Genomic DNA, 185,429 nt, shown 5'->3' with positions numbered 1-185,429 from the left:
GTGCCCGAAACCTCCGCATGGGCCGAGGAAGGGCGTGGCGCCCCCGGGCCTACCAGCGCAGCGCGAACCCTTCGACCGACCGCGTCTGCGCCCCCGACTCCACGTCCACGAGCACCGTCGTCACCGACGTCGACCGGGCGTTGTAGTAGTACCCGTCGGAGACGCTGGCCGAGGCATCCGGAACCGTCTCAATTGCCACGTACTGCCCGTTGGGCGACACGGTGAAGTCGCTGATGCTACCGCCGTCGTCGGGCGTCTGGTACAGCACGCGGGAGGTGGCGCCGTCGTCGTAGACGAGGAGGCTGCTGAACCGCCGGCCGGTGGGGTCGGGCACGACGACCTTCTGGATGCGGCCGCCGTCGGGCAGCGTCGCGGTCGCGCCCTGGAAGGCCTTCTTGCCGTCGACGGGCGAGGGCTGGAGCCGAGTCACCTCCCCTGTCGCGAGCTCGAGGGACACCTCGCCGAACGAGTCGGTCATGGTGACGCTGCGCCCATCGACGGCGACCTTGTCGAAGCTCAGGAACTGCCCCAGCGGGGTGATGGCGCCCGTGGCGGGGTCGATCAGCAGGAGGCTGCGCTGGAAGGTGAGGGCGAGCAGAGTTCCGGTGCCGGGGAGGAACTGCCAGCCGAGCACGTCGATCGGCTTCCCGTCGAGTCCGAGGACCGGGTTGGCGGCGCGCCCCGCGGTGAGGTCGATCGTGTAGAGGGTCGAGTTGTTCTTCTGACCGAGGCCGGCCTGGGCGCTCGTGAGGGTGAAGCCGAGAGTGTTGCCCGCGGCCGAGGCATCCAGGGCGGAGATCGACCCGGTGTCGGGCAGCCGCACTTTCTCGACGACCGAGGTGTCGGTGTTGACGAACGTGAGCGAGCTGGTGCGGTCGTCCCCCAGGGTGACGACGGCGAGGAACTGGTCGAGCACCGCGAAGTCCTGGATGTGCGGCGTCGAGTAGATGATCTGGCGGTCTGAGCCGCGCAGGCCGGTGGTGACGATGTCGTCCGTGGTCTCGCCCCGGTCCAGGTAGTGGAGCTTGGGCGAGTCCGTCGTGAACTGGTAGCTGATCGTGGCGGGCTGTGCGAGGTACACGCTCGTGACCCCGTCGACGGTCACCCGGTAGTCGGTGGCGTACTTGAGTCGCGAGTCGAACTGCACGGCGATGATGTCGCCCTGGGTGGCGACGGTGAATCCGGTGGCCGGCTCCACCGATACCTGCGAGTGCTTCACCTGCGCGACCGCCTGGTTGGCGAACAGCCGTACCTGCTGCCCGCTCTGCTCCACGACGCCCTTGGTGTCGACCTGGGCGCTGGAGAGCTTCGGCCCCTGCAGGTAGCCGAGCACGAGGAACAGCCCGCAGAGCAGCACGAGGGCGCCGACCGTGAGCGCGAGGGCTCGGCGGAAGGCCGCGCCCTCAGTAGAGGTAGGGCTCACTCGGCTGGTCCACTTTCGTGACGGCGTCGGGGTGCAGCGCGATCGACTGCTTGCTCGACGTGCTGGGGTTGGTGCCGAACTGGCCGGTCGCCTCGATCCAGTCGTCGACGGCGTAGGTGTCCTGCCAGTTGGCGAGGAAGACCGGGATGCCCGTGGGCTGCGCATCGACGGCGCAGCAGGTGACCACGAACCGGGAGACGTAGAACATGTTGGCCGGGTCGTCCGGATCCGGCGTGATGAAGCCCACCACGTCGACCGGCTTGCCCTGGTAGAACGTCAGGTCGCTCGTCTGGCGCAGCAGGGACGCCCAGTCGACCACGGTGAAGGTCGTGAACGTAGAAGTGGATGCCGCGTCCGCAGCACTCAGCGACTGCGTCTCCGTGCCGAGCGTGGTGCTGTTGATGTCGCGCTGGCTCGCGGTCGCGCTCGTGAGGGTCGCCGGCGGGACGACCACCATGGCCACCGCGATCAGGGCCGCCACGCCCAGCCCGATGCTCGAGAGCGCCTTCCCTCGCCGGCCGGGCTCCTCCTCGTCCTCCGGGTGGGTGCGCACGACGAGGCTCGCGACCACCAGGCCGAGCGCGAGGACGCCCATGATCAGCGTGAACACGATGTAGCGGGGGTGGATGTAGAGCACGAGCTGGTTGTCGAAGGAGAGCCAGATCGTCGCCACCACGGCGATCGCGATGAGGACCACTCCGCGCCAGCGCTGAACCCTAGGCCACATAGTTCACCACCACCCCGACGAGCGCGCTCAGCAGCCCCACCACCACGGTCAGCTGCACGAGCACCCTCGTCGTGAACGTCGTGCGCAGGATCGCGAGCATCTTGATGTCGATGATCGGCCCGAACACGAGGAAGGTCGCGATCGACCCCGGCATGAAGGTGTTCGCGAACGGGAGGATGAAGAACGCGTCGACGTTGGAGCACACCGCGATCACGAACGCGAGCACCATCATCGCGAGGATCGACCACAGCGGGTTGCTGCCGAGCGCCACGAGCACGTCGCGCGGCACCGCCACTTGGATGGCACCCGCGACGAGGGCGCCGATGAAGAGCGCCGGCATGATGACGCTGGCCTCGCGGATGAAGATGTCCACGCTCTTGCTCGCCCGTGAGTGGCCGTGCTCGGCGGCGGGGCGCCGGCACTCGGCCGCGAAGCCGGACGTGAGCAGGTCATCCTGCCGCGGGTGGAGGCTGAACAGCCAGCCGATGATGTTCGCGACGGCGAGACCGCCGAGCAGGCGGGCCACGAGGATGCCGTCGTCGAAGCCGAAGGCCTGGTGGGTGGTGATGATCGTGATCGGGTTGACGATCGGGGCGGCGAGCAGGAAGGTCATCGACTCGGGCACCGTGAAGCCGCCGACGATCAGACCGCGGGCGAGTGGCACGTTGCCGCACTCGCACACCGGCAGGAAGATCCCGAACATCGAGATGCAGAGCCGCCGCAGCACCGGGTTGCGCGGCAGGTACTTCATCAGGATGCCGTCGGGCAGCCAGACCTGCACCACGATCGACAGGAGGATACCGAGGATGACGAACGGCAGCGACTCGATGACCACGCTGATGCTCAGGGTGAGCAGGTCCTGCGCCTCGTTCGGCAGCGAGAAACCGCTGCCTTCGAGGATCGCCCGGATGCCCAGGAGCCCCGCTATCCCGACGACGCCGATGCCCAGCCAGACGAACCGGCGGGGGCTGCGCGCGGGGGCGTGGACATGCTCGTGCTCGAGTACGCCGGATTCCACGGGGGAAGCCTAAACGGTGGAACTGGGTGAGGTGAGTAGGCCCGCCAGGGTCGTATCGAAACCGGGATTCAATACGGCCGCGGGCGGCCTACTCAACCTGCCCCTACTGGTTGTCCGTGGTGATGATCGGCGACGAGACCCGGCGCGACCCGCGCGAGCGGCCCTGGCCGGGCTGCTTCGGCTCGGGCAGCGCGTCGAGCACGGAGTCGAGGATCTGCTCGGCGTCGTGCGTCGAGATCTTCCGGGGCTGGCGCGGTGCCTTCGTCACGGGGATGTCGAGGATCGCGACAGCGGCCTCGGCGGCGGCGACAGTCGCCTCCTCCGCCTGGCTCGGCGCGGCCTCCTGGACCGGGATCTCGGTGGTGTGAACGGTGCTCGCGGCGACCCGGGCGAGTGCGTTGCGCACGTCCTCGGTGATCGCGTGCGTGCCCGTGGAACCGACGCCGTTCTTGACGTTGTTTGACGGGGCCTGCGCTCCCCCGCCGCCGTTGCCGCCGCGGTTGCGGCCACGACGGCCGCCGCCGCTCGTCTCGGGCTGCGCGGTCTGCTGCTGCTGGCGGTGCTTGGTCACGGGGTCGTGGTGCACGATGATGCCGCGGCCCGAGCACACCTCGCAGGGCTCGCTGAACGTCTCGAGCAGGCCGAGGCCGAGCTTCTTGCGCGTCATCTGCACGAGGCCGAGCGAGGTGACCTCAGCGACCTGGTGCTTCGTCCGGTCGCGGCTCAGGCACTCCACCAGGCGGCGGAGCACGAGGTCGCGGTTCGACTCGAGCACCATGTCGATGAAGTCGACGACGATGATGCCGCCGATGTCGCGCAGGCGCAGCTGGCGGACGATCTCCTCGGCGGCCTCGAGGTTGTTCTTGGTCACCGTCTCCTCGAGGTTGCCGCCCGAGCCGACGAACTTGCCGGTGTTGACGTCGACGACGGTCATGGCCTCGGTGCGGTCGATCACGAGGGAGCCGCCGGAGGGCAGCCACACCTTGCGGTCGAGGGCCTTCTCGATCTGCTCGCTGACGCGGAACTCGTCGAACGAGTCGTTGTTGCCCTCGTAGCTCGCGAGCCGGTCAAGCAGGTCGGGCGCGACACCGCGCAGGTAGCTCTCGATGGTCTGGCGCGCGTCGTCACCCTCGATGACGAGCTTCTGGAAGTCCTCGTTGAAGACGTCGCGCACGATCTTGATGAGCAGGTCCGGCTCCGAGTGCAGGAGCGCGGGCGCCTGCTGCGACTCGACCAGGCGGCTGATCTCGGCCCACTGGTTGGTGAGGCGCTGGACGTCGAGTGTCAGCTGCTCCTCGGTGGCACCCTCGGCGGCGGTGCGCACGATCACGCCCACGTTCTCGGGCAGCACCTCCTTGAGGATCTTCTTGAGGCGGGCGCGCTCGGTGTCCGGCAGCTTGCGGCTGATCCCGGACATGGAGCCGTTCGGCACGTACACGAGGTAGCGGCCGGGCAGGGAGACCTGCGAGGTGAGGCGGGCGCCCTTGTGGCCGACCGGGTCCTTGGTGACCTGGACGAGCACGCGGTCGCCGGGCTTGAGCGCGAGCTCGATGCGACGGGCCTGGTTCTTGCCGTCGCTGTCGAGCGCCGCGGCATCCCAGTCGACCTCGCCGGAGTACAGCACGGCGTTGCGGCCGCGGCCGATGTCGACGAAGGCCGCCTCCATGGAGGGCAGCACGTTCTGCACGCGACCGAGGTAGACGTTGCCGATGAGGCTCGCGTCCTGCGACTTGGCGACGTAGTGCTCGACGAGCACGCCGTCCTCGAGAACGGCGATCTGGATGCGGTCGAACTTCGAGCGCACGACCATGACGCGGTCGACGCTCTCGCGGCGGGCGAGGAACTCGCTCTCGGTCACGACCGGACGACGGCGACCGGCATCGCGGCCGTCACGGCGGCGCTGCTTCTTGGCCTCGAGGCGCGTGGAGCCCTTGACGCGAGTCGGCTCGTTGCTGAGCACAGGCTCGGGGCGCGGCTGGCGCACCCGCACGACGGTGTTGGGCGCCTCGTCGCCGGGGCGCGACTCCTCGCCGGGCCGGCGGCGCGAGCGGCGGCGCACGGTGCCGGCCTCGTCGGGCAGGTCGAGCGCGGGGCCGTTGCCGCCGCCGCGCGGTGCGCGGACGGGGGGCAGCGGGGGAAGGTCGGGAGCCTGGAACAGCAGAGAGGTGGTCGGGCGCACGGGCGCCTTCGTCTCCACGACGGGCAGCGAGGACTCGGTGGCGGATGCCTCGGCGGCGGGCTTCTTCGGAGCACTGCGCCGCTTCGGGGCCTGGGCGGCCTCCGGGGCAACAGCTGCCTCCGCGGACTCGGCGGCCTCGGGCAGCGCGGCTCCGCCGGCGTTCACGTGGTCGGCCGCGCTCTTCGCGGGAGCTGCGGCCTTCGGGGCCCGGGTGCGCGTGGCCTTCGGCGGCTCGACCACCTCGGCGGGGGCCTCTACCGGCTCCGCTACGGGTGCCGGGGCATCCGGGGCAGCTGCCTTGCGTCCGCCGAACAGACGGCTTCTCTTCTTCGGATTCTCGTCGTTATTCACCATTGCTGGTGTACTCCTAGCCCGGATGGGCAACCGCGCCACCCACCGGGTACTCTCTCGTGCGCTATCCCGCCTTGTCGGCGGCACCGCTACTAATCCTTCAGGTCTGCACACGGGCTCTGCGCCCCTCATGGGCGTTGGCTCACGCGTGCCTGCTCTGTCACAGCAATATTCCGGAACTGGCTATCCGGCTTCGGTCCGGTTCAGCCCTGCGTGTTCGTTGCAGGTCCAGCCCGGAAAGCACTGTTTGGTGTCGTGTCGAGCGCGGCTCGACTGACTGCTTGTCATTATCGCACGCATTCCCTGTGAGGCTCGTTTTCGGCGCGTGCAATAATCCGACCATGACTGACGCGGTCGCCTCGAAACGCCCTCTCTCCCTCGCCCTCGTACTCATCGTCACGGGGGTCATCGGCTGGTACGCGTCGTTCGCGCTCACCCTCGACAAGATCGCCGTGCTCGAGAACCCGCAGGCCGATCTCGACTGCAACTTCAGCGTGCTCGTGCAGTGCGGGGTCAACCTCGGCTCGTGGCAGGGCGCCGTTCTGGGGTTCCCCAACCCGCTCCTCGGCCTCGGCGGGTTCGTCGCCCCGATCGCCGTCGGCGTGGCACTGCTGGCCGGGGCATCCTTCGCCCGCTGGTTCTGGATAGCCTTCAACGCGGGCGTGCTCGGAGCGTTCGCGTTCTGCCTGTGGCTCGCCTACCAGAGCATCTTCAACCTCGGCACCCTGTGCCCCTGGTGCATGCTCGTCTGGTCCGTGACGATTCCGCTGTTCTGGACGCTCACGCTCGCCAACGCCCGCGCCGGCCGCCTCGGCCAGGGGCTGCAGCCGCTGGGCGCGCGCCTGTACTCGTGGGTGCCGGTCATCACGATCGTCGGGTACCTGATCATCGCGGTCGTCGCGCAGGTGCGCCTCGACGTGCTCGCGACGCTGGTCGTCTAGCGCTGGTTGAGTAGGCCGCCCGCGACCGTATCGAAACCTGACGTGAGGTTTCGATACAGGCGCCAGAGCGCCTTACTCAACCCGCGGCCGTATCGAAACCGGACGTGAGGTTTCGATACAGGCGCCAGAGCGCCTTACTCAACCCGCGACCGAATCGAAACCGGACCTGAGGTTTCGATACAGGCGCCAGAGCGCCTTACTCAACCCGCTGGTGCGCCCTAGAACCAGAGAGCGAGCTCACGGGCCGCTGACTCGGGCGAGTCGCTGCCGTGCACCAGGTTCTGCTGCACCTTGAGGCCCCAGTCGCGGCCGAGGTCGCCGCGGATCGTGCCGGGCGCCGCCGTCGTGGGGTCGGTCGTGCCGGCGAGCGCGCGGAAGCCCTCGATCACGCGGTTGCCCGCGATGCGCAGCGCGACAACCGGCCCCGACTGCATGAACTCGACGAGCGGCTCGTAGAACGGCTTGCCCTGGTGCTCCTCGTAGTGCGCGGCGAGCAGCTCGAGGTCGGCCTGCACGAGCTTCACGTCGACGAGCTGGTAGCCCTTGGCCTCGATGCGGCGCAGGATCTCGCCGGTCAGGTTGCGGGCGACACCGTCGGGCTTGACGAGGACGAGGGTTTCTTCGACGGACATGTCAGTTCTCCTGTAGTTGTGCGCGGGCACGGTCGATCTGCCGGCCCTTGATGAAGCAGTACACCCAGATCGCGGCGAAGCCCGCCCCGACCACGTACATGACCGGCAGCAGGATGCCCGTGGCAACCAGAACCGCCTGGAGCACCCAGCCCAGCCAGACGCCCCAGCGGAACCGCAGGAGACCGGCGACGACGACGAGCAGGACGATCAGCGCTCCCCCGCCGACGAACGCGGTCACGGGCGGCACGGCCTTGAGGCCGAACGCGGTGAGCGTCACGAAGAACATGAGGACCGCCTCGAGCCCGAGCACGATGCTCAGGAGCGACTCGGAGGTGCTGCGGACGCGGCGGCTCACGGCTTCCACTTCTCGCTGAGCGCGAGCTCGATCGCCTCACCCACGAGGGTGATAGAGCCGGTCACGACCACCGCGCGGCGGGGTGCCTGTGAGGCCCAGACCCGGGCATCCTGCACCGCGTGCTCGAAGCTCGCGAACTGGTAGGTCGCGTCCTCGTGGGCGACCTCGAGCACGAGCTCGGCGAGCTGCTCGTACGGCACGGCACGCTCGGACTGCGACTGCGTGACGTGGAAGCGCTCCGCCACGGGAGCGAGCGCCTCGACGATGCCGCGCGCGTCCTTGTCCTGCAGCACGCCCAGCACGATCGTGATCTCGTCGAAGGTGAAGTACTCCTTGAGGGCGGTCGCGAGGGCGGCGGCGCCGTGCGGGTTGTGCGCGGCATCCACGAGCACGGTCGGTTCGGTGCCGATGATCTGCAGGCGGCCCGGGGATGTCGCGGTCGCGAGCCCCTCGGCGAGCACGTCGCCCACGAGCGGCTGGGTGCCCCCGCCGAGGAACGACTCAACGGCCGCGATCGCGAGCGCGGCGTTGTGGCCCTGGTGGTCGCCGAACAGCGGCAGGAAGAGGTCGTTGTACGTGCCGGCGAGGCCGCGGACGGAGATGACCTGTCCGCCGACCGCGACGGTGGAGCTCTCCAGCGCGAACGCCGAGCCCTCCACCGCGAGGGTCGACTCCGTGAGCCCCGCGGCGCGCTCCAGCTCTGCCAGGGCATCCGGAGCCTGGGCTGCCGAGACGACCGAGGCGGAGGGCTTGATGATCCCGGCCTTGGTGCGGGCGATCTCGGCGACCGCGGAGCCGAGGCGCTGGGTGTGGTCGAGGGCGATGGGCGCGAAGACGGCGACCTGCCCGTCGCCGACGTTGGTGGAGTCCCACTCGCCGCCCATGCCGACCTCGATCACCGCGACATCGACGGGCGCGTCGGCGAAGCTCGCGTAGGCGAGCACCGTGAGCGCCTCGAAGAAGGTGAGCGGCTCCTCGCCCTCGGCCTCGAGCTGGGAGTCGACGAGCTCGATGAACGGGCGGACGTCGTCCCAGTTGGCGGCGAGCGCGCGGTTCGAGATGGGCTGGCCGTCCACGACGATGCGCTCGTTGACGCGCACGAGGTGCGGGCTGGTCATGAGGCCGGTGCGGAGGCCGTAGGCGCGCAGGATGCTCTCCGTCATGCGGCTCGTCGAGGTCTTGCCGTTCGTGCCGGTGACATGGACGATCGGGTACGACCGCTGCGGATCTCCGAGCAGCTCGAGCGCACGGCGGGTGGCGTCGAGGCGCGGCTGCGGCGCGGCTTCGCCGATGCGCGCGAGCAGCTCGGCGTAGACGCGGTCGGCGTCCTCCTGGTACTCGGCGTCCTCGAGCTCGAAGTCCGAGTCCTCGTCGAGGTTGGTGCCCTCGTTGCCGTCGGCGAACGGGCTCAGGTCGGCCAGCGGGTTCTCCGAGGGATCGCCCTCGCCAGATCCGTCAACGTCAGCCTCGTCGAACTCTTCGCGATCAGACATCTACTGCTCCCGCCTTCGTCACGTCGATGACAAGTACACCAGCATTCGAGTACTGCCCGACAGGCAGCACCGTGCGCTGCGTCCCTGTCGGCGCCGAAAGCGCGGCGACTTCGGGGTCCGCGGCCTCGGTGAACGTCGCCTCGACCGCGAGCGTCTCGGCCGCGATGGTCTCGACGAAGACGCCGAGCGCGCCGATGTCGGCCTTGTGGCCGCCCGTGATGGTGAGGACGATGCGGTCGCTCACCTCGAGGCCGGCGGCCTTGCGGGTGTCCTGGATGGAGCGGATGACATCGCGCGCGAAGCCCTCCGCGAGGAGCGCCGGCGTGAGCTCGGTGTCGAGGAGCACGAAGCCCCCGTCGCCGAGGAAGGCGATCGCGCTGGACGCGTCGGAGGCCTCAAGCTCGAGATCGTACTCGCCCTCGAACAGGTCGATGCCGTCGACGGCCACGGTGCTCGCGCCGGACTGCACCCAGTTGCCCGCCTTGGCCGCCTGGATCACCTGCTGAACCTGCTTGCCCAGGCGCGGTCCCAGAGCGCGCGCGTTCACCGTGAGCTTCTGAGTGATGCCGAAGTCGCCCGGGTCCGCCGCGCCGAGGAAGGTGACGCCCTTCACGTTGAGCTCGTCCCGCAGGATGCCCTCGACGCCGTCGAACCAGTCGGCGCGGGCGGTCACCACCGTGAGCTTCGCCAGCGGCAGCCGCACGCGCAGGTTGCGCGACTTGCGCAGGGCCAGGCCGGCGGACGCGATCTCGCGCACGTAGTCCATCTCGGCCACGAGCTCGGGGTCGTACGGGTACTGCTTCGCGTCCGGCCAGTCCTCGAGGTGCACGCTGCGGCCGCCCGTGAGGCCGCGCCACATCTCGTCGGCGACGAGCGGGATGAGCGGTGCGGCGACCCGCGTGACTGTCTCGAGCACGGTGAAGAGGGTGTCGAAGGCATCCTTGTCGCCCTGCCAGAAGCGGTCGCGGCTGCGGCGCACGTACCAGTTGGTCAGGACGTCGGCGAAGTCGCGGAGCTTGGTGGCGGCGACCGGGCTGTCGAGGTTCTCGAGGTCGATGGTGATCGCGTCGACGAGCTCGCCGGTCTTGGCGAGGATGTAGCGGTCGAGGACGTTGTCGGGCGTGCCCGTGACCCGTGCCGCCTCGTAGCCGTCGGCGTTCGCGTACAGGGTGAAGAAGTAGTACGTGCTCCACAGCGGGAGCAGCAGCTGCCGGACTCCCTCCCGGATGCCCTCCTCCGTCACGACGAGGTTGCCGCCGCGGATCACCGACGACGACATGAGGAACCAGCGCATCGCGTCCGCGCCGTCCCGGTCGAAGACCTCGTTGACATCCGGGTAGTTGCGCAGGCTCTTCGACATCTTCTGGCCGTCGGAGCCGAGAACGATGCCGTGGCTGATGACGTTCGTGAACGCCGGCCGGTCGAAGAGGGCGGTGGAGAGCACGTGCAGCAGGTAGAACCAGCCGCGGGTCTGGCCGATGTACTCGACGATGAAGTCCGCGGGGTTGTGCGCCTCGAAGAACTCCTGGTTCTCGAACGGGTAGTGCACCTGCGCGAACGGCATCGAGCCGGAGTCGAACCACACGTCGAGCACATCCTCGATGCGCCGCATCGTCGAGCGGCCGGTGGGGTCGTCGGGGTTCGGGCGCGTCAGGTCGTCGATGAAGGGGCGGTGCAGGTCGGGCTCCCCCTTCTCATTCAGCGGGAGAGTTCCGAAGTCGGCCTCGAGCTCCGCGAGCGAGCCGTACACGTCGACGCGGGGGTAGGCGGGGTCGTCGCTCTTCCACACCGGGATGGGGCTGCCCCAGTACCGGTTGCGGCTGATCGACCAGTCGCGGGCATTGCCGATCCACTTGCCGAACTGGCCGTCCTTGACGTTGTCCGGAACCCAGTTGATCTCCTGGTTGAGCTCGCCCATGCGGTCGCGGAACTCCGGGACCTTCACGAACCAGCTCGACACGGCCTTGTAGATGAGCGGGTTGCGGCAGCGCCAGCAGTGGGGGTAGCTGTGCTCGTAGCTCGCGACCCGGAAGAGGCGCCCGTCGGCGCGGAGCTTCTGGGTGAGCGGCTTGTTGGCGTCGAATACCTGCAGGCCCGCGACATCCTCGATATTCGGCAGGAACCTGCCGCCGTCGTCGACAGACAGGATGACCGGGATGCCCGCCGCAGCGCACACGAGCTGGTCGTCCTCGCCGTACGCGGGTGCCTGGTGCACGATCCCGGTTCCCTCGCCCGTGGCGACGTAGTCCGCGACGAGGATCTGCCACGCGTTCTGCGTGCCCCACTCCTCGGTGTCGGCGTAGTAGTCCCACAGCCGCGCATAGCGGACGCCCTCGAGCTGGGAACCGAGGACGGTGCGGCTCACGACGACCTCGGCGGCCGAGGCGTATCCGAGCTCCTTGGCGTACGCGCCGACCGTGTCGGCGGCGAGCAGGAACTCCGCCACGCCCGCGGCCGAGCCGTCGGCCGCGCCGAGCGGGCCGGACGGCACCACCGCGTACTCGATGCCGGGGCCGACGGCGAGCGCGAGGTTCGTCGGGAGGGTCCACGGGGTCGTCGTCCACGCGAGGGCCTTGACCGCGGTGAGGCCCAGGCTCTCCGCCTTGGCTCCGTCGAGCGGGAAGGTGACCGTGACCGACTGGTCCTGGCGCATCTTGTAGACGTCGTCGTCCATGCGCAGCTCGTGGTTGGAGAGCGGCGTCTCGTCGTGCCAGCAGTACGGCAGCACCCGGTAGCCCTCGTAGGCGAGGCCCTTCGTGTAGAGCTGCTTGAACGCCCAGATGACGGATTCCATGTAGCTCACGTCGAGCGTCTTGTAGTCGTTCTCGAAGTCGACCCAGCGGGCCTGGCGGGTGACGTAGTCCTCCCACTCCTTCGTGTACTCGAGCACGGACTCGCGGGCCTTCGCGTTGAAGGTCGCGATGCCCATCTCCTCGATCTGGCTCTTCTCGGTGATGCCGAGCTGGCGCATCGCCTCGAGCTCCGCGGGCAGTCCGTGGGTGTCCCAGCCGAATCGGCGGTGCACCTGCTTGCCGCGCATGGTCTGGAAGCGCGGGAAGAGGTCCTTCGCGTAGCCGGTCAGGAGGTGGCCGTAGTGCGGGAGGCCGTTGGCGAACGGCGGGCCGTCGTAGAACACCCACTCGGGCGCGCCCTCGCGCTGGTCGATGGAGGCCTGGAAGGTGCCGTCCTGCTTCCAGTAGTCGAGCACGCGCTTCTCGATCGCGGGAAAGCTCGGCGACGGCTGGACGGGCTCATCCGGTGTGTGCTGCGGGTACGGCATGTGGTCTCCTGATGCTGTTGCACGAGGACGACTTCCGCCGCGGTACCACCCCGCTTGCCCGGACCTCCGGACCACTCAACCTGCTGTTCCGGTTCTACCCCGCTGTCGCGGCTCTTCCGGAGGCTCCCCGTCGATAGCGGATCACTGCCTGTGAACCCATTCTATGCGCGACGGGCCAGGGAGTTCAGCAGCGCGGCGCCGGTTGCCGCCTGCGACACGGTGACCGTGACGGAGCTGCCGTTCGCGCGCGTCACCTCGAGGGCCTCGCCCGAGCGCGTGATGACGCCCCAGCGCCCCTTTCCCGCCCAGCGGACGCCGTACCCGCCGAACTCGCGGAGGGCGCTGGCGGAGACGCTGCGCGCCGAGCCGACCTCGGCGAGCGGCACGGTGAAGCGCGGGTAGCCGAGCACGGAGCGGGCCGCGAAGCCGCGCTCGTCGACGGTGACCCGCCAGGACAGCGTGCCGATGACGCCGAGGATGACCACGGCGTAGAGCACGACCCACAGCACGAACGCCCACAGGGGCGCCGCGAGCCACATGACGATCCCGCCGCCGACGAGGGCGATCACGAGCACGCCCACGAGGATCACGGAGACCACCCGCGAGACCTGCAGGTGGCGGGTCCAGACCGCGCGCTCGCCCGGGGCGAGCTCGAGCGCCTCCGGCGCGGTGGCGGTGGGCTCGGCCGGAGCCGCGTGCTTCGGCAGCGCGAACCACGCGGCAGCGCCGAGCACGAGGCCCGCCACGGCGGCGGTGATCAGGGTGGGCGTGAGGGACGGGCCGGTGCGGGCATCCGGAACACCGCGCTGGATGAGGAAGGAGCCCGCCATCAGCACGCCGATGAGGGTGATGAGGAAGGGGCCGATCGCCAGCACGAGGCGCTGGTTGAAGGTCGGATAGCCCTGCCCCGCGAGCGGGCGGGCGATCACAAAGGCGAAGGCGCTCCACGCGAGGGCGAAGACCGTGAGGATGACGAAGCCGCTGACCGGGCTGTCGAACCGGTCGGGCGCGCCGCTCGGGCCCCAGTGGACGGCCATGGGCACGGGGAGCTGGGGCAGCGACGCGACCATCGCGATCAGGGCGGCGAGCGCGATGAGCAGCGGGGTGATGACGCCGATGATGACGGATCGGGCGTGAGCGGTCATTCGAAGGCCTTCCTGATGAGAGCGGTGAGTGCGCTGGGGGTGAGGTCGAGCTTCTTGGCCTCGGCGACGACCCGCTCGATGTCGCGGCCGAGCTGGTCGTAGTCGCGGGCGCGGGATGCCACGACCGCTCCCCTGCCGCGACGCAGGTCGAGGAACCCCTCGTCCCGCAGCACCTGGTACGCCCGGAGCACGGTGTGGACGTTGACCTCGAGGGACTCCGCGAGCTCGCGCGCCGCCGGCAGCCGCTCGCCCTGGCTGAGCGAGCCGTCGATGACCTGCTCCCGGATGCCCGCCACGAGCTGCTCGAAGAGCGGGGTCGCGGAGCCGGTGTCAACGGAGAGGTACATGTAATTACTATAGCTGAACTAGAACAATGAGTGGGAATGGATCGTCGTTTCTGCTGATTGACTGTGAGCGTGACTATCACCAGTGGCAAAGCGCCAACCACTAAAGAAGCAGTACCCGCCCCGCAGTACGAGCCCGCCAAGGCCCGTAAGGCAGTCTGGGCCGCACTCGTCGGCTCCTCCCTCGAATCGTTCGACTTCTACGTCTTCGCCTACTTCAGCGCGATCTTCGCCCCGGCCCTGTTCTTCCCGGAGCTCGACCCGGCCGCGGGGCTGCTCGCGTCGTTCGCGTCCATCGCCGTCGCGTTCGTGGTCCGCCCGATCGGTGCCGCCCTCTTCGGCAACATCGGCGACCGGATTGGCCGCAAGCGCACCCTGATCATCACGATCACCGTGATGGGGCTCGCCACCGGCGCCATCGGCCTCCTGCCTGACTTCGCGACGATCGGCCTGGCGGCGCCCCTGCTGCTCCTGCTGCTGCGGGTGGTGCAGGGGCTCTCCCTCGGTGGCGAGTGGAGCGGCGGCATCCTGATCGCCGTCGAGCAGGTCGAGCCGAAGCGCCGCGGGTTCTACGCCGCGCTGCCGCAGCTGGGCTCCCCTGTCGGCACCACGATCACAGCGGCCCTGCTGATCATCCTTCCGCTCGTCATCTCCGGGCCGGACATGCTCGCGTGGGGCTGGCGGATCCCGTTCCTCGTGGCATTCCCGCTTCTGCTCGTCTCCCTCTGGCTGCGGATCTCGATCGATGAGACCCCGGTGTTCAAGACGATCCTCGCCGCGGACAAGCGCGAGCGCATCCCGGTGCTGGCGGCCTTCCGCAAGTACCCGGTCGCGATCGTGGTCGCCATCGGGGCGGCGCTACTCGGCATCGGCTCGTACGCGCTCATGAACACGTACACGATCGGCTACGGCATAAGCGTGCTCGGGTTCTCCTACCCGGATCTCGCGCTCGCCACCCTGATCGGCAGCCTCCTGCAGTTCGTGACCATCCCGCTCTTCGGGCTGCTCGCCAACCGCATCGGCCCGGCGCGCGTCGTCCTGATCGGCGCGATCGGCACGCTCGTCATCGCGTTCCCGATGTACTACCTGCTGCAGTTCGCGACCTTCGAGATCCTCGTCGGCACCATGATCATCGGCGGCATCCTCCCCACGCTCGCGTGGGCGGGGCTCGGCGGCCTCATGGCGAACATCTTCGGCGGCCCGGTGCGCTACAGCGCCATGGCCATCGCGTACGCCTTCGCGGCGACGATCTCCGGGTTCATCCCGCTCGTCACCCAGGGCCTGTCGAACGCGACGGATGCCGCGTGGTGGCACCCGGGCGTGGTGCTCGGGGCGATCTCGCTCATCACCCTGGTCTCCGCCCTCGTCGCCGCGCGCTGGAAGCGCCCCGTCGACGAGATCGCGGAGTAGCGACAACCGCTCACTACCCGTTGTCGCCGGGCGAGGGATGGTCATAGGCTGTCCCTCGCTCGGGGACTCCACCCCGATGGACGCAGCCTTCAGAGGGGCCTGAATGAGCGACGACACTCCCACCCAGCGTTTCGATGCCGCGGGCGATGCCCCGACTGAGAAGTTCGAGGCTCCGGCGGCCACGGTTCCGCTAGAGGTCGCCGAAGAGCGCAAGTCGCGCCGGCTGATCATCATCCTCGCCTCGATCGGCGGTGCGCTGCTGCTCGCGGTCCTCATCGTGCTGATCGTGCTCCTCACCAGGGGCAGCGGGACGCCCGGCGCCCTGCCGACGCCCACGCCGAGCGCGTCGGCATCCACCACCCCCACGCCGACGCCGACGCCGACGACCCCGACGCCCACACCGACTCCGACCCAGACGGAAGCGCCGCCGCCCCCGCCGCCCAGCGCCGAGGTCACTGTCGAGAGCTTCACGATCAACCCCACGTCCGCGGACTGCTCGGGCGGCGACCCGGTGATCACCATCCAGTGGTCGACATCGAATGCGAACTACGTCTACTTCGGCGTCGACACGGGCGGCAACGACGCCCAGCAGTCGCCGTTCTTCGGCGACTCACTGCCGGCGAGCGGCAACTCGACGAACGACTTCCCGGACGGCTACCGCCCCTTCACCTACACCTGCGGCAACGGCAGCCACACCTACGTGATCACGGCGGTCGGGTCGGACGGCAGCAAGCACAGCAAGATCATCAAGGTGACGGGCTGAGCCCCGGCGCACCGCGCCGGAGTGCAAAAAGTGCTCTAGATCAGAGGATCTGCAGCACTTTTTGACGACTCGGCGCGATCAACCCGCGCTGAACCTGCCGCGGAGGAAGGGCAGCCACGGTGCGCGGTAGCGCAGCGCCGGGGCATCCGTCGGTCTGAGTGTGACGGATGCGCGGCCCGAGGTGACTCCGAACCGGTAGAGGAACACCCGCACCTCGGTGTCGCGGTCGGCCGGCAGCTGCCAGGTGCCGACGCCCCACTGGGTCGGCTGGGCGCGGCCCTCGATGACGATCGTGGGGCGGATGCCGACGAGCCCCAGTGCACCGCCGCGGAGGTCGATCGCGACGCGGCGGGTGGGGGCTGGCACGGTACCATCGAACCACAACCCACACTCAGGCACCTCTATCTACTGACTCGGTGCCGCACATATCGAACCGGAGCACAACTGTGTCGACTCAGCCCGCCGCCATCCCCGACAAGCCCGCCCTCGAAGGCCTCGAAGGCAAGTGGTCGCCAGCGTGGGAGGCCAACGGCACCTACCGGTTCGATCGGGATTCGGCGACTCGCGGCAACGTCTTCTCCGTGGACACACCGCCGCCCACGGCCTCCGGCAGCCTGCACATCGGCCACGTGTTCAGCTACACCCACATGGACCTCGTCACGCGCTTCCAGCGGATGCGCGGCCGCGACATCTTCTACCCGATGGGCTGGGACGACAACGGCCTGCCCACCGAGCGCCGCGTGCAGAACTACTACGGCGTGCGCTGCGACCCGACGCTGCCCTACGACCCCTCCTTCACCCCTCCACTGGAGGGCGGCGACAATGCCTCCTCGAAGGCGGCCGACCAGGTGCCGATCTCGCGCCGCAACTTCATCGAGCTGTGCGAGACCCTCACCGCCGAGGACGAGAAGCAGTTCGAGGACCTCTGGCGCCAGCTCGGCCTGAGCGTCGACTGGAACCTCACCTACCGCACCATCGGCCGTGAGGCGCAGCTCGCCGCCCAGCGCGCCTTCGTGCGCAACCTCGCGCGCGGCGAGGCCTACCAGGCGGACGCGCCGACGCTGTGGGACATCACGTTCCGCACCGCGGTCGCCCAGGCCGAGCTGGAGGACAAGGAGCAGCCGGCGGCCTACCACCGCGTCTCGTTCCACAAGCCCGACGGGTCGACTGTGGAGATCGAGACCACCCGCCCCGAGCTGCTGCCCGCGTGCGTGGCCCTGGTCGCGCATCCCGACGACGAGCGCTACCAGCACCTGTTCGGCACCACCCTGACGACCCCGCTGTTCGGGGTCGAGGTGCCCGTGCTCGCGCACCACCTCGCCCAGAAGGACAAGGGCTCGGGCATCGCCATGATCTGCACCTTCGGCGACGTCACCGACGTGGTGTGGTGGCGCGAGCTCGACCTGCCGAACCGCACGATCATCGGCGCCGACGGGCGCATCGTGCCCGACGCGCCCGAGGCGCTCTCCCCCGCCGCCGTCGAGGTCTACCAGGAGCTCGTGGGCAAGACCGTGTTCAGCGCGAAGGCCCGCGTGGTCGAGCTGCTGAAGGAGTCCGGCGAGATGATCGGCGACCCCAAGCCGATCACGCACGCCGTGAAGTTCTTCGAGAAGGGCGACAAGCCGCTCGAGATCATCTCCACGCGCCAGTGGTACATCAAGAACGGCGCTCGGGATGCCGCGCTCCGCGACCGCCTTCTCGCGGCGGGCCAGCAGATCGGGTTCACCCCCGAGCACATGCGCATCCGCTACGAGAACTGGGTGGGGGGCCTCACGGGCGACTGGCTCATCTCGCGGCAGCGGTTCTTCGGCGTGCCGATCCCGGTCTGGTACGAGCTCGACGCGAACGGCGAGAAGGGTGCGCCGATCGTCCCGGCCGAGGACGCCCTTCCGGTGGACCCGTCGTCCGACGTTCCCCCCGGCTACACCGAGGCCGACCGCGGCACCACCTTCGTGGGCGAGCTCGACATCATGGACACGTGGGCGACCTCGTCGCTCACCCCGCAGATCGCGGGCGGCTGGGTGACCGACCCCGAGCTCTTCAGCCTGGTCTTCCCCTACTCCCTGCGCAGCCAGGGCCAGGACATCATCCGCACCTGGCTGTTCTCCACGGTGCTGCGCGCCGAGCTGGAGGAGGGCCAGATCCCGTGGAAGAACGCCGGGATCTCGGGCTTCATCGTCGACCCGGACCGCAAGAAGATGTCCAAGTCCAAGGGCAACGTGGTCACCCCGAAGGGCATGCTCGACGAGCACGGCTCCGACGCGGTGCGGTACTGGGCTGCCTCGTCGCGCCTGGGCACGGACGCGGCGTTCGACCCGCAGAACCCGAAGCAGATCAAGATCGGGCGCCGCCTGGCGATCAAGGTGCTGAACGCGGCGAAGTTCGTGTACTCGTTCCCGGAGGCGGCGGTGTCGACGGGCGCAACCAGCTCGGTCACCGAGCCGCTCGACATCGACATGCTCGCCGAGCTCGGCCGCGTCATCAGCATCGCGACGGCCGCCCTCGAGGAGTTCGACCACGCTAAGGCGCTCGAGACAGCTGAGCAGTTCTTCTGGACTTTCTGCGACGACTACCTGGAGCTCGTGAAGGAGCGCGCGTACGGAGCGGGCTCCGCCGAGGCGCAGGCGAGCGCGGCGACGGCACTGCGCACCGCGATCGACGTGCTGCTGCGCCTGTTCGCGCCGTACCTCCCGTTCGCGACCGAGGAGGTGTGGAGCTGGACCCACGAGGACAGCATCCACACCGCGAGCTGGCCGACTGTCGCCGACCTCGGAGTCGAGGCCGAGCCATCCGGCCTGCTGGGCGCGGTGAGCGAGGCCCTCATCTCGATACGTCGCGCCAAGACCGACGCGAAGGCGTCGCAGAAGACCGACGTCGTCTCCGCGGTTATCGCCGGCCCCGCGATCCTGGAGCTCGGCCTCGGCGACCTCCGGGCCGTCGGCCGCATCGCGAGCGTAGAGTTCGTGGTGTCAGAGTCGATCGAGGTGCGGGACATCGTGCTCGCGGAAACGGCGGAACAGTGACCGAAGTGCGTGACATCCACGAGGGCGATCGGGACGCGTGGCGCCGCCTCTTCCGGGAGTACGGCGTCTTCTACAAGACCGAGTTCAGCGACGCCGTCCTCGACGGCGTGTGGCACTGGCTCATGAACGCCGAGTCGCCCCTGGAGGCCGTGGTGGCCGTCGATGACGGCCGGGCGTACGGCTTCGCGCACTACCGCGCCCTGCCCGACACGTTCACCGCGGCCAACGAGTGGTACCTCGACGACCTCTACGTGGAGCCCGGGCACCGCGGCTCCGGTGCCGGATCGGCGCTGATCGACGCTGTGGCCGAGCGCGCGGCATCCGACGGCGGCGGCAAGCTCCGCTGGATCACGGCCGCGGACAACACGACCGCCCAGAGCGTCTACGACAAGCTCGCGACCCGCACCACCTGGGTCACCTACGAGAAGCAGACCTGATGCAGCTCGGCACGCGCTGGAACGTGGGCGACGAGCCCCCGTCGCGGCTGCCGGTCGAGGTCGTCGAGGCGATCGCGAGCGTCGAGGGCGAGCTCGCCGGGGTGTCGACCGACGGCTGGCGCTGGACGCTCACCTGGCTCGAGGGCCGGCCGGTGGTCGAGCTCGATGACGGCACCGTGATCCGGATCGACCACGAGGGCGCCGTCATCGTCGAGGACCCGGCCTAGTCGTTCGCCTTGCTGCAGGTCGGCTGGTCTGCGGTCTGGCCGTTGATGCTCGAGGGCAGGGCCACGGGGGCGGCCGCGGGCGCGGGGGTGGCGGCGGGTCCGTGACCCCGGACCTCACCGCCCGCCGACGGCGTTGACGACGGCTGCGGGGCTGGCGGCACAGCGGCTGTGCCGGCGGTGGCTCCCACGCCCAGGGTTCCGGTCAGTTGCAGCGGATCATCGCTCGCGAGGGCGGCGATGAGGGCGCTGGCCGCGTCGTCGTCGGGGACCACCCGGTTGACGTCATCGGGGTCGGTCACCGCCGGGTACTGCAGGAAGACGATGTTCGAGAGGCTCATATCCTTCAGCGCGAGGGCCATCGACACCATCGTCGCGGGGCTCGCCAGTGATGCCGAGGCCTGGATGCTCGTCGCCGCGGTGCTGGCAAGGCGGTACAGCAGGATCGGGTTCGTGAGCACGCCCTCACTCATCACCTTGCGCACGAGGGCGGAGAGGAAGACCTGCTGGTTGCTGATCCTGCCGAGGTCGCTGCCGTCGCCGATTCCGTAGCGAGTTCGAACGAAGCCGAGCGCGGTCGCCCCGCCCAGCGTCTGCTCCCCCGCGGGCAGGTCGAGCCCGGCGGAAGGATCGAGCACCGGCGCATCCAGGCACACCGTGACACCTCCCACGGCGTCCGCCATCGCGATGACGCCGTCGAAGTCGATGGTCGCCGCGTACTGGATGGTCAGCCCCGTCAACTGCTCGGCCGTGAGCACGACACAGGAGAGCCCGCCCTCGGCGAGCGTGGTGTTGAACATCGCGCGGTCCTGCGCGTCGATGGTTCCGCCGGAGCCGTCAGGGCACTCGGGGACCGGCACCTCGAGATCGCGGGGGATGCTGATGACGGCGGCGCTGCTGTGATCCGCGGAGATGTGCAGCACCATGGTCACGTCATTGCTGCCCGCACCGGAGCTGCCGTCGAGCTGGTCATCGGTGCTGAACTCTCCGCCCTGGCCGGTTCGGGTATCGGTGCCCGCCAGAAGGATGTTCGCGCCGCCGTCCAGGGGCCCCACCTGCGGCACGGGGGCGGCCTGGCCGTCGGCCTGCAGCAGCGTTACCCCGGGTCTGACGTTGCTAGCGGTAGCCCCGACAACCACCGCGGTGACGGTGAGGACGCTGGCCAGCACCACGGCCAGGGAGGCGAGCACGAAACGGATGATTCCGCCCCAGGGGCCTTGGCGCCTGCCGCGCTGGTGCGACACCGCCCGACCGTTGAGGCGCCGGCGGCTCAACCGGGCAGGTTCGAGGGCGGGAGACACCCCGAGAGGCTAGCCCCATCGCGCGGGCCTGAACTCGCCTGCCACGCTCTTGCCAGTGAGCACACAGGTCACCTACAGGCTGCGTGGACAAAACCAGCCCCGGCCTTCGCGAGAAACTTCTGCACAGGAGGAAAGCGCTAGGACGCCGGTGTGCTCAGTCTTGGGTCGCGGAGACCGGGGCTGGGGGTTTGTGGATTCAGTGCACGCTGTCAGTACACGCGCGCGATGAGCGTCGCAGCAGCGTGCTCGCGGCGCTGCGCGGCCACGCTCTCGTTGTGCAAGCGGGTGTGCTCCTCGTAGCCGATGACGGCCCGCTCGGCGTGCCTGCGCGCGGCGAGCAGTATCATCAGGCTCACCCGCATGACGGCCCGGTCAAGCCCGTGTGCGCGGACGCGGCGAGCGTTCACGTTGTACGTTGCAGTCATCGTTCTCACCTCTCTCGTAGGTTCAAAAGTACGGTCGACCACCGACATTTCCGGTGCCCTTTCGAGCAGTTCGATCATGGGTTCAGGCCTCCTTCTCGGGGCTGTGAGGAGTCACTTCGCCGTCGACGACGGGGAAGGCGTTGAAGTGGATCTGGACAGGCCGCGAGCCCGGCGGGTTCTTGCCGCGGTGCCGGAGGATGAACGGCTCGATGAACTCCGTCCAGCCCTCCGAGATCTCCCTGAGGTCGTCGAGCGTGAGCTTCAGATTCACCGTCGAGACATCGCTCGCGCGCAGCCACTCGGTGGGGAGGACGTCGAACCCGCGCTCCTGGAAGTCGTTGAGCAGGTCGTTGCGAGTGCGGGCCCACTGGCGCACGATGGTCTTCGACGCGGCGAGGCTCGCCGGCGTCTGGTCGAGCTGAGTGGCGTCGAGGTTGATCGCCCCGGGCGTCCGCTCCCACCAGCGCTCACGACCGGTGCCCTTGCCTGCGACCTCGCGCACGAAGCCGTGCTTCTCGAGCTGGCGCAGGTGGTAGCTCGTCGCTCCGCTCGACTCCCCCAGGCGCTCCGCGAGCCCGCTCGCGGTGAACTGCCCGTAGGTGCTGAGCGTGTCCAAGATCTGCACCCGCAGTGGATGCGCAAGGGCCTTGAGGCTCTCCATGTCCAACTGCCGATCGGGGATCGACCCCTCAGGACGCTCGTTCTCGCTCATAGTGCAAAGATAACATTGCAAAGGTTTCTTTGCAACAGCATCTTTGCAATGACATCTTTGCATGTGCCGGTTATGGTGGAGGAATGACGAACCCCTTCCTCGAACCGAGCACCCTCCCCTTCGGCATGCCGCCCTTCGTCGAGATCACGGACGAGCACTACAAGCCCGCCTTCGAGATCGGCATGGAGGAGCACCTGAGGGAGATCCGCTCGATCACGATGAAGCGCGACATGCCCACCTTCGAGAACACGATGATCCCGCTCGAGAAGGCCGGGCAGGTGCTCGAGCGCGTCGCCACCGTGTTCTTCAACAAGGTCTCCGCCGACGGCAATGACGCTACCGCGGAGCTCGAGGAGGAGATCGCTCCCCTGCTCGCGGCGCACTCCGACGCCATCCGCCTCGACTCGCAGCTGTACTGGCGCATCAAGACGCTGCACGACCAGCTCGACTCGCTGGAACTCGACGCCGAGAGCCGCTACCTGGTGGAGCGCTACTACATGGAGTTCACGATCGCGGGCGCGGGTCTCGACGATGCGGAGAAGGAGACTCTGCGCGACCTCAACCAGCAGCTCTCCACCCTCACCACCCGTTTTGAGAAGAACCTGCTCGCCGACACCAACGACCTCGCTGTCGTCATCGAGGATGCGGCCGAGCTCGCCGGCCTCGAACCGGGCGAGATCTCCGCCGCGGCCGAGGCGGCAAAGGAGCGCGGTCTCGACGGCAAGTACCTCGTGACGCTCGTCCTGCCCACCGGACACCCGTGGCTGTCCTCCCTCACGAACCGGAACGTGCGGGCCCGGATCATGGCGGCATCGCGGGCCCGCGGCATCCGGGGCAATGACTGGGACAACCAGCAGCTCGTGCTCGACATCGCCCGGGTGCGCGCCGAGCGGGCGAAGCTGCTGGGCTTCGCGAGCCACGCCGAGTGGGTCATCGCCGACGAGACCGCCAAGACCCCGGCGAACGTGGCCGCGATGCTCGACAAGCTCGCGGTGCCGGCGGCGCGCAACGCCAAGGAGGAGCAGGCCGACCTCGAGGCGCAGGCCGGGCACCCCGTGGAGGCGCACGACTGGGCGTTCTACAGCGAGAAGGTGCGCCAGGCCAAGTACGACGTGGACGAGGTCGCCATGCGGCCGTACTTCGAGTCGGAGCGCGTGCTCAAGGACGGCGTGTTCTTCGCCGCCACGAAGCTCTACGGCGTCACGTTCACGGAGCGCCACGACATCCCGGCCTACCACCCCGACGTGCGGGTGTTCGAGGTCTCCAACGAGGACGGCTCGCCCGTCGGGCTGTACACGCTCGACCTGTACACGCGCGACTCGAAGCGGGGCGGCGCGTGGATGAACTCGCTCATCTCGCAGTCGGAGCTGCTCGGGCATCCCGTCGTCGTCACCAACAACCTCAACGTGCCGAAGCCCGCCGCAGGCGAGCCGACGCTGCTCACCTACGACGAGGTGAACACGTTCTTCCACGAGTTCGGGCACGCGCTGCACGGGCTGTTCGCGCGCGTGAAGTACCCGAAGTTCGCGGGCACGAACACCTACCGCGACTTCGTGGAGTTCCCCAGCCAGGTCAACGAGATGTGGATGCTCTGGCCCGAGGTCCTCGCGAACTACGCGGTGCACCACATCACCGGCGAGCCGATGCCGCAGGAGTTCGTGGACAAGATCCAGGCGTCCTCGGCCTTCAACGAGGGCTTTGCCACGAGCGAGTACCTCGCGGCGGCGCTGCTCGACCAGGCGTGGCACACCATCGGGCCGGATGCCGCGATCGACGACGTCCCCGCCTTCGAGGCCGCCGCGCTGGCCAAGGTCGGGCTCGACAACCCCGCCGTGCCGACCCGCTACTCGAGCACGTACTTCCAGCACGTGTTCGCCAACTCGGCCTACGACGCGGGGTACTACTCGTACATCTGGAGCGAGGTGCTCGACGCCGACACTGTCGAGTGGTTCAAGTCGAACGGCGGGCTCACCCGCGAGAACGGCGACCTGTTCCGCTCACGGCTGCTGGGCGTGGGCGGCTCGAAGGACCCGCTCGAGGCGTTCCGCGACTTCCGCGGCCGTGACGCCGACATCCAGCCGCTGCTCGACCGGCGCGGCCTGAACTAGCCGGGTTGAGTAGGCCCCCCGCGGCCATATCGAAACCTCGCCCTCGATCAACGTCGGTGGGGTTTCGATACGGCGCGGGAGCGCCTACTCAGCCCACTCGGCTTCCGGACGTAGCATGGCGCATGGCCCCCAGCCGCGCTGAGCTCATTGCCCGCCTTCAGGCGGACGTCGCCGAGACGGTCTCCGACGGCGTCGCCCTGCAGGAGGCCCTGGCCGACCGCCTCGGCCTCACGATAAGCGACCTGCGCGCCATCACCCTGCTCATGCGCAAGGGCACGGTCTCAACGAGCGAGCTCGCCGACGCCGCCGGCCTCACGAGCGGCGCCGCAACGCGCATGGTCGACCGGCTGGAGAAGGCGAACTGGGTCGAGCGGTTCATGGATGCCCGTGACCGCAGGCGGGTCCTCGTCGTGATGAAGAAGACCCGCCGCGGCGAGATCGGCGAGCTGTACGCCGAGATGTCCCACTCCTGGATGAGCGCGCTCGCGGACAAGTCGGAGGCCGAGCTCGAGACCGTGCTCGAGATCTTCGACCGGATGCGCGGCGTCGCCCGCGAGCAGGCGCAGGCCCTCCGAGACGCTCCCTAAGGGATTAGGGCAGGATGTGCCCGGCCGTCGTGAACAGCCGGTACCACTCCTCGCGGCTGAGCGGCACGTCCGCCCCCGCGGCCGACTCGACCACGCGCTCGGGCTTCGTCGTACCGAGCACGACCTGCATGTTCGCCGGGTGCCGGGTGATCCACGCCACGGCGATCCCGGTGGGAGTCACGCCGTGCGCGGCCGCGATCTCGTCGAGCGCGTCGTTGAGGTCGGGGAAGTTCTCGCGGTCGCCGAGGAATACGCCGTCGAAGAACCCCTTCTGGAAGGGCGACCACGCCTGCAGGGTGATGTCGTTGAGCCGCGCGTAGTCGAGCATGCCGTTGTCCCGGTCGATGGACTGGTCGAGGCCCACCATGTTCGCCGCAACGCCGGAGGCGATGATCGGGGCGTGCGTGATGCTCAGCTGCACCTGGTTGAAGGCCAGCGGCTGCGTCACGTAGCGCTTGAGCAGCTCGACCTGGCCGGGCGTGTGGTTGGAGACGCCGAAGGTGCGCACCTTGCCGGAGGCCTGCAGCTCGTCGAACGCCGCTGCGACCTCCTCCGGCTCGACCAGCGTGTCCGGGCGGTGCAGCAGCAGCGTGTCCAGGTAGTCCGTGTTGAGCGCCTTCAGCGAGCCGTCGACCGTCTCGAGGATGTGCTCCTTGGAGAAGTCGAAGCGGCCGGGGCGGATGCCCACCTTGGACTGGATGATGACGGTCTCGCGATCGGCCGCCGAGAACGTCACGGCATCCCCGAACAGCTGCTCGCACACGTGCGGAGCGCCGCCGTAGATATCGGCGTGGTCGAAGACGTTGATGCCGGCGTCGCGGGCGGTGCCCACCAGGGTGCGGATCTGCTCGGCGTCGAGGTCGGTGATGCGCATGAGCCCGAGGATGACCTTGGAGGCCTCGAGCGTGGTGTGGGGCGGGGTGAAGGTGCTCATCCTCCGATCCTTGCACCTGCGAGCTCGCGCAGCGTCCGGAGCTTCGTCTCCAGGTCGGGCCCCTGGGGCACGACGATGACCTCGTCGGCACGCGTGACGGCCACGAGGTCGTCAAGCCGCTGCCTCACGTGGCCGAGATCGCCGATGGCCTGCTGGCTGTTGCGCTCGGCGGCCCACTCGAGCTCGGCGGCCGACCACTCGTGCGCCTCGGCCTCCGCGAGGGTCGGGATGCGCGACGGACGGGCGCCCTGGCGCATGCGCACGAAGCCGAGGTTGCCGGGCAGCATGAGGCGCTCGGCCTGGGCCGCGTCATCCGCGACCAAAGCCGCCACGGCGACCATCGAGTGCGGCTCGGTCAGGACGACAGAGGGCGTGAAGCTCGCGCGGTAGGTCTCGAACGCGACGCGCGTGTTCGGTCCGCCCGCGAAGTGGTGCGCGAAGGCGAACGGGAGCCCCATGAGCCCCGCGAGGCGCGCGCTGAAGTCGCTCGAGCCGAGCAGCCAGAGCTCCGGCGAGTCGCCGAGCCCGGGTACGGCGATCACGCGCGACCCGATCCCGTTCTCGAGGGGCGGGATCGTGCCGAACCACGCGAGCAGCTCGATCACCTGGTTCGGGAAGTCGTCGACGGTCTCGTTGACGGCACCGCGACGCAGCACCGAGGTCGTGAGCGGGTCGGTGCCCGGCGCGCGGCCGAGCCCCAGGTCGATGCGGTCGCCGTGGAGCGCCGCGAGCGTGCCGAACTGCTCGGCGACGACGAGCGACGAGTGGTTGGGCAGCATCACCCCGCCCGACCCGACGCGGATCGTGCTGGTCGCCGCCGCGATGGCCCCGATCAGCACCGGCGGAGAAGAGCTCGCGATGGCGGGCATCCCGTGGTGCTCGGCCACCCAGAACCGGTGGTAGCCGAGCTTCTCGGCCTCCTGCGCCGTGACGATGGTCTGGCGGAGGGCCTCGCCGTGGGTCATCCCCTCGTAGACAGAGGCAAGGTCGAGAACGGAGAGCTTCACCTAAGGGGCAACGCGGGCCTTCCGCCTGCCATTCCAGCTGAGCCACGCCATGACCGCGCCGCCGATGAGCAGCCCCCAGAACGCGGAGCCGATGTTGAGGATCACGATTCCCGAGGCCACCACGAGGAACGTCACGATGGCCGCGACCCGGTGACGGGCATCCTCGACCGCGTTGACGACGCTCGTGATCAGCGCGCCCAGCACGGCGAGGCCCGCGACGGCGGTGATCAGGATGCTCGGCGCAGCGCTCACGAGGGCGACGGCCACACCGGACGCGAGCCCGAGGGGCACGTACAGCAGCCCGTTGGTGAGGGTCGCGACCCACCGCTTCTTCGGGTCGGGATGCGACTCCTCCCCCGCCATGATCGCCGCCGTGATGGCACCGAGGTTGATGGAGTGCCCGCCGAAGAGCGCAGCGCCCGCGGAGCCCAGTCCCGTGCTGACGAGGGCGTACCGCGGGAGAGGCGGGTAGCCGTTCGTCGAGAGCACGGTGAAGCCGGGCACGTTCTGGCCCGCCATGGTCACGATGAAGAGCGGCAGGCCGAGGCTCAGGATCGTGAGGGGGTCGAACGTCGGCGCGACGAAGGCGAACTGGGGGGCGATGTCGGCGGCGGTGATCCAGCCCGTGCCGGCGTAGACGACGATCGCGACCACGGCGACCACCATCGCGGCGGGCACCGCCCAGCGCGGCGCGAGCCGGTAGAGCACGAGCCACACGATGAAGATGGGCAGCGCGTAGAACACGATCGCGGGGTCGGCGATGGCCTTGAACGGCGCGAGGCAGATCGGGAACAGCACCCCCGCGAGCATGGCGCTCGCCAGCGGCTTCGGGATGCTCGTGATGGCGCGCCCGAGCGCCGGCCACAGGCCGCACAGCACGATGAGCACGCCGCTCACGACGAACGCGCCCACCGCGTCGGAGAACCGGATGCCGTTGCCCGCCGCCGCGAGGAGCACCGCCGCTCCCGGGGTCGACCAGGCGATCGACAGCGGGATCCGCAGCCAGAGCGCGGAGACCGTGCTGACCACGGCGACCGCGAGGCAGAGCGCGAGGAGGCCGGACTCGGCCTGGGCGTCCGTGGCGCCGACAGCCACGAGTCCCGCGATCACGAGGGCGAACGACGACGCGAAACCGGAGATCGCCGCGACGAACCCGGCGAGGATGGGCTGGAGCATCACGCCAGCCTAGGGCGCGCGGCGGGTTGAGTAGGCCGCCCACGGCCGTATCGAAACCGGACAGATCCACAGACCGGTTTCGATACGGGCGCTAGAGCGCCCTACTCAACCCTCCGTCGGCTCGAACACCTCGCGCAGCCGCTCCCACGCCTCGGCGCGCACGTAGACCGGCAGCTCGTCGATCGGCGTCCGCCGCGACACCGGCCCGGCACCGTGGCGCGACCCCGTGAACGCGTCGACCCAGTCGCCCTCGGGCAGGTACACCTGCCACTCCGTGGCCCCCGCCGCGAGCACGGGCGCGACGAGGAGGTCGCGGCCGAGCATCCACTGCAGCGGGTGCTCCCACACGAGCGGGTCGCCGGGGTGGTCGAAGTACAGCGGGCGCATGAGGGGCGAGCTCGTGGCGATCGAGTCCCTGGCCGACGAGACGAGGTACGGCACGAGCCGCTCGCGCAGGTCCGTGAACTTCTTGAATACCGGGATGACCCGGTCGTCGCCGGTGCGCTCCGCGATGTTCCACGGGGTCCGGTCGCGAGAGGGGGTGCGGTGGTGGTTGAACTCCGAGTGGTACTGCATGATCGGCACGAAGGCGGCGGTCGCTGCCGAGCGCAGATACAGCTCCGCGCTGGGGATCTCGCCCGAGAAGCCCGCGAAGTCCCAGCCCCAGTAGAGGATGCCGGATGACGCGGCGGAGAGCCCCGCGAACATCGACCAGCGGAACGCCTCCCAGGTGGAGTTCTCGTCCCCCGCCCAGAACGCGCCGTGCGCCTGGCTGCCGGTGAACCCGGCGCGGCTGAAGGTCACAGGAGCCTTGCCCGCCGAGCGCAGCAGGTCGCCGTACGCCTTCGCGTACGACACCGGGAACGTGCTGTTCGCCTCGTCGCCGTGGCGGCCGTCGAGGTAGCGCAGGTCGCGGCCCCACGCGTGCTCGCCGCCGTCGGTCTTGAAGCCGTCGATGCCGAGCTCCTCGACGAGGTAGCGACGGCGCTCGGTCCACCAGGCCGCGGCGCGCGCATCCGTCAGATCGGGCATCAGGCCGAGCGGGAACCACCAGCCGCGGTTGCGGTAGGGCCGCAGGCGCCCGTCGGGCGCGACCTCCTTGATGAGGACGTCTTCGCGGACCGCCTCGGCGGCGTCGATCGCCACCTGGTCGCGCGGGTGCGGCCGCATCTTGATCAGCGGGATCTGCCACAGGTGCAGCCGGACGCCACGTCGGTGAAGCTCGTCGACCATGCCCTTCGGGTCGGGCCACGGTCCGTCGGACGGGAAGGTGAAGTCGGCGAGCCGGCGCGGCCCCTCGGCGGGAGTGAACTGCGCTCCGCGCCAGGCCGTGAACGTGCTCTCGTCGCTCCACGCCTCGATCACGACCGATCCCACCGGGATGTCGTGCTCGCGGTGCGCGTCGACCTGCCTCATGACCTCGGCCTGCGTGTTCCACTCGTTGCCGCTGGCCCACAGCCGGAACACCCAGTCGGGCAGCTCTTCGGGCCTGCCGACCTCGGCGAGGAACTGGTCGAGCACCTCCGTGGGCGTGCCGCGGTAGACGGCGACGTCGAGGGAGCCGTCCGGCCCGGTCTCCGCCTCGATCTCCAGCTGGTCGCGAAGATCGAACCACACGCGCCGCGACGTGCGGACGTGGAATCCCCACCCCTCCCCGCCCACGACGTGCGCGAACGGCATGGGCAGGTACGTCTTCCGCTCGGCGCCCTGGTTCTTGTACTGCTCGAAGACTATCGAGTCGAGGGATGCCCCGCGGTGGTCGAGCGCGTCGTACCGCTCGCCGAACCCCGTGACGTGCTCGCCGGGAGCGAGGGGCAGGGAGAGCCGCACGCGCGCGACAGTGGTGCCGTCCGTCAGCACCGAGCGGTCGCCGCGGGACTCCCACGCGAAGACGGTGAACTCGAACCACCGGGTCTTCTCGGTGCTGGCTCCAGAGGCGGTGCGGGCGACGAAGCGGTACCGGTACCGCTGCCCCTGCGCGAGCGAGTCGAGAGACACCGACCACCCGCTCGACGCCCGCGCGAGCCGCGCCTGCGCGGACGCGAGGTGACCGCCGTCGACAGTCTGCCCGCGCGACTTCCGCTGAGCCGGGGCGAGTGCCGCTGTGCGCACCTCGCCGCCGTCGACTGAGTACTCGAGCGTGACGCCGTCGAACTCACCCGACGTGCGCACCCCGAGCGTGACCGGCTCCCCCGCGACCGGGTCTACGGGATGCCGCTGCTCGGTGTCCACGGAGTAGGGGTGGCCCGATCCGAACGGGCGGTGGCGGATCACGCGCGCGCCTTGAGCTCGAGGTCCGCGGCCAGCCGCAGGAACATCCCGTGCGACCACAGCAGCGGCGTGGCGACGGTGCCCCAGCGGTCTATCCACTCCTGCTGCATGTGCGGGGCGAGGAGGTGGAGCTCGACCTGCTCGGGCAGGTGCTGGTCGACGGCCGTTGCCGCTGCCCACCGCAGCTGGTCGAGGGCGCGGTCGCGGTCGCCGGCGGCGAGGAGGCACAGGCCGAGGAAGCAGCTGAGGAGCGGCCACTGGCCTCCGCCGAAGAAGGTGTCGGCGGTGAAGCGGTGCACGCCCCCGTCGACGTTGAGCTGGTGGTCGACCGCGGCGATCGTCGCCGCGCCGATCGAGCTGTCGGCGGGGAACACGCCGAGCGGCTGGATGACGGCCAGCAGGCTCGCGTCGACGTCCGCCGACCCGATCCACTTGGTGAGGTGCCCGTCGGCAAGCCCCTCCTGGCGGATCAGCGCGCGGATCTCCGTCACCGCCGCCTTGGCCGCCAGGGCCCGGTCGCCCTGAAGCACGTCGCCCACGGCGGTGAGTCCCGCGGCGATGCAGCCCAGCGTGGAGCCGTGCACGTGCTCGGAGTGCTCCTCCCACCAGTCGAAGCAGGGGCGCCGCCAGGAGCTGACGAGGTAGTCCACGGCGAGTTCGATGGCGGGCACCCAGGTCGAGAGGCCGAGGGAGTGGCGGTTCGCGTGCTCGACCACGGCCCACAGCCAGGTGCCGTAGCCGTCGAGCTGGAAGTCCCACCACTCGTCGGCGCCCTCCTCGCCCGCGAAGGTGAAGCGGGTGGGGAGCATCTCCGCATCGGGGACGGGGCTGCCCGCAGCGGCGGCCGCGACGATCCCCTCGATCCGGCCCCGGCGCGAGACCAGGATGCGGGAGCACCAGTCGTGGAACCGGCTCGCGGACTCGACGCCGCCCCAGGCGGAGACGCCGTCGGCGATGAAGGCCCCGTCGCGGAACCACGAGTAGCCCTGGTACGCGGAGAAGGTCGGGCTCGCGGGGTAGGCGCCCGAGGGGTCCTGCAACGACACGATGGTGTCGAGGCTGCTGTCGGCCAGCGCGGCGAGTTCGGGCAGAGTCCAGCTTCTGCTCTCGACGGCGGTCATGTCTGTGGTGCTCCCTGAAGTCGTGGGCGGGTGGCCCCGGGGCTGTGCCCCGGGGCCACGTGGCGTGCTGGTGTCAGCCGCCGATTACTGCGTTGATGCGCTCTTCTGCCGAGTCGAGTGCCTGCTGGACGGTCTTGCGGCCGGCCTGGGCCTCCACGAGCTCCTCGCCCATGATGTCCTGCATCTCGGTCTGGCCCTCGGCCACGACGGGCGGCAGTGCGATGCCGTCCAGCGAGTCGAAGACGGCCTGGCGGTTGGCGGGCTTGCCCTTGTCCAGGTAGGTGGCGAGCTGCTTCTCGTCGGAGATGGGCGGGAGCTCCCATCCGGCGTCGAGGCGCGTCTGCACCATCGTGTCGGAGGAGGTCAGGTACTCGGCCCACTTCGTTGCCGCGGCGATGTGCTCGGACGTTGCCGAGACACCGACCGCGTTCGAGAACACGGCGCTCGCCTGCTCGGTGTTGCCCGGCTCGACCGCGATGTCCCAGTTGAAGGGGACGTCGGCGACGGCGCCGAACACCCAGATGCCCGTGTGGAGCATGCCGAGCTTGCCGTCCTTGAACAGGTTGGTGTCGAAGTCGGCGGTGCCCTGGCCCTGCTCGATCGTCGGCATGACCGTCCCGCTCTTGTTCACGAGCCACTCGGCGGCCTCGAGGCCCTCGGGGGTGTTGAACGCGACGGCGGTCTTGTCGTCGTTGAGGAACGTGCCGCCGTTCTGGGCGAGCACCTTGTAGTACTCGTAGAAGCTGATCGGCTGGTGGTCGCCCCACTGGCCGGCGGCCTGGTCGGTGAGCTTCTCGGCCGCGGCCTTCTCGTCAGCCCAGGTCCAGTCGTTGGTCGGGTAGTCGAGGCCCGCCGCGTCGAACAGGTCCTTGTTGTAGTACAGGACCACGTCCGAGAACGAGCTCGGCAGCGCGTAGGAGGTGCCGTCGGTCGAGTACGCCTCGAGCAGCGACTGGCGGTAGGCGTCGGGGTTCTCCACGGTCAGCGGAGCGAGGACGCCGTTGGCCTGGTAGGCCGCGTAGTTCGCGTACTCGATGTCGAACACGTCCGACTGCGTACCGGCCGCGAGGTCGGTCTGCAGCGCGGTGCCGTAGTCGCCGTACGGGAGGGTGGTGACGTCGACGGTGATGTCGGGGTTCTCCTTCTCGAAGGCGTCGACGATCTTCTGGAGGTTGTCCTCGTTGCCGTCGTTCGAGATGAAGTTCGTGTACGTGATGGTGACCGGGCCTTCCTCGGCCGCGGGGGTCGAGCATCCGGACAGTGCGAGGGCAGCAATGCCCAGCATGCCCGCTGCCGCGATGAGTGTGCGCTTCATGGTGCTGTTATCTCCTTTGATTCACTCGGGTGGTGCGCGAGGATCACTTGATCCCCGAGCTGGCGACGCCCTGGATGACGTACTTCTGGGCGAAGATGTAGAGCGCGAGCATCGGGAGGATGCTCACGACGGAGCCGGCCATGATGATGTCCCACTCCGTGGTGTACTGCCCCTGCAGGCCCGCGAGGGCGATGGGCAGCGTCTGCAGCTCCGGCTTGCGGAGCACGACGAGCGGCCACAGGAAGCTGTTCCAGCTGCCCATGAACGCGAAGATCGTGAGCGTGGCGAGCGCCGGCCGGATGTTCGGGATGATGATCGAGAAGAAGATCCGGAAGTGCCCGGCGCCGTCGAGCGTCGCCGCCTCGTCCAGCTCGCGCGGCACCTGGTTGACCGCCTGTCGGAGCAGGAAGATGCCGAACGCGCTCGCGAACGTCGGCAGCAGCGCGCCGATGTAGGTGTTGAGCAGGTTGAAGTTCTTGAGCTCGACGAACAGCGGCACGATGAGCACCTGCAGCGGGATCATCATCGTCGCGAGGTACACCGCGAACACGGCCCCCCGCCCCTTGAACGGCAGCCTGCTGAACGCGTAGGCGGCCGTCGAGCTCGTCACGAGCTGTGCCACGGTCGTGACCGCGGCAAGCCCGAAGCTGTTGAGGATGACGCGGCCGAACGGGCGCTCCGAGAAGAGCCGCGCGTACGCCTCGAGGCTCGGGTTCTCGGGGATGAGCCGGGGAACCACCGTGAGGCCGACACCCGGGCTGATCGACGTGATGATCGTCCAGAGGAAGGGGAAGAACATCACCATCGCACCCACGATGATCACCACGTGCAGGGCGATCCAGCCGGCTTTCGCGCGCGGGGGCATCCGGCGCTGCAGGACTGCCGCGTCAGCCATAGGTCACCCACCGGCGCTGGCCGCGGACCTGGATGAGGGTGATCGCGAGGATGACGATGAACAGGATCCACGAGAGGGCGGAGGCCTCGCCCGCGGCGCCGTAGCGGAAGGTCAGGTCGTAGATCTGCTGCACCACGACCTCGCTCGCGCCGTTCGGGCCGCCTCCCGTCATCGCGTACACCTGGTCGAAGACCTGGAACCCGTTGATCAGCGAGATCACGAGGACGAAGAAGGTGCTCGGCGACAGCATCGGGAGGACGACGCTGAACAGGCGCCGCCACCATCCGGCGCCGTCGATCTTCGCCGCCTCGATGAGGTCGGGGTTGATCGCCTGGAGCCCCGCGAGCAGGATGACCATGACGAACCCGAGGTCCTTCCACGCGGACGCGAGGATGATCGAGGGCATGGCCCAGACGGGGTCGGTCCACCACCCGGGGCCGGCGATGCCGAAGAAGCCGAGCACCGCGTTGACGATGCCGTTGCTCGGGTTGAGCAGCCAGCGCCAGACCAGCGCCACGACGATCCAGCTCGTCACGACCGGCAGGAAGTACACCCCGCGCAGGAACGAGCGGCCCTTGAGCGCCGTGTTGAGCGCGAGGGCGAGGGCGAGCCCCCCGATGTAGACGAGCGGGAGGTATCCCACGATGTAGTACACCGTGTGCAGGAACACTTCGCCGGTGTGCGGGTCGCTGAGCAGCTTCGTGTAGTTGTCGAGGCCGATGAACTTCATCGGGGCGAGGAGGTTCCACTTCTGCAGGCTGATCCACGCGGCGGCGACCATGGGACCGAGCACGAACAGCACGAGCGGGATGGCGCTGGGCAGCAGGAAGGCGAGGACGGTCAGGGCATAGCGGCCCTTGGCCTTGCGCACGGGCCGGGTCAGCTTCGGCGGGCCGGAGCGGTCGAGGATGCTCGTCTGAGCGGTCGAGACACTCATGCCGTCTCCTGCGGAGAGGACTGCTCGACGAGCCGCTCGCGCACGAGCCGGCCCTGGTCGCCGGCGAGCCCGTCGGAGTCGAACGGGGTCGCGAGCACGATCGCCGCGGCGCCCTGCGCCCAGCTCTCGTCCTGCCAGGTCTCGACCGCGACGCCGACACCGCGGCGGGACGGGATGAGCGCGCTGCGCAGAGCGGGCTCGAAGCCGTAGGACCAGTGGCGCCAGGCGGCCGTGCCCTCGCCGAGCACGATGACGATCTCGGGGTCGAGCGTGTGGATGATGCCGGCGAGCGCGCGGCCGAGCAGGTGCCCGGCCTCGCTGAACACCGCGGTCGCTGCGGGGTTGTCGGCGTCTGCCTCCGCGCGGAGGGCCGACATGCCGCTGCGCTCCCCGATGATGCCGCGCTCCTGGGCCAGCCGGATGAGCGCGGCCTCGCCGATGAACGACTCGAGGCACCCGTGGTTGCCGCACGAGCAGAGCGGGCCGTTCTCGTCGACGGGGATGTGGCCGATCTCGCCCGCTCCCCCGGCATTGCCGCGGAGGACGACGCCGTCCAGAACGATCCCTGCTCCGACACCGGTGCCGATGGTCACGACCAGGAAGTTCTCGTGCTGGCGGCCCACGCCGTACAGGCGCTCCGCAACGGCGAGCGCGTTGACGTTGTTCTCGACCAGTACCGGGAGGGAGAACTCGCGGCGCAGGGTCGAGCCGATCGGCACCTGCGACCAGCCCAGCTGGGAGGAGTCGACAAGGCCGTTGCCCTGTCGGTCGACGCTGCCGGGAACGCCCACGCCGATGCCGAGCAGAGGCTCGTGGGAGCCGCCCGCGATGAAGCGCCGCAGCAGCGCGGTGAGGTCGGCGAGGAAGGTGTTCGCGGAGGCGTCGAACGGCTCGCTGGCGGAGCGGCGGACTGCGCCGTCGATCCCCACCTCGACGAATGCGACGTGGTCGGCCACCACCTTGACGCCGATGGCACGGCCCGCGGAGGACACGAGCCCGAGCATCCGTGCCGGCCTGCCGCCCTGCGAGGGCGAGTGCTCGAGCTCGACGAGAAGGCCGTCGGCGATGAGGTCTTTGGTGAGGGCGGTCATGAGGGCCGGCGACACGTTGAGGGCACGGGCGAGGTCTGCGCGGGAGGCGGGGCCGTGCGCGCCGAGGTGCGCCAGGATCGCCGACCGGTTCACATCGGTGCGGGCCGCGGGACGAGACGCCATTGACTGTGCCTAACTGATCGGCTTTGTTCAGAACTAAATAAACCATAGAATGAAGTCGCCGATGACGTCAAGCCCGGGAGGAAAACCGTGGATCGCTTTACCGCCTATCTGCAGGAACTCGTCGAGAGCTGCACTCAGAGCCCCGTGATCACGGGCCTCGTGCTCATGGGGTCGACGGCCGACCGGTCGCGCGTCGACGAGTGGTCGGACCACGACTTCGCTGTCATCGCGCCACCCGAGCGGGTCGAGGCACTGCGAGGCGACCTCTCCTGGCTCCCGCGGCACGACCGGCTGGTCGCCTCGGTGCGCGAGCACCACGACGGCTTCAAGGCCGTCTACGACGACGGCTCCGTCATCGAGTTCGCGGTGACCGACCTCGCCGGCCTCGCCACGTTCTACGCGAACGACTGGGAGGTGGCCTACGGCGGCCCGACGGTTCTCGGCGTGATGGAGTCCGTCGCGGCCAAGCCCGTGCCCGACTCGGGATCCGCCGAGGTGTTCCTCACCGCCCTGCTCGTCGGGGTGGGTCGCGCCCGGCGCGGCGAGGTGCTCTCGGGCGGGGCATCCGTGCGGGGGCTCGCCCTCGAGCACCTGCTGGTCCTCCTGCGCTCGTCGGTGCCCGACAACCTCGACCCGCGCCGCCGCTTCGAGTTCGCGCATCCGAGGCTCGGCGCGGAGCTCATCGCGGCACAGGAGCTCCCGGTGGAGGCGTGCGCGCGGGCGATGCTCGAGATCGCCGAGCGGGAGCTCCCGCTGCCGGCAGCCGCGGTGGCCGCCCTGCGCTCCCGGCTGGAGTGGGCGGCCTGACCGGCGGCGCGACCGGATAGTCTCGAACGATCCGATCGCCGAGGAACCGGAGGGCGTGCGTGCTCCTGCTGAAGAGGATGCGCCAGCGCGCGGTCGTCTTCGCGGCGCTCCTCGTGGTGGTTGCGCTGGTGAGCGGCGCCTCGATCGGGATCCTCGGCTACCTGCGCGCAGCGGAGATCGACGGCGTGCGCTCCCAGCTCGCCCAGCGCTCCGGCGCCGATGTCGCGCTCGAGCTCTCCCTGACCACCGAGGACGATATCGCGGCGCAGGACTCCCGCGTCCGCGCCCTCCTCGGGCAGGTGCTCAGCAACGGCGACCGGATGATCCCGCTCGACGTCACGCGCAGCACCGTGTCCACGAATCCGGTGCAGCTCTCGACCGGGGTCAAGGCGTTCGCGGCCGCGATACCCGACCTCGAGGCGAACGCGGAGCTGGTCGCGGGCGCCTGGCCGCACTCCCCCGGTGAGGCGTCGGTACAGGCTGACGCCGCCGAGGCACTCGGCCTCGAGCCGGGCACGACCCTCCAGGTGGGCGACGCGACGGTTACAGTCACCGGCACCTGGCGCGTCTCCGACCCGCTGGACCCGCGCTGGGTCAGCGAGACACTCATGCTCAACGGCGTCAACGGCGTCATCTACGGCCCGATCACGCTGAGCGAGGACGAGCTGCCCACCGTGGGTGCCGAGACCCGGACGCGCTGGGCGATCGCCCCGGTGATCGCGGGCCTCGAGGCGGGCGACCTCGACATCGTCATCGCCCGCTGGCGGACCATCGTCGACTCGATGCGCGCCGACGGCGGTTTCGACGTGAACGGGGCCCAGCTCAACGGGCGCTTCGCCAGCTCGGCTACGACCACTCAGACCACCGTCGACGCGCTGAGCGCCGTGGCACCCGTGACCCTCCTGGTCATCGCCGCGATCGCCGCGCTCACCCTGGTCGAGCTCGGCCGCCTCCTCGCCGCCCTCCGCGCAAGCGAGACGCTGCTCCTGTGGTCCCGGGGCGATACGGTGCGCGCACTGACCGGCGCCGCGGCCGCCGAGTCGGCGGCGGTGGCAGTCGTGGGCGCGGCCGCCGGCACCGGCGTGGGGCTGGCAGTACTGGGCGAGGATCCGGCCCTCCTCGGCAGCGCGGTGTGGGCGGTTCCCGCCGCCGCAGCCGCTGCCGCCGTGATCGCCTTCGCCGCGACGACGCTCCTCGCGGCTCGCTCGGTGGCGCGGCGCGAGGTCTCGGAGGACGCCGGCCGGGCATCCCGGGTCACCGGCGCAGCCGCCCCCGTGCTCCTCACCCTCGCCGCCGCCGTCTCGACGTGGCAGCTCCTGCTCTACGGCTCGCCGCTCACCCCCACGCGCGAGGGCGGGACGCAGGTCGACCCGATAGCCGTGCTGGCCCCGGCGCTCTCTCTGCTCGCCCTCGTGACCCTCGCGCTCGCCGCGCTCCCTCTCGTGGCGCGCCCGCTCGACGCGAGGGCGCGCAGGTCCACCGGCCTCGGGCTGGTGCCCCGAGCTCTTGCCCGGCGCACGGCGCTCCTCGCGGCGCCGTTCGTGCTCTGCGCACTGGCCGTCGGGCAGCTCACGGTCGCCGCGGGCTACGCGCAGACCTGGGACTCGGCGTACACGACCACGAGCGCGCTGCGCGCCGGCTCGGAGGTCACCGCGACCGGCACCCGCACGCCGATCGACGAGCCCGTGGTGTCGGCGATCGCCGGGGCGGAGGCGGTCACCGAGGTGGCGCCCGTCTACTCGGAGCAGGTGACCGTCGGCGAGAGCCCCGCGAGCATGGTCGCGGCCACGACGGCCGCCCTCCTCGAGCTCGCCAGCTCCGCGGGCGGGGTGTTCGACGCGCCGACGGCGGCCGCGCTCGTCTCTACCCCGCTCTCACTTCCGGTGCTGCCTGCCGGGTCGCGCGAGGTGGAGGCGCAGCTCGAGGCGAACTCCGCAGCACCCGTCGACCTCACGATCGTGATCGCGGACGAGCTAGGGGTGCAGCACGAGCTCCCGCTGACGGACGGCTACCGCGCGGACCTGCCGGCCGGGCGCGGCGGGTGGAAGGTCCTCGCGTTCGTGGTCGGGCTCAGCGACGGCGGCGCCACCTCGGTGAGCGTGACCGGGCTGGCGGCGGACGGCGCCGACGTGCCGCTCGGCGACAGCTGGTCGGCCTCCGGCTTCTCGCCCCTGCCCACGCAGGTCGCCCCGGCCCCCACCGGGGCCGGCTTCCGGTCGGTCGACGGTCTCACGTCGGTGCGGCTCGGCCCGTCGCTCGAGGGCCTGCGCCCGCCGGTGGTCATCTCGAGCGCGCTCGCCGACCTCGCCCGCATCCGCGTGGGCGACGTCGTGCCGATCGCCCTGGACGCGCGGCTGCCGCCGTTCCCCTGCCTCGTGACCGGCATCATCCCCGCGGTTCCAGGAGCGCCGTCGGAGTCCGCCGTGCTCGTGGACGGCGCCGTCGTCGCCGCGGCGCGGGCCAGCCTGTACACCGTGACCCCGACCGCCCAGGCCGCGTGGATCGGGAGCAGCGACCCGGCGGCGAGCTTCGAGTCGGTCCGCGCGGCCGTCCCGGCGGGCGTGGTCGTCCGGTCGCTCGCGGCGGACGAGGACCGCGCGATCCTGGCCTCGGCGGCGAGCGCACTGTGGATCGGGGCCGGGGGCGCGGGCATCCTCGCCGTCGTCGCCCTGGTCGCCGTCGCCGGCGCCCAACTGCGGTCCCGCCGCTCGGAGACGGCGGTGCTGCGCGCCCTCGGGGTCGCCGATCGGACTGTCGCACGGGCCCGCCGTCTGGAGTTCGGGATCGTCCTCGCGCTCGGCGCCCTCGTGGGGCTGGTGTCCGGCGGCGTCGTGACGGCCCTGACGATCCCCGCCCTCGCCCGCGCCGCCGTTCCCGGGTCGTACACGTCCCTCGCCACGGCGGTCGGCCTCCAGCCGGCGGGACTGGTCATAGGGCTGGCCGCGCTGCTCGCCGCGTTCGCCGTGATCCTGGCCGTCTACGGGCGGAGGGCGGTCCGGTGAGCACCCCGTTCCTGCTCCTCCGGCACCTCCGCTCCCGCGCGTCGACGTCGGTCGCGCTCGCGGTGCTCGTGGGCGTCGCCGTCGCCGTGGCCGCACTGCTCCCCCGGGGCCTCGTCGTGCTGTCGGACGCCGAGCTGCAGCACGAGCTCGCCTCGCTCGCACCGGGCGTGACCGACCTGTACGGCACGGGCGAGTTCGGCGCACTCAACACGGCGGGCACGCCGACGTCGGCGGAGCAGGTGTTCGGCAGTACGGACAGCGTGCTCGCCGGGGTGCCGGGCAGCCTGCCGTCACCCCTGCGGGACTCCCTCGGCTCCGTCTCGTGGATGGCTCTCCTTCCACCCGACCAGGTCAACATCCCCCAGCCGCGCGTGCGGGTGCAGCCCGTGATCGGCCTCGCCGTCGATCTCCGCTGGCAGGACCGCGTCACCATCACCGCCGGCGCCGTGCCCGGCCCCTGGAACGGCGACCAGAGCCAGCCCCTCGAGATCGCCATCTCCCAGGACTACGCCGAGCAGGCCGGCTTCGAGATCGGCGATGTCCTGAACTACAGCGAGGCGCCGCTCATCGTGACCGGCATCTACACGGTGGACGACCCGGACGACCCGTACTGGGTGCACGCGCACGAACTGCTGAGCGCGACAGTCACGCGTGCGCCGAGTTCGCCGACGACGGTCCGCGCCGCAGCCTACGTCGACCCGCTCTCCACCGCCTTCCTGCCCACGCCCCTGCAGCGCTCGGAGCTGCGCGCGTGGTACCCGCTGATCGCCGACACCATGACCTACTCGGAGGTGCCCGAGCTCACCGACCAGCTCCGCCGCATGGGCACGCTCGGGCTGTACCTGCCGACCGGCGAGGCCCTGATCTTCGAGACGGGGCTGCCTGCCGCGCTCGACCGGGTCACCGCCACGGTCGCGACGGTCACGGCCGTCTCCGCCCTCGTGGGCTCTGCTCCACTCGGCGCCCTCATCGCCGTGTTGGCCCTCGGCACCCGCGCCGTCCTGGACCGGCGCCGCCCGACTCTGGTGCTCGCCGCATCGCGGGGCGCGAGTCCGGTGCAGCTGCGCATGACGATGCTCGTCGAGGGGGCCCTTGTGGGGCTCCCGGTGACCGCCATCGCCCTGGCGGCGGTTGCACTCGTCGTGCCCGTCCCGGTCGGCCCGGAGACCTGGGTCCTGCCGTTGCTGATCGGACTCTCCGTGCCCGTCCTCTTCGCGGCGAGCAGCCCGCGGGCGACCACGCGGCGCTCCGATCTCGGCGGGCGCGGAAGCCGCGCCCGCTGGCTCGTCGAGCTCGGGGCCACCGGCATCGCGGCCCTGGCGCTGTTCCTGCTGCTGCGCCGCGGCCTCGTCGTCACGGGCGGCGGAACTGTCGACCCGCTGCTCGCGGCGACGCCCCTGCTGCTCGCGGTCGTCGTGTGCATCGTCGTACTGCGCCTCTACCCGCTCCCCCTGCTGGCGCTCCAGCGCGGCGCTCGGTCCCGGCGGGGCGCGGTGGGCCTCGTCGGGGCGGCGGGCGCTGTCCGCGCGGGGAGCACTGCCTTCGGCTCCGTACTGGCCATGGTCGTGGGAGTCTTCGCCGCGGTGTTCTCCCTCGTGCTGGTGTCCTCCATCACCGCCGGGCTCGGGACTGCCGCGAGGAGCGAGACCGGTGCCGACATCAGAGTGGATGCGGCCTCGCTGAACGACCTCGACGACATCGCAGCGGTCGACGGAGTGCGCGCGGTGGCGGGCCTCGACACCGTCCCCGGCGTCGAGATCCTGTTCGGGCGCGACACACCCCACGTCACCGTGGTCTTCGCGGACCTCGAGGCGCTGCACGCCGTCCGCCCCGACATCCCCGTGGCGCCGGCGGGGAGCATCCTCGTCTCGGCGGACATCGCCGAGCGCACGCAGGACGAGACGGAGCTCAACGGGCATCCCGTCACAACGGCGGGAGTGCTGCCGGCGCTCGCACTGCCCCAGGTGTCGCGGGACTGGGTGCTCGTCGACATCGCCGACGAGGCGGCGATCCTCGGCGAGGAGCCGAGCTACGAGATCGCCCTGGTGTCGACGGCCCCGGGTGCGGACATCGCGGCCACCGCTTCCCGCCTGCGTGAGCTCGTGACCGAGGACCAGCGCCCGGCCGATCGCGACCGGGTGCGGGTGACCGATACGACGACACTGGTCGCGGATGCCGCGGCCCGCCCGAGCATCGCGGGCCTCACGGTCGCGCTGCTCGCCGCCGCCGTGCTCTCGCTGCTCCTCTGCGTGCTCGCGGTCGCGCTCGGAGCCCTGGGCGCCGCGACCGCTCGCGCCCGGGACCTCGGTGTGCTGCGCCTGCTCGGCATGGCGCCCTCGCAGCTGCGGGGCGTGCTCGCCTGGGAGCTCGCGCCCATGACGATCACGGCGATCGTGGCGGGGACCGGGCTCGGGATCGGGCTCGCCGCCGCAGTGGGCGCCCTCGTCGACCTGCGCGCCGTCGTCGGCGGCACCGCGGTCGTCGGGGCGAGCATCCCGTGGCTTGTTGTTCTGGCGGTTGTGGCGGGATTCGCCGCCGTCGTGACCGCGACGGGCGCCGTCACCTCGGCGGCGGCACGTCGACTGGACGCCTCGGCGGCCGTCAAGATGGGAGCGGAATGAACACGATCACGGATGCCCCGCACATCGAGTGCGTAGACCTCGTGCGCATCTTCTCAGCGGAGGGCGTGGAGGTGCAGGCATTGCAGGGCCTCACGCTGCGCGTCGAGCGCGGCGAGCTCACCGCCATCGTCGGCGCGTCCGGTTCGGGCAAGTCGACGCTCCTGTCGATCCTCTCGGGCCTCGACATCCCGACCGCGGGCAGGGCGCGCGTGGCCGGGCACGACCTGCTCACCATGCGGTCGGCGGAGCGCACGGCCTACCGCCGCCGGACGGTGGGCTTCGTGTGGCAGCAGACCTCCCGCAACCTCGTGCCCTACTTCACCGTCGCCGAGAACGTCTCGATGGCCCTGACCGTCGCGCGGTATCCGGCGAAGGAGAGGCGGGCGCGCGTCGAGGCGGTTCTCGAGCCACTCGGCATCGCGGAGCTCGCACACCGCCTGCCGGGCGAGCTCTCGGGCGGGCAGCAGCAGCGTGCCGCGATCGCCGTCGCCCTCGCCAACGAGCCCGAGGTGCTGTTCGCCGACGAGCCGACCGGCGAGCTCGACGCGCTCAACTCCGAGCTCGTGCTCGAGGCGATGCGCGACGTGAACGAGCGGCTGGGCGTGACGGTTCTCATCGTCACGCACGACGCCGGAGTCTCGTCGCACGTTCGGCGCACGGTGCAGATCCGAGACGGGCGCACCTCCACCGAGGTGCACCGCTCCACGCGCACGAACGAGTTCGGCCGCAGCATCCAGCACGCCGAGGAGTTCGCCGTGCTCGACCGGGTCGGCCGGCTGCAGCTCCCGCAGGAGTACCTCTCCGCGCTGGGGCTGAAAGACCGCGTGCGGCTCGACCTCGAATCCGACCGCGTCGAAGTTCGCCCGTCGCGCGCCGAGGGCGAGGAAGACCGGTGAGCGGCGCTGTTGTCACCGCCGAGGGGCTCGACCGCGTCTACGGCGCGGGCGACACGGCCACCCACGCCCTCCGCGGCGCGAGCCTCGAACTGCACCCCGGGGAGCTCGTCGTGCTGCGCGGCCCCTCCGGCTCGGGCAAGACGACGCTGCTCAACCTCCTCGGCGGACTCGACAGGCCCGACGGCGGCCGCCTGAGCATCGAGGGCACGGATGTCACGAACGCCAGCCCCGCGGACTGGGTGCAACTGCGCCGCTCCACGATCGGCTACGTGTTCCAGGCGTTCGCGCTCATCCCCCACCTCTCGGCGGCGGAGAACGTCGAGCTCCCGCTGCGCATTCTCGACACCCCGGTGAAGGAGCGGGATGCCCGCGTCGCCGAGCTGCTCGATCTGGTCGAGCTCGGCCCGCACGCGAACCAGCGGCCGTCAGAACTCTCGGGCGGCCAGCAGCAGCGCGTCGGCATCGCCCGGGCCCTCGCGAACAGCCCGCGACTGCTCATCGCCGACGAGCCGACCGGCCAGCTCGACAGCATCACGGCGGCGACCATGATGGGGCTGATCTCCGACCTCGTGCACCGCCAGGGCGTCGCCGCGATCGTCTCGACGCACGATCCGAAGATGGCGGCCGCCGCCGACCGCGTGATCGACATCCACGACGGCGTCATCGGCGAGCGCCCGCACGGGCGGCACTCGGCCTAGGAGGCTCGGGCTAGGCCGACTTCTCGTGGCGCACGGCCTTGCGCGGCACGATCGTGGGCGCGGCGTTCTCGAGCACGGCGGCCTTGGTGACGATGACCCGGCCGACCTCGCTGTCCGAGGGGACGTCGAACATGATCGGGCCGAGCACCTCCTCCATGATCGCGCGGAGGCCGCGGGCGCCGGTCTGTCGGAGGACCGCCAGGTCCGCGATCGCCTCGAGCGCGTCCGCGTCGAAGTCGAGCTCGACGCCGTCGATCTCGAACATGCGCTGGTACTGGCGCACGAGGGCGTTCTTCGGGCGGGTCAGGATGTCCATGAGGGCGACCTGGTCGAGCTGCGTGACCGTCGTAACGACGGGCAGGCGGCCGATGAACTCCGGGATGAGCCCGAACTTGTGGAGGTCTTCCGGCAGGACCTCGCCGAACAGGTTCACGTCGTCGCCCTTGCTGTGCAGGGGGGCGCCGAAGCCGATGCCCTTCTTGCCCGCGCGCTGGGAGATGATCTCCTCGAGCCCCGCGAACGCGCCGGCGACGATGAAGAGCACGTTGGTCGTGTCGACCTGGATGAACTCCTGGTGCGGGTGCTTGCGGCCGCCCTGCGGCGGGACGGAGGCGACGGTGCCCTCGAGGATCTTCAGCAGCGCCTGCTGCACGCCCTCGCCCGAGACGTCGCGCGTGATGGACGGGTTCTCCGCCTTGCGCGCGATCTTGTCGATCTCGTCGATGTAGATGATGCCGGTCTCGGCGCGCTTGACGTCGTAGTCCGCGGCCTGGATGAGCTTGAGGAGGATGTTCTCCACGTCCTCACCGACGTACCCGGCCTCGGTGAGGGCCGTGGCATCCGCGACCGCGAAGGGGACGTTGAGGCGCTTGGCGAGAGTTTGCGCGAGGTACGTCTTGCCGCAGCCCGTGGGGCCGATGAGCAGGATGTTCGACTTGGCGATCTCGACGTCATCGATGACGGCGTCTGCCGAGGTGATCGTGTTGCGGGCGCGGATGCGCTTGTAGTGGTTGTAGACGGCGACGGAGAGCGCGCGCTTGGCCGCCTCCTGGCCGATGACGTACTCCTCGAGGAAGGCGTAGATCTCTTTCGGCTTCGGCAGGTCGAACTCGCTCGAGGTCTCCTCGCCGGCCTCGGCCAGGCGCTCCTCGATGATCTCGTTGCACAGCTCGACGCACTCGTCGCAGATGTAGACGCCGGGGCCGGCGATGAGCTGCTGCACCTGCTTCTGGCTCTTGCCGCAGAACGAGCATTTGAGAAGGTCGGCGCTCTCCCCGATCCTGGCCATCTCGACGTTCCTCTCCCCAGCTGAAGCCCCGAAAAGACGGGCTTGGTCGAGCCTAACCCGATACGGGGACAGTCTTTGGCACCAAGTCACCCCATGTCGCGGCGTGCCGCACGACAGGTTCGCTGCCCGTAGAATTTCGACAAGCAGTAGAAAGGCAGCCATGGACTCGAGGTGGGTACGCGTCGCGCGCGGCGTCAGCGCTGCCGCCGTGGCCACCTTCGTCGCCGCCTTCTCCCACTGGCTCTCCGGCGGGGCGGCGCCGTCCTGGTTCGGAGTGGGCGCCTCGTTCGTCATCTCGGTGATGGTCTGCACAGTCCTCACCGGCCGCGCCCCCTCCGTGTGGCGCCTCGCAGTATCCATCGGGCTGAGCCAGTTCCTGTTCCACGCGCTCTTCTCCGGGCTCGGCGCGCCCGTCGCCGTCCAGCACGACATGGGCGCCATGGATGCCGCGCCCGTGCACCTCCACGCCGGCCCGACCATGTGGCTGGCCCACGCCGTCGCCGCCCTCGTCACCGTCATCGCCTTCCGCTTCGGCGAGCAGGCGTTCTGGGGCGTCGCCGGGACCGCGCGGCTCATCCTTGCCCGGCTCCTGCTCGTCGTCATCCCCGTCCTCGACGTCCCGCGGCCCGCGGTCGTCGTCGAGCGCCGCTACCTCCCGAGGGATCTCGCCCTCCTCCTGTCGTCGATGAGGCACCGTGGACCGCCCGTGGAGCTGTCGGCCTAGAGCCGCAGCACCCTCCACTCGCAGTACCACTCAACTCATCAACGAAGGACTTCTTTCATGAACCGTTTTGCCAAGACCGCCGTCGCGCTCGCCGCCGGCACCACACTCGCCCTCGCGGCACCGCTCGCCGCGAGCGCGCACGTCACCATCTCCTCGAACCAGGCCGCGGCCGGGTCGTACCCGCTGATCGACTTCAAGGTGCCCACTGAGTCGGCGACCGCGACCACCACCAAGATCGAGGTGACTCTGCCGGAGGACACCCCGTTCGGCTCGGTGAGCTACGTGCCGGTCTCCGGATGGACTACCGAGCTGATCACGTCGACGCTGTCGACCCCGATCACGACCGACGACGGCACTGTCACCGAGGCGGTGACCAAGGTGGTCTGGACGGCGCAGCCCGGGTCGGAGCTCACTTCGGCGCAGTTCGGTGTTTTCCCGCTCTCGGTCGGCCCCGTGCCCGACACCGGCAGCATCGTGCTGGCCGTCGACCAGACCTACTCCGACGGCAGCGTCGTGAGCTGGAGCGACACCGGTGAGGACGCGGAGCACCCCGCCCCCGTGCTGTACGTCAACGACGCTCCCCCGGCCGACCACCACGGCGGTGCCGCTGAGGACGACGACCACGCCAGTGCCGAGGTCGTCTCCGCCGCATCCGACGACGTGCTCGCCCGCGTGCTCGGCATCGGCGGGCTCGTCCTCGGTGTCATCGCCCTCGTGATCGTCATCGCGGGACGCCGCACGAAGGTGGGCGAGTAGCTCCCGTGCGACGATTCGCCGCACTAGTGGTCGGCGCGGCAGTGGTTGCTGTGCCTGTGCTGGGGTTCGCCGCCCCAGCGCAGGCGCACAACTACGTCGTCTCGTCCACGCCCGCCCAAGGCGAGACCCTCACCGAATTGCCCGCGCAGTTCGAGGTGACCACCAACAGCCCGCTCCTCACGCTCGGGGGCTCGGTGGCGGGCTTCGCCATGGAGGTCAAGGATGCGGCCGGGCTCTACTACGGCGACGGCTGCGTCGCCGTAGCGGGCGCGACTCTCTCCGAGACCGCGGCCCTCGGCGCGGCCGGGGACTACACCCTGCTCTGGCAGCTCGTCTCCGAGGACGGTCACACCGTCTCCGGTGAGATCGGCTTCACGTGGGCTCCGCCCGCGGACTTCGTGCCCTCGGAGGGCACGGCGACCGCGGCGACCTGTGGGAACGAGGCGGCAGCGCCCGTGGCATCCGCACCCCCGGAGAAGCGGGCCAACGCGGATCTGACCGACGTCCTGTGGATCGGCGGGGCCATCGGTGCCCTGCTCGTCGCGGGGCTCGTCACGTTCCTCGTGGTGACGCGCCGCAAGAGGGCATAAGAAAAGGCGGGTTGAGTAGCGCGCTCTGGCGCGCGTATCGAAACCTGGTTTCGATACGGCCGCGGACGGCCTGCTCAACCCGCCTTTCTCGTTGCTACTTCGCGGTCAGCGCCGGCAGGTTCTTGCGGCTGGTGAGCACCTGGTCGATGAGGCCGTACTCCACGGCCTCCTCCGCGCTCAGGATCTTGTCGCGGTCGATGTCCTTGTGCACCTCTTCCGCTGTGCGGTTGGAGTGCTCGGCCAGCGTCTGCTCGAGCCACTCGCGCATGCGGTTGATCTCGCGCGCCTGGATCTCGATGTCGGACGCCTGGCTCGACCCCTCGGAGCCGCCGGACGGCTGGTGGATGAGGATGCGCGCGTTCGGCAGCGCGAGGCGCTTGCCCTTCGTGCCGCCGGCGGTGATGACGGCGGCGGCCGAGGCGGCCTGGCCGAGCACGACCGTCTGGATGTGCGGGCGGATGTACTGCATCGTGTCGTAGATCGCCGTCATCGCGGTGAACGAGCCACCGGGCGAGTTGATGTACATGACAATGTCGCGATCCGGGTCCTGGCTCTCGAGAACGAGGAGCTGGGCCATCACGTCGTCCGCCGAGGCGTCGTCGATCTGCACGCCGAGGAAGATGATGCGGTCCTCGAAGAGCTTCGCGTACGGGTCCTGGCGCTTGTAGCCGTAGGCCGTGCGCTCCTCGAACGTCGGGAGGATGTAGCGGGCGTCAGCCGTCTTTGCGGTGCCGCCGAACTGGAAGTCGTTCATGGTCAGTCCTTCTTCCCGGTCGCGTCGGCGTTCGAGATCTCGTCGTTGGTGCCGCCGCCGCCGACCACGTCGGAGGCGAACTCGCGGAGGTGGTCCACGAACCCGTACTCGAGCGCCTGCTGTGCCGTGAACCAGTTGTCGCGGTCGTTGTCGATGAGGATCTGCTCGACCGACTTGCCGGTCTGCTCGGCCGTGAGCTCGGCCATGCGCTTCTTCATGTCGAGGATGACGCCGGCCTGGGTCTGGATGTCGGCCGAGGTCCCGCCGAAGCCGCCGGACGGCTGGTGGAGGAGCACGCGGGCGTTGGGCGTGATGTAGCGCTTGCCCTTGGTGCCCGAGGAGAGCAGGAACTGGCCCATGGATGCGGCGAGGCCGATGCCCACGGTCACGATGTCGTTCGGAACGAACTTCATGGTGTCGTAGATGGCCATGCCCGCGGTGATCGAGCCACCGGGAGAGTTGATGTAGAGGAAGATGTCGCGCTTCGGGTCCTCCGCTGCGAGCAGCAGGATCTTCGCGCAGATCTCGTTGGCGTTCTCGTCACGCACCTCTGACCCAAGCCAGATGATGCGGTCCTTGAGGAGTTGGTCGAAGATGCTCGAGACCAATGCCGGTTGGGCCATTGTTATGCGCTCCATGTCTGTTGATGCACTGCAGTTGTTACCTGCTGACGAATCTATCGGAGCGCACTGATCCGAACGGGCTTGTTCGCCGTGGGCAGAGTGGGCGCGTTGCGGGCCGTCTGCGGGAAAGGCTGGTGGACGGATCGAACATGAGGGTATCCTCTTGACCATACCTGTATGGTTCAGAAAGCAGCGAGGAGCATCCCATGAGAAAGCTACTAGGCGGAGTGGCGATAGTCGCGGCGATTCTGCTGTCGGCATCGATCGCGCCCGCGGCTTCAGCAGCCCCTGGGCCCCCCATCAAGCTGGGTGAGAACACGTTTGGGGAAGTCGAGTACGACGTGCAGTGTGTGGCCCGGGTCAAGGGTCAAGTTGACAAGATCTATTGTGCGTCCCAGTCGTTCTCAACATCCGTCGAACAAGTCGTGGCCCTCGGCGAGATCCCGGTGGAGGACCTCTCGCTTCGATCGCCGGAAGGCGTCTCGCTCGGGTCTGTCGTGGCGGCGGGAACGGTGACGCGTAAGCAATGGGAGCAGGGCAAACAGTCTGCGATTGGTGCTTGGCGAACCTCCCAAACCGGCACGACCTACTACAACGGCTCCTATGTCTGGACCAAAGGCACCTACGGCGGGCTTACCGGAACCCACGTGTGCAATGTCGGAGGCTGGGGCGTCGGCTACTCGATCACGACAACATCATGCACCGAAAGCAACACCTGGACCTCAAGTCCGATTACCCATCGCTACTACTTCCGAGTCTCGGCTGTCGTCAGCGGCTTCCCCGTGTACGTTGACGACTTCGTGATCAGGACAATCAGCAGAACGGGCGCTGAATCCTAACCATGCACCGCAGGATGTTTCAGATCGCTTGGTGGTTCGGGCTCGTTACAGCCAGCGTCCTGCTGCCATTCGTCGGAGGCCTGGCGGTCGTCGCGGTCACACGCTTGCGAGTCCTACGAGAAAACAGCCCTAGCACTCGCGCGATGCTGATCCTCTGGGCGGTGATCTCGGTCCTGCAAGTCGCCGCACTCTTCCTCACGCAAGGCCTGTCGCACTCGACTGACGTTGTAGTCGGGTAGCGTTGGCGCGTCTATCGTGGCTGGCATGACCGGTGATTGGTACGAGCGCGTGTCGGCGGTGTGGGCCTCGGCCGGCGAGATGGCCGAGAACGACGTGCTGGCGGCGATCGACGACCTGGTGGCCGAGCGCGATCCGGATGACCCGGCCGCCGTGTTCGAGGCCGCCTCCGCCCGCGACTACGCCGGCCTCGAGTCGGAGGCCGAGCCGCTCTACCGCCGCGCGATCGAGCTCGGCCTCGACGGCGCCGTGCTCCCTCGCGCCGTGATCCAGCTCGCGAGCACCCTGCGCAATCTGGGCCGGCCGAACGAATCGGTGCGGCTGCTCGAGGACCTGCTGCACGGGCATCCCGCCGACGAGTGGACGGGGCCCGCGGCCGCATTCCTGGCGCTCGCGCTGGCCAGCCGCGGGGACGAGCGGGATGCGGCATCCGTCGCCCTGGCGGCCCTGGCCGACTACCTGCCGGTGTACTCGGCCTCCGTGCGCGGCTACGCGATCGAGCTGGCCGCGCGCGACTAGGGCGGTCGCCGCGCGCCTGAGACGAGATGTCAGTGGCCGGGGTGACCATGGAGGCATGGCAGACATCGACATCCGCGAGCTCCGCGCGTACGAGCCCTACTGCGTCGAGTGCGGCGAGACCGGGCCCATCGAGACGAGCTCGTTCATGGCGTTCGCCTGGCAGCAGGCGCACGACTGCGCCACCGCCGCCCGCGACGCCGAGGTCGCTCGAGCAAGCTAGCGCGGGCCGGCTAGCGGACCACGAATCCGTGGTCCTCCGTCGCAGTAGACCCGGCTTGTGCCGACTCCGCCACCAACCGCAGTCATAGACTCGAATGGTGAACTTGTCCCGCTCTGCCCTGTTCGCGGCCCTGGGCGACAGCGACCTCGAGAAGCGGTACTCCACCGCCAGCCAGCTCCTCGATGCGGGAGCCGATGTGCAGGCGACCACGACCGAGGGCCAGAACGTATTCCACGTCCTGTTCTCCCAGACGAAGCACGACCTTCCGCAGCTTGTTGCACTCACCGGGCGTCTCATCGAACTGGGCGCTGACATCAACACGGCTGACGACCGCCGCATCACTCCCACGCACGAACTGGTGAACCTCAAGTTCACCGACGACGACCTCGCCGAGCTGTCCACCCTGTGGTTCTCGCAGCCGGGCCTCGATCTGTCTGTGCAGAACGTGGCGGGGCTCACTGCCCTCGAGCTCGCGCGCAAACTGCCGTACCGGGCCGACATGGTCAGAAGGATGGAACGCGGTCCCGACTGGCAGCTGCTAGGTCAGGGGTGACCAGGAACGAGTGAAGGGCTGCTCCCGAGGGAACAGCCCTTCACTAGTTGAGAGCTACTTGTGGTCGTGGCCGTAGTGCTCGTGGCCCGGCTTGCGGCCGTGGCCGTCCTTCGCGGCGCCGTGGTCGTGGCCGTCGTTGGTGCCCTGGATGCTGGCGGCGGTGATCTCCTCGGAGTCGTCGTTCTCGCCGCCGAGCGCCGTCGCGGTGAACGCCGACACGTCGACGTCCTTGCCCTTCGAGTCGACGACCTTCGCCTTGTCGAGCACGACAGCGAGCGCCTTGACGCGGGCGACCTCGGCGATCATCCCGGGGATCTGGCCGTTCTTGTCGAGCACCTGGATGAACTCGCCCGGCTCCATGCCGTACTGGGCAGCGCCCTGCACGAGGTAGGTGGTGAGCTCGTTCTGGGTGACCTTGACCTCTTCCTGCTCGACGATCGAGTCGAGGAGGATCTGGGTGCGGAACGTCTTCTCGCTCGACTCGGTGACCTCGGCGCGGTGCACGTCGTCCTCGAGGCGGTTCTCGTTCTCGAGGTGGCGGTGCACCTCGTCCTCCACCAGCTTCGGCGGGACGGGGATGTCGACGGACTTCAGCAGCTCGTCCACGATCTGGTCGCGGGCCTGAGCGCCCTGGCCGAAGGTCTTGGAGCGCTCCACCTGCTCCTTGATGTCGGCCTTGAGCTCCTTGATGGTGTCGAACTGGCTCGCGATCTGCGCGAAATCGTCGTCGGCCTCGGGCAGCTCGCGCTCCTTGACGGCCAGCAGGGTGACGCTGATGAGGGCGGTCTCACCCTCGTGGTCGCCACCGAGCAGCACGGACTCGAAGGTGGTGCTCTCGCCGGCGCTCAGGGAGTCGAGGGCCTCGTCGATGCCCTCGATGAGCTCGCCGGAGCCGACCTCGTAGGAGATGCTCGTGGCCGAGTCGACCTCGGTGTCACCGATCTTGGCGACGAGGTCGAGCTGGGCGAAGTCGCCCTTCTTGGCGGGGCGCTCGACGGTCACGAGGGTTCCGAAGCGGCTGCGCAGGGCATCCAGCTCGTCCTTCACGTCGTCGGCGGAGACCTCGACGGCGTCGACGGTCAGCTTGAGGCCGTCGAGCTTCGGGAGGGTGAACTCGGGGCGCACATCGACCTCGACGGTCAGTTCGAGGTCGCCGGAGAAGTCCTTGACCTCGGGCCAGGTCTTGATGTCGGCCTCGGGGCGGCCGAGAACGCGGATGCCCTCCTCGGTGACCGCCTGGCGGTAGAACTTGTCCAGGCCGTCGCTGACGGCGTGGTTGAGCACCTCTTCGCGGCCGACGCGCTGGTCGATGAGCTGCGGCGGAACCTTGCCCTTGCGGAAGCCCGGGATGTTCACCTGCGAGCCGATGTGCTCGTAGGCGTGGGTGATGCTCGGCTTGAGCTCCTCGGGGGTGACTGAGATGTTGAGCTTGACGCGCGTGGGGGTCAGCTTCTCAACGGTGGTCTTCACGTTGTGGTTCTCCTGTTGTCGGTGGTCTAAAAACTTCTGATCGTCGGGGCGACAGGATTCGAACCTGCGGCCTCTCGGTCCCAAACCGAGCGCTCTACCAAGCTGAGCTACGCCCCGCGCACGGATAGTACGGCCGAAAAAAGGCCTTGGTCAGTCTACCTACCCGTGGCGGGTGTTCTTATGACAGATAAATCAGCCCTCAGCGAGCACGATCACCTTGTCGCCTGTGGAGAAGGAGACCTTCTCGCCCTTCTGCGGGTTCACGTGCACGCCGTACGCCTTCGCGGAGTCGCGGGCATCCGCTGCGACGCGGTAGCCGATCGCGGTCTCGCCGCGGCGGCGGGCAGCCTCGAGCACGGTGTAGAAGTCGACGCTCGCGCCGTCGGCCACGTACAGGGCGGCGTCGTTCAGGTAGACCTCGGGGCCGTCGGCGGAGAAGAGGGTGTTGAAGACCTCGGTCAGCTTCTTGTTCTCCGAGACCTGCGAGAGCACGAGGCTGATCAGCTTGTCGCTGACGATGAAGTCGTCGGCGTTGGTGACCTCGGCCAGCTCGCGGTTCCTGTCGTCGAGCATCTCGCTGACGATGTTCAGGTCGACGCCCGCGCGGTCCTCGATGTCGCGGAGCTGGAGCAGCGTGATGAGCGTCTTGCTGTCCGCCCGCTGGGCGTCGAGCGTCTCGCGGTAGGCGAGCACGATGATGTGGTCGAAGGTCTCGACCTTGAGCCCGTCGAGGAGCGCACGGCTCGTGGCATCCCCCCGCTTGAATTCGATCTTCAGGTTCGCGAACGTCGGGAAGTCCGGCTTCTCGACATCGGCGAGCACCGTCACGCCCGACCCGGCGGGCACGTACTCATTGAGCTCGCGCAGCATGCCCTGCAGGCCGGCGTTGTAGCCCAGCACGAGGGTGCGCTCCGGCTTGGCCTTCGGGTCCTTCTTCGAGCTGACGGATGCCGCGTCCGGCGTGCCCGGAGTCGCAATCCTGATCGTGCTGTCGTCCTCGGCGATGACGATGAGCTGGTCGCCGGACTCGTAGACCGCGTCGTCGGAGCTGTTGAGCTGCACGACGCCGCCCTTGACCATTCCGATGACCGACGAGTCGGCGAAGGCGAGCTGCGCGTCGAAGTAGGTCTTGCCGTAGAGCGACGGCTGCTCGGTGAAGTAGATCTCGTCACCGTCGAAGTCGAGCAGCTCGGAGTACACGACGCTCAGGCCGCTCTGACGGCAGCTCTGCACGGTGATGCGCCCGATGAGGTCGGTGCCGAGCACCCAGTGCGCCTCGTCGCGGCCCACCAGGTTGGCGGCCTCGAGGTTGCCCTCGTGCTCGATCTCGCCGACGATGTGGTACGGCTCCGGGTTGCGCTTGGGGTTGTTGGTGAGCGCCAGCGCGGTCTTGATGATGTCGGAGTCCGGGTCCGGGCTTCCCTCGGGGGCGAGCAGGATGATGCTGCGCGCGCCGTACGGGTTCACCACGTCGAGGTCCGTGAGGTCCATGGGGTCGCCGGTGCGGCAGATGATTCGCGTCTTGCCGGTCTTGCCGACCTTCGCGAGGATCTCGTCCTCCATCTCGACCTTGTCCTTGTCGGCGAGGACGACGATGTACGACTTTCCGCGGGACTCGTTGGCGATCACGATCTCGCTGATGATCGGGAAGACCTTCGGGCTCCAGCCCAGGATGAGCGTGTGGTCGTTCTCGAGCACCTTCGAGCGGCCCTTGCGGAGGTCTTCGACCTTGCTGTCGAACGCTCCGGAGATGATGCCGATGAGGCTCGCCACGATGATGAGGCCGCCGATGGTGATGATCAGCATGAACAGGCGGAAGAGCCATCCCGTGTCACCGCCCATGGTTCCCGGGTCGAGCGTGCGCATGAGGTTGCCCCAGAGCGTGTCGAGCGGGTCGGTCTTGTCGTCATTGTTCGGGTAGAAGCCGAACAGCGTGAACAGCTGGACCAGCCCGAACACCACCAGGACGAGCACCACCGTGGCGATGCCGAGGAGGGAGATCAGGGCGATCGTGCCCTTCGCCATCCAGTTGTCGAACCAATAGCGGAAACGCTCGCCGGCGGAGGGCTTGTTCATGGGGTCCTTCAAGGGAAGAAGTGCAGGGATGCATAAGAGTGGCACAGCTTGACGGCTGCGCGCACCCATGGCGCGACGGCATCGTGCAAGGGAGTCGGGTAAGGTATTCCTCGGCAGTCGGGCGTGTGATCGCTCGTGCTCCGGGGATGTAGCTCAATGGTAGAGCTTCAGTCTTCCAAACTGACTACGCGGGTTCGATTCCCGTCATCCCCTCCACAAAAGTGCTCCGCGGTTTTCTGCCGGCTCAGTAGGGATCCCGTCATCCCCTCGTGGTGCAGCGCGGCATGCTTGGAAACGTTCACCGTTTGTAGGACGATCTCACAACGGTTGGTGGGGATGGACGCGAAGCTCGCGATCGACAAGACCCGGAGTCGCCGCCCCATCTAGGCTCGAATCATGCCCGCCGCCATCGCCGCCCTCCGCGCCGCCGTGATGCAGTGGGTCTACCTCAACGCCAGCAGCGTGCTCACGGCATCGATAGCCGTGGTCGGCGTCGAGGGCCTCGCGGTGATCTTCGAGTTCTCGATGCTCTCCCCCGCCGCACTGCCGTTCATCCTGGTGTCGCTCGCGGCGGTGCACTGGTACCGAAACCGCGAGCGCAGCGGACTCACCAGGATGCCGCGGCTCTAAACAGCGCCTATCGAGCCCCTTCACCACTAGGCTCACCCCAACGGAGCAGCTTCGTCCGCAAAGAGAGAGCCCTCGTGGCGTTCACCAAACTGCTCTGGATCATCGTCGGCTCCGTTGTCGTGGGCGTGGGCGCATCTGCCCTCACCGCATGGGGCGTGTCGAACTCGGTCCTCGCCGGGTACGACGGCGCTCAGGGCCAGTCCGGCGAGGCCGGCCAGGACGGCAGCGATGGAACCACCGGCGCCGTGGGGCCGACCGGCACGCCGGGGACCAAGGGCGCTGACGGTTCGACCGGTGCCCGTGGACCAGCGGGCGACGACACGGGCGTCCCGGGGCCCGCCGGACCTCGAGGGGCAACGGGCGCCACCGGTGCAGCCGGGACTAGCCTGCCCGCTGCGATCACCTACGGACCCGCGTCCGGGTCGGTCATCCTTCCGATCGACGGCACCAGGATGATGCTCGGCAGCATTCCCCTCAGCCCCGGCACCTACTCGTACTCTGCCTACGCGAGCCTGACGGTCACCAACCTCGGCCCGTTCGACGATGTGACCTGCGGCAACGACCTCGTCACCATCTACTTCGACCATGTCTCCACGGCCGTTCTGAAGAAGGGCGGCGTGACGGTCGAGCCGACCGCAGCTAGCTTCGCCATCTCGTGCGTTGCCGGCGACCGCAGCTTCTCCGGCGGGCCCACCTCGACGAACATCCAGGTCGACTGGACCAACCTCTCCCTGTACGCAGCCTCGCCGCGCTAGGGACGGTCCGGCGCCTCCGCCGGCTTCACCCGCTCGGCGGCCTCCTGCATCTCGACGAACGCGTCGTGGGCGGTGCCGTGCATCCCCTCGTCGTAGGCGGCCATCGCGCCCGCGATGGCCGAGCCGGCCGTTCCGCGACGGCGGGCGCGCCGCGCCAGGAGCGCGAGGCCGACCATGGCGGCGGCGAGCGCGAGGATCACGATGACGGCGGTCATGGCCTCACACTACGACCCACACGCAGACGAGCGCCTCAACCCGTCGCGCCACGAGCCACACCCGAGCCCGCCGAGCCCCGTTCCCCACGACCCGTCGCACTCTGCACACCGCTGTGGGCGACATCCGCGCGCGAGATGCCCCAAAGTGTCGTTCCCGGCCGCAACGAACGACCGTTTGCGGCACCTCACCGAGGCAGAGTTAGCGCGCGGATGACAACCCAAGGTTCCCCTGTCCCTCGCCCTAACATGTGATGTATGCTGTTTCCGCGCACAGCTGCGCTTCACACCATCAAGGACGATATGAAAATCACCGGCTACCGCTGCCTGCGCACCTTCCACGACTGGGGCCGGCCGGTTGGGGACGTCAACGGCTTCATCTCCACGGGGGTGACCGAGGTTCCCGTCGTCGTCATCGAGACCGACGAGGGCATCACCGGTGTGGGCACCGGTTCGACCCACGACATCGACCGCATCTTCCCCGCGCTCGAGGGCGAGGACCCGCGCGCGGTCACAGCCCTCTACGACCGGATGCTCGCGCAGGTGTTCAAGGCCGGCCACACCGGTGCGACCTTCGGCGGCATCGGCACCCTCGACATGGCCCTGTGGGACCTCAAGGCGAAGATCGCCGGCGAGCCCCTGTGGCGCCTGCTCGGCGCGCGCGACCGCTTCGTGAGCGGCTACGCCTCCGGCCTCGACATCGCCCTCGACGACGACGAGCTCGCCACGTGGTACTCCGCGATGGCCGACCGCGGCTTCACGAGCGGCAAGCTGAAGGGCGGCCGCGACCTCGAGGCCGACATCCGCCGCCTCGGCATCATGGGCGATGCCCTCGCCCGCAACGCCGAGCGCCCCGCCCTCATGCTCGACGCGAACGAGTCGTGGAACCTCAAGCAGGCAGTCCGCTACATCACCGCGATCGAGGAGAAGCTCGACCTCACCTGGATCGAAGAGCCGCTTCGCCGGTGGGATGCCGCGGGCCACGCCCGACTGAGCAACTCCATCAAGGCGGCCGTCGCCACGGGCGAGAACCTCACCGGCCTCGAGCAGTTCTCCCCCCTCTTCGACCACGGGGCGGTGGACGTGGTGCAGGCCGGAAGTGTCTGGGGCATCACCCACTTCCTCCGGGTGGCGTACGCCGCGCACTCGCGCGACCTGCCGGTCAGCCCGGTGGGGATGACGGCGAACCCCGCGGTCGCGCACGCCGCGGCATCCGTTCCCAACCACCTCTCGGCGGAGGTGCAGGATCTCGGTGCGCCGTTCGGCATCACCATCGACCAGGAGTTCGCCGACGGCGGCGTCGTGCTCGGCGACACGCCCGGCAACGGCCTCACCCTCGACGAGGCGGCGATCGAGGAGAACCAGCGCAGCGCGAGCTGGCTCTCGGCGGACGGCCCCCACGTGCGCTCGTCCCGAGCGGGGCTGCGACTGGTGAGCGACAACTGATGGAGCTCCGCCCCGGCCTGCACCGCATCGAGGCACCCCTCGGCGAGCGCTTCATCGCGATGTACCTGCTCGACGGGCCGGGGGGCGGACTGCTGTTCGACACCGGCATCGCCGAGAGCGTGACCGGCACGCTACTGCCCTACCTCGAGTCGATCGGCTACGACCTCGCGCGCCTGCGCTGGGCGATCAGCTCGCACTGCGACTTCGACCACACCGGCGGCAATGCAGCACTGCTCGCCGCCGCGCCGCACGTCGAGCTCATGGCGGGCAGGCTCGACGTCCCGCTCGCGGAGGACCTCGAGGTGCTGATCGCGGAGCGCTACGGCGAGTTCCGCGAGACGGACGGATTCGACGATCCGCCCGAGACGACGGCGTACATCCGGGAGGCGGCGGCCGTCGCCCCCGTGGCCCGGGCGCTCGACGGCGGGGAGGCGTTCGACCTCGGCGACCGCGTCATCCGGGTCCTGCACACCCCCGGCCACAGCGACGGGCACCTCGCCCTGTGGGACGAGGCGAACTCAGCCCTCGTGATCGCCGACGCCACGCTCGGCGACACCGTGCCGACCGCCACGGGCGAGCCGGCGTTCCCGCCGACCTACCGCGACACCGAACCGTACCTGGCGAGTATCGAGGCGTTCCGCGCGCTCGACGCCGACCTGCTGCTCACGGCGCACTACCCGGTCTACGAGGGGGACGGAGTCGAGGAGTTCCTCGCGCTCTCCGCCGACTACACCGGGCGGCTGGATGCCGCGATCGCCGGCACTCTCGGTCGCACCCCGCTGACCACGCTCGAGATCGTCCGGGCGATCGCGCCGCGCGTCGGCGAGTGGAACGAGCACGCCGCCGAGTACCTGATCTTCCCCGTCACGGGCAACCTCGAGCGCATGGTCGCGCGCGGCGCCGTCGTGGTCGGCGAGCGCGACGGCCTCCGCGCCTGGAGCGGCGCGTGAGCCGCGTGCGCGTCGGGGCCGTGGGTGCCGGATGGTGGGCGACGAGCAACCACTTCCCCCTTCTGGCCGACCGCGAGGACGTCGAGCTGGTGGGCGTGTGCGGCCTCGGGCCGGACCTCGGCGCCGTGCGCGACAAGTTCGGCTTCGGGATGGCGACCGAGAGCGTCGACGAGCTGCTCGACTCCGGCATCGACGCCGTGGTGGTGAGCACGCCGCACGACCTGCACTACGACATCGCCTCCGCGGCCCTCGACCGAGGCCTGCACGTGCTCTGCGAGAAGCCCATGACTCTCCGCGCCGACCAGGCCTGGAGCCTCGTCGAGAAGGTGGAGAAGGCCGGCACGCACTTCCTGGTCCCGTACGGCTGGAACTACAAGCCGTTCACGGTCGAGGCGAAGCGGCTCATCGCCGGTGTGGGCGACATCCAGTACGCGCTCGTGCACATGGCCTCCCCCACGCGCGGGCTGTTCGGCGGCGACCCCAAGCACATGCTCGAGCGCTGGGGCTCCGACACGAAGCCGGGCGAGAGCACCTGGTCTGATCCCCGCCACGGCGGTGGCTACGCCCACGGGCAGGTCACCCACTCCTCGGCCCTCTTCTTCTGGCTCACCGGCCTGCGCGCCGCCACCGTCGCGGGGCGCGTCGCGAACGCGGGATCGCCGGTCGACCTGTTCGACGCCGCGGTGGTGCGGTTCGACGGCGGCGCCCTGGGCAGCCTCTCGGGCGCGGCGACGCTCGCGGACGGCGACAAGTACCAGGTCGACCTCCGCGTCTTCGGGTCGGAGGGCGTGCTCATGCTCGACGTCGAGCGCGAGCGAGTCACGCTCAGCCGCTACGACGGAACCCGCGAGGACATCGCCATCGCGCCCGGGGAGGGCGAGTACGAGTGCCTCGTGCCGCCCGTGCGCTTCATCGAGCTCATCACGGGCGCCAGCACCGAGAACAACAGCACGGTGGAGGTGGCAGCGCGATCGGTCGAACTGATCGAGGCGCTGCTCAAGTCCTCCGCCGCCGAGGGGAAAGAGACCGCCGTCCATGCCTGACACCCCAGGAGTCCTCACGGGCTACCGCGTCGTCGACTGCTCGATCGCGATGGCGGGGCCGTTCGCGGCTCAGCGCCTCGGCGACCTCGGCGCCGACGTGATCAAGGTGGAGCCGACGGCCGGCGAGTGGCAGCGGTTCGCCGCGGCCGGCGGCGCGCTCGGGAACAAGATCAACGTCTCGTTCCTCTCGCTCAACCGCAACAAGCGCTCCCTCGCGGTCGACCTGAAGTCGGAGGGCGGTGCCGAGGTGATCCGCGAGCTCGTGGCATCCGCCGATGTATTCCTCCAGAACTACCGCCCCGGCGTCGCCGCGCGCCTCGGCCTCGACTACGCGACACTCAGCGCGATCAACCCGAAGCTCGTCTACGTCTCGATCTCGGGCTACGGCGAGACCGGCCCCTACAAGGACCGGCCGGGGCAGGACCTGCTGCTGCAGGCGATGTCGGGCGCGATGCTCTCCGCGGGCCGCCGGGGCGAGCCGCCGACGCCGGCGGGCCAGTACCTCGCGGATGCGGTGACCGCCTCGACCGCGTTCGAGGCAGTGCTCGCCGCCCTCCTGCACCGGGAGCGCACGGGCGAGGGCCAGCTCGTGACCGTCAACATGCTCGACGCCCTCACCACGCTCCAGATGCAGGAGCTCTCCGTCTTCACCATCGGCAAGGTGCCGCAGGAGCGGGGCACGGAGCCGAACGCGCACGTCTACATCCGCGCCCCCTACGGCGTGTTCGCGACGAGCGACGGATACCTCGCCCTCGGGTTCGCCGACCTCGAGACGCTCGGCCGCATCATCGACGAGCCGAGCTTCGCGGGCATGGTGCCCGAGGTCGAGGGCTGGACGCACCGCGACGAGCTCTACGCGAAGACCGCCGCGCGGCTCCTCACCCGCACGACGGCGGTGTGGCTCGAGGAGCTGCTCGCCGCCGGCATCTGGGCCGGGCCGGTGTACAGCTACCAGGATCTCGTGGACGACCCGCAGATCGCGCACAACGGCACCTTCGTCGAGTACGACCACCCCACCGAGGGCCACATCAAGACGCCCGGGTTCCCGTACGTCTTCTCCAAGACCCCCGCCCGCATCGACCGTGGCGCGCCGCTCACGGGCGAGCACAGCCGCGAGGTCCTGGCCGAGCTCGGCATCGACGGCGACCGCGCCGACGCCCTGTTCAGCTCGGGAGCCGTCGCCGGATCATGACGGACTTCGTCGGACTGACCTGGGACCACCCGCGCGGCCGCGACGCCCTCGAGGCCGCCGCGGGGCGCGTCACGGGCGGCGACAGCCTGCGGTGGGAGGTGCACTCCCTCGAGGGCTTCGAGTCCAGCCCGATCGAGGAGCTCGCCCGGCGCTACGACCTCATCGTGCTCGACCACCCGCACCTGGGCGACGCGCTCGCGAGCAGCAGCATCCGGCCGCTCGACGAGCTGTTCACCGCGCACGAGCTCGGCGCGTGGGCGTCGGAGGCCGTCGGCCCGAGCACCGCGTCGTACACGGTCGACGGCCGGCAGTGGGCGCTCCCCCTGGATGCCGCGACGCAGGTCTCCGCGCGCCGCGCCGACCTCGTGCCCGACGCGCCCGCCAGCTGGGATGCCGCGCTCGCGCTCGCGGAGTCCGGCCTCGTGGCGCCGAGCATCGCGGGCCCGCACGCCTTCCTCACCCTGTGCTCGATCGCGGTGTCGCTCGGCGAGGAGCCAGCCGGGCATCCCGAGAGCCTGCTCTCCCGGCCGGTCGCGCGCGACGCCCTCGACATCCTGCGCTCCCTCGCCGACTCCGCCCCCGCGGGCGTGCTGGGCCTCAACCCGATCGGGATGCTCGAGCACCTGGCCGCGCGCGACGACCTCGGGTACGTCCCGCTCGTGTACGGCTACGTGACCTACTCCCCCACGGTCACGTTCGCGGCGCCGCCGACCGCGGGCGGCCGCATCGGCTCCACCATCGGCGGCACGGGCATCGCGATCACGCGGCGCACCGAGCCCACCCCCGCGCTGCTCGACCACCTGCGCTGGCTGCTCTCCGCGGAGGCGCAGGAGGGGTTCATCCCCCAGCACGCCGGCCAGCCGAGCGCGCGCACGGCGTGGACCGGCCCGTTCTACGGGCCCACGCTCGAGACCGTCGAGCAGTCGTGGGTGCGCCCGCGGTTCCCCGGGTACGTCCCGTTCCAGTCGGAGGGGTCGGCCATCATCCGCGGCGGGCTCGAGTCCGACCCCGAGGGCGCGCTCGACGCGCTCGACGCCGCCTACCGAAAGGCACTCGCATGACCGCATTCGACCAGGGGCTCGACGACCTGCCCGAGGAGGTGCTGCTCGAGGTCGCCGACGGTGTCGCCCTCGTCACACTCAACCGGCCCGCCAAGCTCAACGCCGTGACGCCGGAGATGTCCGCCGCGCTCGAACGGCTCGCCGCGTGGGCCAATGGGGCCGACGGGGTGCGCGTCGTCGTGCTCACCGGGGCGGGCGAGCGCGCGTTCTGCGCCGGCTCCGACATCCGCACCCTCGACTCGTACGCCACCCCCTGGGACTTCCGCAACCGCCGCGACTACTGCGACGCCCTCCGTGAGCTGCGCAAGCCGGTGATCGCCGCCGTCAACGGGTACGCCTTCGGCGGCGGGCTGGAGACGGCGCTCACCTGCGACATCCGGATCGCGTCGACCACCGCGACCTTCGCGGCGCCGGAGATCAAGCTCGGCTGGATCGGCGGCGGCGGGATGTCCGCGCTCCTCGCCAACTCGGTCGGCGCCAGCAACGCGGCGCTCATGACCATGACCGGCGACGCGATCGACGCGCAGCGCGCCCTCGCGTGGGGCCTCGTGAGCGAGCTCCTCGAGCCGGCGGACCTGCTCCCCCGCGCGCGGGAGCTCGCCGCGACTATCGCGTCCCGTCCGCCGATCGCCGCCGAGACCGCGAAGGCGAACCTCACCGCCGCCGCCAACCTGCCCCTCGACCAGGCGATCGCCTACGAGCGCGAGTTGCAGGGCATCACCTTCGCGACGGAGGATGCCGCTGAGGGCCGCCGCGCCTTCGCCGAGAAGCGTCCCGGCATCTTCCACCGCCGTTGAACCCCGAGCTAGGAGCACCATGACCGACTGGACCGGCGGCACCGCCCTCCTCCTGCCCGACGACGCCGCGCGCGCGACCCTCGTGGGACGCGTGTGGGATCCGGCCGTCGGCGGCCCGAGCGTCGTCGCCGTGCGCGACGGGGCCGTCATCGACCTGAGCGCCCACGTCGCGACCATGAGCGAGCTGACCGAGTCCGGGCGGGACGTCTCGGCCCTGCACGGCCCCGAGCTCGGCCGGCTCGACGACGTGCTCGCCAACACGCCGGACGAGACGCGGGATGCCGCGAGGCCCTGGCTGCTCTCCCCGATCGACCTGCACGTGGTGAAGGCGGCGGGCGTCACGTTCCCCGTGTCGATGCTCGAGCGCATCATCGAGGAGAAGGCCCGCGGGGCGGTGGAGGCCGCCGAGTCGATCCGGGCGGGGATCCTCGCCTCGCTCGGCACCGACCTCGCCGACCTCGTGCCCGGGTCGCCCGAGGCGATGCGGCTCAAGGAGCACCTCGTGGCCGAGGGGCTGTGGAGCCAGTACCTCGAGGTGGGCATCGGGCCCGACGCCGAGGTGTTCACGAAGGCGCCGGTGCTCGCGACGGTCGGCACCGGGGTGGATGTCGGGATCCGCTCCGACTCGCACTGGAACAACCCCGAGCCCGAAGTGGTGCTCGTGATCGCGTCCGACGGGCGCATCGTCGGTGCCACGCTCGGCAACGACGTCAACCTCCGTGACATCGAGGGGCGGTCGGCCCTGCTGCTGGGGCAGGCGAAGGACAACAACGCCTCGGCCTCGGTCGGCCCGCTGATCCGGCTCTTCGACGCGCACTTCGACCTGGAGGCGCTGCGCCACGAGACGGTCACCCTGCACGTCGAGGGCGAGGACGGCTTCGTCATGGACGCGAGCTCGCACATGGAGCAGATCAGCCGCGACCCCGCCGACCTCGCCGGCCAGTCCCTCGGCGACAAGCACCAGTACCCGGACGGCCTCGTGCTGTACCTGGGCACGATGTTCGCCCCCACCGACGACCGCGGCGAGGCTGGCCACGGCTTCACGCACCACCGCGACGACGTCGTGCGCATCTCCTCCCCCGCGCTCGGCTCGCTCGTCAACCGCGTGCGCACCGCCGAGGAGGCGCCGCCGTGGACCTACGGGATCGGCGCGCTCATGTCCAACCTGGCCCAGCGCGGCCTGCTCACGAAGGCACAGTCATGACGACCATCACCACGACCGACCCGCGCTCAGCGGCCACCACCGACACGGGAATCCCGGCGACGGGCGACGCCGAGGTCGCCGCGATCGCGACGGCCGCGGCCGAGGCGTTCGCCGAGCTGCGGCGCCACCCCCGCGAGTGGCGGGCGGGCCTGCTGCGCGCCCTCGCTGACAGCCTGGAGGCCCGGCGCGCCGACTTGGTGGCGACCGCGCAGAGCGAGACCGGGCTGCCGGAGCCGCGGCTCGGCGGCGAGCTCACCCGCACCGTGTTCCAGCTGCGGCTGTTCGCCGAGGCGGTCGTCGAGGGCGGCTACCTCGAGGCGGTCATCGACCACGCGGGCAAGACCCCCATGGGCCCGGGGCCCGATGTGCGCCGGATGCTCGTCCCGATCGGCCCCGTCGCCGTGTTCGGCTCCAGCAACTTCCCGTTCGCGTTCTCCGTGCCCGGCGGCGACACCGCCTCCGCCCTCGCGGCGGGCAACCCCGTCGTCGTCAAGGCGCACGGCTCGCACCCCCTCACCTCGCGCCTCGCGTTCGACGCGATGAACGACGCCGCGCTGGCCTACGGCGCCCCCGCCGGCACCCTGGGCATCGTGTACGGGCAGGCGGGCGGGGCGACCCTCGTCGCCGACCCGCGGATCGCCGCCGTCGGCTTCACCGGCTCGCTCGCCACCGGCCGCATCCTGCTCGACATCATCGAGCGGCGCGAGCGGCCCGTGCCGTTCTACGGCGAGCTCAGCAGCCTCAATCCCCTCATCGTGACGGCCGGCGCCGTGGATGCCCGCGCCGCCGCCATCGCGGAGGGCCTGTTCACCTCCTTCACCGCGTCCGCCGGCCAGCTGTGCACGAAGCCCGGGATCGCGTTCCTCCCCTCCGGCGCCGACGCCCTCGTCGCCGACCTGGTCGAGCGCGCGACCGCCGCCGCGCCGCAGCCCCTGCTCAACGAGCGCATCCTCCGCGCGTTCGGGGAGATCCGCGGACGGCTGGTCGCCGAAGGGCGGGCGCGGGTGCTCGTGGAGCCGCACGCGGGTGCCGACGGGTTTACCCTGAGCCCGGGCATCCTCGAGGTCGACGCCGCCGACGTGACCGAGGCGGTCACGGAGGAGGCCTTCGGGCCGCTCATCGTGATCGCCCGCTACGGCAGCCTCGACGAGGTGCGCTCCGCCCTGCGCGCTGTGCCCGACTCCCTTACCGCCACCCTGCACTCGGAGGCCTCGGAGCAGGAGTCGATCGCTCCGCTCGTCGAGGAGCTGCAGGAGGCCTCGGGCCGCATAGTGTTCGACGGCTATCCCACCGGCGTCCGCGTCTCCTGGGGCCAGCACCACGGGGGCCCGTGGCCCGCGACCAACACCGCGCACACCTCGGTGGGCGTCACCGCGATCCGCCGCTTCCTGCGCCCCCTCGCCTGGCAGGACGCCCCGGAGGCCCTGCTGCCGGTCGAGCTGCGCGACACGTTCTCCGGCGTCCCGCGCCGCGTGGACGGGGTGCTCACGCTCGCTACACTGGCCCCATGAGCGAGGCGCGCACGGAACCGGCAACCGGACGGTCGTACCTCGGCGCGGCCGACGCCCGGATCCCTGCGGCCAGGCTCGGTGTCGCGGTCGTCCAGGACCTCGTGAGCGCGATCGTCACGGGCGAGGTCGCCCCCGGTGAGTCGCTGCCCCCGGAGGGGCCGCTCAGCCTGCACTTCGGAGTGAGCCGCACCGTGATCCGCGAATCGGTCAAGCGCATCGAGGAGAAGGGGCTCGTCACCGTGGTCCAGGGCCGCGGCACGCAGGTGCAGCCCTCGACCTCGTGGAACATCCTCGACCCGGTGGTGCTCTCCGCCCTCGTCGAGAACGACGACTCGGTGGGCGTGCTCGACGAGCTGGCCATCGTCCGCGGAGCACTCGAGGGCTCGATGAGCGCCCAGACCGCGGCATCCCGGAGCGAGTCCGACCTCGAGCAGCTGCGGCACGCGTTCGAGCACATGCGCGAGACGATCGCCGACGGCGACGAGTTCAGCCAGGCCGACGTCGACTTCCACTTCCTCGTGATGACGCTCTCGGGCAACCGCCTTGCGGAGAACATCACGAAGATCCTGTTCCAGCGCGCCCGCGAGAGCACCCGCTTCTCGGGCACGCCGACGGAGGAGGCCTTCCGCCTCACCCTCGACGAGCACGAGGCAGTCCTCAAGGCCATCGAGCGCGGCGACGCAGCGGGTGCCGAGGAGGCGATGCGCAAGCACATCACCGACGCGTGGCAGCGCCGGCGCCTCCCCACCCACAAGAAGGCCTGAGGACCGTCAACCCGCCTCAGTCGAGGTGCCAGGCCTCGTCGAGCATCTCCCAGTTCGGCGCGTCCGACCCCTCGGTGAACGGCAGCTGGCACGGACCGGTGCGCGACCACCACTCCTGTGTCACGGGGTCTGCCGCCATCTTCCGCTGGTCGGCCTCGTAGTCCTCGCCGACGTACTCGAAGTAGCCGAAGATCACGTCGCCCAGGACGTAGATCGTGAAGTTCCGGATGCCGCACTCGGTGATCGTCGCCTCGACGCCCGGCCACACCGCCCGGTGCAGGGCGAGGTACTCCTCGCGCTTCTCGGGGACGAGGCGCGCGGCCATCCCGAACCGGCGGGTCATTCCTTGGTACCGCCGGCGGTCATCCCCGTCACCAGGAAGCGCTGCGAGAACAGGAAGATGATCAGCACCGGCGCGACCGAGACGAGGGTCGCGAGCGCCAGCACCGGCAGGTCGATCGTGACCGAGCCCGCCGAGGTCGGGTTGAACAGGGGCACGTTCGACAGGAGCTCGGCGAGGCCGACCTGGACGGGAGACTTCCGGCCCGGGACCATCACGAAGGGCAGGAAGTAGTTGTTCCAGTTGCCCACCAGGTTGAAGAAGCCCACCAGCGCGATCACCGGCGTCGCCAGCGGCATCGCGATCTGCGCGAACACCCGCAGCTCCCCGGAGCCGTCGATGCGCGCGGCATTCAGCAGGTCGCGCGAAATGCTCGTCGAGAAGTAGATGTAGGTCAGGTACACGCCGAACGGGAAGAACGAGAACGGCAGGATGACCGCGAGCGGCGACCCGATGAGCCTCACGGCGCTCAGCTCGAGGAACATCGGCAGCACGAGCGCCGTGTTCGGGATGAGCATCACGATGAGCGTCGTGACGAGCAGGGTGCGGCGCAGCTTGAAGTCGGTGAGCGCGAGCGCATAGCCCGCCGGGATGGTCACGAGGAGCGTGATGACGAGCGCGACGCCCGAGTAGAGCACCGAGTTGCCGAGCCAGGTCCAGATGATGCCGCCCTGGAACTGGGTCAGCTGGACCCAGTTGTCGGCGAGCGTCTGGAAGGTGCCGACGGTGAAGGGGTTGTCGAGAAGCAGCTGCCGCGCCGTCTTGGTCGGCGCGAACAGCAGCCACACCATGGGGAGGGCGAAGAACACGACGAAGAACCCGGCGACGACGAAGGCCACCGCGCGGCCGAGCCAACGGCCCGGCGCGAAGCCCGTGCGGTCGGAGGCGATGCTATTCGCGGTCAAAGAGTCCCCCTCGGAAGACGAAGAACGCGGCGAGGCCTACGGCGACCACGAGCAGGATGAGCGAGATGGCAGCCGATCCGTTGAAGTCGTTCTGGCGGAACGCGAACAGGTAGGCGAGCTGGTTGAGCGAGTAGTCGGGCGGAACGACGCCCTTGCTCGCCTGCGAGAGCACGCGCGGCTCGACGAAGAGCTGGGTGCCGGCGGCGAGCGACATGACGCCCATGTACGAGATCCACTTGCGCAGCATCGGGATCTGGATGTGCCAGGCCGTCTTCACGGCGCCCGCGCCGTCGATGCGCGCGGCCTCCATCACGTCGGTGCTGATGTTGTTCAGCGCGCCGTACATGATCACGATCCAGCCACCCGCGCCAGTCCAGAACGCGATGACGGTGAAGATGACGGGCAGGTTGTCGATGGAGACGGTCTGCACGAAGCTCGTGAGGCCCATGGCCCGCAGCACCGCGGAGACGGGGCTCACCGACGGGTCGAGCACGAAGAGCCAGAGCATCACACTCGAGGCGCCGGCGAGGGCGCCGGGGATGTAGTACAGGAAGCGGACGCTCGTGGAGAGCCAGCGGGAGCGCACGGCGTGCACGATGAGGGCGAGCAGTACGACGAGCAGGATGAGGCTGACGAGCCACACCACGAGGTAGACCGCGACGTGCTGCACGGCCGGGAAGAAGCGGTAGTCGCCGAAGACCTTGGCGAAGTTGTCGAAGCCGACGAACGCGCCGTTCTTGGTGAAGGCCAGGAAGATCGCGTAGAGCGTGGGGAACACGCCGAAGGCGAGGAGGAGGATGCCGTAGCCGCTGGAGAACGCGTACCCCATGACCGCCTGGCTGCGGTCGGGGCGACGACGGGGGGCGGTGCCCCGCCGCCGGCTCTTCTCAGAGCCGGCGGCGGGGGCCGCGATGGTGCTGGTGGAAATGAGCTTCGTCCTTACTTGACGGTGTAGCCCTGGACCTGAGCCTCGTTCTTGATCTCAGTCTCCCAGTCGGGGACGAGGTCCGCGATGCTCTTGCCCGCCGCGAGGCCGGGCACGATCACGCTCGAGTAGGCGGTCTCCGGGCTGAAGCTGGGGAAGCCCCAGCCGCTCCACACGCTGTTGGCGGCGAGTGTCACGTTCTTCTCGAAGTCCCCGGCGAAGAACCCGCTGGAGGCCTGGTTGGCGAGCCACTTGTCGGAGGCCGCCGCGTAGGCGGGCAGGCCCGAGTTGAGCGAGACCGCGTCGTCGGAGCTGATCGCGTACTCCATGAACTTGGCGACCGCGTCGAGGTTCTTGGTGTGGCTCGACGCGTACCAGACGCCTCCACCGACGTTGCCGGTGACCTTGTCCTCGCCGTTCCAGTAGAGCGGCGCCGCAGCACCGATCTCGCCGGGTGCGGCGTTCAGGCTGTCGGGGTTCTGGAACAGGGCACCCGAGTACCAGGCCGGGCCGGGGATGCCGAGGATCTTGCCCGAGTACTTCGAGACGAAGTCCGCGCTGAAGACGCTGTCCTGCACGAGCGTGCCGTTCGCGATCATGTGATCGAGGACGTCGGTCATGCGGGTGGCGTGCTCGTCCGAGAAGTCAGAGGTGAACGTGTCGCCCTTGACCTGGAAGATCGGAGCCTGTGCGCCCCAGTAGTAGACGTACGGGCCGACGAACGAGTCGCCGATCGAGCCGAGGATGTATCCGGGGTGCTCGGCCGCGAGCTTGTCGCTCAGGTCCTGGTACTCCTCCCACGTGGTGGGGATGTCGTAGCCGAACTGGTCGAACAGGCCCTGGTCGTACCAGAACACCACGGGCGCGAGGTCGTTGCGCAGGCCGTAGACGGTGCCGTCGACGGTGACCGGGTCGAGTGCGCCGGTGGTGAAGCCGTCGAGGAAGTCCTTCGAGAGGAGGCCCTTGTTGAGCGGTGCGGCGTACGCCTGCACGCCGTTGGTCTCCTTGGCGGCCCACGCGGCATCGTTCTGCTGCGTCGAGAACACCACGTCGGGCCAGCCCTCACCGGACTGGTCGAAGAGCGCGACCTTGGTCTGGAAGGTGCCGCTGCCGCCGGCACCGCCGTCGTAGGTCTCGATGTTCACCGTGATGTCCGGGTTCGCGTCCTTGAAGGCGTTCGCGAGCGGCTCGCGCGAGGCGTCCACCCAGATCGTGATGGGGCTGTCCGCTACCTGCTCGGCAGTGGCGAATCCGTAATCGCTGTTCACGTCGCCGCCACCGGTGGCCGAGCAGCCCGCGAGCAGCGCGAAGGACGCGGCTGCGGCGGTGAGAGCAAGGGCACGAGAGGTGCGGGTGACGGAGAAGCGGCGATGCTGTGCTGACATATCGCGTCCTTTACTGGTCGACTTCGTTGACGACTGCACCGCCAATTCGGCGGCCGTGGCAATTAGATCATACATGTGACCTATTAGCAATTGAAGCCCTCACTGTAGAAAGCGGCGGCTGTCTCGCCGAGGATCGCACCCCGCTCGGCCTCGCTCAGCTCGCCGAGCAGGGTGGTGACCGCCTCCCAGGTGCGCTCGTATCCGCCGGCGAGCACCGAGATCGGCCAGTCGCCGCCGTACATGAGGCGCTCGGCACCGAAGAGCTCGAGCGCGTCGTGCACGAACGGCCGCACGGCGTCAACGGTCCAGGAGTCCAGCGCGCCCACGCTCGAGTACAGCCCGGAGAGCTTGGCGTGCGTGAGCGGGTTCGCCGCAGCATCCGCGAGCAGTGCGCGCCAGCGGGCTCGCTCGTCCGGGTCCCCTCCGATCGGCGGCTTGCCGAGGTGGTCGACGACGATCCTGAGATCGGGATGCCTCGAGCCGATGCCCGGCAGCTCGGCGAGCGCGGCGAACCCCGCGGTCGGGAAGTCGAGCGACAGGCCGGACTCGGCGAGCAGCCCCAGTCCCCGGTCGGCCGTGGGCGACTCGAGCCAGCGCGGTGCGCGCTCGTGGACGAGCACGCGCACCCCGGTCACCACCGGACGGGCGCGGAGCGAGTCGAGGCGCGGCGGGAGGGCATCCGGATCGTCCAGCGGCGCCCACGCGACCACCGCCCTCACCGTGGGCTCCCGCGACGCGACCTCGAGCATGAGGTCGGTGTCGGCGGCGTTGTCCGCCGACTGCACGAGGACGGTGCCGCCGATCCCGAGCCGATCGAGGGTGGGCGCGAGCTCCTCGAATCTGACGGTGCGGTGGATGCTCCCGAGGCCGGCGTCCATCCAGTCGTAGGCGGCGCGGTCGAGGTCCCAGACGTGCTGGTGCGCGTCGATGATCACGGCACGAGCCCCGTTTCCGAGAGCTCTGCCCAGAGCTCCTCGGGGATCTCGGCCCCGTACCGGTCGAGGCTGCTCTCGACCTGCTCCGCCGTGCGGGTGCCGACGACGACCGAGACGACGGCGGGGTGCCGCAGGGGGAACTGCACGGCCGCGTCGGGAAGGGTCACCCCGTGACGGGCGCACACGGCGGCAATGGCCCGGGCGCGGTCGATCACCGCCTGCGGAGCCTGGACGTAGTCGAAGTGCGCGTCGTCGGACACCACCGCGCGACTGAGGAGGCCCGAGTTGTAGACGGCCGCAGCCACGACGCCGACACCGCGCTCGAGGGCGATCGGCAGCAGGTCCTGCGCCGCGGACTGGTCGATGAGCGTGTAGCGGTTGGCGAGCATGACGACGTCCACGTCGCACTCGCGCACGAAGTCGGCGAGCATCGCCGACTGGTTCATCCCCGCGCCGATCGCACCGACGACACCCTGGTCGCGCAGCTCGACGAGCGCGGCGACGCCGGACGTCGAGGCCTCGGCCCAGTGCGAGTCGGGGTCGTGCAGGTAGGCGATGTCGAGGCGGTCGAGCCCGAGCCGCTCGAGGCTCTCCTCGACCGAGCGCAGGATGCCGGCGCGGCTGAAGTCCCACTCCCGCCGGTACACGGCGGGCGTCACGAACCCGTGGTCGTCCTGCTCCCCCGCCCGCTCGGGCGTCGGCACGAGAGCACGGCCCACCTTGGTGGAGATGACGTACTCGTCACGCGGGAACTCGCGCAGCGCGGCGCCGAGCCTGCGCTCCGAGAGGCCGATCCCGTAGTGCGGGGCGGTGTCGAAGTACCGGATGCCCCGCGCCCACGCCGCGCGGACGGCATCGGCCGACGCCTCGTCGGTAGTCTCGCGGTTCAGGTTGCCGAACTGGGCGGCCCCGAAGCCGACCTCGGTGAGCTGCTGCCCGCGCTGGAGCTGTCGAGTGCGAATGCTCTTCCTCCTCGTTGAGTGACCCTACGAATAGGTCTTACATCACACCTTAGAGGGCCCCGCGCTCCGCCGGTCAGCCCTCCGGCAGCCAGTCAGCGCACGGCCGCGACGATCACCGCTCGCGCCGCATCCCCCTCGGGCATCGGCAGGATCGGGTAGTTGTGGATCATCCCCTCCCCCTCGTGGAAGTCCACAGGGAGGCCCGCGTCGGCCGCGAGCGGCAGGAAGCGGTGGGCGTCGGCGTTGAGGATGTCGCGCGTGCCGCTGAACATCGTGATCGGGCCGAGCCCCTCGAGCGAGCCGTGGATCGGCGACACCCGCCAGTCGCCCTCTCCGAGCTCTGCACGGTACAGGGCGCCGGCAGCGTGGGTCCCCGGGACCGCGAGCCACGGGTCGCGCGGCGCGATCTCGGCGAGGCGCGGGTCGGTGCCGCTCACGTCCAGCCACGGCGAGATCAGGACAGTCGCGCGCAGTGGCGGCACCTCGAGGTCACGCAGGGCCATGGCGACGGCCAGTGCCATCCCGCCGCCCGAAGAATCGCCCACGATGCTCACGTTCGACGCGCCCGCCGTCGCGACGAGGGACGCGACGAGCGCGGCGACCCGCGCGACGACCACGCTCGCCGTGCCGGCCGGGGCCAGGGGCATGATCGGCACCGTGACGCGCACGCCGGCCTCGGCAGCGAGCTTGCCGATGAGGGTCCAGTGCACGGGGTCGATCTCGAACACGTAGCAGCCGCCGTGCAGGTACACGACGTGGCGCTCGCCGGAGCCGACCTCGTAGACGGGCCAGCCCTCGACGTCGCGACGGGACGCGGAGAGGGAGGCCGGCGGCTCGAAAGAGGCGGGCTTGCGCTGGAGGCGGGCCACCCGCTCGAGGGTCCGCGTGGCGGAGGAGAACATCCGCTTGGAGCCCCGGAGGGTGATGACGAGCGGCGCGAGCCGGCTCAGCAGGCTCGCCACGGCTCGCTATCCGTCGATGCGCTTGAGGATGTGGATCGGGATGAACAGCCCGAACGAGCTCACCAGGATGCCGCCGATGAAGACCGGGAACTCGGCTCCCTCGACGTAGAACGCGTTGCCCATGATGTAGAAACCGAGCACGAAGAGGACGAGCGAGACGACGAAGCCGATGATCTTCACGGGATCATCCTAGCGAAGCATCCCTGGCCCCCATCTTGGGGTAGCGAAACGGCGCGCCGAGTCCCCTACTATGGGGACACCGCACCCGAATCGGTTCCCCGCGGTGAACCATGCCGTCGCAACCCGAAATTGCCTGGCGACGAGGCATCACATAGGACACCCGAATGTCTGAGAACACTTCCGCTGCGCCCGAAATCGCCCCCTTCGGCTGGTACCCGGACCCCGCCGGCACCGCCATGCTCCGCTGGTGGGACGGCTCCGCCTGGACCGACCGCCTGGAGTACCGCCGTCCCGAGGTCCAGGCCGGCGTCGGCTACTTCTCACAGGCCGCCTCCTAACGACTTCTCCTCACATCTTCAGGCGCACCTCTCGTGCGCCGGAGTGCGATGCCGCTAGCCTGAGCGGCGATGGACACCTACCTGCCCTACGTGGGCTTCGTACAGTTCCCGCAGCGCCCCGCCGACCTCACGGCCGCGGTGTGCCCAGCCTGCTTCGAGCCGCGCGCGACGGGCAGGTGCCCGCGCTGCGGCCTAGACCTCGCGAACCCGGCGATCGCCGAGCTCGATGAGGCGACTCGGGATGCCACGGCAGCACTCGACCGCAGGCTCGAGCTGATCGGCCGCATCCGCTACGAGAGCACGGTCACCGCCGCAGCGGTCACCCCCGCCGCCGCCGCGGCGCCCACCACGGTCGCCGCTCCCCCTCCCGCTGCTCCAGCTGCAGCTGCGCCAGCACCCGCGCCAGCACCCGCACCCGCACCCGCCGAGCCCCGCCGCCACCTTGGCGTACAGGTGATCCTGCTCATCGTCGGCGTCTCCCTGCTCGCGGTCGGCGCGATCTTCTTCCTCGTCTACGCGTTCATCACGTTCGGTCTGGTCTGGCGCTCCGTCATCATCGCCGCCGTGACGGTCGCCTCCTTCGTTGCCGCCTCGCTGCTGCACCGGAGGCGGCTCCGCGCGACGGCCGAGGCGATCGCCGCCCTCGCCGTCGTCTTCGTCTACCTCGACGCCTTCGCGATCCGGGCGAACGACCTGTTCGACACCTCCCGGTCGGACGCGCTGATCTACTGGGGCGTCGCGCTGCTCGTGGCGGCTGTCGGCCTGGAGGTCTGGCACCGCCTGTCGGGGCTCCGGCTGCCGAGCGTGGTGGCCTTCCTCTCCTTCGCGCCGGCGCTCGCCCTCCTCGTGGGCGGCCTGACGAACGCACTCGACGACGACGTGCGCGTCTTCGCGGCGATGCTCGCCCTTGCCGCCGGCGCCCTTGCCCACCCGCTCGCGCGGGGCAAGGCCGTCGAGCGGACGATCTCCCTGATCCTCGGCGCGATCGGCCTCGTGGTGGCGGGTGTGCTCGCCGTCTTCCTCCAGGAGTCGTACGACTGGGCGCCCCTCGTCTGCCTCGCGCTCGTGGCCCTCGTCGCCGGCGCCCACGTGGCGCTGCTGCTCCGACTGGGCACCGGCCGCGCCTTCGCGATCGGGTTCGCCTCCCTCGGGGCTGTGGCGGCGGCGTCCGCCGTCGCCGCCGTCGCCGCCCGCGCGGGCGATCCCGCCTTCACCGTCAGCGCCCCGCTCGTCGCGGCGGCCGTCGTGGCGCTCGTCCTCGAGCTCGTGGCCCGCCGCACCTCCTCGCCCGTCGCGACTGCAGCGGCGTGGTCGGCGGCCGGCGTCGCCGGGATCGCCCTGCTCGCCGTCGCTGGCAGCCTCCTCGTGCGGGCGCTCGTCATCGCCGCCGCCGGAACGTCCCGGTGGTCGTCGCCCGGCGGCCTCCCTCTGGCCGTGCGGGCCGAGGACGCACCCGCCGTCGGCGCCCTCGCGGTCGTCACCGTGCTCGCAGCGGCGGCGTGGGCGATCGCGGGAGCGCTGCGCCCACGCCGCCCCGTCCTGGTCTCCGCCGCGCTGGCGATCGTCGTGCTCGCCGTGCCTCTGACCGGCCAGCTGTGGCTCGCCGTGCTGGGGTGGCTCGTGATGGCCGCCGCTGCCGTCGCGCTGCTCGTCGTCGCCCGCCGTCGCGAGTGGGGCACGGGCATCCGGGCCGCCCTCATCGCGACCGGCCTGGTCTCGCTCGCCCTGTCGTACTCGAGCTCGTGGGCCAGCATCGACACGTGGTGGTACGGATCGGTCGGCGCCGTCCTCCTGGTCGTCCTCGCCAGAGCCGCCACCGGCCTCGTGCCGGTGCGCGCGGCGCTGCTCGCCGTCGCCGGAGTGCTCGCCCTCGTCGCAATCGGCTCCGAGGCGTGGCACACCAACGAGCGCTTCCAGGGCGGCGACTTCGCCGGAGTGGACTCGCTGCACGCCGTGCTCTTCCTCGCGATCCTGCTTGTCGCGCTCGCCGCACTGCTCAGCGGCGTGCTGTCCTCCGCCGAGACCCGCGTTCTGGCCTGGCTCGGCCTCGTCACCTCCCTCGCGGGGGCCGCGCTCAGCTGGACCCTCGGAGAGCTCACCTTCACCGACCGCCTCGTGCTGCCCGAGTTCGCCACGAGCGTCGTGCTCGGGGCTCTCTTCGCGGGAGCACTGCTGCTCTGGGTGCTGCGCCGCGGACCGGTCTTCGTAGCCGAGAAGTTCGTCATGTCTCTCGCGCTCGCGCCCGTGGCGGCCTGGCTGCTCGACTCGGTAGCCCGCCTCGCCGTCGTGCCCCCGTTCGCCGCCTCCCTCGCGCCGATCGCTGCCGCGGTCGTGGTCGCCGGCATCTCTGTCGCCGCACCCGGACCCCGCTGGGCCCGGGACGGCGGAGCCGCCCTGGTGGCGGTCTCGGCCGTGATCGCCGCCGTGGCGAACCGCGCAGACTCCGCCTGGCTCATCCTGGTCGTCGCGGGCGCCGTCGCTCTGCTCCTCGCGGCCTCCCGCGACGGACTGTTCGCCTCCGCGTCGGCGCGCAAGCACCTCGGCTGGCTGGCGCTGGCCCTGGCCTTCGCGGGGCTGGCACGGTCGCTGGCCGACCACGAGGTCCGCGACCTCGAGCCGTACGTCCTGCCCCTCACGGGCGCGCTGCTGCTCGTCGCGCTCGGCGTCTGGCGCGCGCACCGCACGAGCCGGGCACCGGCGTTCATCGCGCTCGGCGCCCTGCTCGTCTCGATCGTGCCGCTCGGCGCGGTCTCGGGGACCGGCCCCCTCGAGCGGACGATCATCGTCGCGGCGGTGTCGGCCGTTCTCCTGCTCCTCGGCACCTACCTGCGCGGATCCGCCTACCTCGACGTCGCGGCGGCGGCCGGAGCCGTGGGCGTGGTCGTCGCGGGCTTCGCGCGGCCCGTCGCGCTCGCCGTCGGCGGAGCAGCGGATGACCCCGCGCTCGACAGCTGGCTCGCGGCATCCGTCGCCGTGCTCCTGATCGCCGCGGTGGGCCAGGCCCGGCTGGGCGGTGCCGTGCGGTCCGTTGTCGCACAGTGTGTCGTCGCGGCAGCACTCGCCCTCGCCGTGCTCATCGAGGTGCCGGTGCTCCGCGACAGCCCCCACGGCACGGCGCGGGCCCTCGTGATCGTGGCGGTGCTGGCGGCGGTGCACGTCGCGGGCATGCTGATCGAGCGCCCGCCCTTCACGCGGGTCGTGGCGTGGATCGCGCTCGGGCTCGCCGCGGTGACAGGCTTCGCGGGCTCGGTGGTGGGCGCCATCGATCCGTTCGAGTGGGCCACCGTGATCATCGCCCTCGCGCTACTGGTCGTCGGCGCCGTCATCCTCGACCGCTACCCGGATGCCGGGAGCTGGCCGTGGCTCGCGCCCGGGCTGCTCGTGCTCCTCGTGCCGTCGCTACTCGCTACCTTCGTCGACCAGCCGGTCTGGCGGCTCGTCGGCCTCGGCACTGCCTGCGTCGCGGCGATCCTGCTCGGCGCCCTGCGCAAGCTGCAGGCGCCCCTGCTCATCGGCTCGGTCATCGTGCTCGTGCACGCGATCCGCACGTTCTCGCCCCAGCTCGTGGCCGTCTACCAGCTCACCGAGTGGTGGGTGTGGGCGGTGGTCGGCGGCGCGCTGATCATCTTCGTCGCCGTCACGTTCGAGCGGCGTGTGCGCGACCTGAAGAGCGTCGGAGGAAGGATCGCCGCGCTGCGGTGAGCGGCACCGCAGCGACCCGAGCGCCGCCTAGCGCTGGAGCCAGGCCAGCACCGCGAGCACGCGGCGGTGGTCGCTGCCGGAGTCGTCCAGGCCGAGCTTCTGGAAGATCGACGTCACGTTCTTCTCCACGGCGCCTACGCCGATCACGAGGGCGGCGCCGATCGCGGCATTCGTGCGCCCCTCCGCCATGAGCGCCATCACCTCGTGCTCGCGCGGAGTGAGGGTCGCCAGCGGGTCGTGCCGCCGCCCGATCAGCTGCGCCACGACCTCCGGGTCGAGCACCGTTCCGCCGGTGGCGATGCGCTCCACGGCGTCCTGGAGCTGGGCGAGGGATGCGACGCGGTCCTTGAGCAGATAGCCGATGCCCCCGCTGCCCGACGAGAGCAGCTCCTGGGCGTAGGCGACCTCGACGTACTGCGAGAGGAGCAGGATCCCCACCCCGGGCAGCAGCTCGCGGGCCCGGATCGCGGCGCGCACACCCTCGTCGCGGAACGTGGGCGGCATCCGCACGTCCAGCACCACGAGCTGCGGCTGCTTCTCCACGAGCTCCGCGAGGAGGGCGTCCGCGTCGCCGTAGGACGCGAGCACCTCGACGCCGGCCTCCTCGAGAACACGGACGAGGCCCTCACGCAGGAGCACTGAGTCGTCGGCAACGACAACGCGGAGACCTGTCACGTGATCCAGACTAGGACCCCGCTGAGCTCGGGGCGGCCAGGGTCACCGGCAGGTGCGCGGACACGATAGTCGGGCCGCCCTCCGGGCTCTGCACCTCGAGGGTGCCGCCGAGGCCGCGCAGGCGCTCCTCGAGGCCCGCGATGCCGTGGCCGGCGACCACCGTCGCGCCGCCGTGCCCGTCGTCGGTGACGATGATGTCGAGCCAGGTCTCATCCGGCTCGGGCAGTCGGCGCAGGGCGACACGGATCTCCACGTCGCCCGCACCCGAGTGCTTCCCGGCGTTCACGAGCGCCTCCGAGGCGATGAAGTAGGCGTTGCGCTCGATCTCCTGCGGGAGGGCCGTGCCCGCCGGCAGGTCGTCGACGATGCGGGTGGGCACGGCGCTGCGCACCGCGGCCGACTCCAGCGCGGCGACCAGGCCGCGGTCGAGCAGGATCGGCGGTGCGAAGCCGCGCGAGAGCGCCCGCAGCTCCTCGAGCGCGTCGCGGGACTGCTGCATCGCCTCCGCGATGAGACCGCGGGCCTTCTCCGGGTCGCCGTCGAGCTGGCGCTCGGCTGCGGCGAGGTCCATCTGCAGCCGCACGAGCCGCTGCTGCGGGCCGTCGTGGATGTCTCGCTCCAGCCGACGGAGCGAGTGGCCCTCGGCGCTCTGGGCAGCTCCGCGTGACTCGTTGAGCGTCGTGACCTGGCGCTGAAGCGCGTCCGACTTCCACGCGCCGAGCACTCCCCGGGCAATGAACCAGTGGACGCTGACGAGGCCGCGGGTCACCAGCGGCAGAGTCGCCAGGAAGATCGCACCGAGCACGAAGTACGAGAGGTTCTCCGTCAGGACGGGGTCGAGGCCGTCCACCGGCAGTCCGATGCGGTCGAAGAGCCAGACGACCGGGTAGAAGCCGTGGTCGTCCGAGGGGACGAACATGTTCCAGAACCAGTACGAGACGCCGCCGAGCGCGATCGAGACCCAGACGACCGAGAGAGTCCACGTCACGAGCGTGACGATGAAGTCGATGACCATGACGTGCAGGAGGTAGAGCCAGTAGTGGCCGTTGCCCAGCACCGCGCGCACCCAGCCGAAGAAGCCGGTGCGGGCACGGGCATCCTGCCACTCGGGTCGTTCGATAGGGGGCCGGCCTGCCGCGTCGAGGAGGGCGAGCTCGACCGTGCCGAAGCCGCGGGCGATGTAGAGGCAGCCGATGATCAGGATCACGCCGATGAAGAAGGTCACGATCGTGCCGACACCGGCGGAGAACAGGCCGACCGTGAGTCCGAACCCGACGAGGGCGATCGGGAAGGCCAGGAAGAGGAAGAGCAACTCGCGGGGCAGCGAGCGCCAGAGGCCGCCGTATCCCCCGCGCTTCGTGAGGGTCGGTCGGTCAGCGGTCATAGTCAAATCTTGGGGCATAGCTACAGCCTCGCGATCGCCGACCCGCTGCCCCATCCGGCAGCCAACCGGAACGCTGAGGGGGCTAACCCCACCTCCGACACGGCCGGTTAGCGTTGCCTTCGCTTCCTTGCGGAATGCGGGGGCGTGGATAACGTTGACATCAGAACAGCGAAGGAGTCACATCATGACCGAAATCAAGGCAGTTCCCCAGACCTCAGCAGACCCCGACGTCACCTCCGGCGTCGCCCAGTTCCTCGGCCCGGTCGTCACCGACCTCACCGCCCTCTCGGTCGACGGCAAGCAGGCGCACTGGCACGTGCGCGGCGCCAACTTCCAGGCCGTGCACGAGCTCCTCGACGTGATCGTCGACCACGCCCGCGAGTACGCGGACACCGCCGCGGAGCGCGTCGTCGCCCTCGGCCTGCCGATCGACGCGCGCATCCAGACCGTGGGCTCCAAGGCCAGCACCCCGACCATGACCGCCGGCTTCCAGCAGTCCGACGCCGTCATCGCCGAGGTCATCGCGGCGATCGACGCGACCCTCGTGACCGTCCGCACCGCCGTGACCGAGCTCGCCGAGCTCGACCCGGTGAGCCAGGACGTCGCGATCGAGATCGCCCGCGCGCTCGAGAAGGACCGCTGGTTCCTCTTCGCGCACGTCGCGACGAAGTAGCGCTCTCACTCGAGTGCACCTGCGGCGCGCCCAGCACGAGTCGTCAGAAGTTGCTCGCGCACGCGCCGCCGGGAGCGTTTTGTGCAGACTCGCCGGCGCGCCGGTGCCTCCGCACACCTCGCCGCGCGGCCCTAGCGCGCGTCGTGGGTGAGGCGGCCCGCGAGCAGGGTCGCGGCCACGGGCATCGCCCGGAGGGTGTCGCCGTCAGCCGTCAGCGGGTCGTGGTCCGTGATCACCAGGTCTGCGGGCTGGCCCACCTCGACAGAGCTGCGGGATGACGCGGCCAGGGCCTCGGCGGCGGTGATGCGCTGCTCGGGGTGCCAGGCCGGCCGGCCGTCGCGCTCGCGGGTGACCGCCGCCGCGATCTGCACCCACGGGTCGAGTGGCGAGACCGGCGCGTCCGAGCCGAGCAGCAGGGTCGCCCCCGCGTCCAGCAGGCTGCGGAACGCATAGAGCCGCCCGGTGCGCTCCGGCCAGAGTCGGTCGGCGACATCGCGGTCGTCCATCGCGTGCTCCGGCTGAACGCTGGCCTCGACGCCCAGCGCGGCGAAGCGCGGGTAGTCGCTCTCCGCCAGCAGCTGGGCGTGCTCGATGCTGCCGCGGGCGCCGAGCGCTTCGAACGCATCGAGCGCCAGGGTGTTGGCGTGGTCGCCGATCGCGTGCACGGCCGGCACGATGCCCGCCTCGACCGCGCGGCGCAGCAGAGGGACCAGGGCCTCGGGCGGCACCGTGAGCTGGCCGTGCGTGCCGTCCTCGTACTCGCCCCAGGTGTACGCCGTGCGGGTGTTGAGCGAGCCGTCGGTCAGCACCTTGTACCGGCCCACCGTGAGCAGGTCGTCCACGCGCTGGCCGGTGTGCAGCCCCTCAGCGATCGCTCGCTCGAGGTCCTGCGTGTAGATGCCGAACTCCACCCGGAGGGCGTCGTGGCCGGCCGCCACGCGCCGCTGCCAGTGCTCGAGGTTCCACGCCATCTCGAAGTCGACGATGCCGACCACCCCGCGGGCCGCGGCTGCCGATGCCGCGGTGCGCGCCCAGCCGTCCACGATCTCGTCCGCGACGGTGTCGAGGCGCTGGTGCACCCCGAACGCGTCGTCCTCGGTGAGCAGGCCGGTGGGATGCCCCGCATGCCCGTAGAGCGCCAGGGCCGCCGTGTTCAGCCACACGGAGTGCAGGTCGGCGCTCACGAGCACCGCCGGAACGCCGCCCGTGGTGGCGTCCAGCGCGGCGAGGGATGGGGCATCCGGCCACAGGCTGTCCCGGAAATTGGCGCCGACCACCGGCCCGCCGTCGACGGCCGCGCCGATGATCGCGGCGGCCTCGAGGGCCGACCCGGCCGACGAGAGGTCGACGCGGCGGGAGGTGAGGGTCCACTGGGTGAAGTGCACGTGGTGGTCCCAGAGGCCGGGCGACACCCAGCGACCGGCGAAGTCGTCGCCGGTGCCCAGGGACGGGCCGATCTCCGCGATGAGGCCGTCCTCCACGCGGAGGTCGACCGGTCGGCCGCCCAGGCGGAGGTTACTGAGGATCATCGCCGTGCACCCGCCGCATCTCCCGCGCCAGCTCGGGGTTGGAGTAGAACTCGCCGGCCTGCAGCTCGTCGATGATGCGGCCCACCACCTCGGGCGGCTTGTTCTGGCTGAGCTTGGCGCGGGCGTCGAAGCGGGTGACGACGAGCCGAAGTCCCACGGTGCCGAGGGCGATGCGGCGGGCGGCCTGCTCGTCGATGTCGAGCGAGATCGGCTCGGGCATCCGGTTCTCGAAATGGTCCACCAGCGTGTCGAGCACCTCGAAGTTCTCTGCCTCAGACAGAAGCTGCGGTACGCCGTACAAGTGGGCGGTGACGTGGTTCCAGGTGGGCACGAACCCGGACTTCTCGTCGTGGTACCAGCCGGGCGAGATGTAGCCGTGCGGCCCCGCGATGATGACCATCACCTCGTGCTCCCCGAGCTCGTGGAGCTTCTCGTCGGGGCGGCCGACGTGGCTCACGATGCTGATGGTGTCGTCGGCGGTCTCTTCGAGGATGACCGGGTAGTGCGAGGCCACCAGGCCGGTCGAGGTGTTCGACACGATCGTCGCCCACGGGTTCTCGCGGATGAGCCGCTTGACCTCGGCCGGATCGGTCAACAGGAAGTGCGGGGTGCTCCTCATGCCTGGTCCACCGGGCACCAGTAGAGCTTGCGCCCGCCGATCTCCTCCATGACGATCGGGGTACCGCACACGCGGCACGGCTCACCGGTGCGGTGGTAGACCCAGTGACGGTCGGCGCGGCTCGCCATCGCGCCGTCGTACGCCTCCTTGCTGAGGCCGTCCATCGTCATCATCTGGCCGGTCTCGACACCGATCTTCAGGAGCTTCGCCCAGTCCTTCCAGAGCGCGCGCACGGTCGCCTCCGGCAGGTCGCGCCCGGGGATGTGCGGGTTCAGGCGAGCGCGGAACAGCAGCTCGGCGCGGTACACGTTGCCGATGCCGGCGACCACCGACTGGTCCATGAGCAGCAGGCAGATCGGCGTGGGCTTCTTCAGCACGGTGGCGGTGAAGCGGTCCTCCGCGGCCTTCCCGCTGTCGAGCAGCGGGTCGGGCCCGAGCTTGTCGATCGCGGCCTGCACCTCCTCGGGGAGGAGGACCTCGCACGCGGTAGGCCCGCGCAGGTCGGCGCACGTCGCATCCGTGAGCAGGCGGACCCGGACGGCGCCGACGGGCGGCGGCGGGAACGACTCGATCGTGCCCTCGACCTCCTGCTCGGCCATCCGGAGCCTCGTCCGCCGCGGCGCGCCGATCGAGCTCAGGGAGTCTTCGAAGGCCCCCACGACCGTGCCCTTCTGGCCGGTCTGGCCCATGCGGCCCGCCGAGGACGCCATCGTCGCGTCGGCGGTGACATCACCCGCGAAGTCCCAGGCGCCGTAGATGCCGAGGTGCACGCGCAGCCACAGGCCGTTGTCGAACTCGAGGAACATCTGCTTGCCGACGGCGATCGCCCGCGTCATGGTGCGGCCGTCGATGCGGGCGGCGCCGGCCGCGAACCGCCCCTGGGGCGAGGTTGCCGCGACCTCGCGCCCGACGAAGTGCAGCGCGAACTGGCGCGCGATGCGGTGGACGGAGTGGCCCTCAGGCATCGATCGTGTGCCCGGCGATGAGCCCGGTCGCCTCGTACTCGGCGAGCTGGGCGATGCGGCGGGCGTGCCGCTCCTCCCCCGAGAACGGCTCGTTGATGAAGGTGTCGATGAAGTGCTTGGCCTCCTCGACCGTGTGCTGGCGTGCCCCGATCGAGATGAGGTTCGCGTCGTTGTGCTGCCGCGCGAGGAGGGCAGTCGACTCGTTCCAGACGAGCGCCGCGCGAGCCCCGGCCACCTTGTTCGCCGCGATCTGCTCGCCGTTGCCGGAGCCGCCGAACACGATGCCCAGGCACTCGACGCCCGCGGCCTGGTCCTTCACGACGGCGAGCGCGGCGTTGATGCAGAAGCTCGGGTAGTCGTCCAGCGGGTCGTAGCTGGTGGGCCCGTGGTCGACGACCTCGTGGCCCGCGGCGCGCAGGTGCTGCTGGAGGTCTTCGCTGAACTCGAGGCCGGCGTGGTCAGTCGCGATGTGGATGCGCATGCAGCCCAGTTTAGGCAGTGCCCCCGACCTCTCCCCTCTGGCGCGGAGCCCGACCCAGGAGCACTATGGGAGCAGGAACTTCTCGCGAAGGAGGCACCATGAACAGCCGAACCGATCGCATGCCCGAGGGGATGCCCGTGCTCTCGCCCGGGCGGCACCGAAGCCCGAAGCAGGGGGCCTGCTTCATGGAGTTCGCGTCCTACCTCGCGGGCGAGAAGTGGAGCGACCACCCCGCGTGCACCCACCCCGTCGTCGCGGCACTCGCGCGCGATGTCAACGACCACACCAGCGATGCCGCGCGGGCCCGGCTCACCTCGCTGATCCACCGCGTGGTCGGCCTGACGAACGATGATCCGGGATTCGGCCTCGCCCTCGCCCTCCGCGCCGCGCAGGCCGCGCTTCCCATCGCCAGCATGGAGCGCCAGCGCGGGCTCGCCGTCGCGCTGCTCACGTTCGACCCGGCACAGTCGCCGGGCACGCGCGCCGCGTTCGCGCAGGCCCCCGACCTCGAGCCGTGGGCGCGCCACTATCTCGCGACGACGAGGCTCGCGCCCCGCGCCACCGCCTCCACCGCCCAGGCGATAGTCCACGCGGCGGTCGTCGGCATCGCACAGGCCTGCGTGCCCGATGCGGACGAGCGGCTCACCGCACTCCTCCGCGAGACCATCGAGGCGGCCGAGGCCGCTCGCGCGCCCGTGGCCGAGAGGCAGCTCGCCGCGGTCTAGCTCTAGGCTGGGTAGTCGGACACGATCCGACGAGCAAAGGAGCATGCGGTGCCAGGAGAGAACCTCACACGAGTAGAAGCGCAGGAGCGAAAGGCGCTCGTGGATGTCACGAGCTACGAGATCTCCCTCGACCTGACGACGGGCGCCGAGACGTTCGGCAGCACCACCCGCGTGCACTTCAGCGCCGAGCCCGGCTCCGCGACCTTCATCGACGCGATCACCAAGACCGTGCACTCGGTCACCCTCAACGGGCAGTCGCTCGACCCCGCTGCCGTGAGCGACGGGGTGCGCATCCAGCTCCCCGAGCTCGCCGCCGAGAACGTGCTCGAGGTCGTCTCCGACGCCCTCTACACGAACACCGGCGAGGGCCTGCACCGCTTCGTCGACCCGGTCGACCACGAGGTCTACCTGTACTCGCAGTTCGAGGTGCCCGACAGCCGCCGCGTGTTCGCGGTGTTCGAGCAGCCCGACCTCAAGGCCACCTTCCAGTTCACGGTGACAGCGCCGTCGAAGTGGGTGGTCGTGAGCAACTCCCCCACTCCGGAGCCGGTGGTCGAGGGGGATGCCGCGACGTTCGTGTTCGCGCCGACCCCGATCCTCTCCAGCTACGTGACCGCGATCGTCGCCGGGCCGTACGTGAGCGTCACCGATGAGCTCACGTCCAGCGACGGCCGCGTCATCCCGCTCGGCATCTTCGCCCGGAAGTCGCTGAGCCAGTACCTCGACTCCGACTACATCTTCGAGAAGACCAAGCAGGGCTTCGAGTTCTACGAGAAGCACTTCGACTACGCCTACCCGTTCGAGAAGTACGACCAGCTGTTCGTGCCGGAGTTCAACGCCGGCGCCATGGAGAACGCGGGCGCGATCACGTTCACCGAGAGCTACGTGTTCCGCTCGAAGGTCACGGACGCGATCAAGGAGCGCCGGGTCGTCACGATCCTGCACGAGCTCGCGCACATGTGGTTCGGCGACCTCGTCACCATGAAGTGGTGGAACGACCTGTGGCTCAACGAGAGCTTCGCGGAGTGGGCGTCGACGCTCGCCACCGCCGAGGCCACGGAGTGGAACGAGGCGTGGACCACGTTCCAGGCCATGGAGAAGAGCTGGGCGTACCGCCAGGACCAGCTGCCCTCCACGCACCCGGTCGTCGCCACGATCAACGACCTCGAGGACGTTCAGGTCAACTTCGACGGCATCACCTACGCCAAGGGCGGCTCGGTCATCAAGCAGCTCGTCGCGTGGGTCGGGCTCGAGGCGTTCATGAAGGGCGTCGCCGCGTACTTCAAGAAGCACGCGCACGGCAACACCGAGCTGCGCGACCTGCTCGAGGAGCTCGAGAAGACGAGCGGCCGCGAGCTCGGCACGTGGAGCAAGCTCTGGCTCGAGACGGCAGGCGTCAACACGCTGCGACCGCTGATCGAGACCGATGAGAGCGGCACCATCACCTCGTTCGTCGTGCAGCAGGAGGCCGCGGCCGACTACCCGACGATCCGCCCGCACCGCCTCGCGATCGGCTTCTACGGGCTTCACAACGGCAAGCTCGTGCGCGACCACCGCGTCGAGATCGACGTCGACGGCGTCTCCACCCCGGTGCCCGAGCTGGTCGGCCTTGCCAGGCCCGACCTCGTCCTGGTCAACGACGAGGACCTCGCGTACGCGAAGATCCGCCTCGATGAGAAGTCGCTCGGGGTCGCCATGGAGCACCTCGAGGACATCGACGACCCGCTGGCGCGCTCCATCGTGTGGGGTGCGGCGTGGGACGCGACGCGCGACGCCGAGGCATCCCCCTCCGACTACGTCCAGCTCGTGTTGAACAACATCGCCGCCGAGACCGAGTCGACGACGATCCGCACGACCCTCACCCAGCTCACGACGGTCGCCCGGGTGTACGTCACGCCGTCGCGCCGCGACGAGACGATCGAGGCTGTTGGCGACGGGCTCTGGATCCTCGCGAAGGAGGCCCGCGCCGGCTCCGACGCGCAGTTCCAGTTCGCGAAGTTCTTCGCCAACATCGCGTCCACGGCCGACCACGTGGCCACGCTGCGCGGCCTGCTCGACGGCTCCGTGGTGCTCGACGGGCTCGAGATCGACACCGACCTGCGCTGGGAGATCCTCGAGGGCCTCGTCCTCAACGGCGCCGCCGACGCCGCCGAGGTCGACAGGGAGCTCGCGGGCGACAACACGTCCAACGGCGCGCAGGCCGCGGCCCGTGCGCACGCAACGGTCGCCACCGCCGCGGGCAAGCGCGCGGCGTTCGACTCGCTCGTCGTGAGCGACACCCTGCCGAACGCGATCGTGCGCATGGTCACGATGGGCTACCAGCACGTCAACGACCCGTCGGTGCTCGAAGGCCTCGTCGAGCCCTACTTCGCGATGCTCAACGACATCTGGGCGAACCGCTCGTACAAGATCGCCGAGTACGTCGTGCTGGGCCTCTACCCCGCGCCGCTCGCCTCGCAGGGCCTCGTGGATGCGACGAACGCCTGGCTCGCGGCGAATCCCGACACCCCGGCCCTCCGCCGCCTCGTGATCGAGAACCTCGCCGGCGTCGAGCGCGCGCTCAGGGCGCAGGAGCGCGACAGCCAGTAAGTAGTACCGCAGTACCACGGGTCGGCCGGCAGGAGCATCCTGCCGGCCGATTCGGCGTCCCGGCGTGATTTCTAGGCTTGTCCTCATGATCCACGCACAGTCACTCACCAAGAAGTACGGCAGCAAGACCGCTGTCGACAGCATCGACTTCACGGTCCAGCCGGGCATGGTCACCGGATTCCTCGGACCCAACGGCGCCGGGAAGTCCACGACCATGCGCATGATCGTGGGGCTCGACCGCCCGACCGCCGGCAGCGTCACCGTCAACGGCGCCCCGTACTCCCAGCACCGCGCGCCGCTGCACGAGGTGGGCGCTCTGCTCGACGCCAAGGCCGTGCACACCGGCCGCAGCGCCTACAACCACCTCCTGGCGATGGCGGCGACCCACGGCATCGGCTCGCGCCGCGTGCACGAGGTCATCGCGATGACCGGCCTCGAGGCCGTCGCCGGCAAGCGCGTCGGCGGCTTCTCGCTCGGGATGGGGCAGCGGCTCGGCATCGCGGCAGCCCTGCTGGGCGACCCCGCGACGCTCATCCTCGACGAGCCCGTCAACGGACTCGACCCCGAGGGCGTGCTGTGGGTCCGCAACCTCGTGCGCCACCTCGCGGGCGAAGGCCGGACCGTGTTCCTCTCCTCCCACCTGATGAGCGAGATGGCCCTCACCGCCGACCACCTCATCGTGCTCGGCCGCGGCCGGATCATCGCCGACGCGCCGATCTCGGAGATCCTCTCGCAGGCGACCCGCCAGACCGTCCAGGTGCGCAGCCCGCGCGCGGACGAGCTGGCCCGCCTGCTCGCCGGCGCGGACGTGACGGTGCTGAACGAGGAGCGCGACCGCCTCACCGTCACCGGCCTCTCCGCAGCCCAGATCGGAGACGCCGCGGCGGGCGCCGGCCTCGCCCTGCACGAGCTCACCCCGCTGAGCGGCTCCCTCGAGGAGGCCTACATGGCCCTCACCCAGGACGAGGTCGAGTACGAGACAAGCGCGCTCGAGACGACCACCATCACCAAGGAGAACGCACGATGACCACCGCGACACTTCCCTCCGGCATCCGGCTCACCGGTGGCGGACTCCTGCGCTCGGAGTGGATCAAGCTCCGCAGCCTGCGCTCGACAGTCTGGTCGTACGCCCTGGTCGTGCTCGTCGCGGTCGGAATGGCGGCGCTCATGGCCGCCAACTTCCCCGTCGACGGCGCCCCGCCCGAGGCCCACGGTGCGATAGCCGTGCAGGTGGCGACCTTCGGGCTGTTCTTCGGCCAGCTCGTGGTCGCGGTGCTCGGCGTGCTCGTGATCAGCGGCGAGTACTCGACCGGCATGATCCGCTCCACGCTCACAGCAGACCCGCGCCGCCTCGGCGCGCTGTGGGCGAAGACGGCCGTGCTGTTCGCCACGACCTTCGTGGTCGGCGCTGTCGCCTCGATCGTGTCGTTCCTCGTGGCGGCCCCGATCCTGTCCGGGCGCGGCGTCAGCGCGAGCCTTCTCGAGCCCGCCGTGATCCTCCCGCTGCTCGGCGGCGGCCTGTACCTGGCGCTCGTCGCCGTGCTCGGGCTCGGCATCGGCACCATCCTGCGCAGCGGCGCCGGCGGCATCGCCGCGGCACTCGGCCTCGTGCTGCTGCTGCCGGTCGTGCTGCAGATGATCCCGGTCGAGTGGGCGCAGAACCTTGTTCCGTACACGTTCTCGCAGGCCGGGTCCGCCCTGTTCGCCGCTCCCCTGCCGGGCGACGACGCCGTCGAGCTCTGGCGGAACCTCGCCATCACGGTCGGCTGGGCCGTGGCGGGCATCGGCGGCGGCGCCGTCCTGCTGAAGCGACGGGACGCGTAGAGTCCTGAGGATGCACCACCCGACCGTCTCCCTCGGCGAGCGCGCCCCGCTCACCGAGGGAGACGTCCGTCTGCCGCGGCCGCCGGGAGTCGTGCGCAGGTTCTGGACCCGCCATCCCTGGTGGGTCGACGGACTCGTCGCCGGGGCCCACCTGCTCGTCGCGGCGGTGATCACCATCGCGTCAGCGACCGCCTACGCGGTTCCCGCCGCCGCGCTCGTACTGCAGTTCGCGGCGGTCGGCGTGAGCACGGCCGCGCTGGTGCTCCGCCGGCGCTACCCCGTGATCGTCCTGGCCGTCGTGTGGGTGGCGAGCTTCGCCCTGATCACACCGGACGGCGCGTTCAACTCGATCGCGGTGCCGCTGGCGCTGTACGCGCTGGCCGTGTACCGCTCGTCGCGCGCGGGGTGGATCGGATTCGCCGCGTCGTTGGTGGCGGGCAGTGCCGGCGCGCTCGCGGCGGCACTGCTGCATCCCGGCGCCGTGACGTCGATGGGCACCACGGTGCTCGGCGAGATCGTGCAGGTGGCCTTCGTGCTCCTCCTCGCGGTGCTGCTGGGCACGAACATCGGCAACCGACGGCGCTACGTGGCCGCGCTCGTCGACCTCGCGAACCAGCTCGCCCGCGAGCGCGACCAGCAGGCCCGCCTGGCCGCTGCCGCCGAGCGCTCCCGCATCGCGCGCGAGATGCACGACATCGTGTCGCACAGCCTCACCGTCATGGTCACCCTCGCGGACGGGTCGGCGGTGACCGCCGCGACCGCGCCGGGGCGCGCGTCCGAGGCCATGCAGCAGGTCGCCGAGACGGGACGCCACGCGCTCGCCGACATGCGCCGCATGCTCGGGGTGCTGAACGGCGATGACGAGGAGCGCACCCCTCAGACCCTCGAGCCGCAGCCCGGCGTCGCCGACCTGCCCGCTCTTCTGGAGACCTTCCGCGCCGCCTCCCTGCCCGTCACCTGCACCTCGAAGGGCGTGCCTCCCGAGGACGCCGCCGAGCAGCTCACGATCTACCGCATCGTGCAGGAGTCGCTGACCAACGCGCTGCGGCACGCCCGCGGCGCGACCACCGTGAACGTCGACGTGCGCCACACTCCCGCGGAGACCGTGGTCGTGGTCACCGACGACGGCGTCGGCGAGGCTGCCTCCGGCGCGGGCCACGGACTTGTCGGCATGCGGGAGCGGGTCGCGCTGTACGGCGGCACTCTCACGAGCGGTCCCGCTGCGCCCCGCGGCTGGTCGGTGCGGGCGACAGTTCCCCACGGAGACCCGCGATGACGGACATCCGGGTGCTCCTCGTCGACGACCAGCAGCTCGTGCGCATGGGCTTCCGCATGCTGCTCGATGCGGAGGACGGCATCGACGTCGTGGGCGAGGCCGGCGACGGCAACGAGGCGGTGCGGCTGGCGGGCGCCCTCCGCCCCGACGTGGTGCTCATGGACATCCGGATGCCCGGCCTCGACGGCATCGCCGCGACGAGGGCCATCCTCGCCGAGCATCCCGACTGCAGGGTCATCGTGCTGACGACCTTCGACCTCGACGAGTACGCCTTCGGGGGCCTGCGCGCCGGGGCCAGCGGGTTCCTGCTCAAGGACGCGCGCCCCGGCGAGCTCATCGCGGCGATCCGCTCGGTGGCCCAGGGCGACGCGGTGGTCTCCGCCCGGGTGACGCGCCGCATGCTGGAGCTGTTCGGCGGACAGCTGCCCGCCGAGACGGACGAGCTCGCCTCCCTCACCCCGCGCGAGCACGAGGTGCTGCTCGCGATCGCCGAGGGCCTGTCGAATACCGAGATCGCGCAGAACCTGTTCCTCAGCGAGTCCACCGTGAAGACCCACGTGGGCCGGGTGCTGATGAAGCTGGGCCTCCGGGACCGCATCCAGGCCGTGATCTTCGCCTACGAGCACGGGCTCGCGGGCGGGCACCCAGACACCCCTCGGTAGGCTTGGGGGATGGACTGGGACGCGATCTGGGCGCAGCTCACCGATCCCGAGAACGGCTGGCACAAGCTCGCCGTCTCGGTGGCGGTAGTCGTCGGCGCCCTCATCCTGCGCGGGATCCTGCTGTTCATCATCAGGCGGGTGGTGAGCCGGATCGTCAACGGCGCCAAGAAGAAGCAGAACTTCGAGGACACCCAGGCGCTGCTCATGTCGCCGCTCGCCGCGGTGCGGATCGTGCAGCGCACGAAGACGCTGGGCAGCGTGTTCAGCAACATCGTGACCGCCGTGATCGTCATCCTCGTGGTCCTGGTGCTGTTCAACACGCTCGTGCCGGGCGCGACCGGCGCGTTCGCCCTCATCACCGCGGCGCTCGGCGCGGGGCTCGGCTTCGGCGCCCAGAACATCGTGAAAGACGTGCTGAGCGGCCTGTTCATGGTCGCGGAGGACCAGCTCGGCGTCGGTGACGTCGTCGACCTCGGGCCCGCGACGGGCGTGGTCGAGGGCGTCGGCATCCGGATCACCCTCGTGCGCGACGTCAACGGAACGCTGTGGTTCGTCCGCAACGGCGAGATCCTCCGCGTCGGCAACATGTCCCAGGGCTGGGCGCGGGTGATCATCGACCTCGCGGTGCCGTACGACGTCGACCTCGACGCGGTGCAGGAGAAGGTGCTCGCGACCGCCCGCGACATGGCGGCCAACACGAAGTGGAAGTCCCGGATTCTCGAGAAGCCCGAGATCTGGGGCATCGAGTCGATCTCCGCCGAGGCGATCGTGCTCAGGCTCGTCGTCAAGACCGCGTCGGCCTCGAAGGACGACGTCGCGCGGGAGCTCCGTGCCCGGCTCAAGCGGGCGCTCGATGAGGCCGGTGTGAAACTGCCGGCGCTCAACTCGATCATCCTCACCGGCTCGGACGGCGCGGCGAGTGTGCGCGGTGCGCGCCCGCCCCGCACCAGGCCGATCGCCGTACAGGACCCGAAAGGCAAGGACACATGAGCGACGGGCACGAGCCCAATCCGGTGACGCTGCGCATGAGCGCGGGCGGCGAGGCGGTGCAGGGCAACTTCTGGGAGCAGGTCGGCGGGCGCCCCACATTCGAGAAGCTGGTGCGCGCCTTCTACGAGGGCGTCGCGACCGACGAGGTGCTGCTGCCGATGTATCCCGAGCAGCCCGACCTCGAGGGCGCGATCCAGCGGCTCACGGGTTTCCTCGAGCAGTACTGGGGTGGCCCGACCACGTACAGCGAGGAGCGCGGGCACCCGCGACTCCGGATGCGGCACCTGCCGTTCAAGGTGAACCCGGATGCCCGCGACCGCTGGTTGGCGCACATGCGCGCCGCCCTCGACACGCTCGAGCTGCCGCCGCTGCAGGACGCCACGCTGTGGGCGTACCTCGACCGCGCCGCGCAGGCGATGGTCAACACGTTCGAGGAGTAGCGCGGGTTGAGTAGGCCGCCCGCGGCCGTATCGAAACCCAGCTCAGCGGGTTGAGTAGGCCGCCCGCGGCCGTATCGAAACCCAGAGTGCCACCACCGGTTTCGATACGGGCGCTAGAGCGCCCTACTCAACCAGCTCAGCGGCAAGCCCCTCGCGCAGCGGGGTCGTCGGGCGGCCGATGAGGCGCGCCAGGTCACCCGGGGTGTGCCCGAGGAGGCCGTCGCGGATGTTCCCGTCGAGCGCGACGACGAACCCGGCGGTGCCCTCGTCGAGGCCCGCGCCGAGGAGAGCGGCGTGGTGCTCCTCGGGCGAGAGCGGTGCGTAGGCGACCGGGGTGCCGGAGACCTCGGTGATCGCGGCGGCGAGCTCCGCGAAGTCCCACGCGGTGTCGCCGGAGAGCTCGTAGGTCTGGCCCGCGTGCGAGTCGTCAACGAGGACGGCGGCCGCGGCATCCGCGTAGTCCTTGCGCGACGCGCTCGAGACCGTGCCCGCGCCGGTGCTGGAGGCAAGGGTGCCCGTGGCGATCGCCTGCTTCGCGCTGCCGGTGTAGTTCTCGGTGTACCAGCCGTTGCGCAGGATGGTGAAGGGGACGCCGGAGGCGACGAGGTACTCCTCGGTGGCCTTGTGCTCGGGAGCGAGGACCAGTGCGGACGTGGTCGCTGCGGGGGCGCTCGTGTAGACGATGCGGCTCACGCCGGCTGCCTTCGCGGCGTCGATCGCGGCCTTGTGCTGCGGGAAGCGCTGGCCCGGCTCGCTCGCGGAGACGAGCATGAGGGTGTCGGCGCCGGCGAAGGCGGCGGCGAGAGTCTCCGGCTCGGAGAAGTCGATGCGCGCGACGCGCACACCGAGGGCGGCGAGATCGTCGAGCTTGGCGGTATTGCGACCGGCGGCGACGATATCGGCGGCGGGGGTGCCGTCGCGGAGGAGGGCGTCAACGATGAGGTGGCCGAGGTGCCCAGTGGCACCGGTAACGATGATTGTCATGCTCCAAGGGTACTTCCTCGACGCGGGTACCCACCTTTTGGTAAGTTAGGAGCATGCAGGTAAGCAACTCCCACGGCTTCACGATGGGCATCCTCCCCGCCAACTGCCCGTCGCGCACGGTGCTCGACCATGTCACGAGCAAGTGGGGGGTCCTGGTCATCATCGCCCTCTCGGAGCGCGACCTGCGCTGGGGCGAGCTGCGCCGCGTGGTCGAGGGCGTGAGCGAGAAGATGCTCGCCCAGACCCTGCGCACCCTCGAGCTCGACGGCTTTGTGAACCGGGATGCCCAGCCGACGATCCCGCCGCGAGTCGACTACAGCCTCACCGAGCGCGGCCGCGAGCTCGCCGCCCGCCTGCTCCCCCTCATGGACTGGATCGCGGACAACGCGGAAGAGATCTTGACCCCGGCCTAAGGGACGCCGAACGGGGCTCAGACCGCCCGGGCCAGCACCCTCCGCGCGTGCACGAGCACGGGCTCGTCGACCATGCGGCCCCGGAACGTGAACACGCCGCGCTCGTGCTCGGCGGCGGCGAGCAGCTCGCGCGCGAAGGCGAGCTCCTCGGGGCTCGGTGCGTAGGCGGCGCGGATCGTCGCCACCTGGTCGGGGTGGATGCACGCGGTCGCCGTGAAGCCGACAGCCGCGGCATCCGCCGCCTCCGCGGCCAGGCCGTCCAGGTCCGGGATGTCCACGAACACTGAGTCGACCGCGGCCTTGCGGTGCGCCCCGGCCGCGAGCAGCACCGCCGAGCGGGCGTGCGCCGCGACATCCCGGTACCGCCCGTCCTCCCGCCGGCTGGAGGAGCCGCCGAGCGAGGCAACGAGGTCCTCAGCGCCCCACATGAGCCCCACGACGGCGTCGACCGCCGCGATCACGGCCGCGTTGACGATGCCCGCGGCGGTCTCGCAGAGCGCGATCACGTCGTAGTCGCCCAGTCGGTCGAGGTCGCGAACCCCGCTCGTCTTGGCGAGCATCACGTACCGGTAGTCGGTACTGTCGATCGCTTCGAGGTCGAGCTCGTGGTCGTCCGTCCCCGCAGGGTTCACGCGCACGACGGTGCGCGCCGGGTCGAGCGGATGCGCGGTGAGCGCCGCGCGGGCCGCAGCCTTGTCGCGCGGCGCCACGGCGTCCTCGAGGTCGAGGATCACGGCATCGGCACGGGCGGCGGCCTTCGCGTAGCGCTCGGGGCGGTCGGCCGGGCAGAACAGCAGGGCTGGGCCGAGATCGAACGTCACGGGGTGCACCACACCAGAACTGTACGCGTGGCGACGCCGACGACCACGCCGTCCTGGTTCGTGCCGGTGTGCTTGAGGGTCACGATCCCCTGCCCCGGGCGCGAGGCCGAGAGGCGCTTCTCCATCACCTCCGTCGACGTGTAGAGCGTGTCGCCGTGAAAGAGCGGGTGCGGGAACGCGACCTCCGTGAAGCCGAGGTTGCCGACGATCGTGCCCTGGGTGAGCTGCGCGACCGAGCTGCCGACCATCGTGGAGAGCGTGAACATCGAGTTGACGAGCCGCTGCCCGAACGGCTGAGTCTGCGCCCACGCGGCGTCGAGGTGCAGCGCCTGGGTGTTCATGGTGAGGGTGGTGAACAGCACGTTGTCGGCCTCGGTGACCGTTCGGCCCGGGCGGTGCAGGTAGCGCACGCCGGTCTCGAACTCCTCGAAGTACAGGCCGCGCTGCTCGACCTCGCGCATCAGAACCCGAGCTCCCTGGCGATGACCATGAGCTGCACCTCGGTGGTCCCCTCGCCGATCTCCAGGATCTTGGAGTCGCGGTAGTGCCGCGCGACCGGGTTCTCGTTGAGGAAGCCGTAACCGCCGAAGATCTGCGACGCGTCGCGGGCGTTGGCCATCGCGGCCTCGCTGCTCGTCAGTTTGGCGAGACTCGCCTCGAGCTTGAACGGCTGGCCGGCGACGAGCTTGTGGGCTGCGGCGTACGTCGCGAGCCGCGCCGAGTGCACGCGCGCCTGCATCCGGGCGATGGTGAACGCGATGTGCTGGTTCGAGCCGATCGAGCGGCCGAACACGTTGCGCGACTTCGCGTAGCGGATCGCCTCCTCGAGGCACCCCTGCGCGGCGCCGGTGCACAGCGCTGAGAAGGCGACCCGGCCCTCGTCGAGGCTCTCCAGGAAGTTCGCGAAGCCGCGCCCGCGCTCCCCCAGCAGATTCGCCTCGGGCACGTGGACATCCGTGAAGACGAGGGGGTGCGTGTCGGAGGTGTGCCAGCCGACCTTGTCGTAGGGCGGCAGCACCTCGAAGCCGGGCGTGCCGGACGGCACGATGATCGCGGTCAGCTCGGGGCTGCCGTTGGCACGGCGTCCCGTGACCGCGGTGACGGTCACCAGAGACGTGATCTCAGAGCCGGAGTTGGTGATGAACTGCTTCGAGCCGTTGATCACCCACTCCCCGTTCTCGAGCACGGCCGTGGTCTTCGTCCCCGCGGCGTCGGAGCCGGCATCCGCCTCGGTCAGCCCGAAGCCCGCCAGCGCCTTGCCCTGCGCGAGCGGCGGCACCCAGCGCTGCCGCTGCTCCTCGCTGCCGAAGCGGAAGATCGGCATCGCCCCGAGGCCCACCCCGGCCTCGAGGGTCACGCCGATCGACTGGTCGACCCTGCTGAGCTCCTCAATAGCTATGCAGAAGTCGACGTAGGTGCGGCCCTGGCCCCCGTACTCCGTGGGGAACGGCAGGCCGAACAGCCCCATGTCGCCCATCTGCGCGATGATGCCGTAGGGCAGCTCGCGCTTGGTGTCGTACTCGTACGCGGCGGGCGCGACGACGGTGTCGGCGAACTCCCGCACCTCTTGGCGCAGCGCCTCCTGCTGATCGGTCAGATCCAGGTCGAGTGTCATGGTCATGCGGCTTCTCCTTCGTGGGGATGAATGGTGGCGACGACCTGGTCCACCCGGACCTGGTCGCCCTCGGCGACCGTGACGGTCACCGTTCCGGCGACGGAGGCGAGCATGGTGTGCTCCATCTTCATCGCCTCGATCGCGAGGAGGGGCTGGCCCGCCTCGACGACATCTCCTGTTCGCGCGCTGACCGAGACGACCGTCCCCGGCATCGCGGAGCGCACCTCCGGGCTGGCGGCGCCGGCGACACGGCCGAGGGATGCCCGGTGCTCAGCCAGCCGCTGCTCCCTGCTGGGCGTGGCGAACTGGTGCACCACCCCGTCACGCGCGAGCCACACCGAGCCCCCGTCGCTCGCCCACCGGAACGTGGTCACCACCCCCGCCAGCTCGACGGTCACGGTGTCGGCGGTGCTGGTGGGCTGAGTAGGCCCCCCGGAGCCGTATCGGAGCCCGGTGCCGATACGCCACCCGTCGGCATCCCACGGTCCCTCTGTACTGCGGGCGATTCGCTGCAGGTGCTCGAGCGCGGCGTGCGCCGCGGCATCCGGAGCCTCGTCCTCGAACGGCAGCAGGCTCTCGATGAGCCCGGTGTGAAGTCGACCCGCGCGCACCTCGGGATCCGTGACGAGGGCGCGCAGGAAGCTGAGATTGGTCCGGATGCCCAGCACCGCCGTGTCGGCGAGCGCGCGGTCGAGGCGCGCGAGGGCCTCCGCGCGGGTGGGGGCCCACGCGATGATCTTCGCGAGCATCGGGTCGTAGCCGGTGCCGACCACGAGGCCAGGCGCCAGCGAGCTGTCGACGCGGACGCCCTCCGGCTCGTGCAGGGCGAGGACCGTGCCCGCGGAGGGGAGGAAGCCGGAGGCCGGGTCTTCCGCGTACAGCCGGGCCTCGACCGCGTGGCCGTTGAGCGACGGGGCCACGGTCAGCGGCTCCCCCGCCGCGATGCGCAGCTGCCACTCGACGAGGTCGAGCCCGGTGACGAGCTCGGTCACGGGGTGCTCGACCTGCAGGCGCGTGTTCATCTCCATGAAGAAGAACTCGCCCGGCGACTCGTCGGAGACGAGGAACTCGACGGTGCCCGCGCCCACGTAGTCGACGCTGCGCGCGACCTCGCACGCCGCCTCGCCGATCCGGGCACGGGTCTCCTCGTCGAGCAGGGCGGAGGGCGCCTCCTCGACGATCTTCTGGTGGCGGCGCTGGAGCGAGCACTCCCGCTCGCCGAGGTGGATGACGCGGCCGTGCTCGTCGGCGAGCACCTGCACCTCGATGTGGCGCGGGACCGTGACGAGCCGCTCGAGCAGCAGGGTGTCGTCGCCGAACGCCTTCGTCGCAATGCGGCGCGCGCTCGCCAGGGCCTCCGGCAGCTCTGCGGCGGCGGAGACCGCCACCATCCCCTTGCCCCCGCCGCCGGCACTCGGCTTGATCAGGAGCGGGAAGCCGACCGTCTCGGCCGCGGCGATGAGGCCGGCATCCGTCATTCCCGTCGTACCGGCGCCCGGGATGACCGGCACGCCGCGCGCGCGGACGTGCTCCTTCGCCCGGATCTTGTCGGCCATCGCCTCGATCGCGCCGACCGGCGGGCCGATGAACACCCGTCCGGCGGTCGCGCAGGCGCGCGCGAAGTCCACGTTCTCGGAGAGGAAGCCGTAGCCGGGGTGCACGGCGTCGGCCTCGATCGCGACGATGGCGGGGATGTCGAGGTAGCTCGGCACGAGGACGGCGGCGTCCGCGAGCCGCACGTGGCGGGCGCCGCGGTCCTCCTCGGTGAAGATCGCCACGGAACGGACCCCGAGCGAGTCGAGGGTGCGGATCACCCGGCACGCGATCTCACCGCGGTTGGCGACGAGCACTGTCTCAAACATCGGCCGTCACATCCGGAACAGCCCGAAGGCCGGGTCGGGAAGCGGCACCGCGGCGCACACGTCGAGGGCGAGGCCGAGCACCCGGCGGGTGTCCAGCGGGTCGATGATGCCGTCGTCCCACAGGCGGCCGGTCGAGTAGTAGGGGCTGCCCTGGGTCTCGTACTGGGCGCGGATCGCCTCGGGGTCGGCGTCCCCGACCGTGCTGAGCACCGAGGCCGCCTGCGCCCCGCCCATCACGGAGATGCGCGCGTTCGGCCACATCCACAGGAAGCGCGGCGAGTAGGCCCGCCCGCACATCGAGTAGTTGCCCGCCCCGAAGGATCCACCGATCACGACGGTGAGCTTCGGCACGCGGGTCGTCGCGACCGCGGTCACCATCTTGGCGCCGTTCTTCGCGATGCCGCCGGCCTCCGCGTCGCGGCCCACCATGAAGCCGGAGATGTTCTGCAGGAACACGAGGGGTATGCCCCGCTGGTCGCACAGCTCGATGAAGTGCGCGCCCTTGAGCGCCGACTCGCTGAACAGCACCCCGTTGTTGGCGACGATGCCGACGGGATGCCCGTGGACCCGCCCGAACCCGGTGACCAGCGTCGCGCCGTACTCCCGCTTGAACTCGTGGAACTCGCTGCCGTCGAGCACCCGCGCGATCACCTCGTGCACGTCGTACTGCTGCTGCACGTCCGTCGGCACCGCGCCGTAGAGCTGGGCCTCCTCGACCACCGGGTCACGGCTCTCGGCAACCTCCCACGCCGTTGCCGTGGGCCGCGGCAGCGTGGCGATGATGTCGCGCACGATGCCGAGCGCGTGCCGGTCGTCGTCCGCGAGGTGGTCGGTCACCCCGCTCACCCGGGAGTGCAGCTCGCCGCCGCCGAGCTCCTCCGCGGTCACCACCTCGCCGATGGCCGCCTTCACGAGTGGCGGGCCGCCGAGGAAGATCGTGCCCTGTCCGCGCACGATGACCGTCTCGTCGCTCATGGCCGGGACGTACGCCCCGCCGGCGGTGCACGACCCCATGACGGACGCCACCTGCGGGATGCCCGCGGCGGACATCCGGGCCTGGTTGAAGAAGATGCGGCCGAAGTGCTCTCGGTCGGGGAACACCTCGTCCTGCAGGGGCAGGTACGCGCCGCCCGAGTCGACGAGGTAGACGCACGGCAGCCGGTTCTCGAGCGCGACCTCCTGGGCGCGCAGGTGCTTCTTCACCGTCATCGGGAAGTAGGTGCCGCCCTTGACTGTCGCGTCGTTGCAGACCACGAGCACCTTCCGCCCGTGGACGAGCCCGATGCCCGCGATCACTCCGGCGCCGGGAGCCTCGTCGTCGTACAGCCCGGTCGCCGCCAGCGGGGCAAGCTCGAGGAAGGGGCTGCCCTCGTCGAGCAGCTCGTCCACGCGGTCGCGCGGCAGCAGCTTGCCGCGGGCGACGTGCCGCTCGCGGGACCGCTCGGGGCCGCCCAGAGCCGCAGTCGCGAGCCGCTCCCGCAGCTCCGCCACGAGAGCCCGGTGGGCGGCGTCGTTCGCGGCGAACCCGTCGCCAGACGGATCGACCGCGCTCGTGAGGGTCTCCATCGACAACCTTGCTGAGTTAGTGTTGATTAACTGGTATTAGGTTAGCGGTGATTAACTGGACTGTCTAGACTGGCGGCCATGACCGACACGACCCGCGCCCGCGCGAAGGCAGACCGCCGCGCCGCGATGCTGGCCGCCGCCGCGCACCTGTTCGCCGAGCGCGGCTTCGCCCGCGTCTCCCTCGAGGATCTCGGCGCCGCCGTCGGCGTGAGCGGCCCAGCGCTCTACCGGCACTTCGCGGGCAAGCAGGCCGTGCTCGGCGCGCTCCTCGTCGGCGTCAGCGAGGGCCTGGCGTCGGGCGGTCGCGCCGTGGTGGAGGAGGCTCGGGATGCCGCGGCCGCCCTCACCGCGCTCATCGAGTTCCACGTCGACTTCGCCCTGGCCAACGCCGACGTCATCCGGGTGCAGGATCGCGACCTCGACAGCCTCGCCGACCCGGACCGCCACGAGGTCCGCGCCCTGCAGCGCGCCTACGTCGAGCTCTGGGTCGACGTCCTCGGGCGGCTGCATCCCGACGCCGAGCGGAGCATCCTGCGCACGAAGGCGCACGCGACGTTCGGGCTCATCAACTCCACCCCGCACAGCGGCAGCGCCCGGGGCTCCGAGAAGGCGCAGACGCGCGCGGTGCTCGAGCGCATGGCTGCCGCGGCCCTCGGCGCCTAGCGGCTCCCCGGCCCCCGCCCGGCCTCGCCGCCCCCGGCACCCCCGGCACCCGCCACCCCCGGCACCCGCCCGGCCCCGCCACCCCGACCCCGGCACCCGCCCACGCGGAGGTTCCGGCACCATGCTGCCGCCGCGGCAGCCGCATCGTGTCAAAACCTCCGCATGGGGCATCCGGAGCCTCCCGCGCCGGACCCGCCCGCGCCTACCGCCGCACGCCCCTCCCGAGCACCGAGGTCGTGACGTGGGTCGCCGTGCGCCCCTCCGACGACAGCCGCTCGCGCACATCGTCGAGCACGTGCTCGCGCCGCTCCGCGGGCAGCGCCTCCACGAACGGGCCGAACGGGGTGCCGAACAGGCCCGCGACCTCGGAGTCCACGGTGGGCCAGCGCACGGCGAGCTCCTGGCGGGTGGCGCGCACGTCCGCGGCGCCGGCCGAGAGCAGGTCGTCGACGATGCCGTGCACGGTCGTCGCGACGGACGCGTTGCTGATGGTGCGCGCCGAGCCGGCGGCCGCGGCATCCCGCTGCAGGGCTTCGGCGAAGGCGTCGAACGGGTCGAGTCGCTCGTCGCTGGCCCACACCGACACCGCAACAGCGCCGCCCGGTCGGAGCACCCGCAGCGCCTCCCGGAGCGCGCCCACGGGGTCGGTCATGAACTGCAGCCCCTGCTGGCACAGCACCACGTCGACGGAGCCGTCGGGCAGGTCGAGCTCGGTCGCCGGGCAGACGAGGGTCCGGATGCCCGCCGGCACGTACTCGAGCATGCTCGCGCTCGAGTCCGTCGCGATGACATCGGCGCCCGCGCGGGCCGCGATGCGCGCGACCGCACCGGTGCCGGCCGCGAGGTCGAGCACCACGTCGCCCGCCTGCACCCCCGCGTAGGCGACGAGGCGGTGGGCCCACGGCACGAACAGCACGGGCTCGAGGTAGCGCTGGTAGTTCTCGGCGACCGTGGCGGCCTCGAACGCGAGGGTCGGCATCAGACGAGGGCGAGCACGGTCGCGGGGTCCGCGAGCACGCGCCCGATGTCGGTGAGGAAGCGGGCGCCCTGCTCGCCGTCCACGAGCCGGTGGTCGAACGAGAGGCTGAGCGTCATCACGTCGCGCAGCGCGACCTGCCCCTCGAACTCCCACGGCAGCCGCCGCACCGCGCCCATCGCGAGGATCGCCGCCTCCCCCGGGTTGAGGATCGGCGTGCCCGCGTCGATGCCGAACACCCCGACGTTCGTGATCGAGATGGTGCCGCCCGACAGGGCAGCCGGCGTGAGCTCGCCCGCCCGGGCCGTGGCCGCGAGGTCCGCGATCGCCTCCGTGAGCGCGCCGAGCGTGAGCGCCTGCGCGTCGCGGATGTTCGGCACCATCAGCCCGCGCGGCGTCGCCACCGCGATCCCGAGGTTCACGCCCGCGAACTCGACGATGTCGGGCTCGTCCCAGCGCGAGTTCAGCGAGGGGTTGCGCGTGACCGCCAGGCACAGCGCCTTCGCCACCACCGCGAGCATCGACGCCCGCTCCCCCGCGGCCTTGAGGCGCGCGACGAGCTCGCTCGACCGCGTGACATCCACGGTCAGGAACTCGGTGACGTGCGGCGCGGTGAACGCGCTCGCCACCATCGCCGCCGCGGTGGCCTTCCGCACCCCCTTGATCGGAGTCCGCCGGTCTCCCGCAGCCGGAACCGCATCAGGCGTCCGGGATGCCGCGGCCCGCACGTCCTCGCGGGTGACAGTTCCGCCCTCCCCCGTCCCCTGCACGCGCTCGAGGTCGACGCCGAGGTCGTGCGCGAGCTTGCGCACCGGCGGGGTGGAGAGTGCCGCACCCCGCGGCGCCACCACCACGGACTGCTCGAGCGACGGCACCGACCGCGCCTTGCGCTTCGGCCGGTCGCCGGTCTCGACCGCGGGCCCGTAGCCCACGAGCACCGCGTTCCGCTCGGCCGCGTCGATCTCGAACCCGACGATCGGCGCACCCACCCGCACTGTCGCTCCGGGCTCCGCGTAGAGCGCGCCGATGACGCCCTCGAACGGCGAGGGCAGCTGGACTATCGCCTTCGCGGTCTCGACGTCCGCGAGCGTCTGGTTGAGCGCGACCCGGTCGCCCACGGCGACGTGCCACTCGACGATCTCCGACTCGGTGAGCCCCTCGCCGAGGTCCGGCAGTGCGAAGTCCTTCATGCTGTCCACCCCGTCAGGCTGTTGGCGCGGCCGAGCACGCGGTCGACGGCATCGAGCATCCGGTCGAGATCGGGCAGGAAGTGGTCCTCGAGCCGCGAGGGCGGGTACGGGATGTCGAACCCGGTCACGCGCTGCGGGGCCGCTTCGAGGTGGAAGAAGCAGCGGTCTGTTATCCCCGCCGCGAGCTCCGCGCCGATGCCGCCGAACTCGGCGGCCTCGTGGGTGATGACCGCGCGGCCGGTCTTGCGCACGCTGGCCTCGATCGTGTCGTAGTCCAGCGGCGAGAGCGAGCGAAGGTCGACGACCTCGATCGAGATGCCCTCGTCGGAGGCCGCGGTTGCCGCGTCGAGCGCGGTCGGCACGAGCGGTCCGTAGGCGAGGAGCGTGACATCCGCGCCCTCTCGCACGACCCTCGCGCTCTCGAACGGGAAGTCGTGGCCCTCCTCGACCTCGCCCTTCATCCAGTACCGCCGCTTGGGCTCGAAGAACAGAACGGGGTCGTCGCACGCGATCGCCTGTCGGATCATGGTGTGGGCGTCCTGCGGGGTGGAGCAGCTCACGACGCGCAGTCCCGCCGTGTGGGCGAAGTACGCCTCGGGCGACTCGCTGTGGTGCTCGACGGCGCCGATACCCCCGCCGAACGGGACACGGATGGTCAGGGGCATCCGGACCGCGCCGTTCGTGCGCGCGTGCAGTTTCGCCACCTGCGCGACGATCTGGTCGAAGCCCGGGTAGATGAACCCGTCGAACTGGATCTCGACGACCGGCCGGAACCCGCGGAACGCGAGCCCCACCGCCATGCCGATGATGCCGGACTCGGCGAGCGGCATGTCCATCACGCGGTCGGCGCCGAACTCCGCCTGCAGCCCGTCGGTCACGCGGAACACCCCGCCGAGCTTGCCGATGTCCTCGCCGAGGAGCACCACACGGTCGTCGTCGGCGAGCGCGCGGCGCAGGCCGCTCCCGATCGCCTTGGAGAGGGTCAGCTCGCTCATGACTCGAACCCCTCGAGGTAGGCGGCGTAGCGACTCCGCTGCCGGGCGAGGCCGGAGTGCGGCGTCGCGTACACGTTGTCGAACATGCTCAGCGGCTCGGGATCCTCGATGCCCTTGCACGCCGCACGGAACTCGCGGGCAACCTCGTCCGCGTGCGCGGCGATGCGGGCGGCCGTCTCGTCGGGGAGGCGGAGGTAGGCCTCCAGGCGCGCGAGCGGGTCACGGCCGGCCCACTCCTCGCGCTGCAGGGGGTCCGCGTAGCGGCTCGGGTCGTCGGAGGTGGTGTGCGGGCCCATGCGGTAGGTCACGGCCTCGACGAAGGTCGGGCCGCCGCCGCTGCGCGCGCGCTCCAGGGCCTCGCGCGTCACCGCGGTCACCGCGAGCACGTCGTTGCCGTCGACGCGGACGCTCGGGATGCCGAACCCCGGCGCGCGGTCGGCGATGGGATGCACGGCCTGCAGCGAGACCGGCTCCGAGATCGCCCACTGGTTGTTCTGGCAGAAGAAGACCACCGGGGCGTGGAAGCTCGCGGCGAACACCATCGCCTCGTTCACGTCGCCCTGGCTGGTGGCCCCGTCGCCGAAGTACGCCACGGCGGCCGAGTCGACGCCGTCCCGCACGCACCCGACCGCGTAGCCGACGGCGTGCAGGGTCTGGGCCCCGATGATGACGGCGGGGGTCGCCATGTTCACGCTGAACGGATCCCAGCCGGATGCCCCGGTGCCCCGCCAGGTGCGGACCAGGTCGACCAGCTCGACGCCGCGGCAGTAGGCGACGCCGTTCTCGCGGTAGCTCGAGAACACGAAGTCGTCGTCCCGGAGCGCCCGGGCGGATCCGACCTGGGCGGCCTCCTGCCCGAGGAGCGGCGGCCAGAGGCCCAGCTCGCCCTGCCGCTGGAGGGCGACGGCCTCGGTGTCGATGCGCCGCACGATCACGAGGTCCTCGTAGAGGGCGGTGAGGCGGTCATCGGTGATGTCCGCGACGAGCGGGTCGTAGTGCTCGTCGTCCAGCCGGTTGCCGTGCGGGTCGATGAGCTGCACGGGGTCGAGCGCCGTGCGGGTCGTCAGGGTTGTGGACATGCATGCTCCGATCCGCTCCCCTGCGGCGGGTGTGCCCGGCGGAGCGATTCATCACCGGCTGAGTGGATTGCACTCGTGCCGGGACCGAGCGCCATTGCCCGGATGCTCTGACGCTAGCATCGGTCCCATGACCCCCACCACCCCCGCGCACGCCATCGTCGTCGGCGCCGGGCTCGCAGGCCTCGTCGCCGCGTCCGAGCTCGTCGCGGCCGGAAAGACCGTCACCATCCTCGAGCAGGAGCCCGAGGCGAGCTTCGGCGGGCAGGCCTGGTGGTCGTTCGGCGGGCTCTTCCTCATCGACTCGCCCGAGCAGCGGCGCATGGGCATCAAGGACTCCTTCGAGCTCGCCCGGCAGGACTGGTTCGGCAGCGCCGGCTTCGACCGCGACACCCCGGAGACCGGCAACCAGGACGAGTGGGGCCGGCAGTGGGCGGAGGCGTACCTCGAGTTCGCCGCCGGCGAGAAGCGGTCCTGGCTCCGGGAGAAGGGCGTCTCGTTCTTCCCGGTCGTGGGCTGGGCCGAGCGCGGCGGGTACACCGCCACCGGCCACGGCAACTCCGTGCCGCGCTTCCACATCACGTGGGGCACCGGGCCGGGCATCCTCGAGCCGTTCGTGCGAATCGTGCGCGAGGGCGTCGCGAGAGGCCTCGTGACCCTCAAGTTCCGGCACCGCGTCGACGAGCTGGTGGTCGTCGAGGGGGCCGTCGTCGGAGCCCGCGGCGCGGTCCTCGCGGACGACCCCGCCGAGCGCGGCGCCCCGAGCAACCGCGACGCGGTCGGCACGTTCGACGAGCGGGCCGCCGCCACGATCGTCACGAGCGGCGGCATCGGCGGCAACCACGACCTCGTGCGCCAGCAGTGGCCCGCGAGCATGGGCGCGGCGCCGAAGCACATGCTGAGCGGAGTTCCCGCGCACGTCGACGGGCGCATGCTGGGCATCGCGGAGAAGGCCGGCGCGCGGCTCGTCAACGGCGACCGGATGTGGCACTACGTCGAGGGCATCACCAACTACGCGCCAGTGTGGGAGCGGCACGGCATCCGGATCCTCCCCGGCCCGTCGAGCATCTGGCTGGATGCGACGGGCCGGCGCCTGCCGGTGCCGCTGTTCCCCGGCTTCGACACCCTCGGCACCCTGGAGCACATCGTCGCCACGGGGTACGAGTACTCCTGGTTCGTGCTCACCCAGGCGATCATCGAGAAGGAGTTCGCGCTCTCCGGCAGCGAGCAGAATCCCGACCTGACCGGCAAGAGCGTGCGCGAGCTGCTCCGCCAGCGGCTCGGCAAGGGCGCCACGGGGCCCGTCGAGGCGTTCAAGGAGAAGGGCGAGGACTTCATCGTCGCCGAGACCCTCGAGGAGCTCGTCTCGCAGATGCAGGAGAAGTCCCCGGATGTCGCGCTCGATGCCTCGCTCGTGCGGTACGAGATCGAGGCGCGCGACCGGGAGCTCGCCAACAGCTTCTCCAAGGACGCCCAGATCAACGCCATCCGCCAGGCCCGCCACTACCGCGGCGACAAGCTCATCCGCGTCGCCAAGCCGCACCGCATCCTCGACCCCGCGGCGGGCCCGCTCATCGCGGTGAAGCTGCACATCCTGACCCGCAAGAGCCTGGGCGGCATCCAGACCGACCTCAGCGGGCGCGCCCTCGGAGTGAACGGCGAGCCGGTGCCCGGCCTGTACGCGGCCGGCGAGGCCAGCGGGTTCGGCGGCGGCGGGGTGCACGGCTACCGGTCGCTGGAGGGCACGTTCCTCGGCGGCTGCCTGTTCACCGGCCGCACGGCCGGCCGGGCGGTAGCGTTGCAGGCATGAACTGGAACGACAGCATCATCGAGCAGTTCCGGGCCAACAACGGCCACGTCGACCGCTTCGGCCGGCGCCTGCTGCTGCTCCACACGATCGGGGCCAAGTCGGGCGAGCCCCGCATCGCGCCGATGATGTACTTCGACGAGCCCGAGGGCATCTTCGTGATCGCCTCGAAGGCCGGCGCCCCGGAGAACCCCGCGTGGTACCACAACCTGCTCGCGAACCCCGCGGTCACGGTCGAGCGCGCCACCGAGCACGGCGTCGAGGAGTTCGACGCGACCGCGGCCCCTGTCGCGAGTGATCTGCGCGACACCCTGTACGCCAGGTTCTCCGAGCGGAACCCCGGTTTCGCCGGCTACCAGGAGAACACCTACCGGACAATCCCCGTGGTGCAGCTGCACCCCGTCGAGAGGAACGCACGATGACGACCCCCGCAGGCTCCACCCCGGCAGGCTGGTACACCGATCCCGAGAACGCGCAGCGCAACCGCTGGTGGGACGGCACGAAGTGGACCGAGAACTTCAGCGACCCGTACGCTCCGGCCGCCGCGCTCAAGGCGCCCGAGGGCACGCGCGTCTACAACCTGTGGATCTGGCTCGTCGTCGTGGTGCCGTACCTGTCGCTCCCGTTCCTGTTCGCCCTCCTCCCCGGCATGTTCGCGGGGATGAACGTCAGCGACCCGGGCTCGGCAACGCGCGTCCAGCTGCAGCTGATGACCTCGCCCGCGTTCGTCCTCCTGAGCCTGAGCGGCTGGGTGCTCGGCGCCCTGGTCGTCCTGTTCTCGTGGCTCGACTGGCGCTGGCTCAAGGCCGCGGGCGTGCCGAAGCCGTTCCACTGGGCGTGGGGCTTCTTCGGCCTGGCGGGCTACCCCGTCTACGCGATCGGCCGCGCGGTGGTCACCAAGCGCCGCACCGGCAAGGGCCTCGCCGTGATGTGGGTGGTCATCGCGATCATCGTGCTGACGTTCATCGTCACCATCTCGTGGGTGGGCTTCCTCATCGCGGGGATGGTCGCGCAGATGCCGACCTACAACTAGCGGGCGAGCGCCCAGGCGCGGCGCTTGACGAGGACGTGGCCGCGCCGCGTCGTCAGGCGCGTCCACGGACCGGTCTCGAACACGGCGACCACGTCGTCATCCCCGAGGAAGCCGAGGCTCAGCGCGGCGAACGCGGCGCCTCCCGGGATGTGGTCGAAGCCGGTCAGGGGCCGGCCCCAGATCTCGCTGCGGACGCGGTGCACGATCTGCTCCCCCGTGCCCGTAGGGATCGCCGCGGCGACCTCGTCGATGCCGGCGCGTGCCACCTGGTCCAGCGCGGCGGACGCCACGGACTCGAGCGCCAGCCAGCCGCCGCGGGGCGGTGAGATCGCCGCCCACGACACCGAGTTGACCTCCAGCGGAAGGCTCACGGTCACGGGCTCGGCGACAGCCGCAGTGGCCGCCTCGAGCTTGCCCTCCACCCGCATCAGCAGGGAGCGGGTCGGCACGACCACGTCGAAGGCCGCGTCGCCCTCGTCGTCCGCGCCGCGCACGAGCGCGAAGGTGCGCAGCCCCAGCACGGTCGGGCTCTCATCGAGAAGGCCGGCGGGATGCAGCACCGAGACGTAGACCGCGAGCACGCCCGACCCCGCGATGAGGCGCACCGAGCCGTCCTCCACGCGCAGGGCGCGACCGAGGAACACGTGCAGGTCGCCGAGGGCGAGGGAATCCACGAGAGTGAATGAGCGGCTCATAGGTCTTCTAAACTACAGGGCATGAGCGACCCCCTGACCGGCCTCCTCGAGACGCTCGACCTCACCGACACGGGCGCCCGCACCAGCGAGGACATCTTCACCGGGCCGACCCAGTGGATGCCCCACGGCCGTGTCTTCGGCGGCCAGGTTCTCGCGCAGTCCCTCGTCGCCGCCCAGCGCACCATCGAGGAGGGACGGCACCCCCACTCGATGCACGGCTACTTCCTCCGGCCGGGCGACATCGGCCTCCCGATCACCTTCTCGGTCGACCGCATCCACGACGGGCGCTCGTTCTCCACCCGCCGCACGCAGGCCTACCAGGGCGGGCTGCCGATCCTGTCGATGATCGCCTCGTTCCAGGACGACGACAGCGGCCTCGACCACCAGATCGACATGCCCTCGGACCTCCCCGACCCCGACACGCTGCCCACCGCGGCCGACGTGCTCGCCGGCTTCGATCATCCCGTCGCCCGCGGCTGGTCGAGCGGCCGCGCGTTCGACCTGCGCTATGTCACGAGCCCGATCTACCTCGCCGTCGAGGGCGGGAGCGTTCCGCACCAGGCCGTGTGGCTGAAGACCATCGGCCCCATGCCCGACGACCCCGCCCTGCACCGTGCGGCCCTGGTCTACGCGAGCGACTACTCGATCCAGGAGTCGGTGCTGCGCGCGCACGGCCTGCCGTGGTCCACGCCGGGGCTCAAGGTTGCCAGCCTCGACCACGCGATGTGGCTGCACCGTTTCGGCCGGGTGGACGAGTGGATGCTCTACGTGCAGGAGTCGCCGACCGCCGTGGGCGGCCGCGGGCTCTCGCAGGGCCGCATCTACAGCCGGGACGGCGTGCTGCTGGCGAGCGTCGCGCAGGAGATCACCGTCCGGGTGCCGGGCGCCTGACTCAGGCTCCGATCAGCCCCGCTTCGTGAACTGCACGGGCGCCTCGACGTACGGCTCCCACACCTCGCGCAGGCTGTCGGAGATGCGCACGGGACGCCCGGTCTCCGCCGTCACCATGACGAGCGTCGTGGCGGCCTTCGTGAACAGCACCCGCGGGGTCACCCCCTCCGGAGAGAACATCTCGTAGCAGATCTCGATGCTCGCCCCACCGAGGCGCCCGATCCACATCTCGATGTCGATCGGCGAGCGCATGTACGGGATCGGGGCGAGGTACTCGACCTCCTGGCGCGCGATGAGGCCGATCGTCTCGGCCCCCGGCCGCGCGTCCAGGATGGCAGTGTCGAGCCCCACGCCCTCGTCGGGGCGCCAGAACGCCTGGATGCGCGCCTCCTCGAGGAGGCGCAGCATCTCGGCGTTGTTGACGTGCGCGTAGGCGTCGAAGTCAGACCACCGCAGCGGTATGGCAACGTGCAGCCGCGTCACGACTAGTCCCTGGTGAGCTTGCGGTAGGCCGACCGGTTGGGCTTGGCCGCGTCAGGGCCGAGGCGCTCGATCTTGTTCTCCTCGTAGGACTCGAAGTTGCCCTCGAACCAGTACCACTGGGCCGGGTTCTCCTCCGTACCCTCCCAGGCCAGGATGTGGGTAGCGATGCGGTCGAGGAACCACCGGTCGTGGGTGATGACCACCGCGCAGCCGGGGAACTCGAGCAGCGCGTTCTCGAGGCTGCCGAGCGTCTCGACGTCCAGGTCGTTCGTCGGCTCGTCGAGCAGCAGCAGGTTGCCGCCCTGCTTCAGCGTGAGCGCCAGGTTGAGGCGGTTGCGCTCTCCACCGGAGAGCACACCCGCCTTCTTCTGCTGGTCGGGGCCCTTGAACCCGAACTGGCTGACGTAGCCGCGGGACGGGATCTCCGTCTTGCCGACCTTGATGTAGTCCTGCCCCTCGGAGACGACCTCCCAGAGGGTCTTGTTGGGGTCGATGCCGCCGCGGTTCTGGTCGACGTAGGAGATGTCGACAGTCTCGCCGATCTTGAGGTCGCCCGAGTCGAGCGGCTCCAGACCCGTGATCGTCTTGAAGAGGGTCGTCTTGCCGACGCCGTTGGGGCCGATCACGCCGACGATGCCGTTGCGCGGCAGCGTGAAGCTGAGTCCGTCGATGAGGATGCGGCCGTCGAATCCCTTCTGCAGGTTCTTCGCATCGATGACCTGGGAGCCGAGGCGCGGGCCGACCGGGATGACCAGCTCCTCGAAATCGAGAACGCGGGTCTTCTCGGCCTCGTTCACCATCTCCTCGTAGCGTGCGAGGCGCGCCTTCGACTTGACCTGGCGGCCCTTCGCGTTGCTGCGCACCCACTCGAGCTCACTGGAGAGCCGCTTGGCGAGCTTCGCGTCCTTCTTGCCCTGGACCTTGAGGCGCTCGCCCTTCTTCTCGAGGTACGTCGAGTAGTTGCCCTCATACGGGTAGAGGTGGCCGCGGTCGACCTCGGCGATCCACTCGGCCACGTGGTCGAGGAAGTACCGGTCGTGCGTCACGGCGAGAACCGCACCGTGGTACTTGGCCAGGTGCTGCTCGAGCCAGAGCACACTCTCGGCGTCGAGGTGGTTCGTGGGCTCGTCGAGCAGCAGCAGGTCGGGCTTCTGCAGCAGCAGCTTGGTGAGCGCGACGCGGCGCTTCTCGCCACCGGAGAGGTTCGCGACCGACGCGTCGCCCGGGGGCGTGCGAAGGGCGTCCATCGCCTGCTCCAGCTGGGAGTCGAGGTCCCACGCGTCAGCGGCGTCGATCTCCTCCTGCAGGGTGCCCATCTCGGCGAGCAGGGCGTCGAAGTCGGCGTCGGGCTCGGCCATCTCGAGGCCGATCGCCGAGTGCCGGTCGACCTTGTCCTTGATCTCGCGGACGCCGTCCTGCACGTTCTCGAGCACTGTCTTGGTCTCGTCGAGCTCGGGCTCCTGCATGAGGATGCCCACGCTGTAGCCCGGGCTCAGCCGTGCCTCGCCGTTGCTGGGGGTGTCGAGCCCGGCCATGATCTTCAGGATCGTGGACTTGCCAGCACCGTTCGGGCCGACGACGCCGATCTTGGCGCCGGGGAAGAAGGACATGGTGACGTCGTCGAGGATCAGCTTGTCGCCGACCGCCTTGCGGGCGCGCACCATGGAGTAAATGAATTCGGCCATGGGTCGATTCTAGGAGAGCGCGGGAGTGCTACCAGTCGATGGTGACGGTCTTGCCGATGAGGCAGCCGCCCGTACCGAGGATGGGCGCGACCATGCTCTTGATCGTGGTGGCCGTGAAGTCCCCTATCAGGCACTCCCCCTTCAGCCGCACCGAGAAGATGATCGAGTCGGCCTTCAGATCGATGGAGGTCCGGTCGGCAGTGATCTCGATGTCCTGCTTGCGGAAGCCCGCGGCGACGAGGTTGTCGACAATTCCACGGCTCGTTCCCATGTCATTCGCGTTGAAGTACGAGAGGTTGACCCGGTCGAAGTAGGGCTGGTTGTCTTTGGCCGTGCCGCCCGGCACCAGCTCAGGCAGGGCGTTCGCCGAGGAGGTCGGCGTTGAAGACGGCAGGGCCGCCGTCTCCGCCGGGACGGGCGCGGGAGCCCCGGGCACGCAGCCGGCGAGAACGAGAACCCCGGCGATCGCCACGCCGGCGAGCGCGACCCCTGTGGCAGTGCTCCGAGCCATCGTGCCCCTCCGCGGATCCGGTCAGCGCCCAGGTGGTGCTGTCCTGAGCGATTCTAGAGCGACTCGGCCGGCCCGGCTTCAGAACGGCACATCCTCCCGGTTGGCGACTGCGACGACGGGCTCGAGCACCGGCTCCTGCCCCTCGACGGAGCGAGCCTCGTCCGCCGGCGCTTCCTCCCGCTCCTCCACCCCGCCCGACTCGGGCACAGCGGGCGCCGCGCTGGAGACGATGCTGCGCGAGAACGACGACGTGCCCCACGCCAGGTCGTGCCCGATCGACTCCGCCTCGACATCGACCGTCGTGCCGACCCGGTCTCCGTTGTCCCACTCCCGGATGCGCAGCCGCCCGGTCACGACCACTCGCTGGCCCTTCTCGATCGAGAGGGAGGCGTTGAGCGCGAGCTGCCGGAAGGACGTGATCGTGTACCAGTTCGTCTCGACGTCGACCCACCGCTCCTTGGAGCGGTCGAACCGCCGCTGGGCGGAGGCAAGGCGGAACGAGGTGATGGACAGCCCCTCGCTCGTGAGGATGTGGCGGGGGATCGTGGCGACGAGGCCGCTGATCGTGATGGTGTCTGTCATGTGCTGCTCCGTTCGTCGAGTAGTGGACAGACCCCGGGGTGCGGCACTCGTGCCGGGAAAGCCGCCCCCGGGATCCGTTGCAGCAAGTGTCGTCCGGCGCCGCGACGCGAAACGGCGACCGCTGCCCGCGAGGGGAGCGATCGCCGTCGAGCGAGTTGGGGAGGACGCGTCGGCCCTCCTTGCGTCAGTGCTCCTTGAACTCGGGCCACTCCGACCCGGGCAGCAAGCTCGAGTAGAGGGCGCCCTGCGCGGCCTCCAGAGTCGGGTAGACGGCTCGGAAGCCGTCGTCCGTGACCAGCTTGAAGGTGTAGCCGCTGTCGGTCCCGTGGACCGAGCCGAGGGCACCGGCCGGACCGAAGGCCACCCAGGTCTGGCCGGTCATTGTCATGTCGCTCATCATTGAGCCCCTTTCGTTGCCCTTCGACGTTACGCCGGCAGGACCGGATGCGCCACGCGCGCGGCCCTAGGCTTGGACCATGCCCTACGACGCAGACGCCGCCCGGTACGACAACCTCGAGTATGTGAGGACGGGCCGCAGCGGCCTCAAGCTACCCAAGATCTCACTGGGCATCTGGAACAACTTCGGGTACGACCGCCCCCTCGAGACCCAGCGGGCGATCATCCGGCGCGCCTTCGACCGCGGTGTGACCCACATCGACATCGCCAACAACTACGGGCCCCCTCCCGGCTCCGCCGAGAGCAACTTCGGCACGATCTTCGCGCAGGACCTGGCGCCGTACCGGGACGAGCTCGTCATCTCGTCGAAGGCGGGCTACTCGATGTGGACCGGTCCGTACCAGGACTTCGGCTCGCGCAAGTACGTGCTCTCCTCGCTCGACGCCTCGCTCAAGCGCACGGGGCTCGACTACTTCGACATCTTCTACTCGCACCGCCCCGACCCCGAGACCCCGATCGAGGAGACGATGGGCGCGCTGGCGAGCGCCGTGCACTCCGGCAAGGCGCTCTACGTCGGCATCTCGAACTACAGCGCCGAGCAGACCCGGGCCGCGCACGCCGCGCTGGCCGAGCACAAGGTGCCGCTGCTCATCCACCAGCCCCGCTACAACATGTTCGACCGCCACATCGAGGACGACGGCCTCTTCCCCGTGCTCGCGGAGCTCGGCGTCGGCGGCATCGTGTTCTCGCCGCTGGCCCAGGGCCTGCTGACCAACCGCTACCTGAACGGCATTCCGGATGACTCGCGCGCAGCCACCACGCAGTGGCTCAGCGACCGCAACATCACTCCGGAGTACCTCGAGCGCGTCCGCGGGCTGCAGGAGATCGCCGCCGGCCGCGGCCAGACCCTCGCCCAGCTCGCGCTCTCGTGGGTGCTCCGCGTGCCCGAGGTGACGTCCGCCCTGATCGGCGCGAGCAGCGTCGCCCAGCTCGACGACAACCTCGCGGCGCTCGACGCGGCGCCGCTCACGGCGGAGGAGATCGCGGCCATCGAGCCGTTCGCGGTGCACGGCACCGGCTCCCCCTCCTGAGGTGGGCTACCTCTTCGGGTTCCTCGCCGCGCTGCTCTTCGGCGCCAACGGGAGCATGACGAAGGTCATCCTCGATAACGGCCTCGACCCGCTGCAGGTGACGCAGTTCCGGACGCTCGGCACGTGCCTCATCGCGGGCGCGGTGATGCTCGTGGTCGACCGTCGCGGGTTCCGGCTGCCCCTGCGCCAGATCGCCGTGATGGCAGTGCTCGGCGTCGTCGGCATCGCGGCTCTTCAGGCGACCTACGCCTACGCCATCCAGCTGCTCCCGGTCGGCATCGCCCTGCTGTTCGAGTACCTCGCCGTGCTGATCGTCGCCGTCGTCGCGTTCTTCTTCCTCCAGGAGAAGGTCAAGGCGCGGCTGTGGGTCGCGATCGGGCTCGTGCTGGTCGGCCTCGCCGTGGTGGCGCAGGTGTGGTCGAGCTCCCTCGACGGCTTCGGCGTGGTCATGGCCCTGGCTGCTGCCGTCACCCTGGCGATCTACTTCCTCGTCGGCGAGAGGCAGGTGACCGCGACATCCCCTCTCGCCGTCGCGTTCTGGACCAGCGGTTTCGCAACGCTGTTCTGGGCCTTCTTCAGCGGGTGGTGGAACGTGGACCCCGCCATCGCCGCCACGGCGGTGTCGCTCGGGGGCAACCTCTCGGACGTGGTCGTGCCGCTCTGGGTGCCGATGGCCGTCCTCATCGTGCTCGGATCGTTCGCCCCCTTCTTCCTCTCCTTCGCCGCCATCGGGCGGCTCAAAGCCACTCCGGCCGGCATCGTGGCGTCGTCGGAGGTCATCTTCGCGTTCGTTGTCGCGTGGCTCTGGCTGGGTGAGCAGCTGGATGCCCTGCAGCTGGTGGGCGCCGGCGTGGTCCTCGTGGGGATCGTGCTCGCGCAGACCTCCCGGTCGCGCCGGGTCATCGACGCCGATCTGGCTCTGGAGCAGCCGCTGCCCTGATACGCGATGTGGTGATCCGCGATCATGCTCCCGCGATGTCGGTGGTCGAACATATCTTCGAACCATGACAACACTCACCTTCGCGCCTGCTGCCGAGATCCGGGGCGGGGTTGCGACAATCCAGTTGCACGACGACCTGTGGCGCGTCACCAGGCCCGACGGCGAGGTGCTCGGCTACGTCGAGCGCAGCACCACCCCCGCCGGTCCGAGGTTCCTGGCGAAGCGGATGCTCCAGCGCCAGCGCAGGTTCCTGCCGATCGGCGAGTTCTGGGATTTCGGTGCGGCAATGGAGTGCTTCCGCTTTTAGTGCCTGTCGCTCCCCTGACCCCGCGTACCCCGGGGTTACAGTGCCAGCATGTTAGAGGCCTGGTGGAGTGACATCGTCCGGTGGTTCAGCTCGTACGACGGGCGCGTGGTGATGGGCGCGGTTGTGCCCGTGCTCGCGATTCTCGTCGCGGGGGTGGTGGCCACCCTCATCGCGCGCGGCTCGATCAAGCGGCTCATCGCGCAGCAGGATCGTGAGCACAAGGCATCCGCGATCGCCGCCCTCATCGCCTCCGGCCGTCGCGCCGCGGGATGGAGCACACTCTCCGCCACCGAGAAGGACCACGTCGACCACCAGACCAGCGAGGCGGAGGTCCGCGTGCGGCTGCTCCCCGTTGCCGGTGCCGGGCTCGCCGCCGACTGGGCGGCCCACCAGCTCGCGACGATGAAGGCCAACTCGGCGAACTACAGCTTCCAGGCCGAGCAGGACCTCGCCGACTTCCAGGACGGGCTCATCGCCTGGCAGGCGAAACCCTCTCGCGCGCGCAAGCTGTTCGCCCAGGACCTCGCGGCGTGGAAGTACGAGACGGCCGCGGCCCCGGCGGACGACCTCGCCAGCAAGCAGCAGGCCTGGAACGCTGCACAGCGCAGCGACGACCAGGCCGCGACCACGACGGTGCTTCCGACCGCCTGACGACTCGTCTGACGCCTACGAGCCGGGGCCCTCGAGCTTGATCGGCACGGCCGACCACGGGCAGTAGGTGTCCGAGGTCAGGGTGCCGTCCTCGACGTACTCCGGAAGTCCGTCGCACACTTCGATTGCCTGATCGGCGAACTCGAGGGTCTTCGGGTCGATGTGCCACGACCAGGGCGCGTTCACGCCCGGGTCGTCGCGCACGATCGTGCCGAGCGGAATGCGACCCTCCTCGCTTCCGGCCATGAGGTCTTTGACGTGCTGGATCTGCTCGTCGGTGATGAGCTCGATCTTGTAGGTGCCCTGGCCCGCGACCTCGAAAGTGACCACGGTCGGGCCGGACTGCACGCAGCCGGTGAGGGCGAGCGCCGCGAGCGCCGCGACGGAGACGAGTCCCAGAGTGCGCTTCATGGGCGCCACTTTATCCCCAGGCGCCACCTGATGTCTTCGCGGAGTGCCCCCGGCAGGAATTGAACCTGCGACCAAGAGATTAGAAGGCTCCTGCTCTATCCGCTGAGCTACGGGGGCGGGTGTCCCACGATACCGCGTCCGCCCCTCAGACCGCCTTCGCGAGCGCCACGAGCACCTGGTTCAGGCTGGGCACGCCCTCGGCGCGGAACACCTCGGTGCCGTCATCCCGCAGCACCACCACGGTGGGCGTCACGCGGATGCCCGCGCGCTCGGCCTCGTCGGCGTCGCGCACGACGTCCAGCTCGGCGATGCGCGCGGCCGGCACGAGGGCCGACACCTCGCCCAGAACCGTGCGCGTGACCATGCACGGCTCGCAGAAGTTCGACGAGAAGAAGAGGAGGTTCACACGGGTGCCAACCCGCGAACGGGTGCGGGCTATTCCTCGCCGCGCTCCTCGAGGGCCTCGAGCGGGTCGCTGTCAGCCTGGTCCCAGGTGTACGTGACCTGCACCTGGTCGCCCACCTCGCGAGCCACGGGCGAGGCGTAGACGAGCTGCGTCTCCTTGCCGTCGACCGCGGCGATGACCGTGATCTCGGTCTCCCAGGTGCCGTCGGTGCTGATGCGCTTGTCGTTCTGGCCGTCGTAGGGGCCGCCGACGTAGAAGACGATGTACTCGTCGCCGCGGCTGACCTGGGGTGCTGAATCGCTCATGCTCAAGTCTTACCAGACGATCACTTATATAACTCGGTTATATACTTGGTGGATGAACACCACGCAGATCCTCGAGACGCTCCTGGTCTCGAGCCACCGGCTTACCCGAATTGCCGCGCAGACCACAGGATCGGCCGTCTCCTCCGCCACCTGGTCTGCCCTCTCCGTCCTCTCCACCGACGGCCCCCACCGCATCGGCGACCTCGCCAAGGCTGCCCGCATCAGCCAGCCCGGCATGACCAAGCTGCTTCAGGGCCTCGTCGAGGACGAGTGGGTGCACCGCATCGCCGACGTCGAGGACTCGCGCGCCTGGCTCATCGCGATCAGCGACAAGGGCCGCGCGGCCCTCGCCGGCTGGCGGGTCGAGCTCACCAGCGCGATGGCGCCGTTCTTCGACGACCTGGACGCGGAGGGCTGGCAGGCGATCGAGCGCACGGCGGCGATCCTCTCCGAGCGGGTGGGTGCCGTGGCGGTTGCCGCATGAGTGCCGGCGAGAGCGCGGGCAGCATCCTGAAGCAGCCCAAGCAGGTCTGGGCCGTCGCGTTCGCGTGCGTCATCGCGTTCATGGGGATCGGCCTCGTCGACCCGATCCTTCCCGTCATCGCGGCCGACCTCAGGGCGACCCCCACCGAGACCGAGCTGCTCTTCACCAGCTACCTGCTGATCACCGGCCTCGCCATGCTCGTCACGAGCTGGGTGTCGAGCCGCATCGGCCCGAAGCGCACGCTCATGATCGGTCTGGGCCTCATCGTCGTCTTCGCCCTCCTGGCCGCTCTGGGCGGCAGCGTGGAGGCCGTCATCGCGTTCCGCGCGGGCTGGGGCCTCGGCAACGCGCTCTTCATCTCGACGGCGCTGGCCACCATCGTCGGCGCGGCCAGCGGCGGCACGAGCGCGGCGATCATCCTGTACGAGGCGGCTCTCGGCCTCGGCATCGCGATCGGCCCCCTCCTCGGCGGCCTGCTCGGGTCGATCAGCTGGCGCGGCCCGTTCTTCGGCACCGCGACCCTGATGGCGATCGGCTTCATCGCGATCACCGTCCTGCTGCGCAAGGAGGACCGCTCGCAGCTGCAGCCGACCCGCCTCTCCGCTCCGCTGCGCGCACTGCGCCATCCCGCCCTGGCCCTGCTGGCGGGCGCGGCCCTGTTGTACAACATCGGCTTCTTCATCCTGCTCGCCTACACGCCGTTCCCGCTCGGCTTCGAGGCGATGGGCATCGGCCTGACCTTCTTCGGCTGGGGCGTCGCCCTCGCGGTGACCAGCGTGTGGCTTGCCCCGATACTGACGGCCCGGATGCCGCGCACCGCAGTCCTCTCGATAGTCCTCCCGCTGCTCGCGCTCGACCTGGTCGGCGCAGGCCTCGCCATCCACTCTCCGGCCGGCCTCGTCGCCAGCGTCATCGTCGGCGGACTGCTGCTCGGGGTCCTGAACACCGTGCTCACCGAGTCCGTCATGGAGGCGACCGACCTCCCCCGCTCGGTGGCGTCCTCGGCGTACTCCGCGGTGCGCTTCATCGGCGGCGCGGTCGCCCCGCCCCTGGCCACGACGCTCGCCGCAACGTTCACCTCGGCCACGCCGTACTTCGTCGGCGCGGTCTCGGTGGCGCTCTCGGCGGCGCTCATCATCGTGGGGCGCAGGGCGCTCGCGCGGGTCAACGGCGCGACGCCGGAGCCCGCGGCCACGGAGGCCGAGGCGATCACTATCGGTGACGCGGCCTAGACTTTCGCCATGGCTTCCACCTCTGACCTGCTCGTCTGGATCGACTGCGAGATGACCGGGCTCGACATCTCCATCGACGAGCTCGTCGAGGTCGCGGTCGTCATCACGGACTACGACCTCGTCCCCGTCGACCCCGGCTTCTCGATCGTGATCAAGCCCGACCAGTCGGCGTTCGACAACATGGGCGACTTCGTGCTCAACATGCACCGCGAGAGCGGCCTGCTCGAGGAGATCCCGAACGGCGTCGCCCTGGCCGACGCGGAGTACGCGGTCAACGAGTACATCCTGCGCTTCGTCCCGACGCCCCAGACCGCTCCGCTCGCGGGCAACACGATCGGCACCGACCGCACGTTCCTCGCCAAGTACATGCCGCGCGTCGACTCGCACCTGCACTACCGCAGCATCGACGTCTCCTCGATCAAGGAGCTGTCGCGGCGGTGGTTCCCCCGGGTGTACTTCAACGCCCCCGCGAAGGACGGCGGCCACCGCGCTCTCGCCGACATCCGCGAGTCCATCCGCGAGCTCGACTACTACCGCAAGGCCGTGTTCACCCCCGAGCCCGGGCTCACGACCGAGCAGGTGCAGGCCATTTCCGCCGAAGTTGTCGAAGGATTCGCCTCGCGGCTCTGATCCATTACACTTGTCAGGCTGCGGTATTGATTTAGGCACTGACAGCATCCATGGTGGTCGTAGCTCAGTTGGCAGAGCGCTGGCTTGTGGAGCCGGATGTCGCGGGTTCGAGCCCCGTCGATCACCCCAAGCAAAGACGGTCTGACTCAAAGGTCAGGCCGTCTTTCGCATAGCAGGAGGTTTCGGGATGTCGCAGACTCTCGAATCCCCCGTCGAAGAACTCGAGCGGCTCAACGACAAGCCCTGGGTCACCATCGTGTGGAACGACCCGGTGAACCTCATGACGTACGTCTCCTACGTGTTCCGCAGCTACTTCGGCCACTCCGCGGAGGAGGCCGAGCGGCTCATGCTGCTCGTGCACAACGAGGGGCGCGCGGTCGTGGCATCCGGGGGCCGCGAGGACATGGAGCGGCACGTGGAGGCCATGCACGACTTCGGACTCTGGGCCACCCTGGCGAAGGAGGGCTCGTGATCCCGTTCGCGCGCAACGGCGGCCTGGTGACCGCGCGCTTCACCCGAGGGGAGCGCGAACTGCTCGCCGGCCTCGCCGCCCAGCTTGTCTCGCTGTTCGAGGAGCGCGCGGCGGAGTCCCCGGCAGACGTGCTCTACGCGCAGCTCGGCATCGGCGGCGCGGCAGCTCCCCCGCTCGACCCCGCGCTCGCCAGGCTGCTCCCGGACGCCTACCGAGGCGACGACGAAGCCGCCTCCGAGCACCGGCGCCTGACCGAGCTGGGGCTGGTCGACAGGAAGGTCGCGAACGCGCGGGCGGTCATCCGGACCGTCGACGACAAGGTGACTGTGCTCGACCCGGCCGACGTGCAGGCGTGGCTGCGGCACCTCACCGACCTGCGGCTCGTGCTCGCGGCCAGGCTGCAGATCGAGCACGACGGCGACGAGGGCAACGGCGACGAGGGGATGCTCGACCTCTACGACTGGCTCGGCTACCTGCAGGGCACGCTCCTGGAGGCAGTCGAGTGAGCCCGGACGAGGTGGATGCCGAGGCCTTCGAGCGCCTCGTCGTGGACGAGCTGGACCTCCTGCCGGACGACATGGTCGACGGCCTCGACAACCTCGTCTTCGTGACGGAGGACCGGCCGGAGGACGGCTCGCTCGACCTCCTCGGCCTGTACGACGGCACGGCCCTGACGGAGCGGGGCAACTACGGCTTCGGAGAGCTGCCGGACCGCATCATCCTGTACCGCGAACCGCTGCTCGATGTGAGCGCGGACCTCGAGGAGCTGAAGGACCAGATCCACGTCACGCTGGTGCACGAGATCGCGCACTTCTACGGGATCGACGACGAGCAGCTGCACGAGCTCGGCTGGGGATAGCCGGGTCCGCGCCCCACCGGGAGCCCTCACGGTGCTCACGGGATCTCGAACTAAGATTCGCTAGGAGACCGTAACCGGGAGGCACTCTTGTCCACAGCACGACGCTCGTTGTCCGCACGCCATTCGACAGCTGGCGCTCTCGCGATCCTCGCGGCGGTCAGCCTCACCGGTTGCTCGCTCGTCGAGGTGGCTCCCCCGGCGCCCCTCACCGGCATCGCGAAGTGCGCCCTCGGCAGCACCTGGAACCTCGACACCGCCGCCCTCGCGGCCGCCGTCCAGGCCGAACTCGCGACTCGCAAGATCACCGCGGTCGCCGCCATCGACGGCACCCAGACGCTCGACTGGGGCCTCGACAGCAAGATCGTCCTCGACACGAACTACACGCTCACACTGACCTCGGGCGCCGAGGACAACCAGACCGTCGTCACCGACAAGCACGCCGGAAAGTCGACCGGTATCGCCTACATCAACGCCGAGGTCGCCATCCCGCGCGACTGGGACGCCTCCGGACTGAACGTCGACACGACGGCCACGGTCAAGGGCGTCGCGGCCGAGGCCCTTCCCTACACGCTCGTGCCGACGGACATCGACGACTCGGTGGGCGTCGAGCTGACCTGCGACGGCGGGACGATGACCACCCACCAGCGCGGCAGCGACATCACGCTGACCTGGGCTAAGAAGTAGGCTCCCCGACCTCCAGGGGCAGCGCCGGGTCGGCCGACCACTCCTCGAGCGATCCGTCGTAGATCCGCACCGCCGAGGTGCCGATCGCGGCGAGTGTGAGGGCGTTCGCTGCGGCTGAGATACCTCCGCCGCAGTAGAGCAGCACCTCCTCGTCGCTGCCCTCCGCGACATCGATGCCGGCGGCGTCGTACGCCAGGATCAGCTCGACGCGGGTCTTGACGTGCCCGTCCTTGGTGAACAGGTCGCGGCTCGAGACGTTGACGCTGCCGGGGATCCGGCCGCGCCGGGAGTACCTCGTGGGGTCGGCGCCGGTGAAGGAGCCGGCGGGGAGTCCGCAGACCAGCGGCCGCGGGTCATCCGGATCGCGCTCCAGGAGCTCGCTCTTGCTCACCCACGCCTTGCGCTCCGCAGATGCCTGCCAGCTCGGCACCGGCTCCGGCGCCGCGCTCTCCCCCGTCTCGACGCGCTCGCCCGCCGCCTCCCACGCGGCGAACCCGCCGTCGAGCACCCGCGCCGGCACGCCGATCCAGCGCAGCAGGTACCAGAGCCGGGCGGCGAACAGGTTTCCGGTCGAGTCGTAGACGACGACGGGGTGGTCTTCCGGGATGCCCAGGCGCGCGAGCTCGTCGGCGATCGCCTGCGGTTCCGGGTGCGTGTAGTGGAGTTTCGCGGTCGTGTCGCTGAACTGCGTCGCGACGTCGACGTGCTGCGACCCGGGGATGTGGCCGGCGACCCACTTCGGGCGCCCGGAGTCGGTGCGGTAGTCCCCGTCGGCCTGGGCGGGGTGCAGCACGAAGCTCGCGTCGAGCACGGCGGGCGGGGTGGGGCCGGAGAGGGCGTCGGCGAGTTCGCCGACCGAGATGAACGGGGAGGTCATGGTGTCCACTCTAAGGAGAACGCCTCGACCGCGCGGCCGTCGACCACCGCCTCGGCCAGCGCACGGGGGTCCTCCCGCGCGAGAAGCCGTTCCTCCTGAGCCGCCCACCCGTCCCAGTGCGGCGCGAAGTACTCGTCCCGGGCGAGGGCGCGCGACTCGCGCGTCTCGTCGTCGAGCTCGACCCACAGCGCGTGGTCGGCGAGCGGCCGCGAGGCGCGGCTGATCGCCCCGACCCCCTCCACGATGAGCGGGCGGGCGGGGTCGATCGTGTGCCACTCCGCCGGCCGCGAGGCCGCCCAGTCCCAGCGGCGCCAGCGGCCGGACGACAGGATGCCCGGCACGGCGGCGCTACCGGCATCCAGCCCGTCCCACCCGGGGTAGACGTCGTCGAGCCGCACGACCTGCCCCCCGAGTCTCGCCGCCAGGAGGGTGGCGAGCTCGGTCTTGCCCGAGCCCGAGCGGCCGTCGACGAGGATGATCATCGGCCCAGGAACCGCGCCACCTGGTCGGTCGCGGGGGCGTCGAGAACCTCGGCCACGGAGCCCTGCTGCACCAGGCGGGAGTCCATCATGATCGCGATGCGGTCGGCGACCAGAGCGGCCTCGCCCTGGTCGTGGGTGACGAAGAGCGCCGTGGTTCCCGTCTCCACGAGGATGCGCCGCAGGTCGCGGCCGAGGCGCTCCCGCAGCTCGCGGTCGAGCGAGCTGAGCGGCTCGTCGAGCAGCAGGAGCCGCGGCCGGGCGGCGAGCGCGCGGGCCAGCGCCACCCGCTGCTGCTCCCCGCCGGAGAGCTCGGTGACGCGCCGGTCGCCGAAGCCCTCGAGCCCTACCAGGGCGAGCAGCTCGGCAACCCGATCGCGCCGCTCGAGCACGGGCATCCGAGCGATCTGAAGGGCGTACGCCACGTTGGACGCCACGGATCGGTGCGCGAAGAGCTGGCCGTCCTGGAACATGAGGGCGAACCCGCGCTTGTGCACGGGGAGCGCGGTGATGTCCTCGCCCTTCCACAGCACCCGGCCGGCGTCGAGCACCTCGAGGCCGGCGATAGCGCGCAGCAGAGTGGACTTCCCGCTGCCCGACGGACCCAGCACCGCGAGCACCTGCCCGGTGTCGAGGCTCAGCGACACGTCGTCGAGGGCGAGCGCGCTCTGCCCCTTCTCCCGCAGGTAGGACACGCTGAGGTGCAGTGCTTCGAGGGCCGTCGTCATCAGAATGCTCCCACCGTGTCCACACGAAGTCGTTCGACCAGGGCGATCACCGCGACAGTCACGCCCGCGAGCACGACGGACGCCGCGATCGCCATTCCCAGGTTGTCGCCGCCGGGCAGCCCGATGAGCCGCACGATCACCACCGGCAGGGTCGGGCGGTCGGGCCGCGCGAGGAAGCTCGTCGCGCCGAACTCGCCGAGCGCGACAGCGAAGGCGAATCCGGATGCCGCGAGCACGGGCCGGGCGACGATGCTGAGGTCCACGTCCCGCAGCACGCGCCAGGGCGCGGCACCGAGCACGGACGCCGACTCCCGCAGCCGCGGGTCGATGGACCGCAGCACGGGCAGCACCGTCCGCACGACGAGGGGCAGCGCGACGAGCGCCTGCGCGATCGGCACCAGGATCGGCGACGACCTCAGGTCGAGCGGCGGCTGGTTGAGGGTGATGAGGAATCCGAATCCGACCGTGACGGCCGAGACGCCGAGCGGCAGCAGCAGTGCCCCGTCGAAGGCCGCGAGCCCGCGGCGCGCGAGGGCGCTGCGCGGCGTGCGGCTCAGGACGAGGCTCGCGGCCACTCCGATGACCACCGCGATCAGCGTCGCCTGCACGGCCGTGGTGAGCGAGTTGCCGAGCGCGACCCAGACCGGCACGACCAGCGCGTTGCGGGTGCCCGTGCCGGAGAGGAGGGCGTAGTTGGTGAATCCGTAGCCGGCTGACGTGCGCAGTGAGCGCTCGACGAGCGACAGCACCGGGATCGCGAGGGCCGCGGTCACGATCGCCGCGGCGACGATGGCGGGGGCATCCGACCGCCGGGGTTTTCGCGCCGTCCCCGCCCGGCGCTGGGTGCTGCCCCGCACCCGCCCGACCACGGCGAGGAGCGCGACCACGATCACGAGCTGCGTGACGCTGAGCACGCTCGCCGCCCGCAGGTCGAGGAACTGGGTGGTGAGCAGGTAGATCTCGGTCTCGATGGTGCCGAACTTGGTCCCGCCGAGCACGAGGACCACGCCGAAGGCGGTCGCGCAGAACAGGAAGACGATGGATGCCGCGGCCGCGATCGACGGACCCAGCCGCGGGAGCGTGATCGTGAAGAACACCCGGGTCGGGCTGGCCCCGAGCACGCGGGCGGCATCCTCCTGGCGCGGATCGAGCCCCTCCCACGCGCTGCCCACCGTGCGGACCACGACCGCCACGTTGAAGAACACCAGCGCCATCATGATCGCGGCGAACGTGCCGTCGAGCACGGTGTCCCGCAGCAGAGTGCGGAAGGCCACCCCGACCACGACCGTGGGCAGCACGAACGGCAGGATCACGAGCGCGCGCACGATCGCGCGGCCCCGGAACCGAAGCCGGTAGAGCACGTGCGCCACCGGCAGCCCGAGCAGCACGCAGATCACGGACGCGAGAGCTGCCTGCCCGAGGGTGAGCCCGATGAGCCGGATCGTCCGCGGACGGGAGAACACCTCCGCGAAGCCGCCGAGCCCGTCGGCGAACCCGCGGCCGATCATGGCGGCGACCGGCCACGCGAAGAACACCGCGAGGAACGCGAGCGGCACGCCGACGCCGAGCACCGTCGCGATGACGGTGCCCGGCGACGTGCGGATGCGGGTCACGAGCCTGCCACTAGCCCTGCGCGATCGCCGCCCACTGGCTGAGCCAGGTCTCGCGGTTCTTGTCGATGTCGGCGGGGCTCACCACGAACGGGTTCTCGGCGATCTTCGCGAGCTTCGTGAACGACTCGGGCAGGGTCGCCTTCGCGTTCACCGGGTAGACGTACATGGTCTCGGGGATGTCGTTCTGCACGACCGTCGAGAACAGGAAGTCGACGAGCTTCTGGGCGCCGGCCTCGTTCTTCGTCCCCGCGATCACCCCCGCGTACTCGGTCTGGCGGAAGCACGTGTCGAGCAGCGCGCCCGTCGGCGCCACTGTGGCGCCCTCGGGCACCTCGAAGGGCGGGGACGACGCGTACGAGACGACGATCGGCCGGTCCCCCTCGCTCGACGGGCCGGAGAAGTCCACGTAGTACGCGTCGCTCCAGCCGGCGTCCACCTTCGTGCCGTTGGCCATGAGCTTGGTCCAGTAGTCCTGCCAACCGTCCTCGCCGTACTTGGCGATCGTGGCGAGCAGGAAGGCGAGGCCGGGCGAGCTGGAGTTGGCGGCCTCGGTCACGAAGAGGTCCTTGTACTCGGGCTTGATCAGATCATCGAGGCTCGTCGGCTCCGCGATCCCCTTCTCGGCGAACCACTCGTGGTCGACGTTGACGCACACGTCGCCGTTGTCGATGGGGGTCAGCTGCTCGCGCCCCTGCCCCTCCGGGAGCAGGTACTGGTCCTCGGCGCTCGTGAGGTCCTTCGACGCGTAGTCCGCGAGCACGCCGTTCTCCACGGCCCGGCTCGCGAACGTGTTGTCGATGCCGAACACGACGTCGCCGAGCGGCGAGTCCTTGGTGAGCACCAGGGTGTTGACGAGCTGCCCCGCGTCCCCCGACGACTGCACCTGGACCTCGAGCCCGGTCTGCTCGGTGAACTGCTCGAGGATTCCCTCGCTCAGCGCGAACGAGTCGTGCGTGACGAGCACGAGGGGCTTGGTGTCGTCTGCTGCGGGCGTGCTGCACCCGGCGAGAGCGAGGACGAGTGCCCCCGCGATGATTGCGTACTTCATTGACGTGCCTTCCGTATGGCGGTGTTCAACCGCTGTATGGGGCACGGGTTTCGAGAATGCCTCCCTGCGCTGGCATGATCCAGATCAGGTTCGACGGTCGAAGCTTGGAGAAGCTTCCTCTCAGCCCGGCTCACCGGACTCCCGTGTTCGATACCGAGTCTAGGGCTCGTAGGGTCGAACCATGGACTTCCGCGTTTTCATCGAGCCCCAGAACGGCGCAACCTACGACGACCAGCTCGCCCTCGCCCGGGCCGCCGAGCAGCTCGGCTTCGACGGCTTCTTCCGCTCCGACCACTACCTCACGATGGACGACCGCAACGGCGGCCTGCCCGGCCCCACCGACTCGTGGACCACACTCGCCGGCCTCGCGCGCGAGACCTCGCGCATCCGCCTCGGCACGCTCGTCTCCTCGGCAACGCACCGGGTGCCGGCGGTCCTCGCCATCCAGGTCGCCCAGGTCGACCAGATGTCGGGCGGCCGCGTGGAGCTCGGCCTCGGCACGGGCTGGTTCGAACGGGAGCACGTCGCGTACGGCATCCCGTTCCCCGAGAAGCGGTTCGGGATGCTCGAGGAGCAGCTCGAGCTCATCACCGGCCTGTGGGCCACCCCGGTGGGCGAGGGCTACACCTTCGCGGGCCAGCACTACACGCTGGTCGACGCGCCCGGACTGCCCAAGCCGACCCAGGCGCACGTCCCGATCATCGTGGGCGGCAGCGGCCCGACCCGCACGCCGGCGATCGCCGCGCGCTTCGCCGACGAGTACAACGCGGGCTTCGCCACGCTCGATCCCCTCCCCGAGCGGGTCGCCCGGGTGCGCGCGGCGTGCGAGGCGATCGGCCGCGACCCGTCGTCGATCATCATGTCGATCGCGGGCGCGACCGCGACGGGCGCCACGGCCACAGACCAGACCAGGCGGGCGGATGCCGCGGGCAACTCCCTCGACGCGCTCCGCTCGGGCGGCTTCGCGGGCTCTGCGGCCGAGGTCGTGGACAAGGTCGGGACTCTGGGCGAGCTCGGCTTCGCGCGCGTGTACTTCCAGCTGCTCGACATCCGCGACCTCGACCAGCTCGAGTTCATCGCCCGAGAGGTGCTGCCGCAGCTGGCGCGATAACCTATCGACCGTGCATCCGGACAATCTGCCCCTTCGCCAGCGCCCCCTCGACATCGTCTTCGCGGTCTTCTTCACGCTGTTCATCGTGACGAGCTGCATCGCGGACATGCTGCCGACGGTCGGCATCGACTTCAGCCAGCCGACCGGGCAGTTCCTGGTCGACTCGAACTACTGGTACGCCCACGACGCCGACCCGCTCTTCATGAACCCGCCGGTGTGGATGCGCATCGTGACCGGCCTGAGCGCGTTCGTCTACATGATCTTCTACCTGGTGCTCGTGCCCGCGCTCCTGCGCGGCTGGAACTGGATCCAGCTGCCCGCGGTCATCTACGCGACCATGATCACCGGTGTGACCGGCATCATCGTGTTCGGCGTGGAGTTCTTCGGCGAGCCGGAGTTCCAGACCCAGAACCCGGCGAAGTTCCTGGCGTTCAACCTGCCGTACGTGATCGTGCCGCTGCTGCTGCTGATCCGCATGAGGAAGCCGCTGCCGTTCACGCGGAAGTTCTAGCGCGCCGCTAGGCACGGCGATCAGAGTGCAGATCAGAACGCAGATCAGAGAGCAGATCAGAACGGCGGCGGATCCGCAGTTCGCACGAAGCCGGTAGGGCTGGTCCACACCGAGAGTCGGCCCGGCGGCTTGTCTACCCGCCACCGGGTGCTGTGCTTCATCGTGTGGTGCTTGCGGCAGAGGTGCGCGAGGTTGTCCGCGGTGGTGCTGCCACCCGCCGCCCAGGCCGTCACGTGGTCGAGGTCGCAGGTGGCGGCCCGGCGGCCGCAGCCCGGGAACGTGCAGGTCACGTCCCGATGGGCGAGCCAGCGCTTGAGGGCGCGGCTGGGCCGGTACTGCTGAGGGTCCATCGCAACGACCGTGCCGCGGATGGGATCGGTGAGGATCCGGGTGAACGACGGCGCCGTGGCGCACAGCGCTCGTGCGGTCTCGACGTCGATCGGACCGACGCCCTCGAGAACTGCCGGGTCATCCGTGCCGCCCAGCAGCGTCATCACCGGCACCGTGAGAGCCACCGTGACGCGTGCCGCGCCGGTCTCGCGGCCGGTGAGCAGATCTGCGACAACATCGGCGCGGAGCTGCTGCATGGTGCGACTCTCGCCTTCTCCCTTCCGCAGCTCGAAGGCCAGCGCGTCGATGTGGGCTTCCGCAAGCGCGATCTGCTCGGACGACAGTCGCGCGCTCACCCACCCCATTCCGTCGCGGTCGTGCTCCGACCACACACCGCGCTCGAGCAGCCCACGCTCGTGGCGCTCGACGGCGGTCTCAACGAGGAGCTTGTCGCGCAGGGCGCGGGCCTTCGCGCGGAACCGCGGAGGAGTCAGCTGTCGCGCGGGGCCGGCGATCGCGAGATCGAATGCCTCCCAGTGCTCCTCGGGAAGGTCGGACGCGAGGCCCCCAGCCTCCCGCGCGTTCTGCGTGGACACCTCACCCTCGCCGAACGCCGCCCACAGGAGGGCAAGGCGCACGCGAAGGGTCGCGCCGAGATCCGCGTGGGACCGGACGGTGCCCTCCGCCATGTTCAGGCGCACCGCGAGGTCGGCCGCCGCCGCGCGCTGGGCGAACTCGAGTGCATCGCGGGGGCTCAGGCCCGCCGGCACGAACACCTCGGGATGACGGGCCGCCTCGCGCATGACTTTGTCGATCGCGCGGAACGTCGCGGCCGCCGCTCGCCACTGCGCGTGGAGTGCGACCTCTGCCTCGGCCATGCCGAACTCGACCCGCACGTCGGCGTCGGAGGGATCGAGGAGGTTCATACGTGTATTAGACCAGCGGCCACCGACATTCCCGCGATGGGGGCCGTCGCCCGAGGACAGGCAACGGAATCACAGAGCTGTGGAGGCACAGAGGCGCTGCGCCACATCAGCCCCACCCCGCTCTACAGCAGCGCCACCAGCTTCTTCACCGTCCGCAGGTTGCGGGCGGTGGTCTCGGGCGGGAACTGCTTCCAGAACGCGGGAGTGAGCTTGGTCTTCGAGACACCGTCGGGCAGCGACTGGTAGACCGCCTCGTCGCCGAGCGAGATCAGCTCGGGCGCGACATCCGGAAGCTCGACCGACGGCACCGACGGCATGAACGCGACCACCAGGCGCGACTCGTCGCCCGCGAAGGGGAAGGCCGAGGCGATCCGCCGCAGCTGCTCCCCCGGTACCACGAGCAGGTGCGTCTTCACCCCGGTCTCGGCGCGGATCCGTGTGAGGAGCGCAGCAGCATCCACCGAGCCCGAGAACACGACGTTGCCGCTGTTCAGCACCGTCACGACGTCCGTCGCGCCGGCCGACTCGAAGAGCGACCGCAGCAGGGCCATCGGCACCGTGGTCGTCGGCCCGACGTTGATGCCGCGCAAGAGCGCCACGGAGCGCGTCATTCGGCGGCCTTCGCCTCCTTGCGCAGCTCGTTGCGGCGCATTGCCTTGAGCGCGGGATACGCGGACAGCAGCACCGCCATGGGCGCCCGCAGCGCGACGCTGCGGATCTTGTGCTTCTTGTACGTGCGCTCGAACCGCATCACATAGCTGTAGTACTGGCGGGGGTTGTCGTCCAGCCTCCGTGCGGACATGCCCGTGACCATGTCCGACGAGTAGGCGACCTTCAGGCCCTTCTCGTGCAGATGGATGGAGAGGTCGATGTCCTCGTGCAGCTCGTCCTCCGGGTCCAGGCACGCGTCGTTGCGGATCGCCTGCCACGCCGTCGCGCGGAGGGCCATGTTGCTGCCGAACAGCAGGTGGTAGTCCTGCGTGATCACGATCATGGCGCGGCGGATCGCGTCGTCGGCGATGTGGCCGAACCGGCGCAGCGGCATGTCGTAGTACAGGACTGGCCCGGTGCAGGCCGCGACCTCCGGGTCGTCGAAGGCCCGGATGACCTCCGCCACCCAGGTGGGCTCGAGCACCGAGTCGGCGTCGATGCGGCCGATGATGTCGCCGCGGGCGTGGTCCAGTCCGAAGTTGCGAGTGGGGATGAGCCCCTGAACCTCGTTCTGCTGCAGGTAGACGATGGGGGCCTCGGGGTACGCGCTCTGCAGGGCGCGGACGACCGCGGCCGTGGCATCCGTCGACCTGTTGTCGACAACGATGATCTCGAACGGCGCGACCGTCTGATCGAGGGCCGCGAGCACGCAGGCCTTGATCGTGTCCTGCTCGTTGTAGGCGGGGATGACTATCGAAACCGTGGGCAACGGGAGCATGCCCCAACGGTAGCCGCTATGGCGCAGGAATGCGGACTGTCGACTCGAGCTCGTTCGGGATGATGATCCAGGCCACGAAGTAGAAGATCAGCTGCGGGCCGGGGAGCAGGAACGAGAGCACGAACAGCAGTCGGACGATGTTGGCGTTCCATCCGAACCGCTGGGCGAGCCCCGCGCACACTCCCGCGATGACGCGGCCGGTCGTGGGTCTGCGAAGAATTGCCATGGTTAAACCCTGCCACCGGGGGCAGAGGAGGAGTATCGGGGTAACCCCCGATTCTGGTCGTGCGGCCCAGGGCCGACCTTGTCAAGCTCTAGTCGAAAGTGTTTGTCGATGATGAACTAGTGCCACCCCGTTCGGGGGCCAATTCGGGAACTCGGTGAGGAGCTGCCCATGACGGACACACTTCAGACTGGCGAGCGCCGACGGCGACCGCAGCACCAGGACGCATCCACGGAGCCGCTGATCGCGATAGTCCGCGAAGACCTCTACGCGGTGCTCGCCGCGCGCGAGACCATGGGCTTCATTGAGCGCGTGGGCACCGTCTTCGTCGCGCTCCTCGGCCCGGACCTGGCGCGCGCCGTCGAGGTCGGCCAGTCGCTCTCGTGGGACCACTGCGTGAGCATGGTCCGCCACGAGTACCTGCGCCGCTAGCCTGCCTGGTTCTGCTTCTTCTCGGCCGCCAGCTTCTCTCGAGCGGCCCACGCGGCGGCCTTGCGCGCAGCAGCGGCACGGAGCTCGCGGCTCCACAGTCGCGTGATCTCCAGATCGGAGAACTGCTGGGCCGACTTGCGCGCGTTGCGGCGCAGGCGCGCCACCTTCCGCGGGCTCAGCGTGAGGAAGTCGTCGATGGCGCGCGCCACAGCGTCGATATCGCCGGCCGGCACGAGGTAGCCGTTCTTGCCCGGCTGGATCACGTCGGCGGGGCCGTAGGGAATGTCGTAGGCGATGGGGATGCACCCGACCGCCATCGACTCGACGAGCACCAGGGGCAGCCCCTCCGAGGTGCTGGTGAGCAGGAGGAAGGATGCCCCGCCCAGAAGCTCTCGCGCATCGGGAACGTGCCCGCGCAGCCGCACCGGGGCATCGAGCTCGGCCACGACCGCCGCCACGTGATCGCGATCGGGGCCGTCGCCGTAGACGTCGAGCGAGAGCTCCGGATGCCTCGCCGCCGCCGCCGCGATGGCTCGCACGGCGTGGTCGACGCGCTTGCGCGTCGTGAGGGAGGCGAGCATGATCCCGTCGCCGATCGCGCGGGGCTCCTCCTTCCCCGCAGGGGGGAGCTCCCGGCCGTTGCCGATCACCACGACGTTGTCGCGGACGCCCGCGAGGCGCTCGACGTCGGCCTTCTGACGCTGGGTGAGGAGAACGACGGCGTCGTAGCCCTCGAGATTCTCGAACACCGGCCGCCGGCTCGCCTTGAGGCGGGCGCTCTCGGTGTCCTCCTCGGCGAGGTGGGAGCTGTGCACCACGTGGACGACCACGGCGCGCTTGCGCTGGTAGGTCGCCATGAAGGCGGCGACGGGCTTGGAGTCGACGATCATGAACGAGGGCTCGCGCTGGCGGAGGGCGTCGAGCCAGTAGCGGTAGAACGCCCACACGCCGCTCCAGGAGCGGACCGGCTCGCCCTCGCGATCGCACAGCACCACCGAGCGCTTGCCCGCGGCACCCTCCTGGTCGATATCGCGGCGGTCGCTCGCCAGCAGCGAGCCGTCCTCCCGGAAGTAGTCGACCTGCAGGGTGGCGTCACCGTCCAGGCGCGCGCGGCTGAGCTCGTGCTCCCCCCGCCACGTCGAGACATAGGCGGGGTCGGCACCGAGCGGGGTGAAAGGGTGCTTGACGAGGTCGAGGGAGCCCGGGTCATCCGGCGCCGCGTCGTTGTCTCGGAACCAGTCCCAGAGGTTGATGAGCCTCACGCCGTCGATCAGCTCGCCGCGGTCGCGCAGGGCGGCGTCGACGGACGGGTAGTCGGGGCGGGCGTCGAACGTCAGCAGGTCGACCGGCCTGCCGGCGAGCCGCACGATGGCGCGCGAGCGGTGCAGGAGCGCGCTGGTCATGCCGCCGAAGTCATCCGGGATGCCCCAGGTGAGCGCGAACTGGCGACCGGCGGGGAAGGGGACCTGGGCATGCTGAGTCTCGTCCATCGCCTTAGAGGTTACGCGGTGCGGGCTGGGTTCGAACCGGGGTTGCGCTGGGAGAACGGTGTGCCTAGGCGGTGACGAAGTCGATCAGCTGCTCGACGCGGCCCAGCAGCGCGGGCTCGAGATCGGCGTAGCTCTCGACCTTCCCGAGGATGTGCTGCCATGCCCGCGCGATATCGGCCTGATCCTCGTGGGGCCAGCCGAGCGCCTCGCAGATACCGTGCTTCCACTCGGTGCCGCGCGGGATCACCGGCCACGCGGCCAGTCCGAGCCGCTGCGGCTTGACCGCCTGCCAGACATCGATGAAGGGATGCCCGACCACGAGCACGTGGTCGCGATACCGCCCGCGGCCCACCGCCTCCGCGATGCGGCTCTCCTTCGAGCCGGCCACGAGGTGGTCGACGAGCACACCCACCCGCTTCTCGGAGCTCGGGCCGAACTGGGCGAGGAGCGCCTCGAGGTCGTCCACGCCGCCGAGGTACTCCACGACCACGCCCTCAACCCGCAGGTCGTGGCCCCACACCTTCTCCACGAGCTCGGCGTCGTGGCGGCCCTCCACGAAGATCCGGCTGGGCAGCGCGACCCGGGCGGTGTGGTCGGTGACGGCGACCGAGCCGGAGGCACTGCGCAGGACCGGCGCCGCACCGGGGGTCGGCTTCACGAGCGTGACCGGCTTTCCGTCGACGAGGAACCCCGCGCCGAGGGAGAAGGTGCGCACGGCGCCCTTGCGGTCCTCGAGCTCGATGAGACCGTTCGCGTAGGAGATGATCGCCCCGACGAATCCGGTGCCCGTCTCCTCGAGCACGAGGCCCTTCTCCAACGCGAGCGCAGGAACGGGAGCCGGCCCCCGCTGCTGGCGGAACCCCGCGAGAACGTCGCTGCCATACCGGTCGTCAGTCACCGGTCGAGGGTAACCCGCGCCCGCGGGCGCGGCGGGCTCACTCGCCGCTAGAAGAAGTCGCCCCCGCCGAAGTCGCCGCCGCCGAAGTCGCCGCCGCCGAAGTCTCCCCCGCCGCCGAAGTCGCCGAAGCCCGAGTCAGCGGAGGAGTCCGCCGATGCGCCGGCGTCTGATGAGTCCGCCGAGGCACCGGCGTCCGTCGAGCTGTCGGCCGAGGCATCCGTGCCGCCCGGGTCTGTCGGGAGGAACGCCGAGACGATGGCCGAGCCGATCACATAGCCCGCGACCGTGCCGAGGAGCGAGCTGCCGAGCATCGAGCCGAAGCTGGGCCCTTGGAACGAGCGCTCGAGGGTGCCCGGCTGGCGCAGCTCTGAGCGCGTCGCAGCCTGCGCGAGCGATGCCGCGTCGGTGCCGCGGGGCTGCTCGCCGGACTGCGAGAGCTCCCGGTAGACGAGAGCGCGCTGCTCGTCGGTGAGCTTCGCGAACGCCTCGGCGTGCACCTGCTCGAGAGTCTCGGGCGGGGCGGTGCGGAGGAGGTAGCGGTAGCGCTCGACGGCGATCTCGTCAGTCGTGCGCGCCCGTGCGGGCGGGGCCGGTGCGTCCTGCTGGTCGGATCCGAAGAGGCGATCGAAGAGTCCCATGGCACGAGCCTAGGAAGCGAAGCTGGGAATCAGGCTCAGGTCGACTCACACATTCACGTGCGCGAGCAGCCACGGGTACGGGTCGACGAACGCGCCGTCGAGCAGGATGCCCAGGTGCAGGTGCGCACCGGTGGACTCCCCGGTGCTGCCGACGAGCCCGAGCACCTCCCCACGCTTGACCTGCTGGCCCGCGGTGACCGCGATCGAGCCGTCCAGCATGTGCGCGTAGAGGCTCTGCACGTTCTGCCCGTCGATGTTGTGCTGAACGACGACCATGTAGCCGTACCCCGTGGCGTCCCATCCGGCGGAGACGACGGTGCCGTCGGCGATGACCTGGATCGGGTAGCCGCTGCCGGGGTTGAAGTCGGTGCCCTTGTGGTCCGTTGCACAGCCGTCGCACTCGCGGATGCCGAAGCCGCTGCTGATCGGGGTGCCGAACGGCACCGGCCACTGCACCACCGAGTAGGTCGAGATGCTGAACCCGTCGCGCAGCACCGGCGCCTCGTAGCCGGCGGGCGCCGTGTACGACTGCAGCGCGACGGGGGCGGGCGGCGGGTTCAGCAGCGCCTCGGCCTGGGCGGGCAGCGACGGGATGCTCGTGAGCAGGCCGGTCGCGGCGATGGCGGTCAGCGCCAGCAGTCGGCGGTTGGCGTTGAGGAACCCGATGATGCGGGGCTCCGACAGCGGGCGGGCGGACGGGAACGACAAACGTGGAGAGGTGAGCAAAGCGACTGACTTTCGAACTGGGCGCCCCGCGCAAGAACATCGAGCACAGCGGGCACGTGCAACACGGCACATCGGGTTGGGTCTGGCACCGGGTGGTGCTGCACGGACTCACGAAGGAAGCGTCATCCCGGCGGATACTCACACCGGCGCTTGCTCAGTCCTGGGGTATTTCCCTGCGTCCAGCCTGCGCGACGATCCTGTGAGGTTCATGTGATCGCATCGAGCGCAGCCGCGGAGAGGTCAGGAGCGCGGCGACGACGATGCCCGCGACTGCGCCGGAGCTCGCCCAGGCGATGTCCGCGATCTCGGCGTAGCCGGCGGGCATCCAGACCGACTGCGCGGCCTCGATCCACGCGGAGCCGAGGACGGCGAAGCCCACTGCGGCCCACCAGCGACGGCGGCCGAGAAGCAGGAGCAGCAGGATGCCGACGGGCACGAAGGCCACGAACGGCCAGACCCAGAGGGCGCGGTTGGAGGCCGAGCCGGGCACGAAGGTGAGGCCGACGAGCGCCCCGAAGTAGATCGCCGCGATGCCGGTGAGGAGGTACCGTCGCGCGCGCATTCCGCCAGTATCTCTCCGTCTGCTCGACAGAAGGTGTGAGAAAGTTGGGCGCCGCCTGTGCGCGTTCAGTCCCGGACGCCGAAGAGGCCCTTGCCGTGCTTCACGAGCACCTCGTACGCCTCGCCGAACGTCTTCGGAACATCGCGCTTGGGGTCGTACTTCGCCAGCAGCAGGCCGAGCAGCCCCTCCGCCGGAGCGCTCAGCGGGCGCGCCTTGTGCTCCTCGTGCGGCGCCGGCACGGCCTCGGGGTTCGGGGGCGTGTACTGCGGGTGCGTCGACGGCCACTCGTAGGGCTGCCTCGGCGTGGTCAGGTTGATGGAGTTGAAGACGTTGTTGGCCGTGGCATCCCGACGGGTCAGCGGCTCGAGGCCGTGCAGGCGGTTGAGCGTCGAGATGATCGAGCCGTGGTGCATCTCGTCGTGGATGATGGTGCCGGCCGCGGTGTACGCGCTCACGACGATCGCGGGCACCCGGCAGCCGAGCCGGTCGAACTGGAAGCCCATCTCACCCTCGGGCGCTCCCGACTCGGGCGGCACCGCGCTGGGCGGCGGCACGTGGTCGTAGGTGCCGCCGTGCTCGTCGAAGGTCACCACGAATGCGGTGTTGAGCGCGTTGGAGCCGGTCTTCGACTTGGCACCGCGAAGGGACGTGTACACGGAGTGGAGCAGCGCCTCCCCCGCCCGCACGTCGGAGAGCGCCGAGTTGTACACCTTCTGCCCCTCGTACTCCCCCTCGCGGAGGGTGCCGAACGGCGGGTGCATGTCGTTGTGGTTGAACACCATGCGCGGCTCGATGAAGGCGTAGTCGGGCAGGGTGCCGTTCTTCACGTCCTCGTGGAACTGCTCCATGCTGCGGAAGTTGCTCTTCCAGAACGGCTCGAGCACGGCGGCATGGAGCATCCCGGTGAACGACACCATCTGCTGGGCGTCGTAGTAGACCCGCCAGGTGCGCCCGGCATCCTGGAGCCGGTTGAAGATCGTCGGAGCCGCGGGGGCGTCGATCCACTTGTCGTACCCGCCGCCGTCCTTGTTCGTCACGAAGCCGTGGCTGGTCGAGGCGTGGAAGAACGAGCGGTTGCAGAACGTCTGCGACGGCACACCCGCGTGCCACGCGTCGTAGACCGCGAACCCCTTGGCGATCGCGGAGAACACCGGCAGCATCTCCGTCGAGAAGCTGCCCATCACGACCCGGTAGTCGTCGTAGACGGGCTCGGCGCCCTTCTTGAGCTCGCGCCAGTTGACCACGTAGTCCTTGACGAACCCGGACATGTCGGGCTTCGAGTCCTTCACCGGCGCGTTGTAGGGCTCGCGAAGCTCGTTCGAGAACAGGTCGGCATTGGTGTCGGGGTCGATGATGCCGAAGACCTGGGTGTTGACGTGCGGGTAGTGCTCGCCGGGGTCGGGCGAGGGGTGCCGCATCACCGCGTCGGTGTCGCCGATATATACGTGCGCCGGAATGACCTCCCCCTTGGGCCCGACGTTGGAGTAGTCGCCCTGGTGGAGCCCGTCGAAGGTCTGGCCCTCGGCGAGCTCCGCGTCGGTGTACAGGTAGCCGAGGATGTTGTCGAACGACCGGTTCTCGAACATCATCACGACGACGTGGTCGAAGCCGGGCTCGGAGCGAGGGTCGAGCGGGTCGAACCCCGCGATCGGCTTCGCGCTGTTGACCGCGCCGTCGATGCCGGCGACCACGGCCGCTCCGGCGGCGAAACCCCCGAGCCCCGCTGCCGCCGTGGTCTGCAGGAAGTGCCGGCGAGAGGGCTTGGCCGGCTCGTCGTTCGATGGTTTCGCCACGAGCCAACTTTAACGTGGGAATCTGCCGCGACAGCGCCCTGTTGCTACCCTCGGATCAATCGTCTGGGAGGACATCGATGGAGTACGACTGGCTGTCACTGCAGAAGCGCGTCCAGCGCGAGTTCTCGCGGCGGATCGCCGCCGTCACCGACTGGGACGCCCCTACGCCCGACGACGAGTGGAGCGTGCGCGACCTGGTCTCGCACGTGATCGAGGAGCAGCAGTGGGTGCCGTACCTGCTGGCCGGCCAGAGCATCGCGAGCGCCAAGAAGGACATCCCGCCGCTGCGGGAGAACCTGCGCGAGGAGTGGGACCTGTACGCGTTCGCGGCGAACGCGGCCTGGATGGCGACGACCCCCGAGACGCGGGTGCAGCTCTCCTACGACACCGTGACCATGGCCGACTACCTGCGCGAGCAGGTCGCCGACGTGGCGATCCACACCTGGGACCTCGCGCGCGCCATCGGCGCCGACGAGGAGCTGGACCCGGAGATCGTCGAGGCCGTCTGGACGGTCTTCGAGCCGCAGAAGGACACCCTCGCCGCGAGCGGGCTCTACGCGCCGCCCGTGCCGCTGCCCGACGACGCTCCCCTGCAGCAGCGGCTCCTCGCCGTCACGGGCCGCGACCCGCGCTAGCCGAGCATCCCGACCAGGACGAGCTCTCGCACCTGCGGCAGCACCTCGGCGGTGAGCTCCGCCGCGTCGACCTCGAGCAGCTCGGCGACGGCATCGCAGATCGCACCGAGCGGGAGCGTGCCGTCGCACGCCCCGACCACCGCGGCGAGCGCCGTGCCCAGCGGCACGGTGCGGGCGAACCCCGATCCCTGGCGGAGGTCCATGACGGTGGGATGCTCGTCGCCGGGCCAGTAGTGCCGTTGCTCGGTCACGTCCGGCGCCACCGTGAGGGACTCGGCGAGCAGGTCGCGGTCGCGCAGCCAGTCGTGGGCGGCGAGGAGGGCCGAGGCATCCGGTGAGCCGGCGATCGGCCCGTCGAGCACCTCGAACCGCCGCAGAGTGGGACCGCCCGCCGCCGGCCGCCGCAGGGTGACGTACCCGAAGCCGACGTGAGTGACGCCGCGCTCGGCGAAGTCGTCGAGCCACGCGCCGTACAGCCTGTCGAACTCGGGGCCCGGGCGGGTGCCGCCGTCGCGGATCCACGTCTCGGCGTACTGCTCGACGTCCTGCCGCTCGCGCTCCACGACCCACGCGTCGAGGCCCGTGAAGCGCACCCACTGCTCGACGCGGGCCAGGCCGTCCTGCGCGCCGTACTCCCAGTTGCCGAGGAGCTGCGCGACACCGCCGCGCTCGAGGTGCGCCTCGACGTCCTTGATCACCGACGCCACGAGCGCGTCGCCCACCATGCCGCCGTCGCGGTACTCGTAGGCGGGCACGCCCTCGGCGCTGCGCGGGGTGATGACGAACGGCGGGTTGGAGACGACGTGGCCGAAGCGCTCGGGGACCGGATCGAACAGCGAGCCGAGCCGGAACTCGATGTTGGTCACGCCGTTGAGCTCCGCGTTGAACCGGGCGAGCTCGAGCGCGCGCTCGGAGATGTCGGTGGCGATGACCCGCTTCGCGTGGCGGGCGGCGTGCAGCGCCTGGATGCCGCACCCGGTGCCGAGGTCGAGGGCCAGGTCGACCGGGCGGGAGATCATGAGGCCGCTGAGGGTCGTGGAGGCCCCGCCGACGCCCAGGACGTGGTGCTCGGGAATCGCGTGGCCCAGTGCGAGCTCCCCGAGGTCGGAGGCGATCCACCAGGAGACGACGCCACTGCCGTCGACGAAGGAGTACGGGCGGAGGTCGAGCAGCGGGGCGCCGGCGTCGTCGACGAGCCCGAGGGCGACGGCACGGTCGACGCCCAGGGTCGGGAGCGCGGTGGCGAGCGCCGACGGGACGACGGGCAGTCCGAGCACGAACGCGCGGGCGAGGGTGGCCAGGGGCGAGACCGTGCCCTCCAGCGCGCGGAGGGCGGGGACCCGCTGCCCGCGGTGGAGGGCTGCCGCGGCATCCTCGCCCCACAACTCGCCCAGGGCGTCGACGGTGAAGCGGGCGGCAGCCAGGTCGGCGGCGAGGTCGGCGATGGCGGTCACGCCCGCCATTCAACCACTGGTACAGGAACCGTCCAGACGCGGCACCTACCGTGGAGTGAGTGACCAGCCCCACCCCCGCTCGCCTCACCGGCCTCGATGGGCTCCGCGGAGTCGCCGCCCTCGTCGTCGTGCTCTACCACGTGAGCCTCGTCGCGCGGCCGTTCCTGAGCCCCGCCGAGTGGTCGCTGCTCACGCAGACCCCGCTCAAGCTCTTCACCGCCGGCACCGAGTCGGTGCTCGTGTTCTTCGTGCTGAGCGGCCTCGTGGTCACCCTTCCGGCGCTGCGCGACGGCTTCGGCTGGCTCGGCTACTACGGCGGCCGGATGCTGCGGCTCTACCTCCCCGTCTGGGCTTCGCTGGCCCTGGCGGCCCTCGCCATCGCGCTCCTGCCCCGCGACCTGGCCTCGGTCACGCCGGACTCGTGGCTCGCGCGCGGGAACGCCCTCACACTCTCGTGGCCCCAGCTCTTGCAGGAGGGAAGCCTCTGGAAGGCGTCCTATGACGTGAACAACGTGCTGTGGTCACTGCGCTGGGAGCTCGTGTTCTCGCTCAGCCTGCCGCTGTTCGTGATCGCCGCGCGCGCCCTGCGCAACCACTGGGTGTTCGCCGCGGTGCTCGCCTCCGCAGTCACCGTGACGGGCCGGCTCGTGGACGTCGACGCCCTCGTGTACCTCCCCGTGTTCTTCCTCGGCGCGCTCATGGCGGTGCGGCTGCCGGAGCTGCGGAGCGCTGTGGGCGCGTGGCCGCGCATCGGGCGGGTCGCGCTGGGCGCGGCATCCGGAACCCTGCTCATCGCCAGCTGGCTGGGCCGGCCCATCGAGGGCAGCATCGGCGCTGACGTGCTGTGGGGCCTTGCCGGTGTCGGGGCCGCCGGACTCGTCGTGGTGGCCGTCGGGTCGCGCACCGCCGAGCGCGCGCTGTCGAGCGCGGTGCCGCGCTGGCTCGGGAAGATCTCGTTCAGCCTCTACCTCGTGCAGGCGCCGCTGATCGGCACGCTCGCGTTCGCGCTCGGGGACGCGCAGTGGAAGCTCATCGCCGCCATCGCCATCCCCGGGAGCCTGCTGCTCGGCTGGCTGTTCCACCTCGCGGTGGAGAAGCCGACCCACCGGCTCGCCAAGCTCGTCGGGCGGAAGCTCGGTCAGTCCTCCAGGACGGAGAGCACGTTGCCCGCCGGGTCGGTGAACCAGCAGATGACCGGGCCCCACTCGGGCTTCTCGGGGCGCGAGATGCCTCGCGAGTCGGTGAAGTCGCCCTCGTAGATCTTCGTCACCACGCCCTTGGCGTTGAGCTCGTCGACCGCCGCGTCGACGCTCGGCACCGGGAAGTTCAGGATCGTGTACGTCGCCGGCACGTGGTCGGGCTTGGGGTAGGCGAGGATCACCCCGCCCGTCGCGAGGTGGATGTTGAGGAACCCCATCGCGTTGTCCTCGACCCTGAGGCCGAGCGTATCGCGGTAGAACGTGCGGGCCGCGTCGATGTCGTCGACCGAGAACCCGCTGAATGCCTTGATGTCACCGAACACTGTCAGTTCTCCCTCGCGATCATGTTAACGCTGTAAACACTGTCATAGGATGACAGGGCGACCAAGACCCCGATGCTCGGAGAAGGGAGTCGCGTGACAACAGCCGGCGCACTGTCCCGCCCCAACTATCACCACGGCGACCTCCGACACGCCCTGCTCACCGCGGGCCTCGAGCTCGCGCGCGAGGGCGGGCCTGACGCCGTGGTGCTGCGCGAGGCGACCCGGCGCGTCGGAGTCTCCCCGAATGCGGCGTACCGGCACTTCGCCGACCGGGACGCGCTGCTCTCCGCCGTGAGCGACGAGGCTCTCGCGATGCTCGCCACCCGCATCGACGCGCTCTTCGACGGAATTCCGGTGGGCACGCCCGAGGCCGTCGCTCGCGCCCAGCTCCGCGCCGTCGGCACCGGCTACGTCGCGTTCGCCCTCGACGAGCCCGGGCTGTTCCGCGCGGCGTTCTTCGTTCCGACGAACCTGGAGACCTCGTCCGCGGCCAGCAAGTCGGGCCCCAGCGGCCGTTCGCCGCTCGAACTGCTGACGGTCGCGCTGGACGAGTTCGTGGCATCCGGGATCATGCCCGCCTCGCGCCGCCCCCAGGCGGAGTTCCTCGCGTGGTCGTCGGTGCACGGGTTCGCGCTGCTCTGCATCGAGGGGCCGTTGCGGGCGCTGCCGCGGGAGCAGGCGGACGCGGTCACCCAGCGCGTCATCGACATGGTGGAAGCCGGTTTCACGGCGTAGTCGTAGGGTGGTTGGGTGAAGCCGCTGACCCCTGACGACATCCGTGAGAGCTTCGTCAACGCCTCCAAGGGCGAGGCGAGCAGGGTGCCCATGCCCGGGCTCCACGACGTCCTGTGGGACGAGCGCGAGTACCTCGGCTGGCGCGACCAGCAGTCCCCGCAGCGCGGCTACCTCGTGCACTGGGTCGACGACCGGCCGCTCGGGCTGGTGCTGCGCGCCTCCGAGTTCTCCCTGCGCCCCGGCATCGCCGCGATGTGCGCGTGGTGCCGCATCACCCGCCGCTCCGACGAGATCTCGATGTTCTCGGCACCGCGCGCCGGGCAGTCCGGCCGCGACGGCAACACGATCGGCACGTACGTGTGCGACGACCTCGCCTGCTCCCACATGATCCGGATCCTCCCCCCGGCGCACGACCTCCTCGACCCCGAGCAGCTGCTCGCCTCGCGCATCGACGGGCTCGTCTCGCGCGTGCGGGCGTTCACCGCCGACGTGATGAAGACGGCGTAGCGAGCTCGCTGTCGGGCCCCGCCCGAGCGGTACCGCACCGTGGAGCTCCAGGGCTGCTCAGGGCTCTAGGGCTGCTCAGGGCTCCAGGGCTGCTCAGGCCTTGGCGCGCGCTGCCGCCTGTCGCGACACCTCGTCGGCGATGGGCGGCAGCACCCTGCGCATGTACGGTGCCCAGAGCAGCCTGACGATGAGGGTCACGATCCAGCCGCGGCCGGGCTTGCCGAAGAACGTGTAGGTCCACCGGATGCTCGTTCCCTCGGCCTCGCGCGCGAACCGCCACTCGGCGCGGGCGCCCTTCACGAGTGCGCCGAAGAGCTTCTGGAAGTCGCTCAGCTCGTACGCGAAGTAGGTGGGCGACTCGGTGTCGGTGATGGTCTCGATGACGTGGCCGCCGTCAGAGAGGCGCAGCATGCGGGTCTGGCCGACCGCGTCCCAGGGACCGGTCTGGTTGCGCACCTCCACCACCGCGGGGAGAGGGCCCGACTTCGGGTAGAACTTCGTGGGGTCGAGCGGGCCGGATATCTCGTACGCCTCTTTCGGCGTTGCCGCCGCCATCGCCACTGCTGTCGCGCTCGTGCCCGCCATCTGCCTGCCCTTCGGTCTACTGCTATTCGTAGCATCCGGGGATCGCGTTTGGCACTCGTGTGAATCGGGAGCTGCCCGCGTTGGGCCACCGCGCTGCAGTTTCCGTGTCGCGCGGCAGCAATTCCTGGAGCGCGGCGGAGAACCTGTAGCGCGGCGCGACAAGCGGGGCCACCGGGGCTACCAGCCCTTGGGGCCGCTCGAGCCTGCCGGGTAGGTGTCGAGCGGCACCCTGTCTGCCTTCCACGCCGCGAGCACCGGCTCGATGATGCGCCAGCACTCCTCGGCCACATCGCCCCGCACCGACAGCGTCGGGTCGCACTCCATGATGCCGGCGAGCACCTCGCCGTACGCGCTCAGCTCGCCGGCGCCGAGGTCGCTGTGCAGCACGTTGCGCTCGAGCACGAACGGGTCGCCCTGTCCGTTGATGATCAGGTCGAGCTCGAGGGTCGCGGGCTTGAGCGAGATGCGCAGGCACGTCGGGTCCTGCACGCCCGCGAGGCCGGTGGGCAGGTGGGGCACGGGCTTGAAGGTCACGAGGATGTCCTGCCGGGTATCCCCCAGGGCCTTGCCCGAGCGCAGGATGAACGGCACCCCCGCCCAGCGCCAGTTGTCGATCTCGAGCGTGAGCTCGGCGAGGGTCTCGGTGCCGCGGGCCGGCTCGACGCCCTCCTCCTTGACGTAGGCGGGAAGCGTGCGGCCGTCGATGGTCCCCGCGCCGTAGCGCGCCCGCCGGCTCGAGGTGCCCTTCCGGTCCTGCAGGTGCGTGGCGCGCAGCACCTGCGCCATGTTGCCGCGCAGGTCGTTCGCGTCGAGGCTCGCGGGCGGCTCCATCGAGGTGAGGGCGAGCACGAGCAGCAGGTGGCTCTGGATCATGTCGACCATCGCCCCCGCCTTGTCGTAGTACCCCGCCCGGTTCTCCAGGGCGAGGCTCTCGTCGAAGACGATCTCGACCTTCTCCACGTTGGGCGCTGAGAACAGCGGCTCGAAGATCCGGTTCGCGAACCGCAGCCCGAGCAGGTTGAGAACCGTGGACTTGCCGAGGAAGTGGTCCACGCGGAAGAGCTGCTCCTCGGGGAGGATCGTCTCGAGCAGGCGGTTGAGCTTCTTCGCGCTCGCGAGGTCGGTGCCGAACGGCTTCTCCAGGGCGAACATGATGCCCTTCGGGAGCGTCATGGTCGCGAGGGTCTGGCACGCGAGGATCGTCACCGCGGGAGGCAGCGCGAAGTACAGGGCCACCCTGCCGGTGGCCTCGGCGAGAACGCGCGCGAGGTCATCCGGATTCGTCACGTCCGCTTTGATGTAGCGGGATGCCGACGCCACCGAGGTCGCGAGCGCGGAGGGCTCCGCCTTGAAGGCGCCCTTCACCCGCGAGCGCCACTGCGCGTCCGTCAGGTCACCGCGGTCGACGCCGATCAGGTGGACGGGCTCCCCGCGCGAGGAGCTGAGGAGCGACGCGAGGCCCGGCAGCAGGAGCCGCGACGTGAGGTCGCCTCCCGCGCCGAGGATGACAAGGGTGCCGATATTCTGAGCCACCCGCTGACCCTACTCGCGCGCCATGACCTCGGCCAACCGGCGCTCCAGGAAGCGCGCCTCCGGCTCCGACGGCTCGAGCCCCAGCGCCAGCCCGTACTGCTCGGCGGCCTCCCGGCGGCGGCCGAGCCTGCGCAGGAAGTCGGCCCGCGCGGCGGGCAGCAGGTAGTACCCCTCCACCCGGTCGGCGACGAGGTCGAGCCGCTCGAGACCGGCGGCCGGCCCCTCGGCCATCCCCCACGCGATCGCGCGGTTGAGGGCGATCACCGGCGACGGGTCGAGCTGCGCCAGCTCGTCGTAGGCCCGCACGATGGCGCGGAAGTCGGTCTGCCCCCACGTGGGCGCCGAGGCGTGCTCGGCGGCGATGGCGGCCTGGAGCTGGTAGCTCCCCGCGCGGCGGCGGCGGAGCGCGCGGCGCAGGATCGCCCGGCCCTCGGCGATGGCGGCGTGATCCCAGGCGGCGCGATCCTGCTCCTCTATCGAGACCGGGTCGCCCGCGGCATCCGTGCGCCCCGCCCGTCTGGCGTGCTGCAGCACCATGAGCGCGAGCAGTCCGCCCACCTCGGGCTCGTCGGGCATGAGGAGGGCGAGCAGCCGACCGAGCCGGATCGCCTCCTCCGCGAGGGGCTCCCGCACCAGGCGATGCCCGGACGACGCGGAGTAGCCCTCGGTGAAGAGCACGTACAGCACGGCGAGCACGCCCGGCAGGCGCTCGCCGAGCAGGTGGCCGGGCGGAACGCGGTACGGGATGCCCGCATTGCGGATCTTCGCCTTCGCGCGCACGAGGCGCTGGGCCAGGGTCGCCTCCGGTACGAGGAACGCGCGGGCGATCTCGCCCGTCGTGAGCCCTGCGACCGTCCGGAGGGTGAGCGCCACCCGGGACTCGAGTGTGAGCGCCGGGTGGCAGCAGGTGAAGATGAGGCGGAGGCGGTCGTCGAGCTCCTCGTCGTCCGACTCCATCACCGTCGCCTCCTGCACCTTGGCGCGCTCGGTGGCGCTGCGGCGGATGCGGTCGATCGCCCTGTTCTTGGCGACCGTCGTGAGCCACGCGCCGGGGTTGGACGGCACGCCGTCGGTCCCCCAGCGCGCGAGCGCCTGCTCGAACGCGTCCTGCGCGCTGTCCTCAGCAAGGCTCCAATCGCCCGTCACGCGGATGAGAGTGGCGACGATGCGCCCCCACTCCTCGCGGTGCGCGCGGGCGACGGCAGCCTCGACTAGTCCTCCCACACCCAGAACGGGCGGATCTCGATGTTCCCGGCGGTGGCCATGGGGTGGAGGCGCGCGATCTCGATCGCCTCGTCCAGGTCCGCGCACTCGATGATGTCGATGCCGGCGATGTAGTCCTTGCCCTCGACGAAGGGCCCGTCGGTGACGAGGAGCTCGCCCTTGCGGACCCGCACCGTCGTGGCATCCGCCGCCGACTGCAGGCGGTCGCCGAACTTTCGCACGCCGCGGGCGTCCATCTGGTCGACCCAGTCCTCGATGCCCATCGGCTCCTTCTCGGCCGGAGCCGACGGGTCGATGTCCGGCGAGGTGTTGATGAAGAGCAGGTACTGCATGGTTTTTCCTCCTTGGTGTGACGTTACGCAAGAGCGACGAACGGGGCGAGGGGGAAATCGACATCCGTGGGAAACTTCCGACATGAGAATCTTCCGCCGCACCCTCGCCGTCATCGCCGTCGTCGTGGTGCTTGCGGTCGTCGCCTTCCTCTTCTACGCGAGCATGGTGATGCGCGGTGACCGTGCAGCAGCGCTCGAGGCGTGGAACGACCCCGCCGTCCGGATCACGTCGACCGACCACTCGATAGTCATCGCGCCCACCGGTGGCGCGACCGGCGCGGGCCTGGTCTTCATCCCGGGCGCGAAGGTCGACCCGTACGCCTACCTGTACAAGCTCTCCGGCATCGTCGCTCAGAGCGGGGCGACAGTCGTGATCACCAAGCCGACCCTCAACCTCGCGTTCTTCGATACCCGCCCCGTCTCCTACTTCGAGGCGGACGCACCGGATGTCACGCGCTGGTTCGTGGGCGGGCACTCCCTGGGCGGCGTCCGGGCCTGCCAGCTCGCCGCGTCGGGCGACGTGGTGGGACTGGTGCTCTTCGGCAGCTACTGCGCGAACGACCTGAGCGGAACGGGTCTCGAGGTGCTGAGCATCGGCGGCAGTGACGACGGCCTGAGCACGCCCGCGACGATCGAGGCCGCGCGCCACCTCCTGCCCTCCTCCGCGAATGTCGTCGAGATCGAGGGGCTCAACCACGCCGGGTTCGGCGACTACGGCGTGCAGCCCGGCGACGGCGTCGCGACCCTCACCGACGAGCAGGAGCGCGCGGCGATCACCGACCAGCTTCGCAGCCTGTTCGACAACCCGCGCTAGCCGCGCGCCCGCGGCTGCCGCCGCGGCGGCCCTTGCACCGAGAGTGCAGTTTGACGGGGTGCGCGCTCGGGCCCACCCCGTCAAAGTGCACTCTCGGCGTCGCGCGGCCGGTTCGGCACGACCGCGGGCGGCCTGGGCCTCAGTCGCGCTTGACGTCGATGGAGGGGTCGGCGGGCTTGGCGGCGACCGGTGCGGGCTCGGCGGTCTCGACCGCGGCGGGCCCGCGGTGCGCCCACGTCATCCAGAGCCAGACGAGGATGCCGACGACGACCGTGCCGAGAAGGGCGATGAGCGGGAACGGCAGCCCGTCGGTGGCGCGGGCGATCGCGAGGTAGGCGAGGATCAGCGGCAGGTCGATGATCGCGGCTATGAGGACGGCGGTCCACGTGGTTCCCCACGGCTTGCGCACCCTGCCGCGGCGCAGGATGAGCCCGCTCACCACGATCGACAGCACGATGAGCACCGCCGAGGCGATGGTGAAGCCGAGCACGATCCCGCCGAGCACGCCGCCCGCGCTCGCGAAGATCTCGGTGCCGTCGCCGATGCTCTGGAGGGTGCCGCCGAGGATCGCGGCGATCGTGCCGCCGAGAAGCGTGACGCCGAGAGTGATCCATCCTGCCGCGAACAGGAGGTGGCCGAAGATTCCGGCAACGACTGCGGCGCCGGTCTGGCCGCCCGTGAGTGTGGCTTTCGTCATGAGCTATTTCTAGCCGCGCGCGCACCCCGCCCGCTAGGGCTCGAACCGTCACACCGCCGTCACGGAGCGGGCCAGCGCGGTCGCCGTCCCCTAAGGTTTGAGGCATGACAACGGCCGACGCTCTCGGTGACGCGGCGCGCTCCGATCTCGACGGGCTGCTCGCCGCCGCTCTCCGCATCGCGCAGCAGCACCTCGCCGAGGCCGCGGAGTTCGAGCCGTTCGTCCTCGTGGTCGGAGCAGACGGCCGGATGCTCGCCGCCGAGATCGACCGCTCGCAGCTCGAGAAGCACCCCGAGTCGGAGGAGGTGGTCGAGGCGGCCACCGCCCAGCTCGTGGGGCTCGCAGCCTCGGTGCGGGCCACCGCGCTCACGCTCAACACGCGCCTCAGCAAGGAGCGATCCGACGCCGTCGAGGTGCGGCTCGAGCACCGCGACGGCGTGTCGCTACTGGTGCTGCTGCCGTACCGCCGGCCCAAGTTCGGCGGGCGCACCGAGTACGGCGAGGTTCGCACGTTCCGCGGCGCGCACGAGGTCTGGCCGCAGCGCCTCTCCTAGAGTGTTGGCATGAGCGACGCCGCCCGAACCCGAACCGTCGAGAACCGGTCGTCGTCGATCGACCTCTCCAAGCGGGATCTCACCCTCGATATCGCGCGGGTGTTCTGCGTGCTGCTGGTGGTGGCGATCCACCTCATGATGGTCGGGGTCGGGGTGGACGGCCAGGGCAACCTCGTCGCCCAGGCCCCGAACGACAGCCCCCTCGGCTCGCAGCCGTGGTTCGCGGGCGTCACCTGGGCCGGCCAGATCATGCCGCTGTTCTTCGTGGTGGGCGGCTTCGCGGCGATCACCGCCTGGCGCAGCACCGTGCGGCGGGGCGGCACCGCCGCGGACTACGTGCGCAACCGGGTGCTGCGGCTCGCCCAGCCCGCGCTGCCCCTCTACATCTTCTACGTCGTCGTGATCGGCGGCGCGCAGCTGGCCGGGGTGGACCCGGCGCTGCTCGACCTCGCGGTGCAGGGCGCGGCATCCCCGCTCTGGTTCCTCGCGGCCTACACGCTGTGCCAGGCGCTCGTCCCCTTCATGGTGGGATGGCACGCCCGGGCGCCGCGCGCCACACTGCTGGTGCTGCTCGCGGGCGCCGTCGTGGTCGACGTCGTGCGCTACAGCGCGGGCATCCCGGAGATCGGGCTCGCCAACCTGTTCTTCGTCTGGCTGCTCGTGCAGCAGATCGGGTTCTGGTACGCCGACGGCTGGTTCGCTGCCCGCACCTGGTGGCAGCTCGCGCTCATCGCCGTGATCGCGTGGGCGGCGCTCGTGCCCATGACGTTCCTCGGCCCGTACTCGTTCGACATGCTCACCAACCTGAACCCGCCGACGCTCCCGCTCGTCGCCCTCGCGATCGCGCAGGCCTGCGTGCTGCGCCTGCTGCGGCCCGCGCTCGCGAAGCTCATGAACACGCACGCCGCCCGGGCCGTCGTCTTCGTGGTCGGGTCGCGGCTGATGACGATCTACCTGTGGCACCTGCCGATCATCCTGATCATCACCGGGCTGTCGCTGCTGATCCCGGGCGCCGCGCCCGACCCCGGTTCGCCGGCGTGGTGGCTCTCCCGCCCCCTCCTCTACGTCGTCGTGCTCGCGGGCGTGTTCGGGCTCTCGTTCCTGGTCGGCAGGTGGGAGGCACCGCGGGAGGTCACGGCTACCCCGCCGACCGGCGTGGTGGCGGTGGCGGCGGTGCTGTCGTTCATCCCGTCGTTCCTCGTCATGGAGTTCTTCATGGACTTCACCCTCGCGGTCATCGGCAGCGTGCTGTTGGCCGTCGCGGTGCTGATGCTCGGGCGCTGGAGAACGCGGCAGATTCTGTAGCACGCGCGCAACCTGCCCGAAACCGTCCGTCCGTAGCGTTGAGGGCATGGCATTCCACGTCCCCGCAGTCGATATCTCCGCCTGGGTGCGCGACGGCTCCCCCGCCGAGCGCGCCGACGTCGTTGCGGCGGTGGATGCCGCGTGCCGGGAGGTGGGCTTCATCCAGGTCACCGGCCACGGCATCCCGACCTCCGTCACCGAGGGCCTCGCCGAGGCCATGGACAGCTTCTTCTCGCGCGGGCTCGAGGAGAAGAAGCTCACCGTGACGCCGAAGGGCATCAACCGCGGGTACAGCCCGCCCAAGGCGGAGTCCCTGTCGCTGTCGCTCGGGGTCGAGTCCGCGTCGCGGATGAACGACTTCTTCGAGGCGTTCAACGTCGGGGCCGCCGCATCCGACTTCCCCGGGCTCGGGCTGGAGGACCAGGCCGACTACGCGGAGAACGTCTGGCCGGAGGTCCCCCGGTTCCGCCTCAGGGTCGAGCGCTACTTCGCCGAGGCGCAGCGCGTGTCGCGCACCCTCACCGACATCTTCGCGGCCGCCCTCGGCCTCCCGGAGCGCTTCTTCGACACCTTCACCGATCACTCGATCGACGTGCTGCGCATGAACAACTACGCCCTGCCGCCCGGCACCGTCGACCTCGACGGCGACCTCATCGGCATGAGCGAGCACACCGACTTCGGGATTGTGACGGTTCTGTGGGCGGACCAGGTGCGCGGCCTCCAGGTGCTCGGCGCCGACGGGTCGTGGAACGACGTCTCACCGGATGACGACGCGCTCCTGATCAACCTCGGCGACCTCACTGCCCGCTGGACCAACGAGCGCTGGCAGTCGACCCTGCACCGCGTGAAGCCGCCCATCGTCAACGGAACGATCAACCGCCGCCGCTCCGCCGCCTACTTCCACGACGGCAACGCCGACGCCGTCATCGCGGCGCTCGAGACCTGCGTCGCGCCCGGCGAGAAGCCGCTCTACGAGCCCACCACCGTGTCGGCGCACATCGCCGCGAAGCTGGCCGGCTCGCGCGCCGGGCAGCTCAACACCTCCGCGACGCGGGAGGCCGCGCGGGTTCTGGGCGCCGCGGGCTGAGCAGCGCCCCCTAGGGGCGCGTATCGGCAGGGCTTCGACACGGCCGCGGGCGGCCCACTCAACCCACGGATCGACTTCTTGCTATTCAGTGTTGCTATCTACCGGTAGTCGGCGTTACTATCTACTGGTAGTCAGCAGTACTGAGTAGTAACGAAGGGAGGTCTCCATGGCCAAGCAGATGACCGAGATGCTCAAGGGCACGCTCGAGGGCATCGTCCTCGCGACGCTGGCCGGGCAGCCGGCATACGGCTATGAGATCACGGCGCGGCTGCGCGAGCAGGGGTTCTCCGACATCGTCGAGGGCACCGTCTACGCGCTCCTGGTCCGGATAGAGCAGCGCGGCTTCGTGGACGTCGAGAAGGTGCCGTCCGAGAAGGGGCCGCCGCGCAAGGTGTACTCGATCAACGCCGCCGGCGCCGAGTACCTCGAGGAGTTCTGGGGGGCCTGGAGCTTCCTCTCAGAGCGGATCGCCCAGCTCCACCACAACATCGAACACATCGCGAAGCCCCAGGGCGAAGGAGAGTAATCATGGCAGCAAAGTGGATCGAGGCCCTCACCGGGTCGCTCGAGCAGAAGAAGCAGTACAAGCAGGACAAGGCCCGCATCGACGGCCTTCCCGAGCCGTACGGAACAGCCGCCAAGGCGATGCACCGGTACTTCATGTACTACGGCGGCATCACCGACGGCGACACGCTCGTCACGATGTTCACCGACCTGGCAGACCTGTGGGAGCGCGCCTCCCTCGACGGCACCCCGGTGCGCGACATCGTCGGAGACGACCCTGTCGAGTTCGCCGAGACGTTCGCGCGCGCCTACAGCGGCCAGCAGTGGATCGACAAGGAGCGCGCCCGCCTCACCAAGGCGATCGACGATCTCGAGGACGGGGGCGGGAAGTGACCGCGGAGGCCGCCATCCGGGTGAAGGGCATCACCAAGTCGTTCAAGGAGGTGCACGTGCTGCAGGGCGTCGACTTCGACGTCGCCGCCGGCACCATCTTCGCCCTGCTGGGATCGAACGGCGCCGGCAAGACCACGCTCGTGCGCATCCTCTCGACGCTGTTGAAGGCCGACGGCGGCGCAGCCACCGTGCACGGCTTCGACGTCGCCCAGAAGCCCGGCGACGTGCGCGAGTCGATCAGCCTCACGGGCCAGTTCGCCGCGGTCGACGGGGTGCTGACGGGGCGCGAGAACCTGGTGCTGGTCGCCAGGCTCCGCCACCTGCAGAACCCGGGTGCGATCGCGGATGACCTGCTCGACCGCTTCGCCCTGACCGACGCAGGCAACCGCAAGGCGGCGACGTACTCCGGCGGCATGCGCCGCCGGCTGGACATCGCGATGAGCCTGATCGGCAACCCGCCGATCATCTTCCTCGACGAGCCGACGACCGGGCTCGACCCTCAGGCGCGCATCGAGGTGTGGAACACCGTCAAGCAGCTCGCGGGCCAGGGCACCACCGTGCTCCTCACCACGCAGTACCTCGATGAGGCCGAGCACCTTGCCGACCGCATCGCGATCCTGCACAAGGGCACGATCATCCAGAACGGCACGCTCGGCGAGCTCAAGCAGCTGCTGCCGCCCGCCAAGAAGGAGTACATCGAGAAGCAGCCCTCCCTCGAGGACGTGTTCCTCGCCCTCGTCGGGGAGACCGAAACGGAAAGGGAAGTCGCATGACCACGCACGTCATCGCGGACACCGGTGTCCTCACCGGCCGCTCGCTGCGCCACATCCTCCGCAGCCCGGACACGATCATCACGACCGCGGTCACGCCGATCGCGCTCATGCTGCTGTTCGTGTACGTGCTCGGCGGCGCGATCAAGACCGGCTCCGACGAGTCGTACATCAACTACATGCTGCCGGGCATCCTGCTGATCACGATCGCCTCGGGCATCGCCTATACGGCGTACCGGCTGTTCCTCGACATGCAGGGCGGGATCGTCGACCGCTTCCAGTCGATGCCGATCGCGCGCTCGAGCGTCCTCTGGGCGCATGTGCTGACCTCGCTGGTGGCCAACCTGGTCTCGGTCGCGATCGTGGTCGGCGTCGCGCTGATCATGGGGTTCCGCACGGGCGCCTCGGTCGGGGCGTGGCTGGCGGTGGCGGGCATCCTGATCCTGTTCACCCTCGCGCTGACCTGGCTCGCGGTGATCGCCGGCCTCTCGGCCAAGACCGTGGACGGAGCGAGCGCGTTCAGCTACCCGCTGATCTTCCTGCCGTTCATCAGCTCGGCCTTCGTCCCCACCGGGACGATGCCCGGCCCGGTCGCGTGGTTCGCGGAGAACCAGCCCGTGACGTCGGTCGTGAACACGATCCGCGCACTGTTCGCCCAGCAGCCGGTGGGCAACGACATCTGGATCGCGCTCGCCTGGCTCGTGGGCATCCTGATCGCGGCCTACGTCTTCGCGATCGTGCTCTACCGCCGCAAGGTCGGCTGACCCGTTCAGCGCCGACTCCCCCGCCATCCCGATCCGGGAGGCGGGCGGAGCCGTTTAAGCCCGCCCGCGTGCGAGTAACGTCGAGCGCATGGTCGAGTTCAGCGCGGGCATCCTGCTCTACCGCCGGTCGCCGGGCCTCGAGGTGTTCCTCGGCAAGATGGGCGGGCCCTTCTGGGCTCGCAAGGATGCCGCTGCCTGGAGCATCCCGAAAGGCCTGTACACCGACGAGGAGCCGCTGGCCGCAGCCCTGCGCGAGTTCGCCGAGGAGATCGGCGCGCCGGCGCCCGACGCCGAGTACGCGCTGCTCGGCGAGTTCCGGCAGCCGTCGGGCAAGCGGCTCACGGTGTTCGCCGCCGAGGCCGACGCCCGGTTCGTGGCGAGCAACACGTTCGAAGTCGAGTGGCCGCCGCGATCGGGGCGGATGCAGCAGTTCCCCGAGATCCAGACCGCGCAGTGGTTCGACCTCGACACGGCGCGCGAGAAGCTGGTGAAGGGCCAGCTGCCGATACTCGAGAGAATTCTGTCCGCCGTCTCTGGTTAAGTGGACACCGTGAACACAGCCGACTCCCACGACACCATCTCGATCCGCGGCGCGCGCGAGAACAACCTCAAGAACGTCGACGTCGACCTGCCCAAGCGGCGGCTCACCGTCTTCACCGGCGTCTCCGGCTCGGGAAAGTCCAGCCTCGTCTTCGGGACCATCGCCGCCGAGTCCCAGCGGCTCATCAACGAGACGTACAGCGCGTTCCTCCAGGGGCTCATGGCCGCGCCCGGGCGCCCCGACGTCGACGTGATGACCGGCCTCACGACGGCGATCATCGTCGACCAGGAGCGGATGGGCGCCAACTCGCGCTCGACCGTGGGCACCGCCACCGACGCGAACGCCATGCTGCGCATCCTGTTCAGCCGGCTCGGGGAGCCGCACGTCGGCTCGCCGCAGGCGTTCTCGTTCAACATCGCCTCGGCGACCGGCGCCGGGGCGATCTCGGTCGGCGACAAGAAGGCGGAGCGGCGCGAGTTCACCATCACCGGCGGCATGTGCCCGCGGTGCGAGGGCATGGGCAGTGTCACCGACATCGACCTCACGCAGCTGTACGACGACAGCAAGAGCATCGCGGACGGCGCGATCACGATCCCCGGCTACACCGCCGACGGGTGGATGGTGCGCATCTTCGCCGAATCGGGTTTCGTTCCCGGCGACAAGCCGATCCGCGACTTCACCGCGAGGGAGCTGGAGGACTTCCTCTACAAGGAGCCCACCAAGGTGAAGGTCACGAACATGAACCTCACCTACGAGGGCCTGGTTCCCAAGGTGCAGAAGTCGATGCTCTCGAAGGACGTCGAGGCGATGCAGCCGCACATCCGCGCCTTCGTCGAGCGCGCCGTGACGTTCACCGCGTGCCCGGACTGCGGCGGCACCAGGCTCAACGAGGGCGCCCGCTCGTCGAAGATCCGCGGCATCAACATCGCGGAGGCGTGCGCGATGCAGATCAGCGATCTCGCTGAGTGGGTGCGCGGCATCGACTCCCCCGGCATCGCGCCGCTGCTCGCGAACCTGCAGGGCGCCCTCGACTCCTTTGTCGAGATCGGCCTCGGCTACCTCACGCTCGACCGTCCCGCCGGCACGCTCTCGGGCGGGGAGGCGCAGCGCACCAAGATGATCCGGCACCTCGGCTCGAGCCTCACCGATGTCTCCTACATCTTCGATGAGCCCACGATCGGCCTGCACCCGCACGACATCCAGCGGATGAACACCCTGCTCCTGCAGTTGCGCGACAAGGGCAACACCGTGATCGTCGTCGAGCACAAGCCGGAGACCATCGCGATCGCCGACCACATCGTCGACCTCGGCCCGCGCGCGGGCGTCAACGGCGGCGAGATCCAGTTCACCGGCACGGTCGAGGAGCTGCGGACGAGCGGCACCCTCACCGGCAAGCACTTCGACGACCGCGCCGCGATCAAGTCGTCGGTGCGCACTCCGAGCGGGTCGCTTCAGATCCGCAACGCCACGCGCAACAACCTCAAGGATGTCTCGGTCGACGTGCCGCTCGGAGTCCTCACCGTCATCACCGGCGTCGCCGGGTCGGGCAAGAGCTCGCTCATCCACGGGTCGCTGCCGACGGACGCCGACGTCATCTCCGTCGACCAGACCCCGATCCGCGGGTCCCGCCGCAGCAACCCGGCGACCTATACGGGGCTGCTCGACCCGATCCGCGCTGCGTTCGCGAAGGCGAACGGCGTGAAGCCGGCCCTCTTCTCCGCGAACTCCGAAGGCGCGTGCCCCACCTGCAACGGCAACGGGGTCATCTACACCGACCTCGGCGCGATGGGCAGCATCGCGAACGTCTGCGAGGTGTGCGAGGGCAAGAGGTTCCAGGCGGAGGTGCTCGAGTACACGCTCGGCGGCAGGAACATCGCCGACGTGCTCGCGATGTCAGTGACCGAGGCGGAGGAGTACTTCGCCGAGAACGGTGTGAAGGCGGCGCACGCGATCCTCGCCCGCATGGTCGATGTGGGGCTGGGATACCTCAGCCTCGGCCAGCCCCTGACCACGCTGTCGGGCGGCGAGCGCCAGCGCCTCAAGCTCGCGATCAACATGGCCGAGAAGGGCGGCATCTACGTCCTGGACGAGCCGACCACGGGCCTGCACCTCGCCGACGTGGAGCAGCTCCTCGGGCTGCTCGACCGCCTCGTCGACTCCGGCAAGTCGGTGATCGTGATCGAGCACCATCAGGCCGTGATGGCGCACGCCGACTGGATCATCGACATCGGCCCGGGCGCCGGCCACGACGGCGGCAGCGTCGTCTTCGAGGGGACGCCCGCCGCGCTGGTCGCCGACGCGTCGACACTGACCGGAAAGCACCTGAAGGAGTACGTTTCCTAGCATGAACGCACCCTCGATCAACTACATCGCCGTAGTACTCGCCACGCTCTCGAGCATGGTCATCGGCTCCATCTGGTACACGCCGAAGGTGTTCGGCAACTACTGGATGAAGGCCGCGGGCATCACGCCGTCCGGCAACGCGAAGGACGCCGTCCGGCCCATCGTCATCACCGTCATCGTGAGCTTCATCACGGCCTGGGTGCTCGCGGGCGCCGTCTCCATCTCCTTCGAGTTCTACGGCGGCAGCTTCCTCGTGAACTCCCTGCTCACCGCGCTGATCCTGTGGGCCGGATTCACCGCGGCGAGGTTCATCACCCACGACGCGTTCGACGGCCGCCCGACCGGTCTCACCGTGCTCAACGTGGCGCACGAGCTCGTGACCATCATGGTCATGGCTCTCATCATCGGGGTGTGGCCGGCCTGAAGCTCACACTCGCGTCCCTAGCCGACCCGCTCTACGCCCTCGCGCCGGCGGAGTTCACCGCCGCTCGCAACGCCGCCGCGCGGGAGGTGAAGGACTCCGCCGACCTCGAGCTCGCGGCCCGCGTGCAGGAGCTCAAGAAGCCGTCGCCGGCGGCGTGGGCGGTGAACCTCCTCGCGCGCCAGCGGGCCGACGAGCTCGAGCAGCTGGCCGAGCTCGGGGAGACCATGCGCGAAGCACAGGAGGAGCTCGACCGCGCACAGCTCGGGGAGCTCACCCGGCAGCGGCGAGCGCTGGTCAACGCGCTCGCGAGGGAGGCATCCCGGCTCGCGTCGGAGGCGCGCCACAACCTCACCGCGACCGTCGTCGAGGAGGTCGCGAAGACCCTGCAGGCGGCGCTGAACGATCCCGCGGCCGCGGCGGCAGTGCGCAGCGGCCGCCTGGTTCGCGGCCTCGAGGCGACCGGTGTCGAGCCGGTCGACCTCACGGATGCGGTGGCGGCGCCGTCAGCCTCTATGGTGTCCGCTCCCCGCCCTGCAGCCGAGCGGAAGGCCGTGCGCGACCTGGCAGCCGTGCGGGCTGCGAAGGAGGCCGAGAAGAGGGCCGAGGAGGCCGAGCTCGAGGTGCGCGGCATCGAGCGCAGCATCTCGGACGTGGAGACCCGCCGGGCGCGGCTCGAGTCTCGCCTCGCCGACCTCGAGGAGCAGGTGAGCGCGCTCGAGGACGAGCTGCGCGAATCGGACCGCGACCTGCGCGCACTCGGCCGCGATCGCGACCGCGCGGCGCGGCGCTCGGCCGACCTCCGGGCCGAGGCCGCCCGGCTGGTTGAGTAGGGCGCTCTGGCGCACGTATCGAAACCCCCGCCCAGCTGGTTGAGTAGGGCGCTCTGGCGCACGTATCGAAACCCCCGCCCGGCTGGTTTCGATACGGCCGCGGGCGGCCTACTCAACCCGCCCAGCTGGTTTCGATACGGCCGCGGGCGGCCTACTCAACCCGCCCTAGGCCAGCCAGGCGTTCACGATCAGGTCGCCGCGGATCTCCCGCAGCCTGTCGAGCACGCGGTCCACGGTGCGGGCCGAGGTGCCGCCGTGCACGTCGTACGGGCCGATCGGCTTGAGCTTGCCGGTGCGCACCCGGACCACCTCCCAGTGCGCGGCGCGCAGCAGGCGGTCTTTCCGGAGGTCGACGAGCTCCCGCTTCCCGACGTGCTCGAGGCCGTCGCGCCCCGTCGTGTCGTACTCGATGGCCACCCGCAGGTCGGGCAGCACGATGTCGGGCCACACCTCGAGGTGCGTGAAGAAGGCGCGCGGAACCCGGACGGCGTTCGCCGTGCCCAACGGGAGCCGGGAGAGCAGCTTCTGGCGCAGCAGGTCTTCGGCGGCGGAGGCCGGGCGCGGGGCGCACTCGCTGTGGAAGGCCTCTCCCACGACGTACCGGTCGGCGACGGACGTGGCGCACAGCGTTGAGCGCGGCGTGGCGGGCCGGCCGGCGCCGGCGAGCGCCGTGCACTCCGGACACCACGTCGACCGGCGCCGCGACCGCCCGGGCCGCAGCCGCTGCTCGCTGGGTGTCGCCACGAACAGGTGCCCCATGTCGCACTGCCACAGCAGCCAGACATCGGCGGCCGGCGGCACCTGCGACAGCACGATGCCGCGGTTGAGGTCGGGGTGGAACTGGTTCACGAGCACCGGGTAGGTCTCCCAGAACTCGCGGTAGGAGCCGACCGGGTACGGCACGCGCGCGCCCTTCGAGCGCTGACGGCGCGCCCACCAGGTCTCGACATGCTCCGGCACAACGCCACGGTACGTCCGGCAGCCGACACAATGGATGCCATGCCGAACCCGGACGCCCCAGCCCCGCGCGCGGTGGTCGCCGCCGACGGCACGAAGATCGCCACCTACGAGTGGGGCGAGCCCGATGCGTCCACCGTCCTGCTCGTGCACGGCTTCGCGTCGAGCGCCCTCGGCAACTGGAACCTGACCGGGTGGGTGCGCGACCTGCTGCGTGCCGGGTTCCATGTGATCGCGATCGACCAGCGCGGTCACGGGGCCAGCGACAAGCCGCACCATCCGGAGCAGTACAGCATGGCCATCCTCGCGGACGATGTGCTCTCGGTGCTCGACACCTTCCTGCTCGACGAGGTGCAGTACGTGGGCTACTCGCTCGGCGCGAGGGTCGGCTGGAAGGCGGCGCGCGAGTTCCCGCACCGCATCACCCGGGCGGTTCTGGGGGGCATTCCGGACGGCGACCCGCTCACGCGGTTCCGCCTCGACGAGGCGCGGCGGTTCATCGCCGACGGCACCCCTCTGGAGGACGCGCTCACGGCGGCGTACGTGCAGATGGCCGCGGGCATCCCGGGCAACGACCTCACCGCGCTGATCGCACTCGTCGAGGGCATGCGCGACGGCGAGCAGCCGACCGTCGAGAACGCGCCCTCGCAGCCGCTGCTGTTCGCCACGGGCAGCGAGGACCGCATCCTCGAGAAGTCACGGGCGCTGTGCGCGGCGAGCCCGGATGGCACGTTCTTCGAGATCCCCGGTCGCAACCACTTCAACGCCCCGACCTCGCGGCAGTTCCGGGAGGCGGCGCTGGGTTTCCTGCGGGTTGAGTAGGCCGCCCGCGGCCGTATCGAAACCTCACAACCGGTTTCGATACGCGCGCTGGAGCGCGCTACTCAACCCACGGCGCTACCCCTTCGTGACCGAGGCGGTCACCGGAGTCGGGTTCGCGAACAGGTCGAGCACCGGGCAGTGCGCGTCCACGGCGGCGCGCAGCTCGTTGTAGCGCTCCTGGGTCTCGGGGCCCGTGATGGTGATAGCGAGGTCGATGGAGGTGAAGCCGGCGCGCGGGCCCCCGTCGATACCGAACAGGGTCCGTGCGTCGAGCTGCCCGGTCGCGTCGATGGCGATGTCGTCGACCACGATGCCGAGCGCCTGCGCGTAAAGGCGGTAGACGACGACCTGGCAGGAGATGAGCGCTCCGAGCGCGTACTCGACGGGGCTCGCCGCGACGTCGTCACCGGCGAGGGCGGCCGGCTCGTCGACGACGAACTCGTGCTTGCCCGCACTGATGGCGGTCGCGACCGCGCCCTTGCCGACGCCGCGCACGCGGTAGGCGAGCTGGGCCGCCGTGGCATCGGCGGTGATGCGCGAGCCCCAGGCCGCTCCGGCCTCGGTCAGGCGGGCGGCGCGCTCGTCGGGGGTGGTCGTCGGGACGGTGGTGTCGGAGAGGAGAGTCATGGGCACGACGTTAGAGGCGCGCCGCGGCATCCGGGCATCTATGACGCCAGATGAATCTGTGTGACGAAGTGTTAGCCCGTCACGCGGTCCAGGAACGCGACAGTCTTCTCCAGGGCGGCCTGGGCGTCCGCGAAGTCGAGGTGGAACTGGTACTCGTGCGGCAGCGACGGCTCGTGGTCCTCCGGGTAGAAGACGCTCGTGACGGGCACGCCGAGGTCGGTGAGCTTCGCCGCGAGCTTCTCCGACTGCGCGGGGGTGAGCGGGTCGCCGTTGCCGCCCGAGATCCAGGTCTCCGGGAAGTCGGCGGTCACGTAGTCGAGCGTCGACATCTGCTCGCCGCCGGGGGTGTTCGACCAGTCCTTCTCCCCCAGGTACGCCCAGAGGGCGACGCGGAATCCCCAGCCGCCGATGCCGGGCGCATTGGGGATGCCGCTCACGTCGTAGATGCCGCAGTTGAGGATGACCGCCCGCAGCTGCTCCTTGGTGAGGGCGGGTTCGATCCCCACGGTCGAGGCGTACTCCGGCGACGTGGTGAGAGTGGCGAGCTGGCTCGTGAGGTTCGCACCCGCGGAGTCGCCGGCGATCACGATCCGGCCGGGGTCGATGTTGTACTCGTCGGCGTGCTCGACCAGGAAGCCGAGCGCGTCGTTGAGCTGGGTGAGCGCCGTCGGGTACGTCGCCTCCGGCCCGACCGTGTAGTTGAGGCTCACTGTCGTGTAGCCGCGGCCGGCGAGGATCTGCACGTACGGCCGCACGTTCTCCTTGTCGCCGGAGATCCAGGCGCCGCCGTGGATCCACACGACAGTCGCCAGTGGGCCGGATGCCCCCGCCGGCGTGAACACGTCGAGCGAGGTGTCCGTTCCGGACGGACCGTACGAGACGTCGAGGTGCTCGTCGAGAGCCGTATCCGGGACGTACGGCAGCATCTCCTTCACGGTGTCCGCGGCGCCCTTCTCGAACATCGCGCGGATGAGCAGCGCCGCCGGCCAGGGGCTCAGCGTCCAGACGAGGGCGGCGATCACGCCGAGCGCGAGCGCGCCCGCCGGGATCACGCGGGAGGGGCGACGGAACCACGGTTTCTTAGCCACACCTTCACCCTATGGGGCGCCCTCGCCGCGCGAGACGTCAAGAAATGCCCCAAATCGGGGTTGGTGGGAGCATCTTCTGCGGGTTCGCGGGCGCCGCGGGGCGCTAGCTCCCGCGCTTGATCTTCCCGCCGATCTTCGCGAGGGCCTGCGCGTAGCTCTCCGTGAGCAGCGTGATCGCGTCCGGCGTGATCTCCGCTCCCCCGCCGAGCCGGTCGCCGAGCTCGTTCAGCGACGTGATGCCCGAGGCGAGCTTGGGCGACATCTTCTTCTTCTCGACGAGGCCCCGCACGACGGACGGGATCGACAGCGAGGCCGGCACGTCGTGATCCTGGGCGAGCTTGCGCACCTCCAGCTCGAGGGCGATGCGGCTCTGGAGCAGGCGGAGCCGGGCGTCCGCCACCCCCGCCTTCTCGAAGAGCGGGCGCGAGAGGTCGGGAGCCTCGGTCGCCGACACGATGTCCTGCTTCACGGCCTTGGCCTCGCCCTCGTCGATCGGGGTGCTGCGCACGCCCGCCGCCGCGACTCGGCGCAGCCAGTACTCGCCGAGCAGGATGCGCTGGGTCGCGAACGCGAGGAACAGCGACGCGAGGGTGATGAGCAGCAGCTGCACCACGATCACCGCGACCCTGCTGCCGAGGAACGGCTGGTCGACCGCGGCGCTGGCGGGCGAGGTCGTCACGAGGACGGAGCCCTGCTCGCCGCCCTCGGTGACCGTGGTCTCGGTGACGATGCGCGGCGCGAGCGTCGGCCGGCTCGGCGGGTTCGTCGTGGTGACCGTCTGGGTCGTGGCGGCTCCCGGTACGGGGCTGGACACCACAGTCGTGCTCATCGACGTGGGCGGTGCTGCCGGCGCTGGAGCCGTGGCCCCGATCGCCATGAGCGCGATCCCCGCGAGGAAGGCTGCGCCGCCCACCCCTGCGGCGATGCGATCGACCCTGTCTCGTGAACCATTCCCCAGCACTGGCACGGCGCTCCCCGATCCTCGCGCGGCTTTCGGATCCGCGCGACTTTCGTGCAATTGTCACCCGGCCGCGCGCAAATCGGGGTACGTGTCGCTCAGGCTTAGGTTGAGGGAGAGGGTTTCGATACGGCCCTGGCGGGCCTACTCAACCCGCCGGCGCCGGACTACCGTGGAGGCCATGTGCAGAAACATCCACGTCCTCCACAACTTCGAGCCCGCGGCCAACCACGACGAAGTGCACGCGGCCGCCCTCCAGTACGTGCGGAAGGTCAGCGGCTCGACGAAGCCCGCCAAGGCCAACCAAGAGGCCTTCGACCGGGCAGTGGCCGAGATCGCCCACATCACGCAGCACCTGCTCGAGGACCTCGTCGCGTTCGGACCGCCCAAGGACCGCGAGGTCGAGGCGGCGAAGGCGAAGGAGCGGTCGCTGAAGCGCTTCCCGGAGCGCGCGACCGCCTGACTCTCAGGCCGAGCGGCCCGCGATCGCGATGAGCACGCGGTCCGCGATGTGGGGAGCCTCGGCGGGGGCGGCGAGCGGAACGCTGAAGGCGGCGGTGCGCCCGGCGACGAGAGCCGTGACATCCATGGCGCCGTCGTCGATGCCGATGGCCGCCAGCTGGCCCAGGCGCAGCGTGAGCACGGGAGACTCGGCCCAGATGACGAGCCCGTCGCCGCTGACGGCGATCGAGAGGGCGGACTGGTCGCCGGTCATCGCCGTGTGGCCGAGCAGGGCGCGGATGCGGTCGAGCTCGCGCACGACCTCCGCCGTGCCGACGCCGCCGAACACGATCGCCTCCGGATAGAGCGCGCGCAGGCCGTCATGCAGCCGAACGACTTTCCCCACAGTGCCGCCTCCCCGGTAAGCACTTCAAGACTCACAGGATGCCCCGGCCAGCGCTGCCCCCAAAACGCGGCGCGGCGCGTGCCTAGGAGGCGGGCACCAGGCCGACTGCCGCGACGAACCGGCTGTCGGACTCGATGCGCATCGTGACCGCGCCGCCCGCCGAGAACGTCGGGCTCTGAGTCGTCGCCGTGACGATGCCGGTGGGCGGGGTCTCGCCGCAGTAGGCCTCGTACGCGACCGGGGCGCGGCCGTCCGCGAAGGTGAGGGTCACGTCGACACTGTCGCTCGCGTCGGTGGCGCAGGTGACGCGCAGCAGCCAGGTGCCCTCGGCCAGGTCGAACGAGACGTTCTCGCCCTCCCCGGCGATGTGCGCAGTGGAGAACCGGATGCTCGGCTCGCGGGTGTCGTCCGCGAAGTGGTCCAGCTGGTCCAGCAGGAAGTCGGTGCCGGGCAGCGGCAGCATCGCGGGCGGGGTCGTCGACGGGGTCGGAGTGGGGGCCACCGTCGGCACCGGCATCGGCTCGGCGCTCGAGCAGCCGGCGAGAGCGAGCGCGGCGAGGGCGGGTACGGCGAGTGCGGCGATGACCTGTCTCATCTGTTCCACGCTACGTCGTGCCGCTGGGAGGTTCCACTACCGGGGCGCCCCGGGTGCCAGACTTAGCCCATGGCCGAAGCAAACGAGACCCGCGTTGCCGTGTACATCGACTTCGACAACGTGGTGATCTCCCAGTACGACCACGAGCACGGGCGCGGCAGCTTCATCAAGGAGAAGGCGCGCACCGCAACCGGCGACACCGCGGGCAAGCTCGAGGAGGCGACAGTCGATATCGGCGCGATCCTGGACTACGCGTCATCCTTCGGAGCCCTCGCCATCACGCGCGCCTACGCCGACTGGGCCGCGCCCGCCAACACGCGCTATCAGAAGCAGCTGATCAACCGCGCTGTCGACCTGGTGCAGCTCTTCAACACGTCGGGCACGAAGAACGGCGCGGACATCCGCCTCGCGATCGACGTGGTCGAGGACCTCTTCCGCATCGAGGACATCTCCCACGTCGTGATCGTCGCCGGAGACTCCGACTACATCCCGCTCGCCCAGCGCGCCCGGCGGATGGGCCGCGTGGTCGTGGGCATCGGCGTCGAGGGCTCGACGAGCTCGGCGTTCAAGAACGCCTGCGACGAGTTCTCCTACTACGAGCAGGTCGCGCAGTTGAACGTGGTGGAGCCGCCGGCCGAGGTCACCCCGGAGGTCGCGCCGAAGAAGACCGCGCGCAGGGCCTCCGCCGAGGCCAGCGTCACCGCCGCCGATCCGCAGCGGGAGGCGAGCAAGGTGCTCCAGCGGGCGATGGAGGCGCGCAAGAACGACGACGTGGACGGGTGGGTCGTGGCATCCGCCCTCAAGCAGCAGATCAAGCGCCTCGACGCCGGCTTCGACGAGAAGAAGCTCGGCTTCAAGTCGTTCACCGACTTCATCAAGGCGAACGCGTCGCTCGTGGAGCTGCAGGAGGACGGGCAGAACCGGCGGGTGCGGCTGAAGTCGCGGTGATACTGAGGAGCCCGCGCTAGTCCGCCTTCACCAGCTCGATCAGCAGGCTCGCCACGGTGGTGGCACCGCCCACGCCCTGGCTGATCGTGATCGACGAGGAGTTGGTCCCCGAAGCACGAAGGGTCATCATCTCGCCCGCCGACACGTGGATGAGCGTGGTGAGCCCGATGAGGCTCGTGCCGGTGTCCCGGCCGGAGGTCGTGTAGGGCAGGAGAACGCCCTGCACCGACATGGCGAGCTGGCCGGGCTCGTTCACGGGAACCTGGTAGCTCACGCGGTAGGTGCCCGCGATGGTGAGCTGGAAGTCGTACGGCGTAACCCGGACGATGTGCGTGCTCGTCGAGGGTCCGTCGTGCGGGAAGGTGACCTCGGCCCCGGCCGCGATCGGCGCCAGGTTGTCTCCGGGCATCACCGCGTAGAACAGCGCGGACTCGCCCGACCCCGGTGCGCCAGCCACTCCGGGCGCGCCCACTGGTCCGACGGCCCCCGCGACGCCGGTCGCGCCGCGCGGGCCGGCAGCTCCTGCAGGTCCTTGCGCTCCGGATGCCCCGCGCTCACCGGTCGCGCCGTCAGCGCCCTTCGGCCCGGGCACGCCCTGCGGCCCCTGTGCCCCCGCGGCCCCGTCGGCCCCCTGCGCTCCCACCGGACCTGCAGGCCCGGCCGGACCGGTCACGCCCGTCGGCGCGCACGCCGCCAGGGGAATTACGAGAGCAAGCGCTGCGACGCCCAGGAACAGTTGTGATGCGCGCACGGTGGTGCCCTTCGTCGGTGCTACCTGTGCTCACTGTAGACGGCCCACCAGCCCACCGGCCTCCACCTGCGCCGTTTTCTGACTGAACGATCCGCCGTTGCGGAGGACGCCACGCCGCGCATACCGGGCCGGCGGGCGCGTCTGCGGCGCGTCGTCCTCCGCAACCGGCCTCCGCCCCTCGGGGCTGTGTCAGTCGAGCTCGACCCGAGTGCCGAGCCCGAACTCCCCGGCATCGGAGTCCGTGACCATGGCGAACGCGCCGGTCGGCACCCCGGGCATCCGGGCGATGCGGGCCGCCGCTGCGAGAAGCGACGCCTCCGAGGCGCCGTGGAGGAAGAAGACGTAGTTGTCGCCGAACTCCTCGCCGTCCTCGTACTGGGCGGCGCCGTCGGCGGCGGGGTCGTCCTCGAGGTCGGCCAGGAACTCGGAGACCTCGTCGATCCACGGGAAGGGCTCCTCGCCCTCCTCCAGCTCTTTCGGGAGCGAGAGGGGGATGTGCACCTCGACGACGAGCTCGGACACTACTGCTGCGCCCGCTCGAGCACGAGCTCGCGCACGCGGGCCGCGTCGGCGGTGCCCTTCATGGCCTTCATCACCGCGCCGATGACGGCGCCGGCGGCCTGCACCTTGCCCTCGCGGATCTTCTCGAGCACGTCCGGCTGGGCGGCCAGCGCCTCGTCGATCGCGGCGAGCAGAGCGGTGTCGTCCGAGACGACGGCCAGGCCGCGCGACTTCACGACCTCGCCGGGCGAGCCCTCCCCCGCGACGACGCCCTCGAGCACCTGGCGGGCGAGCCGGTCGGTGAGGTCGCCGTTCTCGATCATGGCCACGAGCTCGCTGACGTGCAGCGGGGAGACGAGCGAAGAGGCGTCGACGGATGCCGTGTTCGCGAGCCGCGCGATCTCACCCGTCCACCACTTGCGGGCCTGAGCAGGGGCTGCTCCCGCCGCGACCGTCTCCTCCACCTCGACGAGAAGGCCGGAGTTGAGCACATCCTGGAACTCGAGGTCGGTGAATCCCCAGGCCTCCTGCAGTCTCTTCTTACGAAGGGACGGCGCCTCGGGGAGGGCGGCGCGCAGCTCCTCGATCAGCTCGAGCGAAGGTTCAACGGGAAGGAGGTCGGGCTCTGGGAAGTAACGGTAGTCGTCGGCGTCGCTCTTGGGGCGGCCGGCCGAGGTCACCCCCGTGTCCTCGTGCCAGTGACGGGTCTCCTGGATGATCGTGCCGCCCTTTTCCAGGATCGCCGCCTGGCGCTGGATCTCGTAGCGGATCGCCCGCTCGACGGACCGGAGGGAGTTCACGTTCTTCGTCTCCGTGCGCGTGCCGAGCTTGCCGGAGCCGCGGGGGCTGAGCGAGATGTTGGCGTCGCAGCGGAGGTTTCCGCGCTCCATCTTCGCCTCGGAGATGCCGAGGGACACGACGATGTCGCGGATGGCGGAGACGTACGCCTTGGCGAGCTCAGGGGCATCCGCCTCGGCGCCGGTGATCATCTTCGTGACGATCTCGACGAGCGGGACGCCCGCGCGGTTGTAGTCGACGAGCGAGTACTCGGCACCCTGGATGCGGCCGGTCGCCCCGCCCACGTGGGTGAGCTTGCCGGCGTCCTCCTCCATGTGCGCGCGCTCGATCTCGACCGTGAAGGTCTTGCCGTTGGCGAGCTCCACCTCGACCTGGCCGTCGAACGCGATCGGCTCGTCGAACTGGCTGATCTGGTAGTTCTTCGCGAGGTCCGGGTAGAAGTAGTTCTTGCGGGCGAAACGGCTGGAGGGCGCGATCGAGCAGCCGAGCGCGAGGCCCAGGCTGATCGAGTACTTGATCGCCTGCTCGTTCACCACCGGCAGGGATCCCGGCAGCCCCAGGTCGACCGGGGTGATGGTCGTGTTCGGCTCGTGGGGCTCGTTGCCGGCCGCGGCGGGGTTCGGGGCATCCGAGAACATCTTCGTCTGCGTGTTGAGCTCGACGTGCACCTCGAAGCCGAGCACCGGCTCGTACAGTTCGAGGGCCTTGTCGTAGTCCATCAGTTCAGCTTTAGCCACCTGACGATTCTACGGGCGCGCCTGCGGTTCCAAATCCGGTAGGTGCTCGCCCACGGGCTCGACGGCTGCGGGCATCTCCAGCGGCTCGACGGGCACGGCCGCGCGGCGCTCGGAGTACACGAGCACGATGCCGGCGAGGATGAGCGCTCCCCCGAGGAACTGCGACAGGGTGAGCGTCTCGCCGAGCAGCAGCCACGCGAACACGGTGGCGAACACGACCTCGAGCAGCGCGATGAACGACATGAGGCGCGAGCCGAGCAGGCCGGTCGCGATGATGCTCGCGGCGTAGCCGATCGCGGTCGCGAAGATCACCACAATGCCGAGCGGCACCCACCACGGTGCCACTCCGCCAAGGAAGGGCACGTCCGTGAAGACCATCGTGAAAGGCACGGCGCGCAGCCCGCCCACCGCGAACAGCGTGAGGGAGCCCAGGAACAGGCCCGCCCAGGCGAGAGCGACACCCGGGAGGCCCTCGTTCGGCCTGGCGGCGATGAGGTAGTAGCCGGCCGCGCCGATCGCGGCGAGGAAGGCGAATAGGACGCCGAGCAAGTCGACCGACGCGAGCGCGCCCGGGCCGATCACCAGGACGAGCCCGGCGATCGCCACGGCGGAGCCGAGGAGCACGACCACGCGCGGCATCCTCCGGGTGCGCGCCCACGCGAACAGCACGAGCAGCACCGGGGCGGTGTACTCGACGAGAATGGCGGTGCCGACGGGAATCCGCTGCACGGCCATGAAGTAGAGCAGCTGGCAGCCGGCCACGCCGATGAGGGCCATCCCGAGCACGCGCCAGCGGCCGCGCCACAGCGCCGCCCACCGGCCGCGCAGGGCGACAACCGCGAAGGGCGTGAGCAGGATGCTGCCCGCCAACGCTCGCAGCGCGACCGCCGCCGCGGGGCTCCAGCCGGCCTCGAACAGCGGCTTCACGAACGCCCCGGACGTGCCGAACGCGAGCGACGCGAGGACGGCGATCACGATGCCCTGGGCGGTCTTTGTCTTCATGGTGAGCCTGACGGTACTCTGGTCGAGAATAAGGAGTCAAATTGCTTTTTGCCCCTGACACGATCGCCACGCTCGAGTTCACCGTGGCGCTCGCGAACACCCATCCCGCAGCCTCGAAGAGCGGGCTGGATGAGATCGCGACAGCCCCGGAGCTGACCGCACTGGTCGACGAGTACAACTACACCGGGCGGTTCGACCGGGACGAGGCCGAGCTCGCCGAGGTGCAGCAGACGCGGGAGCTCATCCGCGGCTTCTGGAGCCTCGACCGGGACGCGGCGGCGCTCGAGGTGAACCGCATGATGCGCGAGGCGAACGCGATGCCGTACCTGATCCGGCACGACGAGTACGACTGGCACCTGCACGCGACGGCCCCCGACGCGCCCCTCGCCGAGCGCATCCGTGTGGAGGTGGGTCTCGCGCTCATGGACGTGATCCGCTCCGACGAGACCCAGCGGATGCGCGTGTGCGACGCGCCCGACTGCGAGGGCGTGCTCGTCGACCTCTCCCGCAACGGGTCCAAGCGGTTCTGCAGCGTGCGGTGCGGCAATCGCGTGAACCAGGTCGCGTACCGGTCTCGGCTGGTTGAGTAGGGGCCTTGGGGCCGTATCGAAGCCACGCAGTCGAGTAGCCGGTTTCGATACAGGCGCCAGAGCGCCTTACTCAACCCACCGGGTTTCGATACAGGCGCCAGAGCGCCTTACTCAACCCACCGGGTTTCGATACAGGCACCAGAGCGCCTTACTCAACCCACCGGGTTTCGATACAGGCGCCAGAGCGCCTTACTCAACCCGCGCTAGAGCGCGGGCGCCTGGCTGATGAGGGTGCGGCCCCACTTCTCCTCGAGGAGGCGCTCGAGGGTGGCCCCGAGCGTGTAGAGCCGGGCATCCTCGCGGGCCGGCGCCATGATCTGGAAGCCGACGGGCAGGCCGTCCTCGGGGGCGAGCCCGATCGGCAGGCCCATGCCGGGCACGCCCGCGAGGTTCGCCGGGATCGTCGTCACGTCGTTGAGGTACATGGCCAGCGGGTCGTCGATCTTCTCGCCGAACGTGAAGGCCGTGGTCGGCGCGGACGGCGAGATGAGCACGTCGGCCTTCTCGAACGCCGAGGCGAAGTCGCGCTGGATGAGCGTGCGCACCTTCTGGGCGCTGCCGTAGTACGCGTCGTAGTAGCCGGCCGAGAGCGCGTAGGTGCCCAGGATGATGCGGCGCTTCACCTCAGGACCGAAGCCGGCCTCGCGGGTCGCGGCCATGACGTCCTCGACGGTGCCGCTCACCTTGGAGCGCATGCCGAAGCGCACGGAGTCGAACTTGGCGAGGTTGCTGGATGCCTCGGCGGGCAGGATCACGTAGTACGCGGCCACCGCGTACTCGAAGTGGGGAGCGGAGACCTCGACGATCTCGGCACCCGCCGCGGTGAGCAGCTCGATGGCCTCGTGGAAGCGCTGCGAGACGCCGGCCTGGAAGCCGGGGCTGTCGAGCTCCTTGACCACGCCGACGCGCAGTCCCTTGAGCGACTCCGCGCGGGCACCCGATCGGGCGGCCTCCGCGAACGACGGCCACTCGTCCTTGAGCGACGTGCTGTCGCGCGGGTCGTACTTGCCGATCACGTCGTGCAGGAGCGCAGCGTCGAGGACAGTGCGCGACACCGGGCCGACCTGGTCGAGCGAGGAGGCGAGGGCGATCGCGCCGTAGCGGGAGACTCCGCCGTAGGTGGGCTTCACGCCGACGGAGCCGGTGACCGCGGCCGGCTGGCGGATCGAGCCGCCCGTGTCGGAGCCGAGGGCGAGCGGCGCCTCGAAAGCCGCAACGGCCGCGGCAGAGCCGCCGCCCGAGCCGCCGGGGATGCGGTCGAAGTCCCACGGGTTCTTGGTGGGGCCGTACGCCGAGTGCTCGGTCGACGAGCCCATGGCGAACTCGTCCATGTTGGTCTTGCCGAGCGGGATGAGTCCGGCGGACCGGAGCAGCGCGACCGGGGTCGCGTCGTAGGGCGGGATCCAGCCCTCGAGGATCTTCGAGCCCGCGGTGGAGGGCATCCCGATGGTGCAGAGCACGTCCTTGATCGCGACGGGCACACCGGCCAGGGGGCCGAGCTTCTCACCGGCCGCGCGCTGGGCGTCGACGGCGGCCGCGGCATCCAGCGCCGAAGCGTTAACGTGCAGGAAGGCGTGGATGTCGCCGTCGACCGCAGCGATGCGGTCGAGGTGCGCCTGAGTGGCCTCGACGGACGAGACCTCGCGCGAGGCGAGCTTCTCCGCGAGCGCGGCGGCGGAGAGGTGGATCAGGTCGCTCACTGCTCCTCCCCCAGGATCGCGCTCACCTTGAAGCGGGAGCCGTCGTGCTCCGGGGCTCCGGCCAGCGCCTGCTCGGTGGTGAGGGTCTGGCCCGGGACGTCGGGCCGGAACACGTTGACCAGCCGGATCGGGTGGCTCGTCGCGGGAACGTCGGGCGTTGCCACCTCGCTCACCTTCGCGACGGACTCGACGATCACGCCGAGCTCGCCCGTGAGCTTCTCGATCTCCTCGGGGGTCAGCGCGATGCGAGCGAGATTCGCGAGGTGGGACACGACATCGGTCGTGATTTCAGACATGCGACTCCGGGGTGTGAGTGAACAGCGGCGTGCGGAAGGGGACCGCACAAGTCTACGGTCAGCCCGTCTGGGTCAGCGCAGCGGGGCTGGGCGGCACTCGCTCTCGCCCTGCAGAGTCATGGCGCGGTCGCTGAGCCGGAAGATGAGCAGCGCGGCGCCCTCGTTCGTTCCGATGAGCTGCGCGACGGGGCCGATCTGGGTGCTGTCGACCGTGTAGCCCTCCTCCTCCCAGGCCGCCGCGACGGCCGACGAGGGGTCGCCGACAGGCGGGGCGGTGCGCAGCGCGGAGAAGGTGCGGCCGGCGGCACTGCCGAGGATGCAGCCGCGGCTGTTCGGGTCGTCCAGGTTGCTCCAGCTGCCGCCGATCAGCTCCTGCGTCTCGTCGAGGGTGGAGTAGAGGTCGCTGCGAGCCTGGGCGAGAGTGGGGGCATCCGACGCCGAGTCTGCCTGGGCGCGGGTCATGCAGCTGCCCAGCAGGAGGACGGGAAGCACGAGGAAGCACGCGGCCCCCACGCCGCGTGCTATCCCCTGTGCAACACCTGACCGCATTGGACCCCCATCGCAATTGCGTCGGGTATCACGCTACGACTGGCGCGCGGCGGTGTCGCGTCCCACTACGGGGAGCACTCATTCGGGGTACGGGCTACTGGCCCGACGTGACGTACTGCCCCTGGCCGATGCTGATGAGGGCGAAGTTGCGCATCGACTCGGTGCCGGCGGAGAAGTACTCGTTGTGACCGGTGGATGCCCCGAGCGCGAGGTGCGTGAGAGGGTCAGTTCCCCCGCTCACGCCCATGGGCTTGGCGCCGTAGCTCTTGGCACCCGGGTCACTGCCGAAGTACGCGCTGTTGGGGATCGGATCCCACGCCGCCTCCCCCACGTAGACGTTGCCGTTGCGCACGTGCAGCTCCTCCACCGACTTCGCGGGACTGCCGGGCGAGCCGACCATGGCGAGCGCGTCGATGTCGAAGTCGTACTCGGTCAGCGCCATGAGGGCGGCGGTCGAGCCGTAGGAGTGCGCGATCACCGAGACGTAGGGCTCGTTGCCCGCGCGGACCGACTGGAGCCCCTCGATGGCGCTGGCCAGGGCATCCCGGCCCTCGTACGCGTTCTGGATGCCGCCCACGTTCGTGAGGTTGGGGGTGTGGTAGCCGATCCAGGCGACGGTCGCGACTGTCGGGTCGGCCGTGGTCGTGGTGCCCGCGCCCGGGCCGAGGAGCGCGAGCCAGCTGAGCTCCTCGTCGTGGAGGCGGGACGCGGCATCCACCCAGTCCCCCATCTGGTTCTCGATGGTGAAGAACATGCCGGGCACGAGGTAGCTCACGTAGTCCGCGGTGCGGAGGTCGCCGAGGACGATGGCCGCGCGGCCCTGGCCGGTGACATCGAGGGTCATCAGGGTGCGGTTCGACGACCGGCTGTCGCCGAGCGCGTCGGAGATGGATTGCAGCATGTGCAGCTGCTGCTTCGCGTTCTCCACCACCGTGCGGCCGGACTCGGTCGCGATCGTCTCGTTGAGGCTGCGCATGGTCGACGTGAGCACGGCGCGGTTCGCGACGTCGCGGATGGAGTACGGGATGCCGTCGAGGTTGCCCACGAGCTGCGGGGTGGCATTGCGCAGGGCGAGCCGGGCATCCATGTCGAGGCCCTGCCACCACAGCGTGACGTCGTGCGCCGGGGGCGGGCTGGCGAGGAGGCCGGCGATGGCCTCCGGGTTGGCGGCGGCCCAGGTGGTGATGCCGCGGGACGGCAGCAGCGAAAGCTGGTCGAGCAGACGGGTGCCCTGCACCTGGCCGCTGACGCCCTCGGCAGGCTCGGGGCCGATGAAGGGGGCCGGCGGGGCGTCCGGCAGGGCATCGGGCTGCGCGACCGGCAGCGTGCTGTGCACGGAGTACGTGGAGATTTCGTGAACGCCAAAGGCCTCGGCGACCGGTCCCAGTGTCACCGAGGTCAAGATTGCTGCGACGTCAAACAGCACTTCGGGTGTCCCTCGTTTGCACGATCGAACGCCGTGGGTCGGCGTGCGTTCGCGCACCCCCCCATGGTAGGGGATAGAACGCCCCGTTTGGGGGGTCACCAATGTTTCCACTGTGAAAATTGTTAATTGGAATTCCGCCGGGTTACAGGGAACTCCAACGAGCGCGGAAGGCGTACGGAATCGGGGGTCGACAACCCTGAATTCGGGGTACATTTCAGCCCGGCGATATACCGGTTTAGTCGCCGATCAGGCTCCCGGTGTCGCACATCCCTGAGTCTCGGCTGCCGAGAGTGCAGAAAACGCTCTCTAGGTCGGATTTGGGAGCGTTTTCTGCACACTCGTGGGTGTGCGGTCGTGGGTCTGGGGTCGTGGGTGTGGGGTCGTGCGTCTGGGGCTCAGTCGAGCGCCGAGGGGCCGCCGGCCAGCAGTTTCGCGAACTGCTCGGCGTCGATGATGCGCACCCCGAGCTCCTCCGCCTTGCCGAGCTTCGACCCGGCGCCCGGGCCCGCGGCGACGAAATCCGTCTTCTTCGAGACGCTCGACGCCGCCTTGCCGCCCGCCGCGATGATCGCCTCGAGCGCGCCCTCCCGCGTGAACCCCTCCAGCGAGCCGGTAGCGACCACGGTCAGTCCGGCGAGCGGGCCGTCGTTGGCCGCAGCGGCACCGGGACCGGGATGCCCGGGGGTGGAGAACTGCACGCCGGCCGCCGCCCACTGCTCGATGATCTCCTGGTGCCAGTCGACCGCGAACCACTCGATGAGCGCGTCCGCGATGATCCCGCCGACGCCGTCGACGGCCGCGAGCTCCTCCCTCGTGGCGGCGCGGATCGCGTCGAGCGAGCCGAAGTAGTTCGCGAGCGCCCGCGCGGCGACCGGCCCGACGTGCCGGATGCTGAGCGACACCAGGATGCGCCAGAGGTCTTTGGTCTTCGCCTTCTCGATCTCCTCGAGCAGCTTCGTCGCGGCGCTGGACGGCACGAACTCGGAGTCGCCCTCGCCGTCCTTCTTGGCGCGCTTGCGCTGGTACGGCGTCTCGGTGCGCCCCGTCGGCAGCCCGGTCTCGCGATCGCGGACCTCGACACGGATGTCGACGAGGTCGTCGAGGGTGAGCGCGAACAGCCCCGCCTCGGTGACGAGCGGCGGGACCTCGGGCACGAGCGGCTGCGTGAGCGCCGCGGCGCCGACCTCGCCGAGCCCCTCGATGTCGAGCGAGTTGCGCGAGCCGACGTGCTCGACCCGCCCCCGCACCTGGGCGGGGCAGCTGCGCGCGTTCGGGCAGCGCAGGTCGATGTCGCCCTCCTTCGCCGGGGCGAGCAGCGTGCCGCACTCCGGGCAGTGGGTGGGCATGACGAACTCGCGCTCGGTGCCGTCCCGCAGCTCGACGACCGGCCCGAGCACCTCCGGGATCACCTCGCCCGCCTTGCGCAGCACGACGGTGTCGCCGATGAGCACGCCCTTGGCCTTCACGACGTCCTGGTTGTGGAGGGTGGCCTGGCGCACCACCGAGCCCGCGACGCGCGCCGGCTCCATGACGGCGAAGGGGGTAACCCGGCCGGTGCGGCCGACCGAGACGACGATGTCGAGCAGCTTGGTGTTCACCTGCTCGGGCGGGTACTTGTAGGCGATGGCCCAGCGGGGCGCCCGGCTGGTCGCCCCCAGCTCCTCGTGCAGGTACAGCTCGTCGACCTTCACGACGATGCCGTCGATCTCGTGCTCAACCGAGTCTCGGTGGTCGCCGTAGTACTCGATGAACTCGGCGGCCCCGGCGGCGTCGGGCAGCACCCGGTAGTGGGTGCTGGTGGGCAGGCCCCAGCCCTTGAGCAGCTCGTACGTCTCACTCTGCGACGCCACGGGAGGGTTGCCCCAGGCGCCGATGCCGTGCACGAGCATCCGGAGCCGCGACAGCCTGCGGTGCATGAGGTCGAGCCCCGCCGCGTTCTTGCCCTCGGACTTCTGGCGGAGCGACCCGGATGCCGCGTTCCGTGGGTTCGCGAACACCCTCTCCCCCGCGGCAGCCTGCTCGGCGTTCAGCTCGCGGAACGACTCCACCGGGAAGAAGATCTCGCCGCGGACCTCGACGAGCGGCGGATGCCCCTCGCCGGTCAGTCGCGCCGGGATTCCGTTGATGAACCGCACGTTCTCGGTGACGTCCTCCCCGACCACCCCGTCGCCGCGCGTGGCGGCACTGACGAGGCGGCCGTTCTCGTAGCGAAGGTTGATGGCGAGGCCGTCGATCTTCAGCTCGCACAGGAAGTCGACGCGGCGGCCGGAGTCGCGCTCGACCTTCGTGGCCCAGGCGGTGAACTCGTCGAGGGAAAACACGTTGTCGAGCGAGAGCATGCGCTCGGCGTGCGTGACGGGGTCGAAGAGGGTCGCGGCGCGGCCGCCGACGGTCTGGGTGGGGCTGTCCTGCCCCTGGAGCTCGGGGAACATCCGCTCGAGCTCGTCGAGGCGCCGCATCATGCGGTCGTACTCCTCGTCGCTGACGAGCTCCTCGTCCCGCTCGTAGTACGCGTCGCGCAGTTCGAGGATGCGCGTGGTCAGCGCGTCGACCTCGGCCTTCGCCGCCGTCAGTTCCGCATCCGCGTGTTGATGTACTTCGCTCTCTGCCACCCCGCCAGTTTACGGACGGCCGCCGACGTTGCTCAGGCGCGAATGGGCACGGCGGAGACGGTGCGCGCGACCGTGCACTGGCCGAGAACGCGGGTGCCGACGTACAGCACGGCGGTCTGCCCCGGCGCGAGGCCCGTGATGGGCTCTACCGGCGTGACCACGAGCTCGCGGTCGCGCACGACAGCCGTCGCGGGCACCGGGTCGGCGTGGGCGCGCACCTGCACCTCGCAGTCGAACGGCGTGGCCGGATCGCGGGGCGGAAGCCCCGCCCACGAGTACTTCGTGCCCGCCAGCTCCCCGATCTCGAGCGCCTCGCGCGGCCCGACCACGACCTCGTTCGTCTTGGGTCGGATCTCGAGGACGAAGCGCGGCTTGCCGTCGTCCGTCGGGTAGCCGACGTTGAGGCCCTTGCGCTGGCCGATCGTGAAGGCGAGCGCACCCTCGTGCTGGCCGATCACCGTGCCGTCGCGATCGAGGATGGCGCCCTGCTCGGCGCCCACCCTGTCGGCGAGCCAGCCGCGGGTGTCGCCGTCGGGAATGAAGCAGATGTCGTGAGAGTCGGGCTTGTTCGCGACGCTGAAGCCGCGGGCGGCGGCCTCGGCGCGGACCTCCGCCTTGGAGGGGGTGGCGCCCAGCGGGAACATCGCGTGCGCCAGCTGCTCCGCGGTGAGCACGCCGAGGACGTAGCTCTGGTCCTTCGCCCACGCGGAAGCGCGGTGCAGCTCGCGGTTGCCGTCGGCGTCGGTGACGATCGAGGCGTAGTGGCCGGTCACGACGGCGTCGAAGCCGAGCGCGAGCGCCTTCTCGAGGAGCGCCGCGAACTTGATGCGCTCGTTGCACCTCATGCACGGGTTGGGGGTGCGGCCGGCGGCGTACTCGGCGATGAAGTCGTCAACGACGTCGAGGCGGAACCGCTCGGAGAAGTCCCACACGTAGTACGGGATGCCGATGATGTTGGTCGCGCGCTGGGCATCCATCGAGTCCTCGATGGTGCAGCACCCGCGGGCACCGGTGCGCAGCGTGCCGGGAGTGCGGCTGAGCGCGAGGTGCACCCCGACGACCTCGTGGCCGGCGTCGACGGCGCGCGCGGCAGCGACGGCGGAGTCCACTCCCCCACTCATCGCCGCGAGAACCTTCACCCGACGAGTGTACGTACTACTCCTGAGCTACTGGATGTCGGTGAGGGTCTTCTCGACGACGCCCAAACGGGTCTCGATGCTCTCGAGCTTGGCAAGCACCGCCTTGTTGGTCGCGATGTTCTCCTGCATCACGTCGCCCGCCTTGGCGTTGCCCTCCTTCGAGCGCCCGTAGCCGCGGGCGCCGATGATGACCATGGCTGCCCAGCCGATGACGCCGATGATGGCGATGTAGCCGTACCAGGGGATGTCCATTGTCGTGCTCGCTCTCGTTAGGGGATCTCGGTGAGGGTCTTCTCGATCGAGCCGAGGCGCTGTTCGACGGCGCCCAGTCTCGCGAGGAGCTCGGTGTTTGTCGCCGCGGCATCGTCGGCGAGCTTCTTGTAGTCGCCGCCGTTCGCGGCGTCGGCAACGTAGCGCTTCGTCTCGTTGCCCTTGTTCACGGCGTTCGTGATCACTCCCGCGACGATCGCGATGATCGCGACGAGGGCGAGCCAGAACCAGAGGCTGTAGAACCAGTACTCCATTAGTCGTTGCCTTCCTTCGGGGGTTCCTGCGGAGTTTGTTGGGGGGATGCCGCGACCGCCGCCACGAGAGCGGCAAGGTCGAGGGTCTTGGTGAAGGGCGCTGCGGTGAAGAGCTTCAGCGCCTTGCCGTCCTCGGTGAGCTCGTGGTGGCCGGTCACGAACCCGGCCTCCTCGAGCTTGGCGAGGTGCATGTAGAGCAGTGCGCGAGACATCCCCATCCGGCGCGCGATCTCACTCACGTGCAGGGGTGCCTCGGCGATCGTGGCGAGGATGCGCATGCGCTGCGGACTCGAGATCGCGGTCAGCCACGTGCTCAGCTGCTCCGCATTCACGCTTCCTCCTTTCACCTGTCAGAAGTTTATTACAGGTGCAAAGGCGGGCGCAAGTGCACGGTCGGTCGCGCTGCCCGAGCCATGCGGTGGTTGCGACCTCGCGCGGAGGGAACGGCGGGCGCGCCGTGTCGAAAGGTCCGCACGGGTGCGGAGGCGGCCACCCCGCGCGGCGGGTGGCGCAGTCGCGAGCTGCTCAGCCCGCCGCCATGCCCGCCGACCTCGCGCGCTCGACCGCCGCGGGGAGCGCGGCGAGGAACGCGTCGACCTCGGCCTCCGTGGTCTCGTGGCCGACGGTGATGCGGAGGGCTCCGCGGGCGTCGGGCTCGATGAGTCCCATCGCGAGGAGCACGTGGGAGGCCTCGGGCACCCCGGCCTGGCAGGCGGAGCCGGTCGAGACGCTGAAGCCCGCGGCATCCAGCAGGAAGAGAAGGGAGTCGCCCTCGCAGCCGGGGAACGTGAAGTGCGCGTTGTTCGGCAGACGGTGGAGGGGGTCGCCGCGCAGGATCGCCGTCGGCACGGCGCGCTGCACCCCCGCGATCAGCCGGTCGCGCAGGGCGGTGCTGTCGAAGAGGGGCAGGGATGCCGCGACGCCGAAGGCCACGGCGCCCGCCGAGTCCTGCGTGCCCGACCGGGCGCGCTGCTGGTTGCCGCCGTGCAGGAGCGGGGTGACGGTCGTCGCGCGGGAGATGAGGAGCGCGCCGACGCCCACCGGCCCGCCGATCTTGTGGGCGGAGACGCTGAGCGCGGCGAGCCCGGACGCGTGGAAGTCGATCGGCACGTGCCCGTAGGCCGAGACGGCGTCGCAGTGGACCGGCACCCCGTGCACCGCCGCGAGGGCGACGAGCGCCTCGACCGGCTGGACAGTACCGACCTCGTTGTTCGCCCACAGGGCGGTGACGAGGGCTACGTCGTCGGCGAGCGCAGACTCCACGTAGGCGAGGTCGATACGGCCGGCCGAGTCGACGGGGATCCAGTCGATGACCGCGCCCTCGTGCTGCTCGAGCCACTCGACCGCGTCGATGGTGGCGTGGTGCTCGGCGCGGGAGACGAGGATGCGGCGCTTCGCCGGATCCAGGGCGCGCTGCGACCAGAACAGCCCCTTGATCGCGAGGTTGATCGCCTCGGTCCCGCCCGACGTGAACGTCACCTCGACGGCGTCGGCGCCCAGGGAGGAGGCCACCGCCTCGCGCGCCTCTTCGAGCATCCGCTTCGCCTGCTGGCCCCGTGAGTGGATCGACGACGGGTTGCCCACGACGCCGAGCGCCTCGACGTAGGCGGTGAGCACGGACGGCCGCAGCGGCGTCGTGGCCGCGTGGTCGAGGTAGATGCCCGTGCGCTGTGCTTCCGTGCGCTGTGCCTCCATGTGCTGTGCCTCCTTCGTAACAAGCATGACTCACGCGTTGGCTACCCTTGTCCCCATGCCTGACCACCCGACTGACCATCTGGCCGACCTCGGAGTGACCCTCGGCGACAGGGGCGGCGAGCTGCGGGTGTGGTCCGCCTCGGCGACCAGCATGGAGCTCTGCCTGTTCGACGAGAAGGACCCGTCGTGGGTCGCCAAGACGATCCCGATGGCCAAGGGCGAGGGCGACGTCTGGGCTGCCGAGTCGAAGCAGCTCGTGCCCGGCGTGCGGTACTCGATCCGCGCCAACGGCCCGACGACCCCCGGCCACGCGTTCGACCCCGCGCTGCACCTCATCGACCCGTACGCCCGCGGCCTGGCCCGCACGTCGAGCGGCGACTGGCGCGGCTATGTGCAGGAGCCCGACACCTTCGACTGGGGCCACTCGAGAAAGCCCCGCATCGGCATGGACCACACCGTACTGTACGAGGCCCACGCGAAGGGCATCTCGAAGCTCAACCCGGAGGTGCCGGAGGAGCTCCGCGGCACGTACGCGGGGCTCGCCCACGAGTCCACCATCGCCTACCTGAAGGACCTCGGCGTCACCACGGTCGAGCTCCTCCCGGTGCACCAGTTCGTGAGCGAGCAGCGGCTCATCAAGCAGGGCCTCATCAACTACTGGGGCTACAACACACTCAACTTCTTCACCCCGCACGCCGCGTACGCCAGCCGCGAGGCGCAGTTCGGCGGCACCGGCGCGGTGCTGCGCGAGTTCAAGGGCATGGTCAAGCTCCTGCACGAGGCGGGGCTCGAGGTCGTGCTCGACGTTGTCTACAACCACACCGCCGAAGAGGGCCTGGGCGGGCCCACCACGAGCCTGCGCGGCCTCGACAACAAGAACTACTACCGCCAGACACCGGACGGCGAGTACGTGGATGTCACGGGCTGCGGCAACTCGGTGAACACCGCGACGGTGGCCGCCCAGCGGCTCATCCTCGACTCGCTGCGGTACTGGGCGAACGACGTGCAGGTAGACGGATTCCGCTTCGACCTCGCGGCGACCCTGGGGCGGGATGCGGCGAACGAGTTCCAGCCCGAGCATCCCCTGCTGCTCGCCATTCGCGACGACCCGCAGCTGCAGGGCGTGAAGATCATCGCCGAGCCGTGGGACGTGGGCATGGGCGGCTGGCAGGTCGGCAAGTTCCCCGACGGCTGGTCGGAGTGGAACGACGGCTACCGCGACCGGATGCGCGACTTCTGGCTCACGGACATCGGGGCCGCCCGGGCGAACGGCGCTGCGCCGAACGGCATCGGCTCCCTCGCGCGGCGGCTCGCGGGCTCGGCGCACGTGTTCTCGCAGGAGCGCGGGCCCATGGCCTCGGTGAACTTCATCACCGCCCACGACGGCTTCACCATGGCCGACCTCACCGCGTACAACGAGAAGCACAACCTCGGCAACGGCGAGAAGAACCGCGACGGCACCGACAGCAACCACTCGTTCAACTACGGCGCCGAGGGCCACACCGACGACGAGACCATCAGGGAGGCCCGCTGCAAGGCGATGCGCAACCTGCTCGGCACGCTGCTGCTGAGCGCGGGCATCCCGATGCTGACCGCCGGCGACGAGTTCGGGCGCACCCAGCGGGGCAACAACAACGCGTACAACCAGGACGGCGAGCTCACCTGGCTGCCGTGGGAGCACGAGGACTGGCAGGACGACCTGCTGCAGGTCACCCGCCAGCTGATCGAGCTGCGGCGCGAGAACCCCGCCCTGCGGCCGGTGCGGTACGGGAAGTGGGGCGAGACCGTGCCGAGCGCCACGCAGATGGACTGGTACAACAAGCAGGGGCTCGCCATGAGCGAGAAGGACTGGGACTCCCCCGAGGAGCGCACGCTGCAGTACCTCGCCGCGTCGACCCCCGAGTTCGAGGAGTTCAACCGCATCCTGCTCATCGTGCACGGCCTCGAGGACGACGTGACCGTGACCCTGCCCGAGCACGAGGGCGTCACGTCGTACACGCTGCTGTGGGATTCCGCGGTCGAGGACGCGACCGAGTCGATGGACGAGCACGGCCCGGGCAGCGAGCTCGTCGTGGCGGGGGCGTCGATGCAGCTGTTCAGGGCGCACTGAGCGCATGAGCGGCACCCCTGCGACGGTCGCGCTCGGGGCGGCGGGCATCCCGTTCACCGCCCATGAGTACGCGCACGACCCCGGCACCACGAACTTCGGCCTCGAAGCCGCGGACGCGCTCGGCCTCGACCCCGGCCAGGTCTTCAAGACCCTGATGGCGGATGTCGACGGCCAGCTCGTCGTGGGCATCGTGCCGGTCTCGGGCAAGCTCGACCTCAAGGCCCTCGCCGCGGCGGCGGGCGGCAAGAAGGCGGAGATGGCGGACCCGAAGCTCGCCGAGCGGCGGACCGGCTACGTCGTCGGCGGCATCTCCCCCATCGGGCAGAAGCTGCGGCACGTGACCGTGCTCGACGAGACCGCCGAGCTGTACGACACGGTGTTCGTGTCGGGCGGCCGCCGCGGGTTCGACATCGAGCTCGCGCCCGCCGACCTGGTGAGCGCCACGGGGGCGATCATCGCGGCGATCGCTCGCTAAAGCGGTTTCGCAGCTAGGATCGACGAAGGAACCTCAGGGAGCGAACGTGGCGACGAAGTCTGTACGACTCATCGATCTCGCGCGCGCCGCGGACGTGTCGATAGCGACGGCGTCCCAGGTGATGAACGGCTCGGGCCGCGTGGCGGAGCAGACCCGGGAGCGCGTGCTGGAGACGGCCCGGCGCCTCGACTACCGGCCCAACGCGCTCGCGCGGTCCGTGGCATCCGGGCGCAGCAACACCATCGGCATCCTCGCCGAGAATGCGTCGGGCGCGTTCTGCATGCCCGTGCTGGTCGGGGTCAACCGCGCGCTCTCCGACGTCGACCTCGCGAGCACGCTGTACGACGCACAGCACGACGGCAAGCAGCGGCGCGAGCACGTGCGCCGCCTGCAGTCGCGCCACGTCGACGGCGTCGTCGTGATCGGCGAGGGCACCGACTTCCTCAGCGCATCCGTGTCGCACGACTTCACCGGGCCCGTGGTCTACGCCTTCTCGCGCTCCGACGACCCCGACGACCTCTGCACGCTGCCGGATGACGCGTTCGCGGGCGGTCTCGCCGCTGAGCACTTCGCCGGCATCGGTCGCACCCGCGTGGTCCATGTGACCGCCGAGGCGCGCCTCAACTCGGTGCGGGACCGCGCGCGCGGCCTGCGCGAGGGGCTCGAGTCGCGCGGACTCTCCCTCGTCGAGCCCGTGCGCCACGGCGACTTCACGCGGGAGTGGGGCTTCGCCGCCGCGAACGCCATCCTCGCCGACGGCGTGGAGTGCGACGCCATCTTCGCGGGCAACGACGAGATCGCCATCGGCCTGCACGCGCAGCTGCTCGCCGCGGGCATCCGGGTTCCGGAGGACATCGCCATCATCGGCGTCGACAACAAGGCCGGCCAGGCGGGGGTCACGGAGACGCTGCTCACCACCATCGACCTCCGGTTCGACGCGGTCGGCTCTGCCGCGGTCGAACTCGTCGCCGCGAAGCTCTCGGGCGAGGAGGCCACGACGGCCCTGGTGCCCGGAGTCCTCGTTCCCGGCCGCTCGACCCTCGGCGGCCCGGAGACCCCGCGGTCGCTCGTCGTGGAGTCGTTGCTCGGCTGACGCTGCCGCCTGCTCCGGGCGTCCCCCGGCCCCGGGCACCCCGGCTCCGGGGCGTCCCTCGGCCCCGGGCATCCCCCGGCTGTATCAAATGCAGGAGTGCCGCTCGCCCAATCCGCGTACTTCTGCCGGAGCACTCTGCGTGAGAGCGCTCACCTCCTGCATTTGGTACCGGGGCGGGCGGGGCGGCTGGCAGGGAAGGCGGGCGGCGGGCGGGGGGCGGGCAGGGCGGGGCGCCCGCGGGAGCAGCTAGCGGCGGCGGGCGCGGGCTCCCCAGCGGCCGTCGCGGAAGTCGACGTCGATCGGGTGCTCGAAGGCCGCGGTGACGTTCGCCGTGGTCACGACGTCGTGCACCGCGCCCACCGCCGTGAGCCTGCCGTGCGACACGAGCATGGCGTGGGTGGTCGTGCTCGGCAGCTCCTCGAGGTGGTGGGTCACGAGGATCGATGCGACCTCGGGATGCGACTGCTCGAGCGTGTCGATCGTCTCGAGCAGCTGCTCCCGGGCCGCGACGTCGAGGCCGGTCGACGGCTCGTCGAGCAGGAGGAGCCGAGGCTCGGAGATGAGTGCACGGGCGATGAGGGTGCGGCCGCGCTCGCCCTGCGAGAGGTTCGGCCAGAGCGAATCGGTGATCCCGGCCAGGCCGAGCGCGCCGATCAGCCCGTGCGCGCGATCGAGCTCGCCGGCAGTGGGCTCCCACCGCATGGCGCTCTCGATCGTTCCCGTGATGCCGGTGAGCACCACCTCGAGCACGGTGAGCGGCGACCGGACCGGGTGCCGCGGATTGACGTGCCCGATCGACCGCCGCAGCGCCTGCAGCTCTGTGCGCCCCAGCTGGCCGTCGAGCACGTGCACGGTGCCGGTGGTCGGGTGCGTGAGAGCGCCGCAGAAGCCGAGGATCGTGCTCTTGCCCGCGCCGTTGGGGCCGAGGAGGGCCCAGTGCTCCCCCGCCTCGACGACGAAGGACACGTCGTCGAGGATGCGCCTGCCCTCCCTGACGAACGAGACGCTGCGGAGCTCTACGACCGGTGGCACGAAGACGAGCCTACGGTCAGTCCTTGAGCCCCGAGGTCGCCCCCACTCCGGAGAGGATCTGCTTCTGGAAGACCGCGAACAGCAGCACCGGGATGATCGTCGCGAGCAGCAGCGCAGCCATGAACACCGAGAGGTCGGTGATCTTGCCCACCAGCGGCAGGGCCACCGAGATGGGCTGCACCGCCGAGTCGGCGAGCACCAGCGAGGGCCAGAGGTAGTCCTTCCACGCCGCGATGATCGCGAGCAGGGCGACGACGCCCAGGATGGGGCGCGACAGCGGGAGCACGATGTACCAGAGCATCCGGAGGTTGCCGACCCCGTCGATCCGGGCCGCCTCGATCAGCTCGCGCGGCATGGCGCGGAAGAACCCGACCATGATCAGGATGCTGAACGCGTTCGCCGCCGCGGGCAGCCAGACGGCCCAGTACGTGTTCTGCAGGTTGATGCCGAACGGCGGCACGTCGAGGATCGTGAGGTACAGCGGCACCAGCGAGACGACGCCCGGCAGGAACAGCGTCGCCAGGATCGCCCCGCTCAGGATTCCCGCCCAGCGCGGTTTGAGGATCGCGATGACGTACGCCGCCGAGATCGCCACCGCGAGGTTGGCGAGGCACGCGCCGCCCGCGACGATGATCGTGTTCAGCAGGTACTTCCCGACGTCGACAACTCCGAACGCCGCCGCGTAGTTGCCCCACTCGTCGGCGTGCAGGAAGACGCCGAACGGATCGCGCAGTACCTCCTGCGTCGTGTTGAGCGACGCGAACGCGAGCCACGCGATCGGGCCGAGCCCGGCGATGACGACCCCCGCGAGCACGATGGCGTGCACGAGCCGCACCGCCACTCGGGTGCCGGGACGGACGAGGTCGTGGCGGGAGACCAGGGTGCGCGCGTCGTCGCTCATGCGTCGCTCCACTTTCTCGTGACCAGCAGGTAGACGGCCGAGAGGGCCGCGAGGAACACCGCGAGCAGCACGCCCAGGGCGGTCGCCGCCCCGTAGTCCCCCGCCGTGAAGGCGTACCGGTAGAGCAGCACGAGCACGGTGACCGTCGCGTTCTGCGGCCCGCCCCCGGTGAACAGGAACGGCTCGGCGAACACCTGCGTCGCCCCGATCAGCTGCAGCAGCAGCATGATCACGATGACCGTGCGCAGCCCGGGAAGGGTCACGTGCCAGATACGGTGCCGGATGCCCGCGCCGTCGAGCTCTGCGGCCTCATACAGCTCGGGCCGCACGCTCGTGATGGCGGCGAGGTAGATGAGCGTGGCCGTGCCCGCGCCCGCCCACGTCGCCTCGAGGACGATCGAGGGCATGGCGGATGCCGCGGAGTTCAGCCACGGCTGCGGGCCGATGCCCACGATCGCGAGCAGGCTGTTGAAGAGCCCGTGCGGGCTCGAGTCGTAGAACACCTTCCACAGCAGGATCGCGACCACGGGCGGCACGATCACGGGAAGGTAGGCCAGGAAGGACGCGAGGCGCCGAGCGGGGCCGCGCAGGGTGGAGACCGCGACGGCGAGGGCGATCGGCAGCGGGAATCCGAACAGGATCGCGAGCACCGTGAACCACAGGGTGTTGAGCACCGCGGTGCCGAGCAGAGGGTCGGCGAGCACGTACTCGAAGTTGGAGAGGCCGACCCAGGTGGGGTCGGCGACGAAGTTCCACTTCTGGAAGCTCATGGTGATGCCCTGGAGGAGGGGCTTCCAGGAGAAGTAGCCGAAGATCAGCAGGGTGGGCACAGCGAGCGCGAGTGTGCTGAGCCCTCCCCGGCGGCGCCAGCGCGTGAAGCGCGAGGCGGGTGGTGCTGCTGTCATGGTTCTCCGGGAGATCGGCGGGGGGACGTGCTGCGGGGGCCGGGGTCGCCGGCCCCCGCAGGTCTTACTATCGGCCCAGCTTCGCCTGAACTGCCTTGGCGGCCTCGGCGACGAGCGAGTCGATGTCGGCGTTCTTGTCGGTCAGTACAGCCTGCACGACCGGGTCGAGCGCCGCGTAGAGCTCCTGCGAGTTGCTGGCGGGCTCGGCGAGCACGGTCTGCTTGGGCGCGCGGTCGAGGTACGGCTGGAAGTTCGACGTGGGCACGTTGTTGACGTCCTTGATCCAGCCCAGGTAGGTCTCGAACTGCTTGTCGCTCACGGGCGAGAGGCCGGGGATCGCCACCGCCGTGTTCTGCGAGACCTTGAGGTTGGCGTCCTCGAGCGCCGCGTCCTCAGAGCGGTACTTCTCGAGCTTGTAGTAGTCGATCCACTCGACGGCCGCGACCTTCTCGGCCTCCGTCGCCTTGGCGTTGACGATCTCGACGTTGCCGCCCGAGAGCGTCACCGAGTCGCCGCCGTCCACGGTCGGCAGGGTCGTGAAGCCGAAGTCGGCGGAGGGCATCCCGAACACCTCGACAATCGGCTGGTAGGCGAGGGACTGGATCACGAACATGCCCACCTCGCCCGCGGCGAACTGCTGGGCGAGGTCCGCGGCTCCGAGCAGGAAGTTCGAGCCCATGGAGTCGTCCTCCCAGCGCAGGTCGTGCAGGTACTGCAGCGAGTCCTTGGTGGCATCGGAGTCGAACGTGACCTTGGTGCCGTCCTCGTTCTCCATGGTGCCGCCGCGGCTGTACGACTGCGCCGCGATGATCCAGCCGCCCTGGTTGTCCTTGGTGAGCTGCGAGAAGCCGGTCTTGCCGGTTTTGTCGGCGATGGTCTTGGCAGCGGCGCGCACCTCGTCCCAGGTCGTGGGCGGGTTGTCGGCGTCGAGGCCGGCCTGCTCGAAGAGCGCGCGGTTGTAGGCGAGCCCGAGCGAGTAGGCGTCGGTCGGGATGCCGTAGACCTGGCCCTTGGCGTCCTGGGCGATGGCGAGCGTCGAGGCGTTGAGCTCCGACGAGAGGGAGGTCGTGGCGAGGGCGTCCGTGATGTCGGCGACCTGGCCGCGCTGGATGAGGCCGCTCATCTCGGTGAAGGGAACACCGAAGACGGTCGGGAGGTTGCCGCCGGCGAGCTGGGCGGCGAAGGTCTCCGGATCCCAGGTCGCCTCCGACGTCTTGATCGTCCACTTCGGGTGGGCGCTCTTGAACGCGTCGAGCTTCTCGTTGAAGTACGCGAGCTCGGCCTCCTGCGAGGCGGGCGGCTGGTTGCCGATCGTGATGGTGACCTTCTGCTGGTCGATGTCCTCGGCGGTCGGGGCGCTTGGCGCGCACGCCGCGAGGGAGAGGAGGCCGACCGCGGTGACCGCGGCCAGTGCCTTGCTTGCGAGTTTCATCGTCGAAACCTTTCTCGGCCGAGCCTGCGCTCGAGCGTCGTTGCTGTGGTGCGTGAGGGGGTGCTACCGTGTGAGCCGCGCTGCCAAAGCGCTTTATCACTTGGCTGGAATGAGCATCGCCGCTGAACCCCGACAAGTCAAGCCAATCATGCAAAATGCCGAATCTCCGGCATCGAAAGGACTTCTGCGAAATGTTGCGAACCGTTTTGACCGACGGCTGGACGGGCGCGCTCGCGTCAGAGACGCCCGGCGATTTCGCGCAGTTCCCGGCAACGGTGCCGGGCAACGTGTTCACCGACTTGCTCGCCGCGGGACTCATCCCCGACCCGTTCGACGGCGACAACGAGAAGAAGCTGCACTGGGTAGGCGACAGCGACTGGAGCTACTCGACGGCGTTCGACGCCCCCGCCGGTGCGTTCGACCGCACTGACCTGGTCTTCCACGGCCTGGACACGATCGCGCGCATCGTCGTGAACGGCCAGCAGGTCGCCTCGACCGCGAACATGCACAGGACGTACCGGATTCCCCTTGAAGGGCTCCGCCCCGCGGGCAACACCCTCGAGGTGCACTTCAGCGCCCCGCGCCGCGTCGGTGCCGAGCTGCGGGACCGGTACGGCGTGCGGCCCGTGGCGTTCAACGACGTGAGCCCGTTCCTGCGGAAGATGCAGTGCGACTTCGGGTGGGACTGGGGCCCCGACCTCGCGCCGAGCGGCATCTGGCGCGACGTCGAGCTCGAGGCGTGGAGCACGGCACGGATAGCGAGTGTGCGCCCGATCGTGAGCGT

General features: G+C 70.1%; 194 protein-coding genes, 4 tRNA genes, 1 pseudogene and 1 riboswitch (1 of these 200 cut by a window edge). Of the genes and pseudogenes, 89 read left to right on the top strand and 110 right to left on the bottom strand.

The features are described from left to right. Positions 1–49: 49 nt before the first annotated feature. The 4 genes from AC1RTC_RS01840 to AC1RTC_RS01825 form a co-directional block, all read right to left on the bottom strand. Entirely contained in the window at positions 50–1,423 is a 1,374-nt protein-coding gene (locus tag AC1RTC_RS01840; protein ID WP_493153750.1) for an Ig-like domain-containing protein, read from the bottom strand. Beyond that, a complete protein-coding gene (locus AC1RTC_RS01835; RefSeq protein ID WP_493153749.1) occupies positions 1,404–2,150 on the bottom strand; it encodes a TIGR03943 family putative permease subunit in 747 nt (248 codons plus the stop codon). The genes AC1RTC_RS01840 and AC1RTC_RS01835 overlap by 20 nt, the downstream gene beginning before the upstream one ends. Continuing rightward, positions 2,140–3,168 carry a permease gene (locus AC1RTC_RS01830; RefSeq protein WP_493153748.1) on the bottom strand — a complete coding sequence of 343 codons (1,029 nt, stop codon included), beginning with the start codon at positions 3,166–3,168 and terminating at the stop codon, positions 2,140–2,142. Before AC1RTC_RS01830 ends, AC1RTC_RS01835 begins: the two co-directional genes overlap by 11 nt. 103 nt (positions 3,169–3,271) lie before the next feature. Then, a complete protein-coding gene (locus tag AC1RTC_RS01825) occupies positions 3,272–5,701 on the bottom strand; it encodes an Rne/Rng family ribonuclease (protein ID WP_493153747.1) in 2,430 nt (809 codons plus the stop codon). Positions 5,702–6,039: 338 nt separating this feature from the next. On the opposite strand from AC1RTC_RS01825, the gene AC1RTC_RS01820 reads away from it, so the two are divergent. Further along, positions 6,040–6,639, top strand: a complete 600-nt coding sequence (locus tag AC1RTC_RS01820) for a vitamin K epoxide reductase family protein (RefSeq protein WP_493153746.1) — start codon at positions 6,040–6,042, stop codon at positions 6,637–6,639. Between the two features lie 218 nt (positions 6,640–6,857). On the opposite strand, the gene ndk is transcribed toward AC1RTC_RS01820, so the two are convergent. The 6 genes from ndk to AC1RTC_RS01790 all read right to left on the bottom strand — a co-directional run bounded on the left by ndk (position 6,858) and on the right by AC1RTC_RS01790 (position 13,891). Further along, the gene (gene ndk, locus AC1RTC_RS01815) at positions 6,858–7,271 is read right to left on the bottom strand and encodes a nucleoside-diphosphate kinase (protein ID WP_493153745.1); all 414 of its coding nucleotides are present in this window, start codon (positions 7,269–7,271) and stop codon (positions 6,858–6,860) included. Position 7,272: 1 nt separating this feature from the next. Beyond that, a complete protein-coding gene (locus AC1RTC_RS01810; protein ID WP_493153744.1) occupies positions 7,273–7,626 on the bottom strand; it encodes a DUF4233 domain-containing protein in 354 nt (117 codons plus the stop codon). Continuing rightward, positions 7,623–9,119 carry a bifunctional folylpolyglutamate synthase/dihydrofolate synthase gene (locus tag AC1RTC_RS01805; protein ID WP_493153743.1) on the bottom strand — a complete coding sequence of 499 codons (1,497 nt, stop codon included), beginning with the start codon at positions 9,117–9,119 and terminating at the stop codon, positions 7,623–7,625. The genes AC1RTC_RS01810 and AC1RTC_RS01805 overlap by 4 nt, the downstream gene beginning before the upstream one ends. Beyond that, positions 9,112–12,399, bottom strand: a complete 3,288-nt coding sequence (gene ileS / locus AC1RTC_RS01800) for an isoleucine--tRNA ligase (RefSeq protein WP_493153742.1) — start codon at positions 12,397–12,399, stop codon at positions 9,112–9,114. The genes AC1RTC_RS01805 and ileS overlap by 8 nt, the downstream gene beginning before the upstream one ends. Before the next feature lie 161 nt (positions 12,400–12,560). Beyond that, positions 12,561–13,544 (bottom strand): DUF1648 domain-containing protein, encoded by a 984-nt coding sequence (locus AC1RTC_RS01795; protein WP_493153741.1) that lies wholly within the window; start codon positions 13,542–13,544, stop codon positions 12,561–12,563. Beyond that, complete coding sequence (locus tag AC1RTC_RS01790; protein WP_493153740.1) at positions 13,541–13,891, bottom strand: GntR family transcriptional regulator; 351 nt, start codon at positions 13,889–13,891, stop codon at positions 13,541–13,543. Before AC1RTC_RS01790 ends, AC1RTC_RS01795 begins: the two co-directional genes overlap by 4 nt. Positions 13,892–13,960: 69 nt before the next feature. Between AC1RTC_RS01790 and AC1RTC_RS01785 the strand changes: the two genes are divergently transcribed. Then, positions 13,961–15,298, top strand: coding sequence for an MFS transporter (locus tag AC1RTC_RS01785; protein WP_493153739.1), 1,338 nt, complete (start codon positions 13,961–13,963; stop codon positions 15,296–15,298). 103 nt (positions 15,299–15,401) lie between these two features. Continuing rightward, positions 15,402–16,061 carry a hypothetical protein gene (locus tag AC1RTC_RS01780; protein ID WP_493153738.1) on the top strand — a complete coding sequence of 220 codons (660 nt, stop codon included), beginning with the start codon at positions 15,402–15,404 and terminating at the stop codon, positions 16,059–16,061. A 78-nt stretch (positions 16,062–16,139) separates the two neighbouring features. On the opposite strand, the gene AC1RTC_RS01775 is transcribed toward AC1RTC_RS01780, so the two are convergent. Beyond that, complete coding sequence (locus AC1RTC_RS01775) at positions 16,140–16,427, bottom strand: hypothetical protein (RefSeq protein ID WP_493153737.1); 288 nt, start codon at positions 16,425–16,427, stop codon at positions 16,140–16,142. An 80-nt stretch (positions 16,428–16,507) separates the two neighbouring features. Here AC1RTC_RS01775 and valS point away from each other — a divergent pair, with 80 nt between their 5' ends. Genes valS through AC1RTC_RS01760 form a run of 3 tightly spaced genes read left to right on the top strand, consistent with a single transcriptional unit; the run spans position 16,508 to position 19,748 of the window. Continuing rightward, positions 16,508–19,084, top strand: coding sequence for a valine--tRNA ligase (gene valS, locus AC1RTC_RS01770; protein WP_493153736.1), 2,577 nt, complete (start codon positions 16,508–16,510; stop codon positions 19,082–19,084). Beyond that, a complete protein-coding gene (locus tag AC1RTC_RS01765) occupies positions 19,081–19,521 on the top strand; it encodes a GNAT family N-acetyltransferase (RefSeq protein WP_493153735.1) in 441 nt (146 codons plus the stop codon). Before valS ends, AC1RTC_RS01765 begins: the two co-directional genes overlap by 4 nt. After that, positions 19,521–19,748 carry a hypothetical protein gene (locus AC1RTC_RS01760; protein WP_493153734.1) on the top strand — a complete coding sequence of 76 codons (228 nt, stop codon included), beginning with the start codon at positions 19,521–19,523 and terminating at the stop codon, positions 19,746–19,748. The genes AC1RTC_RS01765 and AC1RTC_RS01760 overlap by 1 nt, the downstream gene beginning before the upstream one ends. On the opposite strand, the gene AC1RTC_RS01755 is transcribed toward AC1RTC_RS01760, so the two are convergent. The 3 genes from AC1RTC_RS01755 to AC1RTC_RS01745 form a co-directional block, all read right to left on the bottom strand. Continuing rightward, positions 19,745–20,989 (bottom strand): LCP family protein, encoded by a 1,245-nt coding sequence (locus tag AC1RTC_RS01755; protein WP_493153733.1) that lies wholly within the window; start codon positions 20,987–20,989, stop codon positions 19,745–19,747. The genes AC1RTC_RS01760 and AC1RTC_RS01755 overlap by 4 nt on opposite strands. A gap of 266 nt (positions 20,990–21,255) precedes the next feature. Continuing rightward, complete coding sequence (locus AC1RTC_RS01750; RefSeq protein WP_493153732.1) at positions 21,256–21,549, bottom strand: hypothetical protein; 294 nt, start codon at positions 21,547–21,549, stop codon at positions 21,256–21,258. A 4-nt stretch (positions 21,550–21,553) separates the two neighbouring features. Further along, positions 21,554–22,183: an ArsR/SmtB family transcription factor gene (locus tag AC1RTC_RS01745; RefSeq protein WP_493153731.1), complete on the bottom strand. Its 630-nt coding sequence runs from the start codon at positions 22,181–22,183 to the stop codon at positions 21,554–21,556. 83 nt (positions 22,184–22,266) lie between these two features. Between AC1RTC_RS01745 and AC1RTC_RS01740 the strand changes: the two genes are divergently transcribed. Together AC1RTC_RS01740 and AC1RTC_RS01735 are read left to right on the top strand one after the other, a co-directional pair. Then, positions 22,267–24,291, top strand: a complete 2,025-nt coding sequence (locus tag AC1RTC_RS01740) for a M3 family metallopeptidase (protein ID WP_493153730.1) — start codon at positions 22,267–22,269, stop codon at positions 24,289–24,291. Positions 24,292–24,413: 122 nt separating this feature from the next. Beyond that, positions 24,414–24,878, top strand: coding sequence for a MarR family transcriptional regulator (locus AC1RTC_RS01735; RefSeq protein WP_493153729.1), 465 nt, complete (start codon positions 24,414–24,416; stop codon positions 24,876–24,878). A 4-nt stretch (positions 24,879–24,882) separates the two neighbouring features. On the opposite strand, the gene AC1RTC_RS01730 is transcribed toward AC1RTC_RS01735, so the two are convergent. The 9 genes from AC1RTC_RS01730 to AC1RTC_RS01690 all read right to left on the bottom strand — a co-directional run bounded on the left by AC1RTC_RS01730 (position 24,883) and on the right by AC1RTC_RS01690 (position 35,748). Next, positions 24,883–25,812: an aldo/keto reductase gene (locus tag AC1RTC_RS01730; protein WP_493153728.1), complete on the bottom strand. Its 930-nt coding sequence runs from the start codon at positions 25,810–25,812 to the stop codon at positions 24,883–24,885. Beyond that, positions 25,809–26,819, bottom strand: coding sequence for an LLM class flavin-dependent oxidoreductase (locus AC1RTC_RS01725; protein ID WP_493153727.1), 1,011 nt, complete (start codon positions 26,817–26,819; stop codon positions 25,809–25,811). Before AC1RTC_RS01725 ends, AC1RTC_RS01730 begins: the two co-directional genes overlap by 4 nt. Further along, positions 26,820–27,995 carry a benzoate/H(+) symporter BenE family transporter gene (locus AC1RTC_RS01720; protein ID WP_493153726.1) on the bottom strand — a complete coding sequence of 392 codons (1,176 nt, stop codon included), beginning with the start codon at positions 27,993–27,995 and terminating at the stop codon, positions 26,820–26,822. It lies immediately after the preceding gene. Between the two features lie 105 nt (positions 27,996–28,100). Further along, positions 28,101–30,269, bottom strand: a complete 2,169-nt coding sequence (locus tag AC1RTC_RS01715; RefSeq protein ID WP_493153725.1) for a glycoside hydrolase family 31 protein — start codon at positions 30,267–30,269, stop codon at positions 28,101–28,103. Further along, a complete protein-coding gene (locus AC1RTC_RS01710) occupies positions 30,266–31,387 on the bottom strand; it encodes a glycoside hydrolase family 15 protein (protein WP_493153724.1) in 1,122 nt (373 codons plus the stop codon). The genes AC1RTC_RS01715 and AC1RTC_RS01710 overlap by 4 nt, the downstream gene beginning before the upstream one ends. Before the next feature lie 73 nt (positions 31,388–31,460). Then, positions 31,461–32,702, bottom strand: coding sequence for an ABC transporter substrate-binding protein (locus tag AC1RTC_RS01705; protein WP_493153723.1), 1,242 nt, complete (start codon positions 32,700–32,702; stop codon positions 31,461–31,463). Between the two features lie 43 nt (positions 32,703–32,745). Beyond that, on the bottom strand, positions 32,746–33,597 hold the full coding sequence (locus AC1RTC_RS01700) for a carbohydrate ABC transporter permease (RefSeq protein ID WP_493153722.1): 852 nt from the start codon (positions 33,595–33,597) through the stop codon (positions 32,746–32,748). Further along, on the bottom strand, positions 33,590–34,534 hold the full coding sequence (locus AC1RTC_RS01695; RefSeq protein ID WP_493153721.1) for a carbohydrate ABC transporter permease: 945 nt from the start codon (positions 34,532–34,534) through the stop codon (positions 33,590–33,592). The genes AC1RTC_RS01700 and AC1RTC_RS01695 overlap by 8 nt, the downstream gene beginning before the upstream one ends. After that, complete coding sequence (locus tag AC1RTC_RS01690) at positions 34,531–35,748, bottom strand: ROK family protein (protein ID WP_493153720.1); 1,218 nt, start codon at positions 35,746–35,748, stop codon at positions 34,531–34,533. The genes AC1RTC_RS01695 and AC1RTC_RS01690 overlap by 4 nt, the downstream gene beginning before the upstream one ends. Before the next feature lie 87 nt (positions 35,749–35,835). Here AC1RTC_RS01690 and AC1RTC_RS01685 point away from each other — a divergent pair, with 87 nt between their 5' ends. Genes AC1RTC_RS01685 through AC1RTC_RS01665 form a run of 5 tightly spaced genes read left to right on the top strand, consistent with a single transcriptional unit; the run spans position 35,836 to position 43,772 of the window. Further along, a complete protein-coding gene (locus AC1RTC_RS01685; protein WP_493153719.1) occupies positions 35,836–36,555 on the top strand; it encodes a hypothetical protein in 720 nt (239 codons plus the stop codon). Positions 36,556–36,614: 59 nt separating this feature from the next. Continuing rightward, positions 36,615–39,557, top strand: a complete 2,943-nt coding sequence (locus tag AC1RTC_RS01680; protein WP_493153718.1) for an FtsX-like permease family protein — start codon at positions 36,615–36,617, stop codon at positions 39,555–39,557. Then, positions 39,554–42,178, top strand: coding sequence for an FtsX-like permease family protein (locus AC1RTC_RS01675; protein ID WP_493153717.1), 2,625 nt, complete (start codon positions 39,554–39,556; stop codon positions 42,176–42,178). The genes AC1RTC_RS01680 and AC1RTC_RS01675 overlap by 4 nt, the downstream gene beginning before the upstream one ends. After that, entirely contained in the window at positions 42,175–43,074 is a 900-nt protein-coding gene (locus AC1RTC_RS01670) for an ABC transporter ATP-binding protein (protein WP_493153716.1), read from the top strand. The genes AC1RTC_RS01675 and AC1RTC_RS01670 overlap by 4 nt, the downstream gene beginning before the upstream one ends. Further along, positions 43,071–43,772 carry an ABC transporter ATP-binding protein gene (locus AC1RTC_RS01665; RefSeq protein WP_493153715.1) on the top strand — a complete coding sequence of 234 codons (702 nt, stop codon included), beginning with the start codon at positions 43,071–43,073 and terminating at the stop codon, positions 43,770–43,772. The genes AC1RTC_RS01670 and AC1RTC_RS01665 overlap by 4 nt, the downstream gene beginning before the upstream one ends. Positions 43,773–43,782: 10 nt before the next feature. Here the strand turns inward: AC1RTC_RS01665 and clpX are convergent, their stop codons facing one another. Further along, entirely contained in the window at positions 43,783–45,060 is a 1,278-nt protein-coding gene (gene clpX / locus AC1RTC_RS01660) for an ATP-dependent Clp protease ATP-binding subunit ClpX (protein ID WP_493153714.1), read from the bottom strand. 160 nt (positions 45,061–45,220) lie between these two features. On the opposite strand from clpX, the gene AC1RTC_RS01655 reads away from it, so the two are divergent. Genes AC1RTC_RS01655 through AC1RTC_RS01645 form a run of 3 tightly spaced genes read left to right on the top strand, consistent with a single transcriptional unit; the run spans position 45,221 to position 47,130 of the window. Then, complete coding sequence (locus AC1RTC_RS01655; protein ID WP_493153713.1) at positions 45,221–45,784, top strand: hypothetical protein; 564 nt, start codon at positions 45,221–45,223, stop codon at positions 45,782–45,784. A 57-nt stretch (positions 45,785–45,841) separates the two neighbouring features. After that, positions 45,842–46,540 (top strand): YcnI family copper-binding membrane protein, encoded by a 699-nt coding sequence (locus AC1RTC_RS01650; RefSeq protein WP_493153712.1) that lies wholly within the window; start codon positions 45,842–45,844, stop codon positions 46,538–46,540. Positions 46,541–46,545: 5 nt separating this feature from the next. Next, positions 46,546–47,130 (top strand): copper resistance CopC family protein, encoded by a 585-nt coding sequence (locus AC1RTC_RS01645; protein ID WP_493153711.1) that lies wholly within the window; start codon positions 46,546–46,548, stop codon positions 47,128–47,130. A gap of 94 nt (positions 47,131–47,224) precedes the next feature. On the opposite strand, the gene AC1RTC_RS01640 is transcribed toward AC1RTC_RS01645, so the two are convergent. Beyond that, on the bottom strand, positions 47,225–47,884 hold the full coding sequence (locus AC1RTC_RS01640; protein WP_493153710.1) for an ATP-dependent Clp protease proteolytic subunit: 660 nt from the start codon (positions 47,882–47,884) through the stop codon (positions 47,225–47,227). A 2-nt stretch (positions 47,885–47,886) separates the two neighbouring features. Continuing rightward, positions 47,887–48,507, bottom strand: a complete 621-nt coding sequence (locus tag AC1RTC_RS01635; RefSeq protein WP_493153709.1) for an ATP-dependent Clp protease proteolytic subunit — start codon at positions 48,505–48,507, stop codon at positions 47,887–47,889. On the opposite strand from AC1RTC_RS01635, the gene AC1RTC_RS01630 reads away from it, so the two are divergent. From AC1RTC_RS01630 to AC1RTC_RS01610, 5 genes are all read left to right on the top strand, one after another. Beyond that, positions 48,449–48,577, top strand: a complete 129-nt coding sequence (locus AC1RTC_RS01630; RefSeq protein ID WP_493153708.1) for an ALQxL family class IV lanthipeptide — start codon at positions 48,449–48,451, stop codon at positions 48,575–48,577. The genes AC1RTC_RS01635 and AC1RTC_RS01630 overlap by 59 nt on opposite strands. A gap of 136 nt (positions 48,578–48,713) precedes the next feature. Then, positions 48,714–49,346 (top strand): hypothetical protein, encoded by a 633-nt coding sequence (locus AC1RTC_RS01625; protein ID WP_493153707.1) that lies wholly within the window; start codon positions 48,714–48,716, stop codon positions 49,344–49,346. Between the two features lie 264 nt (positions 49,347–49,610). Continuing rightward, a complete protein-coding gene (locus AC1RTC_RS01620; RefSeq protein WP_493153706.1) occupies positions 49,611–50,102 on the top strand; it encodes a tetratricopeptide repeat protein in 492 nt (163 codons plus the stop codon). Positions 50,103–50,157: 55 nt separating this feature from the next. Further along, on the top strand, positions 50,158–50,322 hold the full coding sequence (locus tag AC1RTC_RS01615; protein ID WP_493153705.1) for a hypothetical protein: 165 nt from the start codon (positions 50,158–50,160) through the stop codon (positions 50,320–50,322). A gap of 97 nt (positions 50,323–50,419) precedes the next feature. After that, positions 50,420–50,875 carry an ankyrin repeat domain-containing protein gene (locus tag AC1RTC_RS01610; protein WP_493153704.1) on the top strand — a complete coding sequence of 152 codons (456 nt, stop codon included), beginning with the start codon at positions 50,420–50,422 and terminating at the stop codon, positions 50,873–50,875. 54 nt (positions 50,876–50,929) lie between these two features. Here the strand turns inward: AC1RTC_RS01610 and tig are convergent, their stop codons facing one another. The 3 genes from tig to AC1RTC_RS01595 form a co-directional block, all read right to left on the bottom strand. Then, complete coding sequence (tig, locus tag AC1RTC_RS01605; protein ID WP_493153703.1) at positions 50,930–52,345, bottom strand: trigger factor; 1,416 nt, start codon at positions 52,343–52,345, stop codon at positions 50,930–50,932. Between the two features lie 43 nt (positions 52,346–52,388). Beyond that, positions 52,389–52,462 (bottom strand) — tRNA-Pro (locus tag AC1RTC_RS01600). Positions 52,463–52,537: 75 nt separating this feature from the next. Beyond that, positions 52,538–54,421 carry a CASTOR/POLLUX-related putative ion channel gene (locus tag AC1RTC_RS01595; protein WP_493153702.1) on the bottom strand — a complete coding sequence of 628 codons (1,884 nt, stop codon included), beginning with the start codon at positions 54,419–54,421 and terminating at the stop codon, positions 52,538–52,540. A gap of 142 nt (positions 54,422–54,563) precedes the next feature. Between AC1RTC_RS01595 and AC1RTC_RS01590 the strand changes: the two genes are divergently transcribed. From AC1RTC_RS01590 to AC1RTC_RS01580, 3 genes are all read left to right on the top strand, one after another. Further along, positions 54,564–54,637, top strand: a tRNA-Gly gene (locus AC1RTC_RS01590). 180 nt (positions 54,638–54,817) lie between these two features. Then, positions 54,818–55,051, top strand: coding sequence for a hypothetical protein (locus AC1RTC_RS01585; protein WP_493153701.1), 234 nt, complete (start codon positions 54,818–54,820; stop codon positions 55,049–55,051). Positions 55,052–55,125: 74 nt separating this feature from the next. After that, entirely contained in the window at positions 55,126–55,806 is a 681-nt protein-coding gene (locus AC1RTC_RS01580; RefSeq protein ID WP_493153700.1) for a hypothetical protein, read from the top strand. Here the strand turns inward: AC1RTC_RS01580 and AC1RTC_RS01575 are convergent. Then, entirely contained in the window at positions 55,803–56,021 is a 219-nt protein-coding gene (locus AC1RTC_RS01575; protein ID WP_493153699.1) for a hypothetical protein, read from the bottom strand. The two genes, AC1RTC_RS01580 and AC1RTC_RS01575, sit on opposite strands and share 4 nt — an antisense overlap. 300 nt (positions 56,022–56,321) lie before the next feature. Between AC1RTC_RS01575 and AC1RTC_RS01570 the strand changes: the two genes are divergently transcribed. From AC1RTC_RS01570 to AC1RTC_RS01530, 9 genes are read left to right on the top strand one after another with little or no spacing between them, the layout of a single operon-like run. Beyond that, entirely contained in the window at positions 56,322–57,464 is a 1,143-nt protein-coding gene (locus tag AC1RTC_RS01570) for a mandelate racemase/muconate lactonizing enzyme family protein (protein WP_493153698.1), read from the top strand. After that, the gene (locus AC1RTC_RS01565) at positions 57,464–58,414 is read left to right on the top strand and encodes an MBL fold metallo-hydrolase (RefSeq protein WP_493153697.1); all 951 of its coding nucleotides are present in this window, start codon (positions 57,464–57,466) and stop codon (positions 58,412–58,414) included. Before AC1RTC_RS01570 ends, AC1RTC_RS01565 begins: the two co-directional genes overlap by 1 nt. Then, a complete protein-coding gene (locus tag AC1RTC_RS01560; RefSeq protein WP_493153696.1) occupies positions 58,411–59,457 on the top strand; it encodes a Gfo/Idh/MocA family protein in 1,047 nt (348 codons plus the stop codon). The genes AC1RTC_RS01565 and AC1RTC_RS01560 overlap by 4 nt, the downstream gene beginning before the upstream one ends. Next, positions 59,450–60,649 (top strand): CaiB/BaiF CoA transferase family protein, encoded by a 1,200-nt coding sequence (locus tag AC1RTC_RS01555; protein ID WP_493153695.1) that lies wholly within the window; start codon positions 59,450–59,452, stop codon positions 60,647–60,649. The genes AC1RTC_RS01560 and AC1RTC_RS01555 overlap by 8 nt, the downstream gene beginning before the upstream one ends. After that, positions 60,646–61,710, top strand: coding sequence for a hypothetical protein (locus AC1RTC_RS01550; RefSeq protein WP_493153694.1), 1,065 nt, complete (start codon positions 60,646–60,648; stop codon positions 61,708–61,710). Before AC1RTC_RS01555 ends, AC1RTC_RS01550 begins: the two co-directional genes overlap by 4 nt. Then, positions 61,707–62,507, top strand: coding sequence for an enoyl-CoA hydratase/isomerase family protein (locus tag AC1RTC_RS01545; RefSeq protein WP_493153693.1), 801 nt, complete (start codon positions 61,707–61,709; stop codon positions 62,505–62,507). The genes AC1RTC_RS01550 and AC1RTC_RS01545 overlap by 4 nt, the downstream gene beginning before the upstream one ends. 19 nt (positions 62,508–62,526) lie before the next feature. Next, entirely contained in the window at positions 62,527–63,711 is a 1,185-nt protein-coding gene (locus AC1RTC_RS01540; protein ID WP_493153692.1) for a fumarylacetoacetate hydrolase family protein, read from the top strand. Beyond that, positions 63,708–65,222 carry an aldehyde dehydrogenase family protein gene (locus AC1RTC_RS01535; protein WP_493153691.1) on the top strand — a complete coding sequence of 505 codons (1,515 nt, stop codon included), beginning with the start codon at positions 63,708–63,710 and terminating at the stop codon, positions 65,220–65,222. Before AC1RTC_RS01540 ends, AC1RTC_RS01535 begins: the two co-directional genes overlap by 4 nt. Next, positions 65,219–65,986, top strand: a complete 768-nt coding sequence (locus tag AC1RTC_RS01530; protein ID WP_493153690.1) for a FadR/GntR family transcriptional regulator — start codon at positions 65,219–65,221, stop codon at positions 65,984–65,986. The genes AC1RTC_RS01535 and AC1RTC_RS01530 overlap by 4 nt, the downstream gene beginning before the upstream one ends. A 16-nt stretch (positions 65,987–66,002) precedes the next feature. Here the strand turns inward: AC1RTC_RS01530 and AC1RTC_RS01525 are convergent, their stop codons facing one another. The 8 genes from AC1RTC_RS01525 to AC1RTC_RS01490 all read right to left on the bottom strand — a co-directional run bounded on the left by AC1RTC_RS01525 (position 66,003) and on the right by AC1RTC_RS01490 (position 72,580). Next, a complete protein-coding gene (locus tag AC1RTC_RS01525) occupies positions 66,003–66,329 on the bottom strand; it encodes an L-rhamnose mutarotase (RefSeq protein ID WP_493153689.1) in 327 nt (108 codons plus the stop codon). Next, positions 66,326–67,231, bottom strand: coding sequence for a carbohydrate ABC transporter permease (locus AC1RTC_RS01520; RefSeq protein WP_493153688.1), 906 nt, complete (start codon positions 67,229–67,231; stop codon positions 66,326–66,328). The genes AC1RTC_RS01525 and AC1RTC_RS01520 overlap by 4 nt, the downstream gene beginning before the upstream one ends. Next, positions 67,218–68,060 carry a carbohydrate ABC transporter permease gene (locus AC1RTC_RS01515; RefSeq protein WP_493153687.1) on the bottom strand — a complete coding sequence of 281 codons (843 nt, stop codon included), beginning with the start codon at positions 68,058–68,060 and terminating at the stop codon, positions 67,218–67,220. Before AC1RTC_RS01515 ends, AC1RTC_RS01520 begins: the two co-directional genes overlap by 14 nt. A 110-nt stretch (positions 68,061–68,170) precedes the next feature. Then, the gene (locus tag AC1RTC_RS01510; RefSeq protein WP_493153686.1) at positions 68,171–69,541 is read right to left on the bottom strand and encodes an ABC transporter substrate-binding protein; all 1,371 of its coding nucleotides are present in this window, start codon (positions 69,539–69,541) and stop codon (positions 68,171–68,173) included. Between the two features lie 83 nt (positions 69,542–69,624). Further along, positions 69,625–70,476 (bottom strand): amidohydrolase family protein, encoded by an 852-nt coding sequence (locus AC1RTC_RS01505; RefSeq protein ID WP_493153685.1) that lies wholly within the window; start codon positions 70,474–70,476, stop codon positions 69,625–69,627. Next, on the bottom strand, positions 70,473–71,438 hold the full coding sequence (locus AC1RTC_RS01500; protein WP_493154268.1) for an aldo/keto reductase: 966 nt from the start codon (positions 71,436–71,438) through the stop codon (positions 70,473–70,475). The genes AC1RTC_RS01505 and AC1RTC_RS01500 overlap by 4 nt, the downstream gene beginning before the upstream one ends. Positions 71,439–71,530: 92 nt before the next feature. Next, complete coding sequence (locus tag AC1RTC_RS01495) at positions 71,531–72,400, bottom strand: alpha/beta hydrolase fold domain-containing protein (RefSeq protein ID WP_493153684.1); 870 nt, start codon at positions 72,398–72,400, stop codon at positions 71,531–71,533. A gap of 6 nt (positions 72,401–72,406) precedes the next feature. Beyond that, positions 72,407–72,580: a hypothetical protein gene (locus AC1RTC_RS01490; protein ID WP_493153683.1), complete on the bottom strand. Its 174-nt coding sequence runs from the start codon at positions 72,578–72,580 to the stop codon at positions 72,407–72,409. A gap of 164 nt (positions 72,581–72,744) precedes the next feature. Here AC1RTC_RS01490 and AC1RTC_RS01485 point away from each other — a divergent pair, with 164 nt between their 5' ends. Then, entirely contained in the window at positions 72,745–72,918 is a 174-nt protein-coding gene (locus AC1RTC_RS01485) for a DUF2510 domain-containing protein (protein WP_493153682.1), read from the top strand. 69 nt (positions 72,919–72,987) lie between these two features. Beyond that, the gene (locus tag AC1RTC_RS01480; RefSeq protein ID WP_493153681.1) at positions 72,988–76,620 is read left to right on the top strand and encodes an SCO7613 C-terminal domain-containing membrane protein; all 3,633 of its coding nucleotides are present in this window, start codon (positions 72,988–72,990) and stop codon (positions 76,618–76,620) included. A 27-nt stretch (positions 76,621–76,647) separates the two neighbouring features. Here AC1RTC_RS01480 and AC1RTC_RS01475 read toward each other — a convergent pair whose 3' ends face one another. Continuing rightward, the gene (locus AC1RTC_RS01475) at positions 76,648–77,295 is read right to left on the bottom strand and encodes a response regulator transcription factor (protein ID WP_493153680.1); all 648 of its coding nucleotides are present in this window, start codon (positions 77,293–77,295) and stop codon (positions 76,648–76,650) included. 10 nt (positions 77,296–77,305) lie between these two features. Beyond that, complete coding sequence (locus tag AC1RTC_RS01470) at positions 77,306–78,679, bottom strand: sensor histidine kinase (RefSeq protein ID WP_493153679.1); 1,374 nt, start codon at positions 78,677–78,679, stop codon at positions 77,306–77,308. A gap of 184 nt (positions 78,680–78,863) precedes the next feature. Between AC1RTC_RS01470 and AC1RTC_RS01465 the strand changes: the two genes are divergently transcribed. Then, the gene (locus AC1RTC_RS01465) at positions 78,864–79,352 is read left to right on the top strand and encodes a Dps family protein (RefSeq protein ID WP_493153678.1); all 489 of its coding nucleotides are present in this window, start codon (positions 78,864–78,866) and stop codon (positions 79,350–79,352) included. 131 nt (positions 79,353–79,483) lie between these two features. Here the strand turns inward: AC1RTC_RS01465 and AC1RTC_RS01460 are convergent, their stop codons facing one another. From AC1RTC_RS01460 to AC1RTC_RS01445, 4 genes are read right to left on the bottom strand one after another with little or no spacing between them, the layout of a single operon-like run. After that, on the bottom strand, positions 79,484–80,881 hold the full coding sequence (locus tag AC1RTC_RS01460) for an amidohydrolase (RefSeq protein ID WP_493153677.1): 1,398 nt from the start codon (positions 80,879–80,881) through the stop codon (positions 79,484–79,486). After that, entirely contained in the window at positions 80,868–81,500 is a 633-nt protein-coding gene (locus AC1RTC_RS01455; protein WP_493153676.1) for an FMN-binding negative transcriptional regulator, read from the bottom strand. The genes AC1RTC_RS01460 and AC1RTC_RS01455 overlap by 14 nt, the downstream gene beginning before the upstream one ends. Next, positions 81,497–82,465 (bottom strand): Fpg/Nei family DNA glycosylase, encoded by a 969-nt coding sequence (locus AC1RTC_RS01450; RefSeq protein WP_493153675.1) that lies wholly within the window; start codon positions 82,463–82,465, stop codon positions 81,497–81,499. Before AC1RTC_RS01450 ends, AC1RTC_RS01455 begins: the two co-directional genes overlap by 4 nt. After that, positions 82,458–82,946 carry a ribose-5-phosphate isomerase gene (locus AC1RTC_RS01445; protein ID WP_493153674.1) on the bottom strand — a complete coding sequence of 163 codons (489 nt, stop codon included), beginning with the start codon at positions 82,944–82,946 and terminating at the stop codon, positions 82,458–82,460. Before AC1RTC_RS01445 ends, AC1RTC_RS01450 begins: the two co-directional genes overlap by 8 nt. A 98-nt stretch (positions 82,947–83,044) precedes the next feature. On the opposite strand from AC1RTC_RS01445, the gene AC1RTC_RS01440 reads away from it, so the two are divergent. The 8 genes from AC1RTC_RS01440 (at position 83,045) to AC1RTC_RS01405 (ending at position 91,452) form a co-directional block, all read left to right on the top strand. Further along, positions 83,045–83,671 (top strand): hypothetical protein, encoded by a 627-nt coding sequence (locus AC1RTC_RS01440; protein ID WP_493153673.1) that lies wholly within the window; start codon positions 83,045–83,047, stop codon positions 83,669–83,671. 48 nt (positions 83,672–83,719) lie between these two features. After that, positions 83,720–86,260 (top strand): aminopeptidase N, encoded by a 2,541-nt coding sequence (pepN, locus tag AC1RTC_RS01435; protein ID WP_493153672.1) that lies wholly within the window; start codon positions 83,720–83,722, stop codon positions 86,258–86,260. 85 nt (positions 86,261–86,345) lie between these two features. Continuing rightward, positions 86,346–87,287 carry an ABC transporter ATP-binding protein gene (locus tag AC1RTC_RS01430; protein ID WP_493153671.1) on the top strand — a complete coding sequence of 314 codons (942 nt, stop codon included), beginning with the start codon at positions 86,346–86,348 and terminating at the stop codon, positions 87,285–87,287. Beyond that, on the top strand, positions 87,284–88,084 hold the full coding sequence (locus tag AC1RTC_RS01425) for an ABC transporter permease (protein ID WP_493153670.1): 801 nt from the start codon (positions 87,284–87,286) through the stop codon (positions 88,082–88,084). Before AC1RTC_RS01430 ends, AC1RTC_RS01425 begins: the two co-directional genes overlap by 4 nt. 10 nt (positions 88,085–88,094) lie before the next feature. Next, positions 88,095–89,360, top strand: coding sequence for a sensor histidine kinase (locus AC1RTC_RS01420; RefSeq protein WP_493153669.1), 1,266 nt, complete (start codon positions 88,095–88,097; stop codon positions 89,358–89,360). Further along, on the top strand, positions 89,357–90,022 hold the full coding sequence (locus AC1RTC_RS01415; RefSeq protein WP_493153668.1) for a response regulator: 666 nt from the start codon (positions 89,357–89,359) through the stop codon (positions 90,020–90,022). The genes AC1RTC_RS01420 and AC1RTC_RS01415 overlap by 4 nt, the downstream gene beginning before the upstream one ends. A 9-nt stretch (positions 90,023–90,031) precedes the next feature. Beyond that, complete coding sequence (locus tag AC1RTC_RS01410; RefSeq protein ID WP_493153667.1) at positions 90,032–91,012, top strand: mechanosensitive ion channel family protein; 981 nt, start codon at positions 90,032–90,034, stop codon at positions 91,010–91,012. A 35-nt stretch (positions 91,013–91,047) separates the two neighbouring features. Continuing rightward, positions 91,048–91,452: a globin gene (locus AC1RTC_RS01405; RefSeq protein WP_493154267.1), complete on the top strand. Its 405-nt coding sequence runs from the start codon at positions 91,048–91,050 to the stop codon at positions 91,450–91,452. Positions 91,453–91,575: 123 nt separating this feature from the next. On the opposite strand, the gene AC1RTC_RS01400 is transcribed toward AC1RTC_RS01405, so the two are convergent. Then, positions 91,576–92,436 (bottom strand): SDR family oxidoreductase, encoded by an 861-nt coding sequence (locus AC1RTC_RS01400; protein ID WP_493153666.1) that lies wholly within the window; start codon positions 92,434–92,436, stop codon positions 91,576–91,578. 53 nt (positions 92,437–92,489) lie between these two features. On the opposite strand from AC1RTC_RS01400, the gene AC1RTC_RS01395 reads away from it, so the two are divergent. After that, the gene (locus tag AC1RTC_RS01395; protein ID WP_493153665.1) at positions 92,490–92,849 is read left to right on the top strand and encodes a winged helix-turn-helix transcriptional regulator; all 360 of its coding nucleotides are present in this window, start codon (positions 92,490–92,492) and stop codon (positions 92,847–92,849) included. Positions 92,850–92,866: 17 nt separating this feature from the next. On the opposite strand, the gene AC1RTC_RS01390 is transcribed toward AC1RTC_RS01395, so the two are convergent. From AC1RTC_RS01390 to AC1RTC_RS01370, 5 genes are read right to left on the bottom strand one after another with little or no spacing between them, the layout of a single operon-like run. Next, positions 92,867–93,670 carry an HpcH/HpaI aldolase/citrate lyase family protein gene (locus AC1RTC_RS01390; RefSeq protein WP_493154266.1) on the bottom strand — a complete coding sequence of 268 codons (804 nt, stop codon included), beginning with the start codon at positions 93,668–93,670 and terminating at the stop codon, positions 92,867–92,869. Next, complete coding sequence (locus AC1RTC_RS01385; protein ID WP_493153664.1) at positions 93,667–94,131, bottom strand: MaoC family dehydratase; 465 nt, start codon at positions 94,129–94,131, stop codon at positions 93,667–93,669. The genes AC1RTC_RS01390 and AC1RTC_RS01385 overlap by 4 nt, the downstream gene beginning before the upstream one ends. After that, on the bottom strand, positions 94,131–95,291 hold the full coding sequence (locus AC1RTC_RS01380) for an acyl-CoA dehydrogenase family protein (protein WP_493153663.1): 1,161 nt from the start codon (positions 95,289–95,291) through the stop codon (positions 94,131–94,133). Before AC1RTC_RS01380 ends, AC1RTC_RS01385 begins: the two co-directional genes overlap by 1 nt. Next, positions 95,288–97,147 carry an acetyl/propionyl/methylcrotonyl-CoA carboxylase subunit alpha gene (locus tag AC1RTC_RS01375; RefSeq protein ID WP_493153662.1) on the bottom strand — a complete coding sequence of 620 codons (1,860 nt, stop codon included), beginning with the start codon at positions 97,145–97,147 and terminating at the stop codon, positions 95,288–95,290. The genes AC1RTC_RS01380 and AC1RTC_RS01375 overlap by 4 nt, the downstream gene beginning before the upstream one ends. Before the next feature lie 6 nt (positions 97,148–97,153). Continuing rightward, complete coding sequence (locus tag AC1RTC_RS01370; protein ID WP_493153661.1) at positions 97,154–98,713, bottom strand: carboxyl transferase domain-containing protein; 1,560 nt, start codon at positions 98,711–98,713, stop codon at positions 97,154–97,156. 78 nt (positions 98,714–98,791) lie between these two features. Here AC1RTC_RS01370 and AC1RTC_RS01365 point away from each other — a divergent pair, with 78 nt between their 5' ends. Further along, a complete protein-coding gene (locus tag AC1RTC_RS01365; protein ID WP_493153660.1) occupies positions 98,792–99,376 on the top strand; it encodes an SACE_7040 family transcriptional regulator in 585 nt (194 codons plus the stop codon). A gap of 202 nt (positions 99,377–99,578) precedes the next feature. Here AC1RTC_RS01365 and AC1RTC_RS01360 read toward each other — a convergent pair whose 3' ends face one another. The 4 genes from AC1RTC_RS01360 to pdhA are packed head-to-tail and all read right to left on the bottom strand — an operon-like array spanning position 99,579 to position 103,616. Next, positions 99,579–100,355 (bottom strand): class I SAM-dependent methyltransferase, encoded by a 777-nt coding sequence (locus AC1RTC_RS01360; RefSeq protein WP_493153659.1) that lies wholly within the window; start codon positions 100,353–100,355, stop codon positions 99,579–99,581. Further along, on the bottom strand, positions 100,355–101,542 hold the full coding sequence (locus AC1RTC_RS01355; RefSeq protein ID WP_493153658.1) for a dihydrolipoamide acetyltransferase family protein: 1,188 nt from the start codon (positions 101,540–101,542) through the stop codon (positions 100,355–100,357). The genes AC1RTC_RS01360 and AC1RTC_RS01355 overlap by 1 nt, the downstream gene beginning before the upstream one ends. After that, a complete protein-coding gene (locus AC1RTC_RS01350) occupies positions 101,539–102,537 on the bottom strand; it encodes an alpha-ketoacid dehydrogenase subunit beta (RefSeq protein ID WP_493153657.1) in 999 nt (332 codons plus the stop codon). Before AC1RTC_RS01350 ends, AC1RTC_RS01355 begins: the two co-directional genes overlap by 4 nt. Continuing rightward, positions 102,534–103,616, bottom strand: a complete 1,083-nt coding sequence (pdhA, locus tag AC1RTC_RS01345) for a pyruvate dehydrogenase (acetyl-transferring) E1 component subunit alpha (RefSeq protein ID WP_493153656.1) — start codon at positions 103,614–103,616, stop codon at positions 102,534–102,536. Before pdhA ends, AC1RTC_RS01350 begins: the two co-directional genes overlap by 4 nt. A 127-nt stretch (positions 103,617–103,743) precedes the next feature. Between pdhA and AC1RTC_RS01340 the strand changes: the two genes are divergently transcribed. From AC1RTC_RS01340 to AC1RTC_RS01330, 3 genes are read left to right on the top strand one after another with little or no spacing between them, the layout of a single operon-like run. Then, entirely contained in the window at positions 103,744–105,423 is a 1,680-nt protein-coding gene (locus AC1RTC_RS01340; protein ID WP_493153655.1) for an FAD-binding dehydrogenase, read from the top strand. Further along, positions 105,420–105,842: a nitroreductase family deazaflavin-dependent oxidoreductase gene (locus AC1RTC_RS01335; RefSeq protein WP_493153654.1), complete on the top strand. Its 423-nt coding sequence runs from the start codon at positions 105,420–105,422 to the stop codon at positions 105,840–105,842. Before AC1RTC_RS01340 ends, AC1RTC_RS01335 begins: the two co-directional genes overlap by 4 nt. Beyond that, positions 105,839–106,453 carry a DUF2510 domain-containing protein gene (locus tag AC1RTC_RS01330; protein ID WP_493153653.1) on the top strand — a complete coding sequence of 205 codons (615 nt, stop codon included), beginning with the start codon at positions 105,839–105,841 and terminating at the stop codon, positions 106,451–106,453. The genes AC1RTC_RS01335 and AC1RTC_RS01330 overlap by 4 nt, the downstream gene beginning before the upstream one ends. Here AC1RTC_RS01330 and AC1RTC_RS01325 read toward each other — a convergent pair. Beyond that, positions 106,450–107,148, bottom strand: coding sequence for a DUF8185 domain-containing protein (locus tag AC1RTC_RS01325; RefSeq protein WP_493153652.1), 699 nt, complete (start codon positions 107,146–107,148; stop codon positions 106,450–106,452). The genes AC1RTC_RS01330 and AC1RTC_RS01325 overlap by 4 nt on opposite strands. 21 nt (positions 107,149–107,169) lie before the next feature. Between AC1RTC_RS01325 and AC1RTC_RS01320 the strand changes: the two genes are divergently transcribed. Beyond that, positions 107,170–108,039, top strand: a complete 870-nt coding sequence (locus AC1RTC_RS01320) for an acyl-CoA thioesterase (RefSeq protein ID WP_493153651.1) — start codon at positions 107,170–107,172, stop codon at positions 108,037–108,039. Positions 108,040–108,051: 12 nt separating this feature from the next. Here AC1RTC_RS01320 and AC1RTC_RS01315 read toward each other — a convergent pair whose 3' ends face one another. The 5 genes from AC1RTC_RS01315 to AC1RTC_RS01295 form a co-directional block, all read right to left on the bottom strand. Next, positions 108,052–108,522, bottom strand: a complete 471-nt coding sequence (locus tag AC1RTC_RS01315; protein WP_493153650.1) for an acyl-CoA thioesterase — start codon at positions 108,520–108,522, stop codon at positions 108,052–108,054. Positions 108,523–108,524: 2 nt separating this feature from the next. Then, positions 108,525–110,207 carry an energy-dependent translational throttle protein EttA gene (gene ettA / locus AC1RTC_RS01310; RefSeq protein ID WP_493153649.1) on the bottom strand — a complete coding sequence of 561 codons (1,683 nt, stop codon included), beginning with the start codon at positions 110,205–110,207 and terminating at the stop codon, positions 108,525–108,527. 28 nt (positions 110,208–110,235) lie between these two features. Further along, positions 110,236–110,718: a DUF6993 domain-containing protein gene (locus tag AC1RTC_RS01305; RefSeq protein WP_493153648.1), complete on the bottom strand. Its 483-nt coding sequence runs from the start codon at positions 110,716–110,718 to the stop codon at positions 110,236–110,238. Positions 110,719–110,796: 78 nt separating this feature from the next. Beyond that, on the bottom strand, positions 110,797–111,300 hold the full coding sequence (locus tag AC1RTC_RS01300) for a single-stranded DNA-binding protein (protein WP_493153647.1): 504 nt from the start codon (positions 111,298–111,300) through the stop codon (positions 110,797–110,799). A gap of 184 nt (positions 111,301–111,484) precedes the next feature. Beyond that, on the bottom strand, positions 111,485–111,697 hold the full coding sequence (locus AC1RTC_RS01295; RefSeq protein WP_493153646.1) for a methyltransferase: 213 nt from the start codon (positions 111,695–111,697) through the stop codon (positions 111,485–111,487). 79 nt (positions 111,698–111,776) lie between these two features. On the opposite strand from AC1RTC_RS01295, the gene AC1RTC_RS01290 reads away from it, so the two are divergent. The 4 genes from AC1RTC_RS01290 to AC1RTC_RS01275 all read left to right on the top strand — a co-directional run bounded on the left by AC1RTC_RS01290 (position 111,777) and on the right by AC1RTC_RS01275 (position 114,685). Continuing rightward, positions 111,777–112,787 carry an aldo/keto reductase gene (locus AC1RTC_RS01290; protein WP_493153645.1) on the top strand — a complete coding sequence of 337 codons (1,011 nt, stop codon included), beginning with the start codon at positions 111,777–111,779 and terminating at the stop codon, positions 112,785–112,787. Between the two features lies 1 nt (position 112,788). Continuing rightward, on the top strand, positions 112,789–113,727 hold the full coding sequence (locus AC1RTC_RS01285; RefSeq protein WP_493153644.1) for a DMT family transporter: 939 nt from the start codon (positions 112,789–112,791) through the stop codon (positions 113,725–113,727). A 64-nt stretch (positions 113,728–113,791) separates the two neighbouring features. After that, positions 113,792–114,034: a hypothetical protein gene (locus AC1RTC_RS01280; RefSeq protein WP_493153643.1), complete on the top strand. Its 243-nt coding sequence runs from the start codon at positions 113,792–113,794 to the stop codon at positions 114,032–114,034. Between the two features lie 48 nt (positions 114,035–114,082). Continuing rightward, entirely contained in the window at positions 114,083–114,685 is a 603-nt protein-coding gene (locus AC1RTC_RS01275; protein WP_493153642.1) for a hypothetical protein, read from the top strand. A gap of 15 nt (positions 114,686–114,700) precedes the next feature. On the opposite strand, the gene AC1RTC_RS01270 is transcribed toward AC1RTC_RS01275, so the two are convergent. From AC1RTC_RS01270 to AC1RTC_RS01255, 4 genes are all read right to left on the bottom strand, one after another. Then, complete coding sequence (locus AC1RTC_RS01270) at positions 114,701–115,096, bottom strand: BP74-related protein (protein ID WP_493153641.1); 396 nt, start codon at positions 115,094–115,096, stop codon at positions 114,701–114,703. Positions 115,097–115,140: 44 nt separating this feature from the next. After that, positions 115,141–115,213, bottom strand: a tRNA-Arg gene (locus AC1RTC_RS01265). Positions 115,214–115,241: 28 nt separating this feature from the next. Next, positions 115,242–115,502, bottom strand: coding sequence for a thioredoxin family protein (locus AC1RTC_RS01260; RefSeq protein WP_493153640.1), 261 nt, complete (start codon positions 115,500–115,502; stop codon positions 115,242–115,244). 29 nt (positions 115,503–115,531) lie between these two features. After that, positions 115,532–115,807 (bottom strand): oligoribonuclease, encoded by a 276-nt coding sequence (locus AC1RTC_RS01255; RefSeq protein ID WP_493153639.1) that lies wholly within the window; start codon positions 115,805–115,807, stop codon positions 115,532–115,534. A 52-nt stretch (positions 115,808–115,859) separates the two neighbouring features. Here AC1RTC_RS01255 and AC1RTC_RS01250 point away from each other — a divergent pair, with 52 nt between their 5' ends. The 8 genes from AC1RTC_RS01250 to AC1RTC_RS01215 all read left to right on the top strand — a co-directional run bounded on the left by AC1RTC_RS01250 (position 115,860) and on the right by AC1RTC_RS01215 (position 120,168). Beyond that, positions 115,860–116,291 carry a MarR family winged helix-turn-helix transcriptional regulator gene (locus AC1RTC_RS01250; protein ID WP_493153638.1) on the top strand — a complete coding sequence of 144 codons (432 nt, stop codon included), beginning with the start codon at positions 115,860–115,862 and terminating at the stop codon, positions 116,289–116,291. Further along, complete coding sequence (locus AC1RTC_RS01245; RefSeq protein WP_493153637.1) at positions 116,288–117,523, top strand: MFS transporter; 1,236 nt, start codon at positions 116,288–116,290, stop codon at positions 117,521–117,523. The genes AC1RTC_RS01250 and AC1RTC_RS01245 overlap by 4 nt, the downstream gene beginning before the upstream one ends. A gap of 9 nt (positions 117,524–117,532) precedes the next feature. Then, positions 117,533–118,153, top strand: coding sequence for an oligoribonuclease (gene orn, locus AC1RTC_RS01240; RefSeq protein ID WP_493153636.1), 621 nt, complete (start codon positions 117,533–117,535; stop codon positions 118,151–118,153). 53 nt (positions 118,154–118,206) lie between these two features. Next, a tRNA-His gene (locus tag AC1RTC_RS01235) sits at positions 118,207–118,282 on the top strand. A gap of 58 nt (positions 118,283–118,340) precedes the next feature. Further along, positions 118,341–118,625, top strand: a complete 285-nt coding sequence (clpS, locus tag AC1RTC_RS01230) for an ATP-dependent Clp protease adapter ClpS (RefSeq protein ID WP_493153635.1) — start codon at positions 118,341–118,343, stop codon at positions 118,623–118,625. Then, positions 118,622–119,131: a DUF2017 domain-containing protein gene (locus tag AC1RTC_RS01225; RefSeq protein WP_493153634.1), complete on the top strand. Its 510-nt coding sequence runs from the start codon at positions 118,622–118,624 to the stop codon at positions 119,129–119,131. The genes clpS and AC1RTC_RS01225 overlap by 4 nt, the downstream gene beginning before the upstream one ends. A gap of 71 nt (positions 119,132–119,202) precedes the next feature. Next, positions 119,203–119,484 (top strand): metallopeptidase family protein, encoded by a 282-nt coding sequence (locus tag AC1RTC_RS01220; RefSeq protein WP_493154265.1) that lies wholly within the window; start codon positions 119,203–119,205, stop codon positions 119,482–119,484. 108 nt (positions 119,485–119,592) lie between these two features. After that, positions 119,593–120,168 carry a hypothetical protein gene (locus tag AC1RTC_RS01215; protein WP_493153633.1) on the top strand — a complete coding sequence of 192 codons (576 nt, stop codon included), beginning with the start codon at positions 119,593–119,595 and terminating at the stop codon, positions 120,166–120,168. Here AC1RTC_RS01215 and AC1RTC_RS01210 read toward each other — a convergent pair. The 5 genes from AC1RTC_RS01210 to AC1RTC_RS01190 are packed head-to-tail and all read right to left on the bottom strand — an operon-like array spanning position 120,158 to position 124,913. Further along, entirely contained in the window at positions 120,158–121,045 is an 888-nt protein-coding gene (locus AC1RTC_RS01210) for a sulfurtransferase (RefSeq protein ID WP_493153632.1), read from the bottom strand. The two genes, AC1RTC_RS01215 and AC1RTC_RS01210, sit on opposite strands and share 11 nt — an antisense overlap. Next, positions 121,042–121,527 carry a nucleoside/nucleotide kinase family protein gene (locus AC1RTC_RS01205; RefSeq protein ID WP_493153631.1) on the bottom strand — a complete coding sequence of 162 codons (486 nt, stop codon included), beginning with the start codon at positions 121,525–121,527 and terminating at the stop codon, positions 121,042–121,044. Before AC1RTC_RS01205 ends, AC1RTC_RS01210 begins: the two co-directional genes overlap by 4 nt. Next, on the bottom strand, positions 121,524–122,252 hold the full coding sequence (locus AC1RTC_RS01200) for an ABC transporter ATP-binding protein (protein ID WP_493153630.1): 729 nt from the start codon (positions 122,250–122,252) through the stop codon (positions 121,524–121,526). The genes AC1RTC_RS01205 and AC1RTC_RS01200 overlap by 4 nt, the downstream gene beginning before the upstream one ends. After that, the gene (locus tag AC1RTC_RS01195) at positions 122,252–123,865 is read right to left on the bottom strand and encodes an ABC transporter permease (RefSeq protein WP_493153629.1); all 1,614 of its coding nucleotides are present in this window, start codon (positions 123,863–123,865) and stop codon (positions 122,252–122,254) included. The genes AC1RTC_RS01200 and AC1RTC_RS01195 overlap by 1 nt, the downstream gene beginning before the upstream one ends. 10 nt (positions 123,866–123,875) lie before the next feature. After that, the gene (locus AC1RTC_RS01190) at positions 123,876–124,913 is read right to left on the bottom strand and encodes a thiamine ABC transporter substrate-binding protein (protein WP_493153628.1); all 1,038 of its coding nucleotides are present in this window, start codon (positions 124,911–124,913) and stop codon (positions 123,876–123,878) included. 44 nt (positions 124,914–124,957) lie between these two features. After that, a riboswitch (TPP riboswitch) is annotated at positions 124,958–125,059 on the bottom strand. A 35-nt stretch (positions 125,060–125,094) separates the two neighbouring features. Between AC1RTC_RS01190 and AC1RTC_RS01185 the strand changes: the two genes are divergently transcribed. Next, complete coding sequence (locus AC1RTC_RS01185) at positions 125,095–126,024, top strand: LLM class F420-dependent oxidoreductase (RefSeq protein ID WP_493153627.1); 930 nt, start codon at positions 125,095–125,097, stop codon at positions 126,022–126,024. Positions 126,025–126,034: 10 nt separating this feature from the next. Then, positions 126,035–126,535, top strand: a complete 501-nt coding sequence (locus AC1RTC_RS01180) for an EXPERA domain-containing protein (protein WP_493153626.1) — start codon at positions 126,035–126,037, stop codon at positions 126,533–126,535. Between the two features lie 56 nt (positions 126,536–126,591). Here the strand turns inward: AC1RTC_RS01180 and AC1RTC_RS01175 are convergent, their stop codons facing one another. From AC1RTC_RS01175 to AC1RTC_RS01160, 4 genes are all read right to left on the bottom strand, one after another. Next, a complete protein-coding gene (locus AC1RTC_RS01175; RefSeq protein ID WP_493153625.1) occupies positions 126,592–127,791 on the bottom strand; it encodes an HNH endonuclease signature motif containing protein in 1,200 nt (399 codons plus the stop codon). 122 nt (positions 127,792–127,913) lie between these two features. After that, a complete protein-coding gene (locus AC1RTC_RS01170; RefSeq protein WP_493153624.1) occupies positions 127,914–128,402 on the bottom strand; it encodes a DUF1697 domain-containing protein in 489 nt (162 codons plus the stop codon). Beyond that, complete coding sequence (locus AC1RTC_RS01165; protein WP_493153623.1) at positions 128,399–129,220, bottom strand: glycosyltransferase family 2 protein; 822 nt, start codon at positions 129,218–129,220, stop codon at positions 128,399–128,401. Before AC1RTC_RS01165 ends, AC1RTC_RS01170 begins: the two co-directional genes overlap by 4 nt. A gap of 16 nt (positions 129,221–129,236) precedes the next feature. Then, on the bottom strand, positions 129,237–129,446 hold the full coding sequence (locus AC1RTC_RS01160; protein ID WP_493153622.1) for a PspC domain-containing protein: 210 nt from the start codon (positions 129,444–129,446) through the stop codon (positions 129,237–129,239). A gap of 168 nt (positions 129,447–129,614) precedes the next feature. Between AC1RTC_RS01160 and AC1RTC_RS01155 the strand changes: the two genes are divergently transcribed. Then, on the top strand, positions 129,615–129,875 hold the full coding sequence (locus tag AC1RTC_RS01155) for a hypothetical protein (protein WP_493153621.1): 261 nt from the start codon (positions 129,615–129,617) through the stop codon (positions 129,873–129,875). On the opposite strand, the gene AC1RTC_RS01150 is transcribed toward AC1RTC_RS01155, so the two are convergent. The 6 genes from AC1RTC_RS01150 to AC1RTC_RS01125 form a co-directional block, all read right to left on the bottom strand. Beyond that, positions 129,872–131,365: a glycosyltransferase gene (locus tag AC1RTC_RS01150; protein WP_493153620.1), complete on the bottom strand. Its 1,494-nt coding sequence runs from the start codon at positions 131,363–131,365 to the stop codon at positions 129,872–129,874. The genes AC1RTC_RS01155 and AC1RTC_RS01150 overlap by 4 nt on opposite strands. A 64-nt stretch (positions 131,366–131,429) precedes the next feature. Then, positions 131,430–132,263, bottom strand: a complete 834-nt coding sequence (locus AC1RTC_RS01145; protein ID WP_493153619.1) for a DUF3097 domain-containing protein — start codon at positions 132,261–132,263, stop codon at positions 131,430–131,432. 47 nt (positions 132,264–132,310) lie between these two features. Then, on the bottom strand, positions 132,311–132,901 hold the full coding sequence (locus AC1RTC_RS01140) for a hypothetical protein (protein ID WP_493153618.1): 591 nt from the start codon (positions 132,899–132,901) through the stop codon (positions 132,311–132,313). A gap of 45 nt (positions 132,902–132,946) precedes the next feature. Next, positions 132,947–133,627, bottom strand: coding sequence for a M23 family metallopeptidase (locus AC1RTC_RS01135; RefSeq protein WP_493153617.1), 681 nt, complete (start codon positions 133,625–133,627; stop codon positions 132,947–132,949). 154 nt (positions 133,628–133,781) lie between these two features. Further along, a complete protein-coding gene (locus tag AC1RTC_RS01130; protein ID WP_493153616.1) occupies positions 133,782–134,189 on the bottom strand; it encodes a VanZ family protein in 408 nt (135 codons plus the stop codon). Positions 134,190–134,254: 65 nt separating this feature from the next. Further along, on the bottom strand, positions 134,255–135,982 hold the full coding sequence (locus tag AC1RTC_RS01125) for an alkaline phosphatase family protein (RefSeq protein WP_493153615.1): 1,728 nt from the start codon (positions 135,980–135,982) through the stop codon (positions 134,255–134,257). Positions 135,983–136,059: 77 nt separating this feature from the next. Between AC1RTC_RS01125 and AC1RTC_RS01120 the strand changes: the two genes are divergently transcribed. Then, a complete protein-coding gene (locus AC1RTC_RS01120; RefSeq protein WP_493153614.1) occupies positions 136,060–136,617 on the top strand; it encodes a TIGR03086 family metal-binding protein in 558 nt (185 codons plus the stop codon). On the opposite strand, the gene AC1RTC_RS01115 is transcribed toward AC1RTC_RS01120, so the two are convergent. Then, positions 136,614–138,071 (bottom strand): DUF7059 domain-containing protein, encoded by a 1,458-nt coding sequence (locus AC1RTC_RS01115; RefSeq protein WP_493153613.1) that lies wholly within the window; start codon positions 138,069–138,071, stop codon positions 136,614–136,616. The two genes, AC1RTC_RS01120 and AC1RTC_RS01115, sit on opposite strands and share 4 nt — an antisense overlap. Positions 138,072–138,130: 59 nt before the next feature. Here AC1RTC_RS01115 and AC1RTC_RS01110 point away from each other — a divergent pair. Next, positions 138,131–139,141, top strand: a pseudogene (locus AC1RTC_RS01110) (acyltransferase family protein); the annotation flags it as partial. Positions 139,142–139,209: 68 nt separating this feature from the next. Here the strand turns inward: AC1RTC_RS01110 and AC1RTC_RS01105 are convergent. After that, the gene (locus AC1RTC_RS01105; protein WP_493153612.1) at positions 139,210–139,593 is read right to left on the bottom strand and encodes a VOC family protein; all 384 of its coding nucleotides are present in this window, start codon (positions 139,591–139,593) and stop codon (positions 139,210–139,212) included. Between the two features lie 93 nt (positions 139,594–139,686). Here AC1RTC_RS01105 and AC1RTC_RS01100 point away from each other — a divergent pair, with 93 nt between their 5' ends. Together AC1RTC_RS01100 and AC1RTC_RS01095 are read left to right on the top strand one after the other, a co-directional pair. Then, positions 139,687–140,328 carry a TetR/AcrR family transcriptional regulator gene (locus tag AC1RTC_RS01100; protein WP_493153611.1) on the top strand — a complete coding sequence of 214 codons (642 nt, stop codon included), beginning with the start codon at positions 139,687–139,689 and terminating at the stop codon, positions 140,326–140,328. 15 nt (positions 140,329–140,343) lie between these two features. Beyond that, a complete protein-coding gene (locus tag AC1RTC_RS01095; protein ID WP_493153610.1) occupies positions 140,344–140,835 on the top strand; it encodes an FBP domain-containing protein in 492 nt (163 codons plus the stop codon). A 93-nt stretch (positions 140,836–140,928) separates the two neighbouring features. Here the strand turns inward: AC1RTC_RS01095 and AC1RTC_RS01090 are convergent, their stop codons facing one another. From AC1RTC_RS01090 to AC1RTC_RS01075, 4 genes are all read right to left on the bottom strand, one after another. Continuing rightward, positions 140,929–141,420 (bottom strand): SRPBCC family protein, encoded by a 492-nt coding sequence (locus tag AC1RTC_RS01090; protein WP_493153609.1) that lies wholly within the window; start codon positions 141,418–141,420, stop codon positions 140,929–140,931. 177 nt (positions 141,421–141,597) lie between these two features. Continuing rightward, a complete protein-coding gene (locus tag AC1RTC_RS01085) occupies positions 141,598–142,953 on the bottom strand; it encodes a glucose-6-phosphate dehydrogenase (RefSeq protein WP_493153608.1) in 1,356 nt (451 codons plus the stop codon). A gap of 9 nt (positions 142,954–142,962) precedes the next feature. Next, entirely contained in the window at positions 142,963–144,177 is a 1,215-nt protein-coding gene (locus AC1RTC_RS01080; RefSeq protein WP_493153607.1) for an RNA polymerase sigma factor, read from the bottom strand. Next, on the bottom strand, positions 144,165–144,509 hold the full coding sequence (locus AC1RTC_RS01075; RefSeq protein WP_493153606.1) for a YciI family protein: 345 nt from the start codon (positions 144,507–144,509) through the stop codon (positions 144,165–144,167). Before AC1RTC_RS01075 ends, AC1RTC_RS01080 begins: the two co-directional genes overlap by 13 nt. A gap of 82 nt (positions 144,510–144,591) precedes the next feature. Between AC1RTC_RS01075 and AC1RTC_RS01070 the strand changes: the two genes are divergently transcribed. Then, positions 144,592–145,323, top strand: coding sequence for an alpha/beta hydrolase (locus AC1RTC_RS01070; RefSeq protein ID WP_493153605.1), 732 nt, complete (start codon positions 144,592–144,594; stop codon positions 145,321–145,323). A 139-nt stretch (positions 145,324–145,462) separates the two neighbouring features. Here AC1RTC_RS01070 and AC1RTC_RS01065 read toward each other — a convergent pair whose 3' ends face one another. Then, positions 145,463–146,020 carry a hypothetical protein gene (locus tag AC1RTC_RS01065; protein WP_493153604.1) on the bottom strand — a complete coding sequence of 186 codons (558 nt, stop codon included), beginning with the start codon at positions 146,018–146,020 and terminating at the stop codon, positions 145,463–145,465. A gap of 104 nt (positions 146,021–146,124) precedes the next feature. On the opposite strand from AC1RTC_RS01065, the gene AC1RTC_RS01060 reads away from it, so the two are divergent. The 11 genes from AC1RTC_RS01060 to AC1RTC_RS01010 all read left to right on the top strand — a co-directional run bounded on the left by AC1RTC_RS01060 (position 146,125) and on the right by AC1RTC_RS01010 (position 155,535). After that, entirely contained in the window at positions 146,125–146,574 is a 450-nt protein-coding gene (locus AC1RTC_RS01060; protein WP_493153603.1) for a hypothetical protein, read from the top strand. A gap of 9 nt (positions 146,575–146,583) precedes the next feature. Then, positions 146,584–147,879: an acyltransferase family protein gene (locus tag AC1RTC_RS01055; protein WP_493153602.1), complete on the top strand. Its 1,296-nt coding sequence runs from the start codon at positions 146,584–146,586 to the stop codon at positions 147,877–147,879. Positions 147,880–147,925: 46 nt separating this feature from the next. Continuing rightward, positions 147,926–148,966, top strand: coding sequence for an isopenicillin N synthase family dioxygenase (locus AC1RTC_RS01050; protein WP_493153601.1), 1,041 nt, complete (start codon positions 147,926–147,928; stop codon positions 148,964–148,966). 166 nt (positions 148,967–149,132) lie between these two features. Beyond that, the gene (locus tag AC1RTC_RS01045) at positions 149,133–149,492 is read left to right on the top strand and encodes a PadR family transcriptional regulator (RefSeq protein ID WP_493153600.1); all 360 of its coding nucleotides are present in this window, start codon (positions 149,133–149,135) and stop codon (positions 149,490–149,492) included. 2 nt (positions 149,493–149,494) lie between these two features. Then, positions 149,495–149,863 (top strand): DUF1048 domain-containing protein, encoded by a 369-nt coding sequence (locus AC1RTC_RS01040; protein ID WP_493153599.1) that lies wholly within the window; start codon positions 149,495–149,497, stop codon positions 149,861–149,863. Beyond that, complete coding sequence (locus AC1RTC_RS01035) at positions 149,860–150,636, top strand: ABC transporter ATP-binding protein (RefSeq protein ID WP_493153598.1); 777 nt, start codon at positions 149,860–149,862, stop codon at positions 150,634–150,636. The genes AC1RTC_RS01040 and AC1RTC_RS01035 overlap by 4 nt, the downstream gene beginning before the upstream one ends. Further along, entirely contained in the window at positions 150,633–151,397 is a 765-nt protein-coding gene (locus tag AC1RTC_RS01030) for an ABC transporter permease (protein ID WP_493153597.1), read from the top strand. The genes AC1RTC_RS01035 and AC1RTC_RS01030 overlap by 4 nt, the downstream gene beginning before the upstream one ends. A gap of 88 nt (positions 151,398–151,485) precedes the next feature. Beyond that, on the top strand, positions 151,486–151,938 hold the full coding sequence (locus tag AC1RTC_RS01025) for an NUDIX hydrolase (protein WP_493153596.1): 453 nt from the start codon (positions 151,486–151,488) through the stop codon (positions 151,936–151,938). 9 nt (positions 151,939–151,947) lie between these two features. After that, complete coding sequence (locus AC1RTC_RS01020; RefSeq protein WP_493153595.1) at positions 151,948–154,281, top strand: ATP-binding cassette domain-containing protein; 2,334 nt, start codon at positions 151,948–151,950, stop codon at positions 154,279–154,281. 1 nt (position 154,282) lies between these two features. Next, a complete protein-coding gene (locus AC1RTC_RS01015; protein ID WP_493153594.1) occupies positions 154,283–154,705 on the top strand; it encodes a DUF1761 domain-containing protein in 423 nt (140 codons plus the stop codon). Next, on the top strand, positions 154,693–155,535 hold the full coding sequence (locus AC1RTC_RS01010) for a transposase (RefSeq protein ID WP_493153593.1): 843 nt from the start codon (positions 154,693–154,695) through the stop codon (positions 155,533–155,535). Before AC1RTC_RS01015 ends, AC1RTC_RS01010 begins: the two co-directional genes overlap by 13 nt. Positions 155,536–155,700: 165 nt before the next feature. Here AC1RTC_RS01010 and AC1RTC_RS01005 read toward each other — a convergent pair whose 3' ends face one another. Beyond that, positions 155,701–156,495: a hypothetical protein gene (locus AC1RTC_RS01005; protein ID WP_493153592.1), complete on the bottom strand. Its 795-nt coding sequence runs from the start codon at positions 156,493–156,495 to the stop codon at positions 155,701–155,703. Between the two features lie 30 nt (positions 156,496–156,525). Here AC1RTC_RS01005 and AC1RTC_RS01000 point away from each other — a divergent pair, with 30 nt between their 5' ends. Further along, a complete protein-coding gene (locus AC1RTC_RS01000) occupies positions 156,526–157,314 on the top strand; it encodes an alpha/beta fold hydrolase (protein WP_493153591.1) in 789 nt (262 codons plus the stop codon). Positions 157,315–157,389: 75 nt separating this feature from the next. Here AC1RTC_RS01000 and AC1RTC_RS00995 read toward each other — a convergent pair whose 3' ends face one another. From AC1RTC_RS00995 to AC1RTC_RS00985, 3 genes are all read right to left on the bottom strand, one after another. After that, entirely contained in the window at positions 157,390–157,941 is a 552-nt protein-coding gene (locus AC1RTC_RS00995; protein WP_493153590.1) for an OsmC family protein, read from the bottom strand. 71 nt (positions 157,942–158,012) lie between these two features. Beyond that, a complete protein-coding gene (locus AC1RTC_RS00990; protein ID WP_493153589.1) occupies positions 158,013–159,029 on the bottom strand; it encodes an alpha/beta hydrolase in 1,017 nt (338 codons plus the stop codon). 103 nt (positions 159,030–159,132) lie between these two features. Then, positions 159,133–159,942: a hypothetical protein gene (locus AC1RTC_RS00985; RefSeq protein ID WP_493153588.1), complete on the bottom strand. Its 810-nt coding sequence runs from the start codon at positions 159,940–159,942 to the stop codon at positions 159,133–159,135. Between the two features lie 226 nt (positions 159,943–160,168). On the opposite strand from AC1RTC_RS00985, the gene AC1RTC_RS00980 reads away from it, so the two are divergent. Then, positions 160,169–160,450 (top strand): DUF2277 domain-containing protein, encoded by a 282-nt coding sequence (locus tag AC1RTC_RS00980; RefSeq protein ID WP_493153587.1) that lies wholly within the window; start codon positions 160,169–160,171, stop codon positions 160,448–160,450. 3 nt (positions 160,451–160,453) lie between these two features. Here AC1RTC_RS00980 and AC1RTC_RS00975 read toward each other — a convergent pair whose 3' ends face one another. Together AC1RTC_RS00975 and AC1RTC_RS00970 are read right to left on the bottom strand one after the other, a co-directional pair. Then, on the bottom strand, positions 160,454–160,834 hold the full coding sequence (locus tag AC1RTC_RS00975) for a hypothetical protein (protein WP_493153586.1): 381 nt from the start codon (positions 160,832–160,834) through the stop codon (positions 160,454–160,456). A gap of 82 nt (positions 160,835–160,916) precedes the next feature. Further along, entirely contained in the window at positions 160,917–161,429 is a 513-nt protein-coding gene (locus AC1RTC_RS00970) for a hypothetical protein (RefSeq protein WP_493153585.1), read from the bottom strand. A 69-nt stretch (positions 161,430–161,498) separates the two neighbouring features. Here AC1RTC_RS00970 and AC1RTC_RS00965 point away from each other — a divergent pair, with 69 nt between their 5' ends. Beyond that, positions 161,499–162,377, top strand: coding sequence for an NYN domain-containing protein (locus AC1RTC_RS00965; protein WP_493153584.1), 879 nt, complete (start codon positions 161,499–161,501; stop codon positions 162,375–162,377). 16 nt (positions 162,378–162,393) lie between these two features. Here AC1RTC_RS00965 and AC1RTC_RS00960 read toward each other — a convergent pair whose 3' ends face one another. The 4 genes from AC1RTC_RS00960 to AC1RTC_RS00945 form a co-directional block, all read right to left on the bottom strand. Continuing rightward, positions 162,394–163,128 carry a hypothetical protein gene (locus tag AC1RTC_RS00960; RefSeq protein ID WP_493153583.1) on the bottom strand — a complete coding sequence of 245 codons (735 nt, stop codon included), beginning with the start codon at positions 163,126–163,128 and terminating at the stop codon, positions 162,394–162,396. A gap of 189 nt (positions 163,129–163,317) precedes the next feature. After that, the gene (locus AC1RTC_RS00955; protein ID WP_493153582.1) at positions 163,318–163,650 is read right to left on the bottom strand and encodes a glutamyl-tRNA amidotransferase; all 333 of its coding nucleotides are present in this window, start codon (positions 163,648–163,650) and stop codon (positions 163,318–163,320) included. Further along, positions 163,650–165,164: an Asp-tRNA(Asn)/Glu-tRNA(Gln) amidotransferase subunit GatB gene (gatB, locus tag AC1RTC_RS00950; RefSeq protein ID WP_493153581.1), complete on the bottom strand. Its 1,515-nt coding sequence runs from the start codon at positions 165,162–165,164 to the stop codon at positions 163,650–163,652. Before gatB ends, AC1RTC_RS00955 begins: the two co-directional genes overlap by 1 nt. A gap of 9 nt (positions 165,165–165,173) precedes the next feature. Then, positions 165,174–166,166, bottom strand: coding sequence for an EamA family transporter (locus tag AC1RTC_RS00945; protein ID WP_493153580.1), 993 nt, complete (start codon positions 166,164–166,166; stop codon positions 165,174–165,176). A gap of 41 nt (positions 166,167–166,207) precedes the next feature. Between AC1RTC_RS00945 and AC1RTC_RS00940 the strand changes: the two genes are divergently transcribed. Beyond that, on the top strand, positions 166,208–166,756 hold the full coding sequence (locus tag AC1RTC_RS00940) for a CGNR zinc finger domain-containing protein (RefSeq protein ID WP_493153579.1): 549 nt from the start codon (positions 166,208–166,210) through the stop codon (positions 166,754–166,756). A 203-nt stretch (positions 166,757–166,959) separates the two neighbouring features. On the opposite strand, the gene gatA is transcribed toward AC1RTC_RS00940, so the two are convergent. The 10 genes from gatA to AC1RTC_RS00890 form a co-directional block, all read right to left on the bottom strand. Next, positions 166,960–168,456, bottom strand: a complete 1,497-nt coding sequence (gene gatA, locus AC1RTC_RS00935) for an Asp-tRNA(Asn)/Glu-tRNA(Gln) amidotransferase subunit GatA (protein WP_493153578.1) — start codon at positions 168,454–168,456, stop codon at positions 166,960–166,962. Then, positions 168,453–168,752, bottom strand: a complete 300-nt coding sequence (gene gatC, locus AC1RTC_RS00930; RefSeq protein ID WP_493153577.1) for an Asp-tRNA(Asn)/Glu-tRNA(Gln) amidotransferase subunit GatC — start codon at positions 168,750–168,752, stop codon at positions 168,453–168,455. Before gatC ends, gatA begins: the two co-directional genes overlap by 4 nt. A 72-nt stretch (positions 168,753–168,824) precedes the next feature. Beyond that, complete coding sequence (locus tag AC1RTC_RS00925; RefSeq protein ID WP_493153576.1) at positions 168,825–169,214, bottom strand: hypothetical protein; 390 nt, start codon at positions 169,212–169,214, stop codon at positions 168,825–168,827. A gap of 181 nt (positions 169,215–169,395) precedes the next feature. Then, the gene (locus AC1RTC_RS00920) at positions 169,396–170,694 is read right to left on the bottom strand and encodes an alpha/beta hydrolase (protein WP_493153575.1); all 1,299 of its coding nucleotides are present in this window, start codon (positions 170,692–170,694) and stop codon (positions 169,396–169,398) included. A 428-nt stretch (positions 170,695–171,122) separates the two neighbouring features. Next, a complete protein-coding gene (gene ligA, locus AC1RTC_RS00915; RefSeq protein WP_493153574.1) occupies positions 171,123–173,339 on the bottom strand; it encodes an NAD-dependent DNA ligase LigA in 2,217 nt (738 codons plus the stop codon). A 32-nt stretch (positions 173,340–173,371) separates the two neighbouring features. Then, positions 173,372–174,478, bottom strand: coding sequence for a tRNA 2-thiouridine(34) synthase MnmA (mnmA, locus tag AC1RTC_RS00910; protein ID WP_493153573.1), 1,107 nt, complete (start codon positions 174,476–174,478; stop codon positions 173,372–173,374). A 27-nt stretch (positions 174,479–174,505) separates the two neighbouring features. Further along, positions 174,506–174,730: a hypothetical protein gene (locus AC1RTC_RS00905; protein WP_493153572.1), complete on the bottom strand. Its 225-nt coding sequence runs from the start codon at positions 174,728–174,730 to the stop codon at positions 174,506–174,508. Between the two features lie 17 nt (positions 174,731–174,747). Beyond that, entirely contained in the window at positions 174,748–175,002 is a 255-nt protein-coding gene (locus tag AC1RTC_RS00900) for a hypothetical protein (protein ID WP_493153571.1), read from the bottom strand. After that, on the bottom strand, positions 175,002–175,334 hold the full coding sequence (locus AC1RTC_RS00895) for an ArsR/SmtB family transcription factor (protein WP_493153570.1): 333 nt from the start codon (positions 175,332–175,334) through the stop codon (positions 175,002–175,004). Before AC1RTC_RS00895 ends, AC1RTC_RS00900 begins: the two co-directional genes overlap by 1 nt. A 193-nt stretch (positions 175,335–175,527) precedes the next feature. Next, entirely contained in the window at positions 175,528–176,697 is a 1,170-nt protein-coding gene (locus AC1RTC_RS00890; RefSeq protein WP_493153569.1) for a cysteine desulfurase family protein, read from the bottom strand. A gap of 55 nt (positions 176,698–176,752) precedes the next feature. Here AC1RTC_RS00890 and glgX point away from each other — a divergent pair, with 55 nt between their 5' ends. From glgX to AC1RTC_RS00875, 3 genes are read left to right on the top strand one after another with little or no spacing between them, the layout of a single operon-like run. Beyond that, positions 176,753–178,807 carry a glycogen debranching protein GlgX gene (gene glgX / locus AC1RTC_RS00885; RefSeq protein ID WP_493153568.1) on the top strand — a complete coding sequence of 685 codons (2,055 nt, stop codon included), beginning with the start codon at positions 176,753–176,755 and terminating at the stop codon, positions 178,805–178,807. A gap of 4 nt (positions 178,808–178,811) precedes the next feature. Further along, on the top strand, positions 178,812–179,282 hold the full coding sequence (gene ybaK, locus AC1RTC_RS00880; RefSeq protein WP_493153567.1) for a Cys-tRNA(Pro) deacylase: 471 nt from the start codon (positions 178,812–178,814) through the stop codon (positions 179,280–179,282). Positions 179,283–179,328: 46 nt separating this feature from the next. Beyond that, positions 179,329–180,375 carry a LacI family DNA-binding transcriptional regulator gene (locus AC1RTC_RS00875; RefSeq protein ID WP_493153566.1) on the top strand — a complete coding sequence of 349 codons (1,047 nt, stop codon included), beginning with the start codon at positions 179,329–179,331 and terminating at the stop codon, positions 180,373–180,375. 246 nt (positions 180,376–180,621) lie between these two features. On the opposite strand, the gene AC1RTC_RS00870 is transcribed toward AC1RTC_RS00875, so the two are convergent. The 4 genes from AC1RTC_RS00870 to AC1RTC_RS00855 all read right to left on the bottom strand — a co-directional run bounded on the left by AC1RTC_RS00870 (position 180,622) and on the right by AC1RTC_RS00855 (position 184,645). Next, a complete protein-coding gene (locus AC1RTC_RS00870; RefSeq protein ID WP_493153565.1) occupies positions 180,622–181,407 on the bottom strand; it encodes an ABC transporter ATP-binding protein in 786 nt (261 codons plus the stop codon). Between the two features lie 16 nt (positions 181,408–181,423). Further along, complete coding sequence (locus AC1RTC_RS00865; protein WP_493153564.1) at positions 181,424–182,308, bottom strand: carbohydrate ABC transporter permease; 885 nt, start codon at positions 182,306–182,308, stop codon at positions 181,424–181,426. After that, positions 182,305–183,213 carry a carbohydrate ABC transporter permease gene (locus AC1RTC_RS00860; RefSeq protein WP_493153563.1) on the bottom strand — a complete coding sequence of 303 codons (909 nt, stop codon included), beginning with the start codon at positions 183,211–183,213 and terminating at the stop codon, positions 182,305–182,307. The genes AC1RTC_RS00865 and AC1RTC_RS00860 overlap by 4 nt, the downstream gene beginning before the upstream one ends. 67 nt (positions 183,214–183,280) lie before the next feature. Next, positions 183,281–184,645 carry an extracellular solute-binding protein gene (locus AC1RTC_RS00855; protein WP_493153562.1) on the bottom strand — a complete coding sequence of 455 codons (1,365 nt, stop codon included), beginning with the start codon at positions 184,643–184,645 and terminating at the stop codon, positions 183,281–183,283. Positions 184,646–184,836: 191 nt separating this feature from the next. On the opposite strand from AC1RTC_RS00855, the gene AC1RTC_RS00850 reads away from it, so the two are divergent. Further along, positions 184,837–185,429 carry the beginning of a glycoside hydrolase family 2 protein gene (locus tag AC1RTC_RS00850; protein ID WP_493153561.1) on the top strand. It continues 1,807 nt past the right edge of the window, so 593 of the gene's 2,400 nt are visible here — the first part of the coding sequence; it begins with the start codon at positions 184,837–184,839; its stop codon lies beyond the right edge, outside the window.

The organism is Rhodoglobus sp. GW821-FHT12B09 (genome assembly GCF_058809925.1).
This window is presented reverse-complemented; position numbering and strand designations above follow the sequence as displayed.

Excerpts from the sequence above, each read along its gene's own strand:
- AC1RTC_RS01835 (WP_493153749.1), bottom strand. The coding sequence starts at position 2,150 with ATGTGGCCTAGGGTTCAGCGCTGGCGCGGAGTGGTCCTCATCGCGATC.
- AC1RTC_RS01825 (WP_493153747.1), bottom strand. The coding sequence starts at position 5,701 with ATGGTGAATAACGACGAGAATCCGAAGAAGAGAAGCCGTCTGTTCGGC.
- AC1RTC_RS01820 (WP_493153746.1), top strand. The coding sequence starts at position 6,040 with ATGACTGACGCGGTCGCCTCGAAACGCCCTCTCTCCCTCGCCCTCGTA.
- ndk (WP_493153745.1), bottom strand. The coding sequence starts at position 7,271 with ATGTCCGTCGAAGAAACCCTCGTCCTCGTCAAGCCCGACGGTGTCGCC.
- AC1RTC_RS01805 (WP_493153743.1), bottom strand. The coding sequence starts at position 9,119 with ATGTCTGATCGCGAAGAGTTCGACGAGGCTGACGTTGACGGATCTGGC.
- ileS (WP_493153742.1), bottom strand. The coding sequence starts at position 12,399 with ATGCCGTACCCGCAGCACACACCGGATGAGCCCGTCCAGCCGTCGCCG.
- AC1RTC_RS01795 (WP_493153741.1), bottom strand. The coding sequence starts at position 13,544 with ATGACCGCTCACGCCCGATCCGTCATCATCGGCGTCATCACCCCGCTG.
- AC1RTC_RS01790 (WP_493153740.1), bottom strand. The coding sequence starts at position 13,891 with ATGTACCTCTCCGTTGACACCGGCTCCGCGACCCCGCTCTTCGAGCAG.
- AC1RTC_RS01780 (WP_493153738.1), top strand. The coding sequence starts at position 15,402 with ATGAGCGACGACACTCCCACCCAGCGTTTCGATGCCGCGGGCGATGCC.
- AC1RTC_RS01760 (WP_493153734.1), top strand. The coding sequence starts at position 19,521 with ATGCAGCTCGGCACGCGCTGGAACGTGGGCGACGAGCCCCCGTCGCGG.
- AC1RTC_RS01750 (WP_493153732.1), bottom strand. The coding sequence starts at position 21,549 with ATGATCGAACTGCTCGAAAGGGCACCGGAAATGTCGGTGGTCGACCGT.
- AC1RTC_RS01745 (WP_493153731.1), bottom strand. The coding sequence starts at position 22,183 with ATGAGCGAGAACGAGCGTCCTGAGGGGTCGATCCCCGATCGGCAGTTG.
- AC1RTC_RS01740 (WP_493153730.1), top strand. The coding sequence starts at position 22,267 with ATGACGAACCCCTTCCTCGAACCGAGCACCCTCCCCTTCGGCATGCCG.
- AC1RTC_RS01735 (WP_493153729.1), top strand. The coding sequence starts at position 24,414 with ATGGCCCCCAGCCGCGCTGAGCTCATTGCCCGCCTTCAGGCGGACGTC.
- AC1RTC_RS01730 (WP_493153728.1), bottom strand. The coding sequence starts at position 25,812 with ATGAGCACCTTCACCCCGCCCCACACCACGCTCGAGGCCTCCAAGGTC.
- AC1RTC_RS01720 (WP_493153726.1), bottom strand. The coding sequence starts at position 27,995 with ATGCTCCAGCCCATCCTCGCCGGGTTCGTCGCGGCGATCTCCGGTTTC.
- AC1RTC_RS01710 (WP_493153724.1), bottom strand. The coding sequence starts at position 31,387 with ATGACCGCCGTCGAGAGCAGAAGCTGGACTCTGCCCGAACTCGCCGCG.
- AC1RTC_RS01705 (WP_493153723.1), bottom strand. The coding sequence starts at position 32,702 with ATGAAGCGCACACTCATCGCGGCAGCGGGCATGCTGGGCATTGCTGCC.
- AC1RTC_RS01700 (WP_493153722.1), bottom strand. The coding sequence starts at position 33,597 with ATGGCTGACGCGGCAGTCCTGCAGCGCCGGATGCCCCCGCGCGCGAAA.
- AC1RTC_RS01695 (WP_493153721.1), bottom strand. The coding sequence starts at position 34,534 with ATGAGTGTCTCGACCGCTCAGACGAGCATCCTCGACCGCTCCGGCCCG.
- AC1RTC_RS01690 (WP_493153720.1), bottom strand. The coding sequence starts at position 35,748 with ATGGCGTCTCGTCCCGCGGCCCGCACCGATGTGAACCGGTCGGCGATC.
- AC1RTC_RS01670 (WP_493153716.1), top strand. The coding sequence starts at position 42,175 with ATGAACACGATCACGGATGCCCCGCACATCGAGTGCGTAGACCTCGTG.
- clpX (WP_493153714.1), bottom strand. The coding sequence starts at position 45,060 with ATGGCCAGGATCGGGGAGAGCGCCGACCTTCTCAAATGCTCGTTCTGC.
- AC1RTC_RS01655 (WP_493153713.1), top strand. The coding sequence starts at position 45,221 with ATGGACTCGAGGTGGGTACGCGTCGCGCGCGGCGTCAGCGCTGCCGCC.
- AC1RTC_RS01650 (WP_493153712.1), top strand. The coding sequence starts at position 45,842 with ATGAACCGTTTTGCCAAGACCGCCGTCGCGCTCGCCGCCGGCACCACA.
- AC1RTC_RS01640 (WP_493153710.1), bottom strand. The coding sequence starts at position 47,884 with ATGAACGACTTCCAGTTCGGCGGCACCGCAAAGACGGCTGACGCCCGC.
- AC1RTC_RS01630 (WP_493153708.1), top strand. The coding sequence starts at position 48,449 with ATGATGCGGTCCTTGAGGAGTTGGTCGAAGATGCTCGAGACCAATGCC.
- AC1RTC_RS01635 (WP_493153709.1), bottom strand. The coding sequence starts at position 48,507 with ATGGCCCAACCGGCATTGGTCTCGAGCATCTTCGACCAACTCCTCAAG.
- AC1RTC_RS01625 (WP_493153707.1), top strand. The coding sequence starts at position 48,714 with ATGAGAAAGCTACTAGGCGGAGTGGCGATAGTCGCGGCGATTCTGCTG.
- AC1RTC_RS01620 (WP_493153706.1), top strand. The coding sequence starts at position 49,611 with ATGACCGGTGATTGGTACGAGCGCGTGTCGGCGGTGTGGGCCTCGGCC.
- AC1RTC_RS01615 (WP_493153705.1), top strand. The coding sequence starts at position 50,158 with ATGGCAGACATCGACATCCGCGAGCTCCGCGCGTACGAGCCCTACTGC.
- AC1RTC_RS01595 (WP_493153702.1), bottom strand. The coding sequence starts at position 54,421 with ATGAACAAGCCCTCCGCCGGCGAGCGTTTCCGCTATTGGTTCGACAAC.
- AC1RTC_RS01585 (WP_493153701.1), top strand. The coding sequence starts at position 54,818 with ATGCCCGCCGCCATCGCCGCCCTCCGCGCCGCCGTGATGCAGTGGGTC.
- AC1RTC_RS01575 (WP_493153699.1), bottom strand. The coding sequence starts at position 56,021 with ATGACCGCCGTCATCGTGATCCTCGCGCTCGCCGCCGCCATGGTCGGC.
- AC1RTC_RS01570 (WP_493153698.1), top strand. The coding sequence starts at position 56,322 with ATGAAAATCACCGGCTACCGCTGCCTGCGCACCTTCCACGACTGGGGC.
- AC1RTC_RS01565 (WP_493153697.1), top strand. The coding sequence starts at position 57,464 with ATGGAGCTCCGCCCCGGCCTGCACCGCATCGAGGCACCCCTCGGCGAG.
- AC1RTC_RS01555 (WP_493153695.1), top strand. The coding sequence starts at position 59,450 with ATGCCTGACACCCCAGGAGTCCTCACGGGCTACCGCGTCGTCGACTGC.
- AC1RTC_RS01550 (WP_493153694.1), top strand. The coding sequence starts at position 60,646 with ATGACGGACTTCGTCGGACTGACCTGGGACCACCCGCGCGGCCGCGAC.
- AC1RTC_RS01545 (WP_493153693.1), top strand. The coding sequence starts at position 61,707 with ATGACCGCATTCGACCAGGGGCTCGACGACCTGCCCGAGGAGGTGCTG.
- AC1RTC_RS01540 (WP_493153692.1), top strand. The coding sequence starts at position 62,527 with ATGACCGACTGGACCGGCGGCACCGCCCTCCTCCTGCCCGACGACGCC.
- AC1RTC_RS01535 (WP_493153691.1), top strand. The coding sequence starts at position 63,708 with ATGACGACCATCACCACGACCGACCCGCGCTCAGCGGCCACCACCGAC.
- AC1RTC_RS01530 (WP_493153690.1), top strand. The coding sequence starts at position 65,219 with ATGAGCGAGGCGCGCACGGAACCGGCAACCGGACGGTCGTACCTCGGC.
- AC1RTC_RS01525 (WP_493153689.1), bottom strand. The coding sequence starts at position 66,329 with ATGACCCGCCGGTTCGGGATGGCCGCGCGCCTCGTCCCCGAGAAGCGC.
- AC1RTC_RS01515 (WP_493153687.1), bottom strand. The coding sequence starts at position 68,060 with ATGGGGTACGCGTTCTCCAGCGGCTACGGCATCCTCCTCCTCGCCTTC.
- AC1RTC_RS01510 (WP_493153686.1), bottom strand. The coding sequence starts at position 69,541 with ATGTCAGCACAGCATCGCCGCTTCTCCGTCACCCGCACCTCTCGTGCC.
- AC1RTC_RS01485 (WP_493153682.1), top strand. The coding sequence starts at position 72,745 with ATGTCTGAGAACACTTCCGCTGCGCCCGAAATCGCCCCCTTCGGCTGG.
- AC1RTC_RS01480 (WP_493153681.1), top strand. The coding sequence starts at position 72,988 with ATGGACACCTACCTGCCCTACGTGGGCTTCGTACAGTTCCCGCAGCGC.
- AC1RTC_RS01470 (WP_493153679.1), bottom strand. The coding sequence starts at position 78,679 with ATGACCGCTGACCGACCGACCCTCACGAAGCGCGGGGGATACGGCGGC.
- AC1RTC_RS01465 (WP_493153678.1), top strand. The coding sequence starts at position 78,864 with ATGACCGAAATCAAGGCAGTTCCCCAGACCTCAGCAGACCCCGACGTC.
- AC1RTC_RS01460 (WP_493153677.1), bottom strand. The coding sequence starts at position 80,881 with ATGATCCTCAGTAACCTCCGCCTGGGCGGCCGACCGGTCGACCTCCGC.
- AC1RTC_RS01455 (WP_493153676.1), bottom strand. The coding sequence starts at position 81,500 with ATGAGGAGCACCCCGCACTTCCTGTTGACCGATCCGGCCGAGGTCAAG.
- AC1RTC_RS01450 (WP_493153675.1), bottom strand. The coding sequence starts at position 82,465 with ATGCCTGAGGGCCACTCCGTCCACCGCATCGCGCGCCAGTTCGCGCTG.
- AC1RTC_RS01445 (WP_493153674.1), bottom strand. The coding sequence starts at position 82,946 with ATGCGCATCCACATCGCGACTGACCACGCCGGCCTCGAGTTCAGCGAA.
- AC1RTC_RS01440 (WP_493153673.1), top strand. The coding sequence starts at position 83,045 with ATGAACAGCCGAACCGATCGCATGCCCGAGGGGATGCCCGTGCTCTCG.
- AC1RTC_RS01430 (WP_493153671.1), top strand. The coding sequence starts at position 86,346 with ATGATCCACGCACAGTCACTCACCAAGAAGTACGGCAGCAAGACCGCT.
- AC1RTC_RS01425 (WP_493153670.1), top strand. The coding sequence starts at position 87,284 with ATGACCACCGCGACACTTCCCTCCGGCATCCGGCTCACCGGTGGCGGA.
- AC1RTC_RS01420 (WP_493153669.1), top strand. The coding sequence starts at position 88,095 with ATGCACCACCCGACCGTCTCCCTCGGCGAGCGCGCCCCGCTCACCGAG.
- AC1RTC_RS01415 (WP_493153668.1), top strand. The coding sequence starts at position 89,357 with ATGACGGACATCCGGGTGCTCCTCGTCGACGACCAGCAGCTCGTGCGC.
- AC1RTC_RS01410 (WP_493153667.1), top strand. The coding sequence starts at position 90,032 with ATGGACTGGGACGCGATCTGGGCGCAGCTCACCGATCCCGAGAACGGC.
- AC1RTC_RS01405 (WP_493154267.1), top strand. The coding sequence starts at position 91,048 with ATGAGCGCGGGCGGCGAGGCGGTGCAGGGCAACTTCTGGGAGCAGGTC.
- AC1RTC_RS01400 (WP_493153666.1), bottom strand. The coding sequence starts at position 92,436 with ATGACAATCATCGTTACCGGTGCCACTGGGCACCTCGGCCACCTCATC.
- AC1RTC_RS01395 (WP_493153665.1), top strand. The coding sequence starts at position 92,490 with ATGCAGGTAAGCAACTCCCACGGCTTCACGATGGGCATCCTCCCCGCC.
- AC1RTC_RS01385 (WP_493153664.1), bottom strand. The coding sequence starts at position 94,131 with ATGCGCGAGGTCGAGCAGCGCGGCCTGTACTTCGAGGAGTTCGAGACC.
- AC1RTC_RS01380 (WP_493153663.1), bottom strand. The coding sequence starts at position 95,291 with ATGACCATGACACTCGACCTGGATCTGACCGATCAGCAGGAGGCGCTG.
- AC1RTC_RS01375 (WP_493153662.1), bottom strand. The coding sequence starts at position 97,147 with ATGTTTGAGACAGTGCTCGTCGCCAACCGCGGTGAGATCGCGTGCCGG.
- AC1RTC_RS01370 (WP_493153661.1), bottom strand. The coding sequence starts at position 98,713 with ATGGAGACCCTCACGAGCGCGGTCGATCCGTCTGGCGACGGGTTCGCC.
- AC1RTC_RS01365 (WP_493153660.1), top strand. The coding sequence starts at position 98,792 with ATGACCGACACGACCCGCGCCCGCGCGAAGGCAGACCGCCGCGCCGCG.
- AC1RTC_RS01360 (WP_493153659.1), bottom strand. The coding sequence starts at position 100,355 with ATGCCGACCCTCGCGTTCGAGGCCGCCACGGTCGCCGAGAACTACCAG.
- AC1RTC_RS01355 (WP_493153658.1), bottom strand. The coding sequence starts at position 101,542 with ATGAAGGACTTCGCACTGCCGGACCTCGGCGAGGGGCTCACCGAGTCG.
- AC1RTC_RS01350 (WP_493153657.1), bottom strand. The coding sequence starts at position 102,537 with ATGAGCGAGCTGACCCTCTCCAAGGCGATCGGGAGCGGCCTGCGCCGC.
- pdhA (WP_493153656.1), bottom strand. The coding sequence starts at position 103,616 with ATGTCCACAACCCTGACGACCCGCACGGCGCTCGACCCCGTGCAGCTC.
- AC1RTC_RS01340 (WP_493153655.1), top strand. The coding sequence starts at position 103,744 with ATGACCCCCACCACCCCCGCGCACGCCATCGTCGTCGGCGCCGGGCTC.
- AC1RTC_RS01335 (WP_493153654.1), top strand. The coding sequence starts at position 105,420 with ATGAACTGGAACGACAGCATCATCGAGCAGTTCCGGGCCAACAACGGC.
- AC1RTC_RS01330 (WP_493153653.1), top strand. The coding sequence starts at position 105,839 with ATGACGACCCCCGCAGGCTCCACCCCGGCAGGCTGGTACACCGATCCC.
- AC1RTC_RS01325 (WP_493153652.1), bottom strand. The coding sequence starts at position 107,148 with ATGAGCCGCTCATTCACTCTCGTGGATTCCCTCGCCCTCGGCGACCTG.
- AC1RTC_RS01320 (WP_493153651.1), top strand. The coding sequence starts at position 107,170 with ATGAGCGACCCCCTGACCGGCCTCCTCGAGACGCTCGACCTCACCGAC.
- ettA (WP_493153649.1), bottom strand. The coding sequence starts at position 110,207 with ATGGCCGAATTCATTTACTCCATGGTGCGCGCCCGCAAGGCGGTCGGC.
- AC1RTC_RS01305 (WP_493153648.1), bottom strand. The coding sequence starts at position 110,718 with ATGGCTCGGAGCACTGCCACAGGGGTCGCGCTCGCCGGCGTGGCGATC.
- AC1RTC_RS01300 (WP_493153647.1), bottom strand. The coding sequence starts at position 111,300 with ATGACAGACACCATCACGATCAGCGGCCTCGTCGCCACGATCCCCCGC.
- AC1RTC_RS01295 (WP_493153646.1), bottom strand. The coding sequence starts at position 111,697 with ATGAGCGACATGACAATGACCGGCCAGACCTGGGTGGCCTTCGGTCCG.
- AC1RTC_RS01290 (WP_493153645.1), top strand. The coding sequence starts at position 111,777 with ATGCCCTACGACGCAGACGCCGCCCGGTACGACAACCTCGAGTATGTG.
- AC1RTC_RS01280 (WP_493153643.1), top strand. The coding sequence starts at position 113,792 with ATGACAACACTCACCTTCGCGCCTGCTGCCGAGATCCGGGGCGGGGTT.
- AC1RTC_RS01275 (WP_493153642.1), top strand. The coding sequence starts at position 114,083 with ATGTTAGAGGCCTGGTGGAGTGACATCGTCCGGTGGTTCAGCTCGTAC.
- AC1RTC_RS01270 (WP_493153641.1), bottom strand. The coding sequence starts at position 115,096 with ATGAAGCGCACTCTGGGACTCGTCTCCGTCGCGGCGCTCGCGGCGCTC.
- AC1RTC_RS01255 (WP_493153639.1), bottom strand. The coding sequence starts at position 115,807 with ATGAGCGATTCAGCACCCCAGGTCAGCCGCGGCGACGAGTACATCGTC.
- AC1RTC_RS01250 (WP_493153638.1), top strand. The coding sequence starts at position 115,860 with ATGAACACCACGCAGATCCTCGAGACGCTCCTGGTCTCGAGCCACCGG.
- AC1RTC_RS01245 (WP_493153637.1), top strand. The coding sequence starts at position 116,288 with ATGAGTGCCGGCGAGAGCGCGGGCAGCATCCTGAAGCAGCCCAAGCAG.
- orn (WP_493153636.1), top strand. The coding sequence starts at position 117,533 with ATGGCTTCCACCTCTGACCTGCTCGTCTGGATCGACTGCGAGATGACC.
- clpS (WP_493153635.1), top strand. The coding sequence starts at position 118,341 with ATGTCGCAGACTCTCGAATCCCCCGTCGAAGAACTCGAGCGGCTCAAC.
- AC1RTC_RS01220 (WP_493154265.1), top strand. The coding sequence starts at position 119,203 with ATGGTCGACGGCCTCGACAACCTCGTCTTCGTGACGGAGGACCGGCCG.
- AC1RTC_RS01210 (WP_493153632.1), bottom strand. The coding sequence starts at position 121,045 with ATGACCTCCCCGTTCATCTCGGTCGGCGAACTCGCCGACGCCCTCTCC.
- AC1RTC_RS01205 (WP_493153631.1), bottom strand. The coding sequence starts at position 121,527 with ATGATCATCCTCGTCGACGGCCGCTCGGGCTCGGGCAAGACCGAGCTC.
- AC1RTC_RS01200 (WP_493153630.1), bottom strand. The coding sequence starts at position 122,252 with ATGACGACGGCCCTCGAAGCACTGCACCTCAGCGTGTCCTACCTGCGG.
- AC1RTC_RS01190 (WP_493153628.1), bottom strand. The coding sequence starts at position 124,913 with ATGAAGTACGCAATCATCGCGGGGGCACTCGTCCTCGCTCTCGCCGGG.
- AC1RTC_RS01185 (WP_493153627.1), top strand. The coding sequence starts at position 125,095 with ATGGACTTCCGCGTTTTCATCGAGCCCCAGAACGGCGCAACCTACGAC.
- AC1RTC_RS01175 (WP_493153625.1), bottom strand. The coding sequence starts at position 127,791 with ATGAACCTCCTCGATCCCTCCGACGCCGACGTGCGGGTCGAGTTCGGC.
- AC1RTC_RS01170 (WP_493153624.1), bottom strand. The coding sequence starts at position 128,402 with ATGACGCGCTCCGTGGCGCTCTTGCGCGGCATCAACGTCGGGCCGACG.
- AC1RTC_RS01165 (WP_493153623.1), bottom strand. The coding sequence starts at position 129,220 with ATGCTCCCGTTGCCCACGGTTTCGATAGTCATCCCCGCCTACAACGAG.
- AC1RTC_RS01160 (WP_493153622.1), bottom strand. The coding sequence starts at position 129,446 with ATGGCAATTCTTCGCAGACCCACGACCGGCCGCGTCATCGCGGGAGTG.
- AC1RTC_RS01155 (WP_493153621.1), top strand. The coding sequence starts at position 129,615 with ATGACGGACACACTTCAGACTGGCGAGCGCCGACGGCGACCGCAGCAC.
- AC1RTC_RS01150 (WP_493153620.1), bottom strand. The coding sequence starts at position 131,365 with ATGGACGAGACTCAGCATGCCCAGGTCCCCTTCCCCGCCGGTCGCCAG.
- AC1RTC_RS01140 (WP_493153618.1), bottom strand. The coding sequence starts at position 132,901 with ATGGGACTCTTCGATCGCCTCTTCGGATCCGACCAGCAGGACGCACCG.
- AC1RTC_RS01130 (WP_493153616.1), bottom strand. The coding sequence starts at position 134,189 with ATGCGCGCGCGACGGTACCTCCTCACCGGCATCGCGGCGATCTACTTC.
- AC1RTC_RS01120 (WP_493153614.1), top strand. The coding sequence starts at position 136,060 with ATGGAGTACGACTGGCTGTCACTGCAGAAGCGCGTCCAGCGCGAGTTC.
- AC1RTC_RS01090 (WP_493153609.1), bottom strand. The coding sequence starts at position 141,420 with ATGGCGGGCACGAGCGCGACAGCAGTGGCGATGGCGGCGGCAACGCCG.
- AC1RTC_RS01075 (WP_493153606.1), bottom strand. The coding sequence starts at position 144,509 with ATGCAGTACCTGCTCTTCATCAACACCTCGCCGGACATCGACCCGTCG.
- AC1RTC_RS01070 (WP_493153605.1), top strand. The coding sequence starts at position 144,592 with ATGAGAATCTTCCGCCGCACCCTCGCCGTCATCGCCGTCGTCGTGGTG.
- AC1RTC_RS01065 (WP_493153604.1), bottom strand. The coding sequence starts at position 146,020 with ATGACGAAAGCCACACTCACGGGCGGCCAGACCGGCGCCGCAGTCGTT.
- AC1RTC_RS01060 (WP_493153603.1), top strand. The coding sequence starts at position 146,125 with ATGACAACGGCCGACGCTCTCGGTGACGCGGCGCGCTCCGATCTCGAC.
- AC1RTC_RS01055 (WP_493153602.1), top strand. The coding sequence starts at position 146,584 with ATGAGCGACGCCGCCCGAACCCGAACCGTCGAGAACCGGTCGTCGTCG.
- AC1RTC_RS01050 (WP_493153601.1), top strand. The coding sequence starts at position 147,926 with ATGGCATTCCACGTCCCCGCAGTCGATATCTCCGCCTGGGTGCGCGAC.
- AC1RTC_RS01045 (WP_493153600.1), top strand. The coding sequence starts at position 149,133 with ATGGCCAAGCAGATGACCGAGATGCTCAAGGGCACGCTCGAGGGCATC.
- AC1RTC_RS01040 (WP_493153599.1), top strand. The coding sequence starts at position 149,495 with ATGGCAGCAAAGTGGATCGAGGCCCTCACCGGGTCGCTCGAGCAGAAG.
- AC1RTC_RS01030 (WP_493153597.1), top strand. The coding sequence starts at position 150,633 with ATGACCACGCACGTCATCGCGGACACCGGTGTCCTCACCGGCCGCTCG.
- AC1RTC_RS01025 (WP_493153596.1), top strand. The coding sequence starts at position 151,486 with ATGGTCGAGTTCAGCGCGGGCATCCTGCTCTACCGCCGGTCGCCGGGC.
- AC1RTC_RS01015 (WP_493153594.1), top strand. The coding sequence starts at position 154,283 with ATGAACGCACCCTCGATCAACTACATCGCCGTAGTACTCGCCACGCTC.
- AC1RTC_RS01000 (WP_493153591.1), top strand. The coding sequence starts at position 156,526 with ATGGATGCCATGCCGAACCCGGACGCCCCAGCCCCGCGCGCGGTGGTC.
- AC1RTC_RS00995 (WP_493153590.1), bottom strand. The coding sequence starts at position 157,941 with ATGACTCTCCTCTCCGACACCACCGTCCCGACGACCACCCCCGACGAG.
- AC1RTC_RS00980 (WP_493153587.1), top strand. The coding sequence starts at position 160,169 with ATGTGCAGAAACATCCACGTCCTCCACAACTTCGAGCCCGCGGCCAAC.
- AC1RTC_RS00970 (WP_493153585.1), bottom strand. The coding sequence starts at position 161,429 with ATGAGACAGGTCATCGCCGCACTCGCCGTACCCGCCCTCGCCGCGCTC.
- AC1RTC_RS00965 (WP_493153584.1), top strand. The coding sequence starts at position 161,499 with ATGGCCGAAGCAAACGAGACCCGCGTTGCCGTGTACATCGACTTCGAC.
- AC1RTC_RS00945 (WP_493153580.1), bottom strand. The coding sequence starts at position 166,166 with ATGAAGACAAAGACCGCCCAGGGCATCGTGATCGCCGTCCTCGCGTCG.
- gatC (WP_493153577.1), bottom strand. The coding sequence starts at position 168,752 with ATGTCTGAAATCACGACCGATGTCGTGTCCCACCTCGCGAATCTCGCT.
- AC1RTC_RS00925 (WP_493153576.1), bottom strand. The coding sequence starts at position 169,214 with ATGACCCGCGCCCAGGCAGACTCGGCGTCGGATGCCCCCACTCTCGCC.
- AC1RTC_RS00905 (WP_493153572.1), bottom strand. The coding sequence starts at position 174,730 with ATGGACATCCCCTGGTACGGCTACATCGCCATCATCGGCGTCATCGGC.
- AC1RTC_RS00900 (WP_493153571.1), bottom strand. The coding sequence starts at position 175,002 with ATGGAGTACTGGTTCTACAGCCTCTGGTTCTGGCTCGCCCTCGTCGCG.
- AC1RTC_RS00890 (WP_493153569.1), bottom strand. The coding sequence starts at position 176,697 with ATGGAGGCACAGCGCACGGAAGCACAGCGCACGGGCATCTACCTCGAC.
- glgX (WP_493153568.1), top strand. The coding sequence starts at position 176,753 with ATGCCTGACCACCCGACTGACCATCTGGCCGACCTCGGAGTGACCCTC.
- ybaK (WP_493153567.1), top strand. The coding sequence starts at position 178,812 with ATGAGCGGCACCCCTGCGACGGTCGCGCTCGGGGCGGCGGGCATCCCG.
- AC1RTC_RS00865 (WP_493153564.1), bottom strand. The coding sequence starts at position 182,308 with ATGAGCGACGACGCGCGCACCCTGGTCTCCCGCCACGACCTCGTCCGT.
- AC1RTC_RS00860 (WP_493153563.1), bottom strand. The coding sequence starts at position 183,213 with ATGACAGCAGCACCACCCGCCTCGCGCTTCACGCGCTGGCGCCGCCGG.
- AC1RTC_RS00855 (WP_493153562.1), bottom strand. The coding sequence starts at position 184,645 with ATGAAACTCGCAAGCAAGGCACTGGCCGCGGTCACCGCGGTCGGCCTC.